This is a genomic window from Anaeromyxobacter sp. K (genome assembly GCF_000020805.1).
Lineage (GTDB): Bacteria > Myxococcota > Myxococcia > Myxococcales > Anaeromyxobacteraceae > Anaeromyxobacter > Anaeromyxobacter dehalogenans.
In genome coordinates this window covers 1,405,001-1,630,303 of sequence record NC_011145.1, presented here as the reverse complement: position 1 = coordinate 1,630,303, position 225,303 = coordinate 1,405,001, and the positions used below count along the sequence as shown (strand labels likewise).

The 225,303-nt window shown below is 74.7% G+C and carries 199 protein-coding genes, 3 tRNA genes and 2 rRNA genes (2 of these 204 only partly in view); 83 read left to right on the top strand and 121 right to left on the bottom strand.

The window, feature by feature from the left end; translation table 11 throughout:
- The 4 genes in view from ANAEK_RS07205 to ANAEK_RS07190 are tightly spaced (at most 11 nt apart) and all read left to right on the top strand, a layout consistent with a single transcriptional unit that may run on beyond the window.
- On the top strand, positions 1-699 hold the 3' portion of the coding sequence (locus ANAEK_RS07205) for a branched-chain amino acid ABC transporter permease (RefSeq protein ID WP_012525488.1). 408 nt of this gene lie to the left of the window's left edge; 699 of the gene's 1,107 nt are visible here — the last part of the coding sequence; the start codon falls outside the window, past its left edge; it ends in the stop codon at positions 697-699.
- 11 nt (positions 700-710) lie between these two features.
- Positions 711-1,430: an ABC transporter ATP-binding protein gene (locus tag ANAEK_RS07200; protein ID WP_012525487.1), complete on the top strand. Its 720-nt coding sequence runs from the start codon at positions 711-713 to the stop codon at positions 1,428-1,430.
- On the top strand, positions 1,430-2,134 hold the full coding sequence (locus tag ANAEK_RS07195) for an ABC transporter ATP-binding protein (protein WP_012525486.1): 705 nt from the start codon (positions 1,430-1,432) through the stop codon (positions 2,132-2,134). Before ANAEK_RS07200 ends, ANAEK_RS07195 begins: the two co-directional genes overlap by 1 nt.
- A 2-nt stretch (positions 2,135-2,136) precedes the next feature.
- Positions 2,137-2,580 (top strand): CBS domain-containing protein, encoded by a 444-nt coding sequence (locus tag ANAEK_RS07190; RefSeq protein WP_012525485.1) that lies wholly within the window; start codon positions 2,137-2,139, stop codon positions 2,578-2,580.
- An 81-nt stretch (positions 2,581-2,661) separates the two neighbouring features.
- On the opposite strand, the gene ANAEK_RS07185 is transcribed toward ANAEK_RS07190, so the two are convergent.
- Positions 2,662-3,405, bottom strand: a complete 744-nt coding sequence (locus ANAEK_RS07185; RefSeq protein ID WP_012525484.1) for a sulfite exporter TauE/SafE family protein — start codon at positions 3,403-3,405, stop codon at positions 2,662-2,664.
- 96 nt (positions 3,406-3,501) lie between these two features.
- Here ANAEK_RS07185 and ANAEK_RS07180 point away from each other — a divergent pair, with 96 nt between their 5' ends.
- On the top strand, positions 3,502-3,816 hold the full coding sequence (locus ANAEK_RS07180; protein ID WP_012525483.1) for a hypothetical protein: 315 nt from the start codon (positions 3,502-3,504) through the stop codon (positions 3,814-3,816).
- Positions 3,817-3,829: 13 nt separating this feature from the next.
- On the opposite strand, the gene rnr is transcribed toward ANAEK_RS07180, so the two are convergent.
- Positions 3,830-6,403, bottom strand: coding sequence for a ribonuclease R (gene rnr / locus ANAEK_RS07175; protein WP_012525482.1), 2,574 nt, complete (start codon positions 6,401-6,403; stop codon positions 3,830-3,832).
- Position 6,404: 1 nt separating this feature from the next.
- Positions 6,405-7,244, bottom strand: a complete 840-nt coding sequence (locus ANAEK_RS07170; RefSeq protein WP_232288392.1) for a TIGR00266 family protein — start codon at positions 7,242-7,244, stop codon at positions 6,405-6,407.
- Positions 7,245-7,354: 110 nt separating this feature from the next.
- On the opposite strand from ANAEK_RS07170, the gene glp reads away from it, so the two are divergent.
- The 5 genes from glp (at position 7,355) to ANAEK_RS07145 (ending at position 11,533) form a co-directional block, all read left to right on the top strand.
- On the top strand, positions 7,355-8,578 hold the full coding sequence (gene glp / locus ANAEK_RS07165) for a gephyrin-like molybdotransferase Glp (protein WP_232288391.1): 1,224 nt from the start codon (positions 7,355-7,357) through the stop codon (positions 8,576-8,578).
- 35 nt (positions 8,579-8,613) lie between these two features.
- The gene (locus ANAEK_RS07160) at positions 8,614-9,360 is read left to right on the top strand and encodes a response regulator (protein ID WP_012525479.1); all 747 of its coding nucleotides are present in this window, start codon (positions 8,614-8,616) and stop codon (positions 9,358-9,360) included.
- 100 nt (positions 9,361-9,460) lie between these two features.
- On the top strand, positions 9,461-9,667 hold the full coding sequence (locus tag ANAEK_RS07155; RefSeq protein WP_011421488.1) for a helix-turn-helix domain-containing protein: 207 nt from the start codon (positions 9,461-9,463) through the stop codon (positions 9,665-9,667).
- 171 nt (positions 9,668-9,838) lie between these two features.
- A complete protein-coding gene (locus ANAEK_RS07150; RefSeq protein ID WP_012525478.1) occupies positions 9,839-10,117 on the top strand; it encodes an oxidative damage protection protein in 279 nt (92 codons plus the stop codon).
- A gap of 42 nt (positions 10,118-10,159) precedes the next feature.
- Complete coding sequence (locus ANAEK_RS07145; RefSeq protein ID WP_012525477.1) at positions 10,160-11,533, top strand: CUAEP/CCAEP-tail radical SAM (seleno)protein; 1,374 nt, start codon at positions 10,160-10,162, stop codon at positions 11,531-11,533.
- Positions 11,534-11,603: 70 nt separating this feature from the next.
- On the opposite strand, the gene ANAEK_RS07140 is transcribed toward ANAEK_RS07145, so the two are convergent.
- The 3 genes from ANAEK_RS07140 to ANAEK_RS07130 form a co-directional block, all read right to left on the bottom strand.
- Positions 11,604-12,407 (bottom strand): class I SAM-dependent methyltransferase, encoded by an 804-nt coding sequence (locus tag ANAEK_RS07140; protein WP_012525476.1) that lies wholly within the window; start codon positions 12,405-12,407, stop codon positions 11,604-11,606.
- Between the two features lie 44 nt (positions 12,408-12,451).
- The gene (locus ANAEK_RS07135; protein ID WP_012525475.1) at positions 12,452-13,726 is read right to left on the bottom strand and encodes an ATP-grasp domain-containing protein; all 1,275 of its coding nucleotides are present in this window, start codon (positions 13,724-13,726) and stop codon (positions 12,452-12,454) included.
- Between the two features lie 103 nt (positions 13,727-13,829).
- Entirely contained in the window at positions 13,830-15,062 is a 1,233-nt protein-coding gene (locus ANAEK_RS07130; RefSeq protein WP_041454044.1) for a thiamine pyrophosphate-dependent dehydrogenase E1 component subunit alpha, read from the bottom strand.
- 105 nt (positions 15,063-15,167) lie between these two features.
- On the opposite strand from ANAEK_RS07130, the gene ANAEK_RS07125 reads away from it, so the two are divergent.
- From ANAEK_RS07125 to ANAEK_RS07110, 4 genes are all read left to right on the top strand, one after another.
- Entirely contained in the window at positions 15,168-16,070 is a 903-nt protein-coding gene (locus tag ANAEK_RS07125; protein ID WP_041454196.1) for a LysR family transcriptional regulator, read from the top strand.
- Between the two features lie 57 nt (positions 16,071-16,127).
- Positions 16,128-16,400, top strand: a complete 273-nt coding sequence (locus ANAEK_RS07120) for a hypothetical protein (protein WP_012525472.1) — start codon at positions 16,128-16,130, stop codon at positions 16,398-16,400.
- Positions 16,401-17,011: 611 nt separating this feature from the next.
- Positions 17,012-17,200, top strand: a complete 189-nt coding sequence (locus tag ANAEK_RS07115; RefSeq protein ID WP_012525471.1) for a hypothetical protein — start codon at positions 17,012-17,014, stop codon at positions 17,198-17,200.
- Positions 17,201-17,392: a hypothetical protein gene (locus tag ANAEK_RS07110; protein ID WP_012525470.1), complete on the top strand. Its 192-nt coding sequence runs from the start codon at positions 17,201-17,203 to the stop codon at positions 17,390-17,392. It begins immediately after the preceding gene.
- Positions 17,393-17,420: 28 nt separating this feature from the next.
- Here the strand turns inward: ANAEK_RS07110 and ANAEK_RS07105 are convergent, their stop codons facing one another.
- On the bottom strand, positions 17,421-18,647 hold the full coding sequence (locus tag ANAEK_RS07105) for a response regulator (protein ID WP_012525469.1): 1,227 nt from the start codon (positions 18,645-18,647) through the stop codon (positions 17,421-17,423).
- A gap of 845 nt (positions 18,648-19,492) precedes the next feature.
- Here ANAEK_RS07105 and ANAEK_RS23680 point away from each other — a divergent pair.
- Positions 19,493-20,308 (top strand): tyrosine-type recombinase/integrase, encoded by an 816-nt coding sequence (locus ANAEK_RS23680; RefSeq protein WP_369735502.1) that lies wholly within the window; start codon positions 19,493-19,495, stop codon positions 20,306-20,308.
- Here the strand turns inward: ANAEK_RS23680 and ANAEK_RS22745 are convergent.
- The 4 genes from ANAEK_RS22745 to ANAEK_RS07080 form a co-directional block, all read right to left on the bottom strand.
- Positions 20,265-20,825: a type II toxin-antitoxin system PemK/MazF family toxin gene (locus ANAEK_RS22745; protein ID WP_198137461.1), complete on the bottom strand. Its 561-nt coding sequence runs from the start codon at positions 20,823-20,825 to the stop codon at positions 20,265-20,267. The two genes, ANAEK_RS23680 and ANAEK_RS22745, sit on opposite strands and share 44 nt — an antisense overlap.
- Positions 20,818-21,621: a tetratricopeptide repeat protein gene (locus ANAEK_RS22975; RefSeq protein ID WP_012525467.1), complete on the bottom strand. Its 804-nt coding sequence runs from the start codon at positions 21,619-21,621 to the stop codon at positions 20,818-20,820. The genes ANAEK_RS22745 and ANAEK_RS22975 overlap by 8 nt, the downstream gene beginning before the upstream one ends.
- A gap of 161 nt (positions 21,622-21,782) precedes the next feature.
- Positions 21,783-21,855: transfer RNA gene (locus tag ANAEK_RS07085), tRNA-Ala, on the bottom strand.
- 9 nt (positions 21,856-21,864) lie between these two features.
- Positions 21,865-22,146, bottom strand: coding sequence for a hypothetical protein (locus ANAEK_RS07080; protein ID WP_012525466.1), 282 nt, complete (start codon positions 22,144-22,146; stop codon positions 21,865-21,867).
- Positions 22,147-22,423: 277 nt separating this feature from the next.
- Here ANAEK_RS07080 and ANAEK_RS07075 point away from each other — a divergent pair, with 277 nt between their 5' ends.
- The gene (locus ANAEK_RS07075; protein ID WP_012525465.1) at positions 22,424-23,506 is read left to right on the top strand and encodes a hypothetical protein; all 1,083 of its coding nucleotides are present in this window, start codon (positions 22,424-22,426) and stop codon (positions 23,504-23,506) included.
- Positions 23,507-23,671: 165 nt separating this feature from the next.
- Here the strand turns inward: ANAEK_RS07075 and ANAEK_RS23130 are convergent, their stop codons facing one another.
- From ANAEK_RS23130 to ANAEK_RS07025, 11 genes are all read right to left on the bottom strand, one after another.
- Positions 23,672-23,779: a hypothetical protein gene (locus ANAEK_RS23130; RefSeq protein WP_012525464.1), complete on the bottom strand. Its 108-nt coding sequence runs from the start codon at positions 23,777-23,779 to the stop codon at positions 23,672-23,674.
- A gap of 73 nt (positions 23,780-23,852) precedes the next feature.
- The gene (locus tag ANAEK_RS07070; RefSeq protein ID WP_012525463.1) at positions 23,853-25,322 is read right to left on the bottom strand and encodes a P1 family peptidase; all 1,470 of its coding nucleotides are present in this window, start codon (positions 25,320-25,322) and stop codon (positions 23,853-23,855) included.
- 106 nt (positions 25,323-25,428) lie between these two features.
- Positions 25,429-27,615 (bottom strand): ATP-grasp domain-containing protein, encoded by a 2,187-nt coding sequence (locus ANAEK_RS07065; RefSeq protein WP_012525462.1) that lies wholly within the window; start codon positions 27,613-27,615, stop codon positions 25,429-25,431.
- Between the two features lie 67 nt (positions 27,616-27,682).
- Positions 27,683-28,216, bottom strand: coding sequence for an RDD family protein (locus ANAEK_RS07060; RefSeq protein WP_012525461.1), 534 nt, complete (start codon positions 28,214-28,216; stop codon positions 27,683-27,685).
- A gap of 4 nt (positions 28,217-28,220) precedes the next feature.
- On the bottom strand, positions 28,221-28,433 hold the full coding sequence (locus ANAEK_RS07055) for a DUF4177 domain-containing protein (RefSeq protein ID WP_232288390.1): 213 nt from the start codon (positions 28,431-28,433) through the stop codon (positions 28,221-28,223).
- Between the two features lie 2 nt (positions 28,434-28,435).
- On the bottom strand, positions 28,436-29,461 hold the full coding sequence (gene hemB, locus ANAEK_RS07050) for a porphobilinogen synthase (RefSeq protein ID WP_012525459.1): 1,026 nt from the start codon (positions 29,459-29,461) through the stop codon (positions 28,436-28,438).
- A gap of 89 nt (positions 29,462-29,550) precedes the next feature.
- A complete protein-coding gene (locus tag ANAEK_RS07045) occupies positions 29,551-30,900 on the bottom strand; it encodes a DUF1015 domain-containing protein (protein ID WP_012525458.1) in 1,350 nt (449 codons plus the stop codon).
- An 18-nt stretch (positions 30,901-30,918) separates the two neighbouring features.
- Complete coding sequence (locus ANAEK_RS07040) at positions 30,919-31,557, bottom strand: L-threonylcarbamoyladenylate synthase (RefSeq protein ID WP_012525457.1); 639 nt, start codon at positions 31,555-31,557, stop codon at positions 30,919-30,921.
- 9 nt (positions 31,558-31,566) lie between these two features.
- Positions 31,567-32,979, bottom strand: coding sequence for a sugar transferase (locus tag ANAEK_RS07035; protein WP_012525456.1), 1,413 nt, complete (start codon positions 32,977-32,979; stop codon positions 31,567-31,569).
- Between the two features lie 141 nt (positions 32,980-33,120).
- Positions 33,121-34,425, bottom strand: coding sequence for a glycosyltransferase family 2 protein (locus ANAEK_RS23280; protein ID WP_012525455.1), 1,305 nt, complete (start codon positions 34,423-34,425; stop codon positions 33,121-33,123).
- A gap of 153 nt (positions 34,426-34,578) precedes the next feature.
- Positions 34,579-36,072 carry a hypothetical protein gene (locus ANAEK_RS07025; protein ID WP_012525454.1) on the bottom strand — a complete coding sequence of 498 codons (1,494 nt, stop codon included), beginning with the start codon at positions 36,070-36,072 and terminating at the stop codon, positions 34,579-34,581.
- A 144-nt stretch (positions 36,073-36,216) separates the two neighbouring features.
- Here ANAEK_RS07025 and ANAEK_RS07020 point away from each other — a divergent pair, with 144 nt between their 5' ends.
- Entirely contained in the window at positions 36,217-38,913 is a 2,697-nt protein-coding gene (locus ANAEK_RS07020; protein ID WP_012525453.1) for a glycosyltransferase, read from the top strand.
- A gap of 4 nt (positions 38,914-38,917) precedes the next feature.
- Here the strand turns inward: ANAEK_RS07020 and ANAEK_RS07015 are convergent, their stop codons facing one another.
- The 15 genes from ANAEK_RS07015 to ANAEK_RS06945 all read right to left on the bottom strand — a co-directional run bounded on the left by ANAEK_RS07015 (position 38,918) and on the right by ANAEK_RS06945 (position 57,535).
- Positions 38,918-41,104, bottom strand: coding sequence for a glycosyltransferase (locus ANAEK_RS07015; protein WP_012525452.1), 2,187 nt, complete (start codon positions 41,102-41,104; stop codon positions 38,918-38,920).
- Positions 41,086-42,525 (bottom strand): hypothetical protein, encoded by a 1,440-nt coding sequence (locus ANAEK_RS07010; protein WP_012525451.1) that lies wholly within the window; start codon positions 42,523-42,525, stop codon positions 41,086-41,088. Before ANAEK_RS07010 ends, ANAEK_RS07015 begins: the two co-directional genes overlap by 19 nt.
- Positions 42,526-42,536: 11 nt before the next feature.
- On the bottom strand, positions 42,537-43,301 hold the full coding sequence (locus tag ANAEK_RS07005; RefSeq protein ID WP_012525450.1) for an ABC transporter ATP-binding protein: 765 nt from the start codon (positions 43,299-43,301) through the stop codon (positions 42,537-42,539).
- A gap of 1 nt (position 43,302) precedes the next feature.
- Positions 43,303-44,154: an ABC transporter permease gene (locus ANAEK_RS07000; protein WP_012525449.1), complete on the bottom strand. Its 852-nt coding sequence runs from the start codon at positions 44,152-44,154 to the stop codon at positions 43,303-43,305.
- Between the two features lie 69 nt (positions 44,155-44,223).
- On the bottom strand, positions 44,224-45,606 hold the full coding sequence (locus ANAEK_RS06995) for an O-antigen ligase family protein (protein WP_157376684.1): 1,383 nt from the start codon (positions 45,604-45,606) through the stop codon (positions 44,224-44,226).
- Positions 45,607-45,673: 67 nt separating this feature from the next.
- Entirely contained in the window at positions 45,674-46,756 is a 1,083-nt protein-coding gene (locus ANAEK_RS06990) for an LptF/LptG family permease (protein WP_012525447.1), read from the bottom strand.
- Complete coding sequence (locus tag ANAEK_RS06985) at positions 46,753-47,868, bottom strand: LptF/LptG family permease (protein ID WP_012525446.1); 1,116 nt, start codon at positions 47,866-47,868, stop codon at positions 46,753-46,755. The genes ANAEK_RS06990 and ANAEK_RS06985 overlap by 4 nt, the downstream gene beginning before the upstream one ends.
- An 8-nt stretch (positions 47,869-47,876) precedes the next feature.
- Positions 47,877-48,389: a 5-(carboxyamino)imidazole ribonucleotide mutase gene (gene purE, locus ANAEK_RS06980; RefSeq protein ID WP_012525445.1), complete on the bottom strand. Its 513-nt coding sequence runs from the start codon at positions 48,387-48,389 to the stop codon at positions 47,877-47,879.
- A complete protein-coding gene (gene purD / locus ANAEK_RS06975) occupies positions 48,386-49,648 on the bottom strand; it encodes a phosphoribosylamine--glycine ligase (protein WP_012525444.1) in 1,263 nt (420 codons plus the stop codon). Before purD ends, purE begins: the two co-directional genes overlap by 4 nt.
- Positions 49,649-49,798: 150 nt before the next feature.
- Positions 49,799-51,373, bottom strand: coding sequence for a bifunctional phosphoribosylaminoimidazolecarboxamide formyltransferase/IMP cyclohydrolase (gene purH / locus ANAEK_RS06970; protein ID WP_012525443.1), 1,575 nt, complete (start codon positions 51,371-51,373; stop codon positions 49,799-49,801).
- 131 nt (positions 51,374-51,504) lie between these two features.
- Positions 51,505-52,074: a sigma factor-like helix-turn-helix DNA-binding protein gene (locus ANAEK_RS06965; RefSeq protein WP_012525442.1), complete on the bottom strand. Its 570-nt coding sequence runs from the start codon at positions 52,072-52,074 to the stop codon at positions 51,505-51,507.
- Between the two features lie 80 nt (positions 52,075-52,154).
- Positions 52,155-52,661 carry a MerR family transcriptional regulator gene (locus tag ANAEK_RS06960; RefSeq protein ID WP_011421522.1) on the bottom strand — a complete coding sequence of 169 codons (507 nt, stop codon included), beginning with the start codon at positions 52,659-52,661 and terminating at the stop codon, positions 52,155-52,157.
- Positions 52,662-52,895: 234 nt separating this feature from the next.
- On the bottom strand, positions 52,896-54,536 hold the full coding sequence (locus ANAEK_RS06955) for a serine/threonine-protein kinase (RefSeq protein ID WP_012525441.1): 1,641 nt from the start codon (positions 54,534-54,536) through the stop codon (positions 52,896-52,898).
- A gap of 126 nt (positions 54,537-54,662) precedes the next feature.
- Positions 54,663-56,492, bottom strand: coding sequence for a DUF4091 domain-containing protein (locus ANAEK_RS06950; RefSeq protein ID WP_012525440.1), 1,830 nt, complete (start codon positions 56,490-56,492; stop codon positions 54,663-54,665).
- Between the two features lie 473 nt (positions 56,493-56,965).
- Positions 56,966-57,535 carry a hypothetical protein gene (locus ANAEK_RS06945; RefSeq protein WP_012525439.1) on the bottom strand — a complete coding sequence of 190 codons (570 nt, stop codon included), beginning with the start codon at positions 57,533-57,535 and terminating at the stop codon, positions 56,966-56,968.
- 335 nt (positions 57,536-57,870) lie between these two features.
- Between ANAEK_RS06945 and ANAEK_RS06940 the strand changes: the two genes are divergently transcribed.
- From ANAEK_RS06940 to ANAEK_RS06925, 4 genes are all read left to right on the top strand, one after another.
- Entirely contained in the window at positions 57,871-59,979 is a 2,109-nt protein-coding gene (locus tag ANAEK_RS06940) for an alginate lyase family protein (RefSeq protein ID WP_012525438.1), read from the top strand.
- Entirely contained in the window at positions 59,976-61,322 is a 1,347-nt protein-coding gene (locus ANAEK_RS06935; RefSeq protein WP_012525437.1) for a nucleotide sugar dehydrogenase, read from the top strand. The genes ANAEK_RS06940 and ANAEK_RS06935 overlap by 4 nt, the downstream gene beginning before the upstream one ends.
- A gap of 258 nt (positions 61,323-61,580) precedes the next feature.
- Positions 61,581-63,440: a metallopeptidase TldD-related protein gene (locus ANAEK_RS06930; RefSeq protein WP_041454042.1), complete on the top strand. Its 1,860-nt coding sequence runs from the start codon at positions 61,581-61,583 to the stop codon at positions 63,438-63,440.
- Positions 63,437-63,925, top strand: coding sequence for a hypothetical protein (locus tag ANAEK_RS06925; RefSeq protein WP_012525435.1), 489 nt, complete (start codon positions 63,437-63,439; stop codon positions 63,923-63,925). Before ANAEK_RS06930 ends, ANAEK_RS06925 begins: the two co-directional genes overlap by 4 nt.
- Here the strand turns inward: ANAEK_RS06925 and ANAEK_RS06920 are convergent.
- Positions 63,877-64,893 (bottom strand): alkaline phosphatase family protein, encoded by a 1,017-nt coding sequence (locus ANAEK_RS06920; RefSeq protein WP_012525434.1) that lies wholly within the window; start codon positions 64,891-64,893, stop codon positions 63,877-63,879. The genes ANAEK_RS06925 and ANAEK_RS06920 overlap by 49 nt on opposite strands.
- A gap of 94 nt (positions 64,894-64,987) precedes the next feature.
- On the opposite strand from ANAEK_RS06920, the gene ANAEK_RS06915 reads away from it, so the two are divergent.
- The 4 genes from ANAEK_RS06915 to ANAEK_RS06900 are packed head-to-tail and all read left to right on the top strand — an operon-like array spanning position 64,988 to position 69,061.
- Positions 64,988-66,277 (top strand): 2Fe-2S iron-sulfur cluster-binding protein, encoded by a 1,290-nt coding sequence (locus tag ANAEK_RS06915; protein ID WP_012525433.1) that lies wholly within the window; start codon positions 64,988-64,990, stop codon positions 66,275-66,277.
- Positions 66,270-67,772 (top strand): FAD-dependent oxidoreductase, encoded by a 1,503-nt coding sequence (locus tag ANAEK_RS06910; protein WP_012525432.1) that lies wholly within the window; start codon positions 66,270-66,272, stop codon positions 67,770-67,772. The genes ANAEK_RS06915 and ANAEK_RS06910 overlap by 8 nt, the downstream gene beginning before the upstream one ends.
- Positions 67,773-67,787: 15 nt before the next feature.
- Positions 67,788-68,612 carry a pyrroline-5-carboxylate reductase gene (gene proC, locus ANAEK_RS06905; RefSeq protein WP_012525431.1) on the top strand — a complete coding sequence of 275 codons (825 nt, stop codon included), beginning with the start codon at positions 67,788-67,790 and terminating at the stop codon, positions 68,610-68,612.
- The gene (locus tag ANAEK_RS06900; protein ID WP_012525430.1) at positions 68,609-69,061 is read left to right on the top strand and encodes a hypothetical protein; all 453 of its coding nucleotides are present in this window, start codon (positions 68,609-68,611) and stop codon (positions 69,059-69,061) included. Before proC ends, ANAEK_RS06900 begins: the two co-directional genes overlap by 4 nt.
- 175 nt (positions 69,062-69,236) lie before the next feature.
- Here ANAEK_RS06900 and ANAEK_RS06895 read toward each other — a convergent pair whose 3' ends face one another.
- The 3 genes from ANAEK_RS06895 to ANAEK_RS06885 form a co-directional block, all read right to left on the bottom strand.
- Positions 69,237-69,683: a VOC family protein gene (locus ANAEK_RS06895; RefSeq protein WP_012525429.1), complete on the bottom strand. Its 447-nt coding sequence runs from the start codon at positions 69,681-69,683 to the stop codon at positions 69,237-69,239.
- Positions 69,684-69,748: 65 nt separating this feature from the next.
- Positions 69,749-70,576, bottom strand: coding sequence for a helix-turn-helix transcriptional regulator (locus tag ANAEK_RS06890; protein WP_012525428.1), 828 nt, complete (start codon positions 70,574-70,576; stop codon positions 69,749-69,751).
- A 3-nt stretch (positions 70,577-70,579) separates the two neighbouring features.
- A complete protein-coding gene (locus ANAEK_RS06885; protein WP_012525427.1) occupies positions 70,580-72,367 on the bottom strand; it encodes an adenosylcobalamin-dependent ribonucleoside-diphosphate reductase in 1,788 nt (595 codons plus the stop codon).
- A gap of 161 nt (positions 72,368-72,528) precedes the next feature.
- Between ANAEK_RS06885 and ANAEK_RS06880 the strand changes: the two genes are divergently transcribed.
- The 3 genes from ANAEK_RS06880 to ANAEK_RS06870 all read left to right on the top strand — a co-directional run bounded on the left by ANAEK_RS06880 (position 72,529) and on the right by ANAEK_RS06870 (position 75,358).
- Positions 72,529-72,717 carry a hypothetical protein gene (locus ANAEK_RS06880; RefSeq protein ID WP_012525426.1) on the top strand — a complete coding sequence of 63 codons (189 nt, stop codon included), beginning with the start codon at positions 72,529-72,531 and terminating at the stop codon, positions 72,715-72,717.
- Positions 72,718-72,775: 58 nt separating this feature from the next.
- Positions 72,776-73,474, top strand: a complete 699-nt coding sequence (locus tag ANAEK_RS06875) for a hypothetical protein (protein ID WP_012525425.1) — start codon at positions 72,776-72,778, stop codon at positions 73,472-73,474.
- Between the two features lie 762 nt (positions 73,475-74,236).
- Positions 74,237-75,358 carry an HNH endonuclease gene (locus tag ANAEK_RS06870; protein ID WP_012525424.1) on the top strand — a complete coding sequence of 374 codons (1,122 nt, stop codon included), beginning with the start codon at positions 74,237-74,239 and terminating at the stop codon, positions 75,356-75,358.
- Here ANAEK_RS06870 and ANAEK_RS06865 read toward each other — a convergent pair.
- Entirely contained in the window at positions 75,355-76,158 is an 804-nt protein-coding gene (locus tag ANAEK_RS06865) for a PHP domain-containing protein (RefSeq protein WP_012525423.1), read from the bottom strand. The two genes, ANAEK_RS06870 and ANAEK_RS06865, sit on opposite strands and share 4 nt — an antisense overlap.
- A gap of 88 nt (positions 76,159-76,246) precedes the next feature.
- Positions 76,247-76,507: a hypothetical protein gene (locus ANAEK_RS06860; RefSeq protein WP_012525422.1), complete on the bottom strand. Its 261-nt coding sequence runs from the start codon at positions 76,505-76,507 to the stop codon at positions 76,247-76,249.
- 214 nt (positions 76,508-76,721) lie between these two features.
- On the opposite strand from ANAEK_RS06860, the gene ANAEK_RS06855 reads away from it, so the two are divergent.
- Positions 76,722-76,946 (top strand): hypothetical protein, encoded by a 225-nt coding sequence (locus tag ANAEK_RS06855; protein ID WP_012525421.1) that lies wholly within the window; start codon positions 76,722-76,724, stop codon positions 76,944-76,946.
- Here ANAEK_RS06855 and tatA read toward each other — a convergent pair.
- Positions 76,943-77,161 (bottom strand): twin-arginine translocase TatA/TatE family subunit, encoded by a 219-nt coding sequence (tatA, locus tag ANAEK_RS06850; RefSeq protein ID WP_012525420.1) that lies wholly within the window; start codon positions 77,159-77,161, stop codon positions 76,943-76,945. The two genes, ANAEK_RS06855 and tatA, sit on opposite strands and share 4 nt — an antisense overlap.
- A 123-nt stretch (positions 77,162-77,284) precedes the next feature.
- Here tatA and truD point away from each other — a divergent pair, with 123 nt between their 5' ends.
- On the top strand, positions 77,285-78,652 hold the full coding sequence (gene truD / locus ANAEK_RS06845; protein ID WP_012525419.1) for a tRNA pseudouridine(13) synthase TruD: 1,368 nt from the start codon (positions 77,285-77,287) through the stop codon (positions 78,650-78,652).
- 28 nt (positions 78,653-78,680) lie between these two features.
- On the opposite strand, the gene ANAEK_RS06840 is transcribed toward truD, so the two are convergent.
- The 6 genes from ANAEK_RS06840 to ANAEK_RS06815 form a co-directional block, all read right to left on the bottom strand.
- Entirely contained in the window at positions 78,681-79,157 is a 477-nt protein-coding gene (locus ANAEK_RS06840) for a DUF4265 domain-containing protein (RefSeq protein WP_012525418.1), read from the bottom strand.
- Positions 79,158-79,180: 23 nt separating this feature from the next.
- On the bottom strand, positions 79,181-79,975 hold the full coding sequence (locus ANAEK_RS06835) for a uroporphyrinogen-III synthase (protein WP_012525417.1): 795 nt from the start codon (positions 79,973-79,975) through the stop codon (positions 79,181-79,183).
- Positions 79,976-79,983: 8 nt separating this feature from the next.
- Positions 79,984-80,928: a hydroxymethylbilane synthase gene (hemC, locus tag ANAEK_RS06830; protein ID WP_012525416.1), complete on the bottom strand. Its 945-nt coding sequence runs from the start codon at positions 80,926-80,928 to the stop codon at positions 79,984-79,986.
- A gap of 11 nt (positions 80,929-80,939) precedes the next feature.
- Positions 80,940-82,280, bottom strand: a complete 1,341-nt coding sequence (gene hemA / locus ANAEK_RS06825) for a glutamyl-tRNA reductase (protein WP_012525415.1) — start codon at positions 82,278-82,280, stop codon at positions 80,940-80,942.
- Positions 82,277-83,131, bottom strand: a complete 855-nt coding sequence (locus ANAEK_RS06820) for an inner membrane protein YpjD (RefSeq protein ID WP_012525414.1) — start codon at positions 83,129-83,131, stop codon at positions 82,277-82,279. Before ANAEK_RS06820 ends, hemA begins: the two co-directional genes overlap by 4 nt.
- A gap of 61 nt (positions 83,132-83,192) precedes the next feature.
- A complete protein-coding gene (locus ANAEK_RS06815) occupies positions 83,193-83,654 on the bottom strand; it encodes a hypothetical protein (RefSeq protein WP_012525413.1) in 462 nt (153 codons plus the stop codon).
- Between the two features lie 144 nt (positions 83,655-83,798).
- Between ANAEK_RS06815 and trxA the strand changes: the two genes are divergently transcribed.
- Positions 83,799-84,128, top strand: coding sequence for a thioredoxin (gene trxA, locus ANAEK_RS06810; protein WP_012525412.1), 330 nt, complete (start codon positions 83,799-83,801; stop codon positions 84,126-84,128).
- 108 nt (positions 84,129-84,236) lie between these two features.
- On the opposite strand, the gene rodA is transcribed toward trxA, so the two are convergent.
- The 4 genes from rodA to mreC are packed head-to-tail and all read right to left on the bottom strand — an operon-like array spanning position 84,237 to position 88,785.
- Positions 84,237-85,358: a rod shape-determining protein RodA gene (gene rodA, locus ANAEK_RS06805; protein ID WP_012525411.1), complete on the bottom strand. Its 1,122-nt coding sequence runs from the start codon at positions 85,356-85,358 to the stop codon at positions 84,237-84,239.
- The gene (gene mrdA, locus ANAEK_RS06800; protein WP_012525410.1) at positions 85,348-87,402 is read right to left on the bottom strand and encodes a penicillin-binding protein 2; all 2,055 of its coding nucleotides are present in this window, start codon (positions 87,400-87,402) and stop codon (positions 85,348-85,350) included. The genes rodA and mrdA overlap by 11 nt, the downstream gene beginning before the upstream one ends.
- A 1-nt stretch (position 87,403) precedes the next feature.
- Positions 87,404-87,913, bottom strand: coding sequence for a hypothetical protein (locus ANAEK_RS06795; protein ID WP_012525409.1), 510 nt, complete (start codon positions 87,911-87,913; stop codon positions 87,404-87,406).
- Complete coding sequence (gene mreC / locus ANAEK_RS06790) at positions 87,910-88,785, bottom strand: rod shape-determining protein MreC (protein ID WP_012525408.1); 876 nt, start codon at positions 88,783-88,785, stop codon at positions 87,910-87,912. The genes ANAEK_RS06795 and mreC overlap by 4 nt, the downstream gene beginning before the upstream one ends.
- Positions 88,786-88,914: 129 nt before the next feature.
- Between mreC and ANAEK_RS06785 the strand changes: the two genes are divergently transcribed.
- Genes ANAEK_RS06785 through ANAEK_RS06775 form a run of 3 tightly spaced genes read left to right on the top strand, consistent with a single transcriptional unit; the run spans position 88,915 to position 91,743 of the window.
- Positions 88,915-90,489, top strand: a complete 1,575-nt coding sequence (locus ANAEK_RS06785) for a peptidylprolyl isomerase (protein ID WP_012525407.1) — start codon at positions 88,915-88,917, stop codon at positions 90,487-90,489.
- 1 nt (position 90,490) lies between these two features.
- Positions 90,491-91,075, top strand: a complete 585-nt coding sequence (locus tag ANAEK_RS06780) for a nucleoside triphosphate pyrophosphatase (protein ID WP_012525406.1) — start codon at positions 90,491-90,493, stop codon at positions 91,073-91,075.
- Positions 91,072-91,743, top strand: coding sequence for a YggS family pyridoxal phosphate-dependent enzyme (locus ANAEK_RS06775; RefSeq protein ID WP_012525405.1), 672 nt, complete (start codon positions 91,072-91,074; stop codon positions 91,741-91,743). The genes ANAEK_RS06780 and ANAEK_RS06775 overlap by 4 nt, the downstream gene beginning before the upstream one ends.
- On the opposite strand, the gene ANAEK_RS06770 is transcribed toward ANAEK_RS06775, so the two are convergent.
- Positions 91,730-91,945: a hypothetical protein gene (locus tag ANAEK_RS06770; RefSeq protein WP_012525404.1), complete on the bottom strand. Its 216-nt coding sequence runs from the start codon at positions 91,943-91,945 to the stop codon at positions 91,730-91,732. The two genes, ANAEK_RS06775 and ANAEK_RS06770, sit on opposite strands and share 14 nt — an antisense overlap.
- Positions 91,946-92,294: 349 nt before the next feature.
- On the opposite strand from ANAEK_RS06770, the gene ANAEK_RS06765 reads away from it, so the two are divergent.
- The 3 genes from ANAEK_RS06765 to ANAEK_RS06755 all read left to right on the top strand — a co-directional run bounded on the left by ANAEK_RS06765 (position 92,295) and on the right by ANAEK_RS06755 (position 95,605).
- Positions 92,295-93,044, top strand: a complete 750-nt coding sequence (locus ANAEK_RS06765) for a DUF3108 domain-containing protein (protein WP_012525403.1) — start codon at positions 92,295-92,297, stop codon at positions 93,042-93,044.
- A gap of 85 nt (positions 93,045-93,129) precedes the next feature.
- The gene (locus tag ANAEK_RS06760; protein WP_012525402.1) at positions 93,130-94,788 is read left to right on the top strand and encodes a DUF4091 domain-containing protein; all 1,659 of its coding nucleotides are present in this window, start codon (positions 93,130-93,132) and stop codon (positions 94,786-94,788) included.
- 28 nt (positions 94,789-94,816) lie between these two features.
- The gene (locus tag ANAEK_RS06755; protein WP_012525401.1) at positions 94,817-95,605 is read left to right on the top strand and encodes a DUF3108 domain-containing protein; all 789 of its coding nucleotides are present in this window, start codon (positions 94,817-94,819) and stop codon (positions 95,603-95,605) included.
- Between the two features lie 2 nt (positions 95,606-95,607).
- Here the strand turns inward: ANAEK_RS06755 and ANAEK_RS06750 are convergent, their stop codons facing one another.
- The 4 genes from ANAEK_RS06750 to ANAEK_RS06735 all read right to left on the bottom strand — a co-directional run bounded on the left by ANAEK_RS06750 (position 95,608) and on the right by ANAEK_RS06735 (position 98,662).
- Complete coding sequence (locus ANAEK_RS06750) at positions 95,608-95,979, bottom strand: hypothetical protein (RefSeq protein WP_012525400.1); 372 nt, start codon at positions 95,977-95,979, stop codon at positions 95,608-95,610.
- Entirely contained in the window at positions 95,976-96,743 is a 768-nt protein-coding gene (locus tag ANAEK_RS06745) for a hypothetical protein (RefSeq protein ID WP_232288389.1), read from the bottom strand. The genes ANAEK_RS06750 and ANAEK_RS06745 overlap by 4 nt, the downstream gene beginning before the upstream one ends.
- Before the next feature lie 119 nt (positions 96,744-96,862).
- Positions 96,863-97,381, bottom strand: coding sequence for a DUF507 family protein (locus tag ANAEK_RS06740; protein WP_011421561.1), 519 nt, complete (start codon positions 97,379-97,381; stop codon positions 96,863-96,865).
- A gap of 351 nt (positions 97,382-97,732) precedes the next feature.
- Entirely contained in the window at positions 97,733-98,662 is a 930-nt protein-coding gene (locus tag ANAEK_RS06735; RefSeq protein WP_012525398.1) for a class I fructose-bisphosphate aldolase, read from the bottom strand.
- A gap of 189 nt (positions 98,663-98,851) precedes the next feature.
- Here ANAEK_RS06735 and ANAEK_RS06730 point away from each other — a divergent pair, with 189 nt between their 5' ends.
- Together ANAEK_RS06730 and ANAEK_RS06725 are read left to right on the top strand one after the other, a co-directional pair.
- Entirely contained in the window at positions 98,852-99,151 is a 300-nt protein-coding gene (locus tag ANAEK_RS06730) for a DUF2795 domain-containing protein (RefSeq protein WP_012525397.1), read from the top strand.
- Between the two features lie 599 nt (positions 99,152-99,750).
- Positions 99,751-100,899: an HNH endonuclease signature motif containing protein gene (locus tag ANAEK_RS06725; RefSeq protein WP_012525396.1), complete on the top strand. Its 1,149-nt coding sequence runs from the start codon at positions 99,751-99,753 to the stop codon at positions 100,897-100,899.
- Between the two features lie 172 nt (positions 100,900-101,071).
- Here ANAEK_RS06725 and ANAEK_RS06720 read toward each other — a convergent pair whose 3' ends face one another.
- The 3 genes from ANAEK_RS06720 to queD form a co-directional block, all read right to left on the bottom strand.
- A complete protein-coding gene (locus ANAEK_RS06720; protein ID WP_012525395.1) occupies positions 101,072-104,659 on the bottom strand; it encodes an exodeoxyribonuclease V subunit beta in 3,588 nt (1,195 codons plus the stop codon).
- On the bottom strand, positions 104,656-106,935 hold the full coding sequence (locus ANAEK_RS06715; protein WP_232288388.1) for a PD-(D/E)XK nuclease family protein: 2,280 nt from the start codon (positions 106,933-106,935) through the stop codon (positions 104,656-104,658). Before ANAEK_RS06715 ends, ANAEK_RS06720 begins: the two co-directional genes overlap by 4 nt.
- Before the next feature lie 851 nt (positions 106,936-107,786).
- Positions 107,787-108,179 (bottom strand): 6-carboxytetrahydropterin synthase QueD, encoded by a 393-nt coding sequence (gene queD, locus ANAEK_RS06710; RefSeq protein ID WP_012525394.1) that lies wholly within the window; start codon positions 108,177-108,179, stop codon positions 107,787-107,789.
- Positions 108,180-108,278: 99 nt separating this feature from the next.
- Between queD and ANAEK_RS06705 the strand changes: the two genes are divergently transcribed.
- Positions 108,279-108,977, top strand: coding sequence for a class I SAM-dependent methyltransferase (locus ANAEK_RS06705; RefSeq protein WP_041454040.1), 699 nt, complete (start codon positions 108,279-108,281; stop codon positions 108,975-108,977).
- Between the two features lie 18 nt (positions 108,978-108,995).
- Here the strand turns inward: ANAEK_RS06705 and ANAEK_RS06700 are convergent, their stop codons facing one another.
- Positions 108,996-109,607, bottom strand: a complete 612-nt coding sequence (locus ANAEK_RS06700; RefSeq protein ID WP_012525392.1) for a thiamine phosphate synthase — start codon at positions 109,605-109,607, stop codon at positions 108,996-108,998.
- Positions 109,608-109,652: 45 nt separating this feature from the next.
- Between ANAEK_RS06700 and ANAEK_RS06695 the strand changes: the two genes are divergently transcribed.
- Positions 109,653-110,459: a hypothetical protein gene (locus ANAEK_RS06695; protein ID WP_012525391.1), complete on the top strand. Its 807-nt coding sequence runs from the start codon at positions 109,653-109,655 to the stop codon at positions 110,457-110,459.
- Positions 110,460-110,583: 124 nt separating this feature from the next.
- On the opposite strand, the gene ANAEK_RS06690 is transcribed toward ANAEK_RS06695, so the two are convergent.
- Together ANAEK_RS06690 and thiS are read right to left on the bottom strand one after the other, a co-directional pair.
- Positions 110,584-111,357 (bottom strand): thiazole synthase, encoded by a 774-nt coding sequence (locus ANAEK_RS06690; RefSeq protein ID WP_012525390.1) that lies wholly within the window; start codon positions 111,355-111,357, stop codon positions 110,584-110,586.
- A 3-nt stretch (positions 111,358-111,360) separates the two neighbouring features.
- Positions 111,361-111,561, bottom strand: coding sequence for a sulfur carrier protein ThiS (thiS, locus tag ANAEK_RS06685; protein WP_012525389.1), 201 nt, complete (start codon positions 111,559-111,561; stop codon positions 111,361-111,363).
- A 174-nt stretch (positions 111,562-111,735) separates the two neighbouring features.
- On the opposite strand from thiS, the gene dps reads away from it, so the two are divergent.
- Together dps and ANAEK_RS06675 are read left to right on the top strand one after the other, a co-directional pair.
- Entirely contained in the window at positions 111,736-112,272 is a 537-nt protein-coding gene (dps, locus tag ANAEK_RS06680; RefSeq protein ID WP_012525388.1) for a DNA starvation/stationary phase protection protein Dps, read from the top strand.
- A gap of 53 nt (positions 112,273-112,325) precedes the next feature.
- Positions 112,326-113,057: a TVP38/TMEM64 family protein gene (locus ANAEK_RS06675; protein WP_232288387.1), complete on the top strand. Its 732-nt coding sequence runs from the start codon at positions 112,326-112,328 to the stop codon at positions 113,055-113,057.
- Between the two features lie 11 nt (positions 113,058-113,068).
- Here ANAEK_RS06675 and ANAEK_RS06670 read toward each other — a convergent pair whose 3' ends face one another.
- Both ANAEK_RS06670 and ANAEK_RS23125 read right to left on the bottom strand, forming a co-directional pair.
- A complete protein-coding gene (locus ANAEK_RS06670) occupies positions 113,069-113,680 on the bottom strand; it encodes a phosphorylase (protein WP_012525386.1) in 612 nt (203 codons plus the stop codon).
- Positions 113,681-113,717: 37 nt separating this feature from the next.
- Positions 113,718-113,873, bottom strand: a complete 156-nt coding sequence (locus tag ANAEK_RS23125) for a hypothetical protein (RefSeq protein ID WP_012525385.1) — start codon at positions 113,871-113,873, stop codon at positions 113,718-113,720.
- Between the two features lie 205 nt (positions 113,874-114,078).
- Here ANAEK_RS23125 and ANAEK_RS06665 point away from each other — a divergent pair, with 205 nt between their 5' ends.
- Positions 114,079-116,934, top strand: coding sequence for a pitrilysin family protein (locus ANAEK_RS06665; RefSeq protein ID WP_012525384.1), 2,856 nt, complete (start codon positions 114,079-114,081; stop codon positions 116,932-116,934).
- A gap of 263 nt (positions 116,935-117,197) precedes the next feature.
- Complete coding sequence (locus ANAEK_RS06660; RefSeq protein ID WP_012525383.1) at positions 117,198-119,948, top strand: SNF2-related protein; 2,751 nt, start codon at positions 117,198-117,200, stop codon at positions 119,946-119,948.
- Between the two features lie 405 nt (positions 119,949-120,353).
- Here the strand turns inward: ANAEK_RS06660 and istB are convergent, their stop codons facing one another.
- Together istB and istA are read right to left on the bottom strand one after the other, a co-directional pair.
- Positions 120,354-121,133, bottom strand: a complete 780-nt coding sequence (gene istB / locus ANAEK_RS06655; protein WP_012525382.1) for an IS21-like element ISAnsp5 family helper ATPase IstB — start codon at positions 121,131-121,133, stop codon at positions 120,354-120,356.
- Positions 121,130-122,407 carry an IS21-like element ISAnsp5 family transposase gene (istA, locus tag ANAEK_RS06650; protein ID WP_012525381.1) on the bottom strand — a complete coding sequence of 426 codons (1,278 nt, stop codon included), beginning with the start codon at positions 122,405-122,407 and terminating at the stop codon, positions 121,130-121,132. The genes istB and istA overlap by 4 nt, the downstream gene beginning before the upstream one ends.
- Positions 122,408-122,583: 176 nt before the next feature.
- Here istA and ANAEK_RS06645 point away from each other — a divergent pair, with 176 nt between their 5' ends.
- From ANAEK_RS06645 to ANAEK_RS06635, 3 genes are all read left to right on the top strand, one after another.
- A complete protein-coding gene (locus ANAEK_RS06645) occupies positions 122,584-129,762 on the top strand; it encodes an RHS repeat-associated core domain-containing protein (RefSeq protein WP_157376683.1) in 7,179 nt (2,392 codons plus the stop codon).
- Positions 129,763-129,839: 77 nt separating this feature from the next.
- On the top strand, positions 129,840-130,250 hold the full coding sequence (locus ANAEK_RS06640; protein WP_157376682.1) for a hypothetical protein: 411 nt from the start codon (positions 129,840-129,842) through the stop codon (positions 130,248-130,250).
- A 203-nt stretch (positions 130,251-130,453) separates the two neighbouring features.
- The gene (locus ANAEK_RS06635; RefSeq protein WP_083779831.1) at positions 130,454-130,939 is read left to right on the top strand and encodes a helix-turn-helix domain-containing protein; all 486 of its coding nucleotides are present in this window, start codon (positions 130,454-130,456) and stop codon (positions 130,937-130,939) included.
- A 99-nt stretch (positions 130,940-131,038) separates the two neighbouring features.
- On the opposite strand, the gene ANAEK_RS06630 is transcribed toward ANAEK_RS06635, so the two are convergent.
- Together ANAEK_RS06630 and ANAEK_RS06625 are read right to left on the bottom strand one after the other, a co-directional pair.
- Positions 131,039-132,001 carry a hypothetical protein gene (locus ANAEK_RS06630; protein ID WP_012525378.1) on the bottom strand — a complete coding sequence of 321 codons (963 nt, stop codon included), beginning with the start codon at positions 131,999-132,001 and terminating at the stop codon, positions 131,039-131,041.
- 40 nt (positions 132,002-132,041) lie between these two features.
- Complete coding sequence (locus tag ANAEK_RS06625; protein ID WP_012525377.1) at positions 132,042-132,971, bottom strand: diacylglycerol kinase family protein; 930 nt, start codon at positions 132,969-132,971, stop codon at positions 132,042-132,044.
- Between the two features lie 149 nt (positions 132,972-133,120).
- Here ANAEK_RS06625 and ANAEK_RS06620 point away from each other — a divergent pair, with 149 nt between their 5' ends.
- Positions 133,121-135,346: an FkbM family methyltransferase gene (locus ANAEK_RS06620; RefSeq protein WP_012525376.1), complete on the top strand. Its 2,226-nt coding sequence runs from the start codon at positions 133,121-133,123 to the stop codon at positions 135,344-135,346.
- Here ANAEK_RS06620 and ANAEK_RS06615 read toward each other — a convergent pair.
- The 5 genes from ANAEK_RS06615 to aspS all read right to left on the bottom strand — a co-directional run bounded on the left by ANAEK_RS06615 (position 135,289) and on the right by aspS (position 141,665).
- Entirely contained in the window at positions 135,289-135,783 is a 495-nt protein-coding gene (locus ANAEK_RS06615; protein ID WP_012525375.1) for a 4Fe-4S dicluster domain-containing protein, read from the bottom strand. The genes ANAEK_RS06620 and ANAEK_RS06615 overlap by 58 nt on opposite strands.
- A gap of 9 nt (positions 135,784-135,792) precedes the next feature.
- Positions 135,793-136,698 (bottom strand): hypothetical protein, encoded by a 906-nt coding sequence (locus tag ANAEK_RS06610; RefSeq protein ID WP_012525374.1) that lies wholly within the window; start codon positions 136,696-136,698, stop codon positions 135,793-135,795.
- Positions 136,699-136,794: 96 nt separating this feature from the next.
- The gene (gene glpB / locus ANAEK_RS06605; protein WP_012525373.1) at positions 136,795-138,105 is read right to left on the bottom strand and encodes a glycerol-3-phosphate dehydrogenase subunit GlpB; all 1,311 of its coding nucleotides are present in this window, start codon (positions 138,103-138,105) and stop codon (positions 136,795-136,797) included.
- Entirely contained in the window at positions 138,102-139,739 is a 1,638-nt protein-coding gene (locus ANAEK_RS06600) for a glycerol-3-phosphate dehydrogenase/oxidase (protein WP_012525372.1), read from the bottom strand. The genes glpB and ANAEK_RS06600 overlap by 4 nt, the downstream gene beginning before the upstream one ends.
- A 114-nt stretch (positions 139,740-139,853) precedes the next feature.
- On the bottom strand, positions 139,854-141,665 hold the full coding sequence (aspS, locus tag ANAEK_RS06595; protein WP_012525371.1) for an aspartate--tRNA ligase: 1,812 nt from the start codon (positions 141,663-141,665) through the stop codon (positions 139,854-139,856).
- Positions 141,666-141,915: 250 nt separating this feature from the next.
- Here aspS and ANAEK_RS06590 point away from each other — a divergent pair, with 250 nt between their 5' ends.
- Both ANAEK_RS06590 and ANAEK_RS06585 read left to right on the top strand, forming a co-directional pair.
- The gene (locus ANAEK_RS06590) at positions 141,916-142,137 is read left to right on the top strand and encodes a YHS domain-containing protein (RefSeq protein WP_012525370.1); all 222 of its coding nucleotides are present in this window, start codon (positions 141,916-141,918) and stop codon (positions 142,135-142,137) included.
- 154 nt (positions 142,138-142,291) lie between these two features.
- Entirely contained in the window at positions 142,292-143,302 is a 1,011-nt protein-coding gene (locus tag ANAEK_RS06585) for an MDR family oxidoreductase (RefSeq protein WP_012525369.1), read from the top strand.
- Between the two features lie 39 nt (positions 143,303-143,341).
- On the opposite strand, the gene recJ is transcribed toward ANAEK_RS06585, so the two are convergent.
- Positions 143,342-145,063: a single-stranded-DNA-specific exonuclease RecJ gene (recJ, locus tag ANAEK_RS06580; protein ID WP_012525368.1), complete on the bottom strand. Its 1,722-nt coding sequence runs from the start codon at positions 145,061-145,063 to the stop codon at positions 143,342-143,344.
- 175 nt (positions 145,064-145,238) lie between these two features.
- Here recJ and ANAEK_RS06575 point away from each other — a divergent pair, with 175 nt between their 5' ends.
- On the top strand, positions 145,239-145,937 hold the full coding sequence (locus ANAEK_RS06575; protein ID WP_041454038.1) for a hypothetical protein: 699 nt from the start codon (positions 145,239-145,241) through the stop codon (positions 145,935-145,937).
- Positions 145,938-146,003: 66 nt separating this feature from the next.
- Here ANAEK_RS06575 and ANAEK_RS06570 read toward each other — a convergent pair whose 3' ends face one another.
- The 10 genes from ANAEK_RS06570 to ANAEK_RS06525 all read right to left on the bottom strand — a co-directional run bounded on the left by ANAEK_RS06570 (position 146,004) and on the right by ANAEK_RS06525 (position 155,921).
- Entirely contained in the window at positions 146,004-146,375 is a 372-nt protein-coding gene (locus ANAEK_RS06570) for a response regulator (RefSeq protein ID WP_232288386.1), read from the bottom strand.
- Positions 146,376-146,703: 328 nt separating this feature from the next.
- Positions 146,704-147,912: a protein translocase subunit SecF gene (gene secF, locus ANAEK_RS06565; RefSeq protein WP_012525365.1), complete on the bottom strand. Its 1,209-nt coding sequence runs from the start codon at positions 147,910-147,912 to the stop codon at positions 146,704-146,706.
- Entirely contained in the window at positions 147,912-149,753 is a 1,842-nt protein-coding gene (gene secD, locus ANAEK_RS06560; protein WP_012525364.1) for a protein translocase subunit SecD, read from the bottom strand. The genes secF and secD overlap by 1 nt, the downstream gene beginning before the upstream one ends.
- Entirely contained in the window at positions 149,754-150,101 is a 348-nt protein-coding gene (gene yajC, locus ANAEK_RS06555) for a preprotein translocase subunit YajC (RefSeq protein ID WP_012525363.1), read from the bottom strand.
- A 141-nt stretch (positions 150,102-150,242) separates the two neighbouring features.
- Positions 150,243-151,406, bottom strand: a complete 1,164-nt coding sequence (gene tgt / locus ANAEK_RS06550) for a tRNA guanosine(34) transglycosylase Tgt (RefSeq protein WP_012525362.1) — start codon at positions 151,404-151,406, stop codon at positions 150,243-150,245.
- Positions 151,407-151,437: 31 nt separating this feature from the next.
- Entirely contained in the window at positions 151,438-152,058 is a 621-nt protein-coding gene (locus tag ANAEK_RS06545; RefSeq protein WP_012525361.1) for a PilZ domain-containing protein, read from the bottom strand.
- Positions 152,059-152,130: 72 nt separating this feature from the next.
- Positions 152,131-153,168: a tRNA preQ1(34) S-adenosylmethionine ribosyltransferase-isomerase QueA gene (gene queA / locus ANAEK_RS06540; protein WP_012525360.1), complete on the bottom strand. Its 1,038-nt coding sequence runs from the start codon at positions 153,166-153,168 to the stop codon at positions 152,131-152,133.
- 7 nt (positions 153,169-153,175) lie between these two features.
- Positions 153,176-154,051, bottom strand: coding sequence for a SpoIID/LytB domain-containing protein (locus tag ANAEK_RS06535; protein ID WP_012525359.1), 876 nt, complete (start codon positions 154,049-154,051; stop codon positions 153,176-153,178).
- An 8-nt stretch (positions 154,052-154,059) separates the two neighbouring features.
- A complete protein-coding gene (locus ANAEK_RS06530; RefSeq protein ID WP_012525358.1) occupies positions 154,060-154,716 on the bottom strand; it encodes a DedA family protein in 657 nt (218 codons plus the stop codon).
- Positions 154,713-155,921 carry a KamA family radical SAM protein gene (locus ANAEK_RS06525; protein WP_012525357.1) on the bottom strand — a complete coding sequence of 403 codons (1,209 nt, stop codon included), beginning with the start codon at positions 155,919-155,921 and terminating at the stop codon, positions 154,713-154,715. The genes ANAEK_RS06530 and ANAEK_RS06525 overlap by 4 nt, the downstream gene beginning before the upstream one ends.
- A gap of 243 nt (positions 155,922-156,164) precedes the next feature.
- On the opposite strand from ANAEK_RS06525, the gene ANAEK_RS06520 reads away from it, so the two are divergent.
- The gene (locus ANAEK_RS06520; RefSeq protein WP_012525356.1) at positions 156,165-157,412 is read left to right on the top strand and encodes a KamA family radical SAM protein; all 1,248 of its coding nucleotides are present in this window, start codon (positions 156,165-156,167) and stop codon (positions 157,410-157,412) included.
- A 9-nt stretch (positions 157,413-157,421) separates the two neighbouring features.
- On the opposite strand, the gene ANAEK_RS06515 is transcribed toward ANAEK_RS06520, so the two are convergent.
- Positions 157,422-157,808 carry a Rid family detoxifying hydrolase gene (locus ANAEK_RS06515; protein WP_012525355.1) on the bottom strand — a complete coding sequence of 129 codons (387 nt, stop codon included), beginning with the start codon at positions 157,806-157,808 and terminating at the stop codon, positions 157,422-157,424.
- A gap of 62 nt (positions 157,809-157,870) precedes the next feature.
- Entirely contained in the window at positions 157,871-160,111 is a 2,241-nt protein-coding gene (locus tag ANAEK_RS06510; RefSeq protein ID WP_012525354.1) for a bifunctional (p)ppGpp synthetase/guanosine-3',5'-bis(diphosphate) 3'-pyrophosphohydrolase, read from the bottom strand.
- 232 nt (positions 160,112-160,343) lie between these two features.
- Here ANAEK_RS06510 and ANAEK_RS06505 point away from each other — a divergent pair, with 232 nt between their 5' ends.
- Positions 160,344-161,510 (top strand): FHA domain-containing protein, encoded by a 1,167-nt coding sequence (locus tag ANAEK_RS06505; RefSeq protein WP_012525353.1) that lies wholly within the window; start codon positions 160,344-160,346, stop codon positions 161,508-161,510.
- Between the two features lie 23 nt (positions 161,511-161,533).
- Positions 161,534-161,836, top strand: coding sequence for an MTH1187 family thiamine-binding protein (locus tag ANAEK_RS06500; RefSeq protein WP_012525352.1), 303 nt, complete (start codon positions 161,534-161,536; stop codon positions 161,834-161,836).
- A gap of 1 nt (position 161,837) precedes the next feature.
- Here ANAEK_RS06500 and ANAEK_RS06495 read toward each other — a convergent pair whose 3' ends face one another.
- The gene (locus ANAEK_RS06495; RefSeq protein ID WP_232288384.1) at positions 161,838-161,993 is read right to left on the bottom strand and encodes a hypothetical protein; all 156 of its coding nucleotides are present in this window, start codon (positions 161,991-161,993) and stop codon (positions 161,838-161,840) included.
- A 102-nt stretch (positions 161,994-162,095) separates the two neighbouring features.
- On the opposite strand from ANAEK_RS06495, the gene ANAEK_RS06490 reads away from it, so the two are divergent.
- Positions 162,096-162,983 (top strand): FHA domain-containing protein, encoded by an 888-nt coding sequence (locus tag ANAEK_RS06490; protein ID WP_012525350.1) that lies wholly within the window; start codon positions 162,096-162,098, stop codon positions 162,981-162,983.
- 249 nt (positions 162,984-163,232) lie between these two features.
- Here the strand turns inward: ANAEK_RS06490 and ANAEK_RS06485 are convergent, their stop codons facing one another.
- Complete coding sequence (locus tag ANAEK_RS06485; protein WP_011421606.1) at positions 163,233-163,595, bottom strand: TraR/DksA C4-type zinc finger protein; 363 nt, start codon at positions 163,593-163,595, stop codon at positions 163,233-163,235.
- Positions 163,596-163,800: 205 nt separating this feature from the next.
- Here ANAEK_RS06485 and ANAEK_RS06480 point away from each other — a divergent pair, with 205 nt between their 5' ends.
- Positions 163,801-164,685 carry a diadenylate cyclase gene (locus ANAEK_RS06480; RefSeq protein WP_012525349.1) on the top strand — a complete coding sequence of 295 codons (885 nt, stop codon included), beginning with the start codon at positions 163,801-163,803 and terminating at the stop codon, positions 164,683-164,685.
- 57 nt (positions 164,686-164,742) lie between these two features.
- Entirely contained in the window at positions 164,743-166,260 is a 1,518-nt protein-coding gene (locus tag ANAEK_RS06475; protein ID WP_012525348.1) for a glycosyltransferase family 39 protein, read from the top strand.
- On the opposite strand, the gene ANAEK_RS06470 is transcribed toward ANAEK_RS06475, so the two are convergent.
- From ANAEK_RS06470 to ANAEK_RS06460, 3 genes are read right to left on the bottom strand one after another with little or no spacing between them, the layout of a single operon-like run.
- The gene (locus ANAEK_RS06470) at positions 166,178-167,167 is read right to left on the bottom strand and encodes a TIGR02757 family protein (protein ID WP_012525347.1); all 990 of its coding nucleotides are present in this window, start codon (positions 167,165-167,167) and stop codon (positions 166,178-166,180) included. The two genes, ANAEK_RS06475 and ANAEK_RS06470, sit on opposite strands and share 83 nt — an antisense overlap.
- Before the next feature lie 58 nt (positions 167,168-167,225).
- Positions 167,226-167,735 (bottom strand): molybdenum cofactor biosynthesis protein B, encoded by a 510-nt coding sequence (locus ANAEK_RS06465; protein ID WP_012525346.1) that lies wholly within the window; start codon positions 167,733-167,735, stop codon positions 167,226-167,228.
- Positions 167,627-168,511, bottom strand: a complete 885-nt coding sequence (locus ANAEK_RS06460; RefSeq protein WP_232288383.1) for a tetratricopeptide repeat protein — start codon at positions 168,509-168,511, stop codon at positions 167,627-167,629. The genes ANAEK_RS06465 and ANAEK_RS06460 overlap by 109 nt, the downstream gene beginning before the upstream one ends.
- On the opposite strand from ANAEK_RS06460, the gene polX reads away from it, so the two are divergent.
- The 3 genes from polX to ANAEK_RS06445 all read left to right on the top strand — a co-directional run bounded on the left by polX (position 168,501) and on the right by ANAEK_RS06445 (position 172,672).
- Entirely contained in the window at positions 168,501-170,279 is a 1,779-nt protein-coding gene (polX, locus tag ANAEK_RS06455) for a DNA polymerase/3'-5' exonuclease PolX (protein WP_012525345.1), read from the top strand. The two genes, ANAEK_RS06460 and polX, sit on opposite strands and share 11 nt — an antisense overlap.
- A 67-nt stretch (positions 170,280-170,346) precedes the next feature.
- A complete protein-coding gene (locus tag ANAEK_RS06450; RefSeq protein WP_012525344.1) occupies positions 170,347-171,900 on the top strand; it encodes an MFS transporter in 1,554 nt (517 codons plus the stop codon).
- 187 nt (positions 171,901-172,087) lie between these two features.
- The gene (locus tag ANAEK_RS06445) at positions 172,088-172,672 is read left to right on the top strand and encodes a porin family protein (protein WP_012525343.1); all 585 of its coding nucleotides are present in this window, start codon (positions 172,088-172,090) and stop codon (positions 172,670-172,672) included.
- Here ANAEK_RS06445 and ANAEK_RS06440 read toward each other — a convergent pair.
- From ANAEK_RS06440 to ANAEK_RS06405, 8 genes are all read right to left on the bottom strand, one after another.
- On the bottom strand, positions 172,644-174,185 hold the full coding sequence (locus ANAEK_RS06440; protein WP_012525342.1) for a hypothetical protein: 1,542 nt from the start codon (positions 174,183-174,185) through the stop codon (positions 172,644-172,646). The two genes, ANAEK_RS06445 and ANAEK_RS06440, sit on opposite strands and share 29 nt — an antisense overlap.
- Before the next feature lie 76 nt (positions 174,186-174,261).
- Positions 174,262-174,981 carry an NADH-quinone oxidoreductase subunit I gene (locus tag ANAEK_RS06435; protein WP_012525341.1) on the bottom strand — a complete coding sequence of 240 codons (720 nt, stop codon included), beginning with the start codon at positions 174,979-174,981 and terminating at the stop codon, positions 174,262-174,264.
- Between the two features lie 4 nt (positions 174,982-174,985).
- On the bottom strand, positions 174,986-176,368 hold the full coding sequence (locus tag ANAEK_RS06430; RefSeq protein ID WP_012525340.1) for a complex I subunit 1 family protein: 1,383 nt from the start codon (positions 176,366-176,368) through the stop codon (positions 174,986-174,988).
- 12 nt (positions 176,369-176,380) lie between these two features.
- Positions 176,381-178,132, bottom strand: a complete 1,752-nt coding sequence (locus ANAEK_RS06425) for a 2Fe-2S iron-sulfur cluster-binding protein (RefSeq protein ID WP_012525339.1) — start codon at positions 178,130-178,132, stop codon at positions 176,381-176,383.
- Between the two features lie 26 nt (positions 178,133-178,158).
- Complete coding sequence (locus ANAEK_RS06420) at positions 178,159-179,454, bottom strand: NADH-quinone oxidoreductase subunit D (protein WP_012525338.1); 1,296 nt, start codon at positions 179,452-179,454, stop codon at positions 178,159-178,161.
- 83 nt (positions 179,455-179,537) lie between these two features.
- The gene (locus ANAEK_RS06415; RefSeq protein ID WP_012525337.1) at positions 179,538-180,065 is read right to left on the bottom strand and encodes an NADH-quinone oxidoreductase subunit C; all 528 of its coding nucleotides are present in this window, start codon (positions 180,063-180,065) and stop codon (positions 179,538-179,540) included.
- A 14-nt stretch (positions 180,066-180,079) separates the two neighbouring features.
- Positions 180,080-180,628 (bottom strand): NADH-quinone oxidoreductase subunit B, encoded by a 549-nt coding sequence (locus tag ANAEK_RS06410; RefSeq protein WP_012525336.1) that lies wholly within the window; start codon positions 180,626-180,628, stop codon positions 180,080-180,082.
- 17 nt (positions 180,629-180,645) lie between these two features.
- Positions 180,646-181,035: an NADH-quinone oxidoreductase subunit A gene (locus ANAEK_RS06405; protein ID WP_012525335.1), complete on the bottom strand. Its 390-nt coding sequence runs from the start codon at positions 181,033-181,035 to the stop codon at positions 180,646-180,648.
- 160 nt (positions 181,036-181,195) lie between these two features.
- On the opposite strand from ANAEK_RS06405, the gene ANAEK_RS06400 reads away from it, so the two are divergent.
- The 11 genes from ANAEK_RS06400 (at position 181,196) to ANAEK_RS06350 (ending at position 192,972) form a co-directional block, all read left to right on the top strand.
- Complete coding sequence (locus ANAEK_RS06400) at positions 181,196-181,633, top strand: NADH-quinone oxidoreductase subunit A (protein WP_012525334.1); 438 nt, start codon at positions 181,196-181,198, stop codon at positions 181,631-181,633.
- Between the two features lie 82 nt (positions 181,634-181,715).
- Complete coding sequence (locus ANAEK_RS06395) at positions 181,716-182,237, top strand: NADH-quinone oxidoreductase subunit B (protein WP_012525333.1); 522 nt, start codon at positions 181,716-181,718, stop codon at positions 182,235-182,237.
- Positions 182,238-182,348: 111 nt separating this feature from the next.
- Positions 182,349-182,939 (top strand): NADH-quinone oxidoreductase subunit C, encoded by a 591-nt coding sequence (locus tag ANAEK_RS06390; protein ID WP_012525332.1) that lies wholly within the window; start codon positions 182,349-182,351, stop codon positions 182,937-182,939.
- A gap of 9 nt (positions 182,940-182,948) precedes the next feature.
- The gene (locus tag ANAEK_RS06385; protein WP_012525331.1) at positions 182,949-184,088 is read left to right on the top strand and encodes an NADH-quinone oxidoreductase subunit D; all 1,140 of its coding nucleotides are present in this window, start codon (positions 182,949-182,951) and stop codon (positions 184,086-184,088) included.
- Positions 184,085-185,479, top strand: a complete 1,395-nt coding sequence (locus tag ANAEK_RS06380) for a complex I subunit 1 family protein (RefSeq protein ID WP_012525330.1) — start codon at positions 184,085-184,087, stop codon at positions 185,477-185,479. Before ANAEK_RS06385 ends, ANAEK_RS06380 begins: the two co-directional genes overlap by 4 nt.
- A gap of 13 nt (positions 185,480-185,492) precedes the next feature.
- Positions 185,493-186,305: a 4Fe-4S binding protein gene (locus ANAEK_RS06375; RefSeq protein ID WP_012525329.1), complete on the top strand. Its 813-nt coding sequence runs from the start codon at positions 185,493-185,495 to the stop codon at positions 186,303-186,305.
- A gap of 8 nt (positions 186,306-186,313) precedes the next feature.
- Positions 186,314-186,949 carry an NADH-quinone oxidoreductase subunit J gene (locus ANAEK_RS06370; RefSeq protein ID WP_012525328.1) on the top strand — a complete coding sequence of 212 codons (636 nt, stop codon included), beginning with the start codon at positions 186,314-186,316 and terminating at the stop codon, positions 186,947-186,949.
- Between the two features lie 16 nt (positions 186,950-186,965).
- Positions 186,966-187,274 (top strand): NADH-quinone oxidoreductase subunit NuoK, encoded by a 309-nt coding sequence (gene nuoK / locus ANAEK_RS06365; protein ID WP_012525327.1) that lies wholly within the window; start codon positions 186,966-186,968, stop codon positions 187,272-187,274.
- Between the two features lie 3 nt (positions 187,275-187,277).
- Complete coding sequence (locus ANAEK_RS06360; RefSeq protein ID WP_012525326.1) at positions 187,278-189,737, top strand: proton-conducting transporter membrane subunit; 2,460 nt, start codon at positions 187,278-187,280, stop codon at positions 189,735-189,737.
- A gap of 18 nt (positions 189,738-189,755) precedes the next feature.
- Positions 189,756-191,405: a NuoM family protein gene (locus ANAEK_RS06355; protein ID WP_012525325.1), complete on the top strand. Its 1,650-nt coding sequence runs from the start codon at positions 189,756-189,758 to the stop codon at positions 191,403-191,405.
- 16 nt (positions 191,406-191,421) lie between these two features.
- Positions 191,422-192,972 carry an NADH-quinone oxidoreductase subunit N gene (locus ANAEK_RS06350; RefSeq protein ID WP_012525324.1) on the top strand — a complete coding sequence of 517 codons (1,551 nt, stop codon included), beginning with the start codon at positions 191,422-191,424 and terminating at the stop codon, positions 192,970-192,972.
- A 160-nt stretch (positions 192,973-193,132) separates the two neighbouring features.
- Here the strand turns inward: ANAEK_RS06350 and ANAEK_RS06345 are convergent, their stop codons facing one another.
- Entirely contained in the window at positions 193,133-193,984 is an 852-nt protein-coding gene (locus ANAEK_RS06345; RefSeq protein ID WP_012525323.1) for a PHP domain-containing protein, read from the bottom strand.
- Positions 193,985-194,079: 95 nt separating this feature from the next.
- Between ANAEK_RS06345 and ANAEK_RS06340 the strand changes: the two genes are divergently transcribed.
- From ANAEK_RS06340 to clpX, 3 genes are all read left to right on the top strand, one after another.
- Entirely contained in the window at positions 194,080-194,562 is a 483-nt protein-coding gene (locus ANAEK_RS06340) for an Rrf2 family transcriptional regulator (RefSeq protein WP_012525322.1), read from the top strand.
- A gap of 189 nt (positions 194,563-194,751) precedes the next feature.
- Positions 194,752-195,777, top strand: coding sequence for an agmatinase family protein (locus ANAEK_RS06335; protein WP_012525321.1), 1,026 nt, complete (start codon positions 194,752-194,754; stop codon positions 195,775-195,777).
- A 70-nt stretch (positions 195,778-195,847) separates the two neighbouring features.
- Positions 195,848-196,951 (top strand): ATP-dependent Clp protease ATP-binding subunit ClpX, encoded by a 1,104-nt coding sequence (gene clpX, locus ANAEK_RS06330; RefSeq protein ID WP_012525320.1) that lies wholly within the window; start codon positions 195,848-195,850, stop codon positions 196,949-196,951.
- 2 nt (positions 196,952-196,953) lie between these two features.
- Here the strand turns inward: clpX and ANAEK_RS06325 are convergent, their stop codons facing one another.
- The 3 genes from ANAEK_RS06325 to ANAEK_RS06315 are packed head-to-tail and all read right to left on the bottom strand — an operon-like array spanning position 196,954 to position 199,669.
- Positions 196,954-197,460, bottom strand: a complete 507-nt coding sequence (locus ANAEK_RS06325; protein WP_012525319.1) for a CvpA family protein — start codon at positions 197,458-197,460, stop codon at positions 196,954-196,956.
- 2 nt (positions 197,461-197,462) lie between these two features.
- Positions 197,463-198,026 carry a J domain-containing protein gene (locus ANAEK_RS06320; protein WP_012525318.1) on the bottom strand — a complete coding sequence of 188 codons (564 nt, stop codon included), beginning with the start codon at positions 198,024-198,026 and terminating at the stop codon, positions 197,463-197,465.
- A 32-nt stretch (positions 198,027-198,058) separates the two neighbouring features.
- Entirely contained in the window at positions 198,059-199,669 is a 1,611-nt protein-coding gene (locus tag ANAEK_RS06315; protein WP_012525317.1) for an Hsp70 family protein, read from the bottom strand.
- A gap of 189 nt (positions 199,670-199,858) precedes the next feature.
- On the opposite strand from ANAEK_RS06315, the gene ANAEK_RS06310 reads away from it, so the two are divergent.
- Positions 199,859-200,704, top strand: a complete 846-nt coding sequence (locus ANAEK_RS06310; protein ID WP_012525316.1) for a class II glutamine amidotransferase — start codon at positions 199,859-199,861, stop codon at positions 200,702-200,704.
- Between the two features lie 21 nt (positions 200,705-200,725).
- Here ANAEK_RS06310 and ANAEK_RS06305 read toward each other — a convergent pair whose 3' ends face one another.
- Together ANAEK_RS06305 and mrtX are read right to left on the bottom strand one after the other, a co-directional pair.
- Positions 200,726-201,784, bottom strand: coding sequence for a deoxyguanosinetriphosphate triphosphohydrolase (locus tag ANAEK_RS06305; RefSeq protein ID WP_012525315.1), 1,059 nt, complete (start codon positions 201,782-201,784; stop codon positions 200,726-200,728).
- Between the two features lie 72 nt (positions 201,785-201,856).
- Entirely contained in the window at positions 201,857-202,636 is a 780-nt protein-coding gene (gene mrtX, locus ANAEK_RS06300) for a myxosortase MrtX (protein ID WP_232288382.1), read from the bottom strand.
- A 153-nt stretch (positions 202,637-202,789) separates the two neighbouring features.
- Between mrtX and ANAEK_RS06295 the strand changes: the two genes are divergently transcribed.
- Positions 202,790-208,018 (top strand): MopE-related protein, encoded by a 5,229-nt coding sequence (locus ANAEK_RS06295; protein WP_012525313.1) that lies wholly within the window; start codon positions 202,790-202,792, stop codon positions 208,016-208,018.
- Between the two features lie 120 nt (positions 208,019-208,138).
- Here ANAEK_RS06295 and ANAEK_RS06290 read toward each other — a convergent pair whose 3' ends face one another.
- On the bottom strand, positions 208,139-208,513 hold the full coding sequence (locus ANAEK_RS06290) for a PleD family two-component system response regulator (RefSeq protein ID WP_012525312.1): 375 nt from the start codon (positions 208,511-208,513) through the stop codon (positions 208,139-208,141).
- On the opposite strand from ANAEK_RS06290, the gene amrB reads away from it, so the two are divergent.
- Positions 208,491-209,339 carry an AmmeMemoRadiSam system protein B gene (gene amrB / locus ANAEK_RS06285; protein ID WP_232288381.1) on the top strand — a complete coding sequence of 283 codons (849 nt, stop codon included), beginning with the start codon at positions 208,491-208,493 and terminating at the stop codon, positions 209,337-209,339. The two genes, ANAEK_RS06290 and amrB, sit on opposite strands and share 23 nt — an antisense overlap.
- On the opposite strand, the gene ANAEK_RS06280 is transcribed toward amrB, so the two are convergent.
- Together ANAEK_RS06280 and ANAEK_RS06275 are read right to left on the bottom strand one after the other, a co-directional pair.
- Entirely contained in the window at positions 209,315-210,364 is a 1,050-nt protein-coding gene (locus ANAEK_RS06280; protein WP_012525310.1) for a peptidase M10, read from the bottom strand. The two genes, amrB and ANAEK_RS06280, sit on opposite strands and share 25 nt — an antisense overlap.
- Positions 210,361-210,867, bottom strand: a complete 507-nt coding sequence (locus ANAEK_RS06275) for a hypothetical protein (RefSeq protein WP_012525309.1) — start codon at positions 210,865-210,867, stop codon at positions 210,361-210,363. The genes ANAEK_RS06280 and ANAEK_RS06275 overlap by 4 nt, the downstream gene beginning before the upstream one ends.
- A gap of 34 nt (positions 210,868-210,901) precedes the next feature.
- Here ANAEK_RS06275 and gltX point away from each other — a divergent pair, with 34 nt between their 5' ends.
- The 3 genes from gltX (at position 210,902) to ANAEK_RS06260 (ending at position 215,289) form a co-directional block, all read left to right on the top strand.
- On the top strand, positions 210,902-212,326 hold the full coding sequence (gltX, locus tag ANAEK_RS06270) for a glutamate--tRNA ligase (RefSeq protein WP_012525308.1): 1,425 nt from the start codon (positions 210,902-210,904) through the stop codon (positions 212,324-212,326).
- A 50-nt stretch (positions 212,327-212,376) separates the two neighbouring features.
- Complete coding sequence (locus tag ANAEK_RS06265) at positions 212,377-212,886, top strand: hypothetical protein (protein ID WP_012525307.1); 510 nt, start codon at positions 212,377-212,379, stop codon at positions 212,884-212,886.
- Positions 212,887-212,955: 69 nt separating this feature from the next.
- The gene (locus ANAEK_RS06260; protein ID WP_012525306.1) at positions 212,956-215,289 is read left to right on the top strand and encodes a glutamine--tRNA ligase/YqeY domain fusion protein; all 2,334 of its coding nucleotides are present in this window, start codon (positions 212,956-212,958) and stop codon (positions 215,287-215,289) included.
- 119 nt (positions 215,290-215,408) lie between these two features.
- On the opposite strand, the gene ANAEK_RS06255 is transcribed toward ANAEK_RS06260, so the two are convergent.
- The 6 genes from ANAEK_RS06255 to ANAEK_RS06230 form a co-directional block, all read right to left on the bottom strand.
- Positions 215,409-215,483: transfer RNA gene (locus ANAEK_RS06255), tRNA-Glu, on the bottom strand.
- Positions 215,484-215,543: 60 nt separating this feature from the next.
- Positions 215,544-215,617, bottom strand: a tRNA-Gln gene (locus tag ANAEK_RS06250).
- 3 nt (positions 215,618-215,620) lie between these two features.
- Positions 215,621-215,965 (bottom strand): hypothetical protein, encoded by a 345-nt coding sequence (locus ANAEK_RS06245; RefSeq protein ID WP_012632665.1) that lies wholly within the window; start codon positions 215,963-215,965, stop codon positions 215,621-215,623.
- A 120-nt stretch (positions 215,966-216,085) separates the two neighbouring features.
- Positions 216,086-216,631 carry a hypothetical protein gene (locus ANAEK_RS06240; protein WP_012525304.1) on the bottom strand — a complete coding sequence of 182 codons (546 nt, stop codon included), beginning with the start codon at positions 216,629-216,631 and terminating at the stop codon, positions 216,086-216,088.
- 55 nt (positions 216,632-216,686) lie between these two features.
- Positions 216,687-217,964 carry a general secretion pathway protein GspE gene (locus ANAEK_RS06235; RefSeq protein WP_012525303.1) on the bottom strand — a complete coding sequence of 426 codons (1,278 nt, stop codon included), beginning with the start codon at positions 217,962-217,964 and terminating at the stop codon, positions 216,687-216,689.
- Between the two features lie 19 nt (positions 217,965-217,983).
- Positions 217,984-219,411, bottom strand: coding sequence for an aspartate ammonia-lyase (locus tag ANAEK_RS06230; protein ID WP_012525302.1), 1,428 nt, complete (start codon positions 219,409-219,411; stop codon positions 217,984-217,986).
- A gap of 257 nt (positions 219,412-219,668) precedes the next feature.
- On the opposite strand from ANAEK_RS06230, the gene ANAEK_RS06225 reads away from it, so the two are divergent.
- A complete protein-coding gene (locus ANAEK_RS06225) occupies positions 219,669-221,897 on the top strand; it encodes an OmcA/MtrC family decaheme c-type cytochrome (protein ID WP_012525301.1) in 2,229 nt (742 codons plus the stop codon).
- A gap of 78 nt (positions 221,898-221,975) precedes the next feature.
- Here the strand turns inward: ANAEK_RS06225 and ANAEK_RS06220 are convergent, their stop codons facing one another.
- Both ANAEK_RS06220 and ANAEK_RS06215 read right to left on the bottom strand, forming a co-directional pair.
- Positions 221,976-222,281: a hypothetical protein gene (locus tag ANAEK_RS06220; protein ID WP_012525300.1), complete on the bottom strand. Its 306-nt coding sequence runs from the start codon at positions 222,279-222,281 to the stop codon at positions 221,976-221,978.
- A 51-nt stretch (positions 222,282-222,332) separates the two neighbouring features.
- Entirely contained in the window at positions 222,333-223,049 is a 717-nt protein-coding gene (locus tag ANAEK_RS06215) for an NUDIX hydrolase (protein WP_012525299.1), read from the bottom strand.
- A 143-nt stretch (positions 223,050-223,192) separates the two neighbouring features.
- On the opposite strand from ANAEK_RS06215, the gene ANAEK_RS06210 reads away from it, so the two are divergent.
- Positions 223,193-223,636: a hypothetical protein gene (locus ANAEK_RS06210; RefSeq protein WP_012525298.1), complete on the top strand. Its 444-nt coding sequence runs from the start codon at positions 223,193-223,195 to the stop codon at positions 223,634-223,636.
- A 75-nt stretch (positions 223,637-223,711) separates the two neighbouring features.
- On the opposite strand, the gene rrf is transcribed toward ANAEK_RS06210, so the two are convergent.
- Both rrf and ANAEK_RS06200 read right to left on the bottom strand, forming a co-directional pair.
- Positions 223,712-223,828 (bottom strand): 5S ribosomal RNA (rrf, locus tag ANAEK_RS06205).
- 161 nt (positions 223,829-223,989) lie between these two features.
- Positions 223,990-225,303: ribosomal RNA gene (locus ANAEK_RS06200) — 23S ribosomal RNA — on the bottom strand (it continues 1,666 nt past the right edge of the window).

Genomic DNA, 225,303 nt, shown 5'->3' with positions numbered 1-225,303 from the left:
ATCATCCGGCTCGCCACCCTGTACTTCAAGGACCTCACCCGCGGCGCCGAGGGGTTCCTGCTCGGCGAGATCCCGACGCTGAACCTGTTCGGCAACGAGATCATGTTCTTCGGCAAGCGGCCCTTCTACTTCGTGGGCCTGGGCCTCGCGGTGGTGGCCGTCGCGGTCAACTGGATCGTCCAGCACTCCAAGCTCGGCTACTACTTCCAGGCCATCCGGGAGGACCAGGACGCGGCGCACTCGCTCGGCATCAACCTGTCCTTCTACAAGAACGTGGCGCTCTCCATCTCGGCCGCCTTCACCGCGCTGGCCGGCGGCTTCTACGCCATGTTCGTGAAGTTCATCGACCCGAACACGGTGTTCGGCCTGGACGTGTCGGTGCAGATCGTCCTGCTCTGCATCATCGGCGGCATCGGGACCATCGTCGGCCCGGTGATCGGCGCGGTGGTGCTGGTGCCGCTCTCCGAGATCCTGCGCAACCCGAAGGGCCTGGTGCAGGTCGGCGTGCTCTCCCCGGACTCCGGCTTCGTGACGTTCGTGGAGCGCTACCTCTCGAACGCCCACCTGCTCGTGTACGGCATCCTGGTGGTGCTCGTGATCCTGTTCGCGCCCGAGGGCGTGCTCGGCGTCATCCGGCGCGTCACGGCGCGCTGGGGCCGCCGCCCGCAGGACGTCCCGCCCGCCGCGGCCAAGGCCTAGGAGAGACCGCCATGGCGATCCTCGAGATCAAGCACGTCTCCAAGTTCTTCGGCGGCCTCGCCGCCAACTCCGACGTCTCCTTCACGATGGAGAAGGGGATGATCATGGGCCTCATCGGCCCGAACGGCGCCGGCAAGACCACGCTGTTCAACTGCATCACCGGCTTCTATCCGCCGTCCAAGGGCGAGGTGCTGTTCAAGGGCGTGCGGATGAACGGCCTGCAGCCGAACCAGGTGTGCCACCTCGGCATGGTGCGCACCTGGCAGAAGGTGCGGCCGCTCGCGAAGATGACGGTGCTCGACAACGTGATGGTGGGCGCGCTGGCGCGCACCACCAGCCTGCGGGTGGCGCGGCAGGTGGCGCTGGAGCAGCTGCACGTCGTGAAGCTCGAGCACAAGGAGGCGTTCCTGGCGGGCGGCCTGCCCATCGGCGAGCGGAAGAAGCTCGAGGTGGCCCGCGTGCTCGCCACCAAGCCCGAGCTGCTGCTGCTCGACGAGGTGATGGGCGGCCTCAACCCGGCCGAGTCCGAGGAGATCATCCAGCTCATCCTCGAGCTCCGGAAGGGCGGCCTCACGCAGATGGTCATCGAGCACGACATGAAGGCCATCATGCGCATCTCCGATCGCATCGTGGTCCTCAACTCCGGCGAGAAGCTGGCGGAGGGCGTGCCGCAGGAGATCGTGAACAACAAGGACGTGGTCTCCGCCTACCTGGGCGAGGAGGTGGAGTGATGCTGAAGCTCGAGAAGCTGTCCTTCGCCTACGGCGACCTGAAGGTCCTCTGGGACGTGGACCTGGAGGTGAAGCAGGGCGAGATCGTGACGGTGGTCGGCGCGAACGGCGCCGGGAAGTCCACCATCCTGAAGAACGTCTCGCGCCTGGTGAAGCCGGGCCACGGCCACATCACGTTCGAGGGCCACGACCTGCGCAAGCTGGCGTCGCACGAGGTGGTGGAGCTGGGCGTCGTGCAGGTGCCGGAGGGCCGCCGCATCTTCCCGGAGATGACGGTGGTCGAGAACCTGCGGATGGGCTCGTTCGTGAAGGCGACGCGGAAGGACCGCGAGCGCAACATCGAGCGCGCCTTCACCCTGTTCCCGCGCCTGAAGGAGCGCGAGAAGCAGCTCGGCGGCACCATGTCCGGCGGCGAGCAGCAGATGCTCGCCATCGCGCGCGGCCTGATGGCGAACCCGAAGCTGCTGCTGCTCGACGAGCCCTCGCTGGGCCTCTCTCCGCTGCTGGTGAAGAGCATCTTCGAGATCATCAAGGAGATCAACCGCCAGGGGACCACCATCCTGCTGGTGGAGCAGAACGTGTACCAGTCGCTCCGCATCTCCACGCGCGCGTACGTGCTGGAGACGGGACGGGTGGTACTCTCGGGCACGGGCGCGGAGCTGCTCGACAACGCCCACGTCAAGAAGGCCTTCCTGGGGATGTGATCATGGCGGACGCGAAGCTCACGGTCGGCGACTGGATGACGAAGAACCCGATCACCATCGAGGACGAGTCCTCGGTGATCGAGGCGATCCACCTGCTCAAGGAGAAGAACATCCGGCGGCTGCCGGTGATGCGGCAGGGGCGCCTGGTCGGGCTGGTGACGGAGAAGATGCTGTTCGGCTACATGCCGGCGAAGGCGACCACCCTCGACCAGTGGGAGCTGCACTACCTGCTCTCGAAGACCCCGGTCCGCGCCGCGATGAACCCGGCGCCGCACACCGTCCACCCGGACACGCCGCTGGCCGAGGCCGCGCGCCTGCTGCACGACCGCAAGCTGAACGGCGTCCTCGTGGTGAACGCGCAGGGCGACCTGCAGGGCCTGCTCACCACCACGAACGCGCTCGAGGCGCTCATCCACTTCTCCGCCGCGGCCGGCGCGACGCCGTAGCCCGGCGCCGTCCGGAGGCCCGCCCGCCCCGCCGCGCGGGGCGCGGGCCGGATGCGTGGAGCGGCGGCGCCGCGGCGGCCGCTACCAGAAGAACTTCGCCGCCGCGAACAGCCCGATCGCGATCGCGAACGCCTTCATCCCCGCCGGCGGGAGGCGCTGCGCCACGTGCGCGCCCACCCAGCCGCCGACCAGCGACGCGACCGCCATCAGCGCGGCGAGCGGCGGATCCACCTTGCCCCACGCCAGGAACAGCACGCACGCCACGCCGTTCGTGAGCAGCGCGAACAGCACCTTGAGCGCGTTCGCGTGCTGCAGGCTGGACGGCAGCAGGATGCCCATCGCCGCCAGCATGAGGATCCCGATCCCGGCGCCGAAGTAGCCGCCGTAGATCGAGATGAGGAACTGGATGGTCCAGAGCGCCACCGGGTGGTTGCCGGCGACCTGGTGCCCCACCGCGCGGCGGATGGGCCCCTGGAGCGCGAGCAGCGCGCAGGCGAACAGGATGAGCCAGGGCACCACCGCCGCGAACGCCTTCTCCGGCAGCGCCAGCAGCAGCACCGAGCCGAGCGCCCCGCCCAGCAGCGCCGGCAGCCCGAGCACGATGGCGCGGTGGCGCTCCTCGTCGAGGTGGCGCCGGTAGGCCCACACCGAGGAGATCTGGCCCGGCCAGAGCGCCACCGTGCTGGTGGCGTTCGCGGTCACCGGGGAGAGGCCGGCCAGCAGCAGCGCCGGGAAGGTGAGCAGCGTGCCGCCGCCCGCGACGGCGTTCACGAGGCCGGCGGCGGCGGAGGCGGCGGTCACGAGGACACCCTGGGCGACGGTCACCGCATGTGATTAGCGCGCCGGGCAGGCGCCCGCACCCCGACCGGCGGGTTGCGCGCGGCGGGCGGCTGCGGCGAGATGGTGGGTGGAGGTTTCCCCATGCCCGCCACCGTCACCGCCGATCGCGGCGAGATCCTGCACCGGGCCGGCCGCGCCCACCTGTCCCCTGCCCTGCGCGACGGCGCGCCGGCCCTCGCCGGCCACGGCGACACGGCCGGGCGGTGCGGGTGGGAGCCGTTCTTCCGCGCGCTGGGCGCACGCGGCCTGGCGGTCGCGTTCGAGGAGGATGGCGGCGCCCGCCTGGTGCCGCGCGGGGACGCGCCCACCCACGCGGCGGGGCCCGGCGAGGGCGGCCTGGAGGGCGCGCGCCGCTTCCTGCGCGCGCTCCGGGGCGAGTGGACGCCGCCCGCCTGAGCCCGCCCCACCCTCAGCGCCCGCGCCGCCGGCCCTTGCCGCCGCCGCCCGGCTTCCCGGGCCCGCGCTTGCCGCCGCCCTGCGTGCGCCGGCCGCCGCCGGCCTGCTGCTTGCCGCCGCGCGGCTGCGCGCCCGGGCGCCGTCCGCCGGCCTCTCCACGGCGCGCCGGCGTCCCGCCCGCGCGCCGCTGGAGCGCCTCGGCGAGGCCGCCGCGCCCGCGGGTCGGGCCGCGCGCGCCCGCCGCCTCCCGGGCCGCCACGGCCTCCCCGGCCGGCCCGCGCTCGCCGGGCGCGCCGCGCCGGCGCTTCCCCTTCGCGCCCTCCGCCGCCGCGCCCGCCGCGGCCACCGCGTCCGCACCGGCCGGCACGAAGTCGATCTGCCGCCGCGCCGGGCTCGCCGCCGCCACCAGGATCTTCAGCTCGTCCCCGACCCGGATGGCGCGGCCGCTGGCGGCGTCCACCAGCGCGTGCTGCACCGGGTTCAGCTCGAAGGCGCCGGGGAGGTCCTCCACCTTGACCAGGCCCTCCACCATCCAGCGCTTCAGCTCCACGAACGCGCCGAAGTCCACCACCGCCGCCACCACGCCGTCGAAGGTCTCGCCGACCTTGTCCTGCATGAAGAGCGCCGCGTAGAAGGACGCGATCTCGCGCTCGGCCTCCATGGCCGCGCGCTCGCGCTCCGAGGCGAGCGCCGCCATCTCCTCCAGCGCCTCGGCCGGCGTGCCGCGCACCTGCCGCCCCTGGCGCCTGGCCCACTCCTCCTTGAGCAGCCGGTGGACGATCAGGTCCGGGTAGCGGCGGATGGGCGAGGTGAAGTGCAGGTAGTGCTCGGCGGCCAGCCCGTAGTGGCCGATGTTCTCCGGGCTGTAGACCGCCTGCATCATGGCCCGGAGCAGGAGCTGGTTGAGCGCCCGCTGCTGGGCGTGGCCGTGGAACTTCTCGAGCAGCGCGTTCAGCGCGCGCGGGTCGGCGGGCAGCTCCGGCACCTCGAAGCCGTGCGCCGCCGCGAGATCGAGGAACGCCTGGAGCTTCTCCTCGTCGGGCAACCCGTGCACCCGGTAGATGGTGGGGAGGTCGCGCGCGCCGAACCAGCGCGCCACCGCCTCGTTCGCCGCGAGCATGAACTCCTCGACGATGCGGTGCGCGCGGTTGCGCGGCCGGCGCTCGATCCCGGCGACGCTGCCGTCGTCGCCGAGCACGATCTTCGCTTCGGGCAGGTCGAAGTCGATGCTGCCCCGGCGGCGCCGCATGGCGGTGAGCTTCTCCTGCAGCTCGGCCATGAGCTCGAAGGACTCGCGGAAGCGCTCGCGCCCGGGGACCCGCTCCCCGTCGAGCACGCGCGCCACCTCGGTGTAGGTGCAGCGCGCCGCGCTCCGCATCACGGCCTCGTACACCTCGGCGGCGTGCGTCTCGCCGCGCCCGTCCACCACCATGTCGGCGACCATGCAGAGCCGGTCCACCTCGGGGTTGAGCGAGCAGATCCCGTTGGAGAGCCGCTCCGGCAGCATGGGCAGCACCTGCATCGGGAAGTAGACGCTGGTGCCGCGCCGGAACGCCTCCTGGTCCAGGACGCTGCCGGCGCGCACGTAGTGGGCGACGTCGGCGATGGCCACCACCAGCCGGTACATGGGCTTGCCCTTGCGCGAGGGCAGCCGCTCCACGTGGACCGCGTCGTCGAAGTCGCGCGCGTCCTCGCCGTCGATGGTGACGAGCGGCAGCGCGGTGAGGTCGCGCCGGCCGCGCCAGTCCTCGGAGCGGACGTGATCCGGCGTCTCGACGGCCTCGCCCTGCACGGCCTCCGGGAACACGTCGGCGAACCCGCGGGCGTACGCGACCTTCAGCACCTCCACGCGCGGCTCGCCCGGGCGGCCGATCGCCTCCACCACCTCGCCGCGCAGCTCCGGGCTCTCCGGGTCGAGCGCGACCTTCACCACCTCGCCGTCGCGGGCGGCCGTGGTCTCCGCCACCGGCACGTAGCCCTCCAGCTCGGCGTCGGCCGGCACGACGAAGCTCTGCTTCCCGCGCGCGTGGTAGGTGCCGACCAGCAGCCGCCGCCGGCGCTCCACCACCTCCACGATCTTCCCGGCGGTGCGCCCGCCGCGGGCCGGGACGATCTCCAGGCGCACCAGGTCGCCGTCGAGCGCGCGCGCCGCCTCGTGCGGCGGCACGAACACGTCCTCGCCCTTGCGGTCGATCCGCGCCACGAACCCGAAGCCGTCGCGGTGCTTCTTGAGCGTGCCGAGCACGCCGCCGCTGCGCGCGGCCCGCCCGGCCGCGCCCGCCAGCCCGCGGCCGCGCGACGAGGGCGCGAGGCGGCCCGCCCCGGCGCCGTCGCCCGGGCGCCCCGGCCGCCGGCCGCCCCGCTCCGCCGCCGCGGGCTTCGTCCCCGGCAGCGAGAAGCGCTTGCCGTCGCGGAGCAGCACGCCCTCGCGCGCGAGGTCGCGCAGCACGCGCTTCACCTCGGTGCGCTCGCCGGGGTGGATGTTCCCGCGCTGCATCACCTCGCGGACCGAGAGGGCCTTCCCTCCCGCCTTGCGGAACTGGTCCACCAGCGCCGCGCGGCGGCGCTCCTGAAGGTCGCGCTGCATCCTAGTCTCCGAACAGGCGGCCGAGGTCCGAGCCGCCCTGGTGCTGCGTGGGGAACAGCGGGAACAGCGCGCCGGCGAGCGCCTGCAGGTTGCGCGTCTGCAGCCACACCTCGCCCGGCCCGGCGAACTCGGCCACCAGGGCCTCGCCCGACACGATCGAGCGGAGCCACCCGCGACGGCTGGCCTTGCGCACCTGGTACGGCATGGCCGCGTCGAACGCGACCACGTGGCCGGTGTCGACCACGTAGCGCCCGCCCGCCGGGATGGGCCGGCGCACGATGGCGCCGTAGGACGAGAGCAGCGCCGTGCCGCGCCCGGAGAGCCGGATGAAGAACAGCCCCTCGCCGGCGAACAGGCCGCGGAAGCCGGCGAACTCGGTGTCGATGCGGGTCTCCGGGTCCGAGGCGAGCCAGGAGGAGGACTGCACCAGCAGCGTGCGCCCCTCGAGCTCCAGCCCGATCACGTCGCCCGGCACCGGCGGCGCGAGCAGCACCTCGGCCGGCCCGCCCATGGCGGTGAACGTCGACACGAACACGGACTCGCGGGTGACCATGCGGCGGAGCGCGCCCATCACGCCGCCCTGCATCCGCGACTGCAGGTCCACGTTGCCGCTCATCGAGACCATCGCGCCGGCCTCGGCCAGGATGGACTGGCCGGCGGCGAGCTCGACGCGCGCGCACGCGAACGCGTTGCCGCCCACGAGCTGGTAGCGGAGCGTGCTCGAGGCGGAGGTGGTGGCGAGCACGTCGCCGGCCGCGGCGGCGCCGGCCCGCAGCACCGCGCCGCAGGCGCGGCAGGCGGCGTCGGGCCCGACCTCGTTTCCACAGTTGGGACAGCGCATGGCGCGAGTCTACACGCGATGCGGCGGGGCCAGGGGCGGAAGGCAGGGGAGCGCGGCACCGCCCCGCCCGCCCGCGCGGGCGCCTCGCCGCCCGGGTGTATAAACGGTCCGTGCTCACCCCCGAGACCGCCCGGGCGCGCATCCTGGCCGCCCTCTCCCCGCTCGCGCCGCTGGCCGGCGAGCGCGTGCCGCTCGCCGACGCGGTCGGCCGCGCGCTGGCGGAGGACCTCGTCCCCGACCGCGACCTGCCCGCGTTCGACGCGTCCACCATGGACGGCTACGCGCTCCGCGCCGCCGACGCGCCCCGCGCCGGCGCGCGCCTGCCGATCGCGTTCGAGGTGTACGCCGGCCGCCCCGCCGCCGCGCCGCTGCCGCCGGGGAGCTGCTGCCGGATCTTCACCGGCGCGCCGTTGCCCGCTGGCGCCGACGCGGTCGAGATGCAGGAGGAGGTGCGCCGCGCCGGGAAGGCGGCGGTCTTCCGCCGCCCCGCGGCCGCGGGGCGCTTCGTGCGCGCGCGCGGCTCGGACCTCGCCGCCGGCGCGGTGGCGATCGCCGCCGGGGCGGTGGTGGACCCGGGCGCGGTCGGGCTCGCGGCCGGGATCGGTCGCGCCGAGCTGGTGGTGCGCCGGCGGCCGCGGGTCGCGATCCTGCCCACCGGCGACGAGCTCGTGCCGCCCGGCTCCGTCCCCGGCCCCGGCGAGCTGGTGGACTCGAACGGCCTCGCGCTCGCCGCGGCGGTGCGCGAGGCGGGGGGCGAGCCCATCCTGCTCCGCCCCGCCCGCGACGAGGCCGCGAGCCTCTCGGCCGCGCTCGCGGCGGCCCGCGGCGCCGACGCGCTCCTCACCTCCGGCGGCGTGTCGGTGGGAGAGCGCGACCTGGTGCGCGCGGCGCTGGAGCGCGCCGGGGCGCGGCTCGACTTCTGGCGCGTGGCGATGCGCCCCGGGAAGCCGTTCGCGTTCGGGCTGTGGGGCACCACCGCGGTATTCGGGCTGCCGGGCAACCCGGCCAGCACCCTGGTCACGTTCGAGCTGTTCGTCCGCCCGGCGCTCCGCGCCCTGGCGGGGCTCCCCGGCAGCGGGCGCGTGGTGGCGGCGGGCAGGCTCGCGTCCGCGCAGGAGAAGCCCGCCGAGCTCACCGTCTACCTGCGCTGCCGCGTGCGGCACTCGGGGGACGAGCTGGTGCTGGAGCCGCTCCGGACGCAGGTCAGCGGCAACCTCTCGTCCACCACCGGTCACGCCGCGCTGGCGGTGCTGCCGCCGGGGCGCGCGCGGCTCGCGCGCGGGGCCAGGGTCCGGACGATCCTGCTCGCCCCCGACGTGCGGCACGATGGGTGAACGATACCCCCCGTCCGTGCTATGAGGGGCGCGCAATGGCCCGCGCGCGATGGGAACGCCCGGAGGAGCATGACCATGTCCTCCTCCTCGCCGACGACGACGACCTCCACCTGGAGGCGGTGAAGCGCCACCTCGACACCGTGCCCGGGCGCCAGCGCGCCCAGATCCTGGGGCGCTACCCGCGCTACCGCATCCTGGTGGCGCGCAACGGCGAGGAGGCGCTGCGGCGCGCCACGGCCCAGGTGACCGCGGTGGCGGTGGACCTGGTCATGCCGCGCCGCAACGGCCTCGAGGTCATCCAGGAGCTGCGCGCCCGCCGCCCGGACCTCGCCATCCTGGCGTTCACCGCCGGTGCCCCCGCCTCCGAGGCGGTGGCGGCGGTGATGGCCGGCGCGGACTTCTTCCACGAGTACCGGGACGAGCCGGAGCCGCTCGCGTTCGAGCGCGCCCTGGAGCTGGCGCTCGACCGGCGCCGGCTCACCCGCCTCATCGAGAAGGGCGAGGCCGAGGTGGACGAGGCCCGGGCGCGCCTGTCCCAGCTCTCCGGCGACCTCGCCCGCGCCATGCCCGGGTTCCGGCCGCCGCAGGCTCGCGAGGACGTGCTCCCGTTCAAGGAGGCTGCGCGGCGCTACCTCACCGCTTCGGCGCGCCTCTTCGAGGGGGACAGCCAGGGCCTGGCCCGGGCGCTCGGGATCTCGTACTTCGCGCTCAGGCGACTTCTCGCTAGGTATCAGGTGCCCCTTCCGTCCAGGTCGAGGAAACCTGGGACAAGCTCGCGGTAGAAACGCCCCTCGAGAGGTGTTATTTCTCTCGGTGTGCGGAACCCGCAGTCCGGGTTGCGGATTCCGCAAATCACCCACCGTGACACCGCAGGGAGCCACCATGGCCGCACTCGCCGACAAGTTCGCCGTCAACCTCAAGAGCGAACGTCTCCGCCGCAAGCTGTCCCAGGAGGCCCTGGCCGCCAAGGCCGGGCTGTCCGTCTCGTACATCTCCATGCTCGAGCGCGGCCAGCGCACGCCGCCGCTCGACACGCTCGAGTCGCTGGCGAAGGCGCTGTCGGTCTCGCCGACGTCTCTGCTGTCCTGATCGACCGGCCCGCGCGCGCGGCGCGGCCCTCCGCGTCGCGCGCCCGCCGGGCCGCGCCCCTCCCCCACCTGCCGCCCGTACGCGTGGCGTCCGCCGCGGAGATCGCTTATGTTCCGGCGGTCCGCCGGTCCCGCCCCCTCGACCGGCTCCCACCTTCGAAAGGACGTCGGCGTGGCGCGAATGGTGATGTGCAAGAAGCTCGGCCGTGAGCTGCCGGGCCTCGCCTACAAGCCCTTCCCGAACGAGCTCGGGCAGCGGATCTACGACTCGATCTCGCAGGACGCCTGGAAGCTCTGGCTCGAGCACTTCAAGATGATCCTGAACGAGTACCGCCTCGCCCCGGCGGACCCGCGGACCACCGAGATCCTCTACCAGCAGGCCGAGCAGTTCTTCTTCGGCGAGAACGCGCAGCTCCCGCCCGACTACCGGCCGCCGCCGTCCAAGGGGTAGCCGTCCGCCGGCACGGCGGGCGAGGTGACGCGGGAGCGCACGGTGCGGCGTCCGGGCGAGATCCTCCTCGTCTCCACGTACGAGCTCGGGCACCAGCCGCACGGGCTGGCGCTGCCCCGCGCGTTCCTGGAGCGCGCCGGGTTCGCGCCCGCCTGCCTCGACCTCGCGGTCGAGCCGCTCGATCCGGCCCGGGTGGCCGCCGCGCGCCTGGTCGCGCTCTCCGTCCCCATGCACACCGCGCTGCGCCTCGGGCTCGAGGCGGCGGCGCGCGTGCGGGCGCTCAACCCCGCCGCCGCGATCGCGTTCCACGGCCTGTACGCGCCGCTCCACGCCGACCTGCTGCTCGCGGCCGGCGCCGTCGCGGTCCTCGGCGGCGAGTGCGAGGAGGAGCTCGTCGCGCTCGCGGCCGCGCTCGAGGGCGGAGCGGACCTCGCCCGCTTCGTCCAGCGCGGCGGGGACGCGGCGCCGCGGGCCCGGCTCGACTTCCCGGTCCCGAGCCGCGCCGGGCTCCCGGCGCTGTCGCGCTACGCGCGCCTCGCCGCCGCCGACGGGACGCTCCAGGTGGCCGGCTACGCCGAGGCGACCCGCGGGTGCAAGCACCTCTGCCGCCACTGCCCCATCCCGCCGGTCTACCGCGGCCGCTTCGTGGCGGTGCCGGTCGAGACGGTGGTCGAGGACGTGGCGCGGCAGGTGGCGCTCGGGGCCGCGCACGTCACGTTCGGCGACCCCGACTTCCTGAACGGCCCGACGCACGCGCTCCGCGTCGCGCGCGCGGTGCACGCGCGCTTCCCGGCGCTCACCTTCGACTTCACCGCCAAGGTCTCGCACCTGGTGGCGCACGCGGGCGCGGTGGCGGAGCTGGCGCGGCTCGGGGCGGTGTTCGTCACCTCCGCGGTCGAGTCGCTCTCGGAGCGCGTGCTGGCGGCGCTCGACAAGGGCCACGACCGCGCCGCCGCGCTGGCCGCGTTCCGCGCCTGCGCCGCGGCCGGCGTGCCCCTCCGCCCGACGCTGGTGCCGTTCACGCCCTGGGGGACGCTGGACGACCTGGTGGACCTGCTCGACGTGCTCGACGCGGAGGGGATGCTCCCGAACCTCGATCCGGTGCAGCTCTCCATCCGCCTGCTGATCCCGCCCGGCTCGCTGCTCGAGCGCGCGCCCGGGATCGCGTTCGAGGGGCTCGACGCGGCCGCGCTCACCTGGCGCTGGCGCCACCCGGATCCGCGGATGGACGCGCTGCAGCCGCGGATCGCCGCCGAGGTCGAGGCCGGCGCCGCGCGCGACGCGCCGCCGCTCGAGACGATCGCGCGCGTGCGCGCCCTGGTGCTCGCCGCGGCCGGGCTCCCGCACCGGCACGTCCGCGTGCTCGCGCCCGACCAGCGCCGCGTGCCGCGCCTCACCGAGAGCTGGTTCTGTTGAGCAGAGCCGACGGCCCGTCAGGTCGACGGGCTCGGCGGCGACGGGCGCGGGTGATCGCGGGCGCACGCGCTCAGCGGACGCCGCGCACGGCCCAGGCGCGGGCGCGGAGCGGGATCGTACCGTCCGGCTCCACCGGCAGCGCCGCCCGGAACGCGTCCCGCAGCGCGGCGCGGCGCTCCTCGGGGAGCGACACGGCGTAGGCGGGCGCCGGTCCCTGGCCGGCCAGGAACGGCGCCCAGCACTCGGCGAAGTCGCGGAAGACGGTGGGCACCTCCACCGCGCGCACCTCCACGCTCGCGAGGCCCGCGGCCTCGAGGAGCGCCGAGAGCGGCCCGGGCGCGCAGACCGGGAAGCGCACCGCCTCGTCGAGCGCGGCTGCCGCGGGGTCGAGCGCGCGCGCCGCGTCCCAGAAGCGCCGGATGTACTCCATGCCGCCGGCGTAGTCCCAGACGTACAGCGCCACCGGCGCGCCCGGCCTCGCGGCGCGGGCCAGCTCGGCCACCATGCGCGCCGGGTCGGCGACGAAGTTCAGCACCAGCGCCGAGGTCACGGCGTCGAACGCGCCGTCGCGGACCGGCAGCGCCTGCGCGTCCGCGGCCACGAAGGCTCCGTGGGCACCGCCGGCGCGGGCATGCGCATGCGCGACGAAGCCCATCGAGCGGTCGAGGCCGACGACCAGGGCCGGCGCGGCCTGCGCCGCGATCGCGTCCCCGAGCGCACCGGTGCCGCAGCCCACGTCCAGCCAGCGGGCGTGCGGCCCCACCCCCAGCCACCCGACCACCTCGCGCGCCACCCGCCGGCTCCACCGGCCGATGTACGCCTCGTAGCCGGCCCCCACGTCCCAGACGTCGTGTGCCGAGGGATCCGCGGACATGCCCTCCCCTTGTCCCCGGGGCGGCGCGCCGCGCACGTCCCGGATCAGGCGACCGGCAGCGGCGCCCGGATGTCGAACGCCAGCCGGCGGTGCGCCTCCCGCAGCGTGCGCTCCACCTCCTCCGGCGTCTCCCCCTTCGCGAACAGGAAGCCGAGGTAGCTGTCGCCCTCCGGGAGCGGCACCACCTCGCGCCCCTCCGGCACGGTGATCACCACGTCCTCCACGCCGGGCACCGCCCGCGCCTCCTCCACGCCGCGGACGCCGTGCAGGACGCCGCGCCGCGGGATGGGCAACATCATGACGCCCGACGCGCGCGCCTCGCGCCGGACCTGCTCGAGCGGGAGGCCCATGGCGTGCGCCACCAGCACCTCCTCCAGCGTGAGCCCGGCGCCGAAGCGCAGCGTGCGCGAGCAGAGCCCGCCGATCGACCGCGCCGCGATCTCCAGCACCACCGGCCCGTCCGGCGGCAAGCGCAGCTCCGCGTGCACCGGCCCCTCGCGCAGGCCGAGCGCCGCCGCGCCGGCCGCGGTGATCCGCTCCACCTCGGCGCGGAGCGCGGCGGGGTGGCGCGAGGGCGTCACGTAGATCGTCTCCTCGAAGTAGGGCCCATCGAGCGGGTCCGGCTTGTCGAACAGCGCCAGGACCTCGAGCCGGCCGCCGCGCAGCAGCCCCTCCAGCGCGACCTCGGCGCCGGGCACGAACGCCTCCACCAGCACGCTGCCCGCCGCCTCGCGCTCGCGCGCGCGGCGCTCGACGCGGGTGTCGTGCAGCAGCTTCCGGATCCGGCGCCAGGCCGCCACGAACCCGGCCGGATCGTCGGCGCGGATCACGCCGCGGGACGCCGAGAAGATGAGCGGCTTCAGCACGCAGGGGTACGGCGCCGCGCGGGCGGCCGCCTCCGGGTCCTCGTCGAGCGCGTGGAGCCGGAACCCGGGCACCGGCACCCCCGCGTCGCGGAGGGTGGCGCGCATGGCGTGCTTGTCCGCCGCGCGGCGCGCGGCGACGGGCGGGTTGAAGGGGAGGCCCAGCTTCTCCGCGGCGAGCGCGGCGATGACGGCGGTCGGGTCGCTCGCCGGGACGATCCCGGCGATGGGCCGGGCCCGGGCCGCCTCCGCCACCTGCTCCGCCGCGTGCTCCGGCTTCCGGTAGTCCAGGGAGAGGAGGCCCGCCTCCGGCCCGAAGGTGTCCTCGATCTGGTGGCAGCGATCGCTCCCGACGAGCAGCGGGACGTTCAGGCGCTGCGCGGCGGCCCGGAAGTCGTCGAGGCGGTAGCTCGTGGTGGGGACGAGGAGGAGCAGCGCTCCCTGCGGCGTGGGCATGGCGGAGGTTATGCGGCAGTCGCGGCGCGCGGGCAACCGGCGGACCGCGCGGAGCGCTGCCTTTCCCCGGTTCGCGTCCCCGGGCCGGCCGGCCTCGCTGCGTTCAGCGATCGCGCGGCGGGCCCGCCGGTGCGGCCAGGCACTCGTCGCGCTGCTCGCGCTGCTGCCGGAGGGGCTCTGCGTAGACGTCGTCGAACAGGCTCTCGCGCGCCGGCGGCGGGAGCGCCTCGACGCGCGCGACCGCGGCGCGGATCTCCTCGTCGGCCTCGCGCAGCAGGGCCGCGTGCGCGCCGGGCGCGAGCGCGCCGGTCCGCTCCAGGTGGACGCGCAGCCGCTCGAGGGGATCCCGCGCGCGCCACGGCGCCACCTCGGCCTCGTCGCGGTAGCCGCGCGGGTCGTCGGAGGTGGTGTGCGGGCCGACGCGGTAGGTGACGCACTCGAGCAGCGTGGGCCCCTCCCCCGCCGCCGCCCGCGCGCGGGCGCGGCGGGTGGCCGCGTGCACCGCCAGCAGGTCGTTGCCGTCCACCCGCTCGCCGTGCACGCCATAGGCGATGCCCTTCTGCGCGATGGTCTCGGCGGCCGTCTGCATCGCGGTGGGCGTGCTGATGGCCCAGCCGTTGGCGCGGCACAGGAACACCACCGGCACCCGGTGCACGCCGGCGAAGCCGAGCGCGGTGTGGAAGTCGTGCGTGCTGGTGGCGCCGTCGCCGAACCAGGTGAGCGAGACCATGTCCTCGCCCTTGAGCCGCGCCGCCCAGGCGGCGCCGACCGCGTGCGGGAGCTGGGTGCCGAGCGGCGCGCTCACCGAGGCGTAGTGGCCCGGGCGCCAGGTCTCGTGGCACGGCATCTGCCGGCCGCGGGCGAGATCGCCGGAGTTGCCGAACAGGTTGCAGAGGAACGCGTCGAGCGGGAGCCCGCGCAGGAGCGCGGCGGCGTGCTCGCGGTAGCACGGGAACAGCCAGTCCTGCGGCGCCATCGCGGCGGCCGCGCCGACCACGCACGCCTCCTCGCCCTCGGCGCCGACGTAGAAGCCGATGCGGCCCTGGCGCTGGAGCGCCGTCATGCGCGCGTCGAGCGCGCGGGCGCGCACCAGGTGCCGGTGCAGCGCGAGCGCCTCCTCCGGCGAGAGCGTCGCCTGGCCCGGCTCGGCCGCGCCGTGCTCGTCGAGCACCCGGTAGATCGGGAACGCGGTCTCCCAGCCTCCCGATCCATCCGCGGCCACGCCGCCGCCCGCCGGCGCGGCGGTCTCCGGCGGCGGCGCCGGGACTGCGCGGACGCGCGCGGCGCGGGGACGGCGGGCAGGTTCGACCTTCTCGGGACGTACGGTGGAACGCACGGTCCGACCCTAGCGGCCGGCCGGTGCATAAGTCCAAGTGATTGTGGTGATGTAAGCATCACACGGGTTGATATGCTGGCGCGCCCCGCCCCGGAGGACGTCCGCATGGATCTCGCCCAGCTCGAGCTGCTCGCCGCCGTCGCGGAGGAGCGCAGCTTCACCCGCGCCGCGGAGCGCCTCCGGCGCACGCAGCCAGCCGTGAGCCAGGCGCTGCGCCGGCTCGAGGAGGAGGTCGGGGCGACGCTGGTGGATCGCTCGTCGCGGGACGCCAGCCTCACCGCAGAGGGCGAGGTGCTGCACGACTACGCGCGCCGGATGCTGAAGCTCCGGCGCGACGCCGGCGAGGCGCTGGAGGCGCTGCGCGACCTGCAGCGCGGCACCGTCGCGGTGGCGGCCAACGAGTACACCGCCACGCACCTGCTCCCGGTGCTCGCCGAGTTCCGCCGGCGCCACCCGCGCCTCCGCGTCGAGGTGCACCGCGCCCTGGCGCGCGACATCCCAACCGCCGTGCTCGGCCGCGACGTCGAGCTCGGCGTCGTGACCTACCGGCCGACGCAGCCGGGCCTCGTGGCGCAGCAGATCGCCACCGACGACCTGGTGCTGCTCGTCCCACCCGAGCACCCGCTCGCCCGCCGCGGGACCGTCTCCATCCGGCAGCTCGGCGGCGAGTCCTTCCTGGCGCACCACGTCCGCTCGCCCAACCGCGAGCGCGTGGTGAAGTCGTTCGCGCGCCACCGGACCCCGCTCGACATCGTGATGGAGCTGCCCACGCTCGATGCCGTGAAGCGGCTGGTGGTGGAGCGCGTCGGCGTCGCCCTCATGCCCGCCCGCGTCGCCGGCCCGGAGCTCGCACGCGGCGAGCTGGTCGGCCTGACCGTCCGCGAGATGCGCTTTCCCCGCCCCGTGCTGCTCGTCCACCGCCGCGACGCCCCGCTCTCGCGCGCCGCCGAGGCGCTGCTCGAGTGCGCGCGGGCTGCCGGGCCGCACGGCGCCGCGCGCGCGGGGTGAGGGACGCTACCCGGCTCGATCCGCCGGCGAGACACGTCGGCAAGGTATGCTCCCGGCATGAGCTACGACGCGAACCTCGAGTTGGCGCATCGACACTGCGGCGGGCACCGCGCGAGCGTCCTCGCGAGCGACGTCTGCGGCTGCTTCTTCTGCCTCGAGACGTTCTCCCCCTCGGAGATCCAGGAGTGGGTGGACGAGGACAAGGCCGGCGTCGGCCAGACCGCGCTCTGCCCGCGCTGCGGCATCGACTCGGTGATCGGATCGCGGTCCGGGCTCCCGATCGACCACGACTTCCTGTCGAGGATGCACGCGTACTGGTTCGAGCGCTGAGCCCCCGGTCACCGCGCCGGCGCCGGTACTGGACGCAAGCCGGCGCGTGCCAGCGACGCCCGGCGACGCCGTTCCCCCGTCCGCTCCCCGGAAAAGATAACGGGCGGTCAGGGTCTCTCCTGACCGCCCGTCTTTGCTGTGGACCCGACCGGGATCGAACCGGTGACCTTCTGAATGCCATTCAGCGCAGTCCAAGAGGGAAATAGGTGGTTACGCCGATGAGTGCTTCTATGCAGCCATCGCGAATTCGCGTAGTTCCGAGAGGCTCGATCCCTGCCCAGGTGCCAGCTGGCGACTCGGCCGCTTTCCGTCGTTGTGCGCCACCGACGTGAGCCGGTCGAGCGCCCCTGACCTCAGGCGGCCCGGTATACCCGGGCCGCTTGAGTACTGAGCGTCCGCGCTGCGGGGCGAGCAGGTCCTCGAGCTGCTCTGAGCGGCGGCAACCCGGCCCGCCGGCGCCGGCGGTCGGCCGTCGTCCACGGGCACCGGTACCCGGAGCAGAGCCACCCGGAGGGCACGGAGCGAGCCTACCGCGCTCGACTCTCCGTGTTCTCACTCAATGTCAGATCCCCATGGATACGTGTCCGCACCCGTAGGACAAGGAGATCACCATGGCTACGCCGAAGCGGCTGATTGTGGGTGGGTACGTGGAGGGGCTGTTCACGAAGATGGATGTGACGACGACTGGCGGGCTCGGCAGTGCCCCCGGGTATCGCTGCCGCAACTGCGACGCACTCATCCTGGCGCAATCTCCAGAGAAGGTGCCGCCGCACGACTGCAAGCCCGAGGCGGTGCACTAGATGGAGCCTCTCGCGCTCCTCCTGGCGATCCCGGTCGGCCTCGCGCTGACGTGGGTGTCGTTCTACGTGGCGGCGCACGCCGTGCTGACGGCGTGGCGCCGGCACCGCATCCGCCAGGTCGCGGCCGAGGAGGACCTCGCCGACGCCCGCGCGGAGGAGCGCCTCGCGCGAATGCGGGCCGGCCGCGCCTAGAACGCTGGCTGGGCCAGCCCCGTGCCGATCAAGACCAGGTGCGCGCCGGTTCCGAACTACCCGCTCGGCGTGCTCGGACGTCGCGATGCAGCTTCACGACGGCATCGGCGATCCCCTCCGGGCCGAGCCGCTTCGCGAGCACCGCGTCGGCGCCACAGGCCCTGAGTCGCACGGCGACGCTGGGGTCCTCGCTCGCGGTGATCGCCACGATGGGCAGGTCTCGCTCGCCGCCCACCTGGCGGATGCGCCGCACCAACTCCCCGCCGTCCACCTCCGGCATCACGACATCGGTGACGAGGACGTCGAGCGTGAAGATCTCCTCGGCGAGCCGCAGCAGGCCCGCCAGCGCGCCCTGCTCCGCCACCACGCCGAAGCCGCGACCCGAGAGCGCGTCCGCCAGCATCGCGCGCGCAAGCGTGTCGTCGTCGACGACCAGCACGCGCGGAGGGGGCTCGGCCCGCACTGTGACCGCCGCCTCCTGGGTGGCGCCGGACGGGAGCGGGGCGTCGAGGTCGACGCGCATGTTCCTGGCGCAGCCGTCGAGTCCCGCCCGCCTGCCGCTGGCCGCGCCAGGCCCGCGCGACTCGGCGAGGAACGCGTGCAGCCCCCGCCCCTCCTCCACATCCACGACGAATCCCTCGGGGCCCGCCTCGGGTGGCTCGAACGGATCGCGCACCGCCGCGGTGCACACCGTCCCCGAGGCGAAGCGCCCTTCGCCCGGCTCGCCTTCGATCCGCAGCTCGAAGCGATCGCCCACCGGCGGCGCGAGCGAGCTCGGCACGAACAGCCGACGCGTCGTCGGGTCGTACGTCGTCGCCTCCCACCGCGGCCCGCCAGCCGATACCACCAGCGTCGGCAGCGGCCCAGGCCGTTCGACGGGCTCGTCCATCCCTGTAGCGGCGGCCAGCACGGCTAGCCCTTCGGTGGCGTGGTCCGGCGCGAGCGAGACCTTCGCGTCGGCGCCGTCGAGTGCGGCGGTAACGTTCGCCCGGGTGGACGCGGTGGCCTGCGACAGCAGCAACGCAACCCCACCCGCCCGCGCGCTCCAGAAGGCGAGTCGCGTCGCGGCGACCGCGGATCTCGGTGCTGCGAGGTGCATGACAGCCAGCAGGCCCTGCGAGTCCCGGCTGTAACCCGCATTGCAGCCTTCCAGGTCGTCGTGCACCAAGGCGAGGAGCGTGGCGAGCGTGCCCATCACCTCGCGCGCGCGGGTACCGTGGACGTGACCGAAGCTCACGACGACGGACGCCGGCATCAGTAGCTCACCTCCAGCACGGGGTGACGGTGGGTGCACGGGACGGCGTCGCGGGCGGCGGCCGCGCAGGGCGCGAGCAGTTCCACGCGCGGGCGTCCGGGGTCTGACGGGGACGCAGTGGGGCGCGCGTTCGCGTGAGGTGCCGCGCAGGCGAGCAGGCTGGCGAGCAGGCAAGCGATCGCATACCGTTGGAGTCCAAACTGTCCGGTCATCGGGTGAACGGCAGAGCATGGTCCGTACCGGTGATCGCCGGGTGAGATGACGCGGGGTTGCACGGGGGATGGCGGGTCGCGGCGACCCGTACGTTTGGTGCATTTGGCGCCACCGAACTGTCGCAGTCGCCCCACCGAACGCACTGTCGGTGGTGTACTTCGTGGTACGCACGACGATGCCGACTGCGCCCCGCGCCGGGCGGGTCTCATCACACCCCCGGGTCACACGCGCCGTCCGCGACGCGTGCGACAGACCTTCGGCGGCGACAGCGCACGTGGCGGCCCAGGCCGTGAGGTGGCGCTGTCTAGAATGCGGCACCGAGCAGCACCGGCCCGCCGGCGACCGCCCCGACCAGCGCCAGAGGCTCAGGCGACGCGTGGCGAGGGCTCCGGCGAGCCACCCGTCCGTCGAGGCGCCCCCCCCCCGCCGCTCCGACTCGCCCTGCTGGTTCGTCAAGGTCACCCACGCGGACGGCCCCACCGAGCGCGAGTCCACGCGCGAGAGAGATCGCGGCGCGGCCGAGATCGTCCGGGCGGCGCGTGAACTAGACCTCGCGGGCGGACGCTGGGATCCCGCTCGCCAAGTCCATCTCCCTCCTCAACGCCACCTCGGAGTACCTCGCCCTCACCGAGGTGGACCGGGCCGAGCGGTGGTGGGACACCGTCGAGGCTTCGTCCGCTCCAGGTGCTTCCGTGGTTCGGGCAAGATGTACCGGTGTCGGCCATCACGTCCGCCGACGCGGAGCGGTTCCGCGCAGGCCAGGTGAAGCGGCCGAACCTGCGGCACCGACCGAGCTGCTGTCGCAACGGGACTTGGGCGCTCTCGATCACCGGGACCTGGATCTGCGACCGGTGCTCCGGACCGTGGGACGCGGCCGCAGGCGTCCCTTCCTTGGCGCGCGCTCTTCGAGTTCGCGCGCGAGACAGGGTTACGCGGGTCTGAGTTCGCGCGCGAGACAGGGTTACGCGGGTCTGAGCTCGCGCGCCTCGCGCGCCGCGACCTGGAGCGCGAGGAGCGGCGAGCCTGGGTGGTCTCCTCGAATCGCCGCGGCCACAACAAGGCGCAGCGGCTCCGGTCAGCCGCGCTCACGAGCGCGCGGCTCAGATCCTCGAGGGCTTACCGAGCGCGAGGGCGGGCTCGTGTTCGGGCCGATTCCCGACGCGCGCCGGGCGTTCGCTGCGGCCGCGAAGGCCGCCGGCGTCGAGCGCGTGTGGCTCCACCTGATGCGCCACGTCGGCGCGACCGCGACCGGACGAGCGGGCGCGAGTCTTGCGGACCTGATGGCGTTCGGCGGGTGGGCGTCGCCGCGGATGGCGAACAGGTACAGCCACTCTGATCACCGGCGACAGCGCGGATCGCGGACCGTAGGGAGGCAGCGCGGGCGGAACCCCGGCGGACGGCGCGCTAGGGCTGCGAAGTCGCCTTCGATGGCGAGCCGAGCATCTTAACCGCGTCCTCAACGACATTCGATCGTGCCGAGAGCAGCCCCAAGTTCCCGGCGACGACCGTCTGGATCCGGACGAACGTACCCGCGGTCAGCACTCCAACGCACTCGATCAGGTCGGACTTCAAGATCGGCTGAATGAGGTTCGCCAGGGCGACTACCCGGTCCTTCGAGAACGCCGGCTCGGTCTCGGGGATCTCGACGTGCCAGTCAGCTAGCGGCCCTCGCGCCGACGCGGTGCACGGGACCACGATGACAGACTTTGGCGACGCAGCCTGGCACAGCAGCGAACTGTTGCAGATGATCACGCGGCGTGTCGGGTGCTCAGTGCGCGTACCGCCCGGGATCCGCTGTTCGGGAAAGGCGATCGCCTCATCCTTCACGATGAAGACGGCACCGGGATGCGCGTGCCTGATAACATGCGGGGGAGCGAGCCCACGGCGCGCCAAATTGACGGCACCGCTCGCCGAGACGCGCTGTTCGATACCTCGGATATCCAGGCGGCGTCGCTCGTCACCCACTGACGTACTCCGCCGCGTCTGCCGAGTTCGCGCGGGACCGCATGTTGCGCGACCACTCGAGCACTTGGGAGTCGAGTTCGTCGGAGAGGCGCGAGTGGTGATACCCACCGTCCGGCAGACCCGCATTCGACGGAAGGTGCGATGCAAAGCCGAGCGCTCGAAGCACCGCGCAGACGAGCGCATAGTCGGAGACGGTCGCTCGCTTCCACTCCGCCGGCGCCGCCGAGATCGTCTTCACCGGATGGGCCTCATCGAGCGGAACGCCGCAGGTCTTCGCTGCGTGCCGCGCGAGCAGCTGCAGAGCCACATCGTCGAGCCCGAGTTCGGCGGCGCGGAGCGCAACGGCGGGCAGGTCATCGTCCGAGCTGACGATTCGGACCGCCTCCGCCAAGACGCGGTGCGCCTCCTCGATCTCGCCGAGTTGCCAAAGGCAGGTCGCAAAATTGGCGAGTGCGGTTGCCTTGTAGCCCTCGTCCGTCTGCATCGCGAGGACGTACCAGTGCACCGCCTCCTCGGGACGACCAAGCCTCTCGAGAGAGATGGCGTAGTTGTACGTATTCACGAACGAGCGGTCGAGTTGGCACGCCATTTCGTGCTGCCGCACGGCCTCCTCATCCTTCCCGAGAAGGCAGTTCGCCATTCCAAGTGCCGTGTGCATCGCGGCGCGCACGTCCACGGAAGGTGCCGTCCCGAGCGCATGCGAGATTTCACGCACGAGTTGGTGCACCCGAAACTCGCCCGGAATCGAGATCAACTCGGCGATGTAACTCGTGAGTTTGTGGGCAGGGATCGCCATCGAGTCTTTCTGCCAGGAGCCGCACGCACCGACAGCGTCGCGGCATCGTAACTGCCACTCCCCCTCCTGGGCAACGACGCCGCGGGGGCTTACTGAGCCCATCCTGGTCCCAAACGCGAAAACGGGCGGCTAGCCCAGAAGCTAACCGCCCGTCTTTACTGTGGACCCGACCGGGATCGAACCGGTGACCTTCTGAATGCCATTCAGACGCGCTCCCAGCTGCGCCACGGGCCCGAAGATCTTCTATGTCGTGCTGCCTGCCGGGCTCTCGCGCTCCAGCTCCGCGAGGTCCCGCTCCTGCTGCTCGAGCCGGAGCTCGAGGTCCTGCGCCTGCTTCACCACCACCGCGAGCTCCGCGGGGACCGTCACCTGCCCGGCCCGGGCCAGCGCGCCGAAGCGCTCGCCGAGGTCGCGCAGGGCCCTGTCCAGCGCTCGCCGGGTCGCGGTCCGGTCCAGCTTCCGCTTCCCGATCTGCGATCGGAGGATGACCCGATCCCGCAGCGCTTCGAAGAGCTTCCCTGCCACTCGCGTTCCCGCCCGGCCATCGAGGACCGCTCGGGAGGGGCAGTGATTAACGCGAGGGCGGCGCGGCAGTCAAGGCCGTTGTCGCCCGCCTCCGCGGGCAGGCGCGCGGATTCACACACCTGTCCTCGCGCAGCGTCACCCCGCCGCTCCCGCCGTGCCGGCGGGCGCACCGCGCGCGAGGAAAGCGCCCGCGATCCCGCGGCCTCCGCGCTCGGCGCTCCCTCCGCGGAAGGAGGTGGCACCGCCGTTGCTATCCCGGTCCTTCCGGAGGTGTCCCATGCGGCTCACCGCTTCCCTGCTCGCCCTCTCCCTCGCGCTGCCGCCCGCCCTCGCGGCGGCGCGGGACGATCGCCCCACCGCCCGCGCCCCGGCGCGCGGCGGCCCACCGCGCGGCGCCGCGGCCCCCCGCGGCGGCTTCCGCGGCGGCGGTCCGGTGGCGGCGCCGGTGCCCGGCGCGATGCCCTCGCCCTACGCCCGCGGCGCGCCGGCGGCCCCGCGCGCCTACGCACCGCGCGGCTACGGCTACGCGCCGCGCGGTGCCGCCCCGTACGCTCCCTACGCCTCGCGCGCCGCGCCCGCGCCGTACCGCACCGCGCCTGCGCCCTACCGGCCCGCCCCGGCGCCGGGCCGCGGCGGCTACGGCGGCGGCTACGCCGTCGCGCCGGGCGTCGCGGTGGTCGCGGCCGCGCCCTTCTGGTGGGGCTGGGGCTGGGGCTACGGCTACTACCCGCTCTACCCGAGCCCGTACGGCGGCCCTCCGGGCACCGTCGCCGGCGACGGCAGCGGCGCGTACTACCCGCCGCCCGCGCCCGACCCGGTGACCCTGCGCCTCGACGCACGCGTGGCCGCCGTGCCGGACGGCTACACCGGCGGCGTGGCCATCGCGATCGAGACGCCGACGCTCGGCTTCAACGCCAGCGTGGACGGCCTGGAGCGCGACGGGCTCACCCGCCTGCCGGGCGCGAGCGGCGACGCGCTGGGCTGGGGCACCGCCCACGTCACCTGGGCGTTCCTCTCCGAGCCCTCCGTCCAGCTCCGGCTGGAGGCGGGCGGGTCGATGCTGTCGATGCCGCGCACCGGCGCGTTCGCGGAGAAGACGCACGCCGGCGACGTGTCGTTCGGGCCCGACGTCGGCGTCTCGGGGCAGCTCGGGCTCATCGGCCCCATCGGCCTCGAGGGGCACGCGCGGGTCACGCCGCTGCCCATCGCGGTGACCGACTCCCGCGCGGCGGTGGCGTTCCGCGGCGGGCCGCTGGCGGTGACCATGGGCTGGCGCGCCATCCACGTGTTCGGCGACGGCACGGAGGCGCCCTCGGCCGACTTCACCGGGCCGGAGCTCGGGCTGTCCTTCCGGTTCTGAGGCCCACCGGCTCAGGTCGATGGGCTCACCCTTCGACTCCGGCCGCGCCTGGCGGCGCGGCCTACGCTCAGGGTGAGCGGGTCGAAGGGCGCGGCGAAGACGAAAACGAAACGGCGGGCCCGGCGCGATGCCGGCCCGCCGTTCGCGTCCGTACGGGACGCGGCGCTACTTCTTCGAGGACTTCGCGGCCGCCTGCTGGCGCTTCTTGCGCGCCTTCCACTGCTGGCGGCGGCGGGACTTCATGCGGTTGTGCTTGCTCTTCGAGTTCGCCATGCGTCCTCCTGGAAAGGGACCGCGAAACGCGGGGCGCCCTGTATACCACGGGCGCCGCCCGCGGTCCGCGGGCTTACCCCTCGCCGGACCCCCCGCCGTCGGGGCGCGGTCCGGCCCCGTCCTTCGTCCGCGCGCCCGCGCCCCGGGGCGCCTCCTCCCGGCGCGGCTCCGCCGCCTCGCGCTTCGCCTCCTGCGAGTCGCTCCGCGCGTCCTGGCGCTCGATGCGCGTGGGGCTCCCCTGGGCCGCGGCCGTGCCCGCCGCGGCGCCGGCCGGGCGGGCGGGCCGGGCCATCCCCTCCGCGCCGCGGACCGCGCTCGGCTTCGCGGCGGAGGCGGCCGGGGCGGTGCGGGCCCGCGCGGCGGCGTCGGGCGCCGGCGGGCGCCGGCCGCGCAGCGGCGGGGCGGCCGCCTGGCGCGCGGCGTCGGCCTGCCAGGTGGTGACCATCTCCTTCACGTCGTCGAGCGGCAGCGCCCGGCTCACGTTCCCGTTCACGCCCTCCATGTCCCGCGCCATGCAGAGCGCGTTCAGGATGGCCTCCTCGGTCGCCTCGATCACCGCCTCGTAGAGCGGGTCGAGCCGCTGGTCGAGCAGGATCTTCATCCGGTAGACCATCTTGTTGGTCTCGCGGGGCACCTGGTTGGCGGTCGAGAACGCCAGCACGATCTCGCCGGAGCCGTGCATGGCGGTGGAGCCCACGCGCCCGATGCCGAGCGCGGCGCGCTTCGCGAGGCGGTTGAGCTGGTGCGTGGCGAGCGGCGCGTCGGTGGCGATCACCGCGATGATCGAGCCGTAGTTGCGGGTGCGCCGGTTGGCCGGGCGGTAGCGCGCCTCGAGCACCTCGCCGACCGGCAGGCCGCCGATGCGGAGCTGCCGCATCACGCCGAAGTTGGACATCACCAGCACGCCCACCGTGTAGCCGCCCAGCGTCTCGGGGAGCTTGCGGCTGGAGGTCCCGATCCCCGCCTTGAAGTCGCAGGTGATCATGCCGGTGCCGCCGCCGACGCTCCCCTCCGGCACCGGCCCGTCGCTGGCGGTCCGGAGCGCCTCGTACACGTGCTCGTCCTTCACGTGCCGGCCGGCGATGTCGTTGAGCCACGAGTCGTCGCACTCGCCGACCAGCGGGATGATGACGTCGTGCTCGTCGCCGATGCCGGGGTAGCGCTCGACCATCCACTTCACCGCCGCGTCGGAGACGGCGCCGACCGACAGCGTGTTGGTGAGGAAGATGGGCGTCTCCACCAGCCCCCACTCCAGGAGCTGGGTCATCCCGGAGACCTCGCCGGCGCCGTTCAGCACGAAGCCGCCGCCGACCACCCGGTCCTCGAACACGTTGGTGGGGTTGGGGAGGATGGCGGTGACGCCGGTGCGGACCGGCCCCTTCCCGACGCGGAGCGGCCCGGCCCCGCGGGTCACGGTGGAGTGGCCGACGCGCACCCCGGCCACGTCGGTGATGGCGTTCCAGCGGCCCGGCTTGTAGCGGCCCAGCGAGATGCCCAGGTCGCGGGCGCGGCAGCGCGGCTCGTTCGGTGCGGTCTCGGGCATGCGAAAGACTTACGCCACCCGCCGCCCCGGGCGAAGCGGAAATCCCGCCCGGGCGCGGATGGGCGGTCCTGCCGCGGGGCTCCCGCCGGGGCGCGGCGCCGCGAGCTCAGTGCCGGTGCGGCGCCTGCGGCCGCCGCTCGCCAGCCTCGCCGCCCGAGCCGCCGTTCGCGCCGGCGGGCGCCTCCGCGCCGGGCGCGCCGTTCCCCTGCGCCGCCGTCGCCAGCGCCTCGCGCTCGGCCGCGGCCTGCGCGCGGCGGGCCCGCTCGCGCTCGCGCTCGCGCTCCTGGTAGCGCCGGATCGCGAACGACAGGATCTCGCCGATGAGCGCGCGGTAGTCCATGCCGGCGGCCTGCGCGATGAGCACGAGGTCCGACCAGCCGGGGGCCAGGCCGGGGAGCGGGTTGCACTCGATGAAGTGGATCCGCCCCTCGGCGTCCATGCGGAAGTCGAGCCGTGCCACGTCGCGGCAGCCGAGCGCGGTGAAGCACTCGCGGGCCGCCTTCTCCAGGCGCTCCAGCTCGCGCGGCGAGAGCTTCGCCGGCACCTCGTAGCGGATCCGCTCGTTCCAGTCCTGCTTCATCTCGAACGAGTAGATGGGCGTGGGGTCCTTCGCGTCGAGGAACACGATCTCCATGGGCGGGAGCACCCGCGGCCGCCGCTCGCCCAGCAGCCCGACGGTGAACTCGCGGCCGGAGACGTAGCCCTCCGCCAGCGCCGGCTGGCGGTACTTCGCGATGAGCTCGCGGGCCACCTCGCGCAGCTCGGGCTCGTCCCGGACCACCGACTTCCGCGTGACGCCCTTCGACGTGCCCTCCGCCACCGGCTTCACGATGAGCGGGAAGGTCAGCTCGCGCGGCAGCCGCTCGTTGCCGGTGTTCAGCACCAGGTAGTCGGGGGTGAGGATCCCGTGGGTGCGCACCATGCGCTTCGCGAGCGCCTTGTCGAGCGAGACCGACAGCGCCGCCGGGTCCGAGCCGGTGTAGGGGATGTCGAGCAGCTCGAGCAGCGACGGCACCTGCGACTCGCGGCTGCGCCCCTTGAAGCCCTCGGCGATGTTGAAGACCACGTCCACCGGCGTGGAGACGAGCTGCAGCGGCAGGTCCTGGGTCGCCTCGAGGTCCACCACCTCGTGGCCCCAGCTCGCGATGGCCTCGCGGATGGCCTGGAGCGTCTTCGGCGAGTCGTACTCCGCCTCCTCGTCCTGCTCGCCGCCGGGATCGGGGGTGACGCGCTTCACGTTGAAGCTGAAGCCGACCTTGAGCCGCTCGGTGCGGCGGGGCCGCCCGCGCCGGGCGCTCTTGTCCACGATGTTCCAGCGCTGCACCGCGCTCTGGATGACGGCCCCGAGCACCGCGTCCTCGTGCAGCCCCTCCAGCGCGGCGGCCGCGTAGATGCCGGCCCCGGGCTCCAGCGAGGGCAGCGCGTTGATCTCGAGGAAGTAGAGCTCGCCGTCGTCGCCGAGGCGCAGGTCGATGCGCCCCAGGTCGCGGATGCCGAGCTCGCGGTAGACGGTCTCGCAGAGCTGCTGGATCCGCTCGGCCTGGGCGCGCTTCACCTTGGCGGGCGCGCGCACCGACACCGCCTTGTCGAGCTTGGTCTTCAGCTCGTAGTCGTAGATCGCGTACTTGCGGCCGGCGGTGACGGCGGGATCGATGACGTACTCGACCGGCTGGAGCACGCCGTGCCGCTCCGGCGCGGCCGCCTCCAGGAACGGGACGGTCAGGTCGCGCCCGACCACGAACTCCTCCACCAGCAGGCCCGCCGGGTAGCGCGCCAGCCCGTCCTGCACCACCTCGTGCAGGCGCATGGGATCGTCCACCACCGAGTCCTGGGTGATGCCCTTCGAGCTGCCCTCGAAGTTGGGCTTCACGATGACCGGGTAGCGGAGCGCGTTCACCTGGAGCTGCCAGGGCTCCTCGACGTACTGCCAGCGCGGCGTCCGGACGCCCTTCTGCGCCAGCACCAGCTTGGTGAGCTGCTTGTCGAGCGTCACCGACAGCGCGTACGCGTCCGAGCCGGTGTACGGCATGCCCAGCTCGTCGAACAGCGCCGGGAAGAACGCCTCGCGGAAGCGGCCGCGCCGGCCCTCGGCGGTGTTGAAGATGAGGTCCGGCCCGAAGGCCTCGAGGCGCGTCACCGTGCGCGACGCCGGGCCGGAGACCTCGATGCGCTCGACGCGGTGGCCGAGCCGCTCGATGGCGCCGGCGAGCGCGTCCACCGTCTCGCGGGTGTCGAACTCGGCCTCCTCCTCGGAGTCCGAGATCCGGAGGTTGTGGGTCAGGGCGATGCGCATGGGGAGACCTCTCCCGGCCCGTGGGGACGCGGGGCTCGAGGCGGGGCGACGCTGGCTGGTGGGGGTTTCATGCGGCCGCGCGCTGGCGCGTGGCGCTCGCCGGCGGGCTGGGCGGTGCCGGCGCGGCGTGCGTGAGGTCGCGGACGACCGCGTCGTCCTTCGCGAGCACCTTCCCGTCCACCACCTGCGTGTCCGCGAAGATGTCGCCGATGCGGATGCCGAGCCGGTCCGAGACGATCATGTAGGCCTCGAACGCCACGATGGGCACCCCGGCCACGAAGAACACCGGCCAGAGCAGCGGCACGGACCAGAACACCGCCACGAGCGCGAACGGCGCGTTGCGCAGCATCGACTCGTGGTAGCCGGCGGGGGCGCGGCGCGGGACCACCACCGTGCGCACGCCGAAGACCTTCTTGCCGATCGACTGGCCCTGCATGAGCCCGTCGGCGACGAGCAGGTAGAACGCCGAGAGCACCGGCCCGATCTGCGGCGAGACCTGCGCGAGCGCGAACGCGACGGTGAGGTCGGCGAGGCGGGCCAGGCCCCGGAGCGTCAGGTCCGCCTTGGGATACGGGCTGCCCTCTCGCCGCGCGTCGCGCATCGGGTCAGCGCTCCCGCGCCAGGGGCGGATCGCCGCGGACGAAGAACAGGTAGGCGAGCGCGGGGCGGTGCGAGCCCTCGCGCGTCACGAAGTGGAGCGACTCGAAGCTCCAGCCCTCCCCCGTCCGCTCGTTCAGGGCGCGCTCGAGCGTCTCGTCGGACACCGGCGAGACCTCGACGACCTTGTACGCGGCGGGCTGGGGCGCGGGCCGGAGCACGGTCAACGCTTCTTCCCGGAGAGGAGCTGGGCCGCGTGCTTCGCGTAGTAGGTGAGCACGAGGTCCGCGCCGGCGCGCCGGCAGCAGAGCAGCGTCTCGAGCACCACGCGGTCCTCGTCGATCCAGCCGCGCTCGGCGGCGGCCTTGATCATCGCGTACTCGCCGGACACGTGGTACGCGGCGGTGGGCAGGTCGAAGCGGTCCCGCACCTGGCGCACGATGTCGAGGTACGGCACGGCCGGCTTCACCATGATCATGTCCGCGCCCTCGGCGACGTCGAGCTCCACCTCGCGGAGCGCCTCGCGCCAGTTGGCGGGATCCATCTGGTAGCCCTTGCGGTCCTTGGGGATGCCCGGGCCCTCCACCGGCGCGCTCTCCGCGGCGTCGCGGAACGGGCCGTAGAACGCGCCCGCGAACTTCGCCGCGTACGAGAGGATGGGCACGTCCTGGTAGCCGGCGCCGTCCAGCTCGGCGCGGATCGCCGCCACGCGCCCGTCCATCATGTCCGAGGGCGCCACGATGTCGGCGCCGGCGCGCGCGTGGGCGAGCGCCTCCTTGGCGAGGAGCGGGAGCGTGAGGTCGTTGTCGACCTGCAGCTCCTTGCCCGGGCCGCCGGCCTTCGACGCCTTGAGGATGCCGCAGTGGCCGTGATCCGTGTACTCGCACATGCACACGTCGGTCATCACCACCATCCCGGGCACCCGCTCCTTCAGCGCCCGGATGGCCTGCGGGACGATCCCGTCGTCGGCGTACGCCTCGCTGCCCTGCGGGTCCTTGTGCTCGGGGATGCCGAACAGGATGACCGAGCGGACGCCCGCCTCGAAGCCCTGCTGCACCTCCGCGACCAGCTCGTCCACCGAGAGCTGGAACACGCCCGGCATGCTCTTCACCGGGTTCCGCACCTTCGTGCCGGGGAGCACGAAGAGCGGCCACACCAGGTGCTGGGGGGCGAGGGTGGTCTCGCGCACCAGGGTCCGGAGGGCCTCGGTGCGGCGCATGCGGCGGGGGCGGTGCTGGGGGAAAGGCATGGGCGTTTTCTAGCGCAGTCGGGGCCGCCGGGAAAGGCGGCCGAGTGCCCCGGGGGCCCGCGCCCCGGCCCGCCGCCCGGCGGGCGGGGTCAGGGCGACGGCGTGCCGGGCTCGAACACTTCGCGCATCACCAGCCCGCTCTGCAGCCGCGGGTAGAAGAAGGTGCTCTTCTGCGGCATGGTCTCCCCGGCGTCGCCCACCGCCTGGACCTGCCACATGGGCGTCGGGTTGACCAGGAAGCCGACCTGGTGCTCGCCGGAGAGGACCCGGTTCACCGCCTCGCCCGCGTCGCGGACGTAGGTGAGGCTCTCCTGGTTCTCCTGGGCGCTGGCCGAGAGGCCGAGGACGTGCTGCAGCACCACCGAGTGGAGCACCGTGACGTCGAGCGCGCGGAGCGTCTCGTTGCGCGGCAGCTCCGCCTCCTCCAGGTCCGCCTCGTCGCGCAGCGTGAGCACGCGCGCCTTCTGGTCCTCGGCGGTGACCATCAGGAACGAGGACGACTTCCCGAAGTGCTCGGAGAGCTTGGCGATCGCCCAGGCACGGCCCGCCGGGCGGCGGATGTCCTCCGGCAGCGTCTCCACCCGGAAGTACCGCTCGAGCGCGCCGGTGAGCCGCTCCACGGAGAAGTCCTTCAGGCCGAACACCAGCCGGTGCGTCGGGTAGAGCATCAGGCCCGGGTCGCTCATCGGGCACAGGAACATGAGGATGTAGTTGTGGCCCGCGTCCGGCGGCAGCCCCGGCCGCTGCGCCTCCACCAGCTTGCGGTAGGCGAGGCCGGAGACGTACCGGTGGTGGCCGTCGGCGATGAAGATCCGCTTGTCGGCCACCGCCGCCTGGAGCGCCGCCACCACGTCCGGCTGCTCGGCGCGCCAGAGCCGGTGGTGCACGCCGTCGTCGGAGTCGGTCTCCGCGACCAGCTCACCGGCGGTGACGGCCTCCAGCGCGCGCGACGTGGTCCGATCCTCGTCGCGGTACAGGCCGATGATGGGCGAGAGGTTGGCCCGGACCGCCTTCAGGATCTCGAGGCGGTCGGCGCGGGGGGCGGTGAGCGTCTTCTCGTGCGGGACGATGACGCCCTCGGAGAACTCGTGCAGGCGGACCGCCGCCAGGAAGCCGCGGCGCCGCGCCTGCCGCCCGTCGGGCGCCCAGAACGCCTGCTCGAGCGCGTACAGCGCCGGCCCGGGATCGCGCCGCAGGACGCCCTGCTGCATCCAGCCGGCCCAGGTCTCGGCCGCGCGCGTGTACTTGTTCGCGCCCGGCCCGTCGCCGGCGCGCTCCTCGCCGATGGCGACGTGCGCGATGTTCTCGGGGCTGCGGCGCAGCAGCTCGTCGCGCTGCTCGAGGGACACGAGATCGTAGGGCGGGGCCAGCAGCTGGCCGAGGGCCCGGCCGCGGGTGGCGGCGTAGCGGACGCCGCGAAACGGGACGATCTCGGCCATGGGGCCCCGGACCGTAGATCACGGCCCCGGACGGTGCAAGGCGCCGGTGGGGCCACCGAGCGCCGCGGTCACCTGCTCGATGGACACGGCGCCGGGCCGCACCACCCGCAGCGCCTCGCCGGCGACCGCCACCACGGTGCTGGGGAGGCCCCCCGGCGTCGGACCGGCGTCGAGCACGTGATCCACCTGCGCGCGCAGCGCGGCGTCGAGCGCCTCGACCCGGTCCGGCGGCGGACCGCCGGAGAGGTTCGCCGAGGTGGAGACCAGCGCCCCGCCGGCCATGCGCGCCAGCGCGCGCGCCACCTCCGACCCGGGGATCCGCACCCCGACGGTGCCGGAGCCCGCGGTGACGGCCTCGGAGAGGCCCGGCCGCGCCGGGAGCACCAGCGTGAGCGGGCCCGGCCACAGGCGCCCGGCCAGCCGCGCCGCCGCGCCCTCCAGCGACGCCACCCGGTCCACCTGCTCCCGGTCGGCCGCGACGAGCGGCAGGGGCTTCCCCTCCGGCCGCAGCTTCGCGGCGGCGAGCCGGGCGAGCGCGGCGTCGTCGGAGGCGAGCGCGCCCAGCCCGTAGAACGTCTCGGTGGGATAGACCACGATGCCGCCGGCGCGCAGCACCGCGGCGGCCTCCGCGACCCGGGCCTCGAGCTGGGGGTCCATGCGTGGACTCTACCGCGCGCCGCGCCCGAGCAGCACCGCCGGGATGGTGCGCAGCACGATCCGCATGTCCTGCCAGAGCGACCAGCGGTCGATGTAGTCGAGGTCGAGCTGCATCCAGCGGCCGAAGCCGACCTCGGACCGGCCGGACACCTGCCAGGTGCAGGTGAGCCCGGGCTTCACCGAGAGGCGGCGCCGCTGCCAGCGCTCGTAGCGCCGGACCTCCTCCGGCAAGGGCGGGCGCGGGCCCACCAGGCTCATCTCGCCCCGGAGCACGTTCCAGAGCTGCGGCAGCTCGTCGAGCGAGGTGCGGCGCAGCACCTTCCCCACCCGCGTGACGCGCGGGTCGTCGCGCAGCTTGAACACCGGGCCGTCCATCTCGTTGCGATCCGCGAGCCGCGCCTGCTCGGCCTCGGCGCCGGTGCGCATGGACCGGAACTTGTAGAGCGTGAAGGTGCGCCCGGACAGCCCGACCCGCCGCTGCCGGAACAGCACCGGGCCGGGCGAGCCGAGGCGCACCGCCAGCGCCGCCGCGGCCAGCACCGGCGAGAGCACGATCAGCGCGAGCGCGCTCGCCAGCACGTCGAACGCCCGCTTCGCGAGCAGCGGCAGCGCGTCCTGCGGCGCCGAGGCGTAGGAGAGCACCGGGATTCCGTCGAGGTCCTCCACCGTGAGCCGGCCGTGCCGCGCCGGGAACGGCTCGAGGCCGATCTTCGCGACCACGCCCTGCTCCTGGCAGGCGGCCACCGCGGCCTCCATCTCCGGGAGCCGGTCGCGCGGGACGGCGAAGACCACCAGGTCCACCACGTGCCGCTCCAGCACCGCCGCGAGCTCGTCCAGGCGGCCCAGCACCGGGCCGGGGAGGCCCCGCCGCGCGACGCCCTGCTCGAGGACGAAGCCGGCGAACGTGAAGCCCCACTCCGGCCGCGCCAGCAGCCGCTGCCGCATGGCCCGGGCCAGCGGCCCGCCGCCCACCACCGCGAACGCGCGCGTGTTGTGCCCGCGGCGGCGCGCCTCGTGCGCGAGCGTGCGGACCGCCACGCGGCTCCCGGCCAGCAGCGCGAGCGCGATCCCGAGCCAGCCGAGCAGCAGCAGGCGCGAGAGATCGCGATCGCGCCCGAGGAAGCTCGCCGCGGCCACGCCCAGCGCCAGCAGCCCGACGGCGCGCGCCAGCCGCAGGATCTCCTCGCGGCGCGAGCGGGTGCGGTACTGGCCGTAGACGCCGGCCGCCCCGGCCGCGGCCGGCCAGAGCGCGAGCGCCACCGCGAGCCACGCGAGGTGCCGGCCCGGCGGGAGCAGCGGGGGCACCGCCGCGACGTCCACCGCCGCGCGCAGCGCCAGGGCGAGCCCGAACGCGGCCGCCACCAGCGCCAGGTCGAGCGCGCGCAGCCCCGCCGAGACCGCCCCTGCCCGCTCCTTCAGCATGCCTTCACCGTGCGTGATTCCTGCCGGCGGGTGCCGCCGGTCCCACCAACGTCGCGACGCGGGCGCCCGCCCGGAAGCCCGGGCGCGGGGCGCTGCCCTCGCCGCGACGCGGGCCGGGGCGCGCGGACGCACCGTCCGGGCTCACGCGACGCTCTCCCCGCCCCGCCGCGCCCGGGACGCCGCGCCGCCGGCGCCGGCGCCGGGGGACGCGGCGACGTCCTCCGCCGCGAGCCGCGCCTCGACCGAGATGCTCCGGGTGTGGCGCGTCGCGCCCCAGCGCCGGTCCCGCCGGCGCAGCAGCCCCGCCACCAGCAGGGGCGCCCAGGCCGCCTGGAGGAGCAGCGTGTACCCGTAGCGGAGCGCCACCCGCGCCGGCACGCGCTCGGCGGCGAGCGCCGCCACCGGGAACGCCACCGGGCACGCGAGCAGCGGCAGCCACGCGGCGAGCGGGACGTGCGGGGCGCCCGCGGGGTGGCCCAGCGCCGCGGCCCCGAGCCGCGCCGCGAACACCGCGCCGGCGAGCAGCGCCACCGCCGACCGCGACGGTTGCAGGCAGGCCACCGCGCCGTCCAGCGCCGCCAGGTCGCGGTGCCGGAGCGCGCGCCAGAGCAGCGGGAGCGTGTGCCGGCGGGCGACGTCGAGGTGGCCGCGCGCCCAGCGGACGCGCTGGCGCCACGAGGCGGCGAGCGTGGCCGGCTTCTCGTCGTAGGTGACGGCCTCCGGGGCCCACTCCACCCGCACGCCGGCGCGGAGCAGCCGGAGCTGGAGCTCGCGATCGTCGGTGAGGCAGGCGGGATCCGGCGGCCAGGCGCGCAGCACCTCGGTGCGCACGCAGTAGCCGGTGCCGTTCAGGAGCGCGGAGAAGCCGAGCCGCGCGCGCGAGCGCTCGAACAGGCGGGCCGCGACCGCGTGCTGGAGCGCGCTCGCCTGCGTGACCCAGCTGTCGTCCGGGTTCTTCGCCTCGATGGTGCCCTGCAGGACGCGCGCGCCGGCGGAGAGGCGGGCGTCCATGGCCGAGAGGAAGCCGGGGGCCATGACGTTGTCGGCGTCGAACACGCACACCGCGTCGGCCGGGAACAGGGCCAGCGCGCGCTCGCGGGCCCAGGCGAGCGCGTGGCCCTTGCCGAGGTGGCGCGGATCGTGCCGCTCCAGCACCGCGTCGGCCCCGGCCGCGCGGGCCCGGGCGGCGGTGTCGTCGGAGCAGTTGTCCGCCACCACCACCACGCGGAACAGCGGCCGCGGGTGGTCCTGCCGGAGCGCCGCCCGCACCGCGTGCGCCACCACCGCCGCCTCGTCGTGGGCGGGGACGAGCACCAGGAAGCGGTGGCGGAACGGCGCGGGCGCGGGCGCGCGCCGCGGGAGGAACCCCGCCAGCGCCACCGCGAACGTGTACGCCATGAGGGCGAAGAGGCCCCACTCGAACGCCGCCGCCACCGCCTGCACCATCCGCGCTCCCCGGACGGCGTCCCGCGCCCGCGCGCCCCCCCCCAAGTCGCGCCGGCGCCGCCGTCTCGCGGAGGATCTGCGTGCACCCCGGGCGCGCGACAAGGCTCCGGGCCGCCGGGGGCCCGGATGCCCGCGATCGGGCGTCACCCAGCGTCAAGGGGCGCCGGCGCCGGTCGCATCCGCGGCCGCGCCGGCCAGGTCGCGCGCGGGGCGGAGGGCGCGCGCCGACAGCACCACCGCGCTGACCACCAGCCCGAGCAGGAGGTGCTGGATGGGGAAGCGGTAGCGCATCTGCCCCGCCCAGGGTTCGAGCGCCGGGCTGAGGACCGCGTTCACCAGCGCGATCGCCCACAGCGTGGCGAGCGCCGCGCCGGCCCCGGCCGGTCCCGCCGCGTCGTCCCTGCGGCGGCGGCGGCCGCGCGCGCGCAGCCACAGCGCGAGCGGGGGCAGGAGCAGCGCGCCCGCCGAGAGCCACGGCATCGTCACCTGCCACGCCGCCTCGGCGCCACGCGCGGCGCGGTGCTGCCACGTCCCGGGCGGCCACTGCGGTGGGCCGTCCGGCCGGGCGCTCCACCCCAGCTGCAGCGCGAACCGGCCGAGGAGCTGCTCCGCCGCGCCGGCCCACACGCGCAGGTAGCCGCCCGGCACCGCGGAGATCGCCCGCAGCGCCACGCGCTCGGCGACGGGCTCCGCGGCGGTCACCTCGAGGCGGCCGGCCGCCTCCGCCTGCCCGGGCGCGACCACCTGCGCGAGCGGCCCGACCGCGCGCCACCACCCGATCCACTCCCGCCCCTGCTCGGCGGCGAGCCGCTCGTACACCTCGCGGATGCGGGCCTGGTCGGGCGGGAGGTGGCGGTACACCGCGGGGTGGCCGACGTGGTTGAGCAGCGAGAGCCCCGCGCCGGGCGAGAACTCGAGGCGGCCGGCGCGGGCCAGGTTCAGCGAGGCCATCGCGACGACCACCGCCGCGACCGCCGCCCACGCGAGCGCCACGTCGCGCCGCGCGAGCGCGCGCCGCAGCGCCAGGACCAGGGCCGCGAGGAGGTACACGCCCGCGGACGCGAGGTAGATGGGGCGCACCAGCGCGGCCGCCGCCCACAGCAGGCCCGCGCCGGCCACCGCGCCGCGCGTGCGGCCGGTGAACGCCGCGGCGGTGGCGAGCGCGGCGGCGCACACCAGCGCCAGGCAGAGCGTCTCGGAGTAGATGGTCACCGCCATGAACAGCAGGTCCACGAAGGTGAGCGCGGCGAGCCCCGCGACGAGCGCGGCGGCGAGGCCGCCGGTGAGGCGGCGGACCAGCGCGTACGCGAGCACGACGCTCGCGATCCAGAGCACGGCCTGCGCCCCGGCGACCCGCCCGAGGTCGAGCGCGCGGCCGCCCACGAGCGCCACGAACGCGGGATAGCCCGGCATGCGCAGGCCGAGCGGCGGGATCTCGCCGCGGGCGAGGTGGCCCGCATCGTGGAGATAGGACGGGGTGTCCCAGAAGCGGGCCGGCTCGAGCCCACCCAGCATCGCCCAGGCCTCGAGCGCGCCCGCCACGAGCAGGGTGAGCGTGGCCAGGGCCACGGCGCGCGCCGCGGCGCGTTCGGCGACGCCGCCGCGCGTCCCCGCCGCGCCGCCGGCCTCGGTCCCCGCAGCGTCCATCGCGCCACCTTATCGCGACGGGGAGCCCGGCCGCGGCGCCGCGCGCGGGAGGCCATCACCGGGTCCTGTCCCCGCCCCCGCCGGCGCGGCGCCGCAGGGGCGCCGTGCGCTGGCCGCGCGGGCGCCCGCCCCCTAGCTTTCGACGTGCCCATCGCCCTCGAGCGCGAGCCCCGCGAGCCCCACACCCTCCCCGGTCCGGACGCCCCGGAGGCGGATCGCCTCCCCGCCGAGCTCGCCGCCGCGCGCGCGGTGGCCGACCGCGAGCGCCGCCGCGCCGAGGAGCTGGAGGATCGGCTCCGGGCGGTCGAGGGCGCGCTCCGCGACGTCGAGGCGAGCCGCGCCTGGCGCGCGGCGCTCCTGTACTACCGCGTGCGCGACGCCCTGCCGGCGGCGGCCTGGGCGCGCCGGGCGGCCCGCGCGCTGCGCCGGAGCGTGCGGGCGCGGCGCGGCGCGGGCGGGGCGGAGCGGGCGCCGGCGCGGCTCCCGGCGGCGAGCGGCGCCGGGCCGCTCGCGGGGATGACGCTCGGGCACCGCGGCCGCGTCAGCGTGGTCCTGCCGGTGTTCGACCAGGCCGACCTGCTGCCCGCCGCCATCGAGAGCGTGCTCGCCCAGACCCACCGCGACCTCGAGCTCATCGTGGTGAACGACGGCTCGCGCGACGGCGTCGAGCGCGTGCTGGATCGCTACGCCGATCACCCGCGGGTGGTGGTGCTCACGCAGCCCAACCAGAAGCTCCCCTCGGCGCTGAACAGCGGCTTCGCCGTCGCCACCGGCGAGTGGTTCACCTGGACGTCCGCCGACAACCTGATGCTGCCGAACCAGCTCGAGGTGCTGCTGGCCCGGCTGCGCGCCCGCCCCGACCTCGCCATGGTCTACTCGGACTACCAGGCCATCGACGGCGAGGGCCGGCCGCTCCGGGACCCCGCGTTCCGGCCGCAGGACCAGGATCCGCGCGACCCGAGCCGCATGCGCCTGCCGCGCCAGGTCACCACCGAGAACCTGCTCCGCAGCGGCGACAACTTCATCGGCGCGAGCTTCCTGTACCGGCGCGACGCGGCCCGCCTGCTCGGTCCGTACGCCGAGGACACGTTCGGCGGCGAGGACTACGACTACTGGCTGCGCATGCACGCGCTGTTCGGGATCGGGCACGTGGACGAGGTGCTCTACCGGTACCGCGTCCACGAGAACAGCCTGAACGCCCGGGCCCGGGCGCTGCGCATCGCGGACGCGGTGGACCGGCTGCGCGCGCGCCACGAGGCGCGGCTCGCGGCGCTGGCGGCGCCGCCGGCCTGGCGCTGCACCGGGGTGGTGGTCCCCGGCGTGCGGCTGGCCGGGCCCGGCGAGCCGTGCGACGTCTCCGCCCACCTGCTCTCGCGCCGCGACGACCCCGCGGTCGAGGAGGCGGCGCGCCGGCCCGAGGTGCTGCAGGTGTGCGTGGTGGACCGGCCGCTCGACGCGCTGGAGCGCGAGGTGCTCGCCCGCTACGACCTGCTCCTCACCCGCGAGCCGGGCGCGCAGGCGCTCGCGAGCCGCTGGTTCCCCGAGCGCGCGTTCCTGCTCGACCCGTCCGCCGGCGCGCCGCTGCTCGCGCGCGTGGCCGCCTACCGCCTGTTCGAGAAGCGCCGCGTCCCGGCGCCGCGGCAGCCGCCGGCGCGGGTCTACCCGGTGGCCTCGCCGCTGCGGGTGGGGCTCCAGGCGGAGGGGCTCGACCGCGGCGGCCTGGAGCAGGTGGTGGCCGACCTGGCGCTCAACCTGCCGCGCGAGCGGATCGAGGCCACGGTGCTGGTCCACGCGCGCGCGCCCGGCGCGATCGGCGCGCGCCTGCGCGAGGCTGGGGTGGACCTGGTGATCACCGGCGGGGACGAGCGGCGGCTGGCCCGCGCGGCCGAGGAGCGGAAGCTCCAGGTCATGAGCCTCCACTACAGCGTGGCCGGCGCGCGCGACCTGGGGCGGCGGGGCATCGCGAGCGCGTACACCGCGCACAACGCCTACGTGTGGATGGAGGGCGCGGAGCGCGCGCGCCGCGCGGCGGCGCTGCGGGCCATGGACCTGGTGGTGGCGGTCTCCACGCCGGTCGAGCGCTACGTCGAGGAGGTGTTCGGGGTGGACGCGCGGCGGGTGCGGGTGATCCCGAACGGCCTCGACGTGCGCGGCCTGGAGGCGCCGCCCGCCTCGCGCGCCGCGCTCGGGATCGGCGCGGGGGACGTCGTCTTCGTGCAGGTGGGACGCTTCGCGCGCGAGAAGCTGCAGGGCGTGACGGTCGAGGCGTTCCGGCGGATCGCGGGCGCGCTTCCCGGCGCGCACCTGGTGCTGGCGGGCGCGCCGGCCGACGCCGCGTACGCCGCCGAGGTGGCCGCGGCGATCCGGCGGACGGGGCTGGAGGACCGGGTGCACCGGGTGCACCAGGCCGGGCGGGCCGAGGTGGCGGCGCTGCTCCGGAGCTGCGACTGCCTGGTGCAGCCCTCGCTGGTGGAGGGCTGGAGCGTGGCGGTGATGGAGGCGATGTACCACGGGCTGCCGCTCGTGCTCACCGACGTCGGCTCCGCCCGGGAGGTGGTGCGCGGCGGCATCGGCCTGGTGCTGCCCAACCCGTACCCGCGCCTCGCCACGCTCGATCTCGCGGCGCTCCGCGCGCTGGCCCGCAGCTACCCGGAGGCGAACCTCGCGGCGCTGGCCGAGGCCATGCGCGAGGTGGGCCTGCACCGCGACGCGTGGCGGGCGCGCGCGGCCGCGGGGCGCGCGCGGGTGCTCGGCGAGCTGGACGTCGCCAGCATGGCGCGCGCCTACGCCGACGCGTTCGAGGACGCCTGGCGACGCGCGCGCAAGCCGGCGGCGCGCTGACCGCTCACCCGGCCCCGAGCGCCCGCAGGATCTGCTCGGCGCGCCCGGCCCAGGTGTTGGCGGCGACCGCCCGCTCGCGCAGCGCGCGGTGCGCCGGGTCGTCCCGCCGGCCGACGGCGGCCCGCAGCGCCGCCGCGAACGCGTCCGGGCCGTCTGCGACCGCGACCGCCGGCTCGCCGAGGCACGCGTCGATCGGCGTCGAGACCACCGGCGCGCCCGCCGCGAGGTACTCGTGGAGCTTCACCGGCGAGGCGGCGCGGGTCACCTCGTCCAGCACGAACGGGATCATCGCGGCGTCCAGGCGGCAGGCGTACCCGGCCAGCGCCCCGTGCGGCTTCTCGCCCAGCACGTGCACGTTGGGCCGCGGCGCGAGCCGGGCGAGCGCGCCGCCGTAGTCGGCCCCGAGCAGCACGAACGAGAGGTCCGGCGCGCCCGCGGTCACCGCGTTCAGGAGCGCCCAGTCCACCCAGGGCGCGAACGCGCCCATGTACCCGACCACCGGCCGCCCCGCGGCGAGCACCGCGGCGAGGTCCGCCGGGACCGGCGCGCCGGGCGCCGGCGCGAAGTCCTCCGGCGCCACCGCGTTCGGCACGAGGAGCACCCCGTCGCGCAGCGGGCGCAGGCCGTCCGCGAGCCGGGGGGCGGTGGCGAGCACCAGCTCCGCCTCCCGCGCCAGCGCGGCGCGGTCCGCCTCCATGGCCGGCCCGTGCAGCGGATCGAGCGAGGCGTGGTCCACGCAGTCGTAGACCAGGCGCGGCCGCCGCAGGAGTGCCGCGTGGACGCGCTGCTGCGGCCACATCAGCCAGAGCACCGGTCGCTCCAGGTCCCCGGCCAGGCGCAGGTCGGAGGCGAGGAACAGCCCGGGCTCGAGCTCGCGCAGCCCGTCCACGTCGTCGCGGGCCGGGTCCGGGGTGCAGAACACCACCGCGCAGCCGCGCCGCGCGAGCGCCCGGGCGAGCTGCTGCGGACGCTGCCGCAGGAACGTCCAGGGGAGGAGCGGCGGGAACACCACCGACGCGGGCGCGACGCGGGCGCGCGCGGCGAGCGCGCGGAGCGCGTCCCCGGAGCGCGAGCGCGGCGGCCCCGGGAGCGTGGCGCGCTCCGCCAGCGCCCGCACGTGGGCGCGGTAGGGCGGGTCGGCCGAGGGCGGCGGCGCCGGGAGCCCGGCCGCGAGCGCGCGGGCGGCCGCGGCGCCGTCGCGGAGCGGGTCGGGCGCGCCCAGCGCGTCGGCGGCGGCCGCGGCGCAGGACCGATCGTCGTCGGCGTCACCGGAGCGCCACCGTGCCCGCGCGCCCCGCAGCGAGCCGCGCAGCACGTCCGCGGGCGCGCGCCGGAGCGCGCCGAGCAGCCGGCCCGCCGCGTAGCCGCGCGGGGCGCGGGCCTGCTCGAGCGCCCCGGCGAGCGCGCCGGCCTCGCGCGAGAGCCACCGCTCGGCCCGGGCCAGCGCCGCCGCGAGCGCGTCGCGCTCGGCCCGCCACGCATCCCGCTCCGCCGCGAGCGCCCTGCCCACCGCCGCGAGCGCCGCCGCGCGCCCGGCGAGCGCCGCCACCGCCGGCGCCGGGCGCGCCGGCAGGTCCGGGGCCCCGCGGCGCGCGTACACCGCCAGCGCCTGCGCGCCGGGCCAGCGCGACCCGGGCCGCGCCGACACGTCCTCGGCCCGGAGGTCCCAGAGATCGAAGCCCGCCACCTCGGCGGGGAAGCTCTCCCACTCGAACGTGGCCTCGTGCTCGGGGATGCGCTCCCGCTCCTCGAACGGCACGAGCAGGACCGCCCAGCGCCGGACCCTCCCCAGCGCCGCCGCCAGCACGCCCCACGGGTCGCGGAAGTGCTCCAGCGTGTTGGAGGTGAACAGCGCGTCCACCTCGCCGGGCGGCGCGCCGTCGGCCCGCTCGAACGCGAGGCCGGGGTGGCGGCGCCGCGCGGCGGCGACGGCCGCGCCGGACACGTCCGCGCCCGCCACCGGCACGCCGAGCCCGGCCGCCAGCGTGGCGGTCCCCTCCCCCTCGCCGCAGCCGAGGTCGCAGATCGTCGCCCGGCGCGCGCGCAGGTCGTCCACCACCTCCGGCGCGAGGAGCGCCAGCGCCACCTCGGCGAAGAACCGCGCCTGGGCCGGGCCGCCGTGGGCGTCCCAGTCGCCGGTGGCGAAGCGCGCCTCCCAGTACGCGGCCGAGTTCACGGCGTGGGCGGCCATGGCCCCTCCTCCCCGCTCCGGCCGGTCCGGGCCGCCGCGAGCAGCAGCGCGGCGAGCGGCACCAGGAACGCGACCCGCGACTGGTAGCGGCCGTTCGGCGAGGAGAGCGCCCCGCACACCGCCGCGTTCACCACCACGCCGGCGAGCAGCACCGCCGCGAGCGCCCGCGCGTCCGCGCCGCGCCGGTCGCGCGGCCGTCGCAGGAGCAGCGCCGCCGCGACGAGCGCGCCGAGCACCACCGAGGCGCGCTCGGCCCGCTCCAGGCCGGAGAGGTCGAGCGTCCCGCGCCGCTGCCGGCCCGCGTCGTAGGCGGCGAGCTGCCCCGGGAAGCTCCGCGCCAGCATCTCGTGGGACCAGCCGCCGGCCGCCTCCGCCGAGTCCACCCAGCGCAGGTCGAAGCGCGCCAGCTGCTCGGCGCCGCCGCGCGCCGCGTCCACCGCGTGCCGGGCCAGCCAGCGCGGCTCGGAGAGCGAGGCGCGCACGATGCTCCGGCACTCCGCGATGCCCGCCGGCGAGAAGCCGCCGATCCGGTAGAACGGGCTGTCGGGCCGCCACACGAACTGGTCGATGTCGTGCGGCACCCGGGCGCGCCACCGGCACAGCCGCCACCCGGCGGCGGGGCAGCGCGCCGCCAGCACGTCGTGCAGCAGGCCGGTCTCGGCCATGCGGCCGGCCAGGAACACCGGGGAGGCCGGCACCAGCACCAGGCCGGCGCCGAGGTGGCGGTTCAGCAGGGCGAGCCCGGCCGCGCCGGCGGCGATGGCGAGGGCCGCCACCGCGACGCGGCCGGCCCGGGCCAGGCGCCCCGGCGCCCGCCGCAGCGCGACGGCCAGCGCGCCCGCGCAGACCAGCGCGCCGATGGGCAGGAGCGAGGCGTGCGACGCGACCGCGAGCGCCAGCACCGCCCAGGCGCCGGCGCGGGCCGCAGGGCCGGCGCGCTCGCCGAGCAGGAGCGCCAGCGAGAGCAGCGCGCCCGGCGCGAGGACGTCCGGCAGCAGGTGTCCGGCGGTGACGCCGGCGCTGGTGAGCGCCGCGAGCCCGAGCCCGGCCAGGGCGGCCCAGGCGCCCGGCCGCGGGGCGCCGGCGGCGCGGAACGCGGCGCGGAGGAGCGCCGCGAGCAGCAGCGCCTGCGCCGCCACCACCAGCCACGGCCAACGATCCAGCGCCACCGCGCGCGCCACCAGGCCGTAGACGATGGGGCGGTCGGGGTTGGGCTGCAGCACCCGCGCCGACTCCAGGTACGTGCCGGTGTCGGAGTAGACCAGCGGGAAGCCGTTGTGGAGCGCGACGGCGGAGAGCGCCGCGGCCGCCAGCGCCAGCCCGGCCGCCGCCGCGACCGCCCGCGCCGCGCCGCGGCCGAGCGCCACCCCCGCGCGCCGCGCGCGCTCCGCCCCGGCCGCCGCGAGCACCGCCTCGCCCACGCGCCCTCCGCTCAGCCGGTCCGCGCCACCGGCGGCGGCGTGAAGCCCTGCAGCTCCCGGTAGCGCCGGATCGCGTCGGCCGGCGCGCCGTCGTGGCACACGCCGCCCCGGTGGAGGAGCAGCACCCGCCGGCACACCTCCGCCACCTGGTCCATCTGGTGCGAGACGAGGAACAGCGTGGTCCCGCCGGCGAGCAGCGCGCGGATCCGCTCCAGGCAGCGCGCCTGGAAGCGCTCGTCGCCCACCGCCAGGACCTCGTCCACCACCAGGATCTCCGGCTCGACGTCCACCGCGATGGCGAACCCGAGCCGCGCGTACATGCCGGAGCTGTAGTTCTTCACCGGCACGTCCTCGAAGCCCTCCAGCTCGGCGAACGCGAAGATCCGCTCCAGCCGCCGGGCCATGTCGCGCCGGGCCCGGCCCATCAGCGCGCCGTTCAGGAACACGTTGTCGCGGCCGGACAGCTCGGGGTCGAACCCGGCGGCGAGCTCGATGATGGGCGCCACCCGCCCCTCCACCCGCACCCGGCCCTCGGTCGGGCGCAGCACGCCGGCCGCGAGCTTGAGGAGCGTGCTCTTCCCCGAGCCGTTCGCGCCCACCAGCCCGACCGCCTCGCCGGGGCGCACCTCGAAGCTCACGCCGCGCAGCGCCCACAGCTCGTCCGCCTCGCGCAGGTGCCGGAAGCCGCCGAGCACCGCCTCCTTGAGCGAGCGCACCCGCTCCCGGTGCAGGCGGTAGCACATCCCCACGTCCTCGAAGGTGATGGTCCCGGTCATGTCAGAGATGGTGGATGTGGCCGTGCTCGCAGCGGGTGAACACCGCGCCCCCGACCGCGAGCGAGACGAGCGCGGCCAGCATCGCGAACGCGACGGTCGAGGCCGCCGGGCTGCGGCCCTCGTACACGCTCTCCTGGAAGAGCCGCACGATGGGCGCCGCGGGGTTCGCGGCCAGCACGGCGCGCAGCGCGGGCACCGGGAGCTGCTCGAGGAAGCTCGCCGGGTAGAACACCGGCGTCACGTAGAACCAGACCTGGAACAGGAGCTCCACCAGGTGGCGCAGGTCGCGGAAGTACACCGTCGCCGACGAGAGCAGCAGCGCCAGCCCGGCGGTGAAGCCGGTCGCGCAGGCGAGCGCGAGCGGGAGCCAGGCCCAGCTCGCGCCGGGCGGCCGGCCGGTGGCGAGCGCGAGGACCGCCAGCGCCGGGATCGAGAGCAGCGCGTCGGCGAGCTTCGAGCCCACCACCGCGAGCGGGTACACCGCCTGCGGCACCGCCACCTTGCGGATGAGCGACTGGTTGCCGACCAGCGCGGTGGCCGCGCCGGTGGTCCCGACCGCGAGCAGCGACCACGGGAGCAGCCCGCACAGGACGAAGAGCGGGTAGTCCGGGACGCCGATCCGCAGGATCGTCGAGAACACCAGCGTGTAGACGACCATCTGGAGCAGCGGGTTGAGCAGCGTCCAGACCATCCCGAGGACGCTGCGCTTGTAGCGGACCTTCAGGTCGCGCAGCACCAGCAGCGCGAGCAGCTCGCGGAAGCGCCAGACGTCGGCGGCGGCGCGGGCCAGCGCGGGCGCGGCCGGGGGCGCGGCGGTCCGGGTCGATCCGGCGGAGGGAGAGAGCGCTGTCACGTCGAGGGAACGTAGGCGTCGATCGCTCGCCCGGGCACCCGCCTGCCCCGCGCGGACGCGCGCCCCGCCTCAGGACACCGCCCGCAGGATGGGCCGCTCGCGGGACGCCCCGGGGGAGCGCGGGTGCGCCAGCACCGCGGCCGCCGCGAGCAGGAACCCGTTCGCGTACAGCGGCTCCATGGCCCAGAGGACGTCGTGCACCAGCGCGTTCACGATGAGTGCAGCCAGCGCCGCCAGGGCGCCGGCCGCGGCGGCGCGGGCCAGCGCGTCGCCGGCCCGGCGGGCGCGCAGGAACGCGCGCGCGAGCAGCGCCATCCAGGCGAGCACCGCGCCCGCGAGCAGCGGGCCGCCCTCCGCCCAGGCCGAGAGCGGCGTGTCGTGGCACCAGGAGCGGACCGGGGTGTCGGCGCTGTACGTCTCGTAGTAGGGCCGGCCCACCTGGGGGAGCGCCTTGTAGCCGACCCCGGTGAGCGGGTGGTCGGCGATGACGGCGCGGCAGGCGCGCCAGATGGCGGACCGATCGGCGTTGCTCTCCGCCGTGAAGGCCCGCCCGAGCCGGACGCGCAGGTCGGGCACGGCGCAGCCGGCCGCGACCGACGCGGCGACGGTGAGCGGCAGCGCCACCCGCCGGACGCGCCGTCCCGCCGAGAGCGCCAGCGCCACCGCGGCCACGGCCAGGCCGGCCCAGGCCGCGCGCGAGGTGGTGAGCACCACCGCCCAGGCCGCGCCCGCCGCGCCGAGCGCGAGCAGGAGGCGGGTGCGCCGGCGCAGCGGCGCGAGCAGCGCGAGCCCCGCCGCGAGCGCGGCGAGCGGCGTCAGTGAGAGCGCCAGCCGCGTGTACCAGCTGAACAGGCCCACCGCGCCGTAGCGCCCGGTGGGCACGTCGAGCGGTCCGACCCCGGTGTAGAGCTTCGCGCGGAGCGGCGCGTCGCGCAGGCCGAGCGCGTGGAGCAGGTCGAAGCCGGTCCGGTGCTGCGCCCAGGCGATGGACGCGGGCACCAGCGCGGCCACCGCCCAGGCGACCAGCAGCGCGAGCGCCCGGCGGCGCGGCGCCTCGGGATCCTCGCCGGGATCGCCGCGCTCGATCGCGAGCAGGAAGACGAGCGGCAGGGCGAGGCCCCTGGCGTAGAGCACGTGGTCGAGGCGGGCCGCCCCGGTGCCGGCCACCGCGGCGATCGCGATCGAGGCGATCGCCGCCCCGAGCAGCACCACGGTGGCGAGCGCCACCTGCGCGCCCGGCGCCGGGATCGGCGGCGCCCGCCCGCCGGCGGCGCGCCGCAGGAGGAGGGCCCCCAGCGCGACCGCGGCGCCGATCTGCATCCCGGCGATGGAGATCGGGAGCGAGACGGCGGTCAGCGCCGCACCGGCCCACGCCAGGCGCACCAGCACCGCGCGGGCCGCGTCGGCCCGCCCTCGCTCCACCTGAACGACCGCCGCTCGCGCCTGAGGCACTCGGGCGCAAGGTGGGGCGGCGGGCGGCCGGGCGCGAGCGGGGTGTTGGGGGTCGGGGCGCCGGGGGTCACCGCGCCCGGTGCACCGCGATAGCCCCCAGCGCGAGGAACACCACGTTCGGCGCCCAGGACGCGATCCAGGGGGCGACGCGCCCGGAGAGGCCGAGCGCCGAGCTCACGCCCTGCATGCCCCAGAACAGGAGCGTCACGCCCACCGCCTCGAGGAGCGCCGCGGCGAGGTGCCCCTTGCGGTCGCGGCGCAGCGCGAGCGCCAGCGCCAGCAGCGCGCCGGGGATGCCGGCGAGCGGGTACGCGAGCCGGTCGTAGCGCTCGAGCTGGAACTCGGTCACCGGCTGGCCCAGCCGCTTGCGGATCCCGATCTGCCGGATGAGCGTGTTCCAGCGCATCTGGTCGGGCTTGCCGGCGATCACGGCGAACGCGTCCGGTGGCTCGTCGAACGCGTACCGCCTGCGGTCGGCCCGCTCCAGCGCCATCGACCCGTCCGGCCGGAACGTCCGGTCCTCCACGTCCTCGAGGATCCAGGCCCGGCCGTCGGGGTGCATCCGCGCGGCGTCGATCCGCCGCGCCAGCGTGAACCCCTCGGCCAGCTCGTACACGGTGACGCGCTCGAAGCCGCCGTCGGGCAGGTTGCCGCGCAGGTGGTAGACCCGCTTGCCGTCCATGCCGCGGAACCAGCGCTTCGGCTCGCGCGCGGCCAGGAACCGGCGCAGGTTGCCGCCGCGCGCGAAGCGGTGCGCGGTGATCTCCTCGGCGCGCTCCGCCGCCTGCACGCCCACCGCGTCGTTCAGCACCACCAGCACGCCGCCCGCGAGCAGCGTCACCGCCAGCACCGGCACGGCCAGCCGCCACGGCCCGAGCCCCACCGCGCGCATGGCGGTGTACTCGCGGGTCTGGCGGAACATGGACGTGGCGATGCCCGCGCCCAGGATCAGCGCGGCCGGCGCCACCATGTAGACGACGCCGGCGGCCTTGTAGGCGTAGAGCTGCAGCACCGCCGGCAGCCACCCGGCGCCGGTGTACGCGGACGCGTTGTCCACGAAGTCCACCGCCAGGTAGATCCCGACCACCCCGGCCAGCGCCACCAGGAACGCGCCGAGCATGCGGCGCGCGACGTAGCGGAACAGGATCACCGCACCGCCTCGGGCCCGCGCCGCGCCATGAGCAGGACGAGCCCCACCCCCACCGCGCCCAGCACCAGGTTCGGGAGCTGCAGCGCGAACGCCGCCGGGAGGTGGCCGAGCTGGGTGAGCACCTCGCCGCCGCGCAGCAGCAGGTAGTGCACCACCACCAGCAGGAACGTCGCGCCCATGCCGAACGCGCGGCCGCCGCGCCGCTCCGCGCCGAGCGGGACGCCCAGCAGCGCGAACGCCACCACCACCAGCGGCGCGGAGAGCTTGCGGTGGAGGTAGCCCTCCTGCCGGCGCGCCTCCACCACGTCGCCCTTCTCGCGCGCCGCGGCGGCGCGGGCGCGCAGGTCGGAGACGGTGGCCTCGCGGCTCGACTTCGCGAGCACGTTGCGATCGCTGAGCGCGGTGCCCAGCCCGACCAGCAGCTCGGCCTTGCCGAACGCGGCCGAGGCGTAGTCGGCGGTGCCGACCTCCTCGCGGTGCACCTCGCCCTGCTCCAGCACCAGGCGCATGTCCTGGCCCGCGCCCACCGGCTCGAGGCGGCCGTGGCGCGAGAGCGCCAGCATGGGCGCGTCCGGGTTGGAGCGGTCCTGGATGAGCACGTTCTCCCAGCGGCCCCCGCGCGCCCGCTCGGCGTAGATCGTGTAGCCGGGGATCTGGTCGTAGAAGGTGCCGCCGCGGACGTCGTTCGTGACGTTGCGCTTCACCACCTCGTTCAGGCGCAGGCGCGCGGCCCGGATGCTGGCGGGCTCGACCGAGAGCGAGAGCCACGCGCCCAGCGCCGCCACCACCAGCCCGAGCAGCAGCGGCACCCGCACCAGGCGCACCGGGGAGAGCCCCGCCGCCCCGAGCGCCACCACCTCGCGGTCCTCCGCCAGGCGCCCCACGCCCAGCACCACGCCCAGCAGGAACGCCACCGGGATGACGTAGCCGAGCAGGTGCGGCATGAGCGAGAGCATCACCAGCCCGACGTCCACGAGCGACACGCCCGAGCCGAACAGGACGTCGGCCTGCCCCAGGATCTGCGTGGCGAGCAGGATCTGCGTCAGGAACAGCAGCGCCGCGGCGAACGGGAGCAGGATCTCCCGGGCCAGGTAGCGGTCGATCAGGCCCACGCGCCCGGCTATCCCTTCGCGCCCAGCCTGGCCTGGAGCGCGGCGTCCTTCGCCTCGACCTCCTCGGCCATCTTGCGGCGCTGCGCGCGCACGCGCTCCGCCACCTCGGGATCGGCGCGGGCCACGATGCGCGCGGCGAGCAGGCCGGCGTTGCGGGCCCCGGCCTTGCCGATGGCGAGCGTGCCCACCGGCACGCCGGCCGGCATCTGGGCGGTGGAGAGCAGCGCGTCGAGGCCCTTCAGATCGCTCGCCGCGAGCGGGACGCCCAGCACCGGCAGCTCGGTCTCGGCGGCGCAGACGCCGGCGAGGTGCGCGGCCGAGCCGGCCCCGCAGATGATCACCTGGATGCCGCGGCCGGCCGCCTCGCGCGCGAGCTTGCCGGTGCGCTCCGGCGTGCGGTGGGCGGAGGACACGTGGACCTCCGTCGCGACGCCCATGTCCTCCAGCGCCTTCCGCGCCTCGGACATCGCCTCCCAGTCCGAGTCGGAGCCCATCAGGATCAGCACCTTGGGTTCGCTCATGGCCGCTTGCCGATGTCCTTTCGGTACTGCATGCCGCGGAAGCGGATCCGCCCGACGGCGGCATAGGCCCGCGCCGCGGCGTCGTCGAGATCCCGGCCCAGCGCGCACACCGTCAGCACGCGCCCGCCGCTCGTCACCACCCGGCCCGCCGCGTCCGCCGCGGTGCCGGCGTGGAACACCTGGACGTCCTCGTCGAACGGGCCGTCCAGCCCGTCGATGGCGTCCCCGCGCGCCACGTCGCCCGGGTAGCCCTCCGCGGCGAGCACCACGCCGACCGCGGCGCGCGGATCGGACGCGATCTCGACGCCGGACAGGTCGCCGCGCGCCGCCGCGAGCAGCGCCGGCACCACGTCGCTCGCCATGCGGAGCAGGATGGGCTGGGTCTCCGGGTCGCCCAGGCGCGCGTTGAACTCGAGCACCCGCGGGCCGCGCGGGGTGAGCATCAGGCCGGCGTAGAGCGCCCCGCGGAACGGGCGGCCGCGCCGGGCCAGCTCCCGCACCGCCGGGAGCAGCACGTCGCGCTCGACCATCCCGGCCACCTCCGGGGTGACGTTCGGCGTGGGCGAGAACGCGCCCATGCCGCCGGTGTTGGGCCCGCGGTCGCCGTCGAAGATGCGCTTGTGGTCCTGCGCCGCCGCGAGCAGCCGGACGCGCTCGCCGTCGGTGAAGCAGATGCAGCTCGCCTCCGGCCCCTCCAGCCGCTCCTCCACCACCACCCGGGCGCCGGCGCCGCCGTGCACCCGGTCCACCAGCATGGCGCGGAGCGCGGCCTCCGCCTCGGCGGCGTCGCCGCACACCACCACGCCCTTGCCGGCGGCGAGGCCGTCGGCCTTCACCACCACCCGGCCGTCGCGGGCCCTGGCCCACGCGACCGCGGGCGCGACGTCCTCGAACGTCTCGTACTCCGCGGTCGGGATCCCGGCCGCCCGCATCACGTCCTTCGCGAACGCCTTCGAGCCCTCGATCTCGGCCGCGGCGGCGGCCGGCCCGAACGCCGGGACGCCGGCCTCCTGGAGGCGGTCCACCAGGCCCGCCACGAGCGGCGCCTCGGGCCCCACGACCACCAGGTCGATGGCGTTCTGCCGCACCCACGCGACGAGGCCGGCCACGTCGGTCGCGGCGAGCGGGACGAGCGTGGCGACGCGCGCGATGCCGGGGTTTCCGGGCGCGGCGAAGAGGGCCCGCACCAGCGGGCTCCTCGAGATCTTCCAGGCGAGCGCGTGCTCGCGGCCACCCGATCCGACGACGAGGACTCGCATGAGAACCCGGGCTTATACCACGGGCCGGCGCGCCGGAAGGGCCGGCGGAGGCGTGCAGGGAGGGGCCCCCGCGCGGCGGGGGCGCAGGCGTCGCGGGCATCCCCGGCCCGGGCCGGCCCGCGGCCGCGCCCGGGGAGCCGCCGCCGCCGGTCAGTGCCGGAAGTGCCGCATGCCGGTCGCGACCATGGCGATGCCGGCCTTGTCGGCCGCGGCGATCACCTCGGCGTCGCGCATCGAGCCGCCGGGCTGGATGATGGCGGTGGCGCCGGCCTTGATGATCTCCTCGACGCCGTCGGCGAACGGGAAGAACGCGTCGGAGCCCACCGAGGAGCCGCGGACGTCGAGCGCCGCCTTCATCACCGCGGTCTTCACCGACTCCACCCGGCTGGTCTGACCGCCGCCGATCGCCACGGTCCGGTCGTCCTTCGCGAACACGATGGCGTTCGACTTCACGTGCTTCACGACCTTCCACGCGAACAGCAGGTCCTTCCACTCCTGCTCGGTGGGCGCGCGCTTCGTCATCACCTTGCAGTCGTCGCGGCGGACCGAGCCGAGGTCGCGGTCCATCACCAGCAGGCCGCCGGGGATGGAGCGGAGCTCGCGCCCCTCCTCGGGGCGCCGCCGCCAGGTGGCGCGCGCGGCGCCGAGCCGCGGCGCCTCGAGCAGGCGGAGGTTCTTCTTCACCGCGAGCGCGGCGCGGGCGGCGGCGTCGTAGCCGGGCGCGATCACGCACTCGAGGAACAGGCTGGTGAGCTCCGAGGCGGTGGCCTCGTCCACGGGGCGGTTCAGCGCCACGATGCCGCCGAACGCCGAGACCGGATCGCACTCGCGGGCGCGCGCGAACGCCTCGCCCGCGGTGCGGCCGGTGGAGACGCCGCAGGGCGTGTTGTGCTTGATGATCACGCAGGCGGTCTCGTCGAACTCCATCACGCCGGCGAGCGCGGCCTGCAGGTCGAGCAGGTTGTTGTAGCTGAGCTCCTTGCCCTGCAGCACGTCGGCGAACGCGACCGAGGGCTCCTCCGGCTCGCGGGCCGCGCGGTAGAACGCGCCGGCCTGGTGCGGGTTCTCGCCGTACCGGAGGTCGTACGCCTTGGTGTAGACCGCCGCGAGCGTGGCGGGGAAGTGCGCGGGCGCGGCCTCGGGGGCCTCGCGCGCCGTGAGGTACTCGGAGATGGCGGCGTCGTACGCGGCGGTGTGCGCGAACGCCTTCTTCATGAGGTAGAAGCGCGTCGCGGCGGAGAGCGTGCGCGTCGCCTCCAGCTCCGCCGCCACCTTCTCGTAGTCGGCCGGGTCCACCACCACGCCCACGTGCGCCGAGTTCTTGGCGGCGCTCCGGACCATGGTCGGCCCGCCGATGTCGATCTCCTCGACGCAGGTCTCGAACGGCTTGCCGGCCGCCACCGCCTCGCGGAACGGGTACAGGTTCACCACCACGAGGTCGATGGGCGGGATGTCCCGCGCCTTCACGTCGGCCTCGTCGGAGGCGAGGCCGCGGCGGTAGAGGATGCCGCCGTGCACGCGCGGGTGGAGCGTCTTCACGCGGCCACCCAGGATCTCCGGGGCCTGCGTGTAGTCGCCCACGCCGACCACCGGGACGCCGGCCTCGGCGAGCGTCTTCTGCGTGCCGCCGGTGGAGAGCAGCTCCACGCCGAGGGCGGCGAGCCGCCTGGCGAAAGGAACGAGACCGGTCTTGTCGGAGACCGAGACGAGCGCGCGGCGAGTCATGTCGGGCTTCCTCCGTGGGAGGGCGCCCTTGTAACGCTCGCGGCGACACCTTTCAAGGGCGTGGGTGCCCGACGCCCCGCCGACCCTTCGGCGAGCTCAGGGTCGGTGGGGCGGTGGGCAGCCCCGCTCGATCAGGCCTCGTCCTCGGCGGCGAGGTCCGCGGCGGTCCGCGGCTCGTCCTCGGCGATGGCGCGCAGCTTGAGCAGCCCGCGGGTCTCGACCTGGCGGATGCGCTCGCGGGTGAGGTTCATGATCGACCCCACCTCCTCGAGCGTGATCCCGCCGCGATCGGCCACGTCGAGCGCGCAGGTCTCGCCGAGCTCCCACACCTCGCGGTCGGGGAAGTTCAGCTTGATGGACCCGGTGGACGGGTTCACGTCCAGGTAGAGGTGGTGCTTGCAGGAGATGAACATGCAGGGCCGCGGCCCGTTGGCGCACTCGGCCCGGGATCGCGGGCGGCGCGCCTCCATCTCCTTCATCACCTCGTCCAGCTCGGGGTCGACCAGGCCGAACGCCCGCTGGCGCCGCAGCTCGCGCGCGATCTCCTTGCGCGACATGGTCTTCGAGCGCCGCCGCCCGCGCTGTCCCTCCCCCGCGTCCGCGCCCTCCCCCACGTCCTGACCCGCCGCCGTCTCCTCCGCGTCCGGCTCCAGCCCCTGCCGCTCCGGCGCGGGCTCCGCGCTGCGCTTCGCCTCGCTCATCCCCTGCCCTCCCTCTCCACCTGCGGCGCCCCGGAGGGCACCGGCCACCATCCACCTCGGGCACCACCCAGCCGCTGCAGCTAGCCGGCCCGGACCGTCTCGTCCGCACCCACCGTCGCGACCGCGCCACCCACCCGCTCGATCCGCCCGAGCGCCCGCTTCAGCTGGCGCTCGGCCTGCACGAGCTCGTCCTCGAACCGCTTCCGGCGCGGGTGCGCCCGCGCCTTCTCCGCCAGCTCCGCCAGCAGCGCGTGGAGCCCCTGCTCCACGTCCTCGAGCCGGTTGCGCACCGTCACGAAGCTGCCGCGGATGTCCTCGACCGTGTAGCCCTCCGCCATCATCCGCTTGATGAGCGCGATGCGCCGCACCACCGACACCGGGTAGAGCCCGGTGGAGCCGGTGTGCTTGCCCTTGCGGCCCACCCGGCGGCTCCGGGGCAGCAGCCCCAGCTGCACGTACTTCCGGAAGGTCGCCGCCGACAGGCGGGCGCCTCGCGACTCGAACAGCCGGACCACCTCACCGCTCGTGATCCCGCCGGCGCGCTCCCGCTCGAGGCGGGCGATCTCGTCGTTGCGGAGGAAATCCACTCGATCGATTCGCTTGAGAGTTGAACACTGAAAACTTGATTTCGAGGCTAAGCCATTGAATGGCGAACGTCAATGGACGAAGGCGCGCACGGGCGGGGCGTGGAGGTGCGCGGCGGCCTGCGCCGCGCCTGCGGCACGGCCGATCGCCCGGGGCGGACGGAGCGGGGATCGGGGCGTGCGACGGGGCGCCGCCCCGCGGTCGCGGGGCGTGGACGGGCGCCGCGTGGAGCGGCGCTACCGGAGCGTCAGGTTGGCGTGCCGGTCGGTCCGCCGGCCCGGCGCGATCTCGACGATCAGCTCGCGCGCGCCGTACCGGGGATGGCTCACCCGGACCCGGTGCGGCCCCGGCGCGAGCGACCGCGTCACCGGGGTCTCGCCCACGCCCTGCCCGTCCACCTGGACGTACGCCCACGGCGTCGCGGTGACGTGGAGCACGCCGGGGCGCGCGGGCTCTCCGGGCGCGGCGGTGGGCGCCGCCGGCGCGGCGATCGCGGGCGACGTCCGTGCGGTCGGCGCCGGGGCCGCCGGCATGGGCCCGGGCGCGGGGGCCGGCGCGCGCGCGACCGCGGCCGGAGGCGTCGCGGCCCCGGGCGCATCGACCGTGGGTGAATCGCCCGGCGCGCCCGGGTCCGCCGTGCCGCCGGCGTGGGACGCCGGTCTCCACCGGAGCGCCGCCGCGCCGGCGCCGGCGATCGCCGCCGCCGAGGCGATGGCGAGCGCGGCCCGGCGCCGGCCGCGGGAACGGCGCGCCGGCGGGGACGGCGCGATGCGGGTGCGGGTCGGCGCGGTGGCGTCGCCGCCGGGCGCGCCGGCCGCGGCCTCGGCTGCGAGCGCCGCCTGCGCCTCCGGATCGGCCGCGGCGCCCGCCCCGTCGCCGGTCCCGCCCGCGGGCGGCTCCGCCGCGAGCGGCACCGGCTGGACGCGGGTGGGCTGCGAGGCCGGGCCCGCCGGCACCGCCGTGCCGTCCGGCCAGAGCCGGTGCATGAGGGCGCGGAGATCCCAGTCCTCGGGCGCGCGCGCGAGGCGCAGGAGCACGCGCGAGAGCGCGGTGGCGAGGTCGCCCGCGGACGCGGTCCGGCGCGCCGGGTCGTGCTCCAGCGCGGCCAGCACCAGCGCGTCGAGCTCGGGGGGCACCTCGTCGTTCCACGCCGAGGGCGGCGGCGGCGCCGCGCCCTCCAGCACCGCCGCGAGCGTCGCGGCCTCGCTGTCGCGCGCGAAGAGCCTGCGCCCCGCGCACAGCTCCCAGAGCACCACGCCCAGCGCGAACACGTCGGCGCGCGCGTCCACCGGAGCGCCGCGCGCCTGCTCCGGCGCCATGTACGCGAGCTTGCCCTTCACCGTGCCGGGATCGGTGAGCCCGCCCTGGCTCATGGCGCGGGCGATGCCGAAGTCGGCGAGCTTCACCTCGCCCTCGAACGACACGAGCACGTTGTGGGGCGACACGTCGCGGTGGACCAGCCCGAGCGGACGCCCGCCGTCGGCGAGCCGGTGCGCGTAGGAGAGCCCCCTCGCGACCTCGGCGCACGCGTGGACCGCGCGGGCGAGGCCGAGCCGGACCCCCGCCTCGCGCGCGCGCTCCACCACCTGGCCGAGGTGGCGCCCGCGCACCAGCTCCATGGCGATGTAGTAGCGGCCGTCCACCTGGTCGAACTCGAAGACCTGGACGACGTTCGCGTGGGTGAGGCGCGACGCGAGGCGCGCCTCCTCGATGAACATCCGGACGAAGTCGCTGCGCGCGCCGTGCTCGCCGCGGACGCGCTTGAGCGCGACCTCCTTCACCACCCCGGCCGCGCCCGCCACCTCGGCGCGCCAGACGTCCGCCATGCCGCCCGACGCGAGCAGCTCCACCAGCCGGTACTTTCCGAACGTCCTCACCGGGCGTGATTGTACCCGGCCGTCACTGCCAGGAAAGGAACGGCGGGGCGCGCCGCGTGGACGCGCCCCGCCGGAGGAGGGTCCGGGGCGACCGGCCCGGCCGGCCGCGCCCTCGTGAACCCCTGCTCAGCGGCGCCGGAGCGCCGCCGCGGCCCGCGCCAGGGCGCGCCGCCGCGGGACCAGCGCGAGCAGGGCCAGGGCCGGGAGCGCCAGCAGCGCGCCGCCGCCGAACCCGCCCGCGCTGCCGCAGCCGCCGCCGGAGCGGGTGCCGGAGAAGCCCGCCTCCACCGCGGCCGGCGTGGGCTTGCCGCCGAGCTCCAGGATGCGCCGCGCGATCTGGTCGCGCGCCTGGTCGAACCGCTCCGGCGCGACGTCGGTGGACCACGCGTTCGGGAACAGGTCGCGCGCGATCTTGCGGGCCAGCTCGGGGTCGCCCGCGTCGGCGAGCGCCTTCAGGTACTCGTAGTCCTGCATGCCGGCGCGGATCATCTTCAGGCGGACCGAGGCCACCGGGACGTCGGTCTTGCCGCCGATGCGGGCGGGCTTGCCGGGGTAGAACAGGGTCCCGTCGCCGTTGCCGGAGAAGTCCCACTGCCTCGACCACGGGTCGGCGCGGAAGCTGTAGGCCGTCTCCCAGTACAGCTCGCCGCTGGCGCGCTCGAGGAACGTGATCCACTCCATGGCGCGGTTCCGCGAGGCGGAGGCGTCGACCATGTAGCTCGGCCAGCCGGTGAAGTAGCGGTCGGACTCGGAGGGCGATCCGATGTTCACCGTCCCGCCGCAGCCGTGGCTCATGCAGCTCTGGTACAGCCAGAGCTCCTTGCGCGGGCCCGAGGCGAGGAACGGGTCGTAGCGGTCGCGCTGGTCCCCGGCGACGGCGCTGCCCGGCCGGTCGTCCATCCAGTTCACCACCGGCACCATCACGTCGATGTCGTCGGCGACGCCGTGGTCCTCGGCGTCCCAGAGCTGCGTGGTCACGAGCGTCCGGAACTCGGGGTCGCCCTGCTTCGCCGCGCCGGCGCGCGCCGGGATGTCGCTCCAGGCGCAGGTGAGCGGCGGCTCGTCGCAGGTGTAGTCGAACAGCCGGTCGAACCAGCCCTGCTCGCGCGCGTGCTTCGCCCAGGCGGCGTGCTCGTCCACGCTGGTGCGGCCGCCCACGTACTTCACCGCGGTGAGCTTCGCGCCCTCGAGGCGGGTCGGGGCGGTCCCGGCGATGAGCGGGCCGTAGAAGCGGTCGAGGTGGCCGAAGTCGGCGTGCTGGCCGTCGTCGTTCAGGCCGGTGAGCGTGATGCGGTGGTCGAGCGCGAGCTGGCCGTAGCGGGCCCGGAGCGCCGCGTCGGCGTCGCCGGACACGCCGTGGGCGGAGGCGATGACGCCGTAGGAGAGGCCGAACGCCGTCCGCAGCGACGAGGTGGACGGGAGCACGAAGTCGTACACGCTCAGCACCACCGGCACGCGCGCCTCGCCGGCGTCCGAGGAGATCACCACCGCGCCCTGGTAGACGCCCGAGCGCGCGTCGGCGGGCACGTGCACGTCCACCCAGACCGCGCGGCTCTCGGTGCCGACGTCGAACGGGAACGCGTTGCGCTGCTCGCCCACCACGTCGTCCACGTCGGGGACGAGCGCGTCGGGCCAGCGGCCGGTGCCGCCGTCCACCGCGGACGGGCTGGTCACGTCGAGCGTGTCCACGCGGAACAGCGTGGCGTCCATCCCGTCCAGCCCCTCCACGCGGGCGGTGACGCGCTTCGCGGGGCCGGTGACGACCACCTGGAACGCGGCGAACTCGTTCCGGGCCGCCGAGAGGTGCGCCTCGGTCTGGGGGCGGGCCTTCGCGTCCGGCCGGATCTTCTCGGTGGCGCTCGCCACCCAGGCGTCGGCGGCGGAGGCCGCCAGGGGCAGCAGCGAGAGCGCCAGCGCGCTGGCGGCGGCGGTGAAGGCTCGGCGGCGGGTCTTCATCGGGGTCGTCCTTTCCGGGTTCGTTGCAGCGCCCGGACAACGACAGGCCGACCGACCGAATTTCTCGCCTTCCGTGGGGCAAGGGTGCGTGGAAGAGGGTGCAGGTCGGCCGCACGCGCATGCCATCCCACGCGCGCCGCCACTCCGACCGCACGCCCTCACCTGAGCCTACACCGGGCTCGCTCGCTCGTTCTTTCGCTGGGGGCACGTCACTCGGCGTGCAGCGCCGGCCCCCCTGCCGCCGGGCGTGCGGGCGCCGCGCCGCCGGGCCTCACCCCGGGCGCAGCGCTGGACGTGGAGAAATTGGGGCTCGCCGGCGCCGGGCACTGGCCGCGGCGCGCCGCAGCCCCCAGCGACGCTGGGCCGGAGGACTCGCGGCGGAGGCCCGAACGCGATCGGCGGCCGCGCTCGGCGTCCGCACACCGAGCGCGATCACCGACCGCGATCCGGCCCGGCGCACCGCCGCGGCGCGATCAGTCGCCCGGCTGCCACGGGGCCGCCACGGCGCCCGGGAGCGGCGGCGGCGTCGCGGCCGTGCGCTGCGAGGGCAGCGGCGGGGGCCGGAGCGAGCCCGGCGGCGGCGTCGCGAGGCCGCCCTCGCGCGCGGGCGCGATCACCGCGGGCCCGCGCTCCAGCAGGTCGATGCGCATGCGCACCCGGTCCAGGCGCTCGAGCGCGGCGGCGAGCGCCTCGTCGAGCCACTCGTCCGCGGCGCGGCGCTCGTCGATGGCCACGATCCGACCGGCCCGCCGCAGCGTGTCCCACAGCGCGCGGTGGAGCAGCTTGAACTCGCGCGCCACGCGCGCGGGCGGCGCGCCGGAGCGGACCAGCACCCCGCAGCGCAGCAACCCGTCGGCGGCGCGCGCGGCCCGCCCGGGCGGCGCATCGCCCCGGAGCGCCAGCGACAGCTCGCGCAGGAGCGGCCCGATCGCGAAGCCGATCGCCTCCTCGCCCCCCAGCTCGTTCGCGACCGCGCGCCGCCACGCCTCGGCGATCTCGCCCCGCTGCTCCTCGACGAGGAGCCCCACCGCCACCGCACCCACGCCAGCCTCCCGGGAACGCGTCGAAGACCCGGAACCGGCCGGGTCCGGGGGGACGGTTAGCAAGCCGTCGGCCAGCGCCGTGGACCGCTGCTGCGCAGCCCCGCCACCGCTCGCGCGGGCGCCCGTGGGAACGGCGCTTCCCATCCGGCGAACGCCGCGCCACCGCCGGAGGGCACGGCGCGCCTCGCCCGCGCGCGCGCTCGCCTCCGGGGCGTGGCGGCGCGCGTGGCCGGGCCTTTGCTTTGCGGCACCAGGACCGGCGGGGCGGCGCGGGGTGGTCACCCCGGCTCCCGGCCGCGCGGGCGGGGGGCCCGGAACGGAAGCACCGGGGCGGGATGGGCGCGATCGGCTACTACGGATACCTGGCGGCCCGCGTGCCGCCGCACCGGCTGCTCGCCACCGCGGCGCGCCGCGCCGTGCGGGGCGCCCGCAACCGGCTGGCGCCGCCGCTCGCGCCGTCGCCGCGCGCCCTGCTCGAGGCGCTCGGCTGCGACGGGCCGGCGGGGCTGGCCGCGCTGCTGGCGCGGCCCCGCCCGGCGCGCCCGGCCTGGAGCCCGGAGGCCCTGCGCCGCGCGCTCGAGCAGCGCATGCCCGGCGAGGTCGAGCGGGCGCTGGCGCGGGCCGAGGCGGCGGCGGCCGGGCGGCTGGTGGTGTACGGGCGCGAGGTGGACGTGCGCCGCGCCGACGGCGGCACCGACTGGCAGCGCGACCCGATCCACGGCGGCCGCTTCGACGGGCGGGCCCCCTCGGCGGCGCTGCCGCCGGCGCCCGGGCTCGATCCCAAGATGGCGTGGGCGATGGGGCGGGGCGAGCACTGGGTCGCGCTCGCGTGCGGGGCCGCGCTCCATCCGCGCGCCGCCGGCGGCGACCGGCTGGCGGAGGCGCTCGCCGCCTCGGTGACCGACTTCGCGGCGCAGAACCCGGTGGGCCGCGGCGTCCACTGGACCTGCGCGATGGAGGCGGGGCTGCGCGCCTGGCACCTCGCCACGGCGCTGTGGGTGCTCGCGCTGCGCCGCGCGCCGGCGCCGTCGCTCGCGGCGGAGGCGGCGCGGCTGCTGGTGGCGAGCGGCCGCTTCGTGCTCGCGAACCTCGAGGACGGCGGCGCCGTCCCCAACAACCACCTGGTGTGCGACTGGCTCGGCCTGCTCGCCTGCGCCGAGGCGCTGCCGGAGTGGCCGGAGGCGCCCCGCTGGCGCGCGCTCGCGGCGGGCGGGCTGGCGCGGACGCTCGCGGAGCAGGTGCACGCGGAGGGCACCAGCTTCGAGGGCTCGGTGCCGTACCACCGCTTCTCGCTGGAGCTGTTCGCGGCCGGCCTCCTGCTCGCGCGCGCCGGCGGCGCCCCGCCCCAGAAGCCCTGGCGGCTGCACGCGATGTTCCGGGCCACCCGCGCGCTCGCCGCCGCGTCCGGCGACCTGCCGCAGCTCGGCGACAACGACTCCGGCCACGCGCTCGCGCTCCGCGCCCGCGGCCCCACCGAGGCGGGCTACCTCTGCGCGCTGGGCGCCGCGCTGTTCCGCGATCCGGCGCTGCTCCGCCCCGGCGCGCCACCGGACGACGCGCTGGAGGCGGCGTGGCTGCTCGGGCCGGAGGCGCTCGACTGGCTCGCCCGCGCCAGGCCCGGCCCGCCGCCCGGCAGCGTCTCGTTCCCGGCGGCCGGCGTGCACGTGCTCCGCCGCGGCGCGCTGGAGGCGTTCGTCTCGTGCGGCCCGCACGGCCAGCGGGGCGTCGGCGGGCACGACCACAACGACAAGCTCTCCTTCGAGCTGCGCGCCGCGGGCGCGCTGGCGGTGTGCGATCCGGGCATGCCGGTGTACGGGCGCGCCCCCGAGGTGCGCGACGCGTTCCGGTCCACCCGCGCGCACGCCACCGTGACGGTGGACGGCCTGGAGCAGTCGCCCATCCCGCCCGGCCGGCTGTTCGCGCTGCCCGACGCGGCCGGCGCGCGGCTGCTCGCGTTCGCGCCGGGCGGCGAGGCGGAGCGGCTCGCCGGCGAGCACCGCGGCTTCGTGGCGCGCGCGGGCGTGGTCCACCGGCGCGAGCTCGCGCTCGCCGACGGGGGCCTGGTGGTGATCGACCGGCTGGCGGGCCGCGGCACGCACGCGGTGGAGCTGCGCTGGCCGCTCGCGCACCCGGCGCCGCAGGTCCGCCAGGCCACCGCCGCCGAGGCCGCCGCGCTCGCGCGCCTCGCCCGGCTGGCCCGCCTGCGCCGGCCCGCGGATCCGGCGCGGGTGATCGAGGTGCCGCTCGGCCCGGCCGGCCACCTCCTCGTCGCCTTCGCGGCGCCGGCGGGCCTCGCGCCCGAGCTGGCGCCCTCGCTGCGCTCGCCGGGCTACGGCGAGCTCGTCCCCGCGTCCGTCGCGACGCTGGCCGGCCCGCTGGCCTGCCCGGCCGCGCTCGCCACGCTGTTCCTCCACGTCGAAGCCGAAGGGAGTCACCCCCGATGATCGAGACCCACGCCGCCGAGCCCGACCACGCCACCGACCTGCTCTCCCGCCTCGCCGACCGCACCGCCCGCGTGGCGGTGGTCGGGCTCGGCTACGTCGGCCTGCCGCTCGCCCTCACCTTCGCCCGCCGCGGCCTGTCCGCGCTGGGCGTGGACGTCGATCCGGACAAGGCGCGCGCGGTGGGCGAGGGGCGCAGCTACCTGCGCACCGTGGACGGCGCCGCGGTGCGCGACGCGGTGCGGGACGGCCGCCTCGAGGCCACCACCGAGTTTGCCCGCGTGACCGCCTGCGACGCGGTGGTGATCTGCGTGCCCACGCCGCTCACCCGGGAGCGCGAGCCGGACCTGTCCTTCGTCGAGCGGACCGGCGAGTCGATCGCGCCGCACCTCCGCGCCGGCCAGGCGGTGGTGCTCGAGTCCACCTCGTACCCGGGCACCACCGAGGAGGTGCTGCTGCCCATCCTGGAGCGTGGCAGCGGCCTGCGCGCGGGGCGCGACTTCTTCCTGGCGTTCTCGCCCGAGCGCGAGGACCCCGGCTCGGGCGTGGCCACCCACGTCATCCCCAAGATCGTCGGCGGCTACACGCCGTCGTGCCTCGAGGCTGCGCTCGCGCTCTACGCCTCGGCGTTCGATCGCGTGGTGCCGGTCTCGTCCACCCGGGTGGCCGAGATGACGAAGCTGCTCGAGAACGTGTTCCGCAGCGTGAACATCGCGCTGGTGAACGAGCTGAAGATCCTCTGCCACCGGATGGACCTGGACGTGAACGAGGTCATCGACGCCGCGTCCACCAAGCCGTTCGGCTTCATGCCGTTCCAGCCCGGCCCGGGCCTGGGCGGCCACTGCATCCCCATCGACCCGTTCTACCTGACGTGGAAGGCACGGCAGTTCGAGTTCCAGACGCGCTTCATCGAGCTGGCCGGCGAGGTGAACACCGAGATGCCGCGCTACGTGGTGCACCGGACCATGGAGGCGCTCGACGCGCGCGGCCGCACGCTGAAGGGCGCGAAGGTGCTGGTGCTGGGCATCGCCTACAAGAAGGACGTGGACGACATGCGCGAGAGCCCGGCGGTCCGCATCATCGAGCTCCTGCAGGAGCGCGGCGCGGAGGTGGTCTACCACGACCCCTACGTCCCCCGGGTCCCGCGCATGCGCCAGCACCGGCTCGACATGGTCAGCGTGCCGCTCACCGACGAGGCGCTCGAGACCGCCGACGCGGTGCTGGTCGCCACCGACCACGGCTGCGTGGACTACGCGCGCGTGGTGGAGCGCGCCCGCCTGGTGGTGGACACGCGCAACGCCTGCCGCGCGGTGCGCGTCGGGCGCGAGAAGATCGTGAAGGCCTGAGAGCGCCGCCCATTCGCGTAAAGCCCTGCTGCGGCGCACGCTGGCTGCCTGCGCCGGGCAGACTCGTCCCTGCGCTGCTCGACGTGCCTACGGGCACGCCTGCGCTGCTCGGTCCTCGTGTGCCCGGCTCGGCGACGCCATCGTGTGCCTCGCGACGGGCCCCACGCGAACGGGAGGCGCTATGAGAGCCCGGCCCGGCGGACCCCCGGGGCGCTCGCCGCGGGATGCGGTGAAGCGCGGGCGCTGGGCCCGTGCTACATGGGCGGGATCAGGCTCCCGAGGTCCCGCTTGCGCACCGCCCGACTGCTCGTCCCCCTCCTGCTGCTCGCCGCCGCCTTCCCCGGCGCCGCCGCGCCCGGCCTGCCGGACGCGCCCGACGCGCGCCTCGGCACGCTCGAGGCCATGCGCGCGGAGCTGGCCCGCTCGATGGAGCGGCTCCGGCTGAAGGGCTACGAGCCGCCCTACTTCGCGTCGTACCAGGTGACCGAGGTCGCGCGCGAGGAGGTGAGCGGGCGCTACGGGGCCATCTTCGACGACCGCTCGCGGCGCGACCGGAGCCTGGCGGTGGACCTGCGGGTGGGGAGCTACGAGCTCGACTCGTCCGCGCCGGAGGAGAACACCATCGTGATCGGCGGCGGCGACGCCGGGCCGGGCTGGTACGCGCCCCGCGACGCGCCGCTCGACGGCGACGTCGGCGCGCTCCGGAACGCGCTCTGGCTCGCCACCGACGAGAAGTACAAGGAGGCGCTCTCCTCGTACTTCAAGAAGAAGTCGCGCGCGGTGTACCGGCAGGACGACGCCGACCGGCCGCCCAGCTTCTCCCGCGAGCCGCCGGCCCGCCACGTGGACCCGCCGCGCCCGTTCGCGTTCGACCGCGCGCGCTGGAAGGGCGTGGTGCGCGAGGTCACCGCCCGGTTCCGCGAGCACCCCGACGTCTTCGACGCGCAGCTCCGGGTCTCGGCCGAGAAGCAGGTCCGCTGGTTCACCTCCAGCGAGGGGTCGGCGCTCGTGACCGAGCGGACCGTCTACTCCGTCCACCTCCAGGCCGTGGCGCGCGCGCCGGACGGCCAGCTCCTCGAGGACGGCCGCGACTTCTACGCCCGCAGCGAGGCCGAGCTGCCCTCGCCGGAGGCGCTCCGCGCGGCCGCCGGCACCGTCATCGCCGAGCTGGAGGCGCTGCGCCGCGCGCCCGCCATCGACCCGTACACCGGCCCGGCGGTGCTCGAGCCGGAGGCGGCGGGCGTGCTGTTCCACGAGGCGGTGGGCCACCGGCTCGAGGGCGAGCGGATGGAGGACGAGCAGGACGGCCAGACGTTCAAGGGACAGGTGGGGCGGCCGGTGCTGCCGCCGTTCCTGACGGTGGTGGACGATCCCACCGCCGATCGCGTGGACGGCGTCTCGCTGAACGGCACCTACGGCTTCGACGAGCAGGGCGTCCCGGCGCGCCGCACGGTGCTGGTCCGCGACGGCCGCCTGGAGAGCTTCCTGCTCTCGCGCCGCCCGGTGAAGCCGTTCGACCGCTCCAACGGCCACGGCCGCGCCCAGGCCGGGCGCCAGCCGGTGGCGCGCATGGCGAACCTCGTGGTGGAGTCGCGCAAGCGCGCCGGCGCGGCCGAGCTGAAGCGCATGCTGATGGCGGAGGCGCGGCGGCAGGGCAAGCCGTACGGGCTCGTCATCCGCGACATCACCGGCGGCAACACCAACACCATGTCGATGGGGTACCAGGCGTTCAAGGGCACCCCGCGCCTGGTGTACCGGGTGGACGCCCGCACCGGCGCCGAGGAGCTGGTCCGCGGCGTGGAGCTGGTCGGGACGCCGCTCACCGCGATCAACAAGGTCCTCGCCACCGGCGAGCGCCCCCGCGTCTTCAACGGCTACTGCGGCGCGGAGAGCGGCTACGTGCCGGTGTCCACCGTCGCGCCGGCGGTGCTGATCGCCGAGCTGGAGCTGCAGCGGGTGGCGCGCGCCACCGACCGCAGCCCCATCCTGCCGGCGCCCTGGAGCGAGCGCGGCGCCACCCCGCCCGCCGCGGCGCCGCCCGCCGCGCCCGCCCCCGTCCCTGCGCCGCCGCCGGCGCACCCCGCCGTCCCGCCGGAGCAGCCGGAGCACGCCCGATGAGCACGCCCACCTCGACCCCCCTCCCCGTCCCGCCGCTCGAGTCGATCCTCCTCCAGCCGCGCCGCGCCGCGCTGGACGCGTTCGCGCGCGCCGGGTGGCGGCCCTACGCCACGCCCATCTCGCTCGACGCCGAGCGCCGCCGCCTGCTCAACATCGATCTCACCGAGCCGGAGATGGCGTTCCTCGACGCGGAGGGCGGCCTCGCCGCGGTCGCGAACGTCGAGACCGATCGCGAGGGCCGGGTCACGAACGTGGAGGTGGTGGGCGCCGAGCCGGCCGATCCGGTGCGGGTGGCGCTCGCGCTGGTCGGCGAGGTGGGCCCGCCGCGCACCGGGGGCGGCGGCGAGGCGCGCGAGTGGATCTGGGGCCCGGAGTCCGGGGCCGCGCTGGAGGTCGGCGGCGAGCCGGTGCGGGTGTGGATGTGCGCGGAGCGGGCCTACGGCGACCGGCTCTGGCTGGTGGCGAGCGTGGTCCGCCGCGGCTGACCGCCCGCGGGGGCGTCCGCGCCCGCGAGCCGGAGCAGCAGCGGCGCCACGCCGGTGAGGTCCCTCACCTGCTCCACCTCCGCGGCGGCGCGCCCGAAGCCGAGCACCGGCACCGGCGCCAGGGTGTGGTTGCGCAGCGAGAGGTCCTCCAGGTTGCCGTGGTCGCTCGTCACCACCAGCGCGTCCTCCGGCCCGAGCCCGTCCACCAGCGCCCGCAGGAACGCGTCCAGCCGCCCGAGCGCGTCCAGCGCGCGCTCCATCGAGCGGGCGTGGCCCGCCTCGTCGGTCTCGAAGAACTCGAACAGCGCCAGGTCGTGGCCGGCCGCCACGCGCAGCAGGATCTCCGCCGCCTCCTCCGGCGCGCGCCGGGGCAGCGACACCCCGAGGCCGCGGGCGCGCTCCCCGGTGAGATCGTGGGTGAGCCCCTCCCCGCGGCGCGCGTCCTCAAGCGTCCGGAACCGGCCGCCGCCCGCCGCGTAGGCCACCGTGGTCGCGGCGGCGCGGGCCCGGCGGCGGGAGCCGGCCAGGGCGGGCTCGGGCGCGCCGTCGGCCGCGTGGCCGAGCGCGCGGAGGTAGGCGACGGGGTAGGCGTTCGCGAACACGCCGCGGCGCCCCGCGGCCGCGAGCGCGCGGAACAGCGATCGCTCCTGGAGCAGCGCCCGGAGCGGCGCGTTGGGGAAGCCGAGCAGGTGGCGGCCGAGGTGCGCCGGCGCGTTCTCGCCGGTGAGCAGGGTGGCCTGGCCGGTGGCCGACTGCGGCCGGCCCGCCACGCCCAGGCAGGCGTCGGCCAGCGCCGCCCGGCCGCCGCGCGGCAGGGGCGCGCCGCCGCCGTCGGCGAAGCGCGAGAGCAGGAAGTCCCCGCGGGCGAGCGGATTCGTCGCCGGCTCGCGGTCGCCCGCGCCCACCCCGTCCACGAACACGAACAGCGTCGTCACCTCGGGATCATAACGCGCCGCCCCGCGCCCCACCCGCCGCGCTCCGGACGCCCCGCCGCCCCCCGAGACGCGGAGTCGCTCCGGCGCTATCCTCCGGCCGCCTTCCGGACCCCCGAGCGCGCGCACCATGCCCAGACTCCCGGACTTCCCCGCCGACTGCACCATCACCTTCGACGGCCGCGCCGTGCCGGCGCGCCGCGGCGAGTCGATCGCCTCGGCGCTGCTCGCGGACGGGCGGCCGCTCCTGGCGCGCAGCGCCAAGTACCACCGCCCGCGCGGCCCGTTCTGCCTGGCCGGCTCGTGCGGCAGCTGCCTGGTCCGGGTGGACGGGCTCCCCGACCAGCGCGCCTGCCGGACCGCCTGCGCCGACGGCCTCACGGTCGAGACGCAGAACGCGCTCCCCGACGCGGCGCACGACCTGCTCGGCGTCATCGACCGCGCGTTCCCGCACGGCCTCGACCACCACCACCTCGCCACCTGGAACCCGCTCGCGAACCGCGCCGCGGTCGCGTTCTCGCGCCAGCTCGCCGGCCTGGGGAAGCTCCCCGGTCCGGAGCGCGCCGCGGGGCCGCTCCCGCCCGCGCCGCGCGAGGAGGCGTTCGACGCGCTGGTGGTGGGGGCCGGGCCGGCGGGGCTCGCCGCGGCGGAGGCGCTGGCCGGGGCCGGGCAGCGCGTGCTGCTCGCCGACGCCGAGCCGGCGCCGGGCGGCCGGCTGCGCTGCCGCCTCGAGCTCCCCGGCGATCCGCCGCTGGCGTGGGCGTCGGCGGTGGCCGCGCGCGTCGCGGCGGCCGGCGGCGAGGTGGCCTCCGCCACGACGGTGCTCGGGCTCTGGCGCGACGGCGGCGCCCCGCTCGCCGCGCTCGCGCCCGCCTCCGGCGCGCTGCGCCTGGTGCGGCCGGCGGCGATCCTGATCTGCGCCGGCGGTCACCCGCAGCCGCCCGGGCTGGAGGACGACGACCGGCCCGGCGTCGTGGCCGGCCGCGGGCTGGCGCGCGCGCTCGCCGAGCACGGCGTGGTGCCGGGACGGCGCGCGGTGGTGCTGGGCGGCGGGCCCGAGCCGGAGGCGCTGGCGGCGCGGCTCGCCGCGGCGGGCGTGGAGGTGGAGCGGGTGGAGGCGGCGGAGGGGCGCGTGCTGGGCCGGGCCCGGGTGCGCGGCCTCGCGCTCGCGGACGGGCGCCGGGTGCGCTGCGACGTCATCGCGGTGGCGACGCCGCCCGCGCCCGCGACCGAGCTGGCGCGATCGCTGGGGGCGCCGGTGGCGCTCGACCCGGCGCTGGGCGCGTTCGCGCTCCAGGTGGACGCGCGGGGGCACACGGGGGTCCCGGGGCTCCTCGCCGCGGGCGAGGTGACCGGGGCGATGGACGCGGCGCGCGCGGCCGAGGCCGGGCGGCGCGCGGGGGAGGCGGCCCGTGGGTAAGCGGCTGGTGTGCGCGTGCGAGGACGTGTCGCTGGAGGAGGTGCGCCGCGCGTTCGCGGCGGGCCACCGCGACCTCGAGTCGGTGAAGCGGGTCACCGGGCTCGGCACCGGGCCGTGCCAGGGCAAGTCCTGCGTGACGCGCGTCGCGCAGGAGCTGCTCCGGCTCGGGGCCACGCCGGCCGAGATCCAGCCGTTCACCGCCCGCACCCCGGTCCAGCCGGTGCCGCTCGCGGCGCTCGCCGCGCTCGATCCCGCCGGGCTGCCGCTCGACGACGGCGTGCCGCTCCCGCCGCCCGCCGCGGATGCCTCGTCGGGCCCGCCCTCCCCGGCCGCGCACCCGCAGCCGGAGCCGCTCCCGGCGCGCGCCGACGTGGTGATCGTCGGCGGCGGCATCCAGGGGCTGGCGATCGCGTACGAGCTGGCGCGCCGCGGCGTGCGCGACGTGCTGGTGCTGGAGCAGGGCTACCTGAACGCCGGCGCCTCCGGGCGGAACGGCGGCGGGGTCCGCGCGCAGTGGACGACCCCGACCATGATCCGCCTCGCCCGCCGCTCGCTCGAGCTGTGCGACCGGTTCGCGGTGGAGATGGGCATCAACGTCTGGTTCCGCCGGAGCGGCTACCTGTTCCTCGCGCCCACCGCCGAGCAGGTGACGCGGATCGAGAAGAACGCCGAGCTGCACCGGCGCGAGGGGCTGCGCACCCGGGTGATCGGGCCGGACGAGGCGCTGCAGGTGGTGCCGGAGCTGGACCCGCGCCGCTTCCGCGCGGCCGCGTGGAACCCGGACGACGGCGTGGTGTTCCCCTGGCCCTTCCTGTGGGGCTACGCGTCGCGGGCCGAGGCGCTGGGCGCGAAGGTCCGGACCTTCACCCGCGTGACCGGCTTCGACACCGCGGGGGCGCGCGTGACCGCGGTGCGCACCGATCGCGGCCGGGTGGCCTGCGAGCTGGTGGTGGTGGCCGCCGGCGCCTGGTCTCGCGACGTGGCCGCGCTCGCCGGGGTCGCGCTCCCGAACCGCCCCACCCGCCACGAGATCCTGGTGACCGAGCCGCTCAAGCCCTGGCTCGGGCCGCTCGTGTCCGTGCTGGGGAACGGCCTGTACTTCTCGCAGTCGCAGCGCGGCGAGATCGTGGGCGGCATGGGCGATCCCGACGAGCCCGAGGGCGTGGTGCAGGGCTCCACCCTGCGCTTCCTGGCCCGCTTCGCGCGCGCCGCGGTGGAGACCGTGCCGCGGCTCGGCGAGGTGAAGGTGATCCGCCAGTGGGCGGGCTGCTACGACGTCACCCCGGACAACAACCCGGTGCTGGGCCCGGCCGGCTTCGAGAACTTCCACCAGTGCTCCGGCTTCGTCGGGCACGGGTTCATGATGGCGCCGGCGGTGGCCGAGCGGTACGCGGACTGGCTCGCCGGCCGGGGCAAGGACGAGATCTTCGAGCGCTTCACCCTGGGCCGATTCGAGTCCGGCGCGGTCGCCCGGGAGGACTTCATCATCGGGTAGCGGTAATCTGCCCGGATGCCACTCGGGAAGAAGATCGCGTTCCTCGGGACGGGGAACATGGCCGAGGCCCTGGTGAAGGGCCTGCTGCGGGCCGGGACCGCCAGCCGCGAGGAGATCCTCTGCTCGGAGCCGCGGGCCGAGCGCCGCGCGGAGATCCAGGCGCGCTACGGGGTGGAGACCTCCGGGGACAACCGCGCCCTCGCCGAGCGGGCCGACATCGTGGTCATCTCGGTGAAGCCGCAGACCATCGAGCACCTGCTGGTGGAGATCGCCCCGGCCATCGACCACCGGAAGCTCGTGATCTCCATCGCGGCCGGCATCCCCATCCTCGCCATCGCCCGCAAGCTCGGCGCCGGCGTCCGCATCGTCCGCGTCATGCCCAACACGCCGGCGCTGGTGGGCGCGGGCGCGACCGCGCTGGCCCGCGGCGCGCACGCCACCGACGCCGACCTGGAGCAGGCGCGGGCGCTGTTCCAGTCGGTCGGCACCACCGAGGTGGTGGAGGAGCCGCTGCTCGACGCGGTGACCGGCCTCTCCGGCTCCGGGCCGGCGTTCGTGTTCCTCGCCATCGAGGCGCTCGCCGACGGCGGCGTGAAGGTCGGCCTGGCGCGGCCGGTGGCGATGGCGCTCGCGGCGCAGACGGTGCTCGGCTCGGCGAAGCTCGTGCTCGAGACCGGCGAGCACCCGGGGCGCCTCAAGGACCAGGTCACCAGCCCGGGCGGCACCGCCATCGCGGGCGTCCACGCGCTGGAGATGGGCGGGCTGCGCGCCGCGCTCATCGCCGCGGTGGAGGCCGCCACCCGCCGCTCCCGCGAGCTGGGCGAGAAGGCGGCCAAGTGATCCGCCTCCGGCTGGCGGCGATCGCCGCCGCGCTCGCGCTCTCGGCCTGCCGCACCACCGCCGGCGCGGTGCTGCGCGTCGATCCCCCGCCCTCCGAGCCGGGCGCGGTCGCCGACGCGCAGCAGTACCGGATCGCCCGCGCCATCCGCGACGTCGTCGCGACGGACCGGATGGAGTGCCGCGAGGGCTCCGGGCCGGTGCTGCTCTCCTGCTTCCCCGCCGACGTGGGCACGCGCAGCGCGCAGGTGACGATCCAGCTCGAGCGGTCGGGCAGCGGCTACCAGGTGAGCCTGGTGGAGTCGTTCCTGGCGCTGGGCGGGCCGAAGGCGCTCTGCGCCGTGCAGGACCGCCTGATCCGCGGCATCGACGCCGAGCTGGGCGTTCCCAGCGCGAAGCCCGACGCCCGCGGCCGCTGCGCCGGGCAGCCGCCGCGGAACAGCGGCCCGTGATCCGCGAGCACCTCCGGTGTCGCGGCTCAGGCTGCCGTTCCGCGAGGATCCCGCGGGGCTGCGCCCCGCCCCGCCGCGCGGGGCCCGTGACCTCGCGCGCCCGCTGACCCGGGTCCGCGCGCGGTCCCCGCGGGCGCGCCCGACGGCGCGCGGTCGGCCGCTGCGTCGGCGCACGTCAGGGCGCGCCGCCGAGCATCGCGTCCCAGCGGCGCTGCATCTCCTCGGGCGACACCTCCTCGATGGAGTGCCCGATCAGCCACTCGTGGCCGAACGGATCGCGCACCGTGCCGCTCCGCTCGCCGTAGAACGCGTCGGCGGCGGGCCGGACCAGCGTCGCGCCCGCGGCGACCGCGCGCGCGATGGCGCGGTCGGCGTCGTCCACGTGCAGGTGGATGCAGAACGTGGTGGCGCCCACGCTCTCCGGTCCGCGCAGCCCGTGCTCGGGGTACTCGTCCGAGAGCATCACCGTCGCGGCGCCGAAGTCGAGCTCGACGTGCCCGATCCGGCCGCCCGGCTCGGTGAGCCGGAACTTCTCCTTCGCGCCGAACGCCTCGGCGTAGAACGCGGCCGCGCGGGCGGCCCCCCGCACGCGCAGGTACGGGAACAGCTCCTTGATCTGCATGGTCGTCCTCCTCGCCCCGTGAACCTACGGGCGCGCAGGCCGACCGTCTTGAAGGAATCTGACCTTCAGGGAGGCCCGGAAGGGCCGAGCGGCAGGTGGTTCGGGAAGGGCGCCGCGAGCCGGCGGAACCGGGCCGGCGGGACGCCGGCGAGCGCCAGGAACTCGCGCCCGAGGTGGGCCTGGTCGGCGTAGCCGCAGGCCAGCGCGACCTCCGCCACCGGCGCGGGCGAGCCGCGCAGCGCCGCGGCCGCCCGCTGGAACCGGAGCACCCGCGAGTACGCCTTCGGCGCGAGGCCGACCGCGTCGCGAAACAGCAGCACGAGGTGCCGGTGGCTGCGGCCGCTGCGCGCGACCACCGCCGCCACCTCCTCCGTGGGCAGCCGCGCCAGCGCCTCCGCCACCGCGGGGTGGAGCGCGGTGACCCGCGGCAGCCTGGCGACGAGCAGCGCCTCGAGCAGCGCCAGCCGGCGCGCCGGATCGCCGGCGAGCGCGAGCCGCTCCGTGACCTCGGCCGCCGCGGCGTCGCCCCACAGGTCGGCGAGCGCGGTGTGGCGCCCGGCCAGCTCGCCCGCGCCCGCGCCGAACAGGAGCCGCGCCGCGCCGGGCCGAAGCATGGCGCCCACCGAGCGCGCGCCGGGGGCGCGATCGCGCAGGTAGGGCGCGGCCCGGGCGCCCGCCACCACCGCCCGCCCGATGGCGCGGCCGGTCGCGTCGTCCGGCCCGTCGAAGAGGCGCACCGGATCCCCGGCGGCGCGGAAGGCGAGGTGCATGGCGCCGGTGGGCAGGAGCCGCTCGCGGCCGGCGCTCCCGGGCGCGGCCGCGTCGGCGTCCTCGGACGCCCAGAGCCGCGCCACGAACGGACGCAGCGCAGGGATGGGGAGGCGCTGGATCATGCGCTACTCGGTGGTCTCGCAGCTCCCCCAGCCGCAGCGCGGGCAGGTGCGGCAGCCGCCGGAGAGCGACACCGGCCCCTCGCACTGCGGGCAGAGCTCGCCGTTGCGGGTGGCGCCGCTCACCAGCACCTGCTTCTCCCGCGAGCCGTCGCGGTAGACGGTGATGCCCTTGCACCCCAGCTCGAACGCGAGCCGGTAGGCGCCCGCCACGTCCTCGACCGACGCGGTGCGCGGCAGGTTGATGGTCTTCGAGACGCCGTTGTCCACGTGGCGCTGGAAGGCGGCCTGCATGCGCACGTGCGCCTCGGGCGTCACGTCGTGCGCGGTCGCGAACACCCGCGCCACCGCGTCCGGCACGCCGGCGACGCCGCGCGCCCGGCCGGCCGCGCGCACCGCGGGCAGCGCCGCCTCGGCCCCCGCGGCGCGGAGCGCGCGGCCGAGCGCCGGGTGCTCCTCAGGCAGCGCCGCGTCGTCGAGCGCGTGCCGCACGTAGGTGAGCGCGAACAGCGGCTCGATGCCCGAGGAGCAGCCCGCGATGATGGCGAGCGTGCCGGTGGGCGCGATGGTGGTGACGGTGGCGTTGCGCCGGGGACGGCCGCCCGCGCCCGCGGGCGCGCTGCTCGCGAAGCCCGGGAACGCCCCGCGCTCGGCGGCCAGCGCCTCGCTCGCCGCGTGCGCCTCCCGTTGCACGAACCCCATCACCTCGCCCGCGAGCGCCAGCGCCTCCGGCGCGTCGTAGGGGATCCCGAGCGCGACGAGCAGGTCCGCCCAGCCCATCACCCCGAGCCCGATCTTCCGGTTGCGCCGCGAGATCTCCGCGATCTGCGGGAGAGGCCAGACGTTCACGTCGAGCACGTCGTCGAGCAACCGCACGCCGTCGCGCACGCACGCGCCCAGCCGCTCGAGGTCCACCCGCCCGGCGCGCTCGAACCGCGCCAGGTTCACCGAGCCGAGCGTGCACGCCTCGAACGGCAGGAGCGGCTGCTCGCCGCACGGGTTCACCGCCTCGAACCGTCCCAGGTCCGGGGTGGGGTTGGCCGCCTCGACGCGATCGAGGAACACCAGGCCCGGCTCGCCCGAGGCCCAGGCCGAGGCGGCGATGCGCTCCAGCAGCCCGGCCGCGTCCACCTCGCGTACCACCGCGCCGCCGCGCGGGTGGCGCAGCGCCCAGCGCCCGCCGCGCGCGGCCGCGTGGAAGAGCGCGTCCGGCGCCGCCACCGAGATGTTGAAGTTCTCCAGCCCCGCGGCGCGCTTCGCGTCCACGAACTCGAGCACGTCCGGGTGGTCGGCGCCGAGCACCGCCATGTTCGCGCCGCGCCGCACGCCGCCCTGCTTGATGATCTCGGTGGCGGCGTCGTAGACGCGCATGAACGACACCGGCCCGCTCGCCACGCCGTGCGTGGTCTTCACCACGTCGCCGCGCGGCCGGAGCCGCGAGAACGAGAACCCGGTGCCGCCGCCGGACTGGTGGATGAGCGCCGCCCACTTCAGCGCGTCGAAGATCGCCGCGAGGTCGTCGTCCACCGGCAGCACGAAGCAGGCGGCGAGCTGGCCGTGCGCCCGCCCGGCGTTCATGAGCGTGGGCGAGTTCGGCAGCAGCTCGAGCGCCGCCATCCGCGCCTCGAACCGCTCCGCCCAGGCCGACCGCGCCGCCGGGGCCTCGGCCGCCGCCACCGCCTGCGCCACGCGCCGGAACATCGCGCCGGGCGTCTCGATCACCTGCCCGGCCTCGTCGCGGAGCAGGTAGCGCCGCTCCAGCACGTGCAGCGCGTTCTCGCCGAGCCGGACCATGAGGGGGAATGTAGCCGGACGGCGGGCCCGCCGCCGGGGTCAGGCGCGCCGGGGGCCCGCCCGGTCCCGCGCCGGAAGGAGGCGCGCGCCCTTGCCGCACCTGCGGGGGGCTCCCAGATTCGCTCCGCGGCGAGGCCGCTTCACGCGAGCAGGAGGCACGGATGGCGGACGACAAGGACAGGGACCGGCGCCGGAACGGCGGGGGCATGACGGTGCGCGAGGCGGGCCGGCTCGGCGGAGAGGCGCGCAAGGAACAGCTGGGCTCGAAGGGCTACGCGGAGCTGGGCCACAAGGGTGGGCAGCGGGTGCGCGAGCTCATCGAGGAGGGCAAGCAGGCCGAGCGGAAGTGAGCTGGCGCCGCCCGAGCGCACGCTTGCGGGCCATCCCGACCGGTGCGAGAAAGGGCGCATGCGACGCGCCCTCTCCATCACCCTCGCCCTGCTCGCCCTCGCGGCGTGCGCCCCCCGAGCCACCATCCCCGACGCCGAGCGCGAGCGCATCTCCCGCGCGCTCGACGGCGCCCAGCGCTACCTGCGCGTGGCCGCCTACGCCGGGCCGCTGTGGGGCGACACCGGCAAGGTGTTCCTCTCCGATGCCCCGCCCGCCGAGGTGGACCTGGTGGAGACCCCCGGCGGCGAGCCCATCGCCCCGCCCGCCGCGGAGCGCGTGCTGCCGCCGGGGACGCCGGTGCGCGTGGAAGAGATCGAGGTGCCGACCGGCTGGCTCATCTCGCAGCGCGTCGTCACCACGCCCCGCTACCACCCGTGGGCGTACGTGAAGGTCGCCGGCGACCCGCGGCCGCACGTCATCGTCCTCTCGCAGACGGCCGCCGGCCTGGAGGACGTCCGCGGCGAGCTGGAGCGGCTCCTGACCGCCGACGACCCGACCGCCGTGTTCTCGGCGCTGCCGCCGGAGCACCGGCAGGCCGTGATGCGGAAGGAGGCGCTCGAGGGCATGAGCGCCCGCGCGCTGGAGATGGCGTGGGGCGTGCCCGAGCGGAAGCGCATCGACCGGCCGGCCGGGACCGAGGAGTGGTCGTGGGCCGAGGGGAAGCGGCGCGCGTTCCTGCGCGACGACCGGGTCGAGCGGCTGAGCAGGCAGAGGTAGTCGCGGGCGACGCTGCTCCGAGCGTGGCGGGGCCACTGAGGGGCCGGGGGGGCTTCGAGGGTGTGGCCGGGCCGAGGCGGCGGGGCTGGGCTGAGACGGGTCCGGCGCGATCGGGAACGGTTGTGCGTGCCCGGAACCGGGAGCGCGCGATCGGCTCGCGAGGAGCGCGAGGGCGGGGCGCGGGACGCGGTTGCGGCGGGAGGTTTCGGGCGCGCGGGAGGTTTGGGCCGCGGGGGCGCGGGGCGCGGGCGGCGCTGTGGGCGGCGGCGAACGCGGGGCGCGGTTGCGGCGCGAGCTTGGGCCGCGGCGGGCGCGGGGCGCGGCGCGGCGCTGTCGGCGGCGGCGAACGCGGGGCGCGGTTGCGGCGCGAGCTTGGGCCGCGGCGGGCGCGGGACGCGGCGCGACGCTGTGGGCGGCGGCGAACGCGGGGCGCGGTTGCGGCGCGAGCTTGGGCCGCGGCGGGCGCGGGGCGCGGCGCTGTGGGCGGCGGCGAGGGCGGAGCGCGGATGGCGGCGGGGCGGCTACGGGGCGTGGCGTCGCGGAGCACCCGCTTGTCTCTCAGTGAACGCTTGACGCGCTCTGGGCGCCGAGCGGCTCGGGCTTGCGAATGCACTGCGGGGCAGGCCCGTCGCGCGTTGGGACGGCGGCGCTGGGGCGCGCGCGCGTCGGCCGAGGGGGCGCGGCACCCTGCCCTCGATTTCGCGTCCTCGGGCGTCCTGGTGCGTTTAACAGTGAGCGAAAATCGCGTGCGATGCTTCGTGCATGGACACCGCACTCGAGTTCACGAACCGTCTCCTCACCCTCCTCCGCTCCGAGCGGCACGCCATGGCGGAGTTCCTCGTCGCGCTCTCGGAGTTCGACCGGCGCGGGTTGTACCGGGAGCGCGGGCACACCTCGCTGTTCTCGTTCCTGCGGCGCGAGCTGGGGCTCTCGGCGGGCGCAGCGCAGTACCGCAAGACGGCGGCGGAGCTCATCCGGCGGTACCCGGCGGTCGAGGAGGCGCTCCGCGACGGGAGGCTGTGCCTCTCCTCGGTCTGCGAGCTGGCGAAGGTGGTGACCACCGAGAACTGTACCGAGGTCCTGCCGCGGTTCTTCGGGCTGTCGAGCCGGGACGCGGCGGCGGTCGCCGCTTCGGTCCGGTCGGTCGAGAACCCGCCGCGACGGGAAGTCGTGGTGCCTGTCCGGACGGCGTCCGAGGTGCCGGCAGCGGCGTCGGCTCCGATTTCATTTCGGGCGCCCGAACTGAATGCACCCAACCGGGTCGAGACCGATGGCCGTTCAGAGGCCGCTCGCAGTGAGCCTGTCGAACTGCGAGCGGTGAGCCCCGCCGCCAGGCCGAGCTCCGTGGACTGGCTCGGGGGCGATTCGGCCCGCATGCACCTCACCGTCTCGAAGGCGTTTCTCGAGAAGCTCGACGCGGCACGCGATGCGCTATCTCACGCCATGCCCGGCGCCACCCGCGAGGACGTCCTCGAGGCGGCGCTCGACTTGCTCATCGCCGACCGCAACCGGCGCAAGGGGCTCACGGCTCGGCCGCAGCAGACTCCACGGCCCTCCAAGCCGGACCACATTCCCGCCCACGTGCGCCGCGAGGTCTGGGAGCGGGATGGCGGGCGGTGCACCTTCGTGCTGCCGTCAGGCGAGGCGTGCGGCTCGAGGCGCCGGCTCGAGCTCGACCACGTCGTGCCGCGGGCGCGCGGCGGGGCGTCCACTGCGGACAACCTTCGCATTCGTTGCCGGGGTCACAACCTCGAGGAGGCGCGGCGGATCTTCGGTGACCGGGTGATGGACGCGTACACCGTCGCTCGGCGCGGCAGCTCGGGCCGAGACGCGCTCGCGCGACCTGGGCCGAGCTCGGAGCTGCGTTCGGGGACCGGCGCCTAGCGCCGGCGGCGCTCGCCACCGTGGCCGCCACCGCCACTGCCACCACCACCGCCGTGCCCACCGCGGCCGCGGCCGTGCCCGTGCCCTCGGTGGCCGCCCCGGTCGCCGCGATCTCCGCGCTCGCCTCGCTCGCCGCCGCGATCGCGGGGTGCGCGATCGGGCTCCGAGGGGGTCACGCCCACGGCGACGCAGTAGACCGTGCCGGCGCGGAGCTGGCGGACGACGTCCGCCTCGCTCGCCACGGGGTCGCGGAACAGCGTCGCGGCCTTCCCGATCTCGGCGAGCTCGTGCGCGCCGGAGCCGCCGGTGCAGGGCAGGCTCATGTGATCGGCGGCCTCGATGGCGAGGTCGTTCGCGGGTCCCTTGCGGCGCGCGTTCAGCCCCTCGATCGCCGACAGGCCGTCGAGCGTGAACACCACGTCGCCGCAGGGGCGCTCCACGGTCTTGTCGTAGGGGTGGGCGGCCACCACGGCGCCGCCGAGCTGCCGCACGCGCGCGAGCACGTCGCGCACGGGCCAGGGCCGCGCGGCGCCGAACAGCTGGACGGGCGCGGGCACCGCGGCGGGGTCGGGGAAGAAGCACAGGAAGTGCCCGCGGTCGGTGGTCACCTCCACGCCGCACAGCGCGAGCAGCCCCTCCTCCCGCGCGGCGGCCCGGATCTCCTCCAGCCCCTCGAGCGTGTCGTGATCGGTGAAGGCCACGCCGTCCAGGCCGGCCTCCCGGGCCCGGCGCACCACGTCCCGCGGCGCCAGCGCGCAACCGCGGGTGTGATGGCTGTGGACGTGCAGGTCGATGAGCATGGGGTCGCCCCGGGGTGCGGATCGGTCCCGGTGCCTTAGCACGCGCCGCGCGGCTTTTGAAGGACGCGACGCCCCGCGCCCAGGCGGCTCAGGCGAGCGCGGACGCGCGCGGCGCCGCTGCGCGCCGCTCCTCGGCCGCGCGGATCAGGTATCCCATCAGCATCAGGCTGGAGGTGTTCTCGATGGCGCGCTCGGGATCGCGCGAGATGAGGCTCGCGCTGTACGAGAGGAAGAACTGCGCCAGCTCCTCGCCGGCCTCGCGCACGATGAGCGCGTTGAGGTCCGCGGACTCCATCGTCCGGATCCGGTTGATGAAGTCCACCGCGTGGCCCTTCTTCACGCTCGCCATGCCCGCCTCCGTCCCCGCGCCGCCGCGCGACGAAATCTAGGGACCGGCCGCGCCAGGGGAACGGTCGCGCGCGGGGCGATCGAAAAAGCGCGAGGAACGCTCGCAGCTTGGAGCGGTCGCAGGTTTGACACCGGCATGGGCGTCTGGCACAACCTGAAGGGGGAACGCGCCGGCGGGGGCGAAGGTGTTGCGTGCCGGGGAACGGGAGAGCGCGATGCACTTCACGGGCGTGAAGGTCTTCTCCGCCACCAAGGCCAAGGAGCGCGAGGAGCTCGGCGAGACCGTCACGCGCTGGCTGCGGTCCAACGACGTCGAGGTGGTGGACCGCGTCGTCTCCCAGTCGAGCGACGACGAGTTCCACTGCCTGAGCATCGTGATCTTCTACCGCCCGCGCGAGGCGCAGGCGCCGGCCCAGGGCCCCGGCGGCTCGCGGGGCTAGGCGGCGCCGCCGGCGGGCGGCTCGGGCGGGCGCGGGAGCTCCCTCGGCTGCGCGGCGGGCGGGCCGGGCGGCTCCCCCTTGCCGCTCGCGGCGTCCTTGAAGTTCCGGATCGCCTTGCCGAGGCCTTCGCCGAGCTGGGGCAGCTTCTTCGTCCCGAAGAGCAGCACCACCACGACCAGGATGATCAGCAGCTCGCCCATTCCCAGCTCTCCCATCGCGCGCTCCCACCCGCTCCCGGCGGTTTCGATACACTCGTTCGGGCTGGCGCGCCAGCGCCGCAGCGCGCGCCCCTTCCGTTCGACCCCCACGCCGCGGCGCGCGCGTGGTACGGAGCGCCCATGAGGCTCAAGCAGCGACCGGAGGACTTCCAGGTGACGGAGTCCTGGAAGTTCGACGAGGACCCCCGCGGCGCCTGGTTCGTCTACCTGATGGACAAGCAGAAGCTGTCGACCTTCGAGGCGGTCGACCGCATCTGCACGCGCTTCAAGATCCCGCGGGCGTCGGTGAGCTACTGCGGGCTGAAGGACAAGCAGGGGCGCACCACCCAGCTCGTGGCCATCGAGCGCCGCGAGATCGAGCTGCAGGACACCGACCTGCGCCTCAAGCCGCTCGGCCGGAGCCGCACGCCGCTGTCCGCCGCGAACACCACCTCCAACCGCTTCGCGGTGACGGTGCGCGACCTCGGCGAGGACGACGTGGCGCGCCTGCCCGCGTCGGTGGCCGAGGTGCGCCGGCTCGGCGTCGTGAACTACTTCGACTCGCAGCGCTTCGGCTCGCTGAAGCACGGCCAGGGCTTCATCGTGAAGGACCTGATGCGCGGCGACTTCGAGATCGCGCTGCGCAACGTCCTGGCGCGCCCGAGCGAGCTGGACCAGTCCGGCGACGCGAAGGTGAAGGCGTTCTGGAAGGAGCACTGGGGCGAGTGGGACCGGCGCAACCCGAACCCGGGCGCCGAGCGCTACCAGGCGGTGGTGAAGTGGCTGCGCGATCACCCGGAGGACTACCGGGGCGCGCTGCTCCGCACCGAGCCGCGCTGGCGCGGGCTGCAGGTGTTCGCCTACCAGAGCTGGCTCTGGAACGAGGGCGTGAAGCAGTACCTGCGCGAGGTGGTGGGGATCCAGCGGCTCGTGTCGCTGCGCTACCAGGCCGGGTCGCTCCTGTTCCCGCGCGAGCTGGACGCGGCGCTGGTGCGGCTGCTCTCCTCGAAGACCTTCCCGCTGCTCGCGCCGTCCACCCGCTTCGACGACCCGGCGGTGGAGCGCGCCGCGCTGTCGGTGCTCGGCCGCGAGGACATGGGGCTCGCGGACCTGGCGGTGCCGGGGACGCCGGAGATCCACTTCGACCCCGAGGAGCGGCCGCTGTTCTCGTTCCCGGGCCGCCTCGCGGTGGGCGAGGCGCGCCCGGACGAGCTGAACCGCGACCGGTTCCGGGTGAACGTCGCCTTCACGCTGCCGCCGGGCGCGTACGCGACGCTGGTGGTGAAGCGGCTGTTCCACTGGACGCTCGAGCCGCGCCGCGCGCGCGAGGGCGTCCGGTCCCGGGCACCCGCCCCGTCCACGCGGGGCGCGCCGGAGGCGGAACGGCCGGTCGAGGCGCCGCGCGCGCCCGCCGCGCCGAAGGGCTTCCTGGCCCGCAAGCGCGCCGAGAAGGCCGCGCGCGCGGAGCGTCGCGCGGCGGGCAAGGCGACGGCGAAGCCGAGGCGCTGAGCCGCCCCGGGGCGGGCGGCCGCGGGCCTCAGCACGGCCGCGGGTCGGCCCACTCCCACACCAGCGTGCCCTCGCGCGCCCGGTCCTGGAGCAGCTCGGCGACCAGGTCCAGGTCCGCCTCGGGCGGCACGTCGATGGCGACGATCTTCGGGCGCAGCAGCTCGTGCGTGCAGCCCACCTCGAGCAGGCGCTCCAGCAGCCCCTGCACCGGGCGCGCACCGAGCTCCGCCCGCGCGTCGAGCGCCAGGCGGAGCGTGCGGTGCCCCCCCTTCTCCACCACGTCGTCGAGGCGCGGGCTCTCCTCGCCCTCCACCGCGGCCGCGCTCACCACGTCGTCGCGCGAGACGCCGTAGGCGAAGAACGGGCAGCTCTCCACCCGGAAGCGGCCGCTGCCCAGCGGCTCCGCCCAGATCCAATCCTCGGCGGGCCCGGGCTCCCCGGGCGCCCGGTCCAGCGGCACCCGGACTCGCACCAGCCCCTCGGCGGCCTCGAGCTCGACGGTCATCGACGCGGCACCCCCGACCGAATCTACCCGGGGCCGAGCCGCTCGGCGATGGCCTCCGCGAGGTCTCGGCCGGTGTAGTGCGCCGGGACGGCGCCCACCGGGAGCCCCGCCTCGCGCAACGCGTCCGCGGTGGTGGGCCCGATCGCCGCGATCAGCACCCCTCGGAGGAGGGCCGACCGGTCACCGAGCGCCGCCAGCACGGCCGCCACCGCCGAGGGCGACGCGAAGGCGACCGCCGCGACGTCACCGGCCGCGAGCCAGCCCGCCAGGTGCGCCAGCGCCTCGGCGGGCGCGGGGACCGTCCGGTACGCCTCGACCGCGGTCAGCTCGGCCCCGGCGGCGAGGAGCCCGGCCACGGTCTCAGGCCGCCCCTCGGCCGGGCGCGGGAACAGCACCCGCCGGCCGCGGACCTGGTCGCCCAGGGTGCGGGCGAGCACGTCCCCCTTCGCCTCGACCGGCACCACGTCCGGCGCGCGCACCGCCGCCGCCAGCCGCTCGGCGGTGGCGGGCCCGACGGCGGCGAGGCGGAGCCGGCCCAGCGCGGCCGGATCGAGGCCGAGCGCGCGCAGCCGCTCCACCGTCCGGTCCACCGCGTTCGCGCTGGTGAACACCGCCCAGTCGAAGCGGTCGAGCGCGCGGAGGGCGGCGTCGAGCGGCGCGGGATCGGCGGGCGGGGCGAACGCGATCGACGGCAGCGCGCGCACCTCCGCGCCCAGCTCCTCGAGCCGGGCCGCGAGCGCGTCCTTGCCCTCGGAGCCCTTGCCCCGGGTCACCACCACGGTGCGGCCGGCCAGCGGCCGCGCGGGCGCGGCAGGCACCGCGCCCCCTACCCGCGCTTCGGCGCGGCGAGCCCGGGCGCCTTGCCCTCGGTCTCGCGCAGGATCTGGTCGGCGCCGCGCGAGAGCAGCTCGTCTGCCAGCGACTCGCCCATCGCGCGCGCCTCGGCGTAGGCGCCGGTCCGCTCGCCGCGGATGACGCGGGCGCCGTCGAGCGAGGCGACCAGCGCGCGGATGGTGACCTTGCCGCCGGCGAGCGTGGCGTGGCCGGCGATGGGCACCTGGCAGCCGCCCTCGATGCGCGCGAGGAAGCCGCGCTCCGCCTCGATGCGGACGCGCGTGTCCGGGTCCTCGAGCGCGGCGAGCCGCGCCAGCGTCGGCGCGTCGTCGGCGCGCGCCTCCAGCGCCAGCGCGCCCTGCGCCACCGCCGGCAGCATCTCCTCGGGCGGGAACACGTACGTGGCGTGCTCGGCCAGGCCCAGCCGGCGCAGGCCGGCGTAGGCGAGCACCACCGCGTCCAGCCCCTCCGACGCCTTGCGGAGGCGCGTCTCCACGTTGCCGCGCACCATCTCCATCTGGAGATCCGGGCGGAGCGCCTTGAGCTGCGCCGAGCGGCGCAGGCTGGAGGTGCCCACCCGCGCCCCCTTCGGCAGCGCGGCGAGCGTCTTCCAGCGCGGCGAGCAGAGCGCGTCGCGCGGGTCCTCGCGCTGCGGCACGGCCGCGAGCACCAGGCCGGGCGCGAGCACGGCGGGCAGGTCCTTCATCGAGTGGACCGCCACCTCGGCGTCGCGGTTGAGGAGCGCGTCCTCGATCTCCTTCACGAACAGCCCCTTCCCGCCGACGTCGGCGAGGGGGACCTCGAGGATCTTGTCACCCCGGGTGACCAGCTCGTGGAGCCGGACCTCGAGCCCCGGCTCGCGGTCGCGGAGGAGCTGGGACACGTGGTTCGCCTGCCACTTGGCGAGGGGGCTGCGGCGCGTCGCGATGCGGATCATCCTGTCTCCGTTCATGTTCCCTGGCTGCGGGCCGGCCCGGCGCCCGGCGCGGCGGCGGCGCCCTCGGCCCCGCCCTCCCGCCGTTCCCCGCCGGCCGGCTCGTTCTCGATCCCGAACAGCTCCGCGGCGGCGCCCGGGAGCGCGCTGTCGCCGGAGGAGGCCGCCTCCTTGAGGCGCGAGGTCGGCCCGTGGAGGAGCTTGTTCACGATGGCCTGGGCCATGGCCTCGACGCTCTTGCGGCCCTTGTCGTCCAGCTTCCCGCCGACCTGCGCGAGCGTGCGCTCCGCCTCGGCCCGGGCGATCCGCTCGGCGTGCCGGCGGAGCTGCGCCAGCACCGGCAGCGCGGCGCGCGCCTCGCGCTCCTTCGCGAAGGCCATCACCTCGGCCTCCACGATCGCCTCCGCGCGGATCGCCTCCTCCTGCCGCGCCTGCTTGCTGGTCGCGACGACGCGCTCCATGTCGTCCACGTCGTAGGCGTAGACGTCGGAGAGCTCGGCGCAGGCGGGATCCACGTTGCGCGGCACGGCGAGGTCGATGACGCAGATCGAGCGGCGGCGCCGCGCCTTCATGGCGGCCTGCATCGACTCGCGCGTCACCACGTAGGTGGGCGCGCCGGTGGAGACGATCACCACGTCGGCCTCGCCGAGGAGCCGCTGCAGCTCCTCCCAGCCGCGGTAGCTGCCGTTCACCTGCGCGGCGAGCGCGAGGCCGCGCTCGGGGGAGCGGTTGGTGACGAGGATGCGATCCGCGCCGAGCACCGCCAGCGCCTTGGCCGAGAGCGCGCCCATCTTCCCGGCGCCCACCAGCAGGATGGCCCGGCCCTCCAGCCGCCCGAAGATCTTCTCCACCAGCTCGACCGCCACCTGCGACATGCTGGTGGCGCCGCGGCCGATCTCGGTCTCGGTCCGCACGCGCTTCGCGGTCGCGAACGCGCGGTTGCACAGGCGCGAGAAGTAGGAGCCCGCCGCCGACGCGGCGCTGGCGAGCCCGTACGCCTCCTTCACCTGGCCGAGGATCTGCTGCTCGCCGACCACCATCGAGTCGAGGCTGGCGGCGACGCGGAACAGGTGCCGGACCGCCTCCACCCCGTCCTTCGCGTAGAGGTGGTCGGCCGCCGCGGGCGAGCGCTCGGTGAAGAAGCGGCGGGCGGCGTCGGGCCGGTCCGAGTGGACGAACACCTCCACCCGGTTGCAGGTGGAGACCACCAGCGCCTCGGTGACGCCCTCCATCGCCTTCAGCTCGCACAGCGCCGCCTTGAGCGCGTCGCCGGTCAGCGCCACGCGCTCGCGGACGTCGATGGGCGCGCTCTTGTGCGAGAGCCCGACCAGGAAGAGGCGGCGATCGCCGGTCACTGCGCCCCTCCGGTGTGGGCCGACCCCGCGTAGTCCCCGGCGTGGCGCGTGACGCCCGGCACGGTCCTCAGGGTCACCATCGAGCCCAGCACCAGCACGAACCCGACCAGGGTGAGGAGCGCGTACCGGCGGCCGTGCCAGCCGGTGTGGCGGAGCTGCACCATGGCGCCGTACAGGATCCAGACGCCGAGCGAGATGACCTGCTGCGGGTCCCAGGACCAGGGGCTCTTCCAGATCGCGGTCGCGGTGACCGTGCCGGCGATGAGCGCGATGGTGTACGAGACGAAGCCGGCGCGCACCAGCCGCTGGTTGAGCTTGTCCAGCGCGTCGAGCGAGGGCAGGCGGGAGAACAGGGCGCCGAAGCGCTTGCCCTTCACCTCGCGCTCCTGGAGCAGGTACATGAGCGCCACCGCGAACGCGAGGCCGAACAGCGCCACGCCCAGGCCGGCGGTGAGGATGTGGATGGTGACCGACTTGTGCCGCAGCGTCTCGGGCGGCACGCCCGGGTGGCCGGGGTCGCCGAACATCGCGGGCAGGAGCACGATCAGGATGAGCGGCGTGATGAACGCGCCCACGGTCGGCAGGTGGTAGCGCCGCTGGAGCACCAGGTACGCGCCCGCCAGCAGCCAGACCATCAGGACCAGCCCGCCGCGCAGGCTGAAGAACTCGCGGCCGCCGAACTCGGCGCAGCCCACGCCGATGGCGACCGCGTGGACGGCGAACGCCGCCGCGAGCAGCCAGTAGCCGGCGGTGGCGGCGCGGGCCAGGCGGGGGCGGGCGAAGTACACGATGTAGGACGTGGCGGCCGCCGCGTACATGGCGGCGGCGACGCGCAGGATGATGACGCTCATGGTCGCTTCCCCGCGGCGGACGGCCGGGCCGTCGTCGCGCGCTCTCCGGCCGAGGCTCCGGTCAAGACAGGTTCTCCAGCAGGAAACGGGCGAGGGCCTCCGCCTCCTTCCGACGTTCCTCCAGCTCGCGCGGCAGCGGGGCCTTCCCCGCCCCCGCCGTCCCGCCCTGCGCTCCGGCGCGCGGCCGCCCACCCGGCGCGGCGACGGCCGCCTGCAGCGCCGCCGCCTCGGCGAGGAACCCGGGCTGCACCTCGTAGGCGACCTCGCCCAGGATGCAGGAGTCGTTCACCGGCTCGGCGCCGAGCTCGCGCAGCTGCGCCGCCGTCTTCACCTTGTGGAGCAGCCCGTGCGGATCGCCCTCCGCGCCGAGCACCGCCATGAACCGCAGCGCGGGCTCGAGCGCGTAGCTGCGCCCCTTTCCTTCTCCCGCCAGGAGGGTCATCACGTTGCCGACGAAGTCGATGCGCCCCTGTTCGGCCCAGCTGTCGAGCATCGACTGGGTGACGAAGAGGAGACCTGCCATGCGCCGTTCCGTTCCGCGGATCCCGCTCGCCGCGGCGCGGAGGCGCGCACGGCGGAGCCGGAAATTAGCACGCCCGCCGCGCCGCTTGCCAGCCTCGGACCGCGCGGATATTACTCGCGCCAACTTCGGACATCGGGAGATTCCATGGCCTCGAACGACGTCGTAGTGCTGCAGGACTCCACCTTCGAGCAGGAGGTGCTGAAGAGCGAGACCCCCGTGCTCGTGGACTTCTGGGCGGTGTGGTGCGGGCCCTGCAAGGCGATCGCGCCCGTCGTGGACGACCTGGCCGCCCGCTACAAGGGGAAGCTGAAGGTCGCCAAGATGGACGTGGACCAGCACCAGAACGTGCCGCAGCAGTACGGCATCCGCTCGATCCCCACGCTGCTCGTGTTCAAGGGCGGCCGCGTGGTCGACACCGTCATCGGCGCCGACAAGACGCGCCTCGAGGACAGCGTCAAGAAGGCGATCGGCTAGGCGGTCGTCCCCCGCTCGCGGCCGCCACGGCGGGCCGCGGGCGGGCGGGGGCGCGAGGTGCGGCAACGTGCCGCGCCGCCCGCTCGACGCGCGCGCGGCGCGTCACCCTCAGTTCACGAACCGGCGCATCCCGACGTTCGCGAGCAGGCCGATCCCGCTGTAGATGACGATCACGCTCGACCCGCCGTAGCTCATCAGCGGGAGCGTCACCCCCACCACCGGCAGCAGGCCGATCACCATCCCGATGTTGATGGCGACGTGCCAGAAGAGCATCCCGGTGAGCCCCACCGCCAGGAAGTGGCCGAACCGGTCGCGCGCGTTGCCCGCGACGTCCATGGCGCTCGTCACCAGCGCGAAGTAGAGCGCGATCAGCAGCAGGCAGCCGACGAACCCGTGCTCCTCGGCCCACACCGAGAAGATGAAGTCGGTGTGCTGCTCGGGGAGGAACGACAGGTACGTCTGGGTGCCCTGCCCCCAGCCCTTCCCCAGCCCCTGCCCCGAGCCCACCGCGATCATCGACTGCGTGGCGTGGTAGCCCGCGCCGAGCGCGTCCGCCTCCGGGTTGATGAAGGTCTCGACGCGCTTCTTCTGGTACGGCTTCAGGTGCGGGTAGACGAGCACCGACCCGACCACCGCCACGCCCGCCAGCAGCGCCAGCGTCTTCCAGCGCACCTTCGCGAACAGGATCTGGGTGAACCCGACCGACAGCACGATGAGCGCGGTGCCCAGGTCCGGCTGCTTCAGGATGAGCACCGCCGGGACGAGCGCGATCAGCATCGGCACGATCAGCCGCAGCAGCCCGTAGCCGTCCTTGCGCTTCTCGGTGTCCGACGCGAAGAAGCTCGCCAGGGCGAGCGCCACCGAGAGCTTCGCCAGCTCGGAGGGCTGGAAGTTCACCGGGCCGATGGTCAGCCAGCGCCGGGCGCCCATGACGTAGCGCCCCTTCACCATCACCAGCACGAGCAGCACCAGCACCACCGCGTAGAACACCCAGGCCATGCGGTGGAACGCGCGGTGGTCCACCAGCGTGATGGCGAGCGCCAGCACCGCGCCGGCGCCCATCCACCAGGTCTGCGAGATCCAGACCGGCGCGTGCGCGCTGCGCGAGGCGGAGGAGAGGTTCCAGATCCCGATCGCCGAGATCGACAGGACGATCAGCGCGAGGTGCCAGGGGAAGTGCGCGAAGACGCGCCGGTGCGGCGTGGCCGCGAGCGAGACGTCAGGCGCCACGGTCCACCCCCGGCACCGCGGCGGACGCGCCGCCCGTGCCCAGCCTGGCCGGCTCGACCGCGCCCGGCGGCGGCGCCGCCGGCGGCGCGGCGGGCTGGACGGGGGCGCGCTCGGGCGCCGGGCCCTGCGCCGGCCCGGCCCGCTCGGCCGCGTCCTCCGCCTTCAGCTCGAAGTACCGCTTCACCAGCGCCGACGCGGTCGGCGCCGCGTTCGACGAGCCGAAGCCCGAGTGCTCGTTCAGGACCACCACCACGATCTCCGGATCCTCCGCCGGCGCGAACGCCGCGAACCACGCGTGGTCGCGCTCGAAGTACGACACCTGCGACGCCTTGAGGCGCCGCGCGCCCAGCTTCACCACCTGCGCCGTCCCGGTCTTGCCCGCCATGACGTAGTCGGCGGAGCGCTGCGAGTAGGCGGTGCCGAACGGCTGGTTCACCGCCGCGAGCAGCCCCTTCAGCACGGTGTCGCGGGTGGACGGCTTGACCGGCAGCTCGCCGCGCGTCTCCGGCGTGAACGCCTGCAGCACCTGGCCGTCCGGGTCCTCCACGCGCAGCACCACCTGCGGCTTCCAGATCTTGCCGGTGGCGAGCGCGCCGTAGAACACGAGCTGCTGCATGGGCGTGACGTTCACGTCGCCCTGCCCGATGGACAGGTTCACCGCCATGCCGCGCTGGTACCCGCCGGCCTGGTGCTTGTCGTGCCAGGCCGCGTCGGGCACCACGCCCGGCACCTCGCCGGCGATGTCGAAGCCGGTGGGCACGCCCAGGCCGGAGAGGTGGCCCCACTTCGCGATGGCGTCGGCGCCGAGCTGCGCGCCGGCCGCGTAGAAGAACACGTCGCAGCTCGCGCCCAGCGCGTGCTCGAAGTCCACGTAGCCGTGGCCGCTGTCCTTGTCGCAGCGCCAGCGCGCGCGGCCCATGCTGAAGTGCCCCGGGCAGTACACCGAGGTGTTTGGCTTGTAGACCCCCTCCTCCAGCGCCGCGATGCTGGTGAGCGCCTTGAAGGTGGAGCCCGGGTGGTAGTGCTGCTGGATGGCGCGGAACAGCTCGGGCTGCAGCGGGTCCGAGTGGATCGCCGCCAGCTCGGCCGCGGTGATGCGCCCCGACATCTTGTTCGGATCCGGCGCCGGGCGGTCCACGAGCGCGAGCAGGAAGCCGGTCTTCGCGTCCATCGCCAGCACCACGCCGGCGGTGGCCGGGAAGGTCTTCTCGGCGAACTCCTGCAGGCGCCAGTCGATGGACAGCACCAGGTTGCGCCCGGGCACGCTCGGGACCACGCGCTGGTCGGGCGGGATGAGGTCGTCCGCGTCCTCCTTGCGGCGCCCCTTCGCGTCCACCGGCACGCGCTCCTTGCCGTCCACGCCGCGCAGGTCGCGCTCGAAGCGGCGCTCCAGCCCGCGGCGGCCGACGTAGTCGCCCATGTAGTAGGGGCCCTGCGGCGAGGCGGTGCGCTGCAGCTCCTCGTTGAGGCGCTTCAGCTCCTCGCCCCCGACCTCGTTCATGTAGCCGATGAGGTGCCCGCCCAGGCCGCCGAAGCGGTAGTTGCGGTGCGGGATGGGCTGGACGTCCACGCCGGGCAGGTCCATCTGGCGCGCCAGGTACCGGTCCAGCTCCTCGCGCGTGATGTCCACCTTCACGGTGAACGGGCGGAAGCGCTCGAGCTTGCGCGCCGAGCGGAGCTGCCCCTGCGCCCGGGCCACCTCCTCGGGCGACATCTGGAGCAGCGCCGCCACGCGCGCCAGGATCTCGTCGCACTGCTTCCCGCAGAAGTACGGCGTGAGCGTCACGTCGTACGAGGGCCGCGAGTCCACCAGCACGCGCCGGTTGCGGTCGAGCATCAGGCCGCGGTCGGCGGGGATGCGCAGCTCCTTCACGAAGTTCTCGTCGGCGCGCTCCTTGTACTCGTCGCCGCGGAGGATCTGGAGCTGGTACAGGCGCCCGAGCAGCGTCAGGAACACCAGCACCACCAGGCCCGTGGCCCAGGCCAGCCGCGGCCTGAACTCCTTCTGCGCCGCACCGGGCGCGCTGGGCGGGATGAGCGACATGTCAGCGCAGGAGCCCCGGCTCCTCGCGGTGGAACAGGCCGTCGATGCGGCGCATGCCCGCCCCGATCAGCGGGGCCACGGCGGCGGTGAGGAGCGCCTCGAGGAGCATGCGCGGCAGGAGCGCGGCGCCGGGCTGCACCTCCGGGGCCGAGGTCAGCCGCGTCAGCAGCAGCGCGCCGAGCGACAGCACCAGCGCGCCCAGCCCGGAGAGCGCGGCGAAGCCCGCCCGCCCGCGCACGTCCACCGCGGCGCCGGCGCCGCGCGCGAGCACGAACACCGCCACCGCCAGGAACGTCATGAGTCCCTTCGGCGAGCCGGTCATGAGATCGAGCACGTAGCCGACGCCGGCCGAGGCCACCGAGCCGTCCACGTTCCCGGCCTGCAGGCCGAGGTACACGATGCACGCCGCGAGCAGCGAGACCGAGAACGCGCCGCCGCCCACCCAGCGGAGCACCGCGGCCTGGAGCCCGGCCAGCAGCAGGGCGAACACGACGTGCGCGAGCGGCTTCACCGCTGGGTCCCCGGCGCGTACGCGGAGGGCTGCGCCTCGGCGGCGCGCTCCGCGGAGGTGATCACCAGCACCTCCTCGACGCGCGTGACGTCCACGGCCGGGACCACCTGCGCCTCCTGGAACAGGCCGTTCGCGCTCCGCTGCAGGTGCGTGACGCGGCCGACCGGCAGGCCGGGCGGGAACACGCCGTCGGTGCCGGAGGTGACGAGCTGGTCGCCCTCGATCATGTCCTCGGTGCGGAGCGCGTAGTCGAGCTTGCAGCCGTCGGGCTTGCCGGTGCCGCGCACGTTCGCGCGCGCGCGGGTGCGGTCCACGCGCACCGCGATGGAGCTGTTCCGATCGGTGAGCAGCAGCACGTCGGAGGTGTGGTCCGTCACCGAGTGCACCCGCCCGACCACGCCCTCCGCCACCACCGCCGGCATGGCGCGGTCCACGCCGTCCGCGGCGCCGCGGTCGAGCGTGACGATCTGCAGGCCGGCCGTCCCGAGGCGGACGCCGATCACCCGCCCGCCCACGTAGGTGCGCTCGGGGGTCGCCTCCGCGAACGCGAGCAGCTTGCGGATGCGCTCCGCCTCCGCGCGCTCGGCCACGAGCTGCTGCTTCTCCATCTGGAGCAGGTTGACCTGCCGTGACAGATCGACGGCGCGCTCCTGCGCGTGACGCAGGGCGACGTATCCGCGCCAGCCGTCGAGCACGCCGGTCACGCCCCAGGCCACCACCCGCTGGACCGGATAGGTGATCCAGAGCACCACCCGATCCAGGCGGGTGCGCTCGCTGGGCTGCTTTGCGTGGGCGAAGAAGACCCCGAGGGGCACGAGGAGCAGGACCGCGACCAGGATCAGCTCGCGGTACCGCTTGAGCAAGGCGAACACGGGGACTCCGGAGACTCCAGCAGGGCCAAAAACCCTTGCATTTTAGCCCTTGTTGACTAGGGTGTTCAACTTCGCGGCGCCCACCCCTTTCCAGGGCGTTCGTCTTACAACAACTCGGAGCATCGCTTCATGCTCGATATCGTCCGGGCCAACAAGAAGGGCATTTTCTCCTGGCTCATCGTCCTCGGGATCGTGGTGGTGTTCGCCATCAACTTCGGTCCCGGTTCGCTGTCCAAGGGGGGCGCGGGCTGCGGCGGCGCCCCGGCCTACGCCGCCCGGGTCAACGGGAAGAGCATCTCGGCCGCCGACTTCGAGCGGCAGTACGAGAACCTGCTCCGCTTCTACCAGCAGCAGGCCGGTGAGGGCTTCACCCGCGAGCTCGCGGCGCAGCTCGGCCTCGGGCGCCAGGCGCTGGGCGTGCTGGAGGATCGCGAGCTGGCGCTGCAGGAGGCGCGGCGCCGCGGCGTGGTGGTGACCGACCGCGAGGTGTCCGAGGCGGTCCACCAGATGCCGGCGTTCCAGGAGAACGGCCAGTTCCGCTACGAGACCTACCTCGAGGCGGTCCGCGCGAACTACGGCTCCCCCGGCAACTTCGAGGCCGCGGTCCGCGACGACCTGCTCTACCAGAAGATCCTCGGCGCGCTGGTCGAGACGGTGAAGGTGCCCGCCACCGAGGTGCGCGCGCAGTGGGCGGCCTCGGCCGACCGCGCGTCGCTGCAGTTCGTGCGGTTCCCGGTCGCCGCGGCGCAGGCCGAGGTGAAGGTGCCCGACGCGGACGCGAAGGCGTTCGCGGACAAGGAGGGCGCGCGCGTCGAGGCGTTCTACAAGGAGAACGCCGACCGCTACGACCCGAAGGCCAAGGTCCACGTCCGCCACGTGCTCGCGCGCCTGGCGCCGGGCGCCTCCGCCGACGAGGAGGCGGCCGCGCGGAAGAAGATCGACGAGGCGGCGGCGCGGGTGAAGAAGGGCGAGGACTTCGCCAAGGTGGCGGCGGCGCTGTCCGACGACCCGAACACCAAGGATCGGGGCGGCGACCTCGGCTTCGTCTCCGAGGGGCTCGCCGACGCCGCGTTCGCCAAGGCCGCGCTGGCCCTCAAGGCCGGAGAGGTCTCGGAGCCGGTGCGCACCCCCGCCGGCTGGCACCTCATCCGCGCCGACGAGGTCGTCCCCGCGCGCAAGGTGACGCTCGAGGCGGCACGCCTCGACATCGCCCGCGAGCTGCTGGCCCGCGACCGCGCGCAGGCGCTGGCCCGCGAGAAGGCGCAGGCCGCGCTGGACGCGGCGCGCAAGGGCAAGGCGCTCGACGAGCTGTTCCCGCCCGCCGGCAAGGGCAAGCAGGTGACGCTGGGCGGCACCGCCGTCGCCGCCGAGGAGACCGGGCCGTTCGGCGCCGGCTCGCCGGTGGTGCCGCGCGTCGGCGCCGCGCCCGAGCTGGCGCAGGCCGCGCTCTCCGCGAAGGCGGGCGAGGTGCTCCCGAAGGTCTTCGACACGCCGAGCGGCCCGGTGATCGCCGTGGTCAAGCTGCGCGAGTCGCCGGATCCGGCGAGGTTCGAGGCGGAGCGGGCGGGCATCGAGGCGCGGCTCCAGGGCATGAAGGCGGAGCAGGTGCGCCGCGCCTGGCTCGAGGAGCTGCGCGGCAAGGCGAAGATCGAGGAGAACGTGGCGCTGCTGGGCGCGGCCCAGCCGGCCGCGCCGCAGCCCTGACGTGGCGTCCCGGCTCGTCCTCGCGTCGCAGAGCCCCCGCCGGCGCGAGCTGCTCGCGCAGCTCGGGCTCGCGCTGGAGATCCGCCCGGCCGACACCGACGAGCGCGTGCTGCCAGGCGAGCCGCCCAGGGACTACGTGCTCCGGGTGGCGCGGGAGAAGGCGCGCGCGGTGCCCGGGGACCTGGTGCTCGCGGCGGACACCGCGGTGGTCCTCGGCGGCGAGGTGCTCGGCAAGCCGCGCGACGCGGACGACGCGCGGCGGATGCTGCGCGCGCTCTCCGGGACGCGGCACGAGGTCCTCACCGGCGTGTGCGTCCGCCGGAACGCCGGCGCGCTCGGCGTCGAGCTCGACGCCGTGGTGGCGACCGAGGTCGCCTTCGCGCGGCTCGGCGACGGCGAGATCGACTGGTACGTCGGCACCGGCGAGCCGCTCGACAAGGCGGGCGCCTACGCGATCCAGGGCTCGGGCGGCGCGTTCGTGGAGGAGGTCCGCGGCAGCGTGTCGAACGTCGTGGGCCTGCCGCTCGCCGAGACGGCCGCGCTGCTCCGCCGCGCCGGCTTCCCGCTGCCGTGGGAGCGCCCGTGAGCATCGCCGACCGGCTCGCCGCGATCCGCGCCGACCTGCCGGCCGGCGTGACCCTGGTCGCCGTCTCGAAGACGCAGCCGCCCGAGGCGATCCGCGAGGCCTACGCGGCCGGCCAGCGCGACTTCGGCGAGAACTACGCGCAGGAGTGGCGCGCCAAGGCCGACGCGCTCGCCGACCTCCCCGGCCTGCGCTGGCACTTCATCGGCGGCCTGCAGACGAACAAGGCGAAGTACCTGGCCGGCCGGGTGGCGCTGGTCCACGCCGTGGATCGCGAGGAGCTGGCGGCCGAGCTCTCGCGCCGCTTCGGGCAGAAGGGCGCCACCGCGCGCGTGCTGCTCGAGGTGAACGTCGGCGGCGAGGCGTCGAAGGAGGGCTGCCCGCCGGACCGCGTCGAGGCGCTGGCGGCGGCCGTCCGCGCGCTGCCGTCGATCGAGCTCGCCGGGCTCATGTGCATCCCGCCGCCCGACGACGACCCGCGCCCGCACTTCCGCGCGCTCCGGGCGCTCCGCGACCGGCTCGGCCTGCGCGAGCTGTCGATGGGGATGAGCGCGGACTGGCGGATCGCGGTCGAGGAGGGCGCCACCCTGGTCCGCGTCGGCAGCGCCATCTTCGGCGCGCGGCCGCCGCACGGCGCCCGGGGCGGCGCCGGCCCGGCTACAGCGTCTTGAGGCGCAGGCGGCCGGCCTCGGTCACCACCACCGCGAAGTCCTGCCCGCAGTAGAAGCAGCGGACCTCGTCGCCGTCGCCGAAGCCGTCGTCGTACGGGTTGTTGGCCGAGCAGTCCGGGCAGTCGAAGTCCTGGAACCGCCGGCCGCTCCCTTCGTCCTGATCGACATCGTCGTCGTCCTCGTACCCACGATCGATCGGCACCGCGCTGCTCCCTCCGCCGCGCCGGGCGCGGCTGGGCGCGAGCCTAGACCAGTTCGGGGTGAGGCGCGAGCGAGCGAGCGACCGGTCGCGTCCCTCGCGCGCGGGGGTGGGAATGCGGGGCCCCCTCCCGTCCATTCTGGTCGGAGGGACCACCCCCGGAGGCCGCAGGGGCGTGTCGGACGCGCGACACGGCTGTCGCGCTCCCGCATCAGTGATTGCGCGGCGGCCTTCGAATCCCGAAGAATGTCCGGCTGTCGTGGTGATGGCACCGGCCTTGCTCTACCTCGGGGCGACCGCGCACCGCTTCGCGCGCGGCGTGGCTCGAAGAAGCGACTGGAGATCCGCCGCAATGACCAAGACCTGGACGCTCGCCCTCGCCGCACTGCTCGCCGCGGTCCCCGCCTCGCGCGCCGACGCCTTCGCGCCGGGCGAGGAGACGGTGTTCAGCGTCCGGTACCTCAACCTCCCCACGGGCGAGGGCCGCATCGTGGTCGGCCAGCCAGAGGGCGACGTCTGGCCGGTGATCTTCCAGGCCAAGACCGAGGGCGTGGCCGGCTTCATCGACATCCGCGAGCACCTGGTCTCGTACTGGGACTCGACCGCGCGGATGAGCCGCGGCTCCGACCTGAAGGCCTACGAGGTCGGCGACTACCACGTGGACTCGGCGCGCTTCGACCGGGCGAACGGGCAGGCGACCGTGGTCGTGCAGCGGAAGGGGAAGCGCAAGGAGAAGACGTTCCCCATCCCGGTCGACGCGCACGACCTGACCGGCGCGTTCATGTGGATCCGGCTGCAGCCGCTCACGGTCGGGCACCGCTACGAGCTGCCCGTGGTCTCCGGCTCGAAGCAGTTCACCCTCGTGGCCGAGGTGATCGGCCAGGAGCGGGTCGAGACGCCGGCCGGGACGTTCCCGACCCTCAAGGTGAAGGTCCGCACCGCGCTCGAGGGGAAGTTCTCGACCAGCCGCGACTCGTACATGTGGCTGTCGGACGACCCGCGCCACATCCTGGTCCGCGCCTCCGCCGACTTCGCGGTGGGCAGCATCGTCGCGACGCTGAAGAGCTACCGGCCCGGCGGCGAGGTGGCGACGGTCCGCTGAGCGCCGCCCTCCCTCCGGGCGGCGCGCGCGGGGCGAGCCCTCGCGCTCGCTTGTGCCCGGGGGCCCGGGCGCCCACCTTCGCGGCGTGGCTGCTCCCGCGATCCTGCTCGCCCTGCTCGCGCTCGCCCGACCCGGCCCGGTCCCGCGGGCCGCGCCGGAGACGCTCGAGTGGGCGGTGGCGAGCGGCCTCGACAAGCTCCGGCCCACCGACCCGCTCCCGCCGGGCCGCGCGGTGGACCTGGTGGCGGCGCGGGGCGAGTGCGAGTCGGCGCAGGTCGCGGTGCGGCCCCGCGGCGTCCCCGTGGCGCTCGCGGCCGAGGCCGCGCCGCTCTCCCCGGACGAGCGCCGGCGCGGGCGCCGGATCCCGGTCGCGCTCTACCGCGTGGCGACGGTGCGCCTGGCGCGGCCGAGCGGGCCCGACGGCGCCGCCGGCGAGTGGCCGGACCCGCTCGTCCCGGCGCGCGATCCCTGGTTCCGCGAGGCGCGGCGCGCGTTCCCGGTGGAGGTCCCGGCCGGCCGGCTCCAGGCGATCTGGGTGGAGGTCTGCGTGCCGGCGGACGCCGCGCCCGGCGGCTACGCGGGCGTGGTGCGGCTCTCGGCCGGCGGGCGGCGCGCCGCCGCGGTCCCGGTCCGGCTGCGGGTGTGGCCGTTCGCGATCCCGCGCACCGGCACGTTCGCCGCGCCGTTCGGCCTCTCCACCCGGCTCGGCACGCGCGCGCTGGGGGTCCCCGACGATCCCGAGGTGGCCCGCGCGCTCGCCGCGGCGGCGCTGCGGCACCGGGTGACGCCGTACACGCTGTCGGCCGATCCGCCCGACGGCACCTGCACGGCGGCGCGCTGCGCGCTCGACTGGACGCGCTACGACGCCGAGGTCGGGCCGGTGCTGGACGGGACGCTCGTGCCGGGCGTGCGCGGCGCGTTCGCCGAGGTGCGCATCGCCGGGCGCGTCTGGGACGGGCCGGAGGCGGACCTCGCCGCCACGCTGCGCGCGTGGCGGACGCACTTCGAGGCGCGCGGATGGGCGGACCGGCTCTGGCTGTACACGCTCGACGAGCCGCGGCCGGACCAGGTCGCCGAGCTGGCGCGCCGCGCCCGCCTCGCCCGCGCCGCGGGGATCCGCGTGTTCGCCACCACGCTGCCGCAGCCCGCGCTGGACGGGCTGGTCGACGCCTACGCGCCGGTGCTGAACGCGCTGCCGGACGGGCGCGCGCCGCCGCGCGTGGCCTTCTCCTACGCGTCCTGCATGTCGCACGGGTGCGCGGAGCTGCCCGGGGAAGGCCCGCTCCGCGCCGAGATGCGCCGCACGTTCACGGGCTGGCCGGGCTACGAGGTGGACCGGCCGGGCGCGGCCGCGCGCGCGGTGGCCTGGCTGGGCTGGCGGCGCGGCCTCTCCGGCGAGCTCTACTACGATATGCTCCAGGCCTGGCGAGGCGACCCTTGGACCGACGTGCGCGCGTTCGCGGGGAATGGCGACGGGACGCTGCTCTACCCGGGGCGGCCGGCCATGCTCGGGGGGACGCGCCCGTTCCCGGTCGAGTCCATCCGGCTCAAGATCGTGCGCGACGCGCTGGAGGACGTGGAGCTGCTGCGGCTCGCGTCCGCCGCGGGCCTCGGCGGCCTCGCCGCGACGACGGCGGAGGCGCTGGTGCCCTCGGCGCGCGGGTGGGAGCGCGACCCGGCCCGCTGGCTCGCGGCGCGCCGGCGGCTGGGGGACGCGCTCGCCCGGCGGCTGGCGGCGCGCTGAGCGCCGGCGCGCGCCCGGGGCGCCGCAGATGACCTCCGCCGCGCTGCTCGCGCTCGCCCTGCTCGCCCCATCCGCCGCTCCGGCCGCCCCGGCCTGCGGCCCGCCGCCGCTCGCCGCCGGCGCCCGCCCCTGGGGTCCCGGCGAGACGCTCACCTTCGAACTCGACCTGCTCGGCATGGTGCGCACCGGCACGCTCCAGCTCTCGGTGGAGCGCCCCATGTCCCGCGGGCGCGTCATCCCGCTGCGCGCTCGCGCGCGCACCGACGCCTCCCTCGCCGCGCTCAAGAACGTCACCGCGGTGGGGTTCTCCTGGATCGACGCGGACACGCTCCTGCCCGAGCGGTACCGCGACGAGGCGCTGGAGAACGGCGTCCGCAAGGTGAGCGACACCCGGCTCGCGCCGCCGGCCGGCGAGGTGGTGGTCGCGTACCGCTACGGCGACCGCGAGGGGAAGACGTCGTACCCGCGCCAGGGCCCGGTGCTGGACGCGCTCTCGGCGGTCTACCTGCTGCGCGCCGCGCGCCTCGCGCCCGGGGAGGCGTTCTGCTTCGAGCTGGTGGCGAACCGGCGCTTCTGGCGGCTGGAGGGGACGGTCGCGCGGAAGATCGAGCCAGTGGACACGCCCGCCGGCCGGTTCCAGACGCTGCGCGTGGACGCGGTGGCGCGCCGCGCCGACGACCCGGCGGCGCGGGCGCGCCCGCTGCACCTCTGGTTCTCGAACGACGGGCGCCGCCTGCTGGTGGCGGCGGTGAGCGAGATCGACCTGGGGCCGGTGCGCGCGATGCTGGCGAGCGTCCACGGCGCGCGCGCGCCGTAGCGTCACATCCGCGCGGCGACCTGCGCCAGGCGGCGGCGCACGCTCCCGAGCACGCCGGAGAGGTAGTCGAGCCGCTCGGCGGGCGCCCCGCCCAGCGCGAGCGAGAGCAGGCGCTGCTGGCTCGGCTCGCCGTCGGAGAGCGCGGCCTCGACGTTGGCCACGTACGCGGCCACCGCGGAGAGCGCCGCGCGCGCCTCGCGCAGGTCGTCCTCCAGGAAGTCGAGCACCACGTGCTCGCGCGCGGTGGAGCCGGACAGGCGGCGGCGGAGCGCGTCGACCGCCCCCGCCCCCGGCGCGGCCGGCGCCTCCGGCGAGACCTCGACGGCGTCGGGATCGAGCGACTCGACGAGCGCGACGGCGGGCAGGCGGCTCATGGCTGGCCTTTCTGCGCCGCGCGCACGGCGCGGCGGCGGACGGTGTCGATCGCGGCCGCGATGCGCGAGGCGCTCTGCCCCTCGGCGAGCAGGTCGCGCACGTCGCGGAGGGCGCGGCCGAGCGCGTCCGGCCCAGCCTCGCCGCGCGCGTCGCGGAGCGCGCAGGCGAGCGCGGCCTCGGGGCCCGTCGCGGCGGGCGGCGGTGGCGGCAGCGGCGCGCGGACCGGCGCGGCGACGTCGGGGGCGCGGACCGGGAGCGCGGCGGGCATGGCGCGACCCAGCAGCACCTCGTCCCCCGGCGCCCGGCCAGCGGCCTCGCGGGGCAGGTACACGCGCCAGAGCGTGCCGCGGTTGTCGCGGTGGAGCGGGCGCGCGAAGCGCTTCTCCACCAGCGCGTCGAGGACGCGCAGCAGCCGGCGCTCGGACAGGCGCAGCCGCGCCATGAGGTCGCGCTTCGCGGCGCGGCACCAGTTGCGCCCCTCGCCGAACGAGAGCCGCAGCAGGTGCAGGTACGCGGCCTGCTCCTCGGCCTCCAGCGCCAGGGCCGCGGCGTCGAACGCGTCGAGCGGGATGGCGACGAACCCGGACCGCACCCGGGCGGCGCCGAGCAGCTCGCCCTCGAACGGCAGGCGACGCATCTCGCCGGGCTCGAGCGCCTCGGCGGCGATCGCGCCGGCGGCGAGCGGGCGCGTGGCCAGCGCCGCGCTCCCGCGGACCCCACGGTAGAACCGATCCGCCCGCGCCATCTCCGCCGCCCTCCGCACCGAGGGTCCACGGTAATCGGGCGATATCGAAGGTCAACTTTCCGGCGGCGCCGCCGGGTCCGGAGACGGAACGGCCCGCCGAGGGCGGGCCGTGGGTGACGCGAGATGTCGCCGAGGGGCTAGATGAGCCCGCGCGAGCGGCGGAGCAGCTCGACCGTCTTCTGGTACTCGATGTCCCAGGCGGCGGTGCCCTCCTGCAGGTGCTTCAGCCGGGCGCGCGCCTCGCGGTCGATCTCCTCGTCCACGTCGAGGTGCTTCTTGAAGATGTTGAAGACCTTCTTGCGGAGGACGTGATCCTCGGAGAAGACCTCCTCCACGTTGCGGGAGATGAGCAGGAACTCGATCATCTGACCGATGACGTACTCGATCCCCTCGTCGCCCATCTTGAAGCCGCGGACGTCCGCCATCTCGCGCTTCACCTGGTTGAACCGCGAGTGATCGTAGCCGCGGCGCTCCAGCGCCTCGCGCGTGGCGGCGTTCACCCGCTCCTCCGCGGCGAGGTACTCCTTCATGATCGCCGCCATGTCCATCTCGGCGTCGGCGATGCGCAGGGTCTCCACCTCCACGTCGCCGTCCTGCATGAGGGTCTGTACGACCTCGCGGGCGATCGTCGGGATGACCTTCGGGTAAAGCCGCATGGAGTGTGTCCTTGCCTCGACGCCGCGGTCCGCGCCGCGGGCCGGATGCCGGTGCGAAGACCGCGAAACAAAAGGTAAAGCCGTATAAACCCCGCCTGCCTTCATAGGCAAGAGAAAACAGCGGCTTCTGGCATGTTCCATGCCGCGGGACGGGCGCGCATCGGCCCCCGTGGGCCCGGCCCCGCGCGGGCCCGGAGGATTCACGGAGCGTACGGCAGGCGGGCGGCCGGCGCGCGCCCAGGCGTCGCGGCGGCGGCCGCGCCCGGGCGGAACGCCGCGCGGCGCCCCCCCGGAAACGGCGAGGGCGGCGCCCGGCGGCGCCGCCCCCTGGACCCGCGCCGGAGCGCGCGCCTAGCTGGCGTAGATCTTCATCACCTCGGACAGCAGCTTCAGCGCCTCGGCCTTCGGGCGCTGGAACGCGTTGCGGCCCATGATCGAGCCGAACGCGCCGCCCTCCTTCAGGCCGCGGATCTCCTCGAGCACCGCGTCGGTGCCCTTCGCCTCGCCGCCGGAGAAGATGACGATGCGCTTGCCGTTGAACGCGCTCTGCACCACGTGGCGCACGCGCTCGGCCAGGGTCTTCGTCGGGATCTTCTGCTCCTCGTAGACCTTCTTCGCCGCGTCCAGCTCGACCAGGTCCTTGGGCGGCTTCACCTTGATGACGTGGGCGCCCATCTGCGCGGCGATCTGCGCGGCGTACGCGCTGATGTCCACCGCGGTCTCGCCGTCCTTGGAGACGCCGGAGCCGCGCGGGTAGCTCCACACCACCACCGCGAGGCCCATCGACTTCGCCTCCTGGGTGATCTCGCGGAGCTCCTCGAGCTGCGTGTTCCGCGCGTCGGAGGCCGGGTAGATGGTGAAGCCGACCGCGGAGCAGCCCAGCCGGACGGCCTCCTTCACCGACGCCGTCACCGCCGAGCAGGGCGCGCCGCCCATCTTCGAGAGCGAGTCGGAGTTGTTCAGCTTGAGGATGAGCGGGATCTGGCCCGCGAACTTCGCCGCGCCCGCCTCGATGAAGCCGAGCGGCGCCGCGTAGGCGTTGCAGCCCGCGTCGATCGCGAGCTGGAAGTGGTAGTCGGGATCGTAGCCGTCGGGGTTCTTCGCGAACGACCGCGCCGGCCCGTGCTCGAAGCCCTGGTCCACCGGGAGGATCACCATCTTGCCGGTGCCGCCCAGCTTCCCGTGCATGAGCATGCGGTGCAGGTTCGCGAGCGTCCCGGGGTTGTCCGATCCGTACCAGGACAGGATCTGCTTCACGCGCTCGGTCGTGTGCTCGGGCATCTCTCTCTCCAGCGATTTCGGTTGGCGGTGTCGGTGGCTCGGGGGCGGTGCCTGAATGATTTCCGCCCGCAATCTACGGACCCGCGCCCGAACGAGGCAAGGGGAAAAGCCGGCGGCCGCCGGGCCGCGCCTCGCCGTCGCGCCGCGGGCTGCGCAGGTTTCCGTGGTCCACCCGAAAGGAAGGCACCAATGGCCCGTGGAGTGGGAGAGCGTCCGGAGCGGAGCCCCTCGGCGATCCTGTCCGAGGTCGAGTACCCGATCACGCGCGACGAGCTGTCGTCCGCGGCGGCCGAGGCCGGCGCGCCGGCGGACGCCATCAACTTCCTGCGGTCGCTGCCCGACCGGACGTACACGAGCCCATCGGACGTGCTCCGGGAGTTCGGCGAGGGGAGCGCGCGCTTCGGGATGCACCGGACGGACGTGCGGCACCGGGAGGATCTCGGGAAGGAAGCGGTGGAGACGGGGGCGAATCCGACGAGGCATCCGTAGGGACGCCGGAGGCGGAGTGGGTCGGGGGCGGGCGCGGAGGGATCGGCTCGCGAGAGCAGATGGTGCGGCGCGAGGCGCGGAAGGCGGGGCGCGGCGCGGAGGGATCGGCTGCTGCGTGCGGCGGGGGCGGGGGCGAAGGCGGGCGCGAGACGCGGAAGGCGGGAACGCCTTGGGCACTGAGGGTGCGGGGGCGGTCGGCGGCGGTTGCGCGTTCCGGAACCGGGGCGGCGGGATCGGCTCGCGAGAGGCCTGATGGTGCGGCGCGGGGCGCGGAATGAGGGCGCGCGGCGCGGAAGGCGGGCGCGGAAGGCGGCGCGGGCGCAAGGCGCGGGGCGCTGGGCGAGCGAGATGGATGCGGGCGGCCGCGGGGAGCGACGCAGCACCCGTTTGTCTCACGGTGAACGCTTGACGGGTTCGCGGGACGGGCGGGGGTTGCGCGAGCGGACTCGCGCTGGAACACGGCTCTTGCGCGCTCCCTGGACGCCACTGAGGCGCTGGGGGAACAGCAGAGGGGTCGCGGAGGCCTGCTCCCGTTCTCGCGGCCTGGCTCGTCCTCGTGCGTTTTACGGACGGCGAAATTCGCGTGCGATGCTTCCTTCATGGACCTCGCTCTCGAGCTCACGAACCGTCTCGTCGCCCTCCTCCGCTCCGAGCGCCACGCCATGGCGGAGTTCCTGGTCGCGCTGGCGGAGTTCGACCGGCGCGGGCTGTACAGGGCCCGGGGGCACACCTCGCTGTTCTCCTTCCTCCGCCGTGAGCTGGGGCTCTCGGCGGGGGCAGCGCAGTACCGGAAGACGGCGGCGGAGCTCATCCAGCGGTACCCGGCGGTGGAGCGCGGATTGCGCGAGGGCAAGCTCTGCCTCTCGTCGGTCTGCGAGCTGTCGAAGGTGGTGACCACCGAGAACTGCGCCGAGATCCTGCCGCGGTTCTTCGGGCTCTCGAGCCGGGACGCGGCGGCGGTGGCTGCCTCGATCCGGCCGGTCGAGAACCCGCTTCGTCGCGAGGTCGTCGTGCCGATCCGGGCGGTCGCCGCGCCGCCGATGGCGTCGAGCGCTGCGGCGCCGGTTCTATTTCGGGCGCCCGAACCGCCTCCGCCCGGCCGGGTCGAGCCCGCGGGTCGTGGCGATGCCGCTCGGGGTGAGCCTGTCGATCCGCGGGCTCCCGAGGCCTGCTTCGTCGCGCCCGCTTCGCCCGCTTCGCCTGCCGCGAAGCCCAGCTCGGTGGACTGGCTCGCCGGGGATTCGGCCCGCATGCACCTCACGGTCTCCAAGGCGTTCCTCGAGAAGCTCGACGCGGCACGGGACGCGCTGTCCCACGCCATGCCGGGCGCCACCCGCGAGAACGTCCTCGAGGCGGCGCTGGACGAGTTGCTCGCGGAGCGCGCGCGACGGAAGGGGCTCACGGCGAAGCCTCGGAAGTCCATCCGGCCCTCGATGCCGGACCACATCCCGGCTCACGTTCGCCGCGAGGTCTGGGAACGCGATTGCGGGCGCTGCACCTTCGTCCTCCCGTCCGGCGAGCCTTGCGGTTCCACGCACCGGCTGGAGCTGGACCACGTCGTGCCGGTGGCGCGTGGCGGGGCATCCACGGTGGACAACCTCAGGATCCGTTGCCGGGGGCACAACCTGGAGGAGGCGCGGCGGGCGCTGGGCGATGCGCTCGTGGACGCGTACGCCCCGCGACGTCGTGGCGGGGAACACGGCGGCGCTCGCGTGGAGCGTTCGGGCGCGGGCACGGGCACGGGGTGAACGTTCGCTCAGAGCGCGTGAATCCATCCCCGGACCGAGCCAGGCGGTCGAGACGCGAGCAGCGCGAGGCGCGACGACCGAGCATGCCCGTCGGCATGTGAGGGAGGAGCAACGACGCGATGCGACGCGGATCGGCCGCCGCGGCGACGGGAGGGGATGGGTTCACGTGCTTTCAGTCCCCGTGCCGCCTCGGGAAGCAGCGCGGCACGTACCCGCAGCCCTCGGCGCGGCAGCGGGCCTCTTCGCGGCCGAGCTCGGCGGGGGACGGCTCGGCGCCCTTGCGTGCCTCGGCGGCGAGGCGCGGCGCGTCCTGCTCGAAGCGCTCCAGCTCCCGGGCGCTGGGGGTCACGTCCACGGCGCGGTGGTCGCCGCGCAGGAACTGGAGCCGGGCGCGGACGCGGGCGCCGGGGTGGGCTCGGGCGGCGGCGAGCACGTACGCGAGCAGCTGGAGCCGGTAGCGCTCCGCGGCGCCGGCCCTGGGCGTCGCGTACTTGTAGTCCACCACGGTGAGCCCGCCGCCGCGCCGCTCCTGCACGAGCGCGTCGAGCGCGCCGACGAGGTACACCGCCGGCGCGCCGTCGCCGGGGCCGAGGCGGAGCAGGAACGGGACCTCGCGCAGGAGCCGGCCCTCGCGCGCGGCGAGCGCGAGCTCGCGCCCGCCGGGCGACTCGGCGAACCGCGCCACCTCGAGCAGGATCCGCCGCACGCCGGGGCTGGCGGGGTCGTAGCCGCGCCGCGCGGCGGCGGCGGCGAGCTGGGCCCGGCGCTCGAGCGGTGGCGCGCCGAGATCGGTCTCGGCGAGCATGGCGTGCGCGAGCGTGCCGCGGGCGGTGGCGCGGCCGGGGTCGTCGCCGGGCGGGACGCCGGGGGCGCCGCGCGGCTCGGGGATCCCGAGCACGCGCCCGAGCAGGTGGCGGCGCGGGCAGCGGGCGTACTCCGCGAGCTCGGTGACGGCGGCGCGCGTGGCGGCGGGGGGCGCAGGCGGCGCGAGCGGGGGCGGGGCGAGGGGCTCCGCGGTCGATGCGGCGGCGCGCGCGGGCGCGGGCGGCGCGTCGGCCATGGCGGCGGCGACGTCCTCGGCCACGGGGATCCGGCGGGCGAGGTCGGGCCGCTCGGCCAGCCCGGCCTCCACCATCCCGCGCCAGGTCTCTGCGCCGGAGCCCTCGCCGGAGAGCACCAGCAGGTCGCGCGCGCGGGTGAGCGCCACGTACAGCAGCCGCCGCGACTCGGCGGCGGCGGAGCGCCGGTCGTCGTCGCGCGCGCGGGCGAGCGCCGCGGTCTCGACGAACGCCTCGCGGGCGGGGTCGAACAGCGCCACGCACAGCCTGCCGTCGCGATCGAGCAGCGCGCGGCGCAGGTCGGCGCGGGCGCGCGCGCCCAGGTCGGGCACGAACGCGACCGGCCACTCGAGCCCCTTCGCCTGGTGCACCGACAGGAGCGACACCGCGTCGGCGGCCTCCAGCTCGGCCTCGGGCTCGCGCGGCGGCCGCGCCGCCTGGGCCCGGAGGTGCGCGGCCAGCTCGGCGGGCGTGCCACCGTCCTCGCCGAAGCGCGCGGCGAGCGCGAGCGCCTTCTCGAGGTTCACGGCCCGGCGCTCGCCGTCGGGGCCGGCGAGCAGCGCGGCGTCGAGGTCCAGCGCCTCCACGGCGCGCGCGAGCAGCTCGCCGACCGGCACCCGGTCGCGGAGCGCGTGGAGCGTGCGATGGGCGGCGAGCAGCCGGAGGAGGCGGGCCCACTCGTCCGCGGGGATCGCGCGCGGCGCGACGTCTGCGGGCGGGCTCGCGCCGGGGCCGGCCGCGGCCGCGTCCTCGCCGGCCTGCGCGCCCGCGGCGGCGCGATCGACCTCGGCGGCCAGCTCCGCCGGTGCGAGCCAGGCCAGCCGGCCGAGCCCGGCGCGGGCGAGCAGGACCAGCGACCCGTCGGACACCGCGCATGCCGGCGACCGGAGCAGCGCCGCCCAGGCCACCGCGTCGGACGGGTCGGCGAGGGCCGCCAGCAGCTCGCCGAGATCCCGCACCTCCGGCGCCTGGTAGAAGCCGCCGCCGCGCGCCAGCCGGTACGGGATGCCGGCGGCGCGCAGCGCCCGCTCGTACGGCGCGATCTGCGTGAGCCGCCGGAACAGGATGGCGACGTCGCCGAAGCGCGGGCGGCGCGCGGTGACGCCGTCGCGCTCCCGCACCTCGACGCCGGCGGCGCCGGACACGAGCGCCCGGATGCGCGCCGCGATGGCCTCGGCCTCGCGCTCGCGCCGCTCGGCGGCGTTCCCCTCCGCACCGTCCTCCAGCACCTCGCACGCGGGCCGGAGCGCCTCGGGGCGGGTGGGCACCAGCCGGTCGTGCTCGCCGAACGCGAGCTCGTCGTCGCGCGGCGGCGCGCCGGGCGGGGGACGGAAGGCGCGGGCGGAGACCTCGTTCACGAGGTCGAGCACCGCCGGCGCGGAGCGGTGGTTCTCGGAGAGGTGCAGCACCCGCCCCTGCCCCGCGCCGAGGCGGCGGATGAGGCGCGCGAACACGGCCACGTCGGCGCCGCGGAACCGGTAGATCGACTGCTTGAGGTCGCCCACCGCCACCAGCACCGGCCCCGCCGCCCCGCCGTCCGGCCCGGCCACGAGTTCGAACACCTCCTGCTGCACCGGGTTCACGTCCTGGTACTCGTCCACCAGCAGCGCGCGCAGCCGCCCGCGCAGCTCGGTGCGCACCCCGGGGTCCGCGCGCAGCAGGTCGCGCGCGCGGAGCAGGAGGTCGTCGAAGTCCACCGCCCGCGCCGAGGCCTTGCGCGCGGCGTAGCGCGCCTCCGCGTCCTCCACCAGCCGCGCCAGCTCGGCCTGCTGCGGCGCGGCCAGCACGCCCGCCGCGAGCGGCTCCAGCGCCTCCCACGCGGCCGCGAGCGCCTCCCGCGCCTCGCGCAGCGCCGGGCCGTCCGCCTTGAGGACGCGCCTGCCGCGCAGCGCCTCGGCGAGGCCGCCGAGCCGCGCCAGCCCGTCCGCGGAGAGCGCGCCGTCGAGGTCGCCGGGCCGGAGCGCCTCGCGCGCGCGCGCCACCGCCTCGACCAGCGCCCGCGCCCCGGCGGTCGAGGCCTCGGCGCGGGCGCCGAGCAGCGCACGCGCGGCGTCATCGAGCCGCGCGCGCGCGGCGAGCGCGGCCGGCTCGTCGGCGGGGGCGAGCGCGACCGGCCCGCCGTCGCCGCGGGTGGCGCGCTCGCGCAGGAGCCCGCCCACCAGCGCCGGGAGGCCGCCGCGCGCCGCGCCGAGCCCGGCGGCGAGCGCCCGCGCCGCGGGGCGGCCGGCGTCCAGCGCCGCCACCACCGCGGCCTGCGCCGACGCGCCGATCCACGCCGACGCGCGGTCCTCGTCGAGCACCGCCGCCTCCGGGTCGAGCCCGGCCTCGGGGGCGTGCTCGCGCAGCAGGCGGCCGCAGAAGCCGTGGATGGTGCCCACCGCCATCGCGTCGAGGCCGTGCAGCCGCTCCAGCCAGGCGCGCGCCTCCGGCGACTCCGGCGCCTCGCGCGCCGCGCGCGCGCGCGCCGTCACCGCGGCGCGGAGCCGCTCCTCCAGCTCCTCGGCCGCCTTCTCGGTGAAGGTGATGGCGGCGAGCGCGCGCGGCTCGCAGGGCGAGCCCAGCGCGGAGCCCTCCAGGAGCCGCACGCACAGCTCCACCAGCGCGGTGGTCTTGCCCGAGCCGGCGCCGGCCGAGACCGCCGTCGGCGCCTCCAGGCGGAACAGCGCCTGCGCGGCCGGGCCGAACGTGACCTTGCCGCTCACGGCGACGCGCCCTTCCCCGCGGCCCCGCCGCCCCGCTCCGCCAGCGCGGCGGTGCCCTGGAACCGGCAGACGGCGCCGAACGGGCAGCCATCGCAGCCGCGCGAGGCGATGGGGAACGCGCCGGCCCGGATCTGCCGGACCCGCTCCACCACCGCCGCCGCGAACGGGCGCGGTGCCTCCGGCCCGCCCGGCGGCGGCGCGGGCTCGGCCGCGAGCAGCGGGTCGTCCGCGTCGAGCGCGACCGGGTCCAGGCGCTCGGCGCGGCGCAGCAGCGCGTAGGTGGCCTCGAGCCGCGGCCGCCCCGGGAACGCGCGCGCCGCCGCCATCAGGTAGGCGGGGATCTGGAACGCGGCATCGCCGAACGCCTCCGGGTCGAGCCCGTCCGCGTACGCGTCGCCGTTCCGCGCGTTCTTGTAGTCCACGACCAGCAGGCGCCCCGGGCCGGCGTCGATCCGGTCCACCCGCCCCTCCAGCCGGACCCGCTCGCCGTCCCAGGCCAGCTCCAGCGCCGGCAGCGGGCCCCCGCGGCCGAAGCGCAGCTCCACCGCCGCGGGCGCGAGGCCGCCGTGGTCGCGCGCCTCGGCGCGCACCACGCGATCGAGCCGCGCCAGCACCGCCTCGCGCCGCGCCGCCCAGGCGGCGGGATCGCCGGTCCGCCCCTCGCGCTCGAACCGCGCGAACGCCTCGGCCGCCGCGGCCCGCATCTCCGCCAGGTCGGCCTCGCCGCCGTCCGGCGGCCAGGCGCGCCGCTCCATCCGCCCGCGCACGAAGCGCTCCAGCACCGCGTGCAGCAGGCTGCCCTCGTCGCGCGGGTCGATGTCGAGGTCGGCGGCGGCGCGGTCCGGGAGCCGCAGCACCTGGGCCAGGAAGCCGCGGAACGGGCAGCGCGCGAAGCCCTCGAGCCGCGTGGGCGCCCACTCCTCCGGGAGCGCGGCTCCGAGCGCGGCGAGCGCGGGCGCCTCCACCTGCCCCGCGAACGGCGCCGGCCGCCGCGCCAGCACCGCGTCGCGCCGGGCCGACTCGATGGCGCCGCGCCGGAGCGCGTCCGCCGCGCGCGGCGCGAGCACGGTGCCGCCCAGCGCCGCCGCGCCGGCGTCCCCGGCGCGCGCCGCGGCCCGCAGCGCCGCGCGGACCGTGCGCGCGCGAGAGAGCGGCGGCTCCGGCGCGGCCGCCGGGCCGGCGACCTCCGCGCCGGCGGCGACCAGCGCCTCGGCAGCGAGCGGCGCGAGCGGGCCGCCGTCGCCGCCCGGGCCGGGGGCCGCCCAGGTGATCGCGACCGCCTCGCGGCCGGCCGCGAGCGCCGCGAAGGCGCGGTAGGTCGCCTCGGCGCGCCGCGCGCCGGTGGGCGGGAGCGCGGCGCGGCGCAGCCGGCGGTTCAGCGCCAGCCGCTCGGGATCGCGCAGGAGCGGCTCGGGCGGCGGCGCGGCGGGGAAGGCGCCGTGGCGGGCGCCGGTGACCACGACCGCCCGGGCCGACAGGCCGGGCGCCTCGTCCAGACCGGACAGCTCGACGGCGCCGGCCGCCGCCTCCGGGCCGGGCGGCAGCGCGGCCTGCTCGACGGCCAGCCCGAGGCGCTCCAGGAACGCCGCCGGCGCCAGCGCCGCGCCGGCCTCGCCGAGCAGCGCGGACGCGCGCACCACCGCCTCCGCCGCCTCCTCCAGACCGGCGAGCGCGGCCAGATCGCGCGCCACCTCGGCGCGCGGGCCGCGCGCGGCGCGCCGCCGGACGCCGGACGCGTCGAGGAACGCCGACAGCCGCGCGGCGTGGGCGCGGGCCGTGCCGGGCGACGCGAGCGGGTGGAGCGCGGCCTCCAGCGCCTCGACCGCCCCGGCGGCGCGCGCCACCGCGGCGCGCTCGCGGCCGGCGGCGCCCCCGAGCGCCGCCAGCCGACGCCGCAGCGCCGCCGCCGGCGATCCCCGGCCGTCGAGCGCGCCGGCGCGGTCCAGGACCGGTCCGACCGCGCCGCCGCCGGGCGCCGCGAGCCAGCCGCTCGCGAGCAACCGCTCGGCGGCCGCGCGACCCAGGCCCCCGGCCGCCGCGAGCGCCTCGCGGACCCAGCGCGCCAGCGGCACCTCGGCGAGCGCCGGGCCGCGGCCGGAGGCGAAGGGGATGCCGCGCGCGGCGAGCGCGCGCGCGAGCGCGGGACCGGCCCGGCGCGGCGCCGGCGAGACCACCGCCACGTCCTCCGGCGCGAGCCCGCTCGCGAGGAGCCGCTCCACCGCCTCCGCGACGGCCTCGGCCTCCCCCGCCTCGCCCGCGCCCGGGAGCGCCAGCACCTGGCCCTCCGGTCCACCGGCGCGCCCGGCCCCCGGCCCCGCCGGCGAACGCGGCCAGCAGCGCCGAGGGCCGCACGGCGCGATCGGCGCCGTCCACGTGCGGGAGGACCACCTCCACGTCGCGGCGGGAGGCCACCTCGTGCAGCGCCTCGAGCCGCCGGAGCAGCGGCTCCGCGGGCGCGCACAGGTCGGACCGCTCCGGGAAGTACGGGAGGTGGACCCGGCTCCGCCGGGCGCGCGCCATGAGCGCGGCGACGAGGTCCCACTCCGCCGGGGCGAGCGCGACGTGGCCGTCGAGCAGGAGCAGGTCGAGGCCGGCGGTCTCGGGCGAGGCGGCCCCGCGGGCGGCGGCCCCCGCGGCGGTGCGCGCCGCCCCGGCGCGATCGAGGGCCCCGAGGCCGTCGAGCCGCGCCTCGTAGGCGGCCAGCGCGTCCGCGAGCGCGCGGAGCCGGGCCGCGGCCGCGGCGGGCAGGTCGCCCTCGGCGGCGGCGGCGCGCGCGTCGGCCGCGGTCACCTCGGCGCGCCGGAGCTCCGCGATGGCCGCCGCGAGCGCGCCGGCGAGGCCGCTCGAGGCCTGCATCCCGGCGAACGGACCGCCCGCGTCGGCCCCCGCGCCGGCCGCGAGCAGCCGCTCGGCGAGCGGCGGCAGCACCGCGCGGCGGTCGCCCGCGGCGGCGAGCAGGCCCGGCACGAGCCGCTCCAGCGTGGAGACCGAGGGTCCGAACAGGAGCCCGCCCTGCGCGTCGCACAGCCGGCGTGCGGCACGGGCCGCCGCGAGCGGCGTGGGGACCAGGCAGAGGACGGGCACGTCCGACCCTACCGCGCGTGGCTGACGCCCGAAGGCGCCGCCGTCACTCCTCGCGGTAGACCGCCAGCGAGCCCTCGTTCTCCCAGACGTCCACGCGCGACACCGTCACGCGCCCGCCCTCCAGGTCGGCGAGGCGCCGGGACATCTCCTGGTAGAAGAACCGGGCGAGGAGCTCGGCGGTGGTGTTCTCCTGGTCGAACGGAGCCACCTCGTTGACGTTCTGGTGATCGAAGCGGGACCCGACCTCGGCGACCAGCCGCTGCAGGTCGGCGAAGTCGATCACCATCCCGATCCGGTTCAGCGTCGAGGCGCGCGCGTGAACCCGGACGCGCCAGTTGTGGCCGTGCAGCCGCTCGCACTTGCCGCCGTGGAAGCGGATCTGGTGCGCGGCGCTGAAGACGAAGTCCTTGGAGATCTCGTAGACGGGACTGCCCATGCGCGCGGCAATATACCCGGGCACCGGCCCGCGTGCACCCCGGTTCGGGCCGGAGGCGGCCGGGTGAACCGCCCGGCCGGGAAAGGGCTCCCAGCGACCATGAGCGGACACGGACACCACGGCGACGGCGGCGGACACGGGCACGGAGCGCACGGCGCGGGCGGGCAGCACCGGCACGGGCCTGGCCACGGCGATCACGCGCCGGGCCGGGACCGGCACGGGAACCCGGAGGACCTCGCCGCCTACCTCGCCAAGCTCGAGGGCGCGGACCGCGCCGCCTGGCAGAAGCCGGACGCGGTGGTGGAGGCGCTGCGGCTGCCGGAGGGCGGCGTGGCGTGCGACGCGGGCGCCGGCCCCGGCTACTTCTCGCTGCGCATGGCGCGCGCGGTGGGGCCGCGCGGGCGCGTGTACGCCATCGACGTCGAGCCGCGGATGATCGCGCTGCTGCGCGAGCGGGCCCGCGACGCCGGCGTCGACAACGTGCACCCGCTCCTCTCCACCGACGGCGCGCCGGCCCTGCCGCCGGAGCCGTGCGACGCGATCCTCGTCGTGAACACGTTCCACCACTTCCACGACGGCGCCGCCGACCTGCGCCGGCTCGCCTCGCGGCTCAAGCCCGGGGGACGGCTGGTGAACGTGGACTTCCAGCCGGGCGACCTCCCGGTCGGCCCGCCGCCGGACCACAAGGTGTCGCGCGAGGACTTCCTCGCCGCGGCGCACGAGGCCGGGCTGGAGCTGGCGCAGGAGCACGCGTTCCTGCCGTACCAGTACTTCCTGTCGCTGCGGCGCGCCGGCTGAGGCCGCCGCGCGCCCGGATCAGCGGCCGAGGAGCGCGCGCACCGCGCCCGCGGGATCGTCGCCGGTGAGCCAGGCGCGGATGGTCGCGACCCCGCGCGCGCCCGCGGCGCGCACCTCGGCGACGCGCGAGGGGTCCACCCCGCCGAGCGCGACCAGCGGGAGCCCGAGCCGCGCCGCCGCGCGCAGCGCGCCGACGCCCACCGGCGCGCCGTAGGGGCGCTTCGAGGGCGTGTCGTAGACGGGCCCGAACGTGGCGAAGCTCGCCCCGCCCGCGCGGGCGCGGACCACGTCGGCCTCCGAGTGGCACGAGACGCCCAGCAGGGCCGCCGGGCCGAGCAGCCGCCGCGCGTCCACCGGCGAGACGCCCGCCGACGGGAGGTGGACGCCGTCGGCCCCCGCGGCGAGCGCCACGTCCAGCCGATCGTTCACGAGCAGCCGCTGGCCCGCGTCGCGGCAGACCGCGGCGAGCGCGCGCGCGAGCCGGAGCAAATCCAGACCGCAAAGGTCCTTCTCTCGCAGGTGGATCGCGGCGATCCCGGGGGGCAGCCCGCGCAGGGCGGCGGCGGCGCGCGCCGGCAGCGAGGAAGCGAGCCGACGGTCCGTGATCAGGTGGACAACGGGGACCTCCATCCGTAATCTCCGCCTCCGGCAGCATCCTGCGCGAGGAGAGCATCCGTGTCGAGCGATCTCCAGAGCTTCCTCGCCTTCCTGGAAGCGCAGAAGGCGAAGCAGGCCCCCCGTTTCCCGTCGGTGAAGTTCGACAAGGTGCTGTCCTTCATGGGCACCACCAGCCTCGGCGGCACCTACAACGCGGTGTCGGTCAACCGCGTGCTCGGGATCGAGCCCGGTCCGACCGGCCGCGAGCTGCGCCTCCGCCTCGCCGGACCGCTGGCGCGCACGCCGGCCCGCGGCGAGTGCATCACCGTCCACCTGACGCGCGTCGAGCAGTACCAGGGCTTCCAGGTGAAGACCCGCGCGCTGTCGGTGAACTCGGTGGCGACCGACCTCCTGGAGGAGGACCGCGACGGCCTGGTGGTGAAGGGCGCGTCCATCTTCACCGTCCACCACAGCCCGTACACGCTCAAGTTCTTCGAGAACGTGCCGTTCGAGGAGCTGGTGCAGATCGTGGGGAGCGTCCGCTACGCGCTGGTCGGCGTCGGCGAGACCGCGAACATCTCGCCGCGCTTCATCTTCCACCACGAGGTCCGCGACGGCCGCCTCACCCTGTTCCACGGCGACGGGCTCGCGCTGAAGACGTACATGAACCTCAAGTCGAACCGGCTCGAGACGCGGACCGTGATCGACCTCGACACCTACCGCGGCTACGCGCTGCGCGGCACGGTGGAGGAGTTCGCGCCGCACCAGCACCCCGAGGCGTACGACAAGATCTGCCGCGGGTACACTGCCGGTGGATGGGGCAAGCCCTCGCGCGTCTTCCGCTCCGTCATCGACGACGTCGCGACGCTCGAGCCCGCCGGATAGCCCGACCGCCTCGATCCAGGCAGTCGCGCTCCGGCTCGCCCCCGCCCAGGCCGAGCGGGCCCATCCCGGGCGCCGCGCCGCTCCGGCGCGCGTCGGGACGCCGGGACGAGGGGGCGCCCGGCCGTCAGCTCCCGATGAGCCCGCTCATCGGCGAGGACGCCGCGGCGTGCAGCTTCATCGGGATCCGGCCGGCGAGGAACGCCTTGCGGCCGCCCTCCACGCCGGCGCGCATGGCCTCGGCCATGAGCACCGGATCCTTCGCCTCGGCGATGGCGGTGTTCATGAGCACCGCGACCGCGCCCAGCTCCATCGCGAGCGCCGCGTCGCTGGCCGTGCCCACGCCCGCGTCCACCAGCACCGGCACCTGCACCGTCTCCATGATGATGCGGAGGTTGTACGGGTTGCGGAGGCCGAGGCCCGAGCCGATGGGGGCGCCGAGCGGCATCACCGCGGCGCAGCCCGCGTCCTCGAGCTTCTTCGCGGTGACCGGGTCGTCGTTCGTGTACGGCAGGACGGTGAAGCCCTCCTTCACCAGCACCTTCGCCGCCTGGATCAGCCCCTCCACGTCGGGGAACAGCGTCCGGCGGTCGCCGATCACCTCCAGCTTCACCAGATCGCCCATCTCCAGCTCGCGGCCGAGGCGCGCGGTGCGGATGGCCTCCTCGGCGGTGAAGCAGGCGGCGGTGTTGGGCAGGAGCTTCATGCCCTTCGGGATCCAGGCGAGCAGCGACTCCTCGCCCTTCTTCGACAGGTCGAGCCGGCGGACCGCGACGGTGACGACCTCCGCGCCCGAGGCGGCGAGCGCCCGCTGCATGGTGGGGAAGTCGGGGTACTTGCCCGTGCCCACCAGCAGGCGGCTGGTGAACGCGTGCGCGCCGATGCTCCAGGTGTCCGCCATGGCCTACCCTCCTCCGACGAAGGCGACGATCTCGACCGAGTCGCCCGGCCCGATCCGATGGGCCTCGTAGCGGTCCTTGGTGACGACCGCCTCGTTGACCTCGACCGCCACCCGCGGCGCCTTGACGCCGAGGTGCGCGAGGAGACCGGCGACGGTCAGTCCGTCGGGGATGTCGCGGAGCTCTCCGTTGAGCCTCACCTGCATGGTGCGGGGGATCTAGCAACGGCGGCGCCGCGGCGTCAAACGCCGCGGGCGCGCCGGCGCCGGGCTGCTTTCCAGCCGTGACAGTTTTCGGGTATCAGGGCCATCGAGACGATGTCTTGGAGTTATCAGCGGCGGGGCGGCATCCTCCTTCGCGTCCGAGAGGAGGACCTGAACATGACGACCACGACCCGAACCCCGACCGCCACCCCCCAGCCCCCCCGCACCCGGCGCGACCTGTTCCGCAGCCCCAGCGCGCTCGCCGAGCCCGACCGCCGCCGCGTCGCCGACGCGCTCGTCGCCACCCTCGCCGACGGCATCGACCTGCAGACGCAGGCGAAGGTCGCGCACTGGAACGTGAAGGGGCCCGGCTTCGCCCCGCTCCACGCGCTGTTCGAGGAGCTCGCCACCGCGCTCGCACGCCACTCCGACGACGTCGCCGAGCGGGCCGTGACGCTGGGCGGCCGCGCCGCCGGGACCGCGCGCGAGGTCGCCGCGACGAGCCGCGTGCCCGAGCTGCCCGCGGGCGCCGTCCGCGACCTCGAGCTGGTCGGGCTGCTCGCCGACCGGGTGGAGGCGTACCTGGGCGGCCTCCGCGCCGCGCAGGCGCTCGCCGAGGAGCACGGTGACCCCGAGACGGTGGACCTGCTCACCGGCGTCATCGCCGGCGTGGAGAAGCACGGCTGGTTCCTGCGCGCCACCCTCGGCGAGTGACCCACGCGCGGCGCGGCCGGGCGGATGGGACCGAGGGGCGCTACACTGCGCGCGTGCTCCCCTCCTCCCCTCCGCCGGGCCGGCTGGCCCGGCTCGCCCGGCCCGCCGCCGCCCTGCTGGTCGTCGCGGCCGCGGCCGCGCTCGCCGCGCTCGCCCCGGGCCCTGCCACCCGCGCGCTCGAGGCGCTGCGGCAGAGCGCGCCCGCCGCCGCCGCCGCGCTGGCGGCGGCCTACGTCGCGAGCGGGCCGCTCCTCGTGCCCGCCCCGCTGCTGCACCTCGCCGCCGGCTTCGCGCTCGGGCCGGTGACCGGCTCGCTCCTCGCCATCCCGGCCAGCACCGCCGGCGCCTGCGCCGCGTTCGCCGCCGGCCGCTGGCTGGTGCGGGAGCGCGCCGCCCGGCTGGCCGCGCGCTCCCCCGCGCTCGCGGGCCTCGACGCCGCGCTGGGCGCCTCCGGCTTCCGCGTGGTGCTGCTGCTCCGGCTCGCGCCGTTCGCGCCGTTCACCGTCCTCAACTACCTGCTCGGCGCGACGCCGGTGCCGCTCCGCGCGTTCGCGCTCGCGTCGCTGCTCGGCAGCCTCCCGGGCCTCGTCGTCTCGGTGTACGTCGGGTCGCTCGCCGCGGACGTCACCGCGCTCCGCGCCACGCTGGCGGCCGGCCGCGGCGGCGCCGGCGCGCTGATCCTGCCGGCGCTCGGGACGGGCGCCGTCCTGCTCGCCATCGCCTGGGTCCTCCGGCGGTCGCTCGCGGCGGCCTCGGCCGCCCGCCCCGCGGCCCCCCCGCGCTGAGCTCGCGCCGATCAGCCGGACCGGCCGGCGGCGGAGGTCGGCAGCACGCCGCGCGCCTCCAGCGCCGCGCGGAGCGCCGCGCTCGCGGCGGCGTGCGTGGCCTTCCACTCGGCGTGCGCGTCCGGGCCGACCCGGTTCGCGACCGCCAGCGCCGCGGCCGCCGGCACGCCCGCCGCGTGGCACGCGGCGAAGACGCCGGTCAGCTCGAGGTGCTCCGCCGCGGCCACCGCGGCGAGCGCGCGGGCGCCCGCCTCGGTGCGGGTGATCGCGGGCGGCACCGCCACCCCGTGCGCGGGGAACGGCAGGTCCCAGCCCGCCGGCCAGCGCACCCGCTCGATCGCCGGCCGGTACGCACGCCCCTCCACCTCGTCGAGCGAGGTCGCGACCACCTCGGACGCGGAGAGCAGGTCGCCGGGCGCGAGCCGCGCGTCGTAGGCGCCGCAGGTCCCGACGAACAGCACCCGCGCCGGCGCGTGCAGGGCGACGAGCCGCGCCGTCTCGATCGCCGCGGCGACGGCGCCCACCCCGGTGACGCCCGGGATCCAGCCGGGCGGCGGCGCCGCGTCGAGGCCCGCCAGCTCGGGCGGGAAGGCGGCGAGGAGCAGGCAGGGGCGTTCGGCCATGGCGCATCGTAGTCCACCGCGGGGTGCCGCGTGCGGGCTACGAGCGGGCCGGGACGGGCGCCGGAGCGCGCGCCAGCTCGACCTGAGCGGCGCGGCCGTCCTGGGCGACGGCGGTGCGGGCGGGGACCGCGAGCGTGAAGAGGAAGCCTGCTTCGAGGGCGACGGCGAGAGCGACGATTGCGAGGGCCTTCATGTCCAACCTCCGATGGCCTTTCCTACGGGAGGGAGGCCGGGGCTATTTCGGCGCGACGGCGCGCGCCCCTCCTGGCCACGGGCGTCACGGACCGGGCCGCCGCGCCTCGGAGAAGGGACGGCGTGGCGCCGGGGGAGGCGCCGCTTGCCGGTCGCCCCACCCCGTGCTTTCGTCCCTTCTCGTTCACCCGAGGGAGATCCGCCGCATGCGTCCGACCCCTGCTCCGCTGCTCCTCGCCGCCGCCATGGCTGCCCTGGCCCTGGTCGCGGCCGCGCCCGCCTCCGCCGCGCCGCCGCGCGCCGCCACGGGCGACGTGCTGCCCTTCCCCGCCGCGGAGCGGACGCTCCCGAACGGCCTGAAGGTGATCGTGGTGCCGACCGGCTTCCCGGATCTCGTGTCGGTCCAGATCCCGATCCAGACCGGCTCGCGCAACGAGGTCGAGCCCGGCAAGACCGGGTTCGCGCACTTCTTCGAGCACATGATGTTCCGCGGGACGAAGGCCTACCCGCCGGACGCGTACCAGGCGGTGCTCACGCGCATCGGCGCGCGGCAGAACGCGTACACGAGCGACGACCTCACGAACTACCACACCACCTTCGCCAAGGAGGACCTGGAGAAGGTCCTCGAGATCGAGGCGGACCGCTTCCAGCACCTCGACTACTCGGTGGAGGGCTTCAAGACCGAGTCGCGCGCCATCCTCGGCGAGTACAACAAGAACGCCTCCAACCCGCTGGTGAAGCTGGAGGAGGTGCAGCGCGACGCCGCGTTCCGCGCGCACACGTACAAGCACACGACCATGGGCTTCCTCGCCGACATCGAGGACATGCCCAACCAGTACGACTACTCGCGCACGTTCTACGCGCGCTGGTACCGGCCCGAGCACGCGACGGTGATCGTCGCCGGCGACGTGCGGCCGGAGCAGGTGTTCCCGCTGGTCGAGAAGTACTTCGGCGGCTGGAAGCGCGGCGACCACCAGGCCCGGATCCCCGCCGAGCCCGCGCCGCAGGGGCCGGTCTACGCCCACGTGCCCTGGACCACGCCCACGCTGCCGTGGGTGACGGTGGCGTTCCACGGCCCGGCGTTCTCCGAGACCGGCAAGGACTGGGCGGCGGTGGACCTCCTGTTCGACCTCCACTTCGGCGAGACCTCCGACGTCTACCGGAAGCTGGTGGTGGACGAGCAGAAGGTGGACGCGCTGTTCACCGACACCGGGCCGAACGTGGATCCGGGCCTGGTGACCGTGTTCGCGCGGCTGAAGAAGGCGGAGGACGCGCCCTACGTCCGCGACGTCCTGCTGAAGGCGTTCGCGCAGGCGCGCGCCGCCGCGCCGGATCCGAAGAAGCTCGCCGACCAGAAGTCCTTCGGGCGCGCCGCGTTCGTGCGCCGGCTCGACTCGACCGACGCCGTCGCCGGCATGGTGGCGCGCTTCGCACACTTCCGGCGCTCCTACGCGACCGCGAACCAGCTCTTCCGCACCTACGCGTCGCTGCAGGGCCCCGACCTGCTGGCCGCGGCGCGGCGCTACTTCACCGACGCCGGCCTGGTGGTGACGACGCTCGCGAAGGACCCGCTCCCGGCCGCGGTGAAGGCGCAGCCCGCGCTCGCGTCCCTGGAGCCGCGCCCGCCCGCGCCGGCCGGCGTGCCGGTGACGCTGCTCCCCTCGAAGCTCCCGGTGGTCACGGTGAAGCTCGTGTTCCCGGCCGGCAGCGCGAAGGACCCGAAGGGCAAGGAGGGCCTGGCCGCGCTCGCCGCGGACATGCTCGCCGCCGCGGGGTCGCAGCGCATGCGCCTCGACGAGATCCGCGAGGCGCTGCACCCGCTCGCCGCCAGCCTGGACGCGCAGGTGGACAAGGAGATGGTGACGCTCACCGGCCGCTTCCCCGCCGACGGCTGGCGGCGGTTCGCGGACGTGGCGCTGCCGCAGCTCACCGAGCCCGGCTTCCGCGAGGAGGACTTCCGGCGCATCAAGGACGAGCACCTGAACGCGCTCACCCAGGACCTGCGCGAGTCGAACGACGAGGAGCTGGCCAAGGAGCGCCTGCAGGCGAACGCGTTCGCCGGCACGCCCTACGGCCACCCCGCCATCGGCACCGTGGCGGGCATCCAGGCGGTGACGCTCGAGGACGTGAAGGCGTTCGTCCGGGCCCGCTACGCGCGGCCGGACGTGCTGGTCGGCGTGGGCGGCGACGCGCCGAAGGCGTTCCTCGACCGGCTCCAGGCGGAGCTGGGGCGGCTGCCGGTGGCGCAGGCGGAGCCGGCGCCGGCGGTGACCGGCCGCCGCCCGAAGGGCCTCGAGGTGGAGATCGTCCAGAAGGACACGCGCGCCACCGCCATCTCCTTCGGCCTGCCCATCGCGGTCACCCGCGGCCACCCGGACTTCCCGGCGCTCTGGCTCGCCAAGACCTGGCTGGGCGAGCACCGCGCCTCCACCTCGCACCTGTACCAGCGCATCCGCGAGGCGCGCGGGATGAACTACGGCGACTACGCGTACGTCGAGGCGTTCCCGCGCGGCATGTTCCAGTTCTTCCCGGACCCGAACCTGGCCCGCCGGGCGCAGCTCTTCGAGGTGTGGATCCGGCCGGTGCAGCCGCAAAACGCCCAGATGGCGATCCGGATCGCGCTGCACGAGCTGCGCAAGCTGGTGGACGAGGGGCTCTCGCAGGCCGACTTCGAGGCCACCCGGGCCTACCTCATGAAGAACGTGTACGTGATGACCGCCCGCCAGGAGCAGCAGGTCGGCTACGCGCTCGACTCGCGCTGGTACGGCATCCCGGAGTTCACGCGCTACCTGCGCGACGGGCTCGCGAAGCTCACCCGCGAGGACGTGAACCGCGCCATCCGCACGCACCTCTCCGCCACCGACCTGTCGTTCGTGATCGTCACGCAGGACGCGAAGGGGCTCGCGGCGGCGCTCGCCGCGGACGGGGTCTCCACCGTGAAGTACGACGCCGAGAAGCCGGCCGCGCTGCTCGAGGAGGACCGGCTCATCGGCGCGTCGAAGCTCGGCATCCGGCCGGACGCGATCCGCATCACGCCGGCCGCCGACGTCTTCGCGCGCTGACCGGGGTGAGGGCCCGCGGCGCGCCGCCCGGTGCGGCCGCCGCGGGCGCAGCGACCGCCGCCTCGCCGCGTCCCGCCGCGCGCGTGGGGTCGGCGCGCACACGCCAGCCCCGACGCGGGCGCACGAGCGGCTGCCGCCGGGATCCGGATGCTGGTACAGTGGCCGCTCCGGTATCGCGGGATACCGGGCGGCGCCGCGGGAACCTCCGCGCGCTGCGGCGTGGGCGGGCGCGTGGGCGCCCCGGGGTGGCGGAGGCGGTGCGGATGGGCGGGGTGTCTCAGGTTGCGTCGCGCGCGGGCTCGGCCCGGCCGCAGCTGACGCGGTTCCACCAGCGGGTTGCGGCGGAGGCGCTGACCGCGCGCGGCGGGGGCGGCACGTCCCGGCTCGCGCCGGCGCTGGCCCACTCCGCGGTGGACCTGAACCCCCACCAGATCGAGGCGGCCGCGTTCGCGCTGGCCGCGCTCCCCACCGGCGGCGCCGTGCTGGCCGACGAGGTCGGCCTGGGGAAGACCGTCGAGGCGGGCCTGGTGCTCGCGCAGCTCGCGGCCGAGGGGAAGCCGCGCGCCGTCATCCTGGTGCCGGCCTCGCTGCGCGCGCAGTGGCGGGAGGAGCTGCGCTCCAAGTTCGGCCTCGAGGCGGACGTGGTGGACGGCGACACCTGCCGCGAGCGCGAGCGCCAGGGGCTGAAGACGAACCCGTTCGACACCGGCGGGATCGTGATCTGCTCGCACCCGTTCGCCGCGCTCCGCGTCGCCGAGGTGGAGCGCGTCCACTGGGACGTGGCGGTCATCGACGAGGCGCACCGGCTCCGCAACGCCTACCGCAAGGACCACCGCACCGGCCAGGCGCTGCGCCGGGCGCTGCGGCGCTCACCGAAGCTCCTGCTGACCGCCACCCCGCTCCAGAACGACCTGATGGAGCTGCTCGGGCTGGCCGCGTTCATCGACGACGCGCTGCTCGGCAACGAGGAGACGTTCCGGCTCCAGTACGCGTCCGGCGAGCTCACCGAGGACAAGGCCGCCGACCTGAAGGCGCGGCTGGCGCCGGTGGTGGTGCGCACCCTCCGCCGGCAGGTGAAGGAGTACGTCAAGTACACGGCCCGCCGCTCCATCGTGGAGGACTTCGCCCCCACCGCGCAGGAGCAGGAGCTGTACGACCGCGTCTCCGAGTACCTGCGGCGCGAGGACGCCTACGCCATCCCCATGGCCCGGCGCGCGCTGTTCGTGCTGGTGTACCGGAAGATCCTGGCGTCCTCGTCGTTCGCGCTCGCGGCCACGCTGGACCGCCTCGCCGACACGCTCGACCAGAAGATCGCCGGGGTCGAGTGCACCGCCCAGGCCGACCTCCTGCTGGAGATGGACGGGTTCGCCGAGGAGGTGGAGGAGCTCTTCGACGACGAGGGCGCGCCGCAGAAGCCGAAGGGCCAGCTCGCGCTCCGGCGCATGAACGACGAGCTCACCGAGCTGCGCGCCTGCGCCAGGCTGGCGCGAGAGATCAAGGTGAACGCGAAGGGCGACGCGCTGGTGCGCGGGCTCGACCGCTGCTTCACCGTGGCGAAGGCGTGCGGGTGGCCGGAGAAGGCGGTGGTGTTCACCGAGTTCCGGCGCACGCAGGACTACCTGCGGCGGCTGCTCGAGTCGAAGGGCTACAGCGTCACCTGCCTCTCCGGCGACGTGGGCGGCACCGAGAAGCGCGCCGCGCTGGTGGAGGAGTTCCGCGACCGCACCCAGATCCTGCTGATGACCGAGGCGGGCGCGGAGGGCCTGAACCTCCAGTTCTGCAACCTGGTGGTCAACTACGACCTGCCCTGGAACCCGCAGCGCGTCGAGCAGCGCATCGGCCGCTGCCACCGCTACGGCCAGCAGCGCGACGTGCTGGTGCTGAACTTCCTCAACCGCTCCAACGCCGCCGACGCCCGCCTGTTCGACCTGCTCTCGCAGAAGCTGGCGCTGTTCGACGGCGTGTTCGGCTCGTCCGACGAGATCCTGGGCGCGCTCGGCACCGGCATCGACTTCGAGAAGCGCGTGCTCGACATCTACCAGGCATGCCGCTCCGGCGAGGAGATCGACCGCGCGTTCTCGAAGCTGCGCGGCGAGCTCGACGACCGCATCTCGGCGCGCTTCGCGGCGGCCCGCGCGCTGCTGTTCGAGCGGTTCGACGGCGAGGTGCGCGGCCGGCTCCGGGTGGCGGAGAAGAACGCCAAGGAGGCGGTGGCCCGGCGCGAGGCCGACGAGGAGGCGCTCGTCGCGGCCGCGTTCGAGGAGGAGGCGGCGGCGCCGCCGCCGGAGGAGCCGGCCCGCGGCCGCACCCGCCGCGCGAAGCTGGTCCAGGCGGCGGCGGAGCGGATCCGCGCCCGGCCGCAGGACGCGGTCTCGTTCCTGGAGCTCCCGAACCGCCTGCTGCCCGCCTCGCTGGGCAAGCTGGCCGGGCGCGAGGGCTGGTGGTTCGCCTACAAGTACGCGTTCGACGCGCTCGTCTCGGAGGAGCGCGTGGTGCACCTGGTCCTGTGGTTCGACGGCGAGCGGTTCCACGCGCTGCCCACCGAGGACGCCGACGCATTCGCGGCGCTGCCGGCGGAGGAGACGCAGGCCGGGCCGCGCGGCGCCACGGTGTCGATCGGCGAGGCCCAGGAGCATGCGCTGGAGGCGTTCCACGCGGCGCTGGTCGCCGACCTGCAGGAGCGGATCGGCGCCGCCTACGACGCCTCCCGCGACCGCTGGGACCGGGCGGTGGAGGACGCGCTCACCTCGCCGCGGAAGGCGACCGAGGACGCGCGGGCCGCCTGGGGCCGGGCGCGCGCCGCGCTGGGCGACCGCTCCGACCTGCCGCTGCGGGATCGCCGGGCGCTGCTGGAGCGGGCCGAGCGCGAGTACCGGCGCAAGCTCGACGACCTGCGCGCCGTGGAGGCGCAGCGCTACGCCGAGAAGGACCGCGCCATCGCCGACCTCAAGAAGCGCTCCGAGGTGAAGGAGCGCCGGACCCTGGTGGCGACCGCGTACTGGCGCTGCGTCTAGGCTGCGACCGGCGCCCTGGGCCGCCGGTGATTCTCTGCCCCGAGCCGACGCGCCCCTGGACTTCGCCTGCGTCGCCGTGGGCCTGCAACCCACTCCCGCGCACAGCGCCATGCCGCCTGTTCGCGTGACTGGCGGTGCACTTCCCATTCGTGGAACAGACCTTGACTCCCGGTTCATGCTGCCCGCCACCGGGTCGGAGGCGGAATGCCACGCTCGTCCAGCCGTCGCTCGCAGCTTCTCGCAGCGATCCTCTGCTCCTTGACCATCGCCTGCGGTGGAGACGACGCACCCTCGCCGGCTGGCGACCCACCGGCGGCGCGCATGTTTCACACCCCACCGTCTGTCAAACGACAGGGGAAACTGACCCCCAAACGACAGAACTTCTGACCCCCTCGGCCTCGGGGTTCAGTTCGCCTTCTCGGACCTGCCGAGCAGGCCCGCCTTCCGCTTCTGCTTCAGCCTGTAGCTTTCGCCCTGGATCATCAGCGTGAAGCTGTGGTGCAGGAGCCGGTCGAGGATCGCCGCGGCGAGGACCTCGTCGCCGAAGACCGTGCCCCACTGCGTGACGACCTGGTTCGTCGTGATGATCATCGCGCCCTTCTCGTACCGCCTCGCGATGAGCTGGAAGAACAGGTGCGCGCTGCGCTTCTCGAACGGCAAATACCCGAGCTCGTCGATGACGAGCAGCTTCGGCTTCGCGTAGAACGCGAGCCGCTCCGCGAGCTGGCCCTCGGTCTCCGCCTTCGAGAGCGCGCCCAGCAGCGCCGTGGCGCTGGTGAAGAGCACGGTGTAGCCGGCCTCGACCGCAGCGCGTCCGAGCCCGATGGCCAGGTGAGTTTTGCCGACGCCGGGCGGGCCGAACACGAGCACGTTCTCCGCGTTCGCGACGTATCGGCTGACGGCGAGCTCACGGACGAGCTTCTGGTCGACGCTCGGCTGAAACTTAAAGTCGAAGTCGTCGAGGGTCTTCACCGCGGGGAAGTGCGCGATCTGGATGCCCATCGCGACGCGCTTCCGCTGCTTCGCCCCGACCTCCTCGCGCAGGATCGCGTCGAGGAAGTCGAGGTACGTCGGCTCGCCGCGCGCCGCGGTCGAGAGCAGCGCGTCGAGCTGTTCGCCGATGCGCCCGAGGCGGAGCCGGCCGAGGTTCTCGAGGACGCGAGCCCGCGTGATCTCGGTGCTCACGCGGCACCGCCAATCACGGCCGCGTAGTCGTCGAGCGTCCGTCCGAGCGCGGCGAGCGGCTGCGCGATGGGAACGACGTTCTCTACCGCAGGCCGGCGCCAGAGGCCGTCGAGGTGGGCGGGGTCGATCACCCGCGCGTGCGGCTCGAACGAGCGCGCGTGAACCGCGACGACGTCGCGGCCGTGGAAGACGCGAACCTCGTCGGCGGTGACGAGCGCCTCGACGCGGTCGCGCACGAGGCGGTGCGGAACGCTGTAGCGGACCGTGTCGATGTCGATGAGCGAGTCGTTCGCGACACGCCGCTGCAGGCGACGGCCGTGCGTCGGCAGCGGCCGCGCCGGCAGCGACCTCAGCGCCTCGCGCTCGTCGCGGTCGAAGCGTTTCGCGGGGACCTCGTGCGTCGTCCCGTGCACGCGGCCATCCACGAGTAGCTGCCACGCGGAGAGGTGGTCCTGCAGGTGTGCGAACGAGTCGAACCGCCGACCGGCGATCGCGTTTCGCTTCACGTACTTCACGCCGGACTCGGTCTTGCCCTTGGTTCGGGCGCGGTACGGCTGGCAGGCGCGCGGCTGCACGTCCCAGTCGCGGCAGAACGCGACGTACGCCGGGTGGAAGATCACGGTCTGCGCCTCTCGGTTGCGGCCGGCGACGAGGCAGCGCGTGTTGTCGCCGAGAACCTCGAGCGGCACGCCGCCGAAGTGCTGAAACGCCGACGCGATCCCGTCGAGCCACTCGCCCTGACGCTCGTGCAGGAACGCCTTCACGAAGATCCGCCGCGAGTAGCTCAGCACTGCGGCCATGAAGTGCACCGTCACGCGCTCGCCGGCGATCCACACCTGACGCTCGCCGAAATCGATCTGCATCTGGCGGCCGGGCGCGGTCTCGAACCGGACGGTCGCGACGTCGGCTGCCCGCTGTTCGCGTCGGCGGTCCGCCACGGCGCGCTGCACGGTCCTCACGCTCGCCTCGATGCCGCGCTCGCCGAGCATCTGCGCTACGACCACGGCGTTGCCCTCAGCCTCGCCGTCGAACAGCGCGACCGCTTCCGCTCGCCGGACCTCGTCGAGCCGCTGCTGCGAAGGGTGCCGCTGGAGCTCAGCCACCGCGCCGCGCAGGTACCGACGCACCGTGTTGCGGGCCACGCCGAGCTCGCGCGCGATCCGCTTCGCGCCCCAGCCCTTCGCCGCGAGGTCCCGCATCTGCCTGACCGCCTCCGCCTCGACCATCGGCACCTCCGTCGTCGGGGGTGCCATGAACGCCATCTCGCTGCCCATCTCCGCCTCCTTGGTGAGGGCAGAGGGGGTCAGAAGTTGTGTCGCAAGGGGGTCAGTTATCCTGTCGCTCTACACCGTCGGCGTATGCTCCGGCAGCGCTCGCGTGCGGCGCTCCGGTCGGCGCCGCCCCGGGCGCGGAGACGCGCCACTCCGGATACCGGGTATGCGGCCCATTCGTGGCATCCCGCGGCACGAACACCTTCGCCTGCGCATTGCCCGATGGTGCTATAGGACCGTTCCGGCTCCTGGTCCGAAACGGCGATGAGACCGGCAGCGCGCGCGCGTCGAGCGCACTGGTCCGCGTGAACGGCACGGACGTGCTCGCACCGCGAACCTTCGACCAGCAGGTCCAAGCCGCGACCGCGCGCCTCACGCTGTCCGCCTCGAATGCGGTCGAGGCCCAGGTGAACAGCGCCGGAGGAATGCTCGGAATCGAGATCGTGGACGAAGGCCGGGCGTGCACGATCCTGAGCGCGATCGACGTGGCGCAGACCAGGTGGGCAGGGACGGCGGCCTCCGCAAACGCGCAATCCCTCCCCGAGCTCCAACTCTTCAATGGGGGGCTCGATGCACGCTCCCCCACGACGAAGGCGCTCGTTGAACTCGACGGCGCACCGGTGATTTCCCGCGAGGACGTCCGGGAGAAGATCTCGGCAGTCCTCTGGTCGGTGAGACTGGCCGCGCCGAGCACACTCTCGGCCGTCGCCGGCGCGAAGGGCTCGTTCGCAATCCAGATCGTGGACCGGGACGAGCGTGCCCCGATGATCACGATCGACTCGGCTGCGGATGGCGCGTTCACAAACCAGGCAGGGTTCCGAATCGCGGGCGCGATCGACGATCCCTCTGCCACGGTCTCGATCGACGGGGTGCCGGCGCGGCTGGACGGCGGACGCTACGAGGGCACGGCTGCCCTCGGTGCCTGCTGGAACACGATCGCCGTGACGGCCGCGGACGTCTGTGGGAACGCTCGCACGTCGAGCATTCGGGTCGGGCTCGACACGAGCAAGCCTGTCCTCGCGATCGTCAGCCCGGCGAACGGAACGGTGTCCGGGCTCGCGGCGCACCCGCTGACACTGCGCTACTCGGATGATTTCTCCGGTATTGCCCTATCCACGCTGGTCGCATCAGTGGACGGTACCGACGTCACGGGAAGCCTCATCGTCGGTCCTGACATCGCCACCGGGCTGCTCACGCTCACCGAGGGCGAACATATCGTGCGGGCGCGCCTCACCGACCGAGCCGGCAACGCAGCGCAGCAGGAGTCTCACCTCGTCGTCGACTTGAGCCCGCCCACGTTGGAGGTCGTGACGCCGCCCGACGGCTCGAGCGTCGCGAAATCCTCGGTCGCGGTGACCGTCACGTATGCCGATGCGCTCTCGGGAGTGGTGCCAACCACGCTCGCGATCAGGCTGGATGGCGAGGACGTGACCTCCCGCTTCGCCGCGGGTCCGGTCTCCGCGGCTGGCGCGTTCAGTCTCGAGCGAGGAGAGCATCACCTAGCCGTGAGCATCTCCGACGCTGTTGGCAATGTTGCATCTGCTCGATCGACCTTCGGCGTCACCGGCGCGGGGAATGGACTCCCGCCGGATCCCGCTCAGGTGGCGCCCCCCAACGACGAGACAGTCGCCACGGACATCGCGGCGAGCACCCGGTTCCTCTACACCGGAGACGACGCGATCCAGACCGGGGTGTCGCCCGGCACCATCGAGCCGGATCGAGTGGGCATCGTCCGCGGACGCGTGATCGCGCGGGGCGGCACGGGAATCGGCGGCGCACGCGTCGCGATCACCGGTCATCCCGAATTTGGGAGCACGCTCACGCGCGCCGACGGACGTTTCGACCTTGCCGTCAACGGCGGCGGGGATCTGACCGTGAGCTACCAGAAGGACGGATTTCTCCCTGCACACCGGCAGGTCTCCGTGCCCTGGCGCGACTACGTATGGGCTGAACCAGTGGCGCTCGTGCCGTTCGACGTCGCGGTATCGAGTATCCAGAGCGGCGCGGCCGCTCTGCAGGTCGCTCGCGGAAGCGCCGTAACCGACGGAGACGGTACCCGGCGGACGACCATCTTGTTCCCCGCCGGGACTCAGGCCGCCGCGCTCCTCGCGGACGGCAGCCTCCTCCAACTTTCCACGTTCCACGTTCGCGCGACGGAATACACGGTCGGTAGTGCGGGCCGGGCGGCCATGCCGGCTCCGTTGCCGCCGTCGGTCGCGTACACCTATGCCGTCGAGCTCTCCGTGGACGAAGCCGTGATGGCAGGCGCCCGTGGCGTGGTCTTCAGCCGGCCCGTGCCGGTCTACCTCGAAAACTTTCTTGGTGTGCCAGTCGGCAGGAACGTACCCGCCGGCTATTACGACCGCGAACGCGCAGCATGGATGCCGTCTGACGACGGCCGAGTACTTCGAGTCCTCTCCACGGATGGCGGAGTGGCCTCCATCGACGCGAACGGCGACGGTGCCGAGGACTCTCCGTCCGAGTTGGCCGCGCTCGCAATCTCGGCCGACGAACTGAGCGCGCTCGCGGCGACGTACCGCGCCGGCGAAACGTTGTGGCGCGTCCTGGTTCCCCACTTCTCGGCCTGGGACTTCAACTACGGCTGGGGATGCGAGCCGGATTCCGACGGAATGGCTTGCGAGCCGCCGGACAGCGAGCCGCTCATCGGGTCGGGACCAGATCCCGATCCGGACCTGACCTGCGGCTCCATCATCGAATGCCAGACCCAGGCGCTCGGCGAGCGCGAGCCGGTGACGGGGACGCCCTATCACCTCTCGTATCGCAGCATGCGGCAGCTGGGCCGCAAGGCCGAGCGGCAGATCACCATCCCGATCCCGAAGCGCCTGTCCAGCAGGGCCCTTGGCCTCGTGTACGAGGTGCACGTCGCCGGCCAGCGCCTCACCCAGCGTGTTCCCGCGAGTCAGCCCGGAGCCGTCACGTACGTCTGGGACGGTCGAGACGGGTACGGGCGACCCTACCAGGGCAGCGCGCCTGTCTTGGTTCGCGTGGGCTTCGTGTATCGCCCGATCTACGCGTCGGTCGCTCTGGCCTCTGGCGGCCGCACCTTCGCGAGCGGGACGCATGGATCCACCTTTGGGGTCCTCGCACGCTACGACCAGTGCGGCGATCAGTGCTTCCCGCCGGACGGCACTCCGCTACTCGCAGGCGAGCTGGTCGCCTGGCGGGTGTGGACAGGTACGCTGAGCGCGTGGTCCTCCGCTGCCGATGGGCTCGGCGGGTGGACACTCAGCCCGCACCACGTCTACGACCCGGTCGCCAAGGTCGTCTGGCGGGGCGACGGAACGGTCCAGGCCGCGACCATCCTCGACTCGCAGGTGATCACCACGCACGCGAAGACAGGCTGGCCCGTGGGCATGGCGATCGCGCCGGACGGCAACATCTACACAGCGGAAGACTGGGTCGTGAAGCGGACGGATCGGGCCGGCAGGGTCGACGTCATCGCCGGCGGCGGCCCGTGCACCGCGCCCCAGTCCGGGATCCCCGCGAGCCGCGCGTGCCTGCGGAGCGTCTACGACCTCGCTCTCGGTCCGGACGGCAGCATCTACCTGGCCGGAACCAACAGCGCAAACGCGAGCCCGGTGCGACGGATCCGGCCCGACGGGATCATCGAAGATGTCGCGGGCATGCACGGAACGCCGAGTGGCCCGTTCGTGGAAGAGATCCCTGCGCTCTCCGCGCGCATCGGCTTCGCCTCGGGCGTCGCGGCCACGCCCGACGGAAGCGTCTTCATCCTCGCGGACGACCGGATCCGGAAGGTCACGCCCGACGGCATCATCCACGCCTTCGCCGGGACCGGGGCATACTGCTGCAGGTACGGGGCATGCGGGACCTGCTGCTACGGCGGCGACGACGGGCCAGCCGTATCCGCCCAGATCTGCGGCGGCGGCAGCTACGGAAAGGTCGCGGTCGGGCCGGACGGCAGCGTGTATCTCACCGCTGCGGCACACGACGCGATCCGCCGCGTGCGACCCGACGGGATCATCGAGCGCTTCGCAGGCCTGAGCAGCGGGTTCGGCGGCGACGGCGGCCCGGCCCGCTTCGCAAAGCTCCGCGGCCCCAACGGCGTGTCGGTCGGGCCGGACGGCTCGGTCTACATCGCGGACACCTACAACGCCCGGATCCGGCGCGTCGATCCCTCGGGGATCATCGAGTCCATCGCAGGATCCGGCTTCGCACAGCCGCAGTTCTGGGGCGATGGTGGGCCGGCGCTCGCTGCAAGGCTCAACGGTACGTGGCAGGCCGTCGTGGCTCCAGACGGTGATCTCTTCATCGCGGACTCGTTCAACGCTCGCATTCGAAGAGTCGGCGCGGCGCGTCCCGGCTTCACCATCGGCGAGATCGCCATCGCATCCGCGGATGGCCGCGAGATCTACGTCTTCAGCGGCTCGGGCCGCCATCTCCGAACGATCGACGCACGCACCCTGGTCGTCGTCCATTCGTTCGCGTACGACGACGCTGGACGCCTGTCGACGGTCACCGATCGAGATGGCCAGGTGACGCGGATCGAGCGCGGCGGCGGAGTCCCGACCGCGATCGTTGCGCCGCACGGTCAGCGAACCGCCCTCACAGTCGATGCGAACGGGTACCTCGCGTCCATCGTCAACCCGAAGGGCGAGTCGCGCCACTATGTGTACGACGCGAATGGGCTGATGCAGACGTACATGGATCCGCGGGGCCTCGCGCACGCGTTCGAGCACGATGCGCTCGGCCGGCTCGTGCTCGACACCAACCCGGCTGGCGGCTCGAAGACACTGTCGCGCACCGACAGGCCCGGGGGCTACGCTGTTTCCGTGACCACGGCCCTCGGACGCACCACCGTCCACGATGTCCAGGGCGTGTCTGCGGGCCAGGAGGTGCGAACGCTGACGCGCCCGGACGGCACCGGGACCACAACCACCGCGAGCGCCCGCGGCGAGCGGACGACGAGCGCATCCGACGGGACGTCCACGGCGGAGACGCTGGGACCAGATCCGCAGTTCGGGATGCAGAGTCCGCTCGCCGCCACGAACGCGGTGATCCTGCCCTCCGGGCTCACCCGGCAGCACTCGCGGACAGCCTCGGTCGTGCTCCAGGATCCGGCCGATCCATTCAGCGTCACGTCCCGTTCCGATCGGGTTACCGTGAACGGTCGGACCACGACGAGTACGTATGACGTGGTCACACGCACGATCGTCACGACGTCGGCGGCGGGTCGCAAGAGGACGACGGTGCTCGATGCGCTCGGCCGCCCGGCGACGCTCCAGCTCCCCGGCATCGAGAGGCTCGCCTTCCAGCATGATTCCAGCGGTCGCCTCCAGGCGGTCGTCCAGGGCACCCGTATCGCCACCCTCGAGTACGATTCGGCCGGCCGGCCGTGGCGCGTCACCGATCCGATCGGCCGAACCACCGAGCTTCGCTACGACGCGGGCGATCAGGTGGTGTCGCAGGTCCTCCCGGACGGACGTACTGTCGGACTGGACCACGATGCCAGTGGCAACCTCACGTCGGTCACGCCACCTGGGCGCCCGCCTCACGGCTTCGACCACGGGCCCGCTGACTTACTCTCGGCCTACACGCCGCCGTTCGCGCCGGCGACGGATCTGCTCGCCACCGGGTACGCGTACGATCTCGACGGCGACCTCGCGCAGGTCCTGCTGCCGGACCGAAATGCGATCGTGTTCGGGCGCGATCCGGCAGGGCGTCTTTCGTCGCTGACGACCCAGTACGGAACGTCCTCGGTCGGCTACGACACGTCCGGGCGCCTCGCCTCGATCGTCACGCACGATGGGCCGTCGTTGAGCTGGACTTACGACGGGCATCTTCCGAGCAGCGAGACGACCACCGGCGAGTCCGTCACTGGGATCGTCGGGTGGAGCTACGACAACGACTTCCGCATCGCGACGAGCGCCGTGAACGGCGTCCCGGTGTCGTACCAGTACGACGCCGATGGCCTGCTCACCTACGCGGGTGCACTGCGCATCGCGCGCGATCCCTCGACCGGGATGATCAGCGGCACCACGCTCGGTTCCGTGTCCACCAGCGCAGGTTACGATGCATACGGCGACCTCGAGCGCTTCGCGGCGAGCGCTGGCGGAATCAGCGCGTACGCATACGCGGTCAGCCGAGATGCTTCGGGACGGATCACCGGCAAGTCCGAGACGATCCAGGGCACCACAGCCACCTGGGTTTACGGCTACGACGACGCTGGCCGACTCACCACCGTCAGGCGAGACGGGCGGCAGGTGGCGAGCTACGGGTATGACGACAACGGGAACCGACTCCTGCGGACCATCGAACGTGGAACGGAGAGCGGAAGCTACGACGACCAAGATCGCCTCGCCACCTACGGCGGATACACGTTCAGCTACGGAGCGAACGGCGAACTCGCGTCGCGATCCGCGGGCGGTCGGACGACCTGGTACGATTACGATCCGCTCGGCAACCTGAGGGCGGTGAGGCTGCCGGACGGTGCCCTGCTCGAGTACGTCGTGGACGGGCTCAACCGACGCGTGGGCAAGAAGGTGAATGGCGCGCAACTGGAGGGCTTCCTGTACGAGGGGCAGCTCCGTCCGGTCGCTTGGCTCGACGGCAGCGGCCAGGTGTATGCGCGGTTCGTGTACGGGCTCCACGTGAACGTGCCGGAGTACATGGTGACGGCGGCCGGGACGTTCCGTTTCCTCACCGACCACCTCGGCTCGCCACGCCTCGTTGTGAACGCGAGCACCGGCGCGGTGGTGCAGCGCATCGACTACGACGAGTGGGGGCAGGTGCTGGCCGACTCGAACCCGGGATTCCAGCCGTTCGGATTCGCGGGCGGGCTGTATGACCGGGACACGGGGCTGGTGCGGTTCGGGGCCAGGGACTATGACCCGACCGTTGGCAGGTGGACGGCGAAGGACAGGAGCCGGTTCCGCGGCGGTCTCAACTTCTACGAGTACGCCGCGAGCGACCCCGTCAACTTCGTCGACCCGACCGGAAACTACTTCGCTCCTCCGCCTGCAGCGGGCGTGGGCATCGGAGCGATGAGCCTGAACTGGGTTACCGGCGCCGGCATCGCATTCGCTGGTGGATGGCTAGCCGGAACCTGGCTGAACCAGTACATCACGGACCACGTCCAGGTCGCGCTTGACTACTATCTGGGTCCGGCGGATGGCCAGTTCTGGGCGGTCAAGCCCGACCTCAAGCAGGTGAACGATATCGCGCGCGTGTACCACCTGGAGGATGACGAGCGCCAAGAGTTCGGGAGGTTCCTGGAAGACGAGAAGGCTTGCGGGCGGGGCGGGACCACGAACGACCGGGGGGATTTCACCTGGAAGGAACTGAATGACAAGATTAGAGACTTCCTGGGCATAGAATGACGACGCGTGACACTGTACTAGATCCGCAGGGCCTTGTTCGGCTTGAGAGCCGGTTGAGGGTCCTGTCAGGGCATCCTTTGTCCATCGCCTACCTATCCTACGGAGGGGAGTTGCGCGTCGGGTTCGGGGCACTTTCGGAGAGCCGGCGCGGGTACATCAACGGTGAGTGGACGCTGGGAACACGCGGGTCACCATGGCTTCTCGAGCGCGAGGGTAGATTCACAGCTTCAGAGCGCGACGCTGAGGGGACATGGGCCGCCTCACTGGAGGTGTTGAAGGGTCGGCTCGTCGAGCGCGTGAGGCTTGACGTCCCCGGCCCTGACCTCTCCCTGGAATTGGAGGGCGGCTACCGGTACTCGATTCTTCCCAGCAAGCAGCCGGAGTGGCAGGCCTGGGAGTTGTTGTGCCCGGATGGCTCGACGGTCGTCGCGTGGTGCAACGGCAGGTGGGTAGAGCGTCAGCGCGGTGAGGCCGACGAGGAAGGCTAGCGGATCCTGGCCTGACCGCGCCGGGCGAAGCCCGCGCGCTCGAGATGGCGGTGCTGTCGCCGTCCCGTGGCCGGGCTACTGAACGACTCCGACCAGGGCACGCACGGCACCAGCGAAGGCCACCAGCGCATGCTCGTCGACCGAGGCCCTGCGGTACACTGGTCCAGGCGTCGCTGGAACTTGCCGGCGCCGCGGGCAATTCGATGAAGCACGGTCGCGTGGAGGTCGATGACTTGCTGCGGGCGCGGAGGACGACGCTCGGGCTCACCGACGCCGAGGTGGCCGGCCGCGCCGGCCTCAGCCGGAACGAGCTCCGCGATCTGGAGCAGCACGAGGACGAAGCCGTCCACGTCGTGCAGCTCCGGAACCTGCGGCTGCTCTGCGCGGTGCTTGGGGTGGACGCGCTCGACCTGCTCGGCATCCCGTGCGCGTCCTGCGCGAGAGCGGACGCCGGTCGGTTGGGAGGCGGCCGCCATGACGTCGTCCGGGAGCGCAGGATCGCGCTCGGGCTCTCGCAGGCAGCTCTCGCCGACCGGATCGGCTTCGAGGCCGGCGTCGTGGCCGACATCGAGCGAGACCCGGACTACCTGGAAGGATGGTCGGCCGGGTTGGTCCTGTCGCTCGCCGAGGTGCTCGGCGTCCCGCCGCAGGTCCTTCTGGACGTCAGGTGCCGGAAGTGCGGACGGTGAGGACGATGCGTCCCGGGCGGCGATCGTCCTCACGCCGTCCGGGGTGCATGGCGACGCGCTCTCCCTGAAGGGCTTCGCGCTCCGGCGGCCCGCCGGGCATCACCGCCCGCCGGCGCCGGTACCGGCCGCCGCCGCCGTCGCCGGCGCCACCAGCTCGAAGCGGATGGGCACCGCCACGCGGCCACCGCCGGGCGGGGCGAGCGTGGCGAGCGCGCGCTGCACGCAGGTGGACAGCTCCGGCGTGCCGGTGGAGTCGGCGGCCACGCCGATCCGGCCGCCGCCCAGCTCGACCACCAGCACCCCGTCCACCGCCGGATCCCGGCGCAGCGCTTCCGCGTAGCAGGCCTGCAGGTCGCCGGCGCGGGTCAGCACCGCGCGCTTCGCCTCCGACGGGCCGGCGATGGGCTCGCCCACGTCCACCCTGGGCGTGGCGCCCTGCGCCGCGGTCGCGACCGGGCGGTCCGCGCCGGCCCCGCCGCGAGCCAGCGCCGCGCCGCCGTCGGTCCAGGCCCACTCCACCGGCTCGACCGGCAGCGTGAAGGTCTTGCCGCGGGGATCGGCGCCGCAGGTGGCGTCGTCGGGGAGGTCGAACGTCAGCTCCAGCGCGAGCCGGCCGGCGCGCTGCGCGTCGAGGACGCGCCGCGCGGCGCCCGCGTCGGCGTCCACCGGCAGCCCGCGCTCCTCGCTCGGCCACAGCCGCGACCCGCCCTCCGCGACCGGCAGCACGCCGGGCTCGGCCAGCGCCAGCCGCCGCTCGCTCGCGTCGTACGGCGCGAACGCCAGGCGGGCCGCGGGGAGCGTGATGGCGTAGCGCGCCACGATGGCGGCGTCGCGGTCCGCGTCGTGGCGGGCCTCGGCCTCGCCCCGCTCCACCGCGTCGCCGCGTGGACGGAGCCGCTCCGGCGGCGTGAGCGCGCGGCACAGCGCGGCCAGGTCCTCCGCCGAGCGGATGGCGCGCGGCGCGGGCCCGGGCGCCCCGGCGTGCCGGACGGCGGGGATTGGGGCCTTCCCGCCTGCGGGGGTTGCGGCGGTGAGCACGGCGACGACGAGGGCGAGCATCATGATGCTGGAGGGTAAGGACCGTGCAGCACCGGCGGCGAGGTCAACGCCCCACGCGGATCCGGAGCGCACCCGGGAGGATCGTGAACCGCGCCGGGAGGCGCCCCGGCGACTCGCCGTCGGAGTCGATGCGCACCCGCGCCCCCTCCAGCGGCTCGGCCTCCAGCGTGCGCGCGCGCAGCACCCGGGTGTTCTCGAGGCGCACGTGGGTGCCGTCGTAGAGCATGGGGCGCTTGGCGATGAAGTCGCCCATGCCGAACGCCTTCCACAGCACGACGTCGAACAGGCCGTCGTCCATGCGGGCGTCCGGCGCCACCTTCATGCCGCCCCCGAAGTAGCGCCCGTTGCAGACCGAGACGGCGGTGATCCGCTCCTCGTTCCACGCCCCGCCGTCCACGCGCCACCGCACCGGCTGGTCCGACCAGCTCATGAGCGCGCGCGCGGAGGCGAGCATGTAGGACAGCTTCCCGCTGGGGAGCTTCAGCCCGCGGTTCACGAGCGCGCTCACCTCGCCCGACACGCCGAAGCCGGCCACGTTGGCGAAGTGACGCGTGACCGGCGCGCCGTCGGGGCCGGCCAGCTCCAGCCTCCCCAGATCGAGCACCGCCACGTCGCGCGAGGCGAGCGTACGCGCCGCCGAGTCCACGTCGGGGTCGATGCCGAGCGTGCGGCACAGGTCGCCCCCGGTGCCGCGGGGGATGAACCCGAAGTGCGCCTCGGGATCGCGCGGGCCGGTCTCGCCGGTGAGCCCGTCGATGACCTCGCTGGCGGTGCCGTCGCCGCCGACCGCCACCACCAGCTTGCCGCCCGAGGCGAGCGCCTCGCGCGCCAGGCGCACGCCGTCGCCGCGGGCGCGGGTGAAGGCGCACTCGAAGTCGCCGATGGAGGCGCGCACCGCGCGGGCGATCCGGTCGAAGTGGCGGCCGGTGCGGCCGGAGGCGCTGGCGGGATTGACGATCAGGAAGGGCTTCACCGGACCGGATCATATCCCGGGACGGGCCCCCGCGGCGTCCTGCCGCGTCACGAACCTGTCGCGCGGCACGCCTTCCGCGGCGCCCCTCCTGGCACGGGCCAGGCAAGGGCCTCCGGCCGCGCCACGCACACGGCGCGACCGGAGGCCGGATGAGGATCGGCGTCGTCTTCAGCACCCTCCCCCGCGAGGACACGACGGGGGTGCACGTGCTCCGCGCGCTGCACGAGATCGGCTGCGATGCGTTCCACCACGAGCCGCTGCGGCGGACGCCGGGCGGCGGCATCGAGCTCGTCGGCTACGAGGCCCTGCCGCCCGCCGACCTCTACCTGCAGGTGGACGACGATCTCGCCTACCCCGGCCCGGTGGGCCTGGGGGCCCCGTCGGCCTACTACTGCATCGACACGCACCGGCTCGGCGCGCCGCTCGCGGGCGGGACGCTGCTGCGCCCGGAGAAGGCGCGGGACTTCGACCACGTCTTCAGCGCGCAGCGCGACGGGGTGGACCTGCTGGCGCGCCACGGGATCGCCGCGCGCTGGCTGCCGCTCGCGTACGACCCGGCGCGCCTCGCGCCCGACCCGGCCCAGCCGAAGCAGATCGACTGGTGCTTCCTCGGGACGCCGCTCGGCGACCGGCCGCGCATCTGCCGCGAGCTGGCGCGGCGGTTCCCGAGCTGCGTGTTCGGCCAGGCCTACGGCGAGGCCGCGCTGCGCGTGTACCAGCAGAGCCGGATCATCCTGAACCTGCCGGTGGGCAACGACGTGAACATGCGCTTCTTCGAGGCGCTCGGCGCGGGCGGGCTGCTGGTCGGCGGCGCGGTGCACAACGGCGAGGACGAGCTGGTGGACGGGCTGGTCCAGTTCGACGATCCCGCCGAGCTGCCCGCGCTCGTGGAGCGCTGGCTCGCCGACGCCGAGGGGCGCGCCGCGCTCGCCGCCGAGCAGCAGCGCGCGGTCGCGGGGCGCCACACCTACGCGCAGCGCATGCGCCAGCTGCTCGCCGGGATCGAGGCGGGCCCGCTCGCGCGCCCTCGCCCGGCCCCGGCCCTGGCCTCTCCAGGGGAGGACGCGGCGGCGCTGGTGTCGGACGCCGCCGCCCGGCTCGAGGCGGGGTCGCCCGCCGACGCGCTGCGGCTCGCGGATCGTGCCGCGCAGCTCGACGGCGCGCGCCCGCAGGCGCACCGCGCCCGCGCGCTCGCGCTCGCCGGGCTGGGCCGCCCGGCCGACGCCGCCGCCGCGCTGCTCCGCGAGCTGGAGCTCTCGCCGGCGTCCGGCGAGGCGTTCCGCACGTTCGTCGGCATGCTCGACCGCGCGGCGGCCGGCGCCGGGATGCCGGGCGCGGCGTTCACCCGCGCGTTCCTGCGGGTGCTCGACCTCGCCTCCGAGGCACCGGCCGGCGACGCCGGGCCCACGCTCGAGGCGGCCGCGCACGCGGCGGCGGCGGTGCTGGGGCGCCACGCGGAGTTCGAGCGGGCCTGGGCCGCGCTCGCCGACGCCGACTCGCGCCGCTGGATGCTGGAGCTGTGCGCGCACCGCGCGCTCGGGCCGGGGCGCGTCCCGGTGCGCTTCGACGCGGACCGCGCGCGCGCGCTCGAGGAGGACGTGGAGGCGCGGATGCTCCGCGAGCGGGGCGCCGTGCCGGCCTCGGCCACGCGCGGCGGGTCGCAGGCGTTCCAGGGCTGGCGGCTGGACCGCTACGATCTCCGGCCGGCGGGCCTCCCGCTCGAGCTGCTCTCCACCGCCGAGTACGTGGTCGCGACGTTCTTCCTGCGCCAGTACCAGCTCGACCGCGCCGGCGTCCGGGTGGCGCCGGCAGCGGGCGACGTGGTCGTGGACGGCGGCGGCTGCTTCGGCGAGACCGCGCTCCACTTCGCGCACCAGGTCGGCCCGGCGGGGCGCGTGCTCAGCTTCGAGTTCCTGCCCGCGCACCTCGAGGTGTTCCGCGCGAACCTGGCGCTCAACCCGGCGCTGGCCGGGCGCGTGGAGATCGTGCCGGAGGCGCTCTGGGACCGCAGCGGCGAGGAGATCCCGTTCACCGAGCACGGCCCGGCCACGCACCTCGGCGCGGCGCCGGGCGCCGGGGCGGCCGCGGCGCGCACGCGCAGCGTGGACGACCTGGTCGAGGCGCGCGGGCTCCCGCGGGTGGACTTCCTGAAGCTGGACGTCGAGGGCGCGGAGCTCGCCGCCCTGCGCGGCGCCGAGCGGACCATCCGCCGGCACCGCCCCCGGCTCGCCATCGCCGCGTACCACCGGCCGGAGGACCTCGGCGCCCTGCCCGCCTGGATCGACGCCCTCGGCCTCGGGTACCGGATCTACCTCGATCACTTCACGCCGGGCGCCTGGGAGACGATCGCGTTCGCGGCGCCCGCCGCGGCCTGACCGGACCGCGCGCCCCGCAGCGTCGCGCCCGCCTCGGCCCGCGCGTGCAGCGCCCGGACCACGCGCGAGATGGGTACGCCCACCGGGCAGCGCGCCTCGCAGTCGCCGCAGCCGTCGCAGGCGCCGAGCGCGCCCGCGGCGAGGGCCAGGTCCGGCCCGGCCCGGCCGTACAGCCGGAAGGCCGCGTGCAGCCCGAGCGCGCGCACCGCCGGCGCGGCCCGCGCGAGGTCGCAGCCGGGCTCGCACAGGCCGCACGAGATGCACGCGGACGCGGCCTGGTCCACCTCGCGATCCCCGACGAGCGTCGGGAGCAGCCCCTCGGACACGTACGCCGCCCGGAACCGCTCCAGCCCGGGCCCGCGGGCGCGCAGCCGCTTCAGCGGGTGCGCGACCAGGGCGCGGTAGGCGAGGTAGGCGAGCGCGCGCGGCGAGGCCACGCGTCGAGTCTAGCAGCCGGGCGTGCCGGGCGCCTGCGGCGCGCCGTCCAGGACCGGGCGCGCGGCCCCCCGCGGCGGGGCGTCCCCGGCCAGCGCGGCGCGCAGGATCGCCACCTCGTCGCGCGCGGACATGAGCCGGAAGCCGGCCTCCGCCAGGCGGGCGCGCGCCGCCGGATCGCGGGCCAGCGCCTCGCAGGCCTCGACCAGGCGCCCGTACTCCGCGAACGCCACGCCTTCCTCGAGCGCGCGCTCCTCCGCGGCGTCGGCGCCGCGCTCCGACACCACGCAGCGGCGGTTCGCGAGCAGGTAGGACACCCGGACGATCTCGAACACCTTCGCCTCGTAGAAGTGCACGTTCAGCACCACCCGCGCGCGCGCGATCCGCGCGTCCCGCGCGGCGCCGTACAGGCCGAAGGCGGTCTCGACCGAGAGGCCGCGCGCGCGCAGGGCCTCGATCACCCGCGCCCGCCGCGGGTTCATCGAGCCGTAGAAGAGCACGTCCACGTCCTCCGGCGCGGGCGGGATCCGGCACAGCCCCGGCACGAAGCCGATGGGCACCACGCGTGGCGCCGGAAGCCCGAGCATCGCGTACCGGGCGGCGTTGCGCGGGCTGTAGTCCCACACCTCGTGCGCGGCGAGCAGCGCGCGCACCGGCGCGGTCAGCCAGGGTGACCCGGGATCCACCTGCTCGAGGTTGTAGAGGATGGCGTCCTTCGCGAGCGGCTGGCGGACGTGCGGCAGCAGGTTCGCGCCGAGCACGATGGGGCGGCGCCCGCGCGGCGCGGGGTCGGTGCCGAGGACCGCGTCGTGCCCGAGCGCGCCGAGCGCCGCGTGGAGCGTCTCGGCGACCTCGCGGAACGCGGCGCTGTGGACGTAGCCGGGGGGAGAGACGACGGAGACCGCGTAGCGCGCCATGCCGGCGGCGGATGCACGCGGCGCGCCCTCCGACGTCCGCCACGATCCCGCGGGGTTCCGCGCGCGCGCCAGGGACGTGACGCGCGCGCGGCGGCGCTACCCGCGGGCCGCCGCCGCGCGCCCGGCCAGCCAGCCGGTGAGGATGGCCACGCCCAGGCCGCTGCCGTCGCTCGCGTGCTCGTGACCGCCCACCAGCGCGCCCGCCGCGAACAGCCTCGGGTGGACGGGGCGGCCGCGCCCGTCGAGCGGCCGCAGCGACGGATCCACGCGCAGCCCGGCGGAGAGCAGCGGCTGGGGCGCGCGCCGATCGCGCACCGTCAGCGAGGTGGCGGGCCGGCCGGACAGGTGCACCCCCGCGTCGCGCCCCTCGGCGGCCTCCACCGGCAGGCCCATGGCGCGCTCCGCGAGCGCCCCGTGGCGCACCAGCCCGCCGCCCAAGAACCGGCCGGTGGCGAGCACCCAGCTCCCCGCCAGGATCGCCGCCTCGCCCACCTCGACCCGGTCGCCCGGCGCGCCGCCCGCGGCCCGGAGCTCGCCGGCGAGCACGGTCACCCCGGCGCGCGCCAGCCGCGCCTCCAGCGCCGCCTGCAGCCGGAGCCCCGGGACGCTCGGGACGTCCGAGAGCGTCTCCGCCACCGGCACGCCCGCCGCCGCCGCCACGCGCTCGGGGACCCGCGCCGCGGGCGAGAGCCCCAGCACCGGCGGGAGCAGCACCGCCGCGGCGCCGCGCGCGCCGTTCGCGAGCGCCGCCCGCAGCCGCTCCCCCAGCCGCTCCGCCTCGCCGGGCGGCTCCAGCGCGCGCGCCAGCTCGTGCGGGCGCGCCCAGGGATCGAGGCCGGGCAGGTCCACCTCGAGCTCCCGCACCTCCGGGCCGCCGCGGCCGGCGTGGCGGCCGAGCCCGTCCGCGACCAGCGCCGCGTCGAAGCCCAGGTGCCCGCGGAGCCCGGCCACCGCGAGCGGCCCCGCCACCGCGAGCAGGTCGCCCGGCTCGGCCGCGCGCTGGCAGGTGGCCGCGGCGACCACCTCGCCGGTCGGCGTCGCGAGGAAGCGCGGGCGCTCCAGCATTGGCGCGAGCAGCGGGTCGAGCGCGCGCACCGCGAAGTCGAGCGCGTCCGGGAGCAGCACCAGCCCCTCGCCCACCGCGGCGTACGGGTGACCGGGCCGCTGCCGCGCCAGGCGCCGCGCCGACTCCACCGGCCCGCGCCGCCACGAGAGCGGATCGCCGGGGAGCGCGGACAGGTCCGGCGCCACGCCCACCGCGCCCGAGGAGAGCGCCGTCGCCCCGGGCGCGCGACGGACCAGCGCGACCTCGCAGCCCGCCGCCCGCGCCGAGAGCGCCGCCATCGCGCCCGCCATGCCGCCGCCCACCACCAGCACGTCGGCCCGCACCGTGCGCGACGCGGTCACGGCGCCTCCCACGGGCCGCACCCGCCGCGCAGCAGCTCCTCGGCGGCGAGCTGCGCGCCGTCCAGCACCGGCCGCCGCTCGCGCCAGCCCTGGTCGAGGAGGTCGGAGAGCTCGGCGCGCACGCGCTCCGGCGGCCAGGACAGCTCGCGCCCGACGAGCTGCGCGCCCACCCGCGCGCAGTCGAGGCCGCCGCAGGCGCCCACCGAGAGCCGGCAGCGGCGCCGCAGGTCCTGGAGGCGGCGCACCTGCTCGTGGCGCGCGCAGTAGACCACCTCGGCGGCGAGGATCGCCTCGTCGCGGCACAGCACCAGGCCGAGGCGCCGGTCGTCGCGGATCATGGCGCAGATCTCCCGCGCGCGGCCGCCGTGCCGGTACACCAGCCGCGCCGCCACCGCCGCGGCCACCGGGAACTCGCGCGCCAGCGCGGCCGGGTCGGGCACCTCGTCGCCGCCGGGCAGCGGCTCCTGGTGCGTGCGGCAGGGCGTGACCGGCCGGCCGAGCAGCGCCTCGATCCGGTCGGCGGCCTCCTCGGACTGGGCGCGGTACGAGGCGAGCTTCCCGCCCACGATGGAGAGCAGCCCGGCCGCCCCGTCCGCGGCGCCGTCGAGCAGCTGGTGCTCGCGCGAGAGCGCGTCCTCGTTCGGCCCGTACGCGTACAGGGTGGTGCGCAGGCCGCACCAGGCGCGGGTGATCCGCGCCCGCCGCACGCCGGGGACCAGGGAGGCGGCGCCCTCCAGCAGGTACTCCACCTCGTCCTGGGTCGCCTCGAGGTCGTCCGGGTCGCCGTACCAGTCGTCGTCGGTGGTGCCGACGATCGACTCGTTCTCGTGCGGCATGAGGAACATCTGCCGCCCGTCGACCGCGGTGCAGATCACGCCGTAGCTGGACCAGCGGCGGTCGAGCGTGAGGTGCACGCCCTTGCCCGGGCGCATCGGCACCCGCACGCCGCTCGCCCGCGCCAGCGCCGGGGACCACGCGCCGGCCGCGTTGAACACCACCGGCGTGCGCGCCTCGCCCTCCTCGCCGGTGAGCGCGTCGCGCCAGCGGACGCCGCGCACCCGCCCGCCCTCGACGAGGAGCTGGCGGACCTCGGTCCAGGTGCGCAGCTCGGCGCCGTGCGTGCGGGCGGAGAGCGCGTTCAGCACGCAGAGCCGGAACGCGTCGATGCCCCACTCGTCCAGCGTCACCGCGCCGTGCAGGCCGGGGCGCAGGCCGGGCTCGAGCCGGTACAGCTCCTCGGCGGTCAGCCGGGTGGAGGGCCTCCCGCGCTTCAGCGGCTGGTACTGGTCGTAGGTGCCGACGTAGACCTCGGTGGCGTACCAGGCGGCGCGCTCGGCGAGCGTGGCGGCCTCAGCGCGCGAGCCGAACGGCATCAGGAACGGGATGCGGAACAGCAGGTGCGGGGCGATCCGCTGGATGAACCCGGAGTCCCGGCAGGCCAGCTCGGTGACCTTCCGGTCGGAGAGCATGTACCGGATGCCGCCGTGGATCATGCCCGAGCTGTTGCCGCTCGCGCCGACCCCGAAGTCCGACTTCTCCAGCAGCAGCACCCGCAGCCCGCGCATGGCGCAGTCGCGGGCGGTGCCGGTCCCGTTCACGCCGCCGCCGACGATGATGACGTCGTGCTCGCCCATCGCGCGCGCCCCCGGCTCCGGAGCGTAGCCCGGACCGGGGGCGCGGTCGCGCGAAAGGTGAGGCGCCCTCGGGCGCGGGGCCGCGGCGGCGCGCCGCGGGCCGGCGCGGCGCCGCTACTTCGGCTCGTACGTGCTCTTCACGTACAGCTCGCGGAGCTGGCGCGCGTCCACGTCGCCGGGGGCGCCGGTCATGAGGTCGGTGCCCTTCTGCGTCTTGGGCCAGGCCACCACGTCGCGGAGCGACTCGGCGCCGGTGAGGAGCATGACCAGGCGGTCCATGCCGAGCGCGATGCCGCCGTGCGGCGGCGCGCCCATCTTGAGCGCGTCGAGCAGGAAGCCGAACTTGCTGCGGGCCTCCTCGTCGCTGATGCCCATGGCCTTGAACACCCGCGCCTGGACCTCGGGGTCGTGGAGGCGGATGGAGCCGCCGCCGATCTCGAACCCGTTCAGCACCAGGTCGTACCGGTAGCAGTTCACCTTGCCCGGGTCGCTCTCCAGGAACTGGAGATCCGAGTCGTGCGGCCGCGTGAACGCGTGGTGCGCGGCGGCCCACTGGCCCGACTCCTCGTCGTACTCGAACAGCGGCGGGTTCACCACCCACAGGAAGCGCCAGGCGCCGCCCGAGCCGTACTCGGGGATGAGGCCCATGCGCTTCGCGAGGTGCACGCGCAGGTTCGCCATCACCGTGTGGACCACCGAATCCTTGCCGAACTGGAACAGGAGCAGGTCGCCGGGCTTCGCCTCGCAGGCCTCGTTGATCGCCTGGCGGAGCGCGGGGGTGATCGTCTTCGCGAGCGGCGACTGGGTCCACTCGCCGCCCTCGCCGACCTTGGCGCGGGCGAGCCCCTTCGCGCCCATGCCCTTCACGTACTCCTCGAGCTTGTCGATCTCGGTGCGCGAGAAGTTCGCCGAGGCGGGCACGCGCATCGCCTTCACGATGCCCTTGCCCTTCACTGCCTCGTGCATGAGCGGGACGCCGCCGCCGTCGTGCTGGCGCACCAGGTCGGTGAGCACCACGTGCGGCATGTCGAAGCGGAGGTCGGGCTTGTCGTTCCCGTACTTCGCCATCGACTCCTCGAACGGCATGCGCTGGAACGGGCGCGGGATCTCGATCCCGAGCACCTCCTTCCAGAGCTTCACCACCAGCCCCTCCATCACGTCGAACACGTCGTTCTGCTCCACGAACGACATCTCGACGTCGATCTGGGTGAACTCGGGCTGGCGATCGAGCCGGAGGTCCTCGTCGCGGAAGCAGCGGACGATCTGGAAGTACCGGTCGAAGCCCGCCATCATGTAGAGCTGCTTGAACAGCTGCGGGCTCTCGGCGAGCGCGTAGAACTTGCCGGGGTTGAGGCGCGAGGGGACGAGGAAGTTGCGGGCGCCGCCCGGGGTGTACTTCACCATGAACGGCGTCTCGAGCTCGAGGAAGCCCCCGTCGGTGAAGTAGTTGCGGGTGAGGTGGTTCACCTTCGCGCGCGTCATGAGCGTCCGCTGCAGCGGGGCGCGGCGCAGGTCGAGGTAGCGGTACTGGAGCCGCTTCTCCTCGCCGGTGTCGATCTCGTCCTCGATCTGGAACGGCGCCGGCTCGGAGCGGTTGAAGATCTCGAGGTCCGACGCGTGGACCTCGATCTCGCCGGTGCGGAGCTTCGGGTTCACGTTGCCGCCGCGCGAGACCACCTTGCCGCGCACGCCGACGCAGTACTCGAGCCGGAGCTGCCCGGCGAGCTCGTGCACGTCGGGGCGGACGTCCTCCTCGAACACCACCTGGGTCAGGCCGGCGCGGTCGCGCAGGTCGATGAACACCGCGCCGCCGTGGTCCCGCCGGTTGTTCACCCAGCCGAACAGCACGACCTCCTTGCCGATGTCGGCCTTGGTGAGTTCACCGCAGGAGTGGGTACGCTTGAGCTCGGTGATGAAGCGCGGCAAGGGAAGGGCCTCCGGACGTGGGGAAAGGCAGCTAACACTGCGGAACCTCAGGCGTCAAGGACGACCGCAGCCCTTCCGGTGCGCGTCGCCGCCGGGTCTCCCCGGCCGCTCGAGCATGTGGAAGTTGCAGCCCGGACCCTGGAATTCCTGCAGGGCGCCGCGCCGCGGAGCGGACGCGGGCCCGGCCGGCGGCGCGCCCGCCGGTGGCCCCGTCGTTGCAGTCGCGGATCCCCGGGGAGGGAGGCATCGCATGGACGCGGACCAGGACGGCGTCGGGATCGATCCGGTGTGCGGGCGGCCGGTGCTCGAGGAGGACTCCGAGTCGTTCGAGTACAAGAAGCGCCGGTACTTCTTCTGCTCGCGCCGGTGCCGGGAGCGGTTCGAGCGGCACGCCGAGCGGCTCCACGTGGGCGAGCTCGCCAGGATGGGCGCGCTGTTCGGGGAGCGCCGCGATCGCTGGGGGGTCGCCTGACCGGCGCGTGGCCGGATTCCCCGGGATGACGGGCGCATGCGCCGGGCGGCGCGGACCTCCCTGATCCGGGCACTGGACCCCTCCGGTGGGCTGGACGCAGGATGGCGGTCCCCTCGCCTTCCATCGCCCTCCCCTCGCCCCCGGAGATCCGCCCATGCCCGCGCCCTCGCTGCCGCAGCGCTTCCGTGCCTTCGTCGTCCGGGAGGGCGACGGCGCCCGCTCCGCCGGGTTCGAGGAGCTGCCCGCCTCCGCGCTGCCCGAGGGCGAGCTGACGGTCGCGGTCCGCTACTCCAGCCTCAACTACAAGGACGCGCTCGCGGTCACGGGCAAGGGCAAGGTGATCCGGAAGTTCCCCATGGTCCCGGGCATCGACCTCGCCGGCACCGTGCTCGAGTCCCGCGATGCGTCGTTCCAGCCGGGCGACGAGGTGCTGGTGACGGGCTGGGGCATCGGCGAGGCCACCTTCGGCGGCTACGCCGGCCTGGCGCGCGTCCGCGCCGCGTGGGCCTTGCCGCTGCCGCGCGGCCTGACCGCCCGGCGCGCCATGGCCGTCGGCACCGCCGGCTTCACCGCGGCGCTGTGCGTGGACGCGCTCGAGGACGCCGGCGTGCGCCCCGGCGGCCGGCCGGTGATCGTCACCGGCGCGGCCGGGGGCGTGGGCAGCGTGGCCGTCGCGCTGCTGGCCCGCGCGGGCTACGAGGTGGCCGCCTCCACCGGCCGCCCCTCGGAGCGCGCCTTCCTGGAGTCGCTGGGCGCCGCGCGCATCGTGCCGCGCGAGGAGCTGGCCAGGCCGGGCACGCGGCCGCTCGAGTCGGAGACCTGGGCGGGCGGCGTGGACGCCGTGGGCGGCGCGGTGCTGGCGAGCGTGCTCCGCCAGACCGCCTACCGCGGCGCGGTGGCCGCCTGCGGGCTCGCCGGCGGCACCGACCTGCCGATCACGGTGCTCCCGTTCGTGCTCCGCGGCGTGCGCCTCCAGGGCGTGGACTCGGTGATGGCGCCCGCGGCGCCGCGCGCGCGGGCCTGGAGCCGCATCGCGCGCGACCTCACCGCCGACCGGATCGACGCGCTCACGACCGAGATCCCGCTCGCGGAGGTCCCTGCCTGGAGCGAGCGGATCCTAGCGGGGCAGGTGCGCGGGCGCGCCGTGGTCGCGGTCGCGCCCTGAACGGCGGTCCGTGAGCCGCGGTCACCTGCGGTGTGCGTCTCAGCGCGCGGGTCGCAGGTCCTTGAGCTTCAGCTGCAGCCGGCGGGTGCCGTCCCACTCGTCGAAGCCGATGGTGAACGCGGCGTCCACCGGCCCGCCGCACGCCGGCGCGCGGTCGCCCATGCCGAAGCCGATGGCATCCAGGCCGCGGCCGAGGGCGAGCTTCAGGTGCGCGCCGCCCGCCCCGACCGTCCGCGCGCGCGCCGCGGCCCCGCGCAGCGCGAACACCGGCTCGGGGTGGCCGGCGCCGAACGGCCCGAGCCGGCCCAGCGCCTCGGCGGCGTCCTCGGTCACCTCGGCGTCGCCCACCCAGCCGTCGATCCGGCAGCGCGGCACCAGGTCCTCGTCGGCGATGGTGGCGGCGGCGTGCGCCTCGAACGCGGCGCGGAACGGCTCGACCTGGGCCCGCTCCACGGTGACGCCGGCCGCGTGGCGGTGGCCGCCGAAGCGGGCCAGGTGTCCCGAGCACGCGGCGAGCGCGTCGTAGAGGTGGAAGCCCTCGATCGACCGCCCGCTGCCCTTCCCGGCGCCGTCCTCCAGCGCGATCAGCACCGCGGGGCGGTGGAAGCGCTCGACCACGCGGGAGGCCACGATGCCCACCACCCCGGCGTGCCAGCCGTCGCGGGCCAGCACCAGCCCGCGCGCGCCGGCGGCCACCCGCGCCGCCGCGTCCGCGAGCGCCTGCTCCAGGATGCGCCGCTCGATCTCCTGCCGGGCCTGGTTCTCGCGATCCAGCTCGTCGGCGAGCGCCTGCGCGGCGGCCGCGTCGCCGGAGAGGAGCAGGCGCACCCCTCGTCCCGCGTCGTCGAGCCGGCCCGCGGCGTTGATGCGGGGCGCGAGGCGGAAGCCGACCTGCCCGGCCGTCACCGGCGTGCCGTCCGCGATGCCCGCCACGCGCTTCAGCGCCCGCACGCCGGGGCGCCGGCTGGTCGCGAGCTGCTCGAGCCCCCAGCGCACCAGGATGCGGTTCGCGCCGACGAGCGGCACCACGTCGGCCACGGTGCCGAGCGCGACGAGATCGAGCGCCTCCTTCAGGTTCGGCTCGGGCCGGGCCGGACCGAAGCGGCCCCGCTCGCGCAGGCGCCGCCGGAGCGCCATCGCGAGCGCGAACGTCACGCCCACCGCGGCGAGGTCCTTCGACGGGTAGCCGCAGCCGGGCTGGTGGGGGTTGAGGATGGCCGCGGCCGCCGGCAGCTCCACCGGGACGGTGTGGTGATCCACCACCACGGTGTCCAGGCCGAGCCCGGCGGCGACGCGCACCTCGTCCACGCTCGTGATGCCACAGTCGAGCGTCACCAGCAGGCGAACGCCCTGCCCGGCCAGGCTGCGGACCGCGTCGCCGTTCAGGCCGTAGCCCTCCACCAGGCGGTGCGGGGTGTACGTGACGACGTCGGCCCCCGCCGCGCGCAGGAAGCCGCAGAGGAGCGCGGTCGAGGTGACGCCGTCCACGTCGTAGTCGCCGTAGCAGGCGATGCGCTCGCCGCCCTCGAGCGCGCGCACGATCCGCTCGACGGCGGCGTCCATGCCCTTCATCCGGAACGGGTCGGGCAGGTCGGCGAGGCGCGCGGCCAGGAACGCCTCGGCCTCGGCCGGATCTGCATGGCCGCGCGCGGTCAGCACGCGCGCGGCCAGCGGGTGCAGGTCCAGGGCGCCGGCCAGCTGCGCCGCCCGCGCCGCGTCCACCGCCGCCTCCACCCACCGCTTCCCGGTCGCGCCCGACACGGTCCGCTCGGTAGCACGCCGCCCTGACAGGGCGGCGGCCGGGCGCAGGGATGCGGCCGCGGGCGCGAGGGCTCGCGCGCCCGCAGGCGGTGCGGCGCGCGCTCCGGGCCGCGAGCGGGCCCGTGCGCAGGTTTCGGGCCGCCGCGCAGGATGCGCGCGAGAGACGGGAGGCTGGATGAGGCACGCAACGAGATGGATCCTGGCCGGCGCGCTGGCCGCCGCGGGATTGGGCGGCGCGTACGCGCAGAGCGGCGGCACGGGCGGCGCCGGGAGCGGGGCCGCCGGCACGGCGGGCACGGCCGGCGCGCCCGGCACCGCCGGGACGGGCACCGGCGCCGCGGGAACGGACACGACCGGCACGGGCGCGACCGGGACCACCGACGGCACGGGCGCGTACCCGCCACCCGCCGGCACCGACACCGCCGGCGCCGGGACCACCGGCACCTCTCCGGCGCCCGGCGGCACGGGCACCGGCAGCACCGGGACCGGCACCGACGGCACGGGCACGTACCCGCCGCCCGCCGGCAGCGACACCACCGGAACGCCGGGCGCGGGCACCGGAACCGGCGGCACCGACATGGCTCCGCCGCCCGCCGGCACCGGCACGGACTCGACGGGGACCGGGACCCCGGGGACCGGGACGAACGGGACCACCGGCACCGGCACCTACCCGCCGCCGGCCGGCACCGGCTCGGACGCGGCCGGAGCGGGGACCAGCGGGACCGGCACGAGCGGAACCACCGGCACGGGCACCGCTCCACCGCCCGCGGGCACCGGGACCGACACGAACGACGCGGGCACCACCGGCGGCGCCGGGACGGGGAGCGCCGGCACCGGCGCGCCGGGCACCAGCACCGGCGGCGTCCAGCGCTGACGGCGCCGCGCCGCGGCTGCCTCCATCACGGTCCGTGAATGGGAGGCGGCCGCGGTCGCGCGCGGATCACGACGCCGCGCGCCGGCGAGCCAGGGCGGCCTCGATCGCGGCGACCAGGCGCGCCGGGTCGAAGGGCTTCTGCAGGAAGACGTCCGCGCCCGCCCGGCGGAACGCCTCCTCCGCGTGCTCGTCGCCGGACATGCCGACCAGCACCGGGTGGTGCCGGCTGGGCGCGTCGTGAACCGCGCGGATCACCTCGCCGCCGAGGCGCCCGGGGAGGCGGTGATCGACCACCCAGACGTCCGCCGGCGGGAGATCGGCGAGCTGGAACACGCCGGCCTGCGCGGGCAGTCCGATCACCGCGTGGCCGAGCTGCCGGAGGACGTCCACCAGCAGCTCGCGCAGGTCCGCGTCGTCGTCGATGACGACGATGCGCAATCCCGCCGTGGAACCGCTCGCCCCCATGCCGCATGGATGCGCGCTCCCCACCGATACGCGAACCCCCCGCGCGGGGTCGCTCGTGGTGATTGCGCAATCGGTGGTGCGCCGATTTCACGGTGCGGCCGCGTCGCCGGGTCAGCTTCACCGTGGGTATGCGACCCGCCGCCGCGCCGCGCCTGCGCTCGCCGCCGGCCGCATCGAGCGGGTCCCGCCTACGGGGGCCTTCTTGGCGACCGCGGTGGCGGCGCGCTGGCCTCGCGCCCTCGAACGGCGAAGGGCCCCCCGCTGGCGCGAAGGGCCCTCCGGAACCGCTGCCGGCGCGCGGCTACTTCGCGGTGCGCGCCTGCGGCTGGGCCGCGCCGGCGCCGCCGGCGGCCTTCGCCTTCGCCCGCTTCTTCTCGGCGCGCTCCTCCAGCCAGATGGTCATCGGGGCGGCGATGAACCAGGTGGAGTAGGTGCCCGAGACGATGCCGAACAGCATCGCCATCGAGAAGTCGAAGATCGTGCCCACGCCGTAGACGAGCAGGCCGATGAGCGAGAGCGCGGTGGCGAACGAGGTGAGGAACGTGCGGCCCAGCACCTCGTTGATGGAGAGGTTCACGATGTCCGAGAGGCTCCGGCCGCGCAGCTTGGCCTGGTTCTCGCGGATGCGGTCGTAGATGACCACCGTGTCGTTCACCGAGTAGCCGACCACCGTCAGGATCACCGCGATCGAGGTCAGGTTGAACTCGCGGCCGCTGATGGTGAAGTAGCCCATGGTCATGATCGCGTCGTGCAGCATCGCGATGACCACGCCCGGGCTGAAGCGGAAGTCGAACCGCAGGCCGATGTACACCACGATGAGGCCGATGGCGTACAGGATGGCCTTCAGGCCCTGCGCCTGGAGCTCGCGGCCGGCGGCCGGGCCCACGTACTCGACCCGGCGCACGTTCGGCTGCGATTCCCCCAGCTGCGCCTTCAGGCCGGCCTGGACGTTCTCCTGGATGCCCTGGGTGATGACCGCATAGGAGCGCGTCCCGGCGGTGAGGCCCTGCTCCTCCCGGACGTCGCGCACCTTCACGCCGGCCGCCTCGACCGCCGCCCGGACCGCGGCGGCGTCCACCGCGCCCGAGAACTGGAAGTCGATCTTGTCGCCGAACTCCGGGTTGAACGCGAAGCCCGCCACCGGCAGCTTCGTCTTCACCGCGTCGGCCACCCGGGCCACGTCCGCCTCGGTGAGCAGCGAGATGCGCTCGACGCGGATGAGGAACGTGTGCTCGGCCTCGGCGCCGTAGGTCTGGACCGAGGCGCCCTTGAAGCCCAGGTCCTCGACCGTCTTGCGGATGTCGGCCGGATCGACCGGCTTGCCGAACTGGACCTCCATCTCGGTGCCGCCCGCGAAGTCCACGCCCATGTTCAGGCCGTGGACGAACGGGAGCGACCACAGGATGATCGCCAGGTTCACGACCAGCGAGAGCGCCACGGCGATGTGGCGCTTGCCCACGAAGTCGAACTTCGTGTCGTGGGGGATGATGTCGAAGGTCTTGAATTGCATCAGACGCTCAGGCGCGCCGTGTCGTGGCGCGTGAAGTACTCCATGATCACCCGGGTCACCACGATCGACGTGAACATCGAGGCGACCAGGCCGATGATCAGCGTCACCGCGAAGCCGCGGATCGGCCCCGACCCGTACTGGAACAGCACCACGCCGGCGACCAGCGTGGTCACGTGCGAGTCCACGATGGTCCAGAACACGCGGTCGTAGCCGAGCTGCACCGACTGCCGCACGTTGCGCCCGGCGCGCATCTCCTCGCGGATGCGCTCGTTGATGAGCACGTTCGCGTCCACCGCCATGCCGAGCGTGAGCACGAACCCGGCGATGCCCGGCAGCGTCAGCGTGGTGCCGATCATCGACATGACCGCCAGCACCAGCAGGCCGTTCAGCGCCAGCGCCACGTCCGCCACCAGGCCGGTGCCGCGGTAGTAGACGACCATGAACACCACCACCAGCGCGAGGCCGACCAGCGCCGCGAGCGTGCCCTTGCGCACCAGCTCCGGCCCGAGGGTGGCGCCGACGGTGCGCTCCTCGGTGATGGTCACCGGGGCGGGGAGCGCGCCGGCCTTCAGCACCAGCGCGATGCCGTTCGCCTCGTCGAACATGTCCTGCTGGTTGCGGCCCGAGCCGAGCGTGATCTGGCCGTTGGAGGAGATGCGGCCCTGGATGTAGGGCGCGGTCTCGACCTTGTCGTCGAGCACCGTCGCCATCCGGCGCCGCATGTTCTCGGTGGTGAGCTTCTCCATCAGGCGCGCCCCCTCGGGCGACATCTTGAAGGAGACCACCGGGCGCCCGCGCTGGAGCGTGTCGGACTGGTCCACGGCCACCGCCGCGTCGGCGATGTAGTCGCCGGTCAGCTCGGTCTTCGCGCGGAGCAGGTAGGTCCGGTAGTAGGTGGTCTTGATGGGGCCCTGGCCGACCTGGCCCTCGCCGATGCCGATCACGTTCTTCTGCGGATCGAGCAGCGGGTTCAGCTTCTCCGAGATGACCTTCTCCAGCTCGGTGCGGGTGTTCGCCGCGACCATGGTGGCCGCGCGCGTGCCGCCGTTCGGCAGCTCGACCGGCTCCACCGTCCAGCAGCCGCTCTCGGGGAGCGGCAGCGACAGGCCCTGGCGGTCGCCCTGGCACTGCGGGAGCTGCCCGCGGACCGGGTCGAGGACCGGGTTCTCGTCGTCGGCGATCTTGAACTCGAGCTGCGCGGTGCGGCCCAGCAGCTCCTTGGCCTTCTCCGGATCCTTGAAGCCCGGGAGCTGGACCTGGATCTGGTTGTTCGCCTTGGTCTTGATGTCGGGCTCGGTGACGCCCCACTTGTCCACGCGGTTGCGGATGACCTTCTCCGCCTGCTTCACCGCCTTCTCGCGGAAGTCGCGGAGCACCGAGTCCTTGAACGCGAAGCGGACCGCGCCCTCCGGCGCGCCGCCCGGCGAGTACATCTCCTCCGAGTAGCCGGAGGAGCCGAGCACCGCGTCCTTCACCTCGCCCGGGTTCGCGGCGGCCACCTCGACCTGCGCGCCACCGCCGACCACCTGCGTGCCGGTGAACGCGACGTTCTTGCCCTTCAGGAACTCGCCGATCTCGTCGGCGCGGCGGGCGACCTTGGTCTTCACCGCCCGGTCGACGTCCACGCCCATGGAGAGCAGGATGCCGCCCTGGAGGTCCAGGCCGAGGTTGAGGTGGTGCTTCGCGTCCGGCGCCCAGCCCGGCACCGAGGTGTCGTACGCCTCGGTGTTCCGCTGGTCGGGCGGGAGCTTGAAGTAGAACCAGCTCGGGACGAGCTGGTAGATCGACAGGATCGCGACCGCCACGACGAGCGCGACGCGCCAGTACCAGGAGCGTTCCATCTACTTCTTCCCCTCCGCCTTGGCCGGCTGGGCCTCCACCTGCTTCCACTGACCGGCGACCTGGCCCTTGAGCACGCGGAGCTTGGTCCCCGCGCCGACGTCGATGGTCACCGTGCGGTCCTCCACCAGCACCACCGTGCCGATGATCCCGCTCTGCGTGACGACCTCGTCGCCCTTCTTCAGCGCGGCCACGAACGACTGGTGCGCCTTCGCCTGCTTCGCCTGCGGGCGGAAGAAGACGAAGTAGAAGACCACCGCGATCGCGATGAACGGCAGGAAGGCGACGATGGGGTTCTGCGCCTGACCGTCGGCGGTCTGCGACAGGAAGGCGTGCAGGACGGGATGCATGGATGTGCTCCGGAGCTCGATCCGCTTGGGTGAGAAAAAGCGCTGTGTTCTAGCGTGATTTCGACGAGGGCCGCAACCCCTTTGTTCCCCGCCGGGGCCCCCGGGCGTGCGCGGCCGCGCGCACCCGGCCGGCGGGCCCCGTCAGCCGTCGCCGTCCGCGCGCCAGGCGGCCAGCCGCTCGGCGCGGAACGCCGCGAACCGGCCCTCCTCGATGGCGCGCCGCGCGTCGGCCATGAGCGACAGGTAGAAGTGCAGGTTGTGCAGGGTGTTCGCGCGGAGCGCCAGGATCTCGCCGGCCTTGAACAGGTGGCGGAGGTAGGCGCGGGTGAACGTCCGGCAGGCGTAGCACCCGCACTCCGGATCGGCCGGCCGCTCGTCGTCCGCGTAGCGCGCGTTGCGGATCACGAGCTTGCCGCGGCTCGTGAACAGCAGGCCGTTGCGCGCGGTGCGGGTGGGGAGCACGCAGTCGAACAGGTCCACGCCGGCGGCGATCCCGGCCAGCAGGTCCTCCGGCGTGCCCACGCCCATGAGGTAGCGCGGCTTCTCGCGCGGCAGGCGCGGCGCGTCCCGCGCCACGCCGTCCCACATCTCGGCCGGCGTCTCGCCCACCGCGTAGCCGCCCAGCGCGTAGCCGGGCAGGTCCAGCGCGGCCGCCTCCTCGATGGCCCGCGCCCGCAGGTCCGCGAACAGCCCGCCCTGCGCGATGCCGAACAGCGCGCAGCGCGGCCCCTCGCGCGCCTCGATCTCGCGCCAGGCGTCGCGGCACCGCACCAGCCAGCGCTGCGTCCGCGCCAGCGACAGCTCGTGGTAGGCGCGGTCGGCGAGCGCCGGCGGGCACTCGTCGAACGCCATGATCACGTCGGCGCCGAGCGCCTCCTGGACCTCGATCGCCCGCTCCGGCGAGAGGAAGTGGCGCGAGCCGTCGAGGTGGCTGCGGAAGGTGACGCCCTCCTCCGCGATCTCGACCAGGCCCGGCCCGCCGCGCTCGCGGCCGGCGCCCTTCTCGCCCAGGCTGAAGACCTGGAAGCCGCCGGAGTCGGTGAGCACCGCGCCCGGCCAGGACATGAACCGGTGCAGCCGGCCGAGGCGCTGGATCCGCTCGTGCCCGGGGCGCAGGTACAGGTGGTACGTGTTCGCGAGCACGATGCCGGCGCCCAGCGCCTGGAGGTCGCGCGGCTCGAGCGTCTTCACCGTGGCGGCGGTGCCCACCGGCATGAACACCGGCGTCTCGATGGTGCCGTGCGCGGTCTCGAGCCGGCCGCGGCGGGCGGCGGCGTCCTCGGCGAGGAGCTGGAAGCGGATCACCGGGCCGGTGTCGCCCGGGCCGCCGGGCCTGTCAAGCCGGGCGCCGCCCCGCGCGCGCCACGCCGGCCACCACGCCGCGCCAGGCCCGGCCCGCCCGCCCCTCGAGGACGAGCCGCAGCCCGGCGCTCCGCTCCACCGCGCCCCCGGGCTGGTTCCAGCACACCACCGCGCGCGCGGCGGGCGCGAACACCCCGCGGCCGAGCCTCAGCACGACCAGGTCGCCGACCAGCGGGAGCTGGCCGGGCCAGCGCACCGCGCAGCCGCCGTCCGAGACGTTCAGCGCGCCGGTGTCGAACGCGCCGCCGGCGTGCTCGACCCGCAGCGGCAGGTCGCACGGGAAGCGCGGCGCCCGCTCCTGGAACGAGACCGGCTCGCCACGCGCGGCGGTGGCGAGGAAGCCGGCCGCCGGCAGCGAGGCGCGGTCGAGCGCGAGGTCCACGCCGGGCGGCAGCGCCGGGCGCCCCATCCGCCGGACCATGGCGACCTTCCCGTACAGGGTGGCCCGGATGGCCTGCCCGTAGATCCCGACCCGCACCGCGACGCGATCGCCCACCCGCGAGTCGGAGAGCGCCGGCACGAAGATCTGCCCCGCCTCCGGCCGCCAGCCGGCCAGGTACTGACCCGGCTCCACGTTGACCGAGACGCTGTGCAATCCCCCGCTCCTCGCCGCCCGTATAGCACACACCGACGCACCTCACGGCGCGCCGGGCGGGACGCGCGGGGCTCAGCGTCTCAGGACGAGCATCGCGTCGCCGTAGCTGAAGAAGCGGTAGCCGCGCGCGACCGCCTCGCGATAGGCGGCCAGCACCCGGCCCTGGCCGCCGAACGCGCAGACCAGCACCAGCAGCGTGGAACGGGGCAGGTGGAAGTTCGTGACCATCGCGTCCACCGCGTGGAACGGGTGGCCGGGGCGGATGAACAGCTCGGTGCGGCCCGGGCCGGCGGCGACGGCGCCGTCGCGCCAGGCGCTCTCCAGCGTGCGCACCGAGGTGGTGCCCACCGCCACGATGCGTCCGCCGCGCGCGCGGGTCGCGGCGAGCTCCTCCGCGGCGGCGGGCGACACCTCGTAGCGCTCGCCGTGCATGCGGTGCAGGTCGAGGTCGTCGCCGCGGATGGGCAGGAAGGTGCCCGGGCCGACGTGCAGCGTGACCGCGGTGCGCCGGATCCCGCGCGCCGCGAGGCGCGCCAGCAGCGGCTCGGTGAAGTGCAGGCCGGCGGTGGGCGCGGCGGCGGAGCCGGGCGCGCGCGCCCAGATGGTCTGGTAGCGCGCCGCGTCCTCGGCGTCCGGCGCGCGGCGGATGTACGGCGGCAGCGGGATGCGCCCGGCGCGGCCCAGCGCCGCCTCCAGCTCGGGGCCCTGGCGGTCCAGCGTGACCCGGTAGAAGCCCTCGCCCTCCACCCCGTCGACGCGCGCCTCGAGGCCGTCGAAGGTGAGCACCGCGCCCTCGCGGATGGGCTTCGAGGCCTGCCCCATGGCCCGCCAGCGCCGGCCCAGCCCGCCCTCCAGCGGCTCGCACAGGAGCAGCTCCACCTTGCCGCCCGACGCCTTGTGGCCGAGCAGCCGCGCCGGGATGACGCGCGTGTCGTTGAAGACGAGCAGGTCGCCCGGCGCGAGCAGCTCCGGCAGGTCGGCGAAGCCGCGGTGCGCGGGCGCGCCCTCCCCCGGCGCGAGCACCATGAGCCGCGAGGCGTCGCGCGGCGTGACCGGCGCCTGGGCCACCAGCCCCTCGGGCAGGGCGAAGTCGAAGTCGGAGAGGCGCACGGTCGGGTCAGTACATGCGCAGCACGTCGGTGCCCGGGTAGTAGTGGCGGAGGATCTCGCGGTAGTCCCTCCCCTCGCGCGCCATCCCGGCCGCGCCCCACTGGCACAGCCCGGCGCCGTGGCCCTGGCCGCGCCCGTCGAACGCGAACCCGCGCCGCACCTCGCGGACGTCGAACGCGAGCGAGGGCAGCCGCGCCCAGCCGAGCCGCTGCCGGAGATCGGTGGCGGCGAGCGTGACCCGCCGCCCGCGCCCGGCCACCTCCACCTTCTCCGCGCGGCCGCTCGCGCTCCGCGCCACCACCCGCGCCGCGGTGGCCGCCCCGCCCACCCCGGCCAGCCGCCCCAGCTCCGCCGCGCCGACCTCGAGCGACCAGCGCACGCGCGGCGCGCGATCGCAGCGCCCGCACTCCACCGAGGCGAGGTACGGGAGGTCGCGGCCCAGCGCCGGCATGCCGGCCTCGGTCCGCCCGCCGCAGGCCGCGTGGAAGTACGCCTCCACCGGCTCCATCCCCTGCACCAGCACCTCGCCGTGCGTCGCGTCCACCGCCGCGCGCGCCTGCGGGCTGGCGCGCCCCGCCGCGAACACCTGGGCGATGACGCCGCTCGCGATGTCCCAGCGCCGGTTGGCCGCCTGCGCCTCCACCTTGCGCGTGAGCGCGTAGCTGCGCGCGGCCACCGCCTGCGCCTTGAGCGCCTCGGGCGGGAAGCTCCCCGGCATCTCGCCCGCCACCACGCCCGCCACGTAGTCCTCGAGCCGGAGCTCCTGGATCTCCTCCGGCTGCGCCCGGACCTGGACCCGGATCAGCTCCTCGGCGCGCGCGGGGACGGCGGCCGCGGCGAGCGCGGCGGCCAGCGCCGCGGCGGTGGCGAGCGGGCGGCGCACGGCGGTCGTCAGCCCTCGTCGGCGGCGGCCGGCACGCGGGCGCGGCGCGCCTCCTTCACCTTGTGCCAGACGAACCAGGCAACGGCGAGCACGCCGGCCACGACGATGACGAGCTCGAAGCGGTGGTAGATCGCCTTGACCCGCGGATCGGTGTGCCACGCCTCGCCGGCCCACTCCCCCACCCACGCGAGCGCGTAACACCACGGGTACGAGCCGACGAACGTGTACAGGACGAACTTGCCCATCGGCATGCGCGACACGCCGGCGGGGAACGCGATGAACGTGCGGATCACCGGGAGCAGCCGGCCCGCGAACACCACCCACTGGCCCCAGCGCTGGAACAGCCGGTCGGCGAGGTCGAGCTCCTTGTGCGAGAGGAGCACGTAGCGGCCGTACTTCTCGATGAGCGGCCGGCCGCCAAACTGGCCCAGGTAGTAGGCCGGGATGGAGCCGACCACGCAGCCGATGGCGCCGGCCAGCGCCGCGCCGTGCAGCGTCATCTCGCCCCGGTACACGAGGTACCCGGCGAACGGCATGATGATCTCGGAGGGCAGCGGGATGCACGCGCTCTCGATGGCCATCAGCAGCACGATGCCGCCGTAGCCCATCGACGAGATCACCGACGTGGTGAACACCGCCAGCGCCTCGATCACCTTGGAGATCATTCGCCCTCGCCGTCCCCGCCCGCCGGGCCGCCTCGCGCGGCCGCGTCGGCGGGGTAGTAGACCGCCTCGTAGGGGCAGGTGCAATCCTGCTCCGGCGGCTCCGGATAGAAGTAGCGCTCGCCGCGCCCGTTGCGGAGCCAGTGGCCCCGCGCGCCCTCCTCGCCTTCCCCCGCGAGGTACTGCGGCTGCAGCGTGACCTTGCCGCCGCCGCCCGGGAGGTCCACCGCCAGGTGCGGGATGGCGAGCCCGCTGGTGTGCCCGCGCATCGCCTCGAGGATCGCCACGCCCGCCGCGAGCGGCGTGCGCAGGTGGCCGGTGCCGGCGGCGAGGTCGCCCTGGTGCAGGTAGTAGGGGCGGACGCGGAAGGTGAGCAGGCGCTCGTTCAGGTCGGTGAGGATGCGGGCCGAGGAGTTCACGCCGCGCAGCAGCACCGACTGGTTCTCGACCGGCACGCCGTGGTCCACCAGCCGCTCGCAGGCCTCGCGCGCCTCGGGCGTGCACTCCTTCGGATGGTTGAAGTGCGTCACCACGAACAGCGGCGCGTGGCGGCGCAGCGCGGCCGCGAGCGCGTCGGTGACGCGCATGGGGTTCGTGACCGGCGCGCGCGTCGCGACGCGGAGCACCTGCACGTGCGGGATGGCCCGGAGCCCCGCCAGGATCCCGTCGAGCTTCTGGTCGGAGAGCGAGAGCGGGTCGCCGCCGGAGACGATCACGTCGCGCACCTCGCGGTGCGCGCGCACCCAGGCGATCCCCTCCTCCACCGCGGCGCGGTCGAAGCCGCCCTCGTCGTCGCTGAAGGTGATGCGCCGGCGGGTGCAGTGGCGGCAGTAGACCGCGCAGCGGTCCACCGCCAGGAACAGCGCGCGGTCCGGGTACTTGTGGACGATGGCGCGCACCGGGCGGTGCGGCTCCTCGCCGATGGGATCGTCGAGGTCGCCCGGCGCGGGCACCGCCTCGGCGGCCGACGGCATGACCTGCAGCCGGATCGGGCAGGCCGGGTGGTCGCGGTCCACGAGCGAGGCGTAGTAGGGCGTCGCCGCCACGCGGGTGTGGCCGGCCGCGAGCGCGAAGCCGCGGCGCTCCGCGTCGGTGAGCGGAAACAGCCGCTCGAAGTCGGCGGCCGTGGTGAGCGCGTGGCGCTGCTGCCAGCGCCAGTCGCGCCACTCGGCCTCGGTGGTGCCGGGGAAGAGCTCTCGCCAGGTCATCGCGGGTGCGGCGCAGGCCTCAGGAGACCGGGGGGGAGCGCACGCGAGGCGCGGAAGGTAACGGCAGCAGGCAGCCGAGTCAAACCTCCAGAGGCCCTGCAGGGTTCCAGACCGGCCCTCCGGGCGAGGGCTCCCCTTTCGGCTACACCGCCGGGGCGCCGTCGCAGATGTCAATGGCGGCCCTCTCTGTTAAGCAATGCGGGCAACGGGCCGCCGGACCGGGCCTCCTGGAGCGAGCACGACATGGCGAATCTTCCGGTGATGGGCGACGTCGGCGGAGTGACCGAGGAGCTGGCCGGCGGCGGCCGGACGAACGGGGAGGCGAAGGCCCCGGCGGTGCGGCACGAGGACGCGCCCCGCCCGGTGGCGAACGTGCTGTCCCGGTTCAAGCCAGGCCCGCGCTCGATCTGGGCCGGCGTGCCCGACGCGCTCTGGAACGACTGGCACTGGCAGCAGCGCGAGCGGGTCATCCGGCTGGAGCAGCTCGAGCGCGTCCTGCGCGTCACCCCCGAGGAGCGCGAGGCGGCGGTGAAGACCGAGGCCGAGTTCCACATGGGCATCACGCCGTACTACGCGGCGCTGATGGACCCCGAGGACCCGACCTGCCCCATCCGCCTCCAGTCGGTGCCGACGATGGGCGAGCTCAACATCCTCGCCTCCGATCTCGAGGACCCGCTCGCGGAGGAGCGGGACATGCCGGTGCCCGGCATCACGCACCGCTACCCGGACCGCGTGCTGTTCTACACGACGCACAACTGCCCGGTGTACTGCCGCCACTGCACCCGCAAGCGGAAGGTCTCCGACCCGACCAGCGCCGCGGCCAAGCGGCAGATCGAGGAGTCGCTCGCGTACATCGCGCAGCACACCGAGATCCGCGACGTGGTGATCTCCGGCGGCGACCCGCTCTCGCTCTCCGACGACCGGCTCGACTACATCCTCGGCCGGCTCCGGGCCATCCCGCACGTGGAGATCTTCCGGCTGGGGACGCGCAACCTCGTCACGCTGCCGCAGCGCGTGACCGACGACTTCGTGTACATGCTGCGCCGGCACCACCCGGTCTACGTGAACACGCACTTCAACCATCCGAAGGAGTGCACGGCCGAGGCGTTCGAGGCGGCCCGCCGCCTCGCCGACGCCGGCTGCGTCATCGGCAACCAGATGGTGCTGCTGAAGGGCGTGAACGACGATCCGGCGGTGGTGAAGGAGCTGAACCACAAGCTCCTGCTCATGCGGATCCGGCCCTACTACATCTACCAGTGCGACCTGGCGCGCGGCATCAGCCACTTCCGCACGCCCGTCGAGGCCGGCATCCGCATCATCGAGGCGCTCCGCGGCCACACCTCCGGGCTCGCGGTGCCGCAGTTCGTGGTGGACGCGCCGAACGGGGGCGGGAAGATCCCGGTGAACCCCGAGTACGTGGTCTCGCACGAGGGGAAGCGCTGGGTGCTCCGCAACTTCGCCGGCAAGCAGTTCGAGTACGTGGAGCCGTAGCCCGCGCCGTCAGTCGAGGACGGCGATCGCCTCGATCTCCACGCGCGCGCCGCGGGGGAGCCCGGCCACCTGCACGGTGGAGCGGGCCGGGGCGGGCGCGGGGAAGTGCTTCCCGTACTCGGCGTTCATCCGCGCGAAGTCCCCGAGGTCGGAGAGGAACACGGTGGTCTTCACCACGTGCTCCGGGCCGGCGCCGGCGGCCGCGAGCGCCGCGCGCAGGTTCGCGAGCGCGCGCGCCGTCTCCTCCTCGATGGTGCCCTTCACCAGCTCGCCGGTGGCCGGATCGAGCGGGATCTGCCCGGAGAAGTAGAGCGTGCGGGTGCCGCGCGCCTCGACGCCCTGGCTGTAGGGGCCGATGGCCTTCGGGGCGCCGTCCGTCGCGATGGGGGTCTTCATGCGCGGCACCCTACCCGCGCGCGGCCGTCCCGGCAACGCGCCGGCCGGGGCCGCGGGCGGGGTCACACGCGCTGCACCGACTGCACGCCCTCGATCCGCTCGATGCTGCGGATCACCGAGTTGAGCTGCTTCAGGTCGCCGATGGTGACCTCGAAGTCGTTCACCGCGCGCTCGCCCGGCGTGGTGCGGCAGCTCGCCTGCGAGATGTTCACGCCGGCCTCGCTGAACGTCTGCGAGATCTTGGCGAGGATGCCGGGGCGATCGGTGGTGATGACCCGCAGCGAGACCGGGCGCTTGAAGTCGCCGCGCACGTCCCAGGCCACGTCCACGCGCCGCTCCGGGTCGATGCCCAGCACCTTGTCGCACGAGGCGGTGTGCACGGTCACGCCGCGCCCGCGGGTGATGAAGCCCACGATGGCGTCGCCGGGCACCGGGTTGCAGCACTTGCCGTAGCGGACCAGCACGTCGTCGATGCCGTTGATGCGGACGCCCTCGGTCGGGCGGCGCGCCATCTTCCGGAACAGCTCCGTGATGCGGCTGGTGGGCGCCGCCTCGGCGGGCGGCGGCGGCTCGGCGAGCCGGTCGGGCGGGAGCACCTGCTGCAGGAGCTGCCCCGGCGACACCTTGCCGTAGCCGACCGCGGCGAGCACGTCGTCCGCCACCCGGTACCCGAGCGCCTGCGCCGCCTTCTCCAGCTCGCCGCCCTTCTGCAGCTTGTTGAGCGTGACGCCGAAGCGGCGCAGCTCGCGCTCCGCGATGTCGCGCCCGATCTCCACCGAGCGCCGGTGCTCGGCCTGCCGGATGAACTGGCGGATGCGGGCCTGGGCGCGGCTGGTCTTGACGAAGGTGAGCCAGTCCTTGGACGGGTGCGCGTTCGGGCTGGTGAGGATCTCGATCGTGTCGCCGTTCTTGAGCGTGTAGCGGAGCGGGACGAGCTTGCCGTTCACCTTCGCGCCGACGGTGTGCTCGCCGATCTCCGAGTGGATGGTGTAGGCGAAGTCCACCGGCGTGGCGCCGCGGGGCAGGCTCTTCACCGCGCCCTTCGGCGTGAAGACGAACACCTCGTCGGAGAACAGGTCGACCTTGACGGTCTCCAGGAACTCGCGCGGGTCGGCGAGGTCGCGCTGGAACTCCACCAGCTGGCGCAGCCAGCCGAACGACGCGGCGTCCTTGCGCGACAGCTCCGCGCCCTTCCCGTCGCGCCCCTTCTCCTTGTAGGCCCAGTGCGCCGCCACGCCCTCCTCGGCGATGCGGTGCATCTCGCGGGTGCGGATCTGCACCTCGATGCGCTCGCCCGCCGGGCCCACCACGGTGGTGTGGAGCGACTGGTACAGGTTCGGCTTCGGGATGGCGATGTAGTCCTTGAAGCGGCCCGGCACCGGCTTCCACAGCGAGTGCACGAACCCGAGCGACTCGTAGCACTCCGCCACCGTGTCCACGATGACGCGGAACCCGACCACGTCCTGGATCTGCTCGAAGTCCACGTCGAGCTGCCGCATCTTCCGGTAGATCGAGTAGACGTGCTTCACGCGCCCGGAGACGTCGGCCTGCATGCCGGCCTCGGCCAGCCGGCGGCGGATGATCTCCACCACCTCCGCGACGAACCGCTCCTTCTCGCGGGCGCGCACCGAGACCTTCTCGTTCAGCTCCGAGTAGTCGCCCGGGCGCAGGTACTTGAACGACAGCTCCTCCAGCTCGGTCTTGATCCACTGGATGCCGAGCCGGTTCGCGAGCGGCGCGTAGATGTCCAGCGTCTCGCGGGCGATGCGCTCCTGCGACTCCGGCTTCATCGCGTCGAGCGTCCGCATGTTGTGGGTGCGGTCCGCGAGCTTCACCAGCAGCACGCGGATGTCCTTCGCCATCGCCACCACCATCTTGCGGAAGTTCTCCGCCTGCTTCTCCTCCTGGGTGTTGGCGGCGGTGAACTGCGAGAGCTTGGTGACCCCGTCCACCAGGTCGGCGATCTCCGGGCCGAACAGCTCGGAGATCTCCTTCTTCGTGGCGAGGGTGTCCTCGATGGTGTCGTGCAGCAGCCCGGTCACCACCGACGACTCGTCCAGCTTCAGCTCGGCGAGGATGCCCGCGACCTCCAGCGGATGCACCAGGTACGGCTCGCCCGATTTGCGGATCTGCCCCTGGTGGACCTTGGCGCTGTAGACGTAGGCCTTCTTGATCAGGTCGAGATCGGGATCGGGGTGGTAGCCGGATACCCGGTCCAGGATGTCGTTGAGCCTGAGCAAGGTCGAAGGGCCAGCGTAACGGGTCGCGTCGGAGTGCGGCAAGCCTGTGAGCCTGCCCATCATCTCAGATCCCGTAACGCGGCGCGCCACCCCGTGCCATGACCCGGGGACGCATCGGGCGCCGGGATGGGTCGCGGGCGTCCCCCAGGACCGCGACGGGAGGCGCCCGGCGGGCCGTCCGGCCTGGCGGAGGCGGGCGGCGGCGCGGGCCTTGGCCCGGGCCCGGCCTGCACCGGACGTTGAGGTCCCCCGGCGGCGCGCGGTAACGTCCCGCCGGGCCAGGAGAGGCGACGGGATGACCTGCGAAGGCTGCGGCGCGGCGCTCGACGCCACCATGGACCGGTGCCCGGCGTGCGGCCGCGAGCTCGAGTTCGGCCGGCTCACCGGCATCCTGGGCGTGGTCTGCCGCGCCTGCGACGCGTACAACGAGCCGGGCGCCCGGGCCTGCTCCGCCTGCGGCAAGCCGCTCGGGGCGGGCGAGCCGCCGCCGACCGGCGGCCCGAACCCGCCGGCGCCGGCTCCGGTCGCCCCGGCCCCTCGGGCGCGGACCGCCGCACCCGCCCCGGCGCCGCCGGCGACCCCTGCCCCCGCGCCGGCGGCCCCGGCCCCTGCGCGGGCGAGCGCCCCGCCCGCCCCCGCGCCGCCCGCGCCCGGTTCACCGCTCGTGCACGCCCTCGGTCGCGCCGGCGCCGCCGCCACCCGCTTCATCCCCGCCTCCGCCATCCGGGCCGCGCTCCGGCCCGACCCGCGCCCCGCCGCGGCCCCGCCAGCGCCGTCCCCGGCGGCGCCCCCGCTCGCGCCCGGCCGCGTGGAGCTGGTGCCCGAGCCCGGCCCCGGGCCGGCGCGCGCGCCGTTCCGGCTGGCCCGCCCCACCACCGTGGCCGGCCGCAGCGAGGGCGCGCTCCGCCTCGCCGACGACCCGGCGATCGGCGACCGCCACGCCACGTTCCTGTTCCGCGACGGCGCGCTGCTGGTCCGCGACGAGGGCGCGCCGGGCGGCGTGCTGGTGCGGCTGCGCGGCCACCCCGCCTCGCTCCGCCCCGGCGATCCGTTCGCGGTGGGCGGCCGGCTGCTCCGCTACGCCGGGCCGCTGCCGCCGCCGCCGCTGCCCGCCGCGGACGGGACGCGGCGCATCGGCTCCCCGCGCCCGCCGCCGCCGGCGGTGGCGGTGGAGGAGCTGCTGGAGGGCGGCGCGCCCGGGCGCACCTGGGTGCGCAGCGGGCCGTCGATCACCGTGGGCCGGGCCGGCGCGGCGGTGTCGCTGGGCGACGACCCGTCGATCGCGCCGGCGCACGCCGAGCTGCGCATCGAGGCGGACGGGACCGCCCGCCTGCGCGACCTCGGCTCCGCCACCGGGACGTTCGCGCGCGTCCCGCCGCACGGCGAGCGCGAGCTCCGCGAGGGCGACGCGGTGCGCCTGGGCCGGACGGTGCTGCGCGTGAGCGCGGTCGCGGATCCCTGAGCGCCGCCGAGGAGGAGCGAGCCATGGCCGTCGTGTTCGTCTCGATCACCCCGCTCGGCACCGCGACGACGAGCGTGTCGCGCTGGGTCGCCGGGGTGGAGCGGATCCTCCGCGGCACCCGGCTCACCAGCCAGCTCACCGCCATGGGAACGCTCATCGAGGGCGACCTCGACGAGATCCTGGCGGTCGTGCGCCGGATGCACGAGCACCCGTTCACCGAGGGAGCCGTCCGGGTCTCGACGTCGATCCAGATCGACGACCGGCGGGACCGGCCGGACCACAGCATCGCGGGGAAGGTGCGCTCGGTGGAGGAGAAGCTGAAGTAGCTCAGCGCGCCGGCTCCGCGGGCGCCGGCGCGCGGTACCGGAGCTGGCGCTCCGCCGCGCTCCGGCGCGCCAGGACGACGATGGCGAGGCCGCCGGCGAGCGCGACCGCCATCGCCAGCACGAAGAACCAGAACGGACCGCGGCGGCGGGTGGGCACCGCCGGATGGTAGCCCGGCGCGCACCGCGCCGCACGTCCACGCGTCCCGCGTTCCCGGTACCCGCGTTGACCCATGGCGATGGGCGTGGCGGAATGCGCCGCATGGCGAGGGACGCGGCGTGCCCGCGGTGCGGACGGGAGAACGGGGCGGCGGCGGCGTTCTGCCAGCAGTGCGGGCTGTCGCTGCGCGCCCCCGGGCCGGCGACCGAGCCGCCCGCCGCGCCGGGCCGGCGCTGCGGCGGCTGCGGCGGCGGGCTCGAGCCGGTGGACCGGTTCTGCCCGCGCTGCGGGGCCGCCGCCGCGGCCCGGCCCGACGATCCGCACGCGGCGCCCACCGCCTCCGGCATCGCCGGCCCGCCGCCGCCGTCCTTCCGGCTCGCCGCGGTCCGCACCGACGGGCTCCCCGGCGCCGAGTACGGGGTGCCGGCGCCGGAGGCGGTGTGCGGGCGCACCGAGGGCGAGATCCGGATCCCGGACGACCCGAGCGTCTCGCCGCGCCACGCCTGCTTCCGCGTGCAGGGCACCGCGCTGCGGGTGGAGGACCTGGGCAGCGTGAACGGCACGTTCGTCCGCATCCGCCGCCCGCACCGGCTCGCGGTCGGCGAGGAGATCCGGGTCGGGCGCCAGCTCCTCCGGCTCGAGCCGCTCCCGCGCCCGCCCGCCGCGGTGCACGGCGTCCGGAGCTGGGGCGCGCCGGATCCGGGTTGCCGCTTCCGCCTGTCGCAGCTCATGGAGGGCGGCGGGCAGGGCGAGATCGTCCCGCTGCAGGAGGGCGAGAACGCGATCGGGCGTGAGGCCGGGCGGATCAGCTTCCCGTCCGACCGCTACGTCTCGGCCCGCCACGCGCGCATCGACGTGCGCGGCGACGCGGTCACGCTGGTGGACCTGGGCAGCTCCAACGGGACGTTCGTGCGCATCTCGGCGCCGACCGAGATCGCGCCCGGCGATCAGCTCCTGCTCGGCGCCCAGCTCCTGCGCGTCGAGGCCTGACCAGCGCCTCCCGTTCGCGTGGGGCCCGTCGCGAGGCACACGATGGCGTCGCCGAGCCGGGCACACGAGGACCGAGCAGCGCAGGCGTGCCCGTAGGCACGTCGAGCAGCGCAGGGACGAGTCTGCCCGGCGCAGGCAGCCAGCGTGCGCCGCAGCAGGGCTCCACGCGAATGGGCGGCGCTCTGGGAACACGACGGCCGGGCGTCTCCGCCCGGCCGCGCGCACGACCCGAGGCTCCCGGGGGCGCAGCTAGCCGAAGGACTTCTCCTTCTGCTCCTGCTCCTCCTTGCAGCGGATGCAGAGGGTGGTCACCGGCCGCGCCTCGAGGCGCTTGGCCGAGATCTCCTCCTCGCACTTCTCGCAGATGCCGAACGTGCCGTTCTCGATCCGGGCGAGCGCCTTGTCGATCTTGGCGAGCAGGAACTTCTCGCGGTCCCGCAGCCGGAAGATCATCGACTGCGTGTACTCGCTCGAGGCCAGGTCGATCTCGTCCGGGAGGTCGTCCGTGTCGAACGACGATTCCTCGGTCAGGGTCTTCTTGGCCTGCACGAGGAGCTGGCGCTTGGACTCCTCCAGCATCGTCTTGAACCTCTTGAGATCCTTCTTGTTCAAGCGTGCACCCCGCTCCGCCCCGAGGCCTGGGGCCGGAAAATGAAGGCCGAGAACCTAAACGGCAGGGGTGCCTGTGTCAAGGTGAGGGGGCGCCCGCGGAGCAGGCGTCCGGCGCGGGCCTCCCGCGTCCGGCGGAGGCGGGCGCGGGCGCGCGGCGCGGGCGAACGATTTTGACTCGGGCACCGGCGCGGCGGATCCTCCGCGAATGGCCGACGGCAAGCTGGACCGCGACTTTCTTCGCAGCGCGCTCGCGCTGATGTCGCGCACCGACGTGGACCGGCTCCTGTTCGTGTCCGATCACCCGCCCTCGCCCACCGAGATCCGCGGCCGTCCGACCAAGCGCAAGCTGGTCTACGCCGTCAGCAGCGAGGGGATCGCGAACCAGCTCAAGGCCAAGAAGGCGACCGCGGTGCTCATCCCGCCCTACGACTACACCCGCATCGAGAAGATCAAGGTGGCGGTGGTGGCGGCGCAGTCGGCCGGGCTGCTGAAGGACGGGGACACGGTGCTGGCCCTGTGCGGCCCCGGCGACGACCGGGTCATGGACACGCTGGTGAAGCTCGTGATCGGCTCGGAGGATCCGGAGGAGAAGATCCGGGTGGACACGCTGGGCCTGCCGCCGGAGTTCTCGTCGCAGGTGGTGGAGAGCCTCATCCACACCGCCATGGAGATCGGCGCGGAGGGCTACGAGGGTCACGCGGTGGGCACCATCGTGGTGATCGGCGACTCGACCGCGGTGATGGAGAAGAGCCGCCAGCTCATCCTCAACCCGTTCCAGGGGATCAGCGAGGCGGAGCGGAACGCGCTCGACCCGCCCATCCGCGAGGCGATCAAGACGTTCTCGGCGCTCGACGGCGCGTTCATCATCCGCGAGGACGGGGTGGTGATGGCGGCCGGGCGGTACCTGCTCTCCATGTCGCGCGACGTGAAGCTGCCCATGGGCCTGGGGGCGCGCCACAGCGCCGCGGCCTCGATCACCGCCGAGTCGAACGCGGTCGCCATCACGGTGTCCCAGACCACCGGGACGGTGCGGGTGTTCCGCGAGGGCGAGATCGCCCTGGAGCTGCGGCAGAAGCTGCGGCGCGTGTGACGCCGGCCGGCGCCGCGGCGCTTCGCGCGGGGGGCGCTTCGCGGTACCCTCCGCCGCGTGCCGAGCCCCGCCGAGCCCGCTCCGTCGCCGCGCGCCGTCCCCTCCCCTCCGCCCGCCTCGCCCGTCCGCGACCCGCGCCTCGACCGGCTGGCGCTCGCGCTCGGCGCGGCCGTCACCGCCCTGCACGTCGCCTACGGCGGGCTGATCGCGCTCTCGCCGCAGGAGGCCTACTACTGGACCTGGAGCCGGCGGCTCGCGCTCTCGTACTTCGACCACCCGCCGCTCGCCGCCTGGACCATCGCGCTCACCACCGCGCTCGCCGGCGACGGCGAGCGCGCCATCCGGCTCGCCGCCGCGCTGCACTCGGCGGTCTTCGCCGGGTTCCTGTGGCTCGCGGCCCGGCGGCTGTTCGGCTCGCGCCCGGCGCTGGTGGCGCTCGCCGCGGCGTTCAGCGTCCCGCTCTTCGGCCTCGGCCAGGTCATCGTCACGCCCGACGCCCCGCTGCTCTCCGGCTGGGCGATGGCCCTGTACTTCACCGTCCGCGCGCTCGACGAGGAGCGGCCGCGCTGGCTGCTCGGGGCCGGCGCGGCGGTGGGCTGGGCGGTGCTCGGCAAGTACACCGGGTTCCTGCTGCTGCCGCAGATCCTGCTGGTGCTCGCGCTCGACCCGCGCGGCCGGCGCATGCTCCGCACCCCCTGGCCGTGGCTGGGCGCGGCGCTGGCGCTGGCGCTGTTCTCGCCGGTCGTCGCCTGGAACCTCCAGCACCGGATGGCGAGCTTCGCGTTCCAGACCGCCGAGCGGGTCGAGCGCTCCGGCTTCCGCCCGGTGCTGGTGGGGCGCTTCCTCGCGCTCCAGGCCGGCCTCGTCACGCCCGTCGTGCTCGTGCTCCTCGTCGAGGCGGTGGTGACGGCGGTGCGCCGCCGCCGCGAGGCGGCCTACCGGATCTGCGCCATCTTCGCCGCGCCGCTGCTGGTGCTCGCGGCGGTCATCTCGCCGTTCCACTGGGTGAAGGGCAACTGGCTGGCCGCGGCGTACCCGACCGCGCTCGCCGCGGCGGCCGCCCTGGCGGTGGAGCGGCGCGGCTGGCGCTGGAAGGCGGGGGTCGCGGGGGTGGCGCTGGCGGCGGCCGCGTCGGTGTACGTGCACCTGGTGCCGCTCTGGCCCGCGCTGCCGTTCCCGGCGCGCGACGAGGGCTCCTCGGGCTGGCGCGAGCTGGCCGCGCGCGTGGAGGCGGAGCGCGCGGCGCTCGGGCCGGACGCGTTCGTGGCCGGCTGCAACTACAAGGTCTCGGCCGAGCTGGAGTACTACCTGCCCGGCCGGCCGCGCACCTGGTCGTCCGAGATCACCGGCGAGCACGGGCTGCAGTACCGCTACTGGTTCGATCCCGAGGCGCTGCGCGGCCGCTCCGGCGTCCTCGTGCTCGACCGGCGCGAGAAGCGCACCTGCCTGCGCCGGGGCGAGGCGTGCGCGCCGCTCGAGGCCCTGCCGCCGCTCACGGTGCGGCGCGGCGGCGACGAGGTGACGACGTTCCAGCTCTGGCGCTGCCGCTGGGCCGGGCTCCCCTCGTCCCGCTGACCCCGCGCGCCCGCGCCAGGCAGGCCGCGCCGAGCGCGCAGGCCTCGCACCGCGCCGGATCGCGGCGCGCCGGGCACAGCCCGCTCATGCCCAGGTGGCAGAGCGCGAAGTCGAAGCGGACCGGATCGGCGGCGTCGACGCGGCGGAGCGCGGCGGTGATCTCCTCTGCGGTCCGCCAGCTCGCGTCGCGGCGCGCGGTGAGCCCGAGCGCGCGCGCCACCCGGTGCACATGGGTGTCGAGCGGGACCACCAGCGCCGCGGCCGGGAGCTCCCGCCACAGCCCCAGGTCCACCGCGTCCGGGCCGCGCACCATCCAGCGCAGGTAGAGGTTCCACCGCTTCGACGCGCCGGGGCCGGCCGGGTCGGGGAGCAGGTGGCGGAGCCCGCGCGGCCCGCGCCCCCGCAGCAGCGCCCGGGCCTCGGGGGCCTCGCGCAGCTCCGCCGCGAGCCGGGCCAGCGCCGGCCGGAGCGCGGCCGGCCCGCCCCCGGCCTCGCGGAAGAGCGCCCCGAGCCGGCGCCCGAGGCCGCCGTGGCGCCGGCGCACCGCGCCGATGGCGGCCGCCAGCGCGGCGAGGTCCGGCGGCCGGTTGAAGCGGTAGACGACGCCGTCGAACGCCGCCGGGTCGGGGGCGGCCGCGAACGCGTCGCAGAACCGCGCCGGCGAGGGTCCCATGGCGGCGAGCACGCGCGCCACCACCGGCTTGAACAGGTCGGCGCGCCCGTAGGCGAGGCTCACCGCCACCAGCCCGGCCACCTCGGCGTCGGCGGGGTCGCGGTACGCGCGCGGGAACTCCACCGGATCGGCGGCGATGCGCGCGGCGCGGTCGAGCGAGCGAGCGAGCCGCTCGAGCAGCGGGCGCAACGCCTCGGCGCGGGCGGCGGAGAAGTCGGCGGCGCGGCGGGGCATGCGCCCCTCTTCTGCCGCGCCGGGGCGGCGCGCGCAACGCCGAGCGCCCGGGCGATCGTCAACCCCGGTCCTTGCGCAGCTCGCGGATGACGTGGCCGAGCTCGGGCCCGATGAGCTTCTCCCACGCGAGCCGCACCGCGGCCCGCGAGCCCGGCACCGAGAAGATCACCCGCCCGCCCCAGGTGCCGGCCACCGCGCGCGACAGCATCGCGGCGCTGCCGATCTCCTGGAACGACAGCATCCGGAACAGCTCGCCGAAGCCGTCCAGCCGCTTCTCCAGCACGCCCGCCACCGCCTCGTAGGTGCGGTCGCGACCGGCGATGCCGGTGCCGCCGTTCACCACGATCGCCTCCGCGCCCGCCGCCGCGGCCTCGTCCAGCGCGGCGCGGAGCTGGACCGGGTCGTCCTTGACGATGCGCGAGCCGGCCACGTCGTGGCCGGCCGCGAACACGGCGTGCTTCAGGAACGCGCCGCTCTCGTCCTCCGCCTCGCCCCGCGTGTCCGAGGCGGTGATGACGAAGACCCGCACCCGCTTCGGCGCCTCGTGCCTGTGCTCCTGGTGTCCCATGTCGTCCCCCGTCCCCGCGGCCTCGATCCACGAGACGCGGCGCCCGGATCCGTGACCTCGTTCCCGCCCGGCGCCCCGTCTCCGCCGTCGAGCGCGTCCAGCCGCTCCGCCACCTGCGCCGCGTCGGGGGCGTCCGGCCGCAGCCGGAGGTACTCGCCCCATCCCGCCGCCGCCCCGCGCCGGTCGCCGAGCGCCGCGCGGGCGCTCCCGAGCGCGCGGTGCGCCTCCGGCAGCGCCGGCTCCAGCGCCGCCGCCCGCGCCGCGTAGTCGGCCGCGTCGTCCGCCTCGCCCGCGTCGAGCAGCGCCTCGGCGGCGGCGGCCAGCCCGCGCGGCTCGTCCAGGTCGAGCGCCCCGTACGGCCAGCCCTCCGGCCGCAGCGCCACCCCGACCCGCACGCCGGCGAGGCCGCCCGGCACCTCGCGCGCCTCCTCCACGTACCCCGGCGCGCGGAAGCGGAGCACGTGTCCGCCCGCGTCGGCCCGGTCCACCGGCACGGTGCGCGCGCCGCGCCCGAGCGGGCGACCGTCGAGCTGCACCTCGGCGGAGCGCGGCAGCACCTCCACCAGCAGCGCCGCCGGCCGCGTGCCCTCGAACCGCGCGCGCGCCGCGCGCGTGCAGCCGGCGCCCAGCGCCAGCGCGGCGATCGCGGCGGCGACGCACGCCCCGCGGCGGCGTGCGAGGTGGCCCCCGCGCCGGCCGGCCGGGCCCGGGAGGGAGGTGTCGGGGTGCGGCTCCATGCGCGCCGCGACGGTATATAAGCGCTCGATGCCGGACAAGTTCGCCGTGGCGCAGGCGCTCCGGGAGATCGGCGCCCTGCTGGAGCTCGAGGGCGAGAACCCGTTCAAGATCCGCGCGTACGACACCGGCGCGCGGGCGCTCGAGGGGCTCTCCGAGGACCTGGCGCGCGTGATCGCCGAGGGACGGCTCACCGAGCTGCCCGGGATCGGCGAGGCGCTCGCGAAGAAGATCGCGGACCTGCACGCGACCGGCTCGACCGACCTGCTGGCGCGGCTGCGGGCGCGCCACCCGCCCGGCGTCCTCGAGCTGCTGCGCGTGCCGGACCTCGGCCCGAAGAAGATCGCCGCGCTGCACGCGGCGCTGGGCGTCGCGAGCGTCGCGGAGCTCGAGGCCGCCTGCCGCGAGGGGCGCGTCCGCGGCGTGAAGGGCTTCGGCGAGAAGACCGAGCAGCGGATCCTGGAGGGCATCGCCCGCCTGCACGCGCGCGAGGCCGACCGGCGCGTGCTGCTCGCCGAGGCGCTGACCGCCGCCGAGCCGCTGCTCGCGCACCTGCGCGCGGTGCCGGGGGCCGAGGCGGTGGAGCTGGCCGGGTCGGCGCGCCGCGGCCGCGAGATGGTGGGCGACGTGGACCTCGTCGCCGCGTCCCGGACGCCGGCCGCGCTCGCCGCGGCGCTCACCGGCCATCCGCTGGTCGCGGCGGTGCTGGGGAGCGGCGACACGAAGACGAGCGTCCGGCTCGGCTCCGGCCTGCAGGTGGACCTGCGGGTGGTGCCGCCGGAGGACTTCCCCACCCTGCTCCACCACCTCACCGGCTCGAAGGCGCACCACGTGCGGCTGCGCGGCATCGCCCGCGACCGCGGCTTCACGCTGAGCGAGTGGGGCCTGTTCCGCCTGCCGCCGCGCGAGCGCGGGGCGGCCGCGCCGGCGCCGGAGGCCGCGCCCGATCCCGCCGCCAAGGTCCCGATCGCGAGCGAGGCCGCGCTCTACGCCGCGCTGGGCCTGGCGTACGTGCCGCCCGAGCTGCGCGAGGACCAGGGCGAGATCGAGGCCGCGCTGGACGGGACGCTCCCGTCCGACCTGGTCGAGGCGCGCGACGTGCGCGGGATGGTGCACTGCCACACCACCTGGTCGGACGGCCGCGCCAGCGTCGAGGAGATGGCCCGCGCCGCCGAGGCGCTCGGGATGGCGTACCTCACCATCACCGACCACTCCGGCTCGGCCGGCTACGCCGGCGGGCTCGACCGCGACCGGATCCGGCGGCAGTGGGACGAGATCGACGCGGTACAGGAGCGGGTCTCGATCCGGCTGCTGAAGGGCACCGAGGCCGACATCCTCGAGGACGGCGCGCTCGACTGGCCCGACGACGTGCTGGAGCGGCTCGACGTGGTGGTCGCGAGCGTCCACTCGCGGATGCGCATGGACGAGGACCAGATGACGCGCCGGCTCGCCCGCGCCATGGCGCTCCCGGTGTTCAAGATCTGGGGGCACGGGCTGGGGCGGCTGCTGGGCGAGCGCGAGCCCTACGCCTGCCGCGTGGAGGAGGTCCTCGACGCGCTGGCCGGCGCGCCGGGCGCGGTGGAGGTGAACGGGGATCCCCGCCGCCTCGATCTCGAGCCCTGCTGGATCCGGGCGGCGCGCGCGCGCGGCATCCCGCTGGTCCTGTCGGTGGACGCCCACTCGGTCGCGGCGCTCGGCTACCTGCGCTTCGCGGTGACCACCGCGCGGCGCGGCTGGGCGCGCCGCGGCGAGGTGCTGAACGCGCTGCCGGCGGACGCGTTCGCGCGGGCGGTCCGTCCGGTGCGGTGACGCGGCGGCGGGCCGCCTCGCCGGGCGCTCGACGCGGGCGCCCATCTCGCCTACCTTTCCCGGCTGCGTGCCGACCCAGCCCACCACCCGCGAGGCCCTCCGCAAGGCGTTCACCAGCTGGCGCACGGGGGTGGTGGCGCTGCTCGCGTTCCCCTCCGGCCTGCCGCTCGGCATCGTCCTCTACACGGTCCCGTACTGGATGCAGCAGGAGGGGATCGACATCAAGACCATCGGGCTGGTGAGCGCGGCGCAGATCCCGTACGCGTTCAAGTTCGTCTGGTCGCCGCTCATCGACCGCTTCGCGCCGGCCTGGGGGCGCAAGCGCGCCTGGATCCTCGTGGGCCAGGCCATGCTGGTCGCGTCGCTGGCCGCGTTCGCGGCGAGCTCAGGCCACCCCACGGTGCCGCTGGTGGCGCTGCTCACGCTGGTGGTCTCGTTCGCCTCCGCCACCCAGGACATCGCCTACGACGCGTACACCGTGGAGGTGCTGCGGCCCGAGGAGCGCGGCGTGGCGGTGGGCGCCCGCAACGCGCTGGCGCGCGCCGGCATGTTCGTGGGCCGGGTGGTGAACACGTTCGGCCCGAAGCTGGGCTGGGCCCCCACGTTCGCCGCCATCGCGGCCAGCTTCCTGCCGTTCGGGGTGGCCACCGTGAAGGCGCCCGAGCCCGACGTCCCGCCGGCGCCGCCGCGCACGCTGCGGCAGGCCATCTGGGAGCCGTTCGTCGGCTTCTTCCGCCACGCGCGCGCGCTCGAGATCGCCGCGTTCCTGTTCCTGTACAAGTTCGCCGACAACCTGGTCACCGCGCTGGTGTCGCCGTTCCTCGGCCAGCTCGGCTTCGACCCGGTGGACATCGGCATCGCGCAGGGCACCATCGGCATCGTCGCCACCATCGGCGGGACGTTCCTGGGCGGCATCCTGTGCACGTCGTGGGGCGTGGGCCGGGCCCTGTGGATCTTCGGCCTGCTCCAGGCGGTCTCGAACCTGGGCTACGTCGCGATCGTGGACGCGGGCGTGAACCGCCCGGTGATGTACGCGGCGGTGGCGTTCGAGGCCGCCACCAGCGGCATGGGCACCGGCGCGTTCGGCGTGCTCCTGCTCCGGCTCACCCAGCGCCGCTTCAGCGCCACGCAGTACGCGCTGTTCTCGAGCATCTTCGCGCTCGGCCGCACGTTCGCGGGGCCGCCGGCGGGCGCGCTGGTGGACGCGATCGGCTGGCGCGACTTCTTCCTGCTGACCGTGCCGTGCGCCATCCCCGGCCTGCTCATGCTGCAGCGCTTCGTGCCCTGGCGCTCGCGCGAGATCCCGGCGGCGCTGGACGAGGAGGCCCCGCCGGCCGCGCACGGCACGCCCGCCACGCTGGGCGGGCTGGCGGCGCGCGGGCTCGGCGGCGCGCTGGCGGGGACCGCGCTCGCGTACCTGGCGTCCGCGCTGCTCGCGGCGCTGAAGGCGATGCGGGGCGGGCAGGCCGGGCTCGACCTCGGCGCCGCGCTGGTCCGCATGTTCCACCCGGTGCGGGCGGTGGACTGGGTGGACGTGGTCGGGCCGCCGGTCGCGGGCGTGGTGATCGGCTTCGCGGTGGCGGCGTACGTGGCCGCGCGGCGCGGGATCCGGACCGCGTAGCGCCCGCCGCGCCGCCGGGTGGGCGCTCCCCCGCGCGCCGCGCACCTCGCCGCACCGCCGCGTCGGCGCACGCCGATCGCCCCCGGGCGGGCGCGGCCGTGCGCTCGCGAAGGGCTCGCCGGACGTGCGCGCTTTCGCTTAGGATGCCGCCTCGTTCGTAGGGACCTTTCACGTTCAGGAGAACAAGATGAGCTCGGCTCCCCGCATCGCAACCCTCGCCCTCGCCGCGCTGCTCGCGCTGCCGGGCGTCGCCTCCGCCCAGTCCCGCTACTCGACGCAGCCCTCCATGCGCCTCGGCGGCCTCATCGGCTTCGACTCGGGCGACCTCGACGGCCTGGCGCTCCGCCTCGACGGCGAGATGGACCTCCAGCGCATCTCGCCGAACGTGATGCTCGTCGGCGTCGGCTCGGTCGGCTGGTCGCACCTCTCCGACGACCTGGGCTACGGCTACGACGTGACGAACGACGTGTTCACGATCATGCCGGCGGCCCGCCTGGCGGTGGCGCTCGCGCCGCAGGTCGGCGTCTACGGCGACCTGGGCCTCGGCCTGTACCACGCGTCGCTCGAGGTGGACGTGCCGGATCCGTTCACCGGCCTCCGCCGCACGGTGGACGACTCGGCCACCGGCCTCGCCATGCGCATCGGCGCCGGCGCGTACTTCAACATCGCCCCGAAGGTCCGCCTGGTCGGCGAGATCGCGCTGCACCCGTACTTCGGCGACTACGACGACGACACGTTCACCTTCATGGTGGGCGCGACGTTCGGCCTCTAGCACCCGCGGGGCTCGAGGGCGGCGCGGGCGCGAGGACGTCCACCGTCCCGCGCCGCTCCAGCACCCGCACCGGCCAGAGGCGGAAGTCGCGCAGCGCGCGCTCCGCCTCGGCCTCCTTCCCCCGCACCCGGCAGATCCGCAGCGCCTCCCGCGGCGTCCCGGCCCAGGCCGCGAGCGTCGGGTTGGCGCGGTGCGCGAGCCCGTACACCGGCAGCTCGAGGCCCCGCGCGTGCGCGGTCCAGGCCGCGTGCCAGACCGCGGGCCACACCGACCAGTAGTCGCCGGTGACGAGCGTGCAGCGCGCGGCCAGCACGTCGCGCGTGTAGCGCCCCGCCGACGCGTCCAGGTCCGCGCGCACGCGCGCGAGCGAGGGCGGGCCGGCGACGGCCAGCGCCGCCGCCGGGACGAGCGCCAGCGCCACCCCGCGGGCGAGCGATCCCTCCCGCAGCGCGCGCGCGACCGGATCGGCCAGCAGCGACACCGCCGCGAGGTGGACCAGGACCGCCGCCGGCGCGAGGTAGCGCCAGTGGAACGCGTTCACCTCCACCCAGCGCAGCACGCCGGCCGCGAGGGCGTAGGCGAGCGCGGCGAGGCAGAGCGCGGCCGCGCGGAGCAGCGCCGCCCGCGCGTGCGGCCGCGCCGCGGGCCAGGCGAGCTGCACCAGGAGGCCGGCCGCGGCGCAGGCGCCCAGCACCGCCGGCCACCGCCCCGAGGCCTCCCAGGCGCGTCCGAGCAGCGAGGCCCAGGCCCGCGGCCACTCGTGCGGCGGCAGCGGGCCGAGCGGCAGCCGGAGCGGGTTGCCGGTGAGGGCCGGGTAGAGGCGGATCATGAGCTGGCCCGCGCCGAGCCCCGCCGCGAGGAGCGCCACCTCGGTCCCGAGGCGCAGCCGGAGCGCGGGCCGGCTCGCGCCCTGCGCGAGGTCCACCGCGGCGCGCGCCGCGGCCAGCGGGAGGAGCACCAGCCCCACCGCCGCGTTCACCCAGTGCGCCGCCACGCACAGCGCGAGCCCGGCGGCGATCCGGCCCGGGCCGGGCAGCGCCGGCGCGAGGCGGTCCGGATCGGCGCGCGCCTCGGCGGCGGCGAGCCCGGCGAGCGCCAGCGCCAGCGAGAGCCCGTAGGGCTGGCTCCACAGGTACTCGAACAGCCAGGGCGCCGGCGCGGCGGCGAGGAGCGCCGCGGCCGCGAGCGCGCCCGCCAGCCGCCAGCGCGCCCCGAGCGCGTGGCGGGCGAGCAGCACCACCGCCGCGAGGCCGGCCAGGCCCAGCAGGGCGCGCTGCAGGAGCAGGTTCCAGAGCGGATCGCGGACCGGGACGGCGAGCAGCGGGACCAGCATCCCGTACCGCTCCTGGTCCCAGTAGAACGGCGTCCAGCGCTGCAGCGCCACCAGCACCGGGACGATGGAGTCGCCGTCCTCCAGCCGGTGCAGGCCGCCCAGGTCGAGCAGCGCCGCCGCGGCGGCGAGCGCCGCGAGGGTGGCGAGCGCGCCCCGCGCCCTGGTGATCGCCCGCGTCAAGGCGCCTCCCTCCCGGACGCACGGAGGCCCCGCCGCCGGAGCCGGCGGGCGGGGCCTCGGGACGGCCGGACCGGGCCTACTTGCGGGCCGCCTGCGCCCGGTCCCTGGCCTCGGCCGCGAGCGCCCGCACCGAGAACCCCGGCGTCTGGCTGGCCTCGTCGGTCGCCACCGTCGGGAACGGCTTCGCGCGGGCGCGCATCTCCTCGAGCTTGTCGGGCGGGATGGACGGCGAGCCGCGGCGCAGCCACGGGTCGTACTGGTACGACACCGGCGGCCCGCGGAGCAGCCGCTTCTCGTCCCAGATCTGCGCCGAGCGCTCGTAGGAGGGCGGCGTGTGCTCGCCGGAGTCCATGCGGATGGCGTCCTTCGGGCACGCCTCGACGCAGAAGCCGCACACGATGCAGCGCAGCTCGTCGATCACGAACTTCGCGGGGTACTTCTCGACCGGATCGTCCGGGTACTCGGCGGCCTCGATGTAGATGCACTGCGCCGGGCAGATCGTCGCGCACATGTAGCAGGCGACGCAGCGCGGCTTCCCGTCCTCGCGCGGCACCAGCCGGTGCAGCCCGCGGTAGGCCGGCGCGTAGGGCGCCCGCTCCTCCGGGTACTGCAGCGTGACGTTGTCCGAGTGCCCGAAGCCCCCGCGCTTGCGGGCGAGGATGTCCGGGTTCGCGTCGCGCGAGAAGAACAGGTTCTTCAGGAAGTGCTTCGTGATCGTGCCGATGCCCCGGATGATCTCCGGGAAGTACATCGACTCGCGCAGGTCCGGCGGGCGGTTCTCGAGCTGGTAGGGCATGGCGTCAGTGTCCGGCGGCGGCGTGGGCGGCGCCGTGTCCCGCCGCGGGGGCGGGCGCGCGGCCGACCGCGGCGGTGAGGACGGCGATGACGACGATGGTGAGGACGCCGATCCAGGCCAGCAGCTGGCCGCTCGGGTCGAGCAGCAGCGCGCCGCCCGTCACGAAGACGTTCACCAGCGCGGCCGGGAGCAGCAGCTTCCAGCACAGCTTCTGGATCTGGTCGAAGCGGAAGCGCGGCAGCAGCCAGCGGATGGTGAGCTGCAGCCACATCATGACGATCATCTTCGCGATGAACGCCCCGGCGCCGACCGCCGCGAACCAGAACGGCGTCAGGTTCTGGCGCAGCCAGCCCTCGAACAGGATGGGGTGCCAGCCGCCCAGGAACACGGCGGTGATCACGCCCGCGAGCACCACGATCTCGGCGAACTCGGCCAGGAACAGCAGGCCGAACTTCATGCCGGAGTACTCGACGAAGTAGCCGACGATCTCGCTCTCGCCCTCGGGGAGGTCGAACGGCGCGCGCTTGGTCTCGGCGAACGCGCTGGCGAAGAAGATGAGGAAGCCGATGGGCTGCAGCAGCAGGCCCAGCGCCGGCACCGGGCCGAGCACCGGGTTCCCCTGCGCCACCACCATCTCCTCCAGGCGGAGGGTCCGGAACGCGATCATCGTGCCGACCAGCGACAGGCCCAGCGACACCTCGTAGCTGATCATCTGCGAGGAGGCGCGGACGCCGCCGAGCAGCGCCAGCTTGTTGTTGGAGGCCCAGCCCGCGAGCGCGGTGCCGTACACCTGGAGCGAGGCGATCGCGAACAGGTAGAGCAGGCCGGTGTCGGTCCGGGAGACCTGCAGCGCGATCTGCTCGACCGCCCCCGACGCGGCCGCGCCCGCCAGGCCCGGGATCTGGTTCAGCTCGATCCCCTGCCCCACCGGGATGATCGCGAACAGCGCGAACACCGGCGCGAAGGCCAGCATGGGCGCGAGCTCGTAGAGCACCCGGGTGCGCCCGGTGGTCTCGATGCGCTCCTTGGTGAGCATCTTGAGCGCGTCGGCGGCGAGGAACGGGATGCCGCCCAGCGCCGAGCCGAACACCTTGATGCGGTTCGCGCCGATGCGGTTCTGGATGAGCGCCGACCACTTGCGCTCGGCCACCGTGAGCAGCGACGCGCTGATCATCAGCACGACCAGCAGCAGCGTCAGCACGTTCGCCACGGAGGCGCCGTAGTACACGGCCGCGCGGGAGACGCCCGGCGAGCCGGTGATCCAGCCGGCCAGGGCGTTGAAGCCCCAGCCCAGCCAGCCGGCGGCCAGGTAGAACCCGGCCGACAGGACGACCAGGCCGGCCAGCGTCGCCGCGATGACGAGGAGCATTCCGAAGAATCGGTTCACCGGCTCTCCCTCCTACGACGTGCGCGACATCGCGCGGCGGTAATCCTCGGTGGTCTCGGACGGCACGCGGTCGCGGTTGCCGGGCAGGCGGCCATCGACGGTGCCGGCGGCGAGCGGGACGATCCCGAGCCGCTTGCCGGTGGACGGCAGCGAGTCCCAGGCGAAGTCGCCCAGCGCGCCCCCGAGCTGCGACCCGAGCGCCGCGAACACCTCGCGGCCGCTCGCGAACGCGAGCGGCAGCCCCAGCGCCGCCCCGACCTCGGCGGCGAGCGCCCAGTGCGGCCGCGACTCGCCCTTCGGGAAGTACGCCATCTCGAAGCGCTGCGCGCGCCCCTCGAAGTTGACGAACGTGCCGTCCATCTCCGAGTGCGGCGACGCGGGCAGGAGCACCGTGGCGTGCTGCGCGAGCGCCGTGTCGCCGTACGACTGCGCCACGACCTCGAGCGCGCCGAGCTTCTCCGCGCCCTTCGCGTCCGGCACCTCGGTGCCGACCGCCCAGAGCGCCTTCACCTTGCCGGCGCCGGCCGCGGCGACCAGGTCCGCGAACGGCCGGACCGCGAGGCCGTACGCGGCCGCGGCGAGCTCGAGCCCCTTGCGGTTGGGGTTCTCGTCGGCGCGCTTCAGGAAGTCGTCCTGCCAGCCGTCGGCGCGGCCGCCGGCGTAGACCTCGGCGACCTTGAGCCCCTCCTTCGCGACCTTGCAGGCCACCAGGAGGTCCTCGAGCGACGCGACCGGCGAGAGCAGCACCGCCAGCGAGCCCGCCGCGACGTGCGGCAGCAGCACCTCGGCGGCGCGGCGCGGCGCGACCTTTCGGGCGAGCGGCTGCGCGTTCGCGCCCCGGCCCTCGCGCGCCACCAGCACGCGGCCGGCGTTCAGGTACTTGTAGGACGTGCGACCGTCGTCGCACATCCACTCCTGGTTCACGGCGTCGTTCTCGCGCGGGCGGTAGCGGTAGGTGACGTCGTTCAGGTAGTCGAGGAACGTGTTGCAGCCGCGCGCGCAGCCGGTGCACACCGAGCGGGCCGAGCTCATGAACCAGACGCGGCCGCGGAACCGGAAGTCGGTCGAGGTGAGCGCGCCGACCGGGCAGATGTCCACCACGTTGCCCGCGTACTTGTCGTCGAGCGGCTGGCCGGGGAAGGTGGTGATGAAGCTCTCGTTGCCGCGCTGGGCGACGCCGAGCTGCGGGTTCTCGGCCACCTCGCGCATGAACCGGACGCAGCGCGTGCAGAGGATGCAGCGCTCCTGGTCCAGGGTCACGGTGGGCCCGAGCTCGACGCGCTTGCCCTTCACGACCTTCGGCACGTCCAGCCGCGAGGGCTGCCGGTCGTAGGCCATGTAGTAGTCCTGCAGCTTGCACTCGCCGGCCTGGTCGCAGATGGAGCAGTCGACCGGGTGGTTGAGCAGCAGGAACTCGAGCGTGGCGCGCTGCTGGTCCTTCACGCGCGGCGTGTCGGTCTTCACCGTCACGCCCTCGGCCACTGGCATCTGGCAGGCCGGCATCAGCTTGCCGCCGGGCGCGTTCGACATCTCCACCAGGCACATCCGGCAGTTCGCCGCGATGCTGAGGCGCTTGTGGTAGCAGTAGTACGGGATGTCGATCCCGACCGCCTTCGCCGCCTCGATGACGGTCGTGCCGGGCTTCACCACGACTTCCTTGCCGTCCACGATCGCGGTGACGAACCCGGGGTTCTTCGGCGGCGGCGGGGCCGGGGGGCCGGGCGGCTTGGGCGGCGCGGCGTCGGGCTTCTTCTCTTCGGCCATCGGAGGCTCCTGGTTCCCGGGCGAGGCTACTGCTCCACCTCGCCGCCGATCATGTTGATGCTGTCGAAGGTGGGGATGAGGTCGGACAGCAGCGAACCCTTCGTCATCACCGGCAGGGCGGCCAGCATCGGCCAGCCCGGCGCGCGCAGGCCGAGCTTGTAGGGGCGGCCGCCGCCGTCGGAGACGACGTAGAACCCGAGCTCGCCGTTGGCGGCCTCGGTGTAGCTGTAGACCTCGCCGGCGGGGACCTTGATCCCCTCCATCACCAGCTTGAAGTGCGCCATCACGCCCTCGATGGTGCCGTACACGAGCGGCTTGGGCGGCAGCGCGTAGCGGAAGTCCTGGACGATGATCTCGCCGGGCGCCATCTGCTCGAAGCACTGGCGGATGATCTTGTCCGACTGCCGCATCTCCTCCATCCGCATGAGGTAGCGGTCGAAGTTGTCGCCGTTCGAGCCGACCGGGATGTCGAAGTCGAGCCGGTCGTAGACCAGGTACGGCGCCGCCTTGCGCACGTCGTAGGGCTCGCCGGAGGCGCGCAGGCACGGGCCGGTGAAGCCCAGCTCCAGCGCGTCCTCGCGCGACACCTTGCCGGTGTTGAGGCAGCGGTCGATGAAGATGCGGTTGCGGTTGAGGAGCTGGCCGATCTCCTCGCGGATGGCGACGACGCGGTCCAGCACCTTCAGCGTCTTCTCCTGCCAGCCCTCCGGGATGTCGCGGGCCACGCCGCCGATGCGCGCGTAGTTCGAGGTGAGCCGCGCGCCGCACAGCTCGGCGAGGCGGTCCCACAGCAGGTCGCGGGCCTCGATGCCGTACAGGAACACGGTCATCGCGCCGAGCTCCATCGCCATGGCGCCCACCAGCGTGAGGTGGTCGCAGATGCGGTGGATCTCGCTGGTGATGACGCGCAGGTACCGGGCGCGCTCGGGGATCTCGAGCTTGGCGAGCTTCTCGACCGCCAGCGCGAACCCCACGTTGTTCATGATCGAGCTGACGTAGTTGAGCCGGTCGGTGTACGGGAACACCTGGCCCCAGGTCACGTTCTCGCAGCTCTTCTCGAAGCCGCGGTGGAGGAAGCCGATGTCCAGCTTCATCCCCTCGATGATCTCGCCGTTCAGCTCCACCACGGCGCGGGTCACGCCGTGCATGGCCGGGTGCGAGGGGCCGAGGTTGATCACCATGTGCTTCGACGGCATGGGCGCGTACAGCTCGCCCTCGCCCGCCCGGGGGGACAGCGTCCCCATCGGCGGCCGCTCGCCGGCGCCGGCGCTGCCCGGCGTCGCCCGCGGATCGATGCCTCCGACTCCCTTCGCCTCGCTCATCTCGTCCTCCGCGCGCCCGTCCTTCCGGAGGGGCGCCCGCCGCCAGCGCGCTCGGCGCGGCCCGGCGGCGTGGAAAGAAACGGCTAGTCGCGCGACGCGGGCCCGGGCCCGCGGAAGATGTCGTGCACCTCGCGCTCGACGACCAGCGGCTGCCGGCCGCGCAGCGGGTAGTCCTTGCGCAGCGGGTGCCCCTCGAACTCGTCGTACATGAGCAGGCGGCGCATGTCGGGGTGCCCGGAGAACGGGATCCCGTACATGTCCCAGCAGTAGCGCTCGAACCAGTCGGCGCCGCGCCACAGGCCGGTGACCGACGGCACGACGCCCTCGGGCCCCTCGGGCACCTTCACCCGCAGGCGCACGCGCGTGTTGTGCACGGTCGAGAGCAGGTTGTAGACGACCTCGAAGCGCGGGCTGGCGCCGAGGTAGTCCACCGCCGTGATGTACGGCGACATGTTGAAGGCGAGCGACGGGTCTTCCTTCAGGAAGCGGCACACGTCGACGATCCGGCTCCGCTCCACGAACGCGCAGTCGTCGCCGCCGACGCCCTCGTACGGGGCGTGGACGGCATCCGGGAAGCGCTCGACGAGCGCGGCGATCACGGCCTTGGACATGAGGGTCCTCGCGCCTACCGGCCGGCGCCGCCCGAGATCACCGGGAGCGGCTTGCGGTCGATGAGCTTGTGCGACTGGTTCTGGATCTTCTTCTGGAGCAGCATGATGCCGTCGAGCACCTGCTCCGGGCGCGGCGGACAGCCGGGCACGTAGACGTCCACCGGGATCACCCGGTCGATGCCCTGCACCGTCGCGTAGTTGTCGTAGAACCCGCCGGAGCTGGCGCAGACGCCGAACGCCATCACCCACTTCGGATCGGCCATCTGCTCGTAGACGCGCTGGAGGATGGGCGCCTGCTTGCAGTTCACCGTGCCCACCACCATCAGCAGGTCGGCCTGGCGCGGCGAGAACCGCGGCATGGCGGCGCCGAAGCGGTCCGAGTCGTACCGCGCCGAGGCCATGGTCATGTACTCCATGCCGCAGCAGGCGGTGACGAACGGATAGGTGAACAGGGAGTACTTGCGCGCCCAGCCCAGGCTCTTCGAGACGAGGCCCTGGAGGAACCCCTCCGCCTCCTCCCGGCGCGTGGCGATGACGGGCAGCCCGTCGAGCTCCGATGCCATTGTGCGGTCGCTCCTCTCTAATCCGCCCAGTCGAGGACGCCCTTCTTCCAGACGTAGACGAGGCCCGCGACCAGGGTGAACACGAAGATCCCCATGGACACGAAGCCGGGCCAGCCGAGGCCGGGGTAGCCCTGGCCGTCCGGCAGCAGCAGCACCGCCCACGGGTAAAGGAAGATCGCCTCGATGTCGAACACGATGAAGAGCAGCGCGACGACGTAGAACTTCACGCCGAACCGCTCGCGCGCGGAGCCGACCGGCTCCGACCCGCACTCGAACGGGGTCTGCTTCACCAGGCTGGGTCTGCGCGGTCCGAGCACGTTGGCCAGGCCGAGCATCGTGAAGGCGAGTACGACCGCCACCAGCAGGACTACACCGATCGGGAAGTAGATCTGCAGGGGTGTCAGCATAGGTGGGTACTGGTCGGGGTGGGGAGCCCGTTAAGTGCCCGCCCCAATGGCCTTTGTCAACGGGTTTCCACCCCTTGACATCAGGTTCCCCTTCTGTAGACTCCGCCCGCCTGTTTCCCTAGATTTGCCGACAGGATAGGTCCACAAAGGGTCGCCAGCCATGGGCTTCGATTTCGGTACCGTACTCGTGTTCGCGGTGGTCACCGTCGGGTTCGCGCTCGGTGGAATTGCGGCATCTCGCGCACTGGGTCCGAAGTGGCCCAATCCCGAAAAGGCATCCATCTACGAGTGCGGCGAACGCCCCGTTGGGGTCGCGTGGTTCAACTTCAACCCGCGCTTCTACCTCGTCGCCCTGGTCTTCCTGGTCTTCGAGGTGGACATCGCCCTGACCTTCCCGGTGGTGGCGGTCTTCAAGGACTGGACGTCGAAGGGTCCGGGCATGGCCTGGGTGGCCTTCTTCGAGCTCCTGGTCTTCACCGGCATCCTGGTGGTCGGCCTGGCCTGGGCCTGGGCCCACGGCGACCTCGAGTGGGTCAAGACGCTGGGCGCGCCGAGCGAGGAGGCGCCTGCCCGCGCCGAGCCGCGCCGCGCGGCCTGACGGAACAACTCGGGCGGCACCGGCGGTTCATCGACTGATCGCGGTCAAACGCAGGACGCGCAAGGCAGGAGGCGGTTCGCACATGGCGGCACGCATGGACCCGGGGATCGGCGGCGACGTCACGCTGCTCCACACGAGCCAGCTGGACAACCTCATCAACCTCGCGCGCGCGAGCTCGCTCTACTACCTGACGTTCGGCCTGGCGTGCTGCGGCATCGAGCTGATGCAGACCGGCGGCCCGCGCGCCGACGTGATGCGCTTCGGCGCGATCCCCCGCGCCTCCCCCCGCCAGGCCGACTTCATGATCGTGGCCGGCACGCTCACCTACAAGATGGCCGAGCGCGCCCGCCTGCTCTACGACCAGATGCCCGAGCCGAAGTACGTCATCTCGATGGGCTCCTGCTCGAACTGCGGCGGCCTCTTCCAGCTCGGCTACTCGGTCTGCAAGGGCGTCGACAAGGTCATCCCGGTGGACGTCTATGTCCCGGGCTGCCCGCCGCGGCCGGAGGCGCTCACCGAGGGCCTCCTCCGGCTCCAGGAGATCGTCCGGAGCGAGCCCTGGTCCACCAAGCGTCGCCCGGCAGCGCAGGCGGAGGGTGCCTAGCGGCCTCCCTTCCACCACTCGTAGCTCGCTGACCGGCAGTTTCAGGACGGGGCGGGGCGGAACGCTCGGATGGGGCGTACCGCTTCGCCCTGTACCGTAGAAGAGGGACGAATGACGACTCATGAAATCCACGAGCGGCTGAAGGCGCGGTTCGGAGACGACGTCGGCCCGCTGTCCGAGCCGAAGATCGACGCGTTCTGCGTGGTGAAGGCGGAGCGGATCGTCGAGGTCTCCCGCTTCCTCGCCACCGAGCCCGGCCTCGAGATGGACTTCCTCGAGGACCTGACCGCGGTGGACTGGCCGAAGCGGAACGTGATCGAGGTCGTCTACCACCTGCTCTCGTACCGCCACCGCCACTCGATCGTGCTGAAGGTCGAGGCGGACCGCGCCGCGCCGGTCGTCCCGACCGTCGAGGGCGTCTGGAAGACCGCGAACTGGTTCGAGCGCGAGGTCTACGACCTGTTCGGCGTGAGCTTCCCCGGCCACCCGGACCTGCGCCGGCTGATGCTGCCGGACGACTGGGTGGGCCACCCGCTCCGCAAGGACTACCAGGAGGCGGGCGGCTGGCACGGCATCTCCAACGTCCGCGAGAACCCGCTCGTCGAGCTGAAGCGGCTCGACGACCAGCGCCGCGCCGAGGCCGCCGCCAAGGCGGCGCCGCCGGCCGCGCCCGACGCCGCCGCGGCCGCCCCCAAGGCGTAGGGAGACGACATGGAAAAGCTCATCCTCCGCCGCGTGGACCGCCAGAACGAGGAGATGATCCTCAACTTCGGCCCGCAGCACCCGTCCACCCACGGCGTCATCAACTTCCTGGTCGAGACCGACGGCGAGGTGCTGAAGCGCGCCACGCCGGACGTCGGCTACCTGCACCGCTCGATCGAGAAGATCGGCGAGATGGTCGGGTACCCCGGCTTCATGCCGTACACCGACCGCGTGGACTACGTGGCGGCGATGTTCGCCAACGAGGGCTACGCCATCGCGGTCGAGCGGCTGCTCAAGATCGAGGTGCCGCAGCGGGCCCAGTGGCTGCGCGCCATCTCCTGCGAGCTGTGCCGCATCGCCTCCCACCTGGTGTCGGTGGGCACGATGGTCATGGACATCGGCGCGTTCACGCCGATGCTCCACGGCATCCGCGAGCGCGAGACCATCAACGACCTGCTCGAGGCGCTCTGCGGCGCGCGGCTGACCTACAACTACCACCGCATCGGCGGCGTCGCGTTCGACCTGCCGGAGGGCTGGCGGGACAAGGTCCTCCACTTCCTCGACCACTTCGACAAGTTCCTGGCCGAGTTCGACCGGCTGATCTCGTTCAACGAGATCTACGTGAAGCGCCTCGCGAACGTGGCGGTGATCCCGGGCCCGATGGCGATCAACTACGGCCTGGTCGGCCCGAACCTGCGCGGCTCGGGCGTGGACTGGGACGTCCGCCGCGACCTGCCGTACGGCGCGTACCCGAACTTCAAGTTCGACGTGCCGGTGGGCAAGGGCTTCTTCGGCACCTCGGGCGACTCGTTCGACCGGTACTACGTGCGCTGCCTGGAGATGGCCGAGTCCTCGAAGATCGTCCGCCAGGCGCTGGACTCGCTGCCGGAGGGCGAGATCACCGCCAAGGTGCCCCGCAACATCAAGCCGGAGGCGGGCGAGGCGATCGGGCGCGTCGAGAGCGCGCGCGGCGAGCTCGCCTACTACGTGATCTCCGACGGCACCAACAAGGCGTACCGGGTGCGCGCCCGCACCGGCTCCTTCACCGCCATGTGCATCATCGAGGACATCTCGCGCGGCCTGATGGTCGCCGACCTGGTGGCCCTCATCTCGTCGCTCGACGTCGTCGCCCCGGAGATCGATCGATGAACGCCCCCGCCATCAAGAACCAGGACCTGAGCAAGGGGCCGGGCAGGACGGCCCGCGGCGTCGTGCTCGCGACGCTCGCGGTCGGGTTCGGGCTGCCCACCATCCTGCTCGGCGCGGTGCTGGTGCTGTCGCCGCTCTCGAAGCCCGCCATGCTCGCGGCGGCGCTCCGCGCGGCCGGGGTGGACGTCTCCGCGTGGTCGCAGGGCGGCCGGTACGCGCTGTGGCTGGTGGCCATGGCGGTGCTGGCGCTGATCCTCGTGTCCTTCGGCGCGGTCATCTCCGGCATGACGGTGTGGTGGGAGATGCGGGTCAGCGCCCGCATGCAGAGCCGCATCGGCTACAACCGCGTGGGCGCGGCCGGCTTCTTCCAGTGGATCGCCGACGCGGTGAAGCTCCTCCTCAAGGAGGACCTCATCCCCGCCGAGGCGGACCGGCTGCTCTTCCGCGCGGCGCCGTACTTCGTGATGGTGGGCTTCGCGCTGGTGTTCGTGGCCCTGCCGTTCGGCGAGAGCCTCATCGCCGCCGACCTGAACGTCGGCATCTTCTACATCACGGCGGTCACCGCGCTCATCGTGGTCGGCATCCTGATCGCCGGCTGGTCCTCCAACTCCAAGTGGGCGCTGTTCGGCGGCATGCGGTCCGCCGCGCAGGTGATCTCCTACGAGATCCCGGCCGGCCTGGCCGTGATGGTGCCGGTGCTCATGTCCGGCACGCTCTCGATGCAGGGCATCATCCGCTCGCAGGGCGCCTGGCCGTGGGAGTGGCACGCGCTCACGAACCCGTTCGCGCTGGTCGCGTTCGGGATCTTCTTCGTGGCGCAGCTCGCCGAGGGCAACCGCACCCCGTTCGACCTCCCCGAGGCCGAGTCGGAGCTGGTGGCCGGCTACCTCTCCGAGTACTCCGCGTTCCGCTTCGCGCTCTTCTTCCTGGTCGAGTTCGGCAACCTCTGGGTGATGTCGGCGATCAGCGTGACGCTGTTCTTCGGCGGCTGGCAGGTGCCGTTCGCCGGCCCCGAGGTGTTCGCGGCGGCGCGCGGCGCCGGCGACCTCCCCGGCCTGGCCTGGTGGGGCCTCCAGCTCGCCTCGATGCTGATCTTCGTCGCGAAGACGCTGGTGCTCCTCAACGTGGTGGTGTGGGTCCGCTGGACGCTCCCCCGCATCCGCGTGGACCAGATGATGAGCCTCTGCTGGAAGTACCTGGTCCCGTTCGCCTTCGTCTGCTTCGTCGCCACGCTGCTCTGGCAGATCCTGGTGACGCGCGTCCCGGCCACCGCGCCGGTGATCGGGGGCCTGATGGTCGCCGCGGCGGTGGTGGCGGGCTTCTTCTTCCTCCGCCTGACGCGGCGGAACATCTCCGCGGTCGGCGACCGCGTCGACTTCACCAACTGGTAAGGGGACCGGAACGATGCCTCAGACCGTCCGCGAGTACACCGGCGCCATCCGGGACACGGTGAAGTCCTTCTGGCACGGCCTCTCGATCACGCTCTCGTACCTCGCCCGCCGCCCGACGACGGTCCAGTACCCGGACCGCACGCCCATGCCGGTGCGCGACATGCTCCCGCCGCGCTACCGCGGGTTCCTCGAGGTGGACACCGGCATCTGCACCGGGTGCCAGGCCTGCGAGCGCGCCTGCCCGATCGGCTGCATCCAGATCTCGCTGGAGAAGGACGCGGCCAACCCGAAGCAGCGCGTCGTCACGCAGTTCGACATCGACGAGGCGAAGTGCATGTTCTGCGGCCTGTGCGTCGAGCCCTGCCCCACCGGCTCGATCCAGCACACCCGCGAGTTCGAGGGCACGCACCGGCACATCCGCAACCTGGTGTTCCGGTGGGCCGACCCGATGAACCCGTTCCCGGTCTACAAGGTGGACAAGAACGCGGAGTACTACCCGCGCGTCCCGCTGGGCTCGCTGGTGCGCAAGCGCCTCGAGACCAACGCCTGGGATCGGGCCGCCCCGCAGTTCCTGCCGCCCGAGCCGCCCAAGCCCGCCGAGGCGAAGCCCGCCGCGAAGGCGGCCCCGGCCGCGAAGCCCGCGCCGGCCGCCAAGCCGGACGGCGCCCCCGCGGCCCCCGCCGCGCCCGCGCCGGCCAAGGCCGCCGCCCCGGCTCCCGCGGCCGCGGCTCCCGCCCCTGCTGCGGCGGCCCCCGCGCCCGCCGCGCCGGCCGCCGAGGCGCCGGCCGCGCCCGCGGCCCCCGCCGCCAACCCCGAGTCCAAGTGAGGCCGCCGATGGAATCCAAGGGAGGAAAGCTCACCGCCTGGGCCATCGCCACCGTCGTGGTGGTCGCCTTCGTCGCCTACATGACCACGCAGGTGATCCGCCCCGCCGCGCTGGCCACGCCGCGCCCGGAGGCGGCCGGCCTGGGGCTGCCGGACGTGCTGTTCTACGTGCTCGCGGTCCTCACCGTGGCCGGCGCCGCGGGCGTCGCGCTCTCGCGCAACATCCTCTACAGCACGTTCGGCCTGCTCACCGCGCTGCTCGGCGCCGGCGCGCTGTACGTGCTGCTCTCGGCCGACTTCGTCGCCGTCACCCAGCTGCTCATCTACATCGGCGGCGTGCTGGTGCTGATCCTGTTCGCGGTGATGCTCACCAACCGCATCACCGAGATCAACGTCTCCAACACCAGCTTCGGCCTGTTCGGCGGCTTCCTGCTGTTCGTCTCGGCCGCGCCGGTGCTGCTGGCGGTCGCGCTGCTCACCCCGTGGCAGGCCGGGCCCGCCGCGCCGCTCGCCCCCACCACCCAGGCCATCGGCGACGCGTTCCTCTCGCGGTGGCTGCTCCCGTTCGAGGTGGCGTCGCTGGTGCTGCTCTCGACGCTCGTCGGGGCCATCGTCATCGCGCGCAAGGAGATCAAGGCCGACTGACCGGCCGGAGAACGCCATGCAGATCTCGCTCTCGCACTTCCTCGTCGTCGGCGCCCTGCTGTTCGCCTTCGGCATGGTGACCGTGGCCACCCGCCGCAACGCGGTGGGCGTCCTGATGGGCGTCGAGCTCATCCTGAACGGCGCCAACGTGAACTTCGTCGCCTTCAACCACTACGCGGGCGGCGGCGTGACCGGACAGGTCTTCGCCCTCTTCGTCATCGTCCTGGCCGCGGCCGAGGCGGCGGTGGGCCTCGCCATCGTCCTGGCCATCTTCCAGACGTTCAAGACCATCGACGTCCGCGCCGCGGACCTGATGCGGGAGTAGCCGATGCACGAGACCGCTCACGAGCTCGGCCGGATCGCCGTCACGAACGTCGGCTATCTCTGGCTCATCCCGCTGTTCCCGCTCATCGGCGCGACCATCAACGCGCTGATCGGCTGGAAGCTGCAGCAGCAGTTCGGGAGGAAGATCGTCCACCGCATCGCGGTGACCGCGATGTTCGCCGCCTTCGGGGTGGCGCTGGTCGCGTTCTCCCAGATGCTGCGGCTCCCCTCCGAGGAGCGCTTCCTCCAGGACACGCTCTGGAACCTCATGACCGCCGGGCGGCTGACGGTGGACTTCGGGTTCGCGCTCGACCCGCTCTCCATGATGATGGTGCTGGTCATCACCGGGATCGGCTCGCTCATCCACGTCTTCTCCATCGGGTACATGCACGACGAGCCGTCGTACTGGCGGTTCTTCAGCTACCTGAACCTGTTCGTCTTCGCGATGTTGCTCCTGGTGATGGGCGACAACTTCGCGGTGATGTTCTTCGGGTGGGAGGGCGTGGGCCTCGCCTCGTACCTGCTCATCAGCTTCTGGTACACGGACCCCGAGAAGGCGAAGGCCGGCATGAAGGCCTTCGTGGCGAACCGCTTCGGCGACTTCGGCTTCCTGGCCGGCCTGTTCCTGCTGTTCTGGGCCCTGGGCGGCGCGTGGACGCCGCGGACCGGCAGCGGGCTGCGGAACAACGACTACCAGCCCATCGCCGAGCTGAACGCCACCGCCCCCGCGGCCACCCCCGCGCAGGCGCACGCGCTCGCCCCGGCCGTCCACGACGTGAAGGTCGGCCCCACCATGAACTTCCGCGAGCTGCGGGATCAGGTGGTGATCGACTCGACCGGCGTGAAGGAGCACCTGGCCGGCTCGAGCATCTGGGGCGTCTCGCTCCTGACGCTGGTCTGCATCCTCCTGTTCGTCGGCGCGATGGGCAAGAGCGCCCAGATCCCGCTCTACGTCTGGCTCCCCGACGCGATGGCCGGCCCGACGCCGGTCTCCGCCCTCATCCACGCCGCCACCATGGTGACCGCGGGCGTGTACATGGTGGCGCGCCTCAACTTCCTGTTCGCGCTCTCGCCGAGCGCGATGGGCTGGGTGGCGCTCATCGGCGCCGCGACGGCGATCTTCGCCGCGTCGATCGGCTTCTTCCAGTACGACATCAAGAAGGTCCTCGCCTACTCCACCGTCTCGCAGCTCGGCTTCATGTTCATCGGGGTCGGCGTGGGCGCGTACTGGGCCGGCGCGTACCACCTGCTCACCCACGCGTTCTTCAAGGCCACGCTGTTCCTCGGCTCCGGCTCGGTGATCCTCGGCTGCCACCACGAGCAGGACATGCGGAAGATGGGCGGGCTGAAGAAGCACATGCCCATCACGCGCTGGACCTACCTCGCGGCGTGCTGGGCCATCGCCGGCTTCCCGTGGATGAACGGCTTCTACTCGAAGGACGAGATCCTCTACAAGGCGTTCACCAGCGGGCACCTGGCGCTGTTCGGCGTGCCCACCCCGTGGCTCGGGCCGGCCATCTTCCTGGTCGGCATCGTCGCCGCGACCGGCACCAGCTTCTACATGTTCCGGTCGTACTACATGACGTTCACCGGCGAGTACCGCGGGAGCGCCGGGCACCACGACGAGCACAACGAGGATCCGCACGCCGCCGGCGCCGCCGCCATGTCGCACCTCTCGGTCTCGGTCCACGCCTCCGACGGCGCGGTCCACGCCGACGGCCACGCGCACGGCCACGCCGCCCCGGCCCACGGCCACGCGGTCCACGCCCCGGCCGCCGCCGCCGCGACGGCGCACGACGACCACGGCCACCACGGCGGCACGCCGCACGAGTCGCCCTGGACCGTCACCCTGGTCCTCTCGCTGCTCGCGCTCGGCTCCTTCCTCACGCTGTTCCTGGGCATCCCCATGGCCTGGACCGGCAAGGCGCCCATCCTCGAGCACTGGCTCGCGCCCGCGCTGACCGCGCAGGAGGGCGTGCCGTTCCAGCACCTGTCGCACTCCACCGAGTACATGTTCCAGGCGATCGGCGTGCTGGCCGGCGCGGTCGGCTGGTTCTTCGCGATGGTGCTGTTCAAGGACGCGAAGAGCGCGGTCCCGGCGCGGCTGCGCGAGCGGTTCCTCGGCGTCTGGACGGTCGTCTACAACAAGTACTACGTGGACGAGCTGTACGCGGTCGCCGTCCTGAAGCCCTCGATGAAGGTCGCGCAGGCCGCGTCCTGGTTCGACTCGAACGTGATCGACCGCCTGGTGCTGCTGGCCGGCACGGTCACCCGCGTGGTCGCGAACCTGGACGGCGCCATCGACAAGTACCTCGTGGACGGCGCGGTGAACGCCGTCGCCAGCGTCACCCAGGCGTGCGGCCGCTACCTCCGCTCGCTCCAGACCGGCAAGGTCCAGACCTACCTGTACGGCGCGCTCGGGGGCGCGCTGGTGGTGGTCCTGCTCAACTTCCTCATCTCGTAGCAACCGGGAGAGCGCGTCATGTTCACGCCAGGAAACGTCCTCAGCTGGGCCACCTTCTTCCCGGTCATCGGGTCGGCGCTCATCGTCGTCCTGCTGGCCGCGAAGTTCTTCCTCCGCCTCGACAAGAAACTCGTCGACGACGGCTCCCGCTGGATCGCGCTCGTGACGAGCGCGCTCTCCTTCGCGGCGGCCATCGCCGCCTGGCGCATGTACGACCCGTCGGCCACGGGCGTGCAGCTGGTCCAGCACTTCACCTGGATCCGCGCGTTCAACATCGAGTTCTACGTCGGCGTCGACGGCATCTCGATCTCGATGGTGCTGCTGTCCGGCCTCATCTCCTTCATCGCCACCATCGCGTCGATGCCGTGGTGGTCGGGGAAGAAGGACGCCGAGATGGCCGGCATGGTGGACCACGGCCACGACGACCCGCACCACCCCAAGCACTTCTCGGTGCGGATGGTGCCGGGCTACATGGCCATGCTGCTGCTGCTGCAGACCGGCATGATGGGCACGTTCGTCGCCCTGGACATGTTCCTGTTCTACGTGTTCTGGGAGGTGATGCTCCTGCCGATGTACTTCCTCATCGGCATCTGGGGCGGGCCGCGCAAGGAGTACGCGGCGATCAAGTTCTTCCTCTACACCCTCGCCGGCTCCGTGCTGATGCTCCTCGCGATCATCGGCATCTACTACAACAGCGCGCCGGCGCAGCTCGCCGACGGCTCCTGGTCGAGCGGCCACACCTTCAACCTGATCGAGCTCGCGAAGCAGGGCGCGGCCGGGCAGTTCCGCAACGCCGCCCCCATCCTCGGCTTCCCGTTCGCGAAGATCGTCTTCATCGGCCTGTTCATCGGGTTCGCCATCAAGATCCCGATGTTCCCGTTCCACACCTGGTTGCCCGACGCGCACGTCGAGGCGCCCACGCCCATCTCCGTCATCCTGGCCGGCGTGCTCCTGAAGATGGGCATCTACGGCATCCTGCGCTTCAACTACGGGATCCTCCCCGACGCGACCGCCTGGGCGGCCGGCGGCATCGCGGTGTTCGGCGTCATCAACATCATCTACGCGGCGTTCGTCTGCCTCGCGCAGAAGGACCTGAAGAAGCTCATCGCGTACTCCTCCGTCTCGCACATGGGCTTCTCGCTGCTCGGCATGGCGGCCATGACGCCCCAGGGCATCTCGGGCGCGGTGCTGAACCTCTTCACCCACGGCATCATCAGCCCGATGCTGTTCCTCATCGTGGGCGTGATCTACGACCGCGCCCACCACCGCGAGATCGAGAAGTTCGGCGGCCTGGCCCAGGAGCTGCCGGAGTACAGCGCCATCATGGGCCTCGCGTTCTTCGCCTCCCTCGGCCTGCCCGGCCTGGCCGGCTTCATCTCCGAGTTCACGGTGTTCTCGGGCGCGTTCCCGGTGTTCACCACCTACACGATCATCTCGGCCACCAGCGTCGTCCTGACCGCCGCGTACTACCTGTGGGCGATCCACCGGATGTTCCTGGGCAAGCTGAACCCGGTCTACAAGGGCTACCCGGACCTGAACTGGCGCGAGCGCATGTCGCTGTACCCGCTCGCGGTCATCTGCATCTACCTGGGCTTCTACCCGCAGGCGATCCTGGGCGTCATCAACCCGGCCCTGCACGCCCTCATCCAGAACATCAAGCCGCTGTAGGCCCGAGGGGCGACGCATGACGGACCTCATCCCACTGGTCGAAGAGAACCTGCGCTCCACCGCGTGGTTCCGCCCCGAGGCGGCCCTCACGGTGGGCGCGCTGGTCCTCTTCGTGCTGGACATCACCTGGAAGAAGAGCGCGACCCGCGTGGCCTGGCTGAGCGCGGCCTCGCTGGTGGTGTTCGCGGCCGCGGCGGCGCTGCTGGCGCAGCAGCCCGCCGACGCGCAGACGCTGTTCAACGGCATGCTCGCGAACGACGCGTTCGCGATCTTCTTCAAGTGGCTGTTCCTCGGCGCCGGCGCGCTGACCGTGCTCATCACCGCGCAGGGCAAGGACTTCGACGCGTCGCGCGTCGGCCAGTTCTACGGCCTGCTCACCGCCGTCGTGCTCGGCCTGTTCATGATGGCGAGCGCGACCGACCTGCTCATGATGTACATGTCGATCGAGCTCGTCTCGATCGTGAGCTACGTCCTCGCCGGCTTCCGCCGCGCGGACCGCAAGGCCGCCGAGGGCTCGCTGAAGTACGTCATCTACGGCGGCGTGGCCTCGGGCGTGATGCTGTTCGGCATGAGCTACCTGTACGGCCTGACCGGCACCACCAGCCTGCTCGAGCTGGGGCCGCGCATCCAGGCCATCCAGGCGTCGGGCCTGCCGCTCGCGGCCACCCGCATCGCGCTGGTGGTCGGCGCCGTGTTCGTCGCCGCGGGCCTCGGCTACAAGATCGCCGCGGTCCCGTTCCACATGTGGTGCCCGGACGTGTACGAGGGCGCGCCGACGCCGTTCACCGCGTTCCTGTCGGTCGGCCCGAAGGCGGCCGGCTTCGCGCTGGCGCTCCGCTTCTTCCTGTCGGCGTTCGCGGGCCCGGCCTCCCCCACCACCGGCCTGGCCGAGGCGCTGGGCGGCATCCCCTGGCCGGCGGTGATCGGCGTGGTCTCGGCCGTCACCATGACGCTCGGGAACCTGAGCGCGCTCGCGCAGACCAACCTGAAGCGCCTGCTCGCGTACTCCTCCATCGCGCACGCCGGCTACATGCTCATGGGCCTCGCGACCGTGTCGGCCATGGGCGTGCAGTCGGTGATGATCTACATGCTCGTGTACCTGGTGATGAACCTGGGCGCGTTCCTGGTCGTCATCTGGGTGGCGGAGTCCACCGGCTCCGAGTCGATCCTCGACTACCGGGGCCTGTCGAAGCGGGCGCCGGTCGCGGCGGTCGCGTTCGCCATCTTCCTGTTCTCGCTCACCGGCATCCCGCCGTTCGCCGGGTTCGCGGGCAAGTGGTACCTGTTCTACGCCGTCTTCGAGCGGATCCCCGGCCCGGGCGGCAACTGGTACGCGCTGCTCGCGGTCATCGCGGCGCTCAACACCGCGGTGGCGCTCTTCTATTACGTGCGGATCGTCCGCGCGATGTTCATCGACGTGCCGTACGCGGAGCCGAAGCCCATGCCCGCGAAGCCCGGCTACCAGCTCATGCTGGGCGCGTTCTCGGTGCTGATCCTGATCTTCGGCGTCTGGTGGGCGCCGATGATCGAGTGGACGCGCGCGTCGCTGGCGCTGTTCCGGGGCTAGTAGCGGGGGAGGTTCCCACGGGGCTGCGCCCCGCCCCACGGAGCCGAGCTCCGTGGGGCCCCACCCCGCTCGCCGGGTCCCGTGCGCCGGCGCGGACGGCTTCGCCGTTCACGCGCCGGTCGCCCCGGCGCGCTCGCTGCGCTCGCGTGCTGCTTCCGCGTCACGGCCGTCGCGCCTCGAGGCGCTCCAGCTCGTGCGGGGGCATGCTCACGTCGCCGAGGTGGCGGTCGGGCGCGACCGCCTCGCCGTGGAAGTCGGAGCCGGCGGTGGGCACGAGATCGAGCGCCTCCGCGATGCGCAGGTACTTCTCGCGCACCGAGGGGTTGTGATCGACGTGGTAAACCTCCAGCCCCTCGACGCCGGCCTGGCGGAGGCGCTCGAGGTCCCAGCGCTCCAGCTTCGAGACGCCGGGGTGGGCGACCGTGGTGGTGCCGCCGGCGGCCCGCACCAGCCGGACCGCCTCGTCGGCCTCCAGGCGGTAGCGCTGCACGTACGCCGGCTTCCCCTCTCCGAGGTAGGCGTCGAACGCCTCCTTCACGGTGGCCACCGCGCCGAGCTCGACCAGCGCGCGGGCGACGTGCGGGCGGCCGATGGTCTTGCCGCCGCTCCACTTCTCGATGTCCTCGACGCGGAGGCGCAGGCCGAGCGCGCCCAGCTTCTCCACGATGCGCTCCATGCGCTCGCGCCGGCGCAGCGCCAGGAAGTCCTCGAACGCGCGCAGCCGCGGGTGCGCCGGGTCCACGAAGTGGCCGAGCAGGTGGATCTCGCGGCGCTCCAGGAACGCCGAGAGCTCGATGCCCGGCACCAGCCGCAGCCCGAGCCGCGCGGCCGCGGCGGCCGCGTCGTCCATCCCCGCCACGGTGTCGTGATCGCAGAGCGCCCACACGGCCACGCCCGCGGCGCTCGCCCGCTCGGCTACCTCGGCGGCGGGATACTGGCCGTCCGACGCCCTGCTGTGCGAGTGCAGGTCAATCTTTCCGTTGACGCCCTGTCCGGCGGCCGGGTTGCCCATGAACTGTGCACCTCGAACGTGATAAGATAGCCGTCTCTCCAGGTCGGCGCGCGCCCGGAAGGGAGAGGGGCCGGCGCGCGGAAAGGCGAGCGTTCATGCAGCACGTACTCCGGATCTCACGGAAGATCGACTACGGCCTGCGGGCCATGATCTACCTGGCGTCGATCCCGCAGGACTCCGTGGTCCCGTTCCGCGAGATCGCCCGGCAGATGGACGTGCCGGAGGACTTCCTCGCCAAGATCCTGAAGACCCTGGTGGACACGGGCCTGGTCCGCTCCACCCGCGGACCGCACGGCGGCTACGCGCTCGCGCGCATGCCCGCCGACATCAGCTTCCTCGACGTGATCGAGTCGGTGGAGGGCCCGGTGGCCCTCAACGTCTGCCTCGACGGCGAGGATGCCTGCGGCCACTCCACCGCGTGCACCATGGTGTCGGTGTGGCGCCTGGGCCAGGAGCGGATGCTCGACGTCTACCGGCAGGCCAAGCTCTCCGAGCTCGCCTTCAAGCCGGCCGACGACGGCCAGATCGGCCTCGTGCAGCTCCAGCTCCAGTCGTCGGTCCGACCGCCCGTGATCTAGACGGAGCTGCGCCCAGCTCGGGTGCTCCACGGGTCCCGTGACCTCGCACGGTGTCCGGCGGGGCCGCGCCCCGCCCCACCCTGCTGCGCGGGACTCGTGACCTCGCGGGCGCGCCTGACGGCGCGCGATCCCTCGAGGCGATCGGATCGTCCCGGGCTGCGCCCCGTCCCATCGCGTTAGACTTCCGCCATGACCTTCGATCCTTCCGCCGCCGCACAGCCCGGCTCCGGCGTGTTCGGCCTCCCCCACTCCGAGCGCGACGCCGGCGTGGTGCTCGTCCCGGTGCCGTTCGAGGCGACCACCTCCTACGGCGGCGGCACCTCGCGCGGCCCGGAGGCGATCCTCGACGCCAGCCGGCAGGTGGACCTGTTCGACGTGGAGACCGGCCGCCCGTACGAGGCCGGCATCCACATGCTGCCCGTCCCCGAGGAGATCGCCCGGCTCGACCGCGAGGCGCGCGCGGCCGCCGAGCCGGTGATCGACGCCGGCGGGCTCGTGCCCGGCCGCCAGGACCTGGCCCGGGCGGTCGCCGAGGTGGACGAGGCCTGCGGGCGCGTGAACGCCTGGGTCGAGGAGCGCGTCGCCGGCCTGCTCGCCCGCGGCAAGACCGTCGGCCTGGTGGGGGGCGACCACTCCACCGCGCTCGGCGCGATCGCCGCGCACGCGCGGCGCCACCCGGGCATGGGCCTGCTGCACGTGGACGCCCACGCCGACCTGCGGGTCGCGTTCGAGGGGTTCACGTACAGCCACGCCTCCGTGATCTACAACGCGGCCGAGCGGCTCCCGGAGCTGTCGCGGATCGTGCAGGTCGGCCTGCGCGACCTCTCCGAGGAGGAGCACGCCTACGCGGCCGCGTCGGGGGGCCGCATCGTGCAGCACCACGACGCCCCGCTGGCGCGCGCGCGGTTCGAGGGCGAGCCGTGGGCGGCGCAGGTCCGGCGCATCGTCGAGCCGCTGCCGCGAGAGGTGTACGTCAGCTTCGACGTGGACGGGCTCGACCCCACCCTCTGCCCGCACACCGGCACGCCGGTGCCGGGCGGCCTCTCGTTCCAGGAGGCCGCGTACCTGATCGGCGCCGTGGTGCGCAGCGGCAGGCGCATCGTCGGCTTCGATCTCGTCGAGGTGTCGCCCGGGCCCGACGGCGGCGACTGGGACGGCAACGTGGGCGCCCGCCTGCTCTACAAGCTGATCGGCTGGGCGCTGGCCGGGCGCTGAGCGGCGCCGCGTCCCGGCGCGCGCCCGGCACGTCGTTGCCGCGCCGCCGTCCGGCCATACCGTTCAGGGTGTGAAGCCGCCGCTGCGCCTCGACGAGCCGCTCCCCCTCCTCACGCCCCGCGAGATCCACGCGAGCCTGTCGCGCTGGGTGATCGGGCAGGAGCCCGCGAAGCGGGCGCTGGCGATCGCCGCCTACAGCCACCTGAAGCGCGTGGCGATGCGGCGCGCCAGCCGCGAGGTGGCGGTGCAGAAGTCGAACGTGCTGCTCATCGGCCCCACCGGCTGCGGCAAGACCCACCTCGCGCGCCACCTGGCCCGCGTGCTCGAGGTCCCCTTCCACGTCGCCGACGCGACCGAGTTCACCGAGGCCGGGTACTACGGCAAGGACGTGGAGACGATGATCGGCGAGCTGCTGCTGCGCGCGAGCCACTCCATCGAGGACGCGCAGCGCGGCATCGTGTTCGTGGACGAGGTGGACAAGATCGCGCGCCGCTCGCAGCCGGCCCGCGGCGGCGCGGGGCAGCGCGACATCGGCGGCGAGGGCGTGCAGCAGGCGCTCCTGAAGCTGCTGGAGGGGCGCGAGGTGCACGTGCCGCTCGGGCTGGGCGGGCCGCAGTGGGCCCGCCGCGACACCGTGCCGGTGGACACCACCGACATCCTGTTCGTCTGCGCCGGGACGTTCTCCGACCTGTTCGCGTACGCGGGCGACGGCCGGTCGCTCGGCTTCGGCGCGCGGTCCGGGGCGGCGGCGGCGCGGCGGCGGATCCGGCCGCGCGACCTGGTCGAGTACGGGATGCTGGCCGAGTTCCTGGGCCGGCTCCCGGTGATGGTGCAGCTCGACGAGCTCGGGCCCGAGGCGCTGCTGGAGGTGCTCACCGGCCCGCCGGACGCGGTGCTCCGCCAGATGCGCGCGCTGCTCGCGGCGGACGGCGTGGAGCTGGACGTCACCGACGGCGCGCTGCGCGAGCTGGTCGCGTTCGCGCGCGAGCGCGGCGCGGGCGCGCGCGGGCTCCGCGCGGTGGTGGAGGAGGTGCTGGCGGAGCTGCTGTTCGAGGCCCCGGAGCGAAGCGGCACCCGCGTGCTGCTGGACGCCGGCTGGGTGCGCGCGCGGCTCGAGGCGATCGGGCCGAGGATCGCCGAGGCGGAGGGGCCGGAGCGCCTCGCCGGCGGGTGAGCTCAGCGGTGGAGCGCGCGCTCGATCGCGCGCGCCTGCTCCGGATCGAGCCGCTCCAGCAGGTCGTGCGATCGCACCAGCGCCGCGAAGTCGCTGCCCCGCAGGTCGAGCCCCAGCGCGCGGGGCGCGCCCCCCGCGGCGAGCAGCAGCGCCGACACCAGCACCCACGCCGCCAGCGCGCCCTTCGCGCCGCCGAGCAGCGCGCCCACGCCGCGGTCGGCGGGGCCGCGCACCACCCCGGACACCCCGGTCGCGCGCAGCACGAACGCGCCCACCAGCGACACGAGCGCCCAGGTGCCGAGGAACAGGAGCGCCGGGGCGGCCGCGCGCGCCACCAGCCCCGGCATCCACCGGTCGAGGCCGCCCGCCACCGCGCCGGCGAGGTGCCGCGCCGCGAACCACCCGAGCACCGCGCCGCCCAGCTCCACCATTTGGCGCAGCGCGCCGCTCATCGCGCCGGCCACCGCGGCCAGCGCCAGCACCGCGAGCACGGCGAGGTCGAGCGTCACGCCTACTTGATCCGGTAGTCGCCCTTGGGGCGGAGCTTCTCGGCCTCGGCGGCGACCAGCGCGAGCTGCTCCTTGAACCGGCCGTTGGCCGGCTCGTACATGAGCGCGCTCTTCAGGGCCCGCTCGGCCGCGTCCCACCGCCCCGCCTGCATCTCGGTGAGCGCGGCGGTGTAGAACTTGCGGCCGTTCGGCGTCTGCCCGAACTGCTCCTCGATCTTCTTCTTCTGCTCCTCCTTCACCGCCGCCTCGTCGGCCTCGGTGAAGCGGAGCTTGCGCTCGCGGTCCGGCCCGGAGATGTCGGCGAGGTAGCGGGCGCGCTTCCGGTCGTCGCGCAGCACCGTGTACGCCTCGTTCACCCGGCGGTAGATGCGGCCCACCAGGTCGCGGACCTCGGCGCTCGGCACCGCCGCGTAGCGGTCCGGGTGGAACGTGCGCGACTCGCGGTAATAGGCGGCCTTGATCTCCGGCGGCGTGGCCGTGGCGGGGATCTTCAGCACGCCGTAGTAGTCGAGCTGGTCGAGCGCGGCCGCCAGCGTCTCCACCTCGATGAGGAACTGCGCGTCCATGCGTCCCGTCCGTCCGCGGGCCGCCCGGCCGGTCAGGCCGCGCGGGGACCGCGCGCGAGCTCGATGCCCGCGTTGTCGTCGATGGCCTTGCGGAGGTCCTGCTCCGAGAGGCCGGAGGAGAGGCTGATGGTGGTCGAGGTCTTCTGCCCGGTCTCCAGGTCGGTGGCCGAGACGTTCACGATGCCGTTCGAGTCGATCTCGAAGGTCACCTGGATCTGCACCTCGCCGCGGTAGCCGATGCGGAACCCGGTGAACTCGAACTCGCCCAGCAGCTCGCAGCCGTCGGCGCGGTTCGACTCCCCCTGGTAGACGCGGATCTTCACCCGGTCCTGGCCGTCGCGGCTGGTGGTGAAGGTCTTCGACTTCTCGATGGGGATGGGGGTGTTCTTCTCGATGATCTTCTCGGTGAACCCGCCCACCGTCCCGACGCGCAGCGAGAGCGGCGTCACGTCCAGCAGGTAGCTGGCCTGGCCGGCGGTGGCGGCGGTGGTCGAGAGCAGCGCGCGCGCCTGGATGGCGGCGCCGAGCGCGACCACCTCGTCCGGATCCACCCCGGTCATGGGCTCGCGCTGGAAGTAGTGGCGCACGCTGTTGCGGATGATGGGCAGCCGGGTGGGCCCGCCCACCAGGATCACCGCGTCGATGTCGCCGGCGGTGAGGCGCGCCGACTGCAGCGCCTCGTCGCACACCTTGAACGTGCGCTGCACCAGGTCCATCACCATCCGGTTGAACTGGTCCTGGGTGAGCTTCTGGGCGAGGTCGATGACCTCGCCCTCCGGCGACTGGCAGATGCCCGGCACCTGGATGGCCGCCACGCCCTCGCGGCCCACGTCGATCTTCGCGCGCTCGCCCGCCTCCTTCAGCATCTGGAGGCAGAACTTGTTCTGGCGGAGGTCGAGCCCGTGCTTCGCCAGGAAGTCGTCGGCGAGCCAGGTCATGATCCGGTCGTCGAAGTCGTCGCCGCCCAGGTAGGTGTCGCCCGCGGTGGACAGCACCTCGAACACGTCCTTGCCGATCTCCAGGATCGACACGTCGAACGTGCCGCCGCCGAGGTCGTAGACGCAGATCTTCTGGTTGATGTCCCGGCCGAAGCCGTACGCGAGCGCCGCCGCGGTGGGCTCGTTGATGATGCGCAGCACCTCGAGCCCGGCGATGCGGCCGGCGTCCTTGGTGGCCTGGCGCTGGTTGTCGTTGAAGTAGGCCGGGCAGGTGACGACCGCCTTCTTCACCTCGCGCCCGAGCGCCGTCTCGGCGATCGCCTTCATCTCCTTCAGCACCAGCGCGGAGACCTCGGGCACCGAGAAGATCCGGTCGCGGACCCCGATCCGGACCGAGTTGTTCGGCCCCTCGACGATCCGGTACGGCATCACCGCCTGCGCCTTCTTCACCTCGTCGGAGAAGTAGAAGCGGCCGATGAGGCGCTTCGCCGAGTACACGGTGTTCTCGGCGTTGGTGATGATGTTCTTCTTCGCGTCGTTGCCGACGAGCACCGTCCCGTCGTCCAGGAACGACACGACCGACGCGTGCGTGCGCTCCCCCCATTCGTTGGGGAGCACGGCGGGCGGCGCCCCGTCGGCCTGGGCGGTCGCCACGCAGCTGTAGCTGGTTCCGAGATCGATACCGACGGCGATGTCGTCGCTCATGATGGTGCGGGAGCCCGGCGAGGAGGTCCAGCGGTTTCGCCGGGTTACGGCATCCTAGCGGCGCGTTCGGGAAGCTGTCAAACGGCGCGAGCGGCCGCGCGCGCACGGCGGGCTGTCCACGTCGGAGGCCCGCGTTATTACTCTTGGGGTGGCGGACCCCGCCACGCCGGACGACCAGGAAGGAGCGCCATGGGCGCGCTCGCAGCCATCCTCCAGAGCGATCCCAACCTGATGCGGTGCCAGCTCCAGCGGCTGAAGGCACACGTCTCCATGCAGGACGGGGACGCGGCGCCCGACGCCTACGGGTTCGGCTACTACCAGGCCGGAAACGTCCTCCTCGGGAAACGCCCCACCGGTGCGCCGTCGGCGCTCTCGCTGCCGGACCTGGTGGGCCGCGTGGACTCCGAGGCGGTGCTGGTCCACGCGCGCCGGGCCACGCTCGGCACGGCCAAGGACGAGAACACCCATCCGTTCCGGTTCCGGCGGTGGCTGTTCGCGCACGACGGCTCGATCGAGGGCTTCGATCAGGTGAAGCCGAGGCTGGTCGAGGGGCTCCCCGACTTCCTGCGGCGCAACATCGCCGGGGACACCGACTCCGAGCACGCCTTCATGTGGTTCCTGAAGCTGCTCCGCGACGAGGGCTCGCTCGACGATCTCGACCTCGACGCACAGGTGGCCGGGCGCGCCCTGGCGCGCACGGTGCGGCAGGTGGAGGCGTGGTGCCGCGAGGTGGGCGAGCAGCGGCCCTCCCGGCTGTGCTTCGTCGCGACCAACGGCCGCTCGCTGGTCGCCACGCGGCGCGGCGGCCCGCTGTTCTACGCGCTGCTCGAGGGCATCATCCCCTGCGAGCTGGACGAGATCGGCGCCGACACGCCGGAGAGCGACCCGCGCGTCCGGCCGCACCGCCGCGTCAAGGCGGTCTGCTTCGCCTCGGGGCTGCTCGCGCCGAACGGCTTCATCGAGGTGCCGGAGGGGAGCGTCGTCTCGGTGAGCCGGACGCTGCAGGTGACGGTGTCGTCCCTGGCGAACGCCTAGCGCGCCGCCGCCCGCCGTCGGCTACAGCAGCGACCAGGGCCGGGGCACGAACAGCTCCTCCCAGGTCGCGAGCGCGAACCGGTCGGTCATCCCCGACAGCCAGTCGGTGACGGCGCGCTCCAGCCCCTCGCCGCCCCGGGGCAGGACGCCGTGGCGGGTCGCCAGGCGCGCCGGATCCTCCAGGCACCACTCCCACAGGTCGCGCAGGATGCGCTGCGCCTTCACGAACTCGTCGTGGACGACCGGGTTCTCGTAGACGCGCGCGTACAGGAAGTCGCGCAGCGCGAGCAGCGCCTGGTGCACGTCCGGCGACATCTCGATGTGCCCGCCGCCGTCCACGTCCGAGCGGCGGATGACGTCGTGGACCAGCGTGGCGAAGCGCTCGGAGCGGCCGCCGCCCAGCGTGCGGCGGATGTCGGCGGGGAGGTCGGCCTCGGCGAACAGGCCCGCGCGCAGCGCGTCGTCGAGGTCGTGGTTCACGTAGGCCACGATGTCCGCGATGCGGACGATCTCCGCCTCGAGCGTGAGCGCCTTCTCGCCCGAGCCCTTGAGCAGCACGTTGCCCTTGCCCTTCGAGTGCCGGAGGATGCCGTCCCGCACCTCGGCGGTGAGGTTGAGGCCGCGGCCGTCCTTCTCGAGCACGTCCACCACCCGCACCGACTGCACCACGTGGTGGAAGCCGCCCGGCACCTCCTGGTTCAGCACCCGCTCGCCCGCGTGGCCGAACGGCGTGTGGCCGAGGTCGTGGCCCATCACCATCGCCTCGACCAGCATCTCGTTCAGGCGCAGCGCGCGCGCGATGGACCGCGCCACCTGCGCCACCTCCAGCGTGTGCGTGAGGCGGGTGCGGTAGTGGTCGCCGCGCGGCGCGAGGAACACCTGCGTCTTCCCCGCCAGCCGGCGGAACGCCTTGCAGTGCAGCAGCCGATCGCGGTCGCGCTGGAACGCGGGGCGCTCGGGATCCGGCTCCTCCGGGCGGCCGCGGCCGCGCGAGCCCGCGGAGCGCGCCGCGCGCGGGTGGAGCGTGCGCTCCTCCAGGTCCTCCAGCATCTCGCGGATGCTGCCCGTTCCCGATCCCATGCCGTGCCCCTCGCGCCGGCCGGTGCGGCCGCACCCCGGCGCTGCCCTACTTAGCGCCCGGCCCCCGGCCTGTCACCGGTAGAAGGAGGCCTCCAGCGTGGCCAGGAGCAGGTTCGACGCGGCGTGCACCAGCACCGGCGCGACCAGGCCGCCGGTGCGCGCGCGGAGCCAGCCGAACAGCAGGCCGGGCAGCAGCGTGGCGAGGCGCCAGGGCTGGAGCGTGACGAGGTGCCCCGCCGCGAACAGCAGCTGCGTCCGGAGGAACCCCGCGCCGAGGCGCGCGCCGAGCACGGTCCGCCCCTCCCCCGGCGCGGTGCGCGCCCACGAGGTCTGCATCCAGCCGCGGTAGAACAGCTCCTCCGGGAGCGCCACCACCAGCACCTGCACCGCCACGAGCCGGAGCGCGTGGTCCGGGAGGCGCGCGGCGAGGTGCGGCGCCCCGGCGTAGGGCGCGAGCGCGCGGGTGAGCCCCTCCGGCAGGCGCGGGAGCAGCTCCGCGTACGCCCAGAAGCCCGCCACGAACGGCGGGAACACCACCGCGCAGGTGAGGAGCGCCGCGAGCGCGCCGCGACCGAGCGCGCGCCAGGTGCGCGGATCGCGCGCGCCGTGCCAGGGGAGGCCGTACGCCTCCCACCCCTCGCCCCGCGCGCGCAGGCGCGCGTCGGGGAGCGCGATGAAGACGAACGCCGCCACGCCGGCCAGGTTCGCGCCGAGCAGCCCGGTCGGCTCCACCAGCCCCACGGCCTTCGCGATCGCGATGGCGAGGATGGCCAGCGCCCACGTCGCCACCAGCCTCCGCGGCGGATCCGGCGGGGTGGGCGCGGCGCCGGCGCTCGGGAGCGGCTCTGGCACGACGCCGGGGATCGCACGGCCCCGCTGCGTGGTCAACCACCGTCACCGCTGGTGTGCGTGCGCGACGGAGGTGTGGGGCGCGGGCGCCGGGCGGCCCCTCGCCCGCTTCACGGACGGTGTGCTAAGGCTCGACCGCCACCGAGGAGTGTAACCATGACCCCAGCTCGCTCGTCCTCGTTCCGTAAGCTCTGGCCTGGCCTCGCGCCGCTCGCGCTCGTCGCGGGCGTGCTGCCGCTGCTCGCCCCCACCTGCGGCGATCTCCAGCCCGGCCCCAAGGTCTTCTCCCGCGGCTCCCTCGTCATCCCGATGGACCGCTGCTACCAGTTCCAGACGGACGGAGCGACCGGCACCGGCCAGCCCGCGGGCTGCCCGCAGGCGGCCGACCCGGGCGACGCCATCCGGGCGTACGGCCTCGTCTACCAGCTCATCCGCAACGACGTGGCGGTCTACTGGGCGATCGATCCGGCCAAGGCCTCGCTCACCGCCCACGACTTCGCGATCCAGTACGACGCCGGGGTCCCGGCGCTGTCGTACGACTGGACCAGCGGCGGCACGGGCGCCCCGCCCACGCAGGACCACGTGATCCGCTACATGGGCGGGCCGTTCGTGGTGGACGGGGCGGACCAGGCGAAGGCCTTCGCCGTGCTGCAGCGCTACAAGGCGACCTTCGAGCCGGTGAACGTGCACGTGGCCAACGTGGCCTTCCGCGCGCCGGTGGCCAAGGTGATGGCGGGCGGGTGGAGCGCCGGGGGCGCCGTGCCGCCCAAGCTCGCGCTGCTCGACATCGGCTCGGGGAACCTGACCTCCACCTCGCCGGTGACGGTCACGTCGGCGAAGAATGCCGAGCCGGTGATCTCGGGGTACCTCGCCCGCGCCGGCATCGGCTCGGGCGCCGCCGCCGGCACCGCCGCCGGCCCGCACGGCGAGATCTACGACCGGCTGGGCATCGAGGACTTCCAGCCCGCGCCCGGCTCCACCGACTACCGCACGAGCCGCTTCTTCCGGAACGGCTACCAGATCCTGTGGGTGCCGCACTGGGTGGCGCCCGGCTCCTGCTCCAGCTTCGGCAGCAACTCCGCCTGCGCGTCGTCGCTCTACCCGACCGCCAAGGTGGACCAGGTGCTGCGGACGATCGCCGGGTTCGTGAAGGACGGCAAGGACGTGTTCGCGGAGTGCGCCGGCCTGGGCAGCTTCGAGGGCGCCTTCAAGCGCGGCTCCAACGGCACGTACACCATCGACTACTCCGACGGCTTCGAGGACGTCGCCGCCGGCCTCTCCACCCGCTTCCACACCACGACCGGCGTCCGCTACAACGAGCTCCCCACGAGCCCGTTCCCCGCGCCCGCGGTGGTGGGCAGCTTCGCGTCGCCGCTCGTGCAGCTCGGCGACTTTCCCTTCAAGCCGCTCACGGGCGCGGTGGAGGACTACCGCCCCGCCGACGCGTCGGCGGGCGGCGCGTACCAGCCCGGCGTGCAGCGGCTCATCGCGGCGAGCGATCCGTACGGCACCTGGGACTACTTCACCCTCCGGGCGGCCGACGCGACGCGCGGCACCGTGGTGTACCTCGCCGGCCACAGCTACTCCGGCGTGCAGGGCAGCTTCCAGATCGCGGGCTCCCGGCTGGTGCTGAACACGCTCTTCAACCTGGGCGCGGGCTGCACCGAGAGCGGCGTCTCCTGCGACACCGGGCGGCTGGGCGTGTGCGGCAAGGGCGTCCTGCGCTGCTCCGCCTCCGGCGAGCCCGTGTGCGAGCAGGTGAAGGGCCCCGCCGCGGAGACCTGCAACGGCCTCGACGACGACTGCGACGGCCTGGTGGACGAGGATCTCGAGCTGGCCTGCTACGGCGGGCCGCCCGGCACCGAGAACGTGGGCGTGTGCCACGCCGGCGTGTCCACCTGCGCCCGGGCGGCCGACGGCAGCTACGCCATGACGGCGTGCGCCGGCGCGGTGCTGCCCTCGCAGGAGACCTGCAACGGCCTCGACGACGATTGCGACGGCCAGGCCGACGAGGACCTCGCGCAGGCCTGCTACCACGGTCCGGAGAGCAGCCTCGACCCCGTGACGCGGCAGCCGCGCGGCGCCTGCCGCGCCGGGACGCAGGCCTGCACCGCCGGGAGCTGGGGCGCGTGCACCGGGCAGGTGCTGCCGCAGCCGGAGGTGTGCCTGGCCGAGGGCGGCGGCGGCACCGCCTCGGACGAGGACTGCGACGGGGCCCTCGACAACGGGTGCCAGGCCTGCACCGAGGGCGTCCAGCGCGCCTGCTACACCGGGCCCGCCGGCAGCGCGGGCGTGGGGCTGTGCGCCGCCGGCGTGCAGACCTGTGGCCCCGGGGGCCAGTGGAGCAACTGCGCGGGCGAGGTCCTGCCCTCGCCGGAGCTGTGCCGCGACGGGATCGACCAGAACTGCAACGGCATGGCGGACGACGGGCCGCCGGCCTGCGCCGCCTGCCGGGCCGGCGAGACCGAGGCCTGCTACGAGGGCCCGCCCGGCACCGCCGGGGTGGGCCTGTGCGCGGCGGGCGCGCGCGCGTGCGTCGGCGGCGAGTACGCCGGCGCCTGCGCCGGCCAGCTCCTGCCCGCGCCGGAGCTCTGCGACGGCCAGGACAACGACTGCAACGGCGCGGTGGACGACGGCGCCACGTGCGGCGACGGCTTCTCCTGCGTCCACGGCGTGTGCGTGCCCTCCACCTGCGGCGTCGAGCTGCCCTGCCCCGAGGGCTACGCCTGCAGCGCCGGAGGCGTATGCGAGCGCGGCACCTGCGGCGGCGCCGTCTGCCCCGACGGCCTGGCGTGCTCGTACGGAGCGTGCAACGATCGCTGCGCCGGGGTGGAGTGCGGCGACGGCTCGGTCTGCGCGCGCGGCAGCGGCACCTGCGTCGGCGGCAGCTGCTACCTCACCGGCTGCCCGGCCGGCGAGGTCTGCCGCGGCGGCGCCTGCACCGCCGACCCCTGCGCGAACCTGACGTGCCCGGGCGGCACGTTCTGCCGGCAGGGCGACTGCGTGCAGGCGTGCACGTTCGTGACCTGCCCCAGCGGCCAGAAGTGCGGCGCGGACGGCTTCTGCGAGCCGGACGCCTGCGCCGGGCGGACCTGCGCGCCCGACCAGCGCTGCGAGGCCGGCGCGTGCGTGGACGACCCGTGCGCTCGCCTGGGCTGTGGACGCGGCCAGGTGTGCCGCGAGGGCACCTGCGTGGACGATCCGTGCTCCGGCGTGACCTGCCCGGCCGGAGCGTGCGTCGACGGTCAGTGCTATGCCGCCGGCAGCGCGCCCGTCCACGGGACTCCCCCGGCGGCCGGCGGCGCCGGGGGCGGCTGCGCCTCGGCGGGCGGCGGCGCGGGCCTGCTCTCCGCGCTCGGCGTGCTCCTCGCCCTCGCCGCGCGGCGCCGCGCGGGCCGCGGCGCCGGGCCGGCCGCGCTCGCCGCGCTCGCGATCGCCGCCCTGCTCGGGAGCGCCTGCAAGGGCGGCGACGACGGCAAGGGGTTCGACCCCGCATCCTGCGAGACGAGCTGCGAGGGCGAGCAGCGCTGCATCGACCTGCGCAGCGATCCCGCGCACTGCGGCATGTGCGGCAACGTGTGCGGCGCCGGCCAGATCTGCGCCGCCTCCACCTGCGGCCCGGGCGGCCCGGTGGCGCCCTACGTCCGGCAGGTGACGCCCGGCGCCGCCCCGCGCGGCGGCCTCGCGCCGGTGGTGGTGGAGCTGTCGGGCGACCGCTTCGCGGCCGGCGCGACGGTGCGCACCGCGTCGGACGCCGGCACGCGCACCTGGCCCGCGGAGCCGACCGGGAGCGGCGGCATCCGCGTCCACCTCGCGCTCGCCGACGCCCCCGCGGGCGCCCTCTGGCTGCGGGTGGTCAACCCGGACCACGTGATCTCGAACCCGGTCCGGTTCGACGTGGTGAACCCCGAGCCGCACCTCGCCGCCGTCACGCCCGCGGCCGCTCCTGCCGGCGCCGTCACCTCCCTCCTGGTGGAGGGCACGGGCCTGGGCACCGCGAGCCGCTGCCGGATCCGCGGCGACCGGCTGGCGGAGCAGGGGCTCCCCTCGGCGCTGGGGGACGCCGGCCTCACCTGCACGCTCGACGCCACGCTGCTGCCGCCGGGCGCCGGCTACCAGATCTGGGTGGTGAACGACGCGGTCCCCTCCCCGCTCGTCTCCAACGCCCTCCCGTTCGCGGTGGTGAGCCAGCTGCCGGTCGCGACGGAGGTGAGCCCCAGCGGCGCCGGCGCGGGCGAGATCGTCTCGCTGACCGTGACCGGCGACGGCTTCGACCTCGCGAGCCGGGTGGTGTTCGACGGCGCCGAGCAGCCCACCACCTACGTGGACGCGAACCGCCTGCAGGTCGGCCAGCTCCGCCTCCCCGGCTGCGCGGTGGGCACCTGCACCTCCGAGGTGTGGGTGCGCAGCGGCCAGAACCTGGACTCGGCCCGGCTCGCGTTCGTGGTGGGCGCCTCCCCGGCGCAGGTCACCGGCTTCTCGCCCGCCACCGCGTACCAGGGCGACGCGGTGACCCTCGCCTTCGCGGGCACCGGCCTCCCCGCCGACGCGCGGGTGCAGGTGCAGCCGCCCGGCGGCGCCTTCCGCCCGCCGCTGCCGTCGACGGTGGACGCGGCCGGCACGTCGGTGGCGGCCTCGCTGTCGCTCGCGGGCGAGCCGGAGGGCGCGTGGCTGGCGCGCGTGTGGTTCCCCGGCACCGGCACCGCCTCGGCCACCTGGACGCTGCGCGTCCTGTCCAACCAGGCGATCCTGCAGGCCGCCAGCGTGCGCGGCCGCGAGCAGGGCGTGGCCGCCGTGCCGGTGACCCTCACCGCCGCGAACCTGCGGCCGCCGCTCGCCGACGCCCGGGTGATCTTCTCCGGCGCGGCCGCCGAGCTGGTCCCCACCAGCACGACGAGCACGAGCGTCACGGTGACGCTCTCCACCGTCGGCCTGGACACCGGCTCCTACGCGCTGCAGGTCCGCAACCCGGGGGCCGCCCCGTCCAACGCGCTCTCGTTCAACGTCACGCCGGGCGCGCCGACGCTCGCGAGCGTGAGCCCTGCCTCGGCCCGCCAGTCGGACGTGCCGGTCACGGTCACGCTCACCGGCACCAACTTCGCGAAGCCGGACGCCTTCGGGGCGGGCGGGTCGGCGGTGATGGTGACCTCCGACCTCATGCCGGGGTGGCCGGGCGCGCCCAGGTTCCAGGCGGTGCCCGGTGCGGTGACCGTGGAGAGCCCGACCCGGATCACCGTGCAGCTCGACACGCGCGCGGCGTATGCGGCGCCGGGCGGCACCGCCTATCGCATCGCCGTCTGGAACCCGGGTGGCCCGACCCCGCCGCAGCGCTCCGACGCCGGGCAGGCGGCCACGTCGCTGCCCGCGTTCACCGTGCTCCCCTGAGGCGCGCAGCCGCCGGCCGGGCGGGCGCGCGCTCGGGCGCGTCCGCTCGCGCGGCCCCCGCCGGCGCCGCCATGCCGCCCCTGCGCCGCTCCGGCGCCGGGCGCGGGGGCCGACGCGCCCTCAGGCGCCCGGCGCGGCGGCCATCACCGCCGCGACCGCGGCGGCGGCGTCGAACGGCTTGCGGAGCACCTCGTCCGCGCCGAGCCGGCGGTAGACGTCCCGCTCGCCCTCCCCGATGCGCGAGGACATGAGCACGAGGTGCGTCTTCCGCCAGTGCGGGTGCGCCTTGAGCAGGCGGCACACGTCTGCCCCGTTCAGCCGCGGCATGTAGACGTCGAGCAGCACCGCGTCCGGCTCCACCGAGGCCATCTTGCGGAAGACCTCCTCGCCGTCGGCGGCGGTCGCCACCTCGAAGCCCGCGTCCTCGAACGCGACGGTGAGCGCGTCGATCACCGCCTTCGAGTCGTCCACGATGAGGACCTTCCGGCTCGCCATGATCCCGGGCGTTATACTCGATCCCGCCATGGTCCGGGAGGCTGCGGTCGCGGGAGCGTTCTACGACGCCCGGGCGGCGACGCTCGCCGCCGAGGTGGACGGCTGGCTGTCGGCCGGCGCCGCGCCCGCCCCGGCGCTCGCCGTGATGGTGCCGCACGCCGGCTACGTCTACTCGGGGGCGGTGGCCGGCGCGACGTTCGCGCGCGTGGCGGTGCCGGCACGCGCCATCGTTCTCGGCCCCAACCACACCGGCCTCGGGCACGCCGGCGCGGCGCTGTGGCCCGCGGGCGCCTGGCGAACGCCGCTGGGGGCCGTGCCGGTGGACCCGGAGCTCACCGCCGCGCTCGCCGCCGCGCCCGGCGTCGCCGCCGACCGGCTCGCCCACCTCCGCGAGCACTCGCTCGAGGTCGAGGTGCCGTTCCTGCAGCGCGCCCGGCCCGACGTCGCCCTCGCGGCGCTGTGCCTGGGGCCGCTGTCGTTCGCGGCGTGCGAGGCGCTCGGGACCGCGGTGGGGGCGGCGGCGCGGGCGGCCGGCGCGCTGGTGGTCGCGTCGTCGGACATGAGCCACTACATCCCGGCCGCCGAGGCCCGCCGGCGCGACCTGCGCGCGCTGGACCGGCTGCTCGCGCTCGACGCCGAGGGGCTCTACGACGTGGTCCGGCGGGAGGGGATCACCATGTGCGGCGTCGTGCCGGCCACGGTGATGCTGGTGGCCGCCCGCGCGCTCGGCGCCACGCGCGCGGAGCTGGTGCGGTACGCGCATTCCGGCGAGGTGAGCGGCGACGACGACGCGGTGGTGGGCTACGCCGGCGTGGTCGTGCGCTGACGCGAGCCCTTCCGGCGCAGCCGGGGCAGCCACGCCGCGCCCGCGAGGAGCAGGGCCCCGAGGGCGCCGTCGCCGCCCGTGCCGCACCCGCCGCCGCTGCTGCGCTTGTTGCCGGTGATCTCCTGGACCGGGCCCGCCGCGGTGTAGATCGCGCAGGCGCCCTCGACGTCGTCGTCGGCCAGCGTCCGCTTCTGGATCTCCTTGGGCGGGGCGGTCGGGTACATGGTCACGGCGTTCGTGCCCTGAGGCATGTCGGCGCAGGCCGGCGTGGAGCCGACCTGCTTGCTCTCGCACGGGTGCGCCAGCCCGATGAAGTGGCCGGCCTCGTGCGTGAGCGTGTTCTGGAGGTCCTCGAAGCCGCAGCTCGCCTCGCCGTACGTCCCGCAGGTCTGCCCGAGCGTCGAGGCGCTCCCGCAGGTGAAGTACCAGCCGTCCGGCAAGGTGCCGAGGCTCGTCCCGGCGCCGGCGCCGCTCCAGTCCGCGACCTCGGTGTCGGCGTCCTGGATCGCGCCGGTGCTCGAGCTGTAGATGATGGTCGTGATGGCGAGCACGCTCCGGCCCAGCCCGCCCTCGTCGTCGAAGCAGTCGTACTTGTTGTCGCACGAGCCGGTCGAGTAGCAGGCGTCCGCCCTCGCGGCGGCCACGTCCGAGCACCAGCCCTTGCGGAAGGCCACCACGTGCTCGCCGCTCGTGCCCATGCCCGTCTGCGCGATGGCGGTGGTGGTGGTGCCGCCGAACGGCAGGGCGATGTGGGCGCACGGCGCGCTCCCGCCCGCGCGCGTGGCGCCCTCCCAGGCGGCGAACGCGGCCTGGGCGGCCTGGACCGCCGGATCTGCGCCGGAGGACGCGTCGCAGCTCGGCGAGCTGCCGCCGCGCACCGCGTTCACCTTCCAGGTCACGGCGGACGGATCCGGCCAGTAGAAGCAGACGGTGCGGCCGTCGTTCGTCGCGCAGGAGCGCTTGTAGGCCTGCGCCGGCCAGGCGGCGACGAGCGCCAGCGCCGCCGCGAGCGCGCGCGCCCTCATCGCGCCGCCCTCACCCGCCGCTCCAGCTCGGCGACGGAGGTCCGGGCGATGCGCGCCTCGCCGGCGCGGAGCGGCGCTGCGAGGAGGTCGGCCTCGTCCACGTCCGGCTCGGCGCGGTCGCCGTCCACGCGGAACGTCCCCAGCGCGAGCCCGTTCACGCGCCAGCCGGCGCCGCGGCGGTACAGGAACAGCACCACCTCCTCGCCGTCGGCGAGGCGCGGCGCCGCGCTCACCCACATCCCGACCTCGCCCACCACGCCGCCCGGCACGGTGACCGTCACGCGCGCGCCCGGGCTTCCCTTCCACGCGCTCGAGACCGCGATCACGACGTCGGTGACGATGCGCCGGCCGTCCGCCTCGAGGCGCGAGGCGTGCCGCTCCACGCGCCCGCGGACGACGGCGTCCGAGGATCGCGCGGCCTCCTCGATGGTGGTGGAGCGGAAGGTCGCGGCCGCTGCCGGAACCGCCAGCGCGGCGAGGAGCAGGGCGAGCGCTCTGTGCACCGGACGATTGTAGCTATGGTAGCTTGCGCCCGCCATGGACAAGCCTCGCGTACGCTTCGCCCCCTCCCCCACCGGTTACCTCCACATCGGCGGCGCCCGCACGGCGCTCTTCAACTGGCTCTGGGCGCGGCGCAACGGCGGCACCTTCGTGCTGCGCATCGAGGACACCGATCGCGAGCGCTCCACCCAGCTCGCCGTGGACGCCATCCTCGACGGGCTGCGCTGGCTCGGCCTCGACTGGGACGAGGGCCCTGGCGTCGGCGGGCCGCACCCGCCCTACTTCCAGACCGAGCGGCTGGACCTCTACAAGGCGCACGCCGAGCGGCTCATCCGGGAGGGCAAGGCGTACGCGTGCTACTGCACGCGCGAGGAGCTGGACGCGCAGCGCAAGCAGGCCGAGGCCGAGAAGCGCCAGTTCCGGTATCCCGGCACCTGCCGCGACAAGCCCTACGACCCCTCGCGCCCGCACGTGGTCCGCTTCCGGGTGCCGGACGCGGGCGCCACGAGCTGGAACGATCTCGTGAAGGGCGTCATCTCCACGCCGCACGACACGCTGCAGGACGAGGTCATCCTGCGCGGCGACGGCGTGCCGCTCTACAACTTCGGCGCGGTGGTGGACGACATCACCATGGAGATCAACCTGGTCGGCCGCGGCGACGACCACGTGAACAACACCGCGCGCCAGATCCTCATGTACGAGGCGCTCGGCTACCCGGTGCCGACGTTCGCGCACTTCCCGATGATCCTGGGCGCGGACAAGGCCCGGCTCTCCAAGCGCCACGGCGCGACCAGCGTCACCGCGTACCGAGACATGGGCTTCCTGCCCGAGGCGGTGGTGAACTACCTCGTCCGCCTGGGCTGGTCGCACGGGGACCAGGAGCTCTTCACGCTCGACGAGCTCGTCCGCTACTTCGACCTGAAGGACGTGGGCGCGACCGCCGGCGTGTTCAACCCGGAGAAGATGGCCTGGGTGAACCACGAGTGGCTGAAGCGGCGCTCCCCCGAGGAGCTGGCGAAGCTGGCGCTGCCGCACTTCCGCGCCGCCGGGCTGCCCGCGGAGGACGACGAGAAGCTGCGCCACGTCTGCGCCGTGGCGCGGGAGCGCGCCAAGACGCTGGGCGAGTACGTGCAGCAGTTCCGCTACTTCTACGCGCCCATCGCGCTCGATCCGAAGGCCAAGGCCAAGTTCCTGACCGCCGACACGCGGCCGGTGCTCCAGGCCGTCCGCGACGCCATCGCCGCGCTCCCCGCGCTCGAGACCCAGGCGGTGGAGCAGGTGTTCCACGGCGAGGCCGAGCGGCGCGGGGTGGGCCTGGGCAAGGTGGCGCAGCCGGTCCGGGTGGCGCTCACCGGCGGCACCGCCTCCCCCGGCATGTACGACGTGGTGCAGATCCTCGGGAAGGACGAGACGCTGAAGCGCCTCGACGAGGCCCTCCGGATCGCCGGCGAGCCGGGCTGAAATACGGGCGGGGGCCGTGCGTAGGATCCGGCACTCGCCCGGAGCCCTCCATGCGCGCCACCCTCGCCGCCACCACCCTCGCCACCCTCCTGCTTCCGGCCCTCCCGGCCCTCGGCGCCGAAAACACCTGCCGCGTCCGGGTGGGCCCGGCCGGCCGGTTCGCGCAGGATCGCGACCTCGTGATCGCCGCCGGCGAGCGGGTGACCGAGGCGGTCGGCGTGCACGGGGACGTCATCGTGCGCGCGGGCGCCCACGTCGAGAAGGCGGTGGCGTTCGCCGGGAACGTGGTGGTGCAGCGCGGCGGCGAGGCCGGCGAGGCGGTCAGCGTCGGCGGCGAGGTGCGGCTGGAGGACGGCGCCCACGTCGTCCGGCAGGTGGTCGCGCTCGGCGGCCGGGTCGATCGCGCGCCCGGCTCCCGGGTGGACGGCGACATCACCGCGCTGTCGCTCGAGGCCGGGGCGGTGAGCCTCCGGGGCGTGCTGCGCGCGGTCGCGCCCGGCTCCGCCTGCACCGTGGTGGCCGACCGGAGCGTGGAGGGCGTGGACCTGACGGTGCGGTAGCTGGCCGGGCTCGCGCGACGCCGCGCGAGGTTGCGGGGCTCGCCCCGGTGGGATACCACCTCTGGCTGCATGAGCGACGCCCCTCGCCCCAGGAACTTCCTCGCGGAGATCGTCGAGGCCGACCTGGCCGCCGGCCGGAACGGCGGCCGCGTGGTCACCCGCTTCCCGCCCGAGCCCAACGGCTACCTCCACATCGGCCACTCGAAGTCGATCCTGCTCAACTTCGGGCTGGCCCGGGCCTACGGCGGCCGGACGCACCTCCGGTTCGACGACACGAACCCGGTGACCGAGGAGACCGAGTACGTCGAGGCGATCCAGGACGACGTCCGGTGGCTGGGCGGCGACTGGGGTGGCCACCTCTACTTCGCCTCCGACTTCTTCGACCGGATGTACGCCTGCGCCGAGCGCCTGGTGCGCGAGGGGCTCGCGTACGTGGACACGCAGTCGCAGGAGGCGATCCGGGAGCAGCGCGGCAGCTTCGACCGGCCCGGGGTGAACAGCCCGTTCCGCGACCGCCCGGTCGCCGAGAACCAGGACCTCCTGCGCCGCATGAAGGCGGGCGAGTTCCCCGACGGCGCGGCGGTGCTGCGCGCGAAGATCGACATGGGCCACCCCAACGTGCTCATGCGCGATCCCCTGCTGTACCGGGTCCGCCACGCGCGCCACCACCGGACCGGCGACGCCTGGTGCATCTACCCGATGTACGACTTCGCGCACCCGCTGGAGGACGCCTGCGAGGGCGTCACGCACTCCATCTGCACGCTGGAGTTCGAGTCCAACCGCGAGCTCTACGACTGGGTGCTCGACCACACCGGCCCCTGGGACCCGCGCCCGCGGCAGTACGAGTTCGCGCGCCTCGCGCTCGGCTACACGGTGATGTCGAAGCGCAAGCTGCTGCGGCTCGTGAACGAGCGGCGCGTGTCGGGCTGGGACGACCCGCGCATGCCCACCGTGGCCGGGATGCGCCGGCGCGGCGTGACGGCGGAGGCGCTCCGCGACTTCGCCGATCTCATCGGCGTCGCCAAGAACAACAGCCTGGTGGACATCGGCAAGCTGGAGTTCGCCACCCGCGCCGACCTGGAGCGCCGCTCGCCGCGCGCCATGGCGGTGATCCACCCGCTGGCGGTGTCGATCGAGAACTGGCCCGCCGGCAAGGTGGAGGAGCTCGACCTGCCCTGGTGGCCCGGCGAGCCGGAGCGCGGGGGCAGCCGCAAGGTGCCGTTCGGCGGCGAGCTGTTCATCGAGCGGGACGACTTCGCGCTCGACCCGCCCAAGGACTGGAAGCGGCTCGCCCCGGGGCGCGAGGTCCGCCTGGCCGGCGCCTACGTGATCCGCTGCGACGAGGTGGTCCGCGGCCCGGACGGCGACGTGCGCGCGCTGCGCTGCACCTACGATCCCGCCTCGCGGACCGGCGAGGGCGCGGCCCGGCGCGCGGGCGGCACGCTGCACTGGGTCCACGCGGGCCTGTCGGTCCCGGCCGAGGTCCGCATGTACGACCGGCTGTTCGCGGTCGAGCAGCCCGACGCGGAGGAGGACTTCATCGCGGCGATCAACCCGGACTCGCTCACGGTCGCGAAGGGCGCCCGCGTCGAGCCGGCGCTCCGCGAGGCCGCGCCCGGCAGCCGCTATCAGTTCCTCCGCCAGGGCTACTTCTTCGCCGACCCGGTGGACTCGGTCCCCGGCGCCCCGGTGTGGAACCGGACCATCACGCTGAAGGACACCTGGAGCGCGCGGGCCCGCGAGGCCGCCGCCGCGCCGCGCCGCGCCCGCGAACCGCGCCGCGAGGAGCCCGCCGCCGCGCCGGCGGCCCCGGCCGCGCCCCGCCGCAGCCGCGCCGAGGCGCGCGCCGAGCTCCGCGCCGCGAACCCGGCGCTCGCCGCCCGGCACGCGCACTACCTCTCCGCGCTGGGGCTTCCCGCCGACGACGCCGACCTCCTCGCCGCCGCCCCCGGCACCGCCGCGTACTTCGACGCCGCGGTCGGCGCCGGCGCGCGGCCCGCCACCGCCGCGAAGTGGCTGCTCAACGACCTCGCCGGCCTGGCCGGCGACCGCGACCTCGCCGCGCTCCCGCTGGACGGCGCCGGGTTCGGCCGGTTCGCGGCGCTGGTGGACGCCGGGCGCCTCACCCCGGCCGCGGCGAAGACACTGCTCGCCGAGCTCGCCGCGGGCGGTGGCGAGCCCGAGGCGCGCATGCAGGCGCTCGGGCTGGAGCGCCGCGAGGACGCGGGCGCGCTCGAGGCCGCGGTGGAGAAGGCGCTCGCCGCGCACGCGGCCGAGGCGGCCCGCTACCGCGCCGGCGAGAAGAAGCTGCTCGGCGTGCTGCTCGGCGCGGTCATGCGCGAGGCCGGCGGCGCCGCCGACGCGGCCCAGGTCCGTGCGGCCCTGCAGAAGAAGCTCGGGTAGCCGGGCACCGGCCGGCGCGCAGCGCGGAGGCGGCCGCCCTGCGGCCCGGCCCTGCGCGCGCGCTCACCGGCCCAGGAAAGAAAAAACCCGCCTCCCGGACGAAGGAGGCGGGGCACAGATGGTGACCCGTACGGGATTTGAACCCATGTTTTCGGCGTGAGAGGCCGACGTCCTGACCGCTAGACTAACGGGCCACGAAGCGCTGCATGTCTATCCTCGGACGAAGCGGCAGTCAACGCCGAGGAACATCAAAGTGGCTGGGGGACTAGGATTCGAACCTAGATAGCCAGATCCAGAGTCTGGCGTCCTGCCGTTAGACGATCCCCCAATATCAGTCGCCCTTCCTGACGAGCACGAAGACGCGAACCTCGCCCTTCAGCTCGTACACGTTCAGCCCTTCCCACTGCCCCGGCCGCGGCTCCGGGTTGACGATGTGGACGGCCTTCACGCCAGGCTGATCGGCGATCGGCCGCCGGGCGAACCGGGCTCCGTACGTCTGACGGAAGAACCGGATCGTCTCCTCGTAGGTCTTGGGAACCCGGTAGCGGTTCTCCGCGACCTTCACCGCGCCGTCCGGGAGCACCGCGCCCGCCACCTTGACCTCGGCGAGGGCGATGCCCGGCACGGCCACGAGGACCGCGACGAGGGCGGCCTTATATCGGGCAAAAAGGGTCACGGTCAAGCGTTCCGTGTACCGGTCCCGCCCCCGCCCGTCAACCGCGCCGGCGGGCCGGCGCCGCCCCGCGGCGCTGCGGCGTTCCGTCCCGCCTCCGGGCGAGGCCGCCCGGGCGCGCGATCACCTCCAGACCGCCACCAGCCCGCCCTTGTGGCCGGCCTCGCGCAGCTTCAGCTCGCCGCGCTTCAGCGCCGCCGCGGCGTGGGGGCCGATCCAGTAGCCCTTGGGATCGCTGCGCCGCCAGCTCTTGCGGAAGAGCTGGTGGACCTCCTCGAAGATGCCCTTCAGCGCGCGCGGCTTGCCCTTGCGGTCGTTCGGATCGTCGGTGACGTCCAGCTCCGCCCAGAGCCGCCCCGCGACCAGCTCGCCGGCGTCGTTCCGCACCGAGCGCTCGTAGTGGAACACCGGCGACGGGACCTCCTCGATCACCAGCATCCCCTTGTCCGGCCCGCGCTTCAGCGGGTGCACGATCACCGGGCCGAGCCGCTCCACCGCCAGGTAGTAGGCGGGCTGGTCGAGCGCCTCGACCGCGTCCTCGTCCACGCGGACCGGCTGGTAGCCCGGGGGGATCAGCTCGGGGTAGGCGGTCAGCTCGCGCCGGGCGAGGTGGCGGAACAGCGCCCGCTCGTCGTCGGGCAGCATGAAGTAGTGCAGCGTGGCGGCCATGCGCGCGGACGTTAGCGCAAACCGCCCGCGCCGTCCCGCGCCACGGCGGGCGGGCTCAGCGCACGCGGGCGAGGAGCGCCTCGTAGCTCTGCGAGATGCGCGTGGCGAGGATGAGCAGCTCGCCCACGGCGCCGGCGTCCACCAGGCCCCCGCGGCCGGCGTCGGCGTAGAACACGTTCACCACCCGGCCGCGCGCCAGGATGGGCAGGACCAGCGCGTTCGCCGGCACCCCGCCCCCGAGCCGCTTCAGCAGCAGCACGTTGGCGTCCGTCTTGGGGATGGGGCCGAGGAAGTGCGCCCGGGTCCGGACCACGGTGTCGACGATCCCGGGCGCGCCGAGGGGCAGCCGCAGCCGGCGCACCGCGTCGGCCGACACCCCGTCCCCCATCCCGGCCCACCCGCGCGCCGCGCCGTGCTGGATCGTGAGCAGCAGGGCGCGCCGGAACCGCGAGCGCGCGTGGCGCAGCACGGTCCGCGCGATGGCGCCGCGCTCCTCCACGCCCTCGAGGAATCGGACCGCCTCGCGGAAGTCGAGCGGCGACGGCTCCGGCTCGGGACGCGCCGGCGCCGCGGGGACGAGCCGGGCCGGCGGCGCATGGCCGGCGCGGCCCGAGAGCGCGGCCAGCACCTCGGGCGGCGGCGCCGCCACCTCGTCGGCCGGCTCGAGCTCCAGGATCGCGTCCTCGGGGAGCTCCGGCAGCTCCTCGCCGGCGGCGCTCGCCGGCGCCGCACCGGCGAGCGCGAACGCGCCGGTGCGTCCGTAGACCGCCTCGAAGTCGTCCTCGGTCATCAGGTCCGCGGCCGGCGACCCCGGTGACCCGGGCGTGCCCGATGGCGCGGCCGGCGCGACCCGGGCCCCCGCGGCGCGGCGGACCGAGTCGAAGTCGACCTCGATACCGCGGAGCTGCCGCTCGATCCCGTAGGCGCGCCGGAGCAGCGCCCAGACCCGCGCCTCCGGGGCCACCAGCGCGTGCACCTCCCGGCCCGCCGCGAACGCCACCTCGTCGAGCACGCGCAGGTCGGACGGATCCACCGCCAGCACCGCCAGCCGCCGCCCGGCGAGCAGGAACGGCACCACGTCGCAGCGGTCCGCCACCTCGGCGCGCAGGACCGCCACCGCCTCCGGCTCGAGCCGCACCTCGCCGAACAGCGCGGGTACGCCGTGCTGCTGGCCGAGCGCCCGCGCCAGTGCGCCCTCGTCCACCGCGCCGAGCTCGAGGAGGTTGGTCCCGAGCCGGCCGCCGAAGATGACCTGGTTCTCGAGCGCGTCGCGGATCGCCGCCGGCGTGCACGCGCCGGCGCGCAGGAGGAGCTCGCCGAGGCGGGTGCGCACGCCGGGAGGATACCAGGGACTAGCCGCGGCCGGGCCGGGTGAGGCGGCCGGCGTCCAGGGCGCGGCGCGCCTGCGCGGGGGTGAGGCCGCCCTTCTCGACCGCGAGGTCCACGATGGACCGGCCGGTGGCCACCGAGGCCTTCACGATCTCCGCCGCCGCGGCGTAGCCGAGCCGTGGCGCCAGCGCGGTGGCGAGGCTCACGGTGCGCTCGGCGTAGTGCCGGGCGCGCTCCCGGTCGGCCTCGAGCCCGCGCGCGCAGCGCGCGTCGAACGCGCGCACCGCGCGGGCCAGGATGTCGAGCGCGTGGCACAGGTCGAACGCCACCAGCGGCATCATCACGTTCAGCTCGAGCTGGCCGCCGCTCGCGGCCCACGCCACCGCGCCGTCGAGGGCGACCACCTGGTACGACACCATGGCCAGCATCTCCGCCATGGACGGGTTCACCTTGCCCGGCATGATCGACGACCCCGGCTGCACCGGCGGCAGCCGCAGCTCGCCCAGCCCGGTGTTCGGGCCGCTCCCGAGCAGGCGCACGTCGCCGCCGATGCGGAGCAGCTCGAGCGCCGCGGTGCGGAGCGCCCCGGACAGCGCCAGGAACGGCGCGAGCGACTGCATCGCGTAGAACGGGTTGGGCGCCGGGGTGAGCGGCACGCGGGTGAGCCGCTCCAGCTCCTGCACCACCCGGGTCCGGTAGCGCGCGTCCGCGTTCAGGCCGGTGCCCACCGCGGTGCCGCCGAGGCCCAGGACCGACAGCTCGGGGAGCGCGTCGCGCACCCGGCCCGCCGCCGCGCCCAGCGCCGCGGCCCACCCCGACACCTCCTGCCCGAGCCGGATGGGCGTCGCGTCCATGAGGTGCGTCCGCCCCGACTTCACCACGCCGTCCCAGGCGCGCGCCTTCGCGTCGAAGGTGCCGGCGAGCGCCGAGAGCGCCGCGATCACCTCCGGCGCGAGCTCGAGCGCGGCGAGCCGGATGGCGGTGGGCACCACGTCGTTGGTGGACTGCGCCATGTTGACGTCGTCGTTCGGGTCCACCAGCGCGCGATCGCCGCGCCGCCCGCCGAGCAGCTCGCAGGCGCGGTTCGCGAGCACCTCGTTCACGTTCATGTTGTGCGAGGTGCCGGCGCCGGCCTGGTACACGTCCACCACGAACTGGTCGCGGTGGCGTCCCGCCAGGACCTCGCGGGCCGCCTGCTCGATGGCGCGCGCCTTCCGCCGCGGCAGCAGGCCCAGGCCGGCGTTGGTGCGCGCGGCGGCGAGCTTGACGCGGACGGTGGCGTCGACGAACGCCGGATGGGCGCGCAGGCCCGAGATGGGAAAGTTCTCGACCGCCCGGGCGGTCTGGGCGCCGTAGAGGGCCGTCGCCGGGACGGTCATCTCGCCCATCGTGTCGCGCTCGATCCGGGTGCGGGCGCCGCGTGCGGCGCGGGCGCGGGGCTGTCTGGCCATGTGAGGTCGCCTCCGAGGCGAGTCTACGTGTGCGGCGGCCCGCCTGCTCCGGAATCGTGCCGGCGGGCGGCTCGCCGGGCCCGTGCCGGCCCCGGGCCCGCTCCCCCGGTCCCCGCCCGCATGTGGCTCTGCCACCGCGAGGGGGTGCCGCCCCCGCGGAACCGACTCACCCTGGAACGAGCGCGGCTAGGCTCGCAGCGGACGCGTGTGCGCGGGGACGGGGCGTCACGGCTCCGACACGGAGCCTGGGAGGCAACATGGGCAAGGCGTGGCGTGGATTGGCGCTCGTCGGAACGATCGGCGGGCTTCTGGCGATGGCGGCGGCCGGAGGATGCGGCGACGGGCGCAAGGACAAGGGGCCCGGAGGAGGCGGAGGAGGAGGCGGCGGCGGGGGCGGAGGTGGAGGAGCCTCCGCGAGCCAGCTGAACATCACCATCCAGTCGGCCGACGTCCCGGCCACCGGCAATCCCACGGTGACGTTCAAGGTCACCGACGCCGCCGGCAACCCCATCGACCTGCTCGCCGAGATCGCGAACGCCGCGGCGACCGGCACGCCTCCCGCGCCGCGCATGAGCCCGCGCTTCTCGCTCGGGCAGCTCGAGGACGACGGGACCTACACGCACTACTACGAGACCACGGTGAACGCGCAGCCGTACACCGACGTCGGCGGGACGGCGCAGACGCCGTCCGGCTCCGCCGTGCAGCCGCGCACCGAGCCGCCCAGCGGGCCGTTCCCCACGACCCAGCTCGCGGCCCAGGGCAACGGCGTCTACACGTACACGTTCTCGGCGCCGACCACGGACGCCGCGAAGCGCGAGCGCGCCCGGACGCACACGGTCGGGATCTGGGCCACGCGCACGGTCAGCGAGGGCACGCCCGCGGCCGAGGTCGCCTACCCCGCCAGCGCGACGTTCAACTTCGTGCCGGGCGGCGGCACCGCGGCGAAGTACGAGACGGTCACCGACGCGGCCTGCAACGCCTGCCACGGCCAGCTCCAGGCCCACGATCGCCGCATCGGCACGCAGCTCTGCATGACCTGCCACGCCGGCGACAAGGGCACCACCTACGCGGATCCGGAGTCCGGGAACACCATCGACTTCCGCAACATGATCCACCGCATCCACTCCGGCCAGGCGGGCTACCACATCGTCGGCTTCCGCCAGAACGACATCACCTTCGGGGACATCCGGTTCCCGCAGGACGTCCGCAACTGCACCACCTGCCACTCCGGCGCGAACGCGGACGACTGGAAGAACAAGCCGTCCGCGGTGGCGTGCGCGTCCTGCCACTCGAACCTGCGCTTCGACGCGTCGGCCTCCGCCGACTGCACGCAGGGCCACGTCGAGACCGCGGCCTGCAACCACCCGTTCGGCGTGAACGCGACGGCGAACTGCGCCGGCTGCCACGCCGCCGGCAGCAACCTCGGCCCGGACAAGGTGCACGTGGTGCCCCAGGCCGCCGCCGCCGCGACCTACAAGTACGAGATCGTCGGCGTCACCGTCGGCGCCGACCGCATCCCGATCGTCCAGTACCGCGTGCTGCAGAACGGCGCGGCCATGGCGCTCGACGCGGAGCCCTGGACGCACGGCAACGCCAGCCGCCTGTTCATCGACGTGGGCTGGCCGTCGGTCGAGTACGACAACGCCGGCGCCGGGGAGAACGGCCAGCCGGTCCAGATCAACGCGCTCACCGCCGCCGCGGGCGGCGTCGCGACGCCGGTGGCGGGCCAGACCAACGTCTACCAGGTGACCTCGCCCACCGCGCTGCCGGCGGGCGTGGACCAGTTCACGGTCGCGCTGGAGGGCCACCCCGCCATCGCGGATCCGTTCAACGCGGGCCAGTTCCTGCGCGTGCCGGTGACGAACGACGTGAAGTACTTCACCGCCGCGGGCGCGGCCGGCCAGGCGCGCCGGACGGTGGTGGCGGTCGAGAACTGCAACAAGTGCCACAGCGTGCTCAGCGCGCACGGCCAGAACCGCAACGGCACCACGCAGGTGTGCGTGGTCTGCCACAACCCCGCCGGCACCGACGCGGCCCGCGTGCCCGCCGGCGGCACGGTCGAGCCCATCGACTTCAAGGTGCTCGTCCACCAGATCCACGCCTCCGAGATCAAGCAGCACGAGGTCACGATCTACGGCTTCGGCGGCTCGGCGAACGTCTTCCCGCTCGAGTTCCCGAACCAGATCGGCAACTGCGCGCTGTGCCACGCCGGCACCAGCTACCAGCTGCCGCTGGCGGCGGAGGTGAAGGACACCATCAACCCGGCCGGCGGCACCACGCCGAAGACCATCGCGGTGTGCACCTCCTGCCACGACACCGTGAAGTTCGACGGCTCGGCCGCGCAGAAGTGCGGCCCGGGCGTGACGGGCGACTGCAACCACACCGGCGGGAACCAGACCGGCGACGCGCAGTGCGCCACCTGCCACGGGCCGGGCACGCTCGCCGACGTGGCGAAGGTCCACCCGATCTCCGCGCCGGCGCAGTAGCGGCGCGCGATCGCGCAGCACCGGGGCCCGGCGGGATCCGTCCTGCCGGGCCCCTCGCGTCTCGCCCGTGCGCCCGCGCTACTGGACCTCGATCTCCTGGGCCTGCGCGCCGGCGTCCACCACGTACCAGATCCGGACCCGGCGCCCGTGCGCGAGCGCCACCGCAGGTCCCGCGGGGCTGCCGGCGCGATCGAAGACCGGGACGTCGGGCCCGACCTGGAACGTCACCACGCCCGCGGGCGTGGTGACGCGCAGGAGCCCCCGGGCCGGATCGCTGGACAGCACCGCGCCGCTGTCGCAGCGGGTGCGCTCGGTGACCGGCGCGTGGCGGGGCGCGGGGAACGGCGCCGCGGCGAGCGCCAGCGCGAGCAGGAGGGCGGGCATGCGCGGGAGTATCGCCCCGGCCGGCGGGGGCGCGCCAGCGGACGTCCGCGGTCAGCGCCGGCTCGCCGCGGGGGACTCCTCCGCCGATGCGAGCGCGACGCCGAGCCGGCCGGCGAGGCGGCGGAGCGCGAGCTCCGTCTTGGCGTCCTCGATCTCGCCCGCCTCGCAGGCCCGCACGGCGGCCGCGAGCACGCGCCACTCCAGGAGCGCGCCCTCCTCCAGCGGCGAGCCGTCCCCGTCGCCCTCGGCCTCGTACGGCCCGTCCACGGGCGGGCGCGCCACCTCGACCTCGAGCAGGTGGATCTTCTCCGACGCGATCCCCGGGAGCAGGAAGAACGGGCCGCCCAGCGGACGCAGCGCGCCGGGCGCCACCTCCAGCCCCGCCTCCTCGCGCAGCTCGTCCGCGCCCCGGCGCTGCAGCGCGGCCAGGCCGGTCTCGCCCGGCTCCACCACCCCCGCGACGATCTCCTCCACCAGCAGGTACTCGGGCTCCGGCAGGGCGGCGCGCCTGCCGCGCCGGAAGTAGGCGGCGGGGCGGAGCCCGCGCCGGGTGAGCACCTCGACGCCGCGTGGCGTGCGGGCCCAGGCGCAGACCGCGACCGCGTCCAGCGCGGGGCGGTCGATCACGTCGATGGGGTACTCGGGCGAGGCGCTCCCGTCCGCGCGCCGGTTCCGGGCGCGCAACCGGCGCAGGTGCAGGAAGCCCTCGTCCAGGCGCGCCTGCGCGCTGCGGTCCTCGACGATCTCGATCGCGGTCACCCGGGGCATGCCGGGATGGTGCACCGCCCCGCGCCGCGAGGGAAGCTGCGCTCGCCGCCACGGCGGCAGCCCGCGCGAGCGAGCGGCGAGGCCTCCGGCCAGGGGTCGTTCGGAGCGCGCCCCGTCCGCAGGTTCTCCGTGGAGGCATCTGGATGCGCACACCCGACACCCTGGTCGAGCTGGGCCGCCTGCTGCAGCTGGAGGTGGATGCTGCCACGGCGTACGCGGCCGCGATCTCCGCGGCCGAGCCGGGCGCCCTGCGGGACGAGCTGACCCTGTTCGAGGCGGATCACCAGCGCCGCGCGCTGGCCCTGCACGACGCGTTCGCGCGCCGCGGCGCCTGCCCGCCGGAGGTCCGCCCCAACGTGCGCGGCGCCGCCATCGGCGCCCGCGAGGCGCCCCGGCGGCAGCCGCGGGCCGCCGACCTGGTCGCCACGCTGAGCGGCAACGCGCGCCTCGCCGGCGACGTCTACGCGAGCGCCCTGGCGCGGCCGCTGCCGCCGGACGTGCGCGAGGCGGCGGAGCGCGCGCTCGAGGAGGAGCGGCGCCACCTGGACCGCCTGCAGCGGCTGCCGACGGGCGCCCCGGTCCGCTGAGGCGGTGGCCGCGCCGAGTTGGGCGCGCCAAAAGAAAAAGCCCGCCAGAGCGGATGCTCTGGCGGGCACGAAAAGATGCGGCAGCGACCTACTCTCCCACACCGCTTCCGGTGCAGTACCATCGGCTCTGGTGGGCTTAACTACCGTGTTCGGGATGGGAACGGGTGTGACCCCACCGATATAGCCACCGCAAACCTTTGAAAGAACGCGAGACCACGAGGTCTCTCGACAACCGTTACGAAGGGAAAAGAAGAGCACCGCACCGCGGGGCCGCAGAGGGCCACACATCTACTCCGTACTTCGAAGGAATTCGATCTCGACCTCGAGCAGGTCGCCTACGACCTGAGAAAAGGGAGACCAAGCCGCACGCCCTATTAGTACCGGTCAGCTGAGCGCCTCACAGCGCGTACACCTCCGGCCTATCGACCTCGTCGTCTTCGAGGGGGCTTCAGGGGCTTGCGCCCGGGAGAAGTCGTCTTGAGGTTGGCTTCCCGCTTAGATGCTTTCAGCGGTTATCCGTTCCGCACATAGCTACCCAGCGATGCCTCTGGCGAGACAACTGGTACACCAGCGGTGCGTCCATCCCGGTCCTCTCGTACTAAGGACAGATCCTCTCACTTCTCCTACGCCCACGGCAGATAGGGACCAAACTGTCTCACGACGTTTTGAACCCAGCTCGCGTACCGCTTTAATTGGCGAACAGCCAAACCCTTGGGACCTGCTCCAGCCCCAGGATGCGATGAGCCGACATCGAGGTGCCAAACCGCGTCGTCGATGTGAACTCTTGGACGCGATAAGCCTGTTATCCCCAGAGTACCTTTTATCCGTTGAGCGATGGCCCTTCCATACAGAACCACCGGATCACTATGACCTGCTTTCGCACCTGCTCGACCTGTCGGTCTCGCAGTCAAGCTCCCTTATGCCATTGCACTCGACGCCTGGTTTCCAATCAGGCTGAGGGAACCATAGCGCGCCTCCGTTACCTTTTGGGAGGCGACCGCCCCAGTCAAACTACCCACCAGCCATTGTCCCCAACCCCGATGAGGGGTCCAGGTTAGACACCAGAAATCGACAGGGTGGTATTTCACCGTTGCCTCCCCCCGAGCTAGCGCCCAGGGTTCATAGGCTCCCACCTATCCTACACAATCAATTCCTAGTGTCAGTGGCAAGTTGTAGTAAAGGTTCATGGGGTCTTTCCGTCTTGCCGCGGGTAAACTGCATCGGCACAGCTATTTCAATTTCGCTGAGTCCCTGGTCGAGACAGCGCGGAAGTCGTTACGCCTTTCGTGCAGGTCGGAACTTACCCGACAAGGAATTTCGCTACCTTAGGACCGTTATAGTTACGGCCGCCGTTTACCGGGGCTTCGGTTCATCGCTTTGGCCTTGCGGCCTGACGAATCTCCTTAACCTTCCGGCACCGGGCAGGCGTCAGACCCTATACATCCACTTGACGTGTTTGCAGAGTCCTGTGTTTTTGTTAAACAGTCGCTACCGCCATTTCGCTGCGACCCAGCATTGCTTCGGGAGCAAGTCCCTACACAATCCCGGGCCCACCTTCTTCCGAAGTTACGGTGGAAAATTGCAGAGTTCCTTGACCAGAGTTCTCTCAAGCGCCTTAGGATTTTCTCCTCGCCCACCTGAGTCGGTTTGCGGTACGGGCGCCTCGT

What these genes read in the sequence shown, in the direction of transcription:
- ANAEK_RS06230 (WP_012525302.1), bottom strand. Translation starts at nt 219,411, where the DNA reads ATGGCCAGACAGCCCCGCGCCCGCGCCGCACGCGGCGCCCGCACCCGG.
- ANAEK_RS06225 (WP_012525301.1), top strand. Translation starts at nt 219,669, where the DNA reads ATGGGCAAGGCGTGGCGTGGATTGGCGCTCGTCGGAACGATCGGCGGG.
- ANAEK_RS06290 (WP_012525312.1), bottom strand. Translation starts at nt 208,513, where the DNA reads ATGGCGAGCCGGAAGGTCCTCATCGTGGACGACTCGAAGGCGGTGATC.
- ANAEK_RS07040 (WP_012525457.1), bottom strand. Translation starts at nt 31,557, where the DNA reads ATGGACCCCCAGCTCGAGGCCCGGGTCGCGGAGGCCGCCGCGGTGCTG.
- ANAEK_RS06265 (WP_012525307.1), top strand. Translation starts at nt 212,377, where the DNA reads ATGCGCGCCACCCTCGCCGCCACCACCCTCGCCACCCTCCTGCTTCCG.
- ANAEK_RS06915 (WP_012525433.1), top strand. Translation starts at nt 64,988, where the DNA reads ATGCCCAGACTCCCGGACTTCCCCGCCGACTGCACCATCACCTTCGAC.
- ANAEK_RS06735 (WP_012525398.1), bottom strand. Translation starts at nt 98,662, where the DNA reads ATGCCCGAGCACACGACCGAGCGCGTGAAGCAGATCCTGTCCTGGTAC.
- ANAEK_RS06940 (WP_012525438.1), top strand. Translation starts at nt 57,871, where the DNA reads ATGGGCGCGATCGGCTACTACGGATACCTGGCGGCCCGCGTGCCGCCG.
- ANAEK_RS23125 (WP_012525385.1), bottom strand. Translation starts at nt 113,873, where the DNA reads ATGAAGGCCCTCGCAATCGTCGCTCTCGCCGTCGCCCTCGAAGCAGGC.
- ANAEK_RS07195 (WP_012525486.1), top strand. Translation starts at nt 1,430, where the DNA reads ATGCTGAAGCTCGAGAAGCTGTCCTTCGCCTACGGCGACCTGAAGGTC.
- ANAEK_RS07180 (WP_012525483.1), top strand. Translation starts at nt 3,502, where the DNA reads ATGCCCGCCACCGTCACCGCCGATCGCGGCGAGATCCTGCACCGGGCC.
- polX (WP_012525345.1), top strand. Translation starts at nt 168,501, where the DNA reads ATGCCGGACAAGTTCGCCGTGGCGCAGGCGCTCCGGGAGATCGGCGCC.
- ANAEK_RS06930 (WP_041454042.1), top strand. Translation starts at nt 61,581, where the DNA reads ATGGGCGGGATCAGGCTCCCGAGGTCCCGCTTGCGCACCGCCCGACTG.
- mrdA (WP_012525410.1), bottom strand. Translation starts at nt 87,402, where the DNA reads ATGTCGCTCATCCCGCCCAGCGCGCCCGGTGCGGCGCAGAAGGAGTTC.
- truD (WP_012525419.1), top strand. Translation starts at nt 77,285, where the DNA reads ATGAGGCTCAAGCAGCGACCGGAGGACTTCCAGGTGACGGAGTCCTGG.
- ANAEK_RS07135 (WP_012525475.1), bottom strand. Translation starts at nt 13,726, where the DNA reads ATGCCCACGCCGCAGGGAGCGCTGCTCCTCCTCGTCCCCACCACGAGC.
- ANAEK_RS06480 (WP_012525349.1), top strand. Translation starts at nt 163,801, where the DNA reads ATGGCCGACGGCAAGCTGGACCGCGACTTTCTTCGCAGCGCGCTCGCG.
- rnr (WP_012525482.1), bottom strand. Translation starts at nt 6,403, where the DNA reads ATGCAGCGCGACCTTCAGGAGCGCCGCCGCGCGGCGCTGGTGGACCAG.
- ANAEK_RS06860 (WP_012525422.1), bottom strand. Translation starts at nt 76,507, where the DNA reads ATGGCGAGCGTGAAGAAGGGCCACGCGGTGGACTTCATCAACCGGATC.
- ANAEK_RS07075 (WP_012525465.1), top strand. Translation starts at nt 22,424, where the DNA reads ATGCGGCTCACCGCTTCCCTGCTCGCCCTCTCCCTCGCGCTGCCGCCC.
- ANAEK_RS06305 (WP_012525315.1), bottom strand. Translation starts at nt 201,784, where the DNA reads ATGGGATCGGGAACGGGCAGCATCCGCGAGATGCTGGAGGACCTGGAG.
- ANAEK_RS06220 (WP_012525300.1), bottom strand. Translation starts at nt 222,281, where the DNA reads ATGCCCGCCCTCCTGCTCGCGCTGGCGCTCGCCGCGGCGCCGTTCCCC.
- ANAEK_RS06415 (WP_012525337.1), bottom strand. Translation starts at nt 180,065, where the DNA reads ATGTCCAAGGCCGTGATCGCCGCGCTCGTCGAGCGCTTCCCGGATGCC.
- ANAEK_RS06500 (WP_012525352.1), top strand. Translation starts at nt 161,534, where the DNA reads ATGGCCGTCGTGTTCGTCTCGATCACCCCGCTCGGCACCGCGACGACG.
- ANAEK_RS06410 (WP_012525336.1), bottom strand. Translation starts at nt 180,628, where the DNA reads ATGGCATCGGAGCTCGACGGGCTGCCCGTCATCGCCACGCGCCGGGAG.
- ANAEK_RS06820 (WP_012525414.1), bottom strand. Translation starts at nt 83,131, where the DNA reads ATGAGCGTCATCATCCTGCGCGTCGCCGCCGCCATGTACGCGGCGGCC.
- ANAEK_RS06530 (WP_012525358.1), bottom strand. Translation starts at nt 154,716, where the DNA reads ATGATCTCCAAGGTGATCGAGGCGCTGGCGGTGTTCACCACGTCGGTG.
- ANAEK_RS06950 (WP_012525440.1), bottom strand. Translation starts at nt 56,492, where the DNA reads ATGAAGACCCGCCGCCGAGCCTTCACCGCCGCCGCCAGCGCGCTGGCG.
- ANAEK_RS06895 (WP_012525429.1), bottom strand. Translation starts at nt 69,683, where the DNA reads ATGCAGATCAAGGAGCTGTTCCCGTACCTGCGCGTGCGGGGGGCCGCC.
- ANAEK_RS07190 (WP_012525485.1), top strand. Translation starts at nt 2,137, where the DNA reads ATGGCGGACGCGAAGCTCACGGTCGGCGACTGGATGACGAAGAACCCG.
- ANAEK_RS06420 (WP_012525338.1), bottom strand. Translation starts at nt 179,454, where the DNA reads ATGAGCGAGGCGAAGGGAGTCGGAGGCATCGATCCGCGGGCGACGCCG.
- ANAEK_RS06350 (WP_012525324.1), top strand. Translation starts at nt 191,422, where the DNA reads ATGACGGACCTCATCCCACTGGTCGAAGAGAACCTGCGCTCCACCGCG.
- ANAEK_RS06705 (WP_041454040.1), top strand. Translation starts at nt 108,279, where the DNA reads ATGAGCGGACACGGACACCACGGCGACGGCGGCGGACACGGGCACGGA.
- ANAEK_RS06515 (WP_012525355.1), bottom strand. Translation starts at nt 157,808, where the DNA reads ATGAAGACCCCCATCGCGACGGACGGCGCCCCGAAGGCCATCGGCCCC.
- ANAEK_RS07115 (WP_012525471.1), top strand. Translation starts at nt 17,012, where the DNA reads ATGGCTACGCCGAAGCGGCTGATTGTGGGTGGGTACGTGGAGGGGCTG.
- ANAEK_RS06885 (WP_012525427.1), bottom strand. Translation starts at nt 72,367, where the DNA reads ATGGTCCGGCTCGGCGAGAACGCGCTGCACGTGCTGGAGCGGCGCTAC.
- dps (WP_012525388.1), top strand. Translation starts at nt 111,736, where the DNA reads ATGACGACCACGACCCGAACCCCGACCGCCACCCCCCAGCCCCCCCGC.
- ANAEK_RS06465 (WP_012525346.1), bottom strand. Translation starts at nt 167,735, where the DNA reads ATGGGACACCAGGAGCACAGGCACGAGGCGCCGAAGCGGGTGCGGGTC.
- ANAEK_RS07105 (WP_012525469.1), bottom strand. Translation starts at nt 18,647, where the DNA reads ATGCCGGCGTCCGTCGTCGTGAGCTTCGGTCACGTCCACGGTACCCGC.
- hemC (WP_012525416.1), bottom strand. Translation starts at nt 80,928, where the DNA reads ATGATCCGCATCGCGACGCGCCGCAGCCCCCTCGCCAAGTGGCAGGCG.
- ANAEK_RS06215 (WP_012525299.1), bottom strand. Translation starts at nt 223,049, where the DNA reads ATGCCCCGGGTGACCGCGATCGAGATCGTCGAGGACCGCAGCGCGCAG.
- ANAEK_RS06315 (WP_012525317.1), bottom strand. Translation starts at nt 199,669, where the DNA reads ATGAGCGACGACATCGCCGTCGGTATCGATCTCGGAACCAGCTACAGC.
- ANAEK_RS06335 (WP_012525321.1), top strand. Translation starts at nt 194,752, where the DNA reads ATGACCTTCGATCCTTCCGCCGCCGCACAGCCCGGCTCCGGCGTGTTC.
- ANAEK_RS06765 (WP_012525403.1), top strand. Translation starts at nt 92,295, where the DNA reads ATGACCAAGACCTGGACGCTCGCCCTCGCCGCACTGCTCGCCGCGGTC.
- ANAEK_RS06785 (WP_012525407.1), top strand. Translation starts at nt 88,915, where the DNA reads ATGCTCGATATCGTCCGGGCCAACAAGAAGGGCATTTTCTCCTGGCTC.
- ANAEK_RS06840 (WP_012525418.1), bottom strand. Translation starts at nt 79,157, where the DNA reads ATGACCGTCGAGCTCGAGGCCGCCGAGGGGCTGGTGCGAGTCCGGGTG.
- purE (WP_012525445.1), bottom strand. Translation starts at nt 48,389, where the DNA reads ATGAGCGAACCCAAGGTGCTGATCCTGATGGGCTCCGACTCGGACTGG.
- ANAEK_RS06815 (WP_012525413.1), bottom strand. Translation starts at nt 83,654, where the DNA reads ATGGCAGGTCTCCTCTTCGTCACCCAGTCGATGCTCGACAGCTGGGCC.
- purH (WP_012525443.1), bottom strand. Translation starts at nt 51,373, where the DNA reads ATGACTCGCCGCGCGCTCGTCTCGGTCTCCGACAAGACCGGTCTCGTT.
- ANAEK_RS06690 (WP_012525390.1), bottom strand. Translation starts at nt 111,357, where the DNA reads ATGGCGGACACCTGGAGCATCGGCGCGCACGCGTTCACCAGCCGCCTG.
- ANAEK_RS06660 (WP_012525383.1), top strand. Translation starts at nt 117,198, where the DNA reads ATGGGCGGGGTGTCTCAGGTTGCGTCGCGCGCGGGCTCGGCCCGGCCG.
- ANAEK_RS06740 (WP_011421561.1), bottom strand. Translation starts at nt 97,381, where the DNA reads ATGCGGCTTTACCCGAAGGTCATCCCGACGATCGCCCGCGAGGTCGTA.
- ANAEK_RS07035 (WP_012525456.1), bottom strand. Translation starts at nt 32,979, where the DNA reads ATGCTGAAGGAGCGGGCAGGGGCGGTCTCGGCGGGGCTGCGCGCGCTC.
- ANAEK_RS06280 (WP_012525310.1), bottom strand. Translation starts at nt 210,364, where the DNA reads ATGAGGGCGCGCGCGCTCGCGGCGGCGCTGGCGCTCGTCGCCGCCTGG.
- ANAEK_RS06585 (WP_012525369.1), top strand. Translation starts at nt 142,292, where the DNA reads ATGCCCGCGCCCTCGCTGCCGCAGCGCTTCCGTGCCTTCGTCGTCCGG.
- ANAEK_RS06390 (WP_012525332.1), top strand. Translation starts at nt 182,349, where the DNA reads ATGACGACTCATGAAATCCACGAGCGGCTGAAGGCGCGGTTCGGAGAC.
- ANAEK_RS07070 (WP_012525463.1), bottom strand. Translation starts at nt 25,322, where the DNA reads ATGCCCGAGACCGCACCGAACGAGCCGCGCTGCCGCGCCCGCGACCTG.
- ANAEK_RS06730 (WP_012525397.1), top strand. Translation starts at nt 98,852, where the DNA reads ATGGCCCGTGGAGTGGGAGAGCGTCCGGAGCGGAGCCCCTCGGCGATC.
- tatA (WP_012525420.1), bottom strand. Translation starts at nt 77,161, where the DNA reads ATGGGAGAGCTGGGAATGGGCGAGCTGCTGATCATCCTGGTCGTGGTG.
- ANAEK_RS06665 (WP_012525384.1), top strand. Translation starts at nt 114,079, where the DNA reads ATGCGTCCGACCCCTGCTCCGCTGCTCCTCGCCGCCGCCATGGCTGCC.
- ANAEK_RS06635 (WP_083779831.1), top strand. Translation starts at nt 130,454, where the DNA reads ATGAAGCACGGTCGCGTGGAGGTCGATGACTTGCTGCGGGCGCGGAGG.
- ANAEK_RS06395 (WP_012525333.1), top strand. Translation starts at nt 181,716, where the DNA reads ATGGCGGCACGCATGGACCCGGGGATCGGCGGCGACGTCACGCTGCTC.
- ANAEK_RS07015 (WP_012525452.1), bottom strand. Translation starts at nt 41,104, where the DNA reads ATGGCCGCCCACGCCGTGAACTCGGCCGCGTACTGGGAGGCGCGCTTC.
- ANAEK_RS06630 (WP_012525378.1), bottom strand. Translation starts at nt 132,001, where the DNA reads ATGATGCTCGCCCTCGTCGTCGCCGTGCTCACCGCCGCAACCCCCGCA.
- yajC (WP_012525363.1), bottom strand. Translation starts at nt 150,101, where the DNA reads ATGCATCCCGTCCTGCACGCCTTCCTGTCGCAGACCGCCGACGGTCAG.
- ANAEK_RS06670 (WP_012525386.1), bottom strand. Translation starts at nt 113,680, where the DNA reads ATGGCCGAACGCCCCTGCCTGCTCCTCGCCGCCTTCCCGCCCGAGCTG.
- gltX (WP_012525308.1), top strand. Translation starts at nt 210,902, where the DNA reads ATGGACAAGCCTCGCGTACGCTTCGCCCCCTCCCCCACCGGTTACCTC.
- ANAEK_RS06510 (WP_012525354.1), bottom strand. Translation starts at nt 160,111, where the DNA reads ATGATGGGCAGGCTCACAGGCTTGCCGCACTCCGACGCGACCCGTTAC.
- ANAEK_RS07125 (WP_041454196.1), top strand. Translation starts at nt 15,168, where the DNA reads ATGGATCTCGCCCAGCTCGAGCTGCTCGCCGCCGTCGCGGAGGAGCGC.
- ANAEK_RS06925 (WP_012525435.1), top strand. Translation starts at nt 63,437, where the DNA reads ATGAGCACGCCCACCTCGACCCCCCTCCCCGTCCCGCCGCTCGAGTCG.
- secD (WP_012525364.1), bottom strand. Translation starts at nt 149,753, where the DNA reads ATGGAACGCTCCTGGTACTGGCGCGTCGCGCTCGTCGTGGCGGTCGCG.
- ANAEK_RS06525 (WP_012525357.1), bottom strand. Translation starts at nt 155,921, where the DNA reads ATGACCTGGCGAGAGCTCTTCCCCGGCACCACCGAGGCCGAGTGGCGC.
- ANAEK_RS06370 (WP_012525328.1), top strand. Translation starts at nt 186,314, where the DNA reads ATGGAATCCAAGGGAGGAAAGCTCACCGCCTGGGCCATCGCCACCGTC.
- ANAEK_RS07140 (WP_012525476.1), bottom strand. Translation starts at nt 12,407, where the DNA reads ATGTCCGCGGATCCCTCGGCACACGACGTCTGGGACGTGGGGGCCGGC.
- ANAEK_RS06360 (WP_012525326.1), top strand. Translation starts at nt 187,278, where the DNA reads ATGCACGAGACCGCTCACGAGCTCGGCCGGATCGCCGTCACGAACGTC.
- ANAEK_RS06590 (WP_012525370.1), top strand. Translation starts at nt 141,916, where the DNA reads ATGGACGCGGACCAGGACGGCGTCGGGATCGATCCGGTGTGCGGGCGG.
- queD (WP_012525394.1), bottom strand. Translation starts at nt 108,179, where the DNA reads ATGGGCAGTCCCGTCTACGAGATCTCCAAGGACTTCGTCTTCAGCGCC.
- ANAEK_RS06875 (WP_012525425.1), top strand. Translation starts at nt 72,776, where the DNA reads ATGCGACGCGCCCTCTCCATCACCCTCGCCCTGCTCGCCCTCGCGGCG.
- ANAEK_RS06345 (WP_012525323.1), bottom strand. Translation starts at nt 193,984, where the DNA reads ATGGGCAACCCGGCCGCCGGACAGGGCGTCAACGGAAAGATTGACCTG.
- ANAEK_RS06470 (WP_012525347.1), bottom strand. Translation starts at nt 167,167, where the DNA reads ATGCCCCGCCGCGCCGCCGACTTCTCCGCCGCCCGCGCCGAGGCGTTG.
- ANAEK_RS06260 (WP_012525306.1), top strand. Translation starts at nt 212,956, where the DNA reads ATGAGCGACGCCCCTCGCCCCAGGAACTTCCTCGCGGAGATCGTCGAG.
- ANAEK_RS06490 (WP_012525350.1), top strand. Translation starts at nt 162,096, where the DNA reads ATGGCGAGGGACGCGGCGTGCCCGCGGTGCGGACGGGAGAACGGGGCG.
- ANAEK_RS06340 (WP_012525322.1), top strand. Translation starts at nt 194,080, where the DNA reads ATGCAGCACGTACTCCGGATCTCACGGAAGATCGACTACGGCCTGCGG.
- ANAEK_RS06890 (WP_012525428.1), bottom strand. Translation starts at nt 70,576, where the DNA reads ATGATCCAGCGCCTCCCCATCCCTGCGCTGCGTCCGTTCGTGGCGCGG.
- ANAEK_RS06295 (WP_012525313.1), top strand. Translation starts at nt 202,790, where the DNA reads ATGACCCCAGCTCGCTCGTCCTCGTTCCGTAAGCTCTGGCCTGGCCTC.
- ANAEK_RS07155 (WP_011421488.1), top strand. Translation starts at nt 9,461, where the DNA reads ATGGCCGCACTCGCCGACAAGTTCGCCGTCAACCTCAAGAGCGAACGT.
- purD (WP_012525444.1), bottom strand. Translation starts at nt 49,648, where the DNA reads ATGCGAGTCCTCGTCGTCGGATCGGGTGGCCGCGAGCACGCGCTCGCC.
- trxA (WP_012525412.1), top strand. Translation starts at nt 83,799, where the DNA reads ATGGCCTCGAACGACGTCGTAGTGCTGCAGGACTCCACCTTCGAGCAG.
- ANAEK_RS06870 (WP_012525424.1), top strand. Translation starts at nt 74,237, where the DNA reads ATGGACACCGCACTCGAGTTCACGAACCGTCTCCTCACCCTCCTCCGC.
- ANAEK_RS06375 (WP_012525329.1), top strand. Translation starts at nt 185,493, where the DNA reads ATGCCTCAGACCGTCCGCGAGTACACCGGCGCCATCCGGGACACGGTG.
- ANAEK_RS06600 (WP_012525372.1), bottom strand. Translation starts at nt 139,739, where the DNA reads ATGGGCGAGCACGACGTCATCATCGTCGGCGGCGGCGTGAACGGGACC.
- ANAEK_RS06400 (WP_012525334.1), top strand. Translation starts at nt 181,196, where the DNA reads ATGGGCTTCGATTTCGGTACCGTACTCGTGTTCGCGGTGGTCACCGTC.
- ANAEK_RS06575 (WP_041454038.1), top strand. Translation starts at nt 145,239, where the DNA reads ATGAGGCACGCAACGAGATGGATCCTGGCCGGCGCGCTGGCCGCCGCG.
- ANAEK_RS06965 (WP_012525442.1), bottom strand. Translation starts at nt 52,074, where the DNA reads ATGAGCGAGGCGAAGCGCAGCGCGGAGCCCGCGCCGGAGCGGCAGGGG.
- ANAEK_RS06520 (WP_012525356.1), top strand. Translation starts at nt 156,165, where the DNA reads ATGGCGAATCTTCCGGTGATGGGCGACGTCGGCGGAGTGACCGAGGAG.
- ANAEK_RS06865 (WP_012525423.1), bottom strand. Translation starts at nt 76,158, where the DNA reads ATGCTCATCGACCTGCACGTCCACAGCCATCACACCCGCGGTTGCGCG.
- ANAEK_RS06355 (WP_012525325.1), top strand. Translation starts at nt 189,756, where the DNA reads ATGTTCACGCCAGGAAACGTCCTCAGCTGGGCCACCTTCTTCCCGGTC.
- ANAEK_RS23130 (WP_012525464.1), bottom strand. Translation starts at nt 23,779, where the DNA reads ATGGCGAACTCGAAGAGCAAGCACAACCGCATGAAGTCCCGCCGCCGC.
- ANAEK_RS07060 (WP_012525461.1), bottom strand. Translation starts at nt 28,216, where the DNA reads ATGCGCGACGCGCGGCGAGAGGGCAGCCCGTATCCCAAGGCGGACCTG.
- ANAEK_RS07025 (WP_012525454.1), bottom strand. Translation starts at nt 36,072, where the DNA reads ATGGACGCTGCGGGGACCGAGGCCGGCGGCGCGGCGGGGACGCGCGGC.
- ANAEK_RS06210 (WP_012525298.1), top strand. Translation starts at nt 223,193, where the DNA reads ATGCGCACACCCGACACCCTGGTCGAGCTGGGCCGCCTGCTGCAGCTG.
- ANAEK_RS07005 (WP_012525450.1), bottom strand. Translation starts at nt 43,301, where the DNA reads ATGACCGGGACCATCACCTTCGAGGACGTGGGGATGTGCTACCGCCTG.
- ANAEK_RS07170 (WP_232288392.1), bottom strand. Translation starts at nt 7,244, where the DNA reads ATGCGCTGTCCCAACTGTGGAAACGAGGTCGGGCCCGACGCCGCCTGC.
- ANAEK_RS06445 (WP_012525343.1), top strand. Translation starts at nt 172,088, where the DNA reads ATGAGCTCGGCTCCCCGCATCGCAACCCTCGCCCTCGCCGCGCTGCTC.
- ANAEK_RS06755 (WP_012525401.1), top strand. Translation starts at nt 94,817, where the DNA reads ATGACCTCCGCCGCGCTGCTCGCGCTCGCCCTGCTCGCCCCATCCGCC.
- proC (WP_012525431.1), top strand. Translation starts at nt 67,788, where the DNA reads ATGCCACTCGGGAAGAAGATCGCGTTCCTCGGGACGGGGAACATGGCC.
- ANAEK_RS06700 (WP_012525392.1), bottom strand. Translation starts at nt 109,607, where the DNA reads ATGGAGGTCCCCGTTGTCCACCTGATCACGGACCGTCGGCTCGCTTCC.
- ANAEK_RS06725 (WP_012525396.1), top strand. Translation starts at nt 99,751, where the DNA reads ATGGACCTCGCTCTCGAGCTCACGAACCGTCTCGTCGCCCTCCTCCGC.
- ANAEK_RS06405 (WP_012525335.1), bottom strand. Translation starts at nt 181,035, where the DNA reads ATGCTGACACCCCTGCAGATCTACTTCCCGATCGGTGTAGTCCTGCTG.
- ANAEK_RS06240 (WP_012525304.1), bottom strand. Translation starts at nt 216,631, where the DNA reads ATGGCCGCCACGCTGCACTACTTCATGCTGCCCGACGACGAGCGGGCG.
- ANAEK_RS07045 (WP_012525458.1), bottom strand. Translation starts at nt 30,900, where the DNA reads ATGGCCGAGATCGTCCCGTTTCGCGGCGTCCGCTACGCCGCCACCCGC.
- ANAEK_RS06425 (WP_012525339.1), bottom strand. Translation starts at nt 178,132, where the DNA reads ATGGCCGAAGAGAAGAAGCCCGACGCCGCGCCGCCCAAGCCGCCCGGC.
- ANAEK_RS06310 (WP_012525316.1), top strand. Translation starts at nt 199,859, where the DNA reads ATGGGCGCGCTCGCAGCCATCCTCCAGAGCGATCCCAACCTGATGCGG.
- ANAEK_RS22975 (WP_012525467.1), bottom strand. Translation starts at nt 21,621, where the DNA reads ATGGCGATCCCTGCCCACAAACTCACGAGTTACATCGCCGAGTTGATC.
- ANAEK_RS06935 (WP_012525437.1), top strand. Translation starts at nt 59,976, where the DNA reads ATGATCGAGACCCACGCCGCCGAGCCCGACCACGCCACCGACCTGCTC.
- ANAEK_RS06385 (WP_012525331.1), top strand. Translation starts at nt 182,949, where the DNA reads ATGGAAAAGCTCATCCTCCGCCGCGTGGACCGCCAGAACGAGGAGATG.
- ANAEK_RS06380 (WP_012525330.1), top strand. Translation starts at nt 184,085, where the DNA reads ATGAACGCCCCCGCCATCAAGAACCAGGACCTGAGCAAGGGGCCGGGC.
- istA (WP_012525381.1), bottom strand. Translation starts at nt 122,407, where the DNA reads ATGGGCAGCGAGATGGCGTTCATGGCACCCCCGACGACGGAGGTGCCG.
- ANAEK_RS06620 (WP_012525376.1), top strand. Translation starts at nt 133,121, where the DNA reads ATGAGGATCGGCGTCGTCTTCAGCACCCTCCCCCGCGAGGACACGACG.
- ANAEK_RS07065 (WP_012525462.1), bottom strand. Translation starts at nt 27,615, where the DNA reads ATGCGCATCGCCCTGACCCACAACCTCCGGATCTCGGACTCCGAGGAG.
- ANAEK_RS07160 (WP_012525479.1), top strand. Translation starts at nt 8,614, where the DNA reads ATGGCCCGCGCGCGATGGGAACGCCCGGAGGAGCATGACCATGTCCTC.
- ANAEK_RS07110 (WP_012525470.1), top strand. Translation starts at nt 17,201, where the DNA reads ATGGAGCCTCTCGCGCTCCTCCTGGCGATCCCGGTCGGCCTCGCGCTG.
- amrB (WP_232288381.1), top strand. Translation starts at nt 208,491, where the DNA reads ATGAGGACCTTCCGGCTCGCCATGATCCCGGGCGTTATACTCGATCCC.
- ANAEK_RS06750 (WP_012525400.1), bottom strand. Translation starts at nt 95,979, where the DNA reads ATGAGCCGCCTGCCCGCCGTCGCGCTCGTCGAGTCGCTCGATCCCGAC.
- ANAEK_RS23280 (WP_012525455.1), bottom strand. Translation starts at nt 34,425, where the DNA reads ATGGTGCAGGCGGTGGCGGCGGCGTTCGAGTGGGGCCTCTTCGCCCTC.
- nuoK (WP_012525327.1), top strand. Translation starts at nt 186,966, where the DNA reads ATGCAGATCTCGCTCTCGCACTTCCTCGTCGTCGGCGCCCTGCTGTTC.
- ANAEK_RS06880 (WP_012525426.1), top strand. Translation starts at nt 72,529, where the DNA reads ATGGCGGACGACAAGGACAGGGACCGGCGCCGGAACGGCGGGGGCATG.
- ANAEK_RS06505 (WP_012525353.1), top strand. Translation starts at nt 160,344, where the DNA reads ATGACCTGCGAAGGCTGCGGCGCGGCGCTCGACGCCACCATGGACCGG.
- ANAEK_RS07120 (WP_012525472.1), top strand. Translation starts at nt 16,128, where the DNA reads ATGAGCTACGACGCGAACCTCGAGTTGGCGCATCGACACTGCGGCGGG.
- ANAEK_RS06610 (WP_012525374.1), bottom strand. Translation starts at nt 136,698, where the DNA reads ATGGCGCGCTACGCGGTCTCCGTCGTCTCTCCCCCCGGCTACGTCCAC.
- ANAEK_RS06855 (WP_012525421.1), top strand. Translation starts at nt 76,722, where the DNA reads ATGCACTTCACGGGCGTGAAGGTCTTCTCCGCCACCAAGGCCAAGGAG.
- secF (WP_012525365.1), bottom strand. Translation starts at nt 147,912, where the DNA reads ATGCAATTCAAGACCTTCGACATCATCCCCCACGACACGAAGTTCGAC.
- ANAEK_RS06320 (WP_012525318.1), bottom strand. Translation starts at nt 198,026, where the DNA reads ATGGACGCGCAGTTCCTCATCGAGGTGGAGACGCTGGCGGCCGCGCTC.
- thiS (WP_012525389.1), bottom strand. Translation starts at nt 111,561, where the DNA reads ATGCAGGTGAGGCTCAACGGAGAGCTCCGCGACATCCCCGACGGACTG.
- ANAEK_RS07200 (WP_012525487.1), top strand. Translation starts at nt 711, where the DNA reads ATGGCGATCCTCGAGATCAAGCACGTCTCCAAGTTCTTCGGCGGCCTC.
- hemB (WP_012525459.1), bottom strand. Translation starts at nt 29,461, where the DNA reads ATGCCTTTCCCCCAGCACCGCCCCCGCCGCATGCGCCGCACCGAGGCC.
- ANAEK_RS06435 (WP_012525341.1), bottom strand. Translation starts at nt 174,981, where the DNA reads ATGCCCTACCAGCTCGAGAACCGCCCGCCGGACCTGCGCGAGTCGATG.